Genomic DNA, 225,313 nt, shown 5'->3' with positions numbered 1-225,313 from the left:
TGGGCGAACAAATTCGTCCGCGCGCCCTGCCGCTGGATCGGCCATCGCTGATGAAGTTGCGATTCGACACGCGGCGTCTCGGACAGGCCACGACCTGCCTTGCTTTGCGGACGAAGGATGCATCGGGTCGTAATTGCGTGATCGTGGCGGTACTCGATCGCCTGCCGGGCCACCGAGCCTTGCCCCAGAAAGGCGCAGGCGAACAGGAGCGCGCACAGGCCGATCCGACGGCAGCACCTGAGCCGCGTCCTTCCGTCTTTGAAGACACGTCCGCACCATTGGACAGCCGCGCGGTGCGGACTGGGCGCGTAACCTGGAAAAGCGACGCCGAGGACAGGCTCACGGACATTTCCGGACCCGCCGCCGCCGCAGTCAAACCCGTACTGATCGGAAGGACCTGGGCTGCGCTGTCACACACGCGCACGCTGCTCGACGCGGAAGGGCTCCTGCAGGCGTTGGCCCAGCGCCGGACCTTTCGTGCAATTTCCGTCACGCTGCAGGCCGATGGCATGCCGGACGCTATGGATCTCGACATATCCGGCACGCCGATCCAGCGCGGGGCAGCCGAGTTCACCGGGTTCAACGGCTTCGCCATGGTGCGGTCTTCGACCGCGTCATCGGAGAGTGGATCGGTGAGCCCAGAACACGCGGACATCATCACCGACCTGCATCCTGGCGATCAGCTTGTATCGGAGGTGGAGCCCGATGATGGAGCATCTGCCGATACTGCCGAGGCTGTGACGCCAACGGCCATGGAGCTCAGCGCCATGGACTTAGCGAGAAAAACGGACTCGGCGAGAAAACCGGACTCGGCGAGAAACGAAGAAACATCCGCTCTGCCCGTGGCGGAACCCGCTTTTGCGACGATCGGTGATGATCCGTCCGCTGCTGCGGTAAGAGATTCCTCCCCCGCTCTCCTTAACGTGGAGCCGTCAGGGGAAGAAACGACCGAACGGTCTGCGACCGGAACAGAGCCCCCGACGACTGACGAAGACGCCTGGACACCGTTGCACGACCCGCATTTGTCCAGCAACGAGCATGCGGCGTTCCGCGAAATCGCGCGGGCCCTGGGCGCGCGCTTCGCCGGCGATAGCACGCCCGACGATGAGGTTTCGGAGGCCAGGACCGGAGAAGAGCGCGCCACCGGCGGTTCTGTGACTCCGTTTCCCACGGCGATGACGCGGTTCGCGGAGCCTGCATCGGAAGACCCCAATGCCGCCGTCAGCGCGACGCTGGAGCGAGTGCCCGGCGGCGTGATGGTCTATCGCGGCGACAGCGTCCTGTTCGCCAACAGCCACCTGCTGGCGATGGCAGGCTTCGCCGATCTGGCCGAACTGGCAGCATCGAGCGGCATCGGCAAGCTGTTCGGCGGCCTCGTCCCGCACGAGCGGAAGATCAACGGCGCCCCCGCCATCCTCACTGCCGCCTCGGGGCACCGCCTGAGCGTCGACATACAGGCCTCCGATCTCGATTGGCGCGGCGCACCGGCTCACCTTCTCCTCATCCGCGACGCCGTTGCCGGTGAGCCTGGCCGTGAGCGCGTTGCCCTGCAGATCGCCGACGCCTTCGCGGGAGCCCGAGCCGCCGATGCGCAGGCCGTTCTCGACAGCCTCGATGACGGAGTCATCACCCTCGACCGGAATGGGCGGATCATCGGGCTCAACCGCAGCGCGGCGACGACCTTCGGCATCGACCCGCGCGAAGTCGTCGGTGCCGCCATCCTCAGCCTGTTCGCAGCGGAAAGCGCGGTGGCCGTGCTCGCCAGCGTCCATGGCATAGCCGGTTCGGGGCAAACCGTCCTCGCGCAAGCGACTCCGGATGTGATCGGCCGCACCGCCGCCGGCATGTCTCCGCTGCTGATCAAGGTGACACCCCTCGCCGGGCGGGACGACGGCCGCATGGTCATGACCGTGCGGGACGTTCGCGCCACCAGACGTATCGAAGCGGAAACGTCGAACGCACGGCAGGCTGCGGAATATGCCAGCGCACGCAAATCGGATTTCCTCGCCCGGATCAGCCACGAGATCCGCACGCCGATGAACGGCATCCTCGGCTTCGCCGATATGATGCTAGCCGAACCGTTCGGTCCCGTTGGCCACGAGCGCTACCGCGACTATCTGGGCGACATCCACGCTTCAGGAACGCACGTCCTCAGTCTCGTCAACGACCTGCTCGACCTTGCAAAGATCGAAGCCGGCCGCCTCGACCTCACCTTCGCTGAGGTCCCCCTCAACGACGTCGTCACCCATTGCGTCGCGATGCTGCAGCCGCAGGCGATGCGCGATCGAATCGTCGTACGGACGAGTTTCTCCGACGACCTCCCGATGCTGGTCGCGGACGAGCGCTCGGTACGGCAGGCTGCGCTCAATATCATCGCCAACGCCATCGCCTTCACCGAGGCCGGCGGACAGGTCATCGTCTCCACCACCATGGCGGATCGTGGCGAGATCGCCCTTAGGGTCCGCGACACCGGAATCGGGATGACCCCCGACGAGGTAGAGACCGCCCTCGAACCGTTCCGTCAGATCGCCGTGGCGGCCTCGGCCAGGGGACGTGCGGACGGACGAAGCACCGGAACCGGCCTCGGTCTGCCGCTCACGAAGGCGCTCGTCGAGGCCAATCATGGCCGCTTCCGCATCGAGAGCCGGAAGGATGAAGGCACCCTGGTGGAAATGCTGTTCCCACCGCAGGCGGCGGTCAGAACGGCGTGATCGGCGTGGCGCGCCCAGGCTCGTCTGGCGGAAACGCATCAGGCATGGTGGACCGGCACGACGCCGCGTGCCCTTGGGCGATCGCCTAGCGGCGACCGTCGGCGAGCCAGATTGGGTACGAGCGTCATGACGAGACACGTCATGCGTCGGTTGACCGATATCGAGCAAGCGCGCCTCGATGCGGAATTGGTCAAGTTCCGAAGGGCCAAGCCGACACTGCCGCCGCGTACCGAGCCGGGCGGTTCGCCTCCCTGAAACGGGCATTCCGGCGTGGGTGCGAACGCTTGTTGGTCGGCAACCCAGGCAAGCGCCACCCGTTCTCCAGGTAGGTCTTGGAGAAACCCCATGCACATAACCCTTAGGCTTCTTTTCGCTGGCCTGCTCATATCCGGAGCGACAAGCGTCCTAGCCCAAACGGCGGGTCCGTCGCAGACGACCGGTCAGAACCTGGAATCGGCGGGCTCGTTCCGAAATATTGCCCCGAGCGGCGTCACCAAGCCGCCCGGCGCCGCAGCCGCGCCCGACACCCGGCTACCCCCCGATGAGGCCCGCAAGAAGGGCAAGACCGAAGGTTCGGGGATCAAGGGAATCTGTATCGGCTGCAACTGACAGCCGGCCGATCATGGATCGAGAGTATTGCCCAAATTGGGGGTGCCGACGCAGGTGCATCCGCCCCCTTCGCGCTTGCGATAGGACTGTTCCTGCGCCTAAGAACGAGTTGGAAGTCCCGGCTGCGCGGTTTTCGCGATACGATCGGGCACCAGTAGGGAAAACGTCATGGACGAGAAGGTGGTCGACGTCCGCGCGACCTGGATCGACGGTGCGCATGTAGACGACGCCGGGTATCAGGCGATGTACAAGGCCTCGGTCGATGACCCGGCTGCATTTTGGGGTGAACACGGCAAGCGGATCGATTGGTCGACGCCTTATTCGACCGTCAAGAATACAAGCTTTGCTCCCGGCAACGTCTCGATCAAATGGTTCGAGGACGGCAAGACCAACGTCGCCTACAATTGCATCGACCGTCACCTCGCGACGCGCGGCGACCAGGTAGCGATCATTTGGGAAGGCGACGACCCCAACGAATCCAAGCACATCACCTATCGGCAGCTTCATTCGGAAGTCTGCCGCATGGCCAATGTGCTGCGCAATCGCGGTGTCGGTAAGGGTGACCGGGTCACGCTCTACCTGCCGATGATCCCGGAGGCCGCATACGCCATGTTGGCCTGCGCCCGGCTCGGCGCGATCCACTCCATCGTGTTCGGCGGCTTCTCCCCGGATTCTCTGGCGGGCCGCATCGAGGGCTGTGCCTCGAAGCTCGTCATCACCGCCGACGAGGGTCTGCGCGGCGGCCGCAAGGTCGCGTTGAAGGCCAATGTGGATGCCGCGATCGCGAGGCTCGGCAAGGATGCCGTGGACCACGTCGTCGTTGTGCGTCGCACGGGCAGTAATGTCGCCATGGAGCCCGGCCGCGACGTCTATTACGACGAGGCCGCCGCCATGGTCACCGACGAGTGCCCGGCCGAAGCCGTGGAGGCAGAGCACCCGCTCTTCATCCTCTACACCTCAGGCTCCACGGGCCAGCCCAAGGGTGTGGTGCATACCACCGGCGGCTACCTCGTCTACGCCGCGATGACGCATCAATACGTCTTCGATTACCGCGAGGGCGAGGTCTACTGGTGCACGGCGGATGTGGGCTGGGTCACAGGTCACAGCTACATCGTCTATGGCCCACTCGCCAACGGCGCCACGACCCTGATGTTCGAAGGCATCCCGACCTATCCGTCGACGTCCCGCTTCTGGGACGTTGTCGACAAACACAAGGTCAACATCTTCTACACCGCGCCCACGGCGATCCGCTCGCTCATGGGCGGCGGCGAAGGTCCGGTGAAGAAGACCTCGCGGGCCTCGCTCCGCGTCCTCGGCTCGGTCGGCGAGCCGATCAACCCGGAAGCCTGGGACTGGTACTACCGGGTGGTCGGCGACAGCCGCTGCCCCATCGTCGATACCTGGTGGCAGACCGAGACCGGCGGCATCCTCATTACGCCGTTGCCCGGTGCCACCAAGCTAAAGCCCGGTTCGGCCACACGCCCATTCTTCGGCGTGCAGCCGCTCATCGTCGATGCGGAGGGCAAGCCGCTCGACGGTGCCTGCGAGGGCAACCTCTGCATCGCGGATTCCTGGCCGGGCCAGATGCGCACGGTCTATGGCGACCACGAGCGGTTCGAGCAGACCTACTTCTCCACCTATCCAAACCTCTACTTCACCGGCGACGGCTGCCGCCGCGACGCGGATGGCTATTACTGGATCACCGGCCGCGTCGACGACGTGATCAACGTGTCGGGTCACCGCATGGGAACGGCGGAGGTCGAATCCTCGCTCGTCGCCCATCCGAAGGTCTCGGAAGCCGCTGTCGTCGGCTATCCTCATTCTATGAAGGGACAGGGCATCTACGCCTACGTCACCCTGATGGAGGGCGAGGACGGTTCGGACGAGCTGCGCAAGGAACTGGTGGCCTGGGTCCGCAAGGATATCGGCCCCATCGCCTCGCCGGACCTGATCCAGTTCGCCCCCGGCCTGCCCAAGACTCGCTCGGGCAAGATCATGCGCCGCATCCTCCGCAAGATCGCAGAGGACGAGTTCTCATCGCTCGGCGATACCTCGACCCTTGCCGAGCCGGCCGTCGTCGACGACCTGATCGAGAACCGCCAGAACCGCGCGTCCTGATTGCGGGCCTCGCACAAGGAAGCGGCGCATCTCGAAGGAGGTGCGCCGCTCGCATTTTCAGCCGCCTCTCCCGCCTGTCCTGACGATATCGTGACCGTGCGGCGCTTGCGCCGGCACGCCTCGCAACACGAGACAGGTTCGGCGGCATCGCACGCGCTCGCCTCCCATCGCCATAGTATTCGCCAAGACCGAGGCCCCGTTCAGAAGGGCCGAAGCTTCAGGGAAAGTTACGCCATGTCCGATATCGAGACTGCGCGGATCGCGCAGAATCCGCGTTTCAAGGAACTCGTCCACGAGCGGACCCGCTTCGGCTGGACGCTGACCATCGCGATGCTGCTCGTCTATTTCGGCTTCATCGGCCTCATCGCCTTCGACAAGTCGCTGCTCGCCATGAAGGTCGGGAGCGCCACGACCTCGTTGGGCCTGGTCCTCGGCGTCGCCGTGATTGTCTTCGCCTTCATCCTCACCGGCATTTACGTCCAGCGTGCCAACGGCCGCTTCGACGAACTGACTGCTGCCCTTAAGCGGGATCTCGGCCGATGATCCGCTCAGCCCACCCCATCGCCCTGGGCACCACCCTCGCAGTCATCCTCGCTGGCGCGGCCTACGCCGCCGGTCCGGATATCGGCGCCGTCACGAAAGCCCAGACGAACTGGCCGGCCATCGGTATGTTCGCGTTCTTCGTGCTCTTCACCCTCGGCATCACTTACAAGGCGGCCAAGGGCACCAAATCGGCCTCTGACTTCTACGCCGCCGGCGGTGGTATCTCGGCCGGCACAAACTCGCTGGCCATTGCCGGCGACTACATGTCGGCTGCCTCATTCCTCGGCATCTCCGGCCTCGTCTATACGTCCGGCTTCGATGGTCTGATCTATTCCACAGGCTTCCTCGTGGGGTGGCCGATCGTGCTGTTTCTCATTGCAGAGCGGCTGCGCAACCTCGGCAAGTTCACCTTCGCCGACGTCGCCTCCTTTCGCCTCGACCAGACCTCGATCCGCATCATTTCGGCAGTGGGCACCCTCGTGGTGGTGGCGTTCTACCTGATCGCCCAAATGGTCGGCGCAGGGAAACTGATCCAACTGCTGTTCGGCCTCGAATATCTCTATGCGGTCGTGATCGTCGGCGTGCTGATGATCGTCTACGTGGCGTTCGGCGGCATGAAGGCGACCACTTGGGTCCAGGTCATCAAGGCCTGCCTTCTCCTCGGGGGTGCCACCTTCATGGCCGGTGCGGTCCTCTACAAATACGGCTTCAACCCCGAGGCCCTGTTCTCGGCCGCCGTCGCCACCCATCCGAAGGGCGATGCCATCATGGCGCCGGGCGGCCTCGTCTCGAACCCCATCGAAGCGATCTCCCTCGGCGTCGGTCTGATGTTCGGCACCGCCGGCCTACCACACATCCTGATGCGCTTTTTCACCGTCTCCGATGCTCAGGCCGCCCGCAAATCGGTGTTCTACGCCACCGGCCTGATTGGCTACTTCTACATCCTGACCTTCATCATCGGCTTCGGCGGCATCGCCCTGCTGATGTCCGATCCGGTCTACTTCAAGCTCGATCCGGCGGGTGCGTTCGACAAGCTGAAGGGGATGCTTGGCGGCACCAACATGGTTGCTGTGAACCTCGCCAACGCCGTTGGCGGGCCGTACTTCCTCGGCTTCATCTCGGCAGTCGCCTTCGCCACCATTCTCGCTGTCGTGGCCGGGCTCACGCTCGCCGGTGCATCGGCGGTCAGCCACGATCTCTATGCCAGCGTCATCGCCCGCGGACGCACCAACGAAGCGTCCGAAGTGCGACTCTCGAAGATCTCGGCGGTCGTCATCGGTATCGTGGCGATCTATCTCGGATACGTTTTCGAGAACCAGAACGTCGCCTTCATGGTCGGCCTCGCATTCTCGGTGGCGGCGAGCTGCAACTTTCCCATCCTGACCATGTCGATCCTATGGCGGGGCACGACCACCTGGGGCGCACTGATTGGCGGATTCGTCGGCCTTTTCGCGGCTGTCGGAATGGTGATCCTGTCGAAGGCAGTGTGGGTGACGACCTTCGGTAATCCTGTGGCGATCTTCCCCTACGACAACCCGGCCCTGTTCTCGATGCCGCTGGCCTTCCTCACGATCTACGTCGTGTCGAAGCTCGACAATACTGCCAGGGCCAAGCGCGAGCGCGCATTGTTCGAACAGCAGTTCGTGCGCTCGGAGACCGGGATCGGAGCCGACGGCGCCCACGCTCACTGACGGTTCGAAGACCACACTACGAGTACTCGAGAGGGCGCGGCGGAAGCCGCGCCCTTTCTCATTCATGGCATCCCATCGGGCAGCGGTCCTACCAATCGGCACCAAAGTGACACCACTGCATAAAAACGTGAATATCTCCCTGCCGTACAGCTTTTTCACTCTTGGGCGAAATCATGGCGTGAGGTAGCGTCGATCGCTCTCGTTTCCGTGAGCGGCAAGACCAATGCGCGCCAGGACTTCAGCGACTGCGAACGCCGACGCAGCGCCCAAGTTTCTGAAATGATGAAAGCCAGGCCTGCAAAAGCCTGGAAGTAAAAAAATTTGGAGGATTCCCCCATGTCTGCAACGTCAGCGGTCCCATTACCAAAGGAAGCCGCACGGCCCATGAGTGCCGGCGAGAAGAAGGTCATTCTGGCCTCCTCGCTCGGTACCGTGTTCGAGTGGTACGATTTCTATCTCTATGGATCGCTGGCCGCGATCATCGGCGCGCAGTTCTTCTCGGCCTATCCGGAAGCCACGCGCAACATTTTCGCCCTGATGGCCTTCGCAGCGGGCTTTCTGGTCCGCCCCTTCGGCGCACTGGTGTTCGGACGTCTCGGCGACCTTGTGGGCCGCAAGTACACCTTCCTCGTGACCATCCTGATCATGGGCATCTCGACCTTTGTGGTCGGCCTTCTGCCATCCTACGCCACGATGAACGAGTACGGCGTCGGTTGGGTCGCGCCCGTGGCGCTGCTGGCTCTGCGCATGCTCCAGGGTCTCGCCCTCGGTGGTGAGTATGGCGGCGCAGCGGTATACGTGGCCGAGCACGCTCCCCCCGGGCGTCGCGGTTTCTACACGGCCTTCATCCAGACCACGGCGACCCTCGGGCTGCTGCTGTCGCTGATGGTGATCCTGTTCACCCAGATCTACGTCAACGCGAACTACGCGCCCGTCGCCACCACCCTCGCCGATGGTTCGGCCGGGACGATCACGCCCTTCGCCGCCTGGGGCTGGCGCATTCCGTTCTTGGTCTCGATCGTGCTGCTCGGCGTCTCGGTCTGGATCCGTCTGCAGATGCAGGAGAGCCCGGCCTTCAAGAAGATGAAGGACGAGGGCACCGGCTCGAAGGCGCCGCTCTCCGAGGCGTTCGGCCAGTGGCGCAACGCCAAGTGGGCGCTCCTCGCCCTGCTCGGCCTCACCGCCGGCCAGGCCGTGGTCTGGTACACCGGCCAGTTCTACGCGCTGTTCTTCCTTCAGACGATCCTGAAGGTCGATCAGTTCACGGCCAACGTGCTCATCGCCTGGTCGCTCATCCTCGGCACCGGCGGATTCCTGTTCTTCGGGGCGCTCTCCGACAAGATCGGCCGCAAGCCGATCGTCCTCGGCGGTTGCGTCATCGCGGCACTGACCTTCTTCCCGCTGTTCAAAGCGCTGACCGCTGCGGCCAACCCGGCCCTGCACGCGGCCCAGCAGAGCACGCAGGTGGTGGTGAAGGCCGACCCGGCGGATTGCTCGTTCCAGTTCAATCCGGTGGGAACGGCCAAGTTCACCAATTCCTGCGACATCGCCAAGGCGCTGCTCGCCCGGTCCGCGGTGAACTACACCACCGAGCCGGTCGCTCCCGGCACCAAGGCCACCGTCACCGTCGCCGGCAAGGAATTCGCCGCTGCCGATCCGGCCTTCGCCAAGGATATCGGCGCCGCGCTCACGGCCGCCGGCTACCCTGGCGCCAACAACCCGAGCATCGTGAAGATCGCCATCGAACCGAAGGACGGCCTGTCGAACTTCGCCAAGATGATCGACATCTTCTCGGTCCAGAAACTGACGATCATCGGTATTCTGACGATCCTCGTCCTCTACGTGACGATGGTCTACGGCCCGATCGCGGCGGCTCTCGTCGAGCTCTTCCCGACGCGTATCCGCTACACCTCGATGTCGCTGCCCTACCATATCGGCAATGGCTGGTTTGGCGGCCTTCTGCCGGCCACCGCCTTCGCCATGGTGGCCCAGACCGGCGACATCTATTTCGGCCTCTGGTACCCGATCGTCATCGCCCTCGCGACGGCCGTCATCGGTGCCCTGTTCATCCCCGAGACCAAGGACAGGGACATCTTCACCTGGGACGACCGCCCGGCACGCTAGAGTTCGAGGCGTAGAACTGGGCCGGGGCTCAACCCCGGTCCACCTTGAGCAAGTGCTTCAACGGCGTCGGTGCCTTGAAGACCCGATGCCTGTTAGGCGACGATACGAAGAAGGCCCTGTCGCGAGACAGGGCCTTCTTCGTTTGTCATCTCCGACGTCGTCGAAGGGTTCGACTTATGCCGCAGGGTTCGGTCAGACCTTGCATGAGGCCTTTGCCTTCACGCAGCCTCGGCGGGCTCCTGATAGGCCTGCTTCAGCGCATCGTGGTCCGCCATCGTCTGCCACGCATAGCGCATCGCGAATTCGGCCACCGCCTCGTCGAAGGCATCGCCCTTGCCGAGATAGCCGGCGATCATCGCTGCGTCCCCTGAGCGGGCATGGGCACGGGCGAGCGTGGTCCCGCAAAGTTGGGCATAGGCCTTGGGACCGCTCTCGGACATGATTTCGGCGACGGCCGACAGCTTCTTGTTCTTCAGCTGGCGGACATAGTAGGAGCGCCCACTCGCATCGGAATAGGCGGTGCCCAGGAACATGTCGCTCGCGGCCTGCATGATGCGCTGCCCGTCGATGACGCGCTGACCTTCGGATGCGAGGAAGAATGGGCTCAGGGCGAGCTGCGCCAGCACCGAAGGCCGGGCTTCCTTGATCTGCAGGAAGAGCGGCGCACCATCCGCGTCGGTATACAACCCCACGGCGCAGACCGTGCCCACCGAGCCGATCCCCACCACCTTGAAGGCGACATCGCGCTGCATGTAGCGCAGAGCCAGCAGGTTCCGGTCGGCCTGAAGGCTTTGCGGATAGGCGAGCAACGCGGCGGCCGCTTCCTGCACCGCCTCGGTCAGACCGTTCGGCCCTTCATGGAAGACGGTCGGGGCCTTGTCGGCGATGCGCCACAAAGACGGATCGGCGCCGAAGCTCGCAGGATCGATGTCCGGTGCATCGCCATGGCTGAGGCCGTCGGCGGTCTCGGAAGCCGCGTCGGACAGGAGGCGGCGGCACAGATCTCCGTCGCCGAGGCGACCGATTTCGTGATCGAGATCGATCCGGCTGTGCCAGATGGCGAGCGGCGAGAGATGCGACAGGTCACGCATATGTTCGCGATAAGCCCGGACGCTTGCCCGAGCCGCACGATGTGCCCGGTCCTCGCCCTGAGGCAGGGCGGCGACAGCGACACTGGCGGCGAGGCGCTTCACATCGATCGTGAAATCGACGTTCCAAAGCGTCTCGTCGAAATCGTTGATGTCGAAAAGGGTCTGGCCCTCGGCGCTGCGATACACGCCGAAATTGCCGATGTGGCAATCGCCGCAGGCCTGGACGGGAATGCCCGGAACCGGAACGCCCGCGAGGTCGGCGGCCATCACAGCGGCAGCCCCACGCAGGAACGCAAATGGGTTTGCCCGCATCCGCTCGTGCCGCAGAGGGATCAGTTCGAGCAACCTGCCCGAATCGTTCGCCCGGAGAACCGCGAGCGGATCGCGGTTCTCGGCAGGATACCAGTCGGCATGGGATTCACGGGGAACCGCATCGCGCAAGCGCTTACCGGCCGCTCGGCGCTGGGCGCGATCGGGGGAAGGAGAGATGTTCGTCATGGAAGAAAGCCTCGACAAGGCGATGCGCGCAGGCCGTTTGCCGCGCACCGCGCGGCATCAGTGCCGGAAGTGACGATGCCCTGTAAACACCATGGCGAGACCGGCTTCGTCGGCGGCTTTGATTACGTCGGCGTCACGCATCGACCCGCCCGGCTGAATCACCGCGGTGGCGCCGGCTTCCGCCGCCGCGATCAGGCCATCGGCGAAGGGGAAGAACGCGTCCGAGGCAACCACAGAGCCCTTGGCTAGGCTCTCGGTCGCACCGATGCGTTTGGCGCCCTCCGCCGCCTTCCAGGCGGCGATACGTGAGGAATCGACCCGCGACATCTGTCCTGCGCCGATCCCCACCGTAGCACCGTCGCGCGCGTAGACGATGGCATTCGACTTGACGTGCTTGGCGACGCGGTAAGCGAAGCGCATGTCTGCGTATTCCTGGGTCGAGGGCTCGCGCTTCGTCACCACCTTCAGCGTCATGTCGTCGACCACCGCGGCGTCGCGGCCCTGAACGAGGATGCCGCCGGCGAGGTTGCGCATGGCGAAGCCCTTGGCGCGCGGGTCGGGAAGAGCGCCCGCGAGGAGGAGACGCAGGTTCTTCTTGGCCGCGACGATGGCGATCGCCTCTTCGGTGGCGTCCGGCGCGATGATCACCTCGGTGAAGATCTCGACGATCCGCGCAGCCGATTCGGCATCCAGTGTGCGGTTGAGGGCGACGATGCCGCCGAAGGCCGAGGTCGGGTCGCAGGCCAGAGCCCGCTCATAGGCCTCCGCCAGCGTAGGACCTTCGGCGACGCCACAGGGATTGGCGTGCTTGATGATCGCCACCGCGGCGGCGCGGGCCGGATCGAACTCGGCCACACATTCGTAGGCCGCGTCGGTGTCGTTGAGGTTGTTGAAGGACAGCTCCTTGCCTTGGAGCTGGCGGGCGCTCGCCACGCCGGGCCGAACGAGGCCGGGCGTCCGGTAGAAGGCCGCCGATTGGTGTGGGTTCTCGCCGTAGCGCAGGGATTGGGCGAGCGTGCCGCCGAAAGCGCGGTAGGCAGGCGCCTCATCCATCTCGACATGGTCGGCAAGCCAGGACGCAATCGCAGCATCGTAGGAGGCGGTGCGGGCAAAGGCCTTCTGGGCAAGGCGCTTTCGAGTCGCCGCTCCGAGCGCACCGTTGCCGGCCTCGAGCTCGGTGAGGATGGCAGCGTAATCAGCCACATCCACCACCACAGCCACGTCGGCGTGGTTCTTCGCGGCGGCGCGAATCATGGCCGGACCGCCGACATCGATGTTTTCCACCGCATCGTCATAGCCGCAGGGTTTCGCGATCGTCGCCTCGAACGGGTAGAGATTGACCACGAGAAGATCGATGGCGCCGATGCCGTGTGCGGCAAGTGCGGCCTGGTGCTGAGGGTCGTCGCGCACTGCGAGCAGGCCGCCATGCACAGCCGGGTGCAGGGTCTTCACCCGTCCGTCCATCATCTCGGGAAAACCGGTGATCTCGGCCACCTCCGTGACAGGAAGCCCCGCCTCGGTGAGCGCCCGATGGGTGCCGCCGGTGGAGACCAGGGCCACGCCACGCTCGGACAGCGCGCGGGCGAAATCCACGAGACCCGTCTTGTCGGAAACGGAAAGAAGTGCGCGGGCAACCCGCGCCTGATCATGCGACATCGTCGAGAACCGTCCGGCACAGGGCAGATCCTGCCCCTCAAAGGCGCGGGTACCACATGTGACGCCCTATCGGCTACCGCGCCGCGTCATCGGCCATGGAAGCGTCACGCACGGCGGGTTCGCCCCGCCCCGGCGCCTGTGCGATGTGCAGGAAGCGCCATCGCACCGGGGCGCCCTCCCCGGCCGTGACATACAGGACGATCTGGTCGGTTCGGCGCGCACCGGTGAGACCCGCGAAATAGACGCTCTCCTCCAGCGCTACCGCAGCGCCCTCGGCCTCGAACCGCCAGACCTCCCCCAGGGGCGAGGCGAGATCGACCCCACCGCCGACCGCCGCATTGGCCGCGATGGCGGGGTGCAGATGGAAGCGGATTGCCGCCTCGGGCGGACGTAGCCGGATCCGGTTGCCCTTATGGGCCACCGGAACGAAGGCATCCTCGCCTTCTAGCCCCGCCCCGTCGGGCAGGAGGCGCCAGCGGCGCTCATGGACGATCCCGAACTCGGCGGCATAGCCGTCATGGCGTCCGGCCAGGATCAACGTTCCGCCATCGCTCGTCCGCTCGGATTTGACGGCGCGCGGACCGCGCACGAGCACGGGACCGATCCGCTTGATGAGCCAGTCCGAGGCCCAGCGACTGCCCAGTCCTTCGCTGGCACCGAGGAATCGGCATGAGGACGAATCCCCTATCGTCGCCGTGGAATGGGCGGCGGTGCTGCGGGCGAGGCGACGCAATTCCGGGCCGCTCGCCGGCAGGCCGCAATTGATGACCACTCGCTGGGGGCCGCTCGACATCTCGAAGGAAAGGCAGCCGGCCCCCGCATTCATCGAGAAGGGCAGCGGCGGCGGCGCCCCCACATCAGCGACTAAAACGACACGGCCGCTTTCCAGCCGCTCGTAGCCGGAATTCGGCGCATGCATCAGCGGCTGCGCCAGGGCCCCGTCATAGACCAGCAAGGTGGCGAGATGGTCCGCCGCCGTGGCGCCCATGCCGTTGAAATGGCTCAGGGACGCATCGCCGTGGCGCAGGAGCCGCAGCAACGGGAGCATCCGGTCGATCGCGTGAAGCAGAGCCTCCGGCGGGTCGAGGCTGCGGCTCAGGAAACTTTGGCGCAGGGGTAGGAGATCGAGCAGGAGCTCCATGGCGAAGCGCGGATCGCGGCTGCGATGCCCGCCATCCGCCATGATCTGCCGATCGAGTTCGCGAGACAGGATGCGGGTGGCCCGGCGCAGGATCGGCTGGATGCCCTCGCAGCACAGGCCAGCATAACACAGCGCCACCACCGCCAAGAGCCGCGATTGCGGCGGCAGGCCACGGCGCAGGGAGCGTTCGAGGTCTCTTGCGCCGCGCCCGACGGCCTTGAGGAAGGCTTGGTAGAAGGCATGGTCCGCGCCTTCCAGAACCAGCGGCGACTGACAGAGGAAGGAGATCAACCGCCGCGCGGCAACGGGGACGGGCGCGGCCAGAGTCTCATCGCCACGGCCAGCGATGAAATCCGCCACGAAGGCTCGGGCATTGGCTCGAGCCAGGGCCGTATCGGCGGCGCGCAGATGGCGCAGCCATCCGAATCCGTAGAACGCATCCGCCCATTCCGGTGACGGCGGCGCATAGTCGAACGGTGACCGACCGCTCACGGAAAGGGAGCGTCCCGCGAAAACGAAGAGGCCGGCATAGATGTCGTCGGCAAAGGTGGCGTCGCTAGTGCGCAGATCGTGCGGGGCGATGACCAGGGCGGTGACGCGCGCCCGCGCGAGCAGGTCTGGACTCGCCGTCAGGCGTGCGGACACACCCCGCGCCGAGCGGACGATCTCCCGCCCGACGAGCCGATAGAACCGCCAGCGATCAACCCCCCAACCCACGCACACCTTTCCTCCAGCGCCCAGACCCGATTGGGCCCTCGCGCCAGATGTCGCCCATCACGAAAGCTAAGCCGTGCGTATTAACCAACGATTAAGGATGCCGACACTGCCCACGATGCATAGGCCGATCTGCGCACGGGTTTTTGCCTTCGAGCCGGAGCCATCCACTGGGGCGAGGCGTGGCACCAAGCTGAATCGCCGAACTGTATTTTTTGGCAAACTCGGCTGGAACGGTTGAATGCTGCACAGGTTATACACAGCGTCCAGCGAGCTTCTCCCCTGTAGCCTCCAGCAATGGCAGTGTGTCCATGACTGTCATCCCAGTCGCCAAGCGTGCCGGCCTCTTGATATCGGCAGCAGCGTTATTGTGCACATCTAGCGCAGCGATGGCGCAAAACGCTCAAGACCGTGGCTTGGGCGGACTTTTCGAGGCGCTGTTCTCTCCCGCCCGTCCTGCTGTCGAGCAGCAGCAAGCCGTCCCCGTGCCCCAATTTGAGCGCCGGCTTCCGTCGATCCGGCGCGAAGCCAGCCGCCCCCGTCCGAAGATCCGTTATGCCGCCCTGCCGAAGAGCGAGCCGCTGCAGCTTCATATCGCCGAGCGCCAGACGCCGATCTCCATGTCTTCTGGACCGATGAACGCCCTGCTAAAGGATCCGACCCTACGTCCGGGCGACATCGTCGTGCTGAAGGACGGCGCGCGTGTCTTTACCGGCAACGAGGACAAGACTCACACGGTGCGGGATTTCGAGCCGGTGAGCCGTTCCGCCTCGGTCGATCGCAAGACCAAAGCACTCCTGTCCATGATGATCGCACCGATGGGTGCATTGCCGCCCGACGAGGTGCGCAAGTTCATGGCGCGGCTGAAGAAGACCGCACCTGCCAGCGATCAAAACGGCGATGCGCAGGTGCAGACCGTCTCCATGCGAATCATTACACCGTAAGGCCGACACCGATACTGTTTTTAGACGCCTATCTCAGATAGGTCACGCTGTACAAGGTCTTCCTCAGCTCGCTTTCAGTGACCCAGATGCGTCCGTTGTCGCAACGTTCACGGATGCCGTCGCGCATGCGGCCGCAATATTCACCGGTATTGTCCTGGATTCTATACTGGCAGGTGCCCTCTGCCTTGCGGCGGCCGATGACCGGGCTCGCATGATCGGCGAACAGGTCCGGGTCCTTCGGATCGCGGTCTTCGAGAAGGTACCAGCTATACCCCACTGTCGGCACACGGCCGCGGTCGAGTGCGTAATCGACCATGGCCAGGATTCGGTCGAGTTTTTGCTTGCTCGGATGACGGCCGGACTCGAGCATGTCCGCGAAATCGGCTTGGCTCGCCGCCACACGGTAGGAGACCGGCAGAAGCGGCACAGGTAGCGGCACACGCCGGCAGACGGCCTCCACATGGGCGATCCATGCTGCGTTGAATGAATCAGCCCGCCGCCCACGCAAGTGGGAAGCGGTTGCAGCCACAGCACGAAAGCTTTGTCGCGCCGGGTGAAGCCTTGTCCGGTAGCGCAGCGAACGCAATGTCGGCATGACGTAGCGATAACCGTCATTGGACGGCAGGTCGCGGTCCTCGCAATACCCGCCGATGTTGTAGAGGAGCGCCGCCGTGTCCTCCTCACCGCCTTCGATCTTGTCGAAATACGGTTCCAGAGCTGGGTTACCGTCCTTGGTGACCTCGGCAGTATTGCGACTCCAGGCGATGTCGGCCCGGTAGGCCGGATGCGCACGGAGATGGCGCTTGAGATGCGGGTCCGAGATCGTCTCCAGCCTGGCTGGGTCGGCGAAATAGAATTTCGTCGCCACATCCAAGGGAGAGACCGGCCTGCCAACGCGGTGCGAAATCATGTCCGCCGTGGCATAAGCAAAGCAGATCGCACTCTCACCTTGGTTCAGCGGCAGGTCCTTCGGCGAGGGCGAGATGCCTACATCCTGGGTCCCTGTATGAATCTCGAAAGGAATCGTCGCCGAGACCGAGGCGCAGGTCGCATTGCGGGTATAGGTCGGCGCAACCGGCAGGATTCGGCGGTCGATCTCGTCGGCCCCAGCTTGGCCCAGGAGAAGAAGCCCCCCGAACAGGCCGGCAATGGCATGGCGGGGGGCACGCACCGCGCGTCCTACGCCTTCCGAACCAGACGGCTCGCGAAGAACCCGTCGATCCCGCCGCGCGCCGCAGGCGGCCCTTCCTCGCCGGTGGTCGTTTCGCCGGAGAGGTGCGAGGGCAGCGTCCGAAGATCGCCGTCGCCATTTATGAGTTCTTCGAGGCCGCCAATCTCCTCGACGCGAATCGGAAGCCGCTCGAAAGCCGGATTGCGTGCGAGGAAGGCCGCGACCTGTCCCTCACCTTCCTCGGGTTCCAGCGAGCAGGTGCAATAGACGAGACGCCCACCCGGCTTCACAAGGGTGGCGGCACGGTCGAGCAGGCGGCGCTGCAGACCGGCAAGGCGTCCGATATCGCCACCGGCCTTGGTCCAGGCGACGTCCGGATGCCGCCGGATCGTGCCGGTCGCCGAGCATGGCGCATCGAGAAGCACGGCGTCGAACGTATCGGCATCGCTCTCGGGCAACTGAGTAGCGTCGCCGATGCGGATTTCGGCCTTGAGGCCGAGGCGCGTGAGATTCTCCGTCAGACGCTCGAGGCGCTGGGCCGAACGATCCACGGCGACCACTTCCGCCCCCATGGCGGCGAGCTGAGCGGTCTTGCCGCCCGGTGCCGCGCAGAGATCGGCCACGCGCTGCCCCGGCCCGACTGCGAGCAGGCGCGCCGGGATGGCGGCGGCGGCGTCCTGCACCCACCACACGCCCTCAGCATATCCGGGGAGTTCCGAAACCGCAGAACGGACCTCGTGCAGGCGGATGCTGCCGGTGGGAAGGGCGACGCCGCCGAGGCGATCGGCCCATTCCGCGGCCGGTCCACGCGGCGTGATGTCGATCGCGGCGCCGGAGAGATGAGCCGAGGCGATGGCTCGGGCAGTGTCGGGTCCGTAGGCGGCGCTCCAGCGAGCGGCGAGCCAGTCCGGCGTATTTTGCGCCAGGGGATCGGACGCCTCTGCCGCGATGGCGTCCCGCTCGCGGATCACCCGACGTAGGATGGCGTTCACGAGGCCCGGCGTGTGCTGAAGATAGGGGTCACCCTTGGCGAGGCGCACCGAAAGATCGACGGCGGCATGGTCCGGCACGTTGAGATCGAGGATCTGAACGGCGCCGGTCACGAGGAGAGCCACCAGTCGTGGCTGATCCGGCGGCAGGCCCTGGTTCATCCGAGCCGAAAGCATTCGCCGCAGGAAGCCGAGGCGGCGGAAGGTGGCGGTGGCAATGGCGCGGGCGAGGGACGCATCGGCCGCATCGAGGCCTGCGTCACGACCCGCCTGAGCGAGGGCGTCTTCGAGCGCGAAAGCCCGTCCCTGAACGAGGAGATCGGCCACGGCGGCATGCGCCACCTGCCGGGCGGCGAGGCCCGGAACGGTGCGGTCGATCGTCGTCGTCGGCCCGTCCGCGTTGCGGCGTGTCGCCATGAATGCCACTTTCCGTCTCAGAGGCCCGGTTACCCGAAGCCAGTTCCAACGGATGCCCTCCCATCCGGCCCACTGAGATGCAAGCCATGACAATGCCCGACAACGCGGAAAACGCCGAGATCCCGCCCCGCGCGGGGCTGACACCCGCCGCCGAGCGTGCTTTGGCCGAGGCTGCCGACCGGCGCGCGGCCATCGACGCGAAGGCGGCGGAGATATCCGCCGCGCGAGAGCGCCAGGGCCGTGGCGGCCTCGAGCCTGTTCGTTACGACGACTGGGAAGTGAAAGGCATTGCGGTCGATTTCTAAGCGAGGTCTCAGCGCGTGACGTAGACCTGCGTTCCAACGGAGACGCGCCCGTAGAGATCGACCACATCCTGGTTGTACATGCGGATGCAGCCGTAAGATGCGTATGTACCCACCGAGTTCGGGCGGTTGGTGCCGTGAATGGCGTATTCACCGCCGGCAAGCGTCATTGCCGCCGCGCCCATCGGGTTACGCGGCGAGCCGCCGGCGATGACGTCGGGCAGTCGCGGATTGTCGCGCTTCACCTCCCGCGGCGGCGACCAAGCCGGCTCCACATACTTGCCGTCGATGGTGGTGGCGCCGGTCCATTGCTTGCCGGGCTTGCCCACCGCCACCGGATAGCGGATCGCCGTACCGTCACCGTTGACGAGGTAGAGCCTTCGCTCTGAGGTTCTGACCACGACCGTGCCGGGCATGACCGCTTGATCAAAGGCAACGAGCTCACGGGATGCGGCGGGTGTCGCCGCAAACCCGACACTGAGGATTGTTCCGGCCAGATAAACAGTGAACCCATGACGCGCGAACATTTGGTGTCGTCCTCGAAACCGTGACCGTGAGCTTCACGATAAGCAGCTCTCGAAGTTGCGGTTCCGGTTACCGGAGCGCCCTATCCGGGGGATACGCACGCATATCGCGCCGGGCAGTTAAGCGTGGCCTAGGGTGTTCCGGATAAAAGCGAATGATCCGGGTAGGCTTTCGTTAAGACCGGTAGCTTCACCGCTCCAGCAGCCCGGTCGCCGCCCTCTCCCGCTCCTGCCAGCCATGCCGGACGAGTTCGGGATCCTCGTGCTCCTCCACGGGATAGCCAACGCAGAGATAAGCAACGAGGCGCCACGTCGGAGGAACATCGAGAAGGCGGGTAACCCCGTCCGGCTCGATGATCGAGACCCAGCCCACACCGATCCCATTGGCGCGCGCTGCCAGCCAGAATGTATGCACGGCGGTCACCACCGAGTAGCGCAACATTTCCGGCATGGTGGCGCGGCCGAGCCCGTAGCCGCATTCCGTCGCTTCGTCGCAGAAGACCACAAGATGGATCGGCGCCTCGCGCAAACCCGCAAGCTTCAACCGGTTATAGGCTTCCCGACGCTCCGAATCGTAGGTTTCCGCCGCATTGCCGTTGCAGCGCTCGAAATTATCAACCACCGCCGCCCGCCTGTCAGGATCGGTGACGCGGACGAAGCGCCACGGCTGGCTGTTGCCGACCGATGGACTCAGACAGGCAAGGTCGAGGCATTGGCGCAAGACGGCGTCGTCGACCGGATCGGCCCGAAAGCGGCGCACGTCTCGACGCCAGGCAATCAGGTCGCCAAGCGTCTCGCGAAAGCCGGGGTCGAAACTCGTCACGAACGGACATCTCCTCATTGCGGGCTTATGACCGCTGGACCCTGTTAGCGACCAAAGCCGAGTTGCACAGGGAGAGAAGTGATTGTGCGCCTGCCGCAGCCAGAGAGGTTTTTAAACCAGAGCACGCCCGCATGGCAGAAAAAAAGGCCGCACTCCGGAGAGGCGGCCTGAAGTCCTTGGGTCTCGAAACCTCTGGAGTGCCGCTTCCGTGGCATCGGCGAGCTCCCGAAAGCTGGGGAGCATGGATATCGGTCACCCGACCGAGCACGGAACCGACGAGGTTCGGCCACAGGTATCATCTTCTATCAAGGCCGACGATGGGCAATAACGCGGCGAAATCGTGATGTTGTGTTGCCCGTCCGTAGCTGGTGCCGCAGCGCACTCGACGGTTGGCTGGGCTTGCGGCCTCGGATCGGGAGGCCCATCATCTGCTCTTTATGGTGTCCGTTGGGTCGCCGAAACCGAGGAGCGAGGATGGACGAGAGGATCGGAGCCGAGCCGCGATCACAGGATTCGTCCAACCGCGTCGTACCTTTCCCGACGGCCCCGGTTGTACCACAGGTCGCCTTCGACCGCTCCGAACTCAGGACCCTGTTCAACCTCTACGGCCGCATGGTGTCCGCCGGAGAATGGCGCGACTATGCCCTCGACTTCCGCCGCGACAAGGCAGTGTTCTCGATCTATCGCCGCTCGTCCGAGACGGCTTTGTTCAGGGTCGAGAAGGATCCTAAGCTCGCCCGTCGACAGGGCGCTTATTCGGTGATTTCCGCCGCTGGCATTGTACTCAAGCGCGGCCATGACCTCGCCCGCGTCCTAGCGGTGCTGGAGAAGCCCCTACGGGTAGTGTGACACCTGACGTCACGGAATGAAGAACGGGATCGCCTCCCATCGGATGGGGGGCCAACCCAACCGGTACGCGATCACGGAATACAGGCCGCCGAGGACAACCAAACTGATGATGCCCACGACGATGCCGACACCGAAGCCGGCCCATGCGCCTGTGCCTATCGCGGCGGCAACGCTCGCGCCGACAATGGCGTAAGTCGGCACATCGCTTGGAGGTGGGGTGTCACTCCCCGAACCTCTCACGATCTTCGGCACTACAGGCTTTCCCACCGCAACATCCTCGCCTTGCTGCAGCCAACGCAAAAGGCCCCGGCGTTTCCGCCGAGGCCTTCTCGCTCCGTGTCCCATAAAGCTCGTTTAGCGACGGTCGCCGAGGAGCTGGAGGAGGAACTGGAACATGTTGATGAAGTCCAGGTAAAGTGTCAGAGCGCCGTTCACCGACAGCTTGGCCGCGCCTTCGGCATCGGCACCGCTGTAGAGGAACATCTCCTTGAGCTTCTGCGTGTCGTAGGCGGTAAGGCCCGCGAAGATCAGGACGCCGAGAACCGAGATGGCGAACTGAAGCGCGCTGGAAGCAAGGAAGATGTTCACGATCGAGGCGATGAAGAGGCCGATCACGCCCATGATCAGGAACGAGCCCATCCCCGAAAGGCTGCGCTTGGTGGTGTAGCCGTAGAGGCTGAGACCGCCGAACGTGGCCGCCGTGATGAAGAAGACCCGGACGACACTGGCGCCCGTGAAGACGAGCAGCAGGGTCGACATCGACGCGCCCATCACCGCCGCGAAGGCGAAGAAGGTCAGTCGAGCGGACGAGGCCGACATCTTATCCATCCGCATCGTGAAGATGAAGATGAACGCGAGGGGCGCCAGCATGAGGACCCACTTCAGCGGGCTGGTGTAGAGCATCTGGCCGAACGGGGTCAGGGCGAGCTTGCCCGTCGCCGTCTGGGCGGTCGCAGCCATGTTCAAGCCAAGGGCCACGAGGCCCGAGATCCCGAGGCCGATGACCATGTTGTTGTAGACGCCGAGCATGAAGGTGCGCAGGCCCTGGTCGACCTCGACCTGCGAGCCAGCATAACCCTGCGGCTGGGCGCCGTAGCGGAAGGGGCTATTATCGAATGCCATGGGAGTTTCCCTTGGAAGCTCTCTCAGCGTGTGATTTGGAACCGAGGCTCACGCACAGGACCTCTGGCACGTGACCGCGCCTTGAGCCGAAATATGTTCCGTCATGCCGCTCCGCACAAGGGGGCGGCCGAGCTTTGTGCGCCCAGAATCATAGCTTCTGAGCGCGATCTTTATTTGCAGCCACGCGGATTAAATCGGGTTCATCATTCACCCGGCACGGTAGAGCTATAGTGACATTTCATAAAGCATGACTTTCGCCGGCTCTTTCCCACCGAACTCGCGACGATAGGCCCACCCTCGCCCGGATCAGAATCGGCGCAGGTAAGGTGCCGGCTTCTGACCGAGGATACGCCAAGTCCCGGCAAGGCCGAGGAGGATCGCGAACGCCACCGCGAGGGCGGATGCGACGAGGGCCCCCGAGAGGTCGAGGGCGAAGTCGAGCTTCATCACGCGGGTGACGATGGCCCAACCTGCCAGCGTTCCGGCAAGGAGCCCGAACACGGCGGTGGCTAGCCCCAATGCGCCGTATTCCAATGTGTAGGCCAGGAGCAGGCGACCCCGGGTGGCGCCCAGTACCTTCAGCACGACGGCGTCGTACAACCGGGCTCCGTGCCCCGCCGCGATGGCACCCGCGAGAACGAACAGGCTCGCCACCACGGCGACGCCACTGGCGCCACGGATCGCCAGCACCAGCTTGCCGACGATATCGTTGACCGTATCGAGAGCGTCTTTCACCCGTACGCTGGTCACAGACGGGAAGGCGCGTGCGATATCGCGTAGGATCACGGCCTCGGCCTTGGCATCCGGCCCACCGCCCAGCGTCAGGGTGGCAAGGTCCGAGTGCGGCGCGCCCCGGAAGGTACCGGGAGAGAACACCATGACGAAGTTGATGCCGAGGTTGCGCCATTCGACCTTGCGGAGATTGGCGACCGTAGCCGTCAGATTCCGCCCGAGCACGTTCACCGTGACGGTGCCGCCCACGGAGAGACTGAGACTGCGCGCCAATTCCGAGTCGAATGAGACCAGGGGTTTCACCCCCTCCTCGGCGTTCCACCAGGAGCCCGCAACGAGGTTCGATCCCTCGGGAAGATCCTCGGCATAGGTGATGCCGCGGTCGCCATCGAGCACCCAGGCTGCATCCTCCGGCGGTTTGATCGCGGCTGCCGGAACCCCGTTGATGGCGACGATGCGCCCACGCATCATCGGCACGCGCTCGATCTTGGCGCCGGGCGCGAGTTGGCCGAGAGCCGCGTGGAACCCGTCCGCTTCCGCCGCTGGGATATCGAGGAAGAACAGGTTCGGTGCACGGGCCGGCAAGGAACTTGTCAGCGTCCGGCGAACATTGGCGTCGATCAGGCTCAGCGTCACCAGCAATGTCACGCCGAGGCCCAGGGACAGGACGATGGCGGGGGTGAGGGCACCGGGGCGGTGCAGGTTGGCGAGCGCCATGCGGGGCGCGGCCGAGCGCGGGCGAGGCAGACGCCGCGCCAAAGCCATGAGGCCGAGAGCGACGAGGCGCAGGAGTCCGAAGGCAAGTCCGGCCGCCACGATGAACATCAAGGCCACCCTGCGGTCGAACGCCGTGGCGAGCGCCAGCGTCACCAGGGTCGCGAGCGCAGCGACGAGGATCAGGCGATAGCGGAGCCGCGTCTTGCGGGTGTCGGGATCGATGACGTCTCGGAACAGGCCGGAGACCGGCACGTCATGGGCGTGGCCGAGAGGAATGATGGCGAAGGCGAGCGCCGTCAGAAGGCCGTAGGCAGCGGCGAGCAGCAATTCCCCTGGTGCTAGGGTCGGGTTCAGCGGCAGCGGAAGCGCATTGTGGAACAGCATGTCGAGGAGGAACGGTAATCCCGCCCCGATCACGAGGCCGAATGCGGTACCGAGGCCGGCGACCAGCATCACCTGCGTCAGGTAGATGGCGACCACTTGTCGGCCCGGCGCGCCGACGCTCTTCAGGGTAGCGATGGAGCCGCGTTTCCTCGCGACGAAGGCGTTCACCGCATTGGCGACGCCGACACCGCCGACGATCAATGCGGTGAGACCGACCAAAGTGAGGAACTGGGTGAAGCGCTCGACGCTCTTGGCAAAGCGCGGATCGGCGTTCGAGCGCGAGCGCATCTCCCAGCCCGCATCCGGTGCTGCCTTGGCGATGGTTGCGATCCGTCGCTCCAGCTCCGCATCGTCGGCTTCGGGCGCCTGGATGCGATAGCTCCAGCGGTTGAGGCTGCCCGGTCGGATCAGACTCGTCGCTTGTAGGGTCGCGGCGGAAACCAGGAGGCGCGGGCCGAAGCCGATGCCGTTGGCGATCTTGTCCGGCTCGGAGACCAGAGTGGCACGTATGGCAATCGGCTTACCGGCGATCTCGATCCTATCGCCGACCTTCAGGTCGAGGCGCGTAAGAAGGAGCGGGTCGGCGACCGCGCCGAATACCCCATCCTTCTCGGCCAGCAGACCAGAGACCGGCGTGTCGGGGTCGGTCACGAGGTCCCCGGCGGCGGGATAGGCGCCGTCAACGGCCTTCATTTCCACGAGGGCGGCGCCCTTGTCGCCAGCCAGAGCCATGGCGCGCAGGGTCGTCACCACCGAAACCTTGCCCTGTGCGTCGAGGACGGCACGCTCGTCCGATGTCGCCTCGCGGTTTATGAGGCTGTAGGTCAGGTCGCCGCCGAGGATGCGCTTGCCCTCGCGGCCGAGACCATCCGTGAGCGAGCGCGAGATCGAGGCGACACCGGCAATGGCCGCAACGCCCAGCGCGATGCAGGCGAGGAACACCGCGAAACCGGAAAGGCCGCCACGCAATTCACGGAATGCGAGGCGGAGCGTCAGTGGAACGCGGCTCGGTTTCGGAGCGGGCCGAGGCAGGGTGCCGTGCATGGGGTCAGACCTTCCGCCGAACGCGGGAGTTCAGCAGGATCACGCCGCCACCGCCTCATCCACCCGCCCGGAGCGCAGGCGCACGGTGCGGTCGCAGAGCCGGGCGAGGCCGGGATCATGGGTCACAAGGACCAGGGTCGCGCCCCGGTCGCGCTTGAGTGCGAAGAGCAGATCCACGATCTGGCGGCCCGTGGCTTCGTCGAGATTGCCGGTCGGCTCGTCGGCAACGAGAATTGCCGGGTCCGGAGCGATGGCACGAGCGATGGCGACACGCTGTTGCTCTCCCCCGGAGAGCTGGGCCGGATAATGATGGAGACGGTGTCCGAGGCCGACCGCTTCGAGCTCGGCCTTCGCTCGCTCATGTGCGTCGGCTTTGTCGGCGAGTTCGAGGGGAAGGGCGACGTTCTCCAAGGCCGTCATTGTCGGCACCAGATGGAAGGCCTGGAACACGATGCCGATGCGCCGCCCACGAAACCGCGCGAGGGCATCCTCGTCGAGCGTCCCGAGATCGGTGCCCTCCACGTGGATGCTTCCCGATTCCGCGCGCTCCAGGCCGGCCATCACCATGAGAAGCGTCGACTTGCCGGAGCCCGAGGGGCCGACCAGCCCTACAGCCTCGCCGCGCGCTACTTCGAGGGAGATGCCGCGCAGGACATGCACCCGGGCCGCCCCCCGGCCGAGACTGAGATCGATCTTCGAAAGGGCGATCGCCGGGCTCTGGACCTTGCCGGGTATCAAGGCAGGACCGATCTGTGTGAGATCATCGTCATGAACACCATAGGTCAGGGCTGTGCGCGAATGGGTCTGTGTCATACGTCACGCATCGGCGTCGATATGGTCGGTCGGAGAGTGCCGCGCCAGCACTCGCGCCGGACGGCCCTCGCGATGACGCTCTTTGCCGCACTCGGCGCTGGAACAGGAATCGGCCACGCCGCCTCCCGCCCGCTCAACATCGTGGCCTTCGGCGACAGCCTCACGGCCGGTTATCGCTTGCCCTCGGCAGCGGCCTTCCCCTCAGTGCTGGAACGCGAGTTGAAGGCAAGGGGACGCGAGGTCTCCATCGCCAATGCCGGCGTGTCCGGCGACACCAGCACCGGGGGCCTCGACCGGCTCGACTGGTCCGTTCCGGACGGGACCGATGGGGTGATCCTCGAACTCGGTGCCAACGACATGCTGCGCGGCACCGATCCCGCCGTGACCAAGAAGGCCCTCGACACCATCGTATCACGCTTGAAGGCCCGCAACATTCCGGTCCTGCTCGCGGGCATGAAGGCCTCGACCAATCTCGGGCCGGATTACGTCGTACGGTTCGACGCGATTTATCCTGATCTGGCTTCGCGATACGGACTCGTCCTCTACCCGTTCTTCCTCGATGGCATCGTGGGCGACCGGCGCTTCAACCTAGAAGACGGGCTCCATCCCAACGTGAAGGGCGTCGAGACGATCGTGGCCGGCATCCTGCCCACCGTCGAGACCTTCCTCGACAAGCTCGGCACGGCGTCGAAGTAACCCGATGCCCCGCCTGTTCACAGCCATAGAAATCCCGGACGACGCAGCGGAGGCGCTGACGCGCTACCAATGCGGCCTTCGCGGCGCGCGCTGGATCGAGCGCGGTGACCTTCACATCACCCTGCGCTTCCTCGGCGACGTTGAAGAGGATGTAGCCGAGGCGTTTCATGCGGGACTTGTCGACGCGCGCCCGCGCCCATTCATCAACGTGACGCTGTCCGGCCTCGACGCGTTCGGCGGGGACAAACCTCGCGCGATCATCGCCAGCGTAGCGGCTTCACCCGACCTGCTCGACCTGCAAGACGAGCACGAGCGCATCGCCCGGGCAGCCGGAGCTGAGCCGGAACGGCGCAAGTTCACGCCGCACGTCACGCTCGCCCGCCTCAACCGCCGCGACACCCAGGCGGCGGATGTGGCAGGGTACATCGCCGAGGCGGGGCTTTTTGCGACGCTGAGGTTCACCGCAACACGGGTGGCGCTGTTCTCGGCGCGGGAATCGCGAGGCGGAGGACCGTATGTGGTGGAGGCGGCGTATCCGCTAGGATAACGACGCTCATGGGCCGTTTCACAACCGCCGCAGCGCTACGCTCTCGATACGGTGGCTCGCGCCCTTGGCCAGGATCAGGCTCGCTCGTTGGCGCGTCGGCAGGATGTTGTCGCGCAAGTTGGGCAGGTTGATCGTGGTCCAAAGATTGTCGGCGATCTCTAGGGCCTCGGCCTCCGTCACCTCGGCGTATTTCCGGAAATACGAGAGCGGATCCCGGAAGGCGGTCTGGCGCAGGCGCAGGAAGCGGTTGACGTACCAGCGGTGCAGGTCGTCCTCGTGACCGTCGAGATAGATCGAGAAGTCGAAGAAGTCGGAGACGAAGGGGATCGCGGTCCCATCGCGCGGCAGGCGCGCCGGCTGGAGGACGTTCAGGCCTTCCACGATGAGGATGTCGGGGGATTCCACCACCCGTTCCTCGCCCGGCACCACATCGTAGACGAGGTGGGAATAGAGCGGCGCGGCCACGCGTTTCTTGCCGGCCTTGATGTCGGTGAGGAAGCGCAGAAGCGCCGCCGTGTCGTAGCTCTCGGGAAACCCCTTGCGCTCCATCGCGCCCATGCGCTTCAGCTCGGCATTCGGGTGCAGGAACCCGTCCGTGGTGATGAGATCGACCTTCGGAGTATTGGGCCAGCGCGCCAGCAGTGCCTTTAGCACGCGGGCCGTGGTGGATTTCCCCACCGCCACCGATCCGGCGACGCCGATGATGTAGGGGACCTTGGCCTCGTGCTCAGCGAGGAGGAAGCGCTGGGTTGCTTTAAACAGCCCCTGCGTGGCCGCGACGTAGAGCGAGAGAAGACGCGACAAGGGCAGGTAGATCGCCACCACCTCCTCGATGGAGATGGGATCGTTGAGGGATTGCAGGCGGCTGACATCGTCGCTCGTCAGGGTGAGCGGCGTCTCGGCGCGCAATTGGGCCCACTCGTCCCGGGAAAACAGTCGGTAGGGCGACAGTCGCTCCGGGCCGATCCCAGTCACGGGATCCTGGCCCAGCACGAGGCCGCGGCCGAGAGCCGGTTCGCGCCCAATCACGGAGGCCACGGGCCGTTGGGGCTCGACGGTCACGTCTGCCTCCGGGCCGCCTTTTCGGCGATGCCGCTCTGCGCCGTACGACGCTGAAGTTCCGCCATCACCTCCGGCAGGCCGATGCCGCCGGCACGCAGCACAACCAGGAGATGATAGAGCACATCCGCCGCCTCGCTCACCAAGCCTGCCCGGTCCCCCTGGACAGCAGCGATGGCGGCCTCGACGGCCTCCTCGCCGAGTTTTTTAGCGGGCTTTGCCGGCCCGCCTGCAAGGAGCTTGGCGGTGTAGGATTGGTCCGGTGGTGCGGCGGCGCGGTCGGCCACCACGGCCTCCAGGTCGCTCAAAGTGAAATCGGTCATGCGATCCTAGGGACGTTGGCGGGCGGGGCCGCGCGCTCCACGGGCCGGAGCCTGCGGCACGGGGCGGAATTGGGCAAGGGTGGGGTCGAGGGGGCGCATTACGGATCGAGCCGCATGCGCAGGCCGGCCGCCGCCATATGTGCCTTGGCCTCGGCGACGCTGTGCTGGCCGAAATGGAAGATCGATGCGGCGAGAACCGCGCTGGCGCCCCCGTCGCGCACGCCCGCCACGAGGTCGTCGAGGCCGCCGACGCCGCCGGAGGCGATGACCGGCACGGAGACCGCGTCCGAGATCGCCCGCGTCAGGGCGATGTCGTAGCCCGAGCGCATCCCGTCGCGGTCCATGGAGGTGACCAGAAGCTCACCGGCGCCGCGAGCCGCCACGGTGCGGGCGAAGTCGATGGCGTCGAGACCGGTGGGGGTGCGCCCGCCATGGGTGAAGATCTGCCAGGCATCGGGCTCCCCCGGCGCCGAGGTGCGCTTGGCGTCGATGGCGACCACGATGCACTGGCTGCCGAATTTGAGAGCACCACGCTCGACAAAGGACGGATCCTTCACCGCCGCCGTGTTGATGGAGACCTTGTCGGCCCCGGCGAGCAGAAGCGTGCGGATGTCCTCCACCGTGCGTACGCCTCCACCCACGGTGAGCGGCATGAAACAGGCCTCGGCGGTTCGGCTCACCACATCCAGTAGGGTGCCGCGCGCCTCGTGGCTCGCGGTGATGTCGAGGAAGCAGAGTTCGTCCGCGCCGGCCGCGTCATAGGCCTTGGCCGCCTCGACGGGATCGCCGGCATCGCGCAGTTCGAGGAACTGGACGCCTTTAACGACGCGCCCGTCCTTCACGTCGAGGCAGGGGATGATGCGGGTCTTCAACATGGTGGACCTGTCACGCTTGCAGCCGGACTCCGGTCGCAGGCATCGGGCCATGCCCGTCCGGGCACCGTTCCGTCAACTCGATGGTGCGTATCGGCACGATTTTGCAGGATCAACTCTGCAGATTTGAAAGGCGGCCGATCCTGCCGAAACACCCATTCGTGATCCGCGTCAGCCGGGTTTGGCGTCCCCGCGACGATTCCGGTGGCCCTATCCCCACAGATCGGGTGTCGGAGGATGGATGAGGCTGCCGTCGAAGCGCAGAGCCGGGTCGCGGTCCCGCGCCAGGAGCAGCGGCCCATCGAGATCCACGTAATCGGCATGGTGGGCGAGCAGCATCGCCGGGGCCATGGCGAGCGAGGTGCCGACCATGCAGCCGATCATCAGCGAGAGGCCCCGCGCCTTCGCTTCGTGCGCCAGCATCACTGCTTCGGTGAGGCCACCGGCCTTGTCGAGCTTAATGTTGATGGCATCGTAGCGGTTGGAGAGAGCATCGAGGCCGGCACGGTCGTGCAGGCTTTCGTCGGCGCAAATCGGAATCGGCCGCGGGATCTGGGCGAGAAGGTCGTCCTCCCCTGCCGGGAGCGGCTGCTCGATCAGGCCGACGCCCGCAGCGACGCAGGCGGCGAGGTTCGCCTCGATCGTGTTCGCGCGCCACGCCTCGTTCGCATCGACGATGAGGCGTGAATTCGGTGCGCCGCGACGCACGGCGGCGATGCGCTCGGGGTCGCCCTCACCGCCGAGCTTGACCTTGAGAAGGGGGCGATGGGCAGCCCCCCGGGCGGCCTCCTCCATGCTTTCGGGCGTACCGAGGCTCAACGTGTAGGCGGTGGTGGCGACCTGCGGTGCGCTGAGCCCGGCAATCTCCCAAGCCGGTCGGCCGATCTGCTTGGCCTCGAGATCGAGCAGGGCGCAATCGAGGGCGTTGCGTGCGGCGCCAGCCTTCATTCGCGTGAGCAGGTCCGTGCGGGTGGCACCCGAGGCGATGGCGTCGGCCTGTTCAGAGATCAGTGCGCAGACGCTCTCGGGGGATTCGCCGTAGCGAGGATACGGGACGCATTCGCCGCGCCCCACATGCCCCTCTGCCCCATCGACGATGGTGGCGAGTACCACCACGGCTTCCGTGCGGCTGCCCCGAGCGATGGTGAAAGCGCCAGCGATAGGAAAGCGCTCCACGGCGACGGTGAGGCGGCGGCTCATGCGGCGCTCCCGGCCGGAAATTCCGCGAGCATCCGGTCGATAATGCCGTCGACACCGAAGCGAACCGGATCGGTGGCGGGCAGCCCGTGATCGCGAGTGAGGTCTTGGAGCAGGGTTCGCGCTTCGTCCTCCGGCAGTTTCTGCGTGTTCACGGCGATGCCGACAGGGCAGATGGCGGGATTGGTCAGGCTTCCGAGCTGGATCGTCAGGTCGATCACCTGCTGGATCGAGGGAAGCGGGTGCTTGACCCCGCGCATGGTGGTGCGGCTCGGCTCATGGCAGACCACGAAGGCATCGGCCTGGGCGCCGTGCAGCAGCCCCAGACTCACGCCCGCGAAGGACGGATGGTAGAGCGACCCCTGCCCCTCGATCAGGTCCCAGTGGTCGGGATCCGCCGCCGGGGCGATCCACTCCACGGCGCCGGAGATGAAATCCGCCACCACCGCGTCGATGGCGACGCCGCGCCCGGAGATGAACACCCCGGTCTGCCCCGTAGCGCGGAAATCTGCATCGAGCCCGCGTTCCCGCATGGCGCGCTCCAGGGCGAGGACCGTGTACTTCTTGCCCACCGAACAATCGGTGCCGACGCTGAGCAGGCGCCGGCCGGGCCGCCTCGTGCCCTTGCCCGTGTCGAAGGTCTCGCTGGTGTGGCGGACATCGTGAAGCTGCCGCCCGTTCCGCTCGGCCGCTTCGGCGATCTCGGGGATCGAACCGAGGCGCACATGCAGGCCACTGGCGATGTCGAGACCGGCATCGAGCGCTGTGACCACCTCGGACACCCAATGCGGGGGCAGCACACCACCCGCATTGGCGACGCCGATCACCATGGTCTTGCAGCCCTTGGCCACGGCGTCGCTCAGGGTGAGATCGGGGATGCCGAGATCGGCGGCACATCCGGGAAGGCGCAGCTGGCCGACGCACCATTCGGGCCGCCAATCGGCGATGCCGTAAGCCGTCTTGGCGGCGAGCGTATCCGGCACGTCGCCGAGGAACATCAGGTAGGGCGTTTCGATCTGCATCGCGCTGGCATCCGTCGCAATCGGGGGCTGTCGACCGTGTCCCGCCGTCTATGCGCGAACCGGGCGGCGCTGCCAAATGTGCGACTGCCGCCAACCCCGCAATCGACGCAGACAGAATTGTGCTTCCACGGTGAAGCCGCCTCGCCTGCAAGGGGAAGCCAAGACCCCGGATCGTTCCGAGGCACTCGGCCGAAGGCTGTGCCCGACGTCACGGCAGAAGAGCAAAACTGATGCAGGATGCCGCCCAAGAGGTAGGGGGAGGAGTATCGCAAGCTTCCGAGGGAGCAACGGACTGATGCGGCGGGTACGATTACGGCCGGTCGTTCTAGGGGCTCGAACGGGCCAGGCCGGATCCCGCCACGCCTGGCTCTCCCGTTTGGCGCAATGCGGCCATCGGGCAGCAAACCGAGTGATCCGACACTCGAGGATACGCGAACAGGGTCATTCATCGAGCGTAGCGATGCCGCCGCGGATGAAGAAGCTCGACACGTCGTCCATCCTCTCGTGCCACGCTCGTGATGAACTACGACAAGATCATCCCTTGCAACCGGCGCCTTTGTCGGGTGTGGTCCGCGCCAGACAAAGGCGAGGGAGATAGGCATGAGGATGTACGGCAACTGGCGCTCGGCCGCCGCCTTCCGGGTCCGTATCGCCCTTAACCTGAAGGGGATTCCCTGCGAGGAGACCTTCATCGACCTCGACGCTGGCGACCAGTACAAGCCGGATTTCCTGGCCATCAATCCGCAGGCGGCAGTACCGGCCTTCTTCGATGGCGACGGCCCTCCCCTGACCCAATCGCTGGCGATCCTCGACTATCTCGAGGACATCCACCCCGAACCGGCCCTGCTGCCGAAGGAGCCGAGGGCGCGGGCACGCGCCCGTTCCCTTGCGCAGGTCGTCGCCTGCGACACCCATCCGCTCTACGTCCCGCGTGTGCGCAACTACCTGATGTCGGCCTACGACATCCCGAAAGACGAGATGATGGGTTTCGTACGGCACTGGTTCGAGACAGGGCTGAAGACGCTCGAGACCCGCCTCGCCCACGAGCCCGGCACCGGTCGCTACGCGCAAGGGGACACGATCAGCCACGCCGATCTGTGCCTCGTGAGCCTCTGGGTCGGCACCGGCATCTTCGGCGTCGAGACAGCTCCCTATCCCACCGTGAAGCGGATCGCAGAGGATTGCCTGTCGCAGGAGGCTTTCGCGAAAGCGCATCCCCTCCGCCAGCCGGGTGCGCCTGCTTAAGGCGTAGAGCCGGCCTGCACGACGAAGGCTGCCGTTCAAAAAGATTTTGCCTATAATACCCGAGCGGACAAAAAGGGCGTACGGCCTGCCGCTCAACGCTGAAGACGAGGAACGCATGGTACCGGGCGAAACCGTGGACAACCTGCATCGGATCGTGGTCGTCGGCGGAGGCGCGGCGGGGCTTCAGCTGGCCACCAAGCTCGGCGACACGCTGGGCAGGAAAGGCAAGGCTCACGTCACCCTCGTGGACAAGGCCCGCACTCATATCTGGAAGCCTCTGTTGCACGAGGTCGCCGCTGGCAGCCTCGATGTCGGCCACCATGCGGTGGACTATCTCCACCACGCCCACCGCCATCATTTCCGCTATCGTATCGGCTCGATGACGGGACTCGACCGTGGCGCGCGCACGATCCAGCTCGCCGCGAGCCACGATGCCGAGGGGCGTGAGGTCACGCCCGTCCGCTCGATTCCCTACGATACGCTGGTCCTCGCGGTGGGCTCGACCACCAACGATTTCGGCACGCCGGGGGTGAAGGAGAACGCCATCGCCCTCGATACGCAGGAGCAGGCGGTGCGGTTCCACCAGCGCCTGATCAACGGCATGCTGCGCGCCCATACCCAGGTCGGCCCGGTGCGGGCCGGGCAGCTCCACGTGGTGGTGATCGGAGCCGGCGCCACCGGAACCGAGCTCGCGGCGGAACTTCATCGCACGACCCGTGACGTGGCCTCCACCGGTCTCGACAGGATCGATCCTGCCAAGGATCTGAAGATCACCCTCGTCGAAGCGGCGAACCGGATTCTGCCGGCAGTCCCCGAGCGTCTGTCCGCCGACGTCATGACGCTGTTGAACAAGATCGGTGTCGAGGTCCGCACCCAAGCGCGTGTCACCGAGGTCCGCCCCGATGGGGTTCAGCTCGCCGATGGCGGCTTTATTCCCTCCGAGCTCGTCGTCTGGGCGGCTGGCGTGAAGGCGCCGCCCTTCCTGCAGGAGATCGGCGGCCTGGAGACGACGCGCAACAATCAGCTCGTCGTGACGCCGACGCTCCAGACGACACGCGACCCCGACATCTTCGCCATGGGCGATTGCGCCTATCTGGTGGAGAAGGGCTCGGATACCCCGATCCCGCCCCGCGCCCAGGCAGCTCACCAGCAGGCGAGCCACCTGATCAAGCAGATTCCGGTCAAGATGGCGGGCGGGACCCTGAAGCCGTTCAAGTATCGCGATTTCGGCTCGTTGGTCTCCCTCGGGGAGTATTCCACGGTCGGCAACCTGATGGGGTTCATTCAGGGAAAGAACCTGTTCATCGCAGGCCTCTTCGCGCGGATGATGTACCGCTCACTCTACAAGATGCACGAGCAGGCCCTGCACGGCACGATCAAGACGGCGCTCGATGCCATGGCTCGCGCACTGACGCGGCGCACCGAACCACGGGTCAAACTTCACTGAGAACGGCCGGGTTGGCGGGGGGCGCGCCTCGCCCACGGCAGAAACGTGACGAGACACGAGCATGATCGATATCATCCAGGGCCTGCAGCAGCGCAATCCCACGCTTGGCCCCTACGTCCTGGTGCTGCGCTCGGATTCCCGGGCGCGCCATCCTTCGGATCCGGCACGGCTGTGCACCGAAGCCGAGGCCTGGATCGCCGAGAAAGCGCCGGGCGCACGCCTATCGCAGGAGACCGTGCTGATCGCTCCCTATCCGGGCGCGATGCCGACGGAACGCAGCGTCTCGGTGATGGCCTTCAAGGATGCGATGCAATTGGCCGCCTTTGCCACCGCCTGGACGGCAGAGCCGGAACCGGAAGACGAGCCGGTCCCCGCGGACGAATGAGCCTGGCCGGAACGGTCAAGCGGCCTGCAACGTCCTGATCGTTCCGAGCGTGCCGTCCCGGACCACGGCGAGGCGGTGGATCAGCGGCGCCAGATCGTCGCCGTTGCGGCAAGCGTTCTCGATCTCTCGACAGAGGTCGGACAGCCCGACGAAGCCGAGCAGCCCGGCGGCGGACACCATGACATGGGCATCGTAGGCGAGTTCCGGCGGATCGATGCCAGATAGGTCGACCGAGTCCGGAGGGGCCCCGAACCGGTCGACGAGTTCATCTGCCAGCATGGACAGAAGCGCGGTGGCTCGCTCCGGCCCCACCATGTCCTTCAACGTGTCGAAGACCTCCCGGTCGAGAATGGGCGGGGAATCCGGCGCATCGAGGGTAGCCGAAGGATCGGTCCAGCGGGCGATGGCGGCATAGAGCGCGTCGCGCTTGAATGGCTTACCGACGTGGTCGTTCATGCCGGCTGCGGTCAAAGCAGCGAGTTGCTGCGGCAGGACATTGGCCGTCATGGCGATGATCGGTACCGTACAGGCGGGCGCAGGCAGAGCGCGGATGAGGCGCGTGGCGGTAAGCCCGTCCATGCCCGGCATCTGCACGTCCATCAGCACAAGATCATAAGCCTTCGGTCCTTCCGCGGCATCCCGGACCGCGGTCACCGCTTCGGCGCCGTCGCCCACGACCTCGACGCTGTGGCCCGCGAGTTCGAGGACCGCCCGGGCCAAGGCCTGGTTCACCGGCACATCCTCGGCGACGAGAATCCGTGCCCTTCTCGGTGACGCCGAGGCCCGGACAGGCTGCCTTCCCGCTTCTTCTACAGCGACACCGCTCGCTGCGTCGGCGCGCGGCAGGACGAGAGTGAACCAGAAGGTCGATCCTTGCCCGGGAGTGCTGGTGACACCGATCTCCCCGTCCATCATCGAGACCAGGCGACGGCAGATCGCGAGTCCGAGACCGGTACCGCCGAAGCGGCGGCTGATCGAGGAATCGACTTGGCTGAAGCGCTGGAACAGGCGCTCCTGCTGGTCCGCCGAGATGCCGATGCCGGTATCCACCACCTCGAAGCGCAGGACCGGACCAGCTGCCTCCTCGCCGCATTGGCTGACATTGAGGGTGACGGACCCGGAGAGTGTGAACTTCACCGCGTTATTGAGCAGGTTGAGCAGAACCTGCCTGAGCCGGTTCGCATCGCCCATGGTCCAGGGCGGCAGCGCGGGGTCGAGCCGCGAGAGGATGGTCACGGGGCTCTTGAGCGCACTGCCGCGCACGATCTCCACGGTGTTCTCGATCAGGTCGCGTAACGGGAACGGCAGCAATTCCAGCGTGAACTGCCCCGCCTCGATCTTCGAGAAGTCCAGTACATCGTTGACGATGGTGAGGAGCGCATTGCCCGCCCCCTGGATCAATTCGAGGCGGTGCCTGTCGTCGGGCGTCCGACTCGGCTCCTCCAGCAGGAGGTCGGCATAACCGAGAATACTGTTCAGCGGCGTGCGGATTTCGTGGCTCATAGCAGCGAGGAACTCGCTCTTCGCAGCGCTCGCCCCCTCGGCCCTGGCTGTCGCGGCCTGCAATGCGGCCTCTACGGTCTTTCGTTCGGTGATGTCGAAATGCAGGCCGACCATACGATAGGGCGCGCCAGTTAAGTCGTAGAGTACGCGTCCGCAGGTGGAGATCCAGCGCTGCTCGGTTTCCACGAGGATGCGGTATTCCGCGACGTAGTTGAGCTGGTTCCGGATCGCGTGGGCCGCCTCCTCGCGGACCGCCTGCCTGTCATCGGGATGGACGAGCCGGATCCAGTCCCGGACCGGCATCGCCTGGGCGTCCTCCCCGGGGATGCCGAACAGGCCCAGGGCTTTCTGGCTGAGCGTGATCGCGTCCGTCCGGAGGTCGAGGTCCCAGGTACCGGCATCGGCCGCCGTCTGGGCGATGCGGAGCAGGTCGGACGTCTCCTCCAACCGCTGACGCGCGGTGATGATGTCGTCGATGTCGAGGGCAGTGCCGAGCCATTCGGCATCGTCGGGCGCCCGGTCGTCATGGGTCGGGATCGGAATCATCACGATCTTGTGCCAGCGGTAGACGCCGTCGTGGCGGCGCAGGCGTCCCTCCACCATGAACGTCCGCCCCCGTTTGTGGGCGGTCCGCCAAGCGACCTCCATCCGTTCGGCATCGTCGGGATGGTTGCGCGCCGTACGCTCCGTCCTCTCGGGACCGATAGCGCCGTAAAAATCCGTGAAGGCGGGATTCACATAGGTCGCCGTCCCGTCCGGTGGACGCGTCGTCCAGATTAGCGCGGGCAGCGCCTCCGCGAGAGTGCGGTAGCGATCTTCGCTGCGCTGGAGTTCGAGTTCGGCCGCCCGACGCTCGGTGATGTCGCGGGTGATCTCAGCATAGCCGACCACGGAGCCTTGTTCGTCGCGGATGGCGTCGATGGCGACACTGGCGAAGAATTGCGAGCCGTCTCGGCGAACCCGCCAGCACTCGAATTTGACCTTTCCTTCATAAGCAGCGGTCGCAAGCGCGATACGCGGGGCCCCCGCTTCGAGCCCCTCCCTCGTGTAGAAGCGCGAGACGTGACGCCCGATGGCATCCTGGGCGGAATAGCCGGTGATACGCTCCGCGCCGCTGTTCCAGTTGGCGACATGCCCGGTCCGGTCGAGGGTGACGAAGGCGCAATCGCTCACCGCGTCCACGAGACGGCGGAACTGGCTCGTCCGCTCCCGCAGGGCGGCGTCGGAATTCCGGGCGTCCGTCACGTCGATGGCGGTGCCGACCAGACCTACGGTCAGACCCGCCACGTCGCATTCGCAGATGCCACGAACCACCATCGTCCGGATTTCTCCCGTGGGACGAACCATCCTCGCTTCGAAGGCGAAAGCATCTCTTCGCTCCAGCGCATTGGAGATGCTGGACCGAACCAGCTCACGGTCGTCGGGATGATGCAGATCGATGGCCCCGTCGAATGTCGGCGCGGAGGTCGCGGGATCGAGCCCGGCAATCCCGTAGATGCCGGTGGACCAGAAGGTCTGGCCATCGGCGAGCCGAACGCGCCAATGGCCGATCCCGGCAACCTCTTCCGCCATGGCGAGCAGGTGATGCGCGCTGGCGAGCGCGCTCTGGCGCTGCTGCAACTCTTCCCGCTGGTCGGCGATGGTCGCCTGATGGGCCGCGCGTTCCTCGGCCTCGCGGACCAGCCTCACATGGGCGTCCGCGAGGCGAAGATGGGCGGTGACGGTGGCCGCGAGGTCGTGCAGAGCCGCTTCATCCTCCACGCCGAACGGGCGCGGAGTGCTGTGCATGAGACAGAACGAGCCGACGCGGAAACCCGATTCGAGGCACAGTGGCACGCCGGCGTAGAAGACGATGGGATCGGGGCCGGTCACCAGGGGGTTCCCGGCGAAGCGCGGATCGAGGCGCGCATCCGGCACCACGAGCATGTCGCCACCGGCGATGGTGTGATGGCAGAACGATTCGAGGCGCGGCATCTCCTTGCGGCCGAGATCGCAGTCCGACTTGATCCACTGCCGGTCGGAATCGATGAAGGCAACATAGGCCTTCTCGACCCCGAAAAGGCGTTTGGCCGTGCGCGACACCGCCTCGAAATGCTCTTCGGGGCGTGTATCGAGGATGCCGAGCCTGTGAAGCGCAGCAACGCGCTCGGCCTCGTCAGTCGGCGTGATCAAGAAGCTGCCCTCATCGAGCTGCTGTGCCAGCTCTGCGATGACTCACACCTACCGGCCGTGACGCTAACGATCGATGTATCGAATATGATTTCCACATGCCCGCATCGCATTCTCCACAGGGCGCTGTGTAATCCCTTCATCGACGATACTTTTCAAAGATCACGGTCGGCCGCGATCGAGAATGACGGTAGTCGCTCGTTGCTGATTCAACCAGCGCACACGGGCCGCTTCAAGTCCCCACACCATGCCAAGCATCATATAAACATGACGCCATTTCTCGATATCAATCTGGAATGCTTGCAGAAAGAACATCAGCAAGGCTGGAAACACGATTTGGGCGAGCCCCTGATACGGCGATGGTTTAAGGCACAAGCGAAATCCGACGAAGATCGATGTCAGGACCATAGAGACGAAAGCGAAACCTCCGAGCCACCCGCCATTTGCGAAACCACCGATATAGGAATTGTGCGGCTCCAGATCGAAGACCACGCGCCATCTCAGCGGCCCGAAACCGAGGGGGCGATCGATGAGCATCGGGATGCCGCGGCGCTGGTTGCCGAACCGGCCGGTCTCGCCTTCGTCATAATCCTTCGTGACCTGCGCCCGATCGGTGAACCGCTCCGAGACACCCTCCATCGACAGAAGGCCGCCGATCAGGAGCGCACCGACGAGTACGGCGAGGGCCGACAATCGGGCGATCCGCTGCCGAATCGCACGCGACGGAGAGGTCACGAATGTGAGGCTGATCGTCAGAAGAATGCCAAGCAGGCACGCCCCCCAGGACCCGCGCGAGAAGGAGAGGAAGACGCAGGCCAGGAGAACGAGTAGCGCCGTCGTCGACAGGAACACCCGCTGTGTCTCACCCACCAGCATCCGGCGAATGAGGTACAGCACCGACAGGATCAGGAAGGATCCAAGCAGGTTGGGATCCTGGAACACGCCCGAGGCACGGCCGTCCATCTTGAACAGCACGTCTTCGCCGAGCACGTCGAAATAGCTAAAGATGCCGCAAATCGCGGCGAAAAGGGCCCCGGCGAGGTAGGCCTTGAGGACGAATCCGACCCTTTCCGAGGTCTCGTCCGAGAAGAACATCACGAAGAAGATCCCGGTCAAACCGAGATAGACGGCCTGATACGTCCATTCGACCGAATTGCTCTCGTCGAGATAGGGTATCAGCGCGATGACGATCGCCATCAGATAGATCAGCAGAAGCGCGACGATGAGGATCGTCGAGCGGTAGAGCCTGATCCCCAGAAGGAACCACAACGCGATCGTCGGCAATGCCAGAAAATCATAGGGCGACGGCTTCATGAAGGTGAAGCACGTGAAAAAGATGACCAGCGCCAACAGCGCATAGCCGAGGGTGTGGAGCGGGCCCGACGAGACACGGCGAGGATCAGCCGACGCCATATCGACGCCCGCCGCACTCGCGCTCCATCTCCCGCCTGCCGCCATTCCGCCCGTCCAACCCGCCTGAGGATACGCGCCCGGCCTCAGCATGAGGCACTCCCCGTCAGCGAAGACTTAAACCGACGGTCTTGCGTCCCCCGCATGCCGAGGGCGGTCGCCCAAGCGTCAGGCCGTCGCTGTCCTGGGAAGCCGGGGGCGGACCAGGATTGCCTTGATCACGCGGCGTCGGATTACCCGATCAGCCCCCGCACGAGCGCGCGGAACTGGTCGCCCCGATCTTCGAAACTCTTGAACTGGTCGTAGGAGGCACAGGCCGGCGAGAGGAGGACCACCGGCTCCGGCGCCTCTGATCTCGCAGCAGCCTCCGCCGCTTGCTTCGTCGCCACATCCAGGGTGCCGCAGCGCGTATAGGGCACCCTCCCCTCCAGTGTCGCGGCGAAGACGTCGCTCGCTGCGCCGATGAGGTAGGCGTGGGCAACGCGGTCGAACAGAGGCTCCAGCAGGTCGATACCACCCTCTTTCGGCTTGCCACCGAGGATCCAATGAATGTCGCGGAAGGCGGTGAGAGCCTTCTCGGTGGAATCCGCGTTGGTCGCCTTGGAATCGTTGACGAAGAGCACCAGCTCGCGCCGGCCGACCTGCTCCATCCGATGCGGCAGGCCGGGAAAAGTCTCCAATGCGGAAACGATCTCGTCACCCGTCACACCGAGAGCTTGGGCCACGGCGATGGCGACGGCGGCGTTCTGCCAGTTATGGGCGCCCCGGAGCGAGCCGATGCCGGAGACATCCGCGATGGCCTCCGCGGAGCGCCCGGCCACGATCCCGTCGCGGACGGTCAGCCCATCCACGTCCTGTTGCGCGACGCCGATCCGCACGAGCGCCCCCCTATGCCGGTCGGCGATGGCGCGGCTCGGCTCGTCATCGACCCCGACCACCGCGAGGGCGGAGCCATTGACGAGGCGCGCCTTGATCGCCGCATAATTCTCCATCGTGCCGTGGCGGTCGAGATGGTCGGGCGTGATGTTCAGGAGCACGCCGATGCTCGGAGCCAGCGACGGCGTCAGGTCGATCTGGAACGAGGACAGTTCGATGACGTGACAGCGCCCCGGCGCCGGTGCCTCCAGTGACAGGATCGCGGTGCCGATATTCCCGCCCATCTGCACGTCACGACCCGCTTTGGCCAGGATATGAGCGATCAGCGCCGTGGTGGTCGACTTGCCGTTCGTGCCGGTGATGGCGACGAAAGGTGCATCGGGGGCGGTCTTCGCCCGCTCGCGGCAGAACAGCTCGACATCGCCGATAATTTCTATCCCGGCGGCCTCGGCGAGACCGACGCTCCAATGGGGTACGGGATGGGTCAGCGGTACGCCGGGCGCCAGGATCAAGGCGGCAAAACCCGACCAGTCTGCGCTGCGCAGATCCGCAACGGTGACGCCCTGTTCTCGCGCCTTTGCCTGACTCTCGGTACTGTCGTCCCAGGCGACGACGCGGGCGCCCCCGGCCTGGAGCGAGACCGCCGTGGCGAGGCCGGAGCCGCCGAGGCCGAACAGGGCGACCGTGCGGCCGGCGAAGGTGGTGGCGGGGGTCATGCGGGTCTCGAACTCGCCAATGCTCTGATCTCTGTCCCCCTCCCTCTACCTCATCCTGAGGTGCCCGCGCGAGCGGGCCTCGAAGGAGGCCTTCAGAGCCCAATGCACGAAGTGGAGGGCTCCTTCGAGGCCGCCGCTCCGCTGCGGCGCCTCAGGACGAGGTGGATCGGCGGGAGGAAGACCAGTTGTGACGAACCATCATACGACGCTCAGCGCAGCTTCAGCGTCGCGAGGCCGGCGAGCGCCAGGATTACGGCGATGATCCAGAACCGGATGACGACCTGCGGCTCCTTCCAGCCCTTCTGCTCGAAATGGTGGTGGATTGGCGCCATGCGGAAAACGCGCTTGCCGGTGAGCTTGAACGAGGCGACCTGGATGATCACCGACATGATCTCCAAGACGAACAGGCCGCCGACGATGGCAAGGACGATCTCGTGCTTGGTGGCGACCGCCACGGTGCCGAGCAGGCCGCCGAGGGCGAGCGAGCCGGTATCGCCCATGAAGATCTGCGCAGGAGGGGCGTTGAACCACAGGAAGCCGAGCCCCGCCCCGATGACTGCACCACAGACGACCGCGAGTTCGCCGGTGTCGCGGACGTAGTTCACCTGGAGGTATCCGGCGGTGAAGACGTTGCCGACCAGATAGGCGATGACCCCGAAGGTTCCACAGGCGATCATCACCGGCACGATGGCGAGGCCGTCGAGGCCGTCGGTGATGTTCACGGCGTTTCCGGCACCAACGATGACGAAGCCGGCGAACAGCACGTAGAACCAGCCGAGATTCAGCAGGGCATCCTTGAAGACCGGGAAGGCGAGCTGGTTCTGGAGCGCGGGCGCCGAATAATACGAGATCAGGGTGCAGGCAGAGATGGCGATGGCGGCTTCGAGCAGGAGCCGGAACTTGCCAGAGAACCCCTTATGCGACTGCTTCGTCACCTTGAGATAATCGTCGTAGAAGCCGATGGCACCAAAGCCCAGGGTCACCGCGAGGGTCACCCAGACGAAGTGATTGCGCGGGTTGGCCCAGAGCAGGATCGCCACGATGGCACCGGCCAGGATCATCAGCCCGCCCATGGTCGGCGTGCCGCGCTTGGTCAGATGAGTCTGCGGACCGTCCTCGCGGATCGGCTGGCCCTTGCCCTGGCGCAGGCGCAGCAGCGAGATGATGAGTGGCCCGAACCAGAACACGAACAGGCCCGCCGTGAACAGCGCGCCGCCGGTGCGGAAGGTGATGTAGCGGAAGACGTTGAGGGGCGAGAGCGTGCCGCTCAGGTCCGACAGGAGATACAGCATCCGACACCCGGTCGCGGTTTGTCTGAGAATGGATCATCGGGGTTGGAGGAGGCCGCGCGCCTTTCCATCCCCGCCGTGCACCCGGCTGGCGGGCGAACCCGGTGCGAGGCCGGGCCTGACACGGAGGTCTATTGGCGGATCGCGGCCTGCGCCGACTCGGCGCGGTCCACCGCGTCCGCGTAGCGGGCTTTGAGAGCTTCGACAATGTGACCCATGCGGATGCTGTTCGACCCCTTCACCATGACGGCGTCTCCGGCGCGGAGGGCGCCGATGAGCGGATCGACCAGATCCGACGAAACGCCCGCCGAGACGCCGCGCCGGCTCACCGGCAGCGCCTCGAACAGATGCCGCATCATCGGGCCGGCGGTGAAGACGAGGTCGATCCCGCCCGCTTCCACGGCGGAGGCGAGCGCGCGGTGGTGATCTTCGGCCGAAGCGCCGAGTTCGAGCATGTCGCCTAGGACCGCGATGCGGCGCCCGCGCGGCCCCGTCTCGATTCCCGACAAGGTGGCCAGAGCCGCCCGTACCGAGGCCGGGTTGGCGTTGTAACTCTCGTCCACCAGGAAGGCCTCGCCCTCCTTGAGCCGCAAGGCCGTGCGCTCGCCACGCCCCACCGGCGGTTTCAGCGCGGCGAGCGACAGGACAGCGCGGGCGTGATCGGCCCCGAGAGCATGAACCACCGCCATGACGCCGAGGGAGTTCATCGCCACGTGCCGGCCCGGCGTGCCGAGCTGGTAGGTGACGGGGACGCCCATCACCACCGCGTCCACCACCGAGAGATCGGGCCGCATGACGATGCGAAGGGCGCGGACATCCGCCTCCTCATGCTCACCGAACGTGACGACCCGCCCCGCCTTCGAGGCATGCGCATGGGCGAGCAGCCGCGGGTAGTTCGGATTGTCGCGGTTGATGATGGCGGTCCCGCCCGTACTCAACCCGGAAAAGATCTCACCCTTGGCATCGGCGATGGCCGAGAGCGAGGCGAAGTGCTCGATATGCACCGGCTCGACCGTGGTGATCAGCGCGATGTCGGGCCGGACCATGGCGGTCAACGGCACGATCTCGCCCGGATGGTTCATGCCGATCTCGAACACGCCGTAACGGCTCTCGGCCGGCATCCGCGCCAAAGTCAGGGGCACGCCCCAATGGTTGTTGTAGGAGGCGATGGAGGCATGGGTCTCGCCCTGAGCCGAGAGGACGTGCAGCAGAGCCTCTTTCGTGCCGGTCTTGCCCACCGAGCCGGTGACGGCGACGATGCCGGCCTGGCTGCGGGCGCGCGAGGCCTGGCCCAGAGCCCGCATGGCGTCGAGGATCGGGTCCTCGCTCGTCCCCGATACCGCGAGAAGGCCCCCTGCCCCGGCGAATTCCTCGGCCCGGTCAGCCGCGACCACGGCCGCCCCGGCACCACGCGCCAGGGCATCGCGAACGAAATCGTGACCGTCCCGCGCCTCGCCGCGGATGGCGAAGAACAGGTCGCCCGGCTGCAGCGTCCGCGTGTCGATGGAGGCACCGGTGATCGGCTTCGGGTTGCCGCGCAAGGTGCCGCCGGTAGCGGCTTCCAGGGCCTCGGGGGTCCAGAGGGGCGTCGTCATCGGGCGGACTCATGCATGGGGCGACCGCGCGCGTACCCTCCCCCCTCTGCGGGGGGAGGTGGCCCGCGAAGCGGGTCGGGAGAGGGGAGCGCCGGTTCCGGAGAGGTCGTCCCCTCTCCCGCCTGCTCCGCAGGCACCCTCCCCCACAAAGGGGGGAGGGAGAGACGCGCTGAAGACAGCGTTTCACCCTGAGTCGATCTCACGCCCCCACCTCCGCGATCGCTGACCGGACAACTGCGTGATCCGAGAACGGGAGCACCTGTGTGCCCACGATCTGGCCGGTTTCATGACCCTTGCCGGCCACCACCAGCACGTCGCCGGCCCGGAGCCCGCGCACGGCGGTCTGGATCGCCTCGGCCCGGTCGCCGATCTCGGTGGCACCGGGAGAAGCGGCGAGAATGGCAGCGCGGATCGAGGCCGGGTCTTCGCTGCGTGGGTTGTCGTCGGTGACGATGACGAGGTCGGCTTTCCGCGCCGCGATGGCGCCCATGAGCGGGCGCTTGCCGGCATCGCGGTCGCCGCCGCAGCCGAAAACGCAAGTTAGGCGACCTGTCGCGAAGGGGCGGAGCGCATCGAGCACGCTCTCCAGGGCTTCGGGCTTGTGGGCGTAATCCACGAGGCAGAGGGCACCGTTGACCTCGCCGATCCGTTCCATGCGGCCGGGCACGCCGGTGAGGTGTTCGAGGGCGGCGAGAATATCGGCCATGCGGTCGAGGCCGATGGCGGCGCCGACGAGACCGGCGGCGAGAAGCGCGTTCTCGACCTGGAACCCGCCCACGAGGGGAAGCGCGACGTGACGGGTCGCGGCCTCACCGTGCAGGCGGATGGTGAGGGCCTGGGAGAACCCCTCGGTGCGGGCATCCAGAAGACGGATCGTCTCGCCTGTCCGGCCGGTGGTCAGGATGTCGTGCCCGGCTTCCCGCGCCACCTCGATGACGCGCTCGGAATAGGGGCCGTCCGCATTGATCACGGCGGGCCTGCCGGCAGGCAGCAACGTCGTGAACAACCGCAACTTGGCCTGGAGATAGTCCTCGATGGTGGGGTGGTAATCGAGGTGGTCGCGACCGAAATTGGTGAAACCGGCGACGGCGAGCCTTACGCCATCGAGTCGGCGCTGCTCGATCCCGTGCGAAGACGCTTCCATGGCCAGATGCGTGATGCCGTCATCGGCCAGCCGCGCCAGGATCTCGTGCAGCGAGACCGGGTCGGGCGTCGTCAGCGAGCCGTATTCGGCGCCCCGATCGGTGACGACCCCTACCGTGCCGAGGCTGGCAGAAGGAAGGGAGAGACGCGACAGGATCTGGCGGACGAAATCGGCCACCGAGCTTTTGCCGCTGGTACCGGTCACGGCGATCACGGTCTCCGGCTGGCGCCCGGAAAAGCGCGCGGCAGCCAGAGCCAATGCCCGTCGCACGTCGGGAACGGCGATCCAGAGAGCCTCTGCCGGCAGGTCGGCGGGCCGGTCGCCCTCCCCCAGGATGGCGACGGCGCCATCCGTGAAGGCCTTGGCGGCGAAGACCTTGCCGTCCACCCGCGTGCCGGGCACCGCCACGAAGACGCCGCCGGGAACGACCCGGCGGCTATCGGCCGTGATGCCCGTCACGATCGCGCTGGAGGCCGGCCCGACATCGAGGTCCGGGAACAGCGAACCGAGATTCATGTCGCTCATCGCGGGTCGAGCATCGTCGCGTGATAGGCGCCGAGCTTCACCATCAGGGGGAATGGCTTCACCGGCGGATCGAATTGCGGCGGCAGACCGATGATCGGGGCGACGCGCTCGATCACCCGGCCGGTCACGACGCCCGAATTCCAGGCGGCGGTGGCGTAGCCGCCGGATTCCGGCAGGCCCTGCGGCTCGTCCATGATGGTGACGAACAGGTATTTCGGGTTGTTCATGGGCGCGGCTGCCATGAAGGTCGTGAACAGGCGGTTCTTGACGTAGCGGCCGTGGATGACCTTCTCCGCCGTGCCGGTCTTGCCGCCGACATAGTAGAGCGGGATCGACGCCTTCTTGGCCGAGCCTTCCACCGCGTTGAGGCGCATGATGAAGCGCATCGCCTCGCTGGTCTCGGGCTTGAGCACGCGGGTCGCCTTCTTTAGCGCCTCGGCTTCCGTCGTCTTAAGGAAGGTCGGCACGATCAGGTTACCGCCGTTCGTGATCGCGCCCACCGCCGCCGCCGCCTGGAGCGGCGCGACCGCGAGGCCGTGACCGAACGCGATGGTGATGGTGTTGATCTCGGTCCAGCGCGAGGGAACGATGGGCTCGGCGCTTTCGGGCAACTCCGTCCGCATCCGGTCGGTGAGGCCCATCTTCTTCAGGAAGGCCCTGTGACCTGGCACGCCGATGCCGAGCGCCATCTTGGCCGAGCCGATGTTGGAGGAGTGCGTGAACACCTCCGGCATAGTGATGGTGCGGTTGGTACCGTGATATTCGTGGATCTTCTGCCGGCCCCAGGTCAGCACGCCACCGCGCGTATCGAAGGTCGAGTTGACGTTGTACTTGCCGGAATCGAGCGCCATGGCGAGGGTCATCGCCTTGAAGGTCGAGCCCATCTCGTAGACGCCGACATTCATCCGGTTGATCCGGTCGGGATTGTTGGCCTCGGCCGGGTTGTTCGGGTCGAAATCCGGCAGGGAGGCGAGTGCAATCACCTCGCCGGTGGTCACGTCGAGGATCAGGCCTGCCGCGGCCTTGGCCTTGAAGTGATCGACGCCCCAGGCCAGCTCGTCGCGCAGGGCGAACTGGGCCCGCAGGTCGATGGAGAGCTGAACCGGACGCAGGTCGGTGGCCTTGGCGACGAAGCCGAGGCTGTTCAGGTCCTTCAGACCGGTATTGTCGATGTACTTCTCGATACCGGCGATGCCGATATTGTCGAGGTTGGTCACACCCAGAATATGGGCCGCCGCCGTACCGTTCGGGTAGACGCGCTTGTGGTCGGGCAGGAAGCCGACGCCGGGAATGCCGAGGCGATGCACTTCGAGCTGCTGCTTCGGGGTGATCTCGCGCTTGACCCAGACGAAGCCCTTCTTCGTCGAGAGCTTGGCACGCAGATCGGTGGCGTTGAGCTCGGGTAGGACGGCGGTCAGAAGCTCGACCGCCTCGTCCTTGTCGTAGATGTTCTTCGGCTCGGCGAAGACCGACACGGTGCGGATGTCTGTGGCGAGGATCTCACCATTGCGGTCGACGATGTCGGGGCGGATCGCCGTGGTGGCCGCGGCGGCGACGCGGTTGTCTCCGTTATCGGCCTGAGGGAAGGCCGCCATCGCCACCAGTCGGCCGGCGATGGTCAGGAACACCAGCGCGAAACCGAGGCCGACGAGGCCGACGCGAGCATAGGACCGCTCGATAGCGAGGTGGAACATCGCCCGCACCAAGCCCATCGGCGTCCAAGGCGGGCGCGTGGCGGCCACGGGCTGCGGAGCGCCTTCCTGCGGAAGAGCATCACCGGCCTCGTCGGCGGCGTGGAGCGTGTGATCGTGAACGGTCTCGTCTGACACGGGACTACCTCGAAACCGTATTGGGCGTTCTGGTGGTTTGGACGGTGGTCGTCTTGATCGTCGACGCGGTCACAGTCGGCTTGGTGGTGGTCGTACGCGTGGTGATCGACCCGGTCGTCCTCGGCTCATCGGCAGTCTTCGCCGAAGATTTTTCCTTGGGCGTTGCGGTGGCGGCCAGCAGGCGACCGATCTCGTCACCGCGGTCTGGGCGCATCGGCAGGTCGGAGAGACGGCCGAGATGATTCACGCCGATGGGCTCCAGGGCAAGATGACGCTCGACGGCAGCCTGAAGGCGGTCTGGCCGGGTCAGGAGCTGCCACTCGGCCCGGAGCACCGCGATGGCCTGCCGCTCCTTGTGGAGCTGGCTCTTGGCCTTCGAGACCTGACCGGCCTGGTACAGCGTGTCGTACTTGATCGAGTAGGCGTAAATCGCCGAGCCGATCAGTCCGAGAATGGCGACGACGTTCAGGAGACGGATCACCGACGCACTCCACCGCTCTTCGAGACGAGGTGACCGCGCTGGGCGGGAAGAGCCGCCAGCGCTTCGATGGCCGCCAGCGGCGGCGCGGCCGGCGCCATGGTCCGCTCCGCCGCCCGGAGCTTGGCCGAGCGCGAGCGGGGATTGGCATGAACCTCGGAGTCGGAGGCCGTCACCGGGCCCTTCGTCACCATGGTGAAGCTGCGCGGGGTCGGCGCATCGGCGCTTGGCAGATGACGGGAGGCCTGGGCCGCCCGACCGCTGCGCGCGGAGAAGAACTGTTTGACGATACGGTCTTCAAGGGAATGGAAGGTGACCACGGCGAGGCGTCCGCCCGGCCGGAGGATTCGCTCGGCGGCATGGAGCGCCTGGACGAGTTCGCCCAATTCGTCGTTCACGGCGATGCGTAGCCCCTGGAACGTCCGGGTGGCCGGATGGATCCCACTGGCGGGATCCGCCCAGACCACGCTCGACACGATCTCGGCGAGCGCCGCCGTGGTCTCGATCGGGCCTTTCCGCCTGGCCTCGATGATGGCGCGGGCCACCGCCCGCGAGCGGCGCTCCTCGCCGTAATGGTAGATGATGTCGGCCAGCGTCGCCTCCTCGGCGCCATTGACGAGGTCGGCGGCGCTCTGGCCGGCGCGCTCCATGCGCATGTCCAAGGGCCCATCGTTGCGGAACGAGAAGCCGCGGTCGGCCTGGTCGATCTGCATCGAGGAGACGCCGATATCGAGGACGACGGCGTCGGCAGATTCGATGCCTTGTTCCCTGACAAGCGTTTCAAGCGTGCCGAACCGGCCGGGCACGAGGGTCAAACGCCCTTCGGAAGCTGCCACGAGGCCGGCGCCACTTGCGATGGCAGTGGGATCCCGGTCGATCGCGAGCACGCGGATCCCTGGATCGGCTTGCAGCATCGCGCGGGTGTAGCCGCCTGCACCGAAGGTTCCGTCGACAACAAGGGATGTGCCCGGAAGTGCGAGCGATGCCACGACTTCGGCGATTAGGACGGGAATATGCGGCGCAGCGGTAACCGCGCCGGCGGCGGCGGCATGAGTGAGCGTCATGCCGAAACCCGACCGGCGGCTCGGAACGGAACCGATCGCGGAGACCCGCACCGGGCTGGAACGAGTCGGGGACGCCAGGCGGCGGCGGAAGATGGGATGTGACGCATGCGTCCCTGCGGCGGGCATCGACCGCTTCGAGGCGGCCGGAGGAGACGGAACGGCAAAGAAAGAGGAGACGTCGCGGACGCGGCCCGCACTTCGCCCCCGGCGAGCGCCCTGCGCGTCCGCCGTTCCCAAAATCGCCGCTGACGAAGTGATTCCGGGTAACATGAGCCTCTGAGCACCGTCAACGCGCGGACTCGCATGTGAGCCGCCGAGTCCGATCAGACCTCAGCAAGGTTAACCGACGGTAAGTTTCGTCGGTTTTATGCAGCGTATTCGTTGGGTGTGAGAGAGCTCGCCAAGCGCTGGCCGATGCCGGCGGAAAGAGGATCAGCCAGCCTTTAAGCCGGGTTCTGTAGGGCCCGGAAGCGAACTTCCGGACGTGGCGGCCATTCCTCTGGGACGTTCGTTACCGAACGCCTCGAGCAACCAACCCGGGCGACGAGCCTGGAGAGAGGGCCTGCCTCGTCCCTTTCGGGAGAAGGCGTGTCGCCCCTATTCGGTTTTGCTCCCGGTGGGGTTTGCCGTGCCGTCCGCGTTGCCGCGTCCGCGGTGCGCTCTTACCGCACCCTTTCACCCTTACCCTGCATGAAGCAGGGCGGTCTGCTCTCTGTGGCACTGTCCCTGGGGTCGCCCCCGCCGGACGTTATCCGGCACCGTCTCTCCATGGAGCCCGGACTTTCCTCCCCGGTTCGCACCGGAGCGGCCGCCCGGCCGACTGATCCGGCGCGGATGTGCGCCGCCATCGCGCCCGAGGTCAAGGAGCCGGATGCCCATCCGGGCGCCATGGCGGGATTTTGTTCGGCGGCTTGCTCGACGATCGACGCGGCCCTAGCTCATCGAATAGGGCCACGCCCATCGCGGCGGCCCGCCCACGTGAGGAGGTGACCATGGCAACGAGCGATTCGGCCTGGACGCTCGAAAACGTATCCGAACTCCGGACGCTGGCGCGCGAGCGCGTACCGGTCTCCATCATCAGCCTGAAGCTCAAGCGGCCGATCGAAGCCGTCTCGGCCAAGCTCGCCGAACTCGGCATCACACCGGCCAGCGAAGCGGGCGGCGCATAGATCTAAAACCGGGTGAGCGGGGCGCGCGATGACGCGCCCCGCGATCTCGCCGTCCTACCAGGAGCCGGTATTCTCCATGGAAGCCCACGGCTCCTGCGGCGCCTTGGCCTCGCCCTTCTGCAGGATCTCGAGGGAGATCCCGTCCGGCGACTTCACGAAGGCCATGTAGCCGTCGCGCGGCGGCCGGTTGATGGTCACGCCCTTGTCCTGCAGGCGCGCGCAAAAGGCGTAGATGTCGTCCACCTGATAGGCGAGGTGACCGAAATTGCGCCCGCCGGAATAGGTCTCCGGATCCCAGTTGTAGGTGAGCTCCACCTGGGGCGCCTTCGTCTCCAGGGCCGTGTCGTAATCGCCGGGGGCCGCGAGGAAGACGAGGGTGAAGCGGCCCTTCTCGTTCTCCACGCGGCGGGTTTCGCGCAGGCCGAACGTGTCCACGTAGAAGGCGAGCGCCTTGTCGAGATCCGCCACGCGGACCATCGTGTGCAGGTATTCCATGGGCTGGGTCGTCTCCGGTTGATGCCGCCTATGTGGCCCGGCTATGCCGGGCGTCAACGCCGCGATGCCCCCGACGCTCCCGCCCCCTCTCATACATCGAGGGTGGAAGCCGAGCGGGCCGACGACGCGGAGCCGTTCTTAATCCTCGCTCCCGATCAGGACCAACCGCATGCGCACCGAAAGCCCGACCCTGATCCGTCTCGAGGATTACCGGCCGAGCGACCACCTCATCGACACGGTGGCACTCGACGTTCGGCTCCATCCCCGTGAGACGCGGATCGTCGCGACCCTGGCCCTGCGCCCGAACCCGGACGGACGCCCGAACGCGCCCCTGGTGCTGGACGGTGACGATCTCACGCTGACGCGGCTGTCGCTCGACGGCGAAATCCTCGATCCGGCAGCCTATTCCGCCACCGCCTCGGCGCTGACGGTGCATGAGCCGCCGCGAAAGCCCTTCACGCTGGCGATCGAGACGCGGATCGACCCGACCGCCAACACCAAGCTCATGGGCCTCTACCGGTCGAGCGGCGTCTACTGCACCCAGTGCGAGGCCGACGGCTTCCGCCGGATCACCTACTTCCTCGACCGGCCCGACGTGATGTCGGTCTATACGACGCGGATCGAGGCCGATGCCGACGAAGCGCCCGTCCTTCTCGGCAACGGCAACCTGACGGAAGCCGGGCCTGCCGGCCCGGGCCGCCATTATGCGATCTGGCACGATCCGCACCCGAAGCCCGCTTATCTCTTCGCCCTCGTCGGCGGCCGCCTCGACCGGGTGTCCCGCCCGTTCACGACGATGGATGGCCGCCCCGTTTCCCTCGCCGTCTACGTGGAGCCGGGCAAGTCGGACCGGGCCGCCTATGCCCTGGACGCCATCGCCCGCTCGATGACCTGGGACGAGGAGGCGTTCGGCCGCGCCTACGATCTCGACGTCTTCAACGTCGTGGCGGTGTCCGATTTCAACATGGGCGCCATGGAGAACAAGGGCCTCAACATCTTCAACGACAAATACGTCCTCGCCTCCCCCGAGACGGCCACCGATGCCGATTACGCGGCGATCGAGCGGATCATCGCCCACGAGTATTTCCACAATTGGTCGGGCAACCGCGTCACCTGCCGCGACTGGTTCCAGCTCTGCCTGAAGGAGGGCCTCACGGTCTTCCGCGACCAGGAATTCTCGTCCGACATGCGCTCGCGCGCGGTCCATCGCATCGGCGAGGTCAGGACGCTGCGCGCCCGCCAGTTCCCGGAGGATGCCGGGCCGCTGGCCCATCCGGTCCGGCCCCGGGCCTATGCCGAGATCAACAATTTCTACACGGCAACGGTCTACGAAAAAGGTGCCGAGATCGTGCGGATGCTGCGCACGCTGATCGGCCCCCATGTCTTTCGCGCGGGGATGGACCGCTATTTTGCCGAGAACGACGGACGAGCCGCCACGGTGGAGGATTTCCTCGCCGCCTTCGCCGCTGAGACCGGGCACGACCTGTCGGCTTTCGCGAGATGGTACGAGCGTCCGGGAACACCAACGGTCAGCGTCGAAGGAGACTACGATGCTGCTGCGCGGACCTATCGCCTGCGCTTCAGCCAGCGCCTGGCAGGCGCCGAAGGCATCCCGCCCCTCGTCATCCCCATCGCCCTCGGCCTCGTCGGCGAGCGCGGCCCGATCGCCGCTTCCTGCGAACGCGTCAGCGAGGGCGTCTTCGTCCTTGACCGTACATCGGACGAGATCGTCTTCACCGACGTCGCCGAGAGGCCGGTCCCGTCCTTGTTCCGAGGCTTTTCCGCCCCGGTTCGCATCGACATTGCATCGAGCGATGCCGACCGCCTGACGCTCCTCGCTCACGACACCGACGCCTTCAATCGGTGGCAGGCTGCGCAGAACATCGCGCTGCGCCTGATCGTCGAACGCACGAGAGCCAACGCATCGCTCACGGAGGAGACGGACCCCGCCGCGCAAGCCTTCATCGAGGCGCTTGCTACCTTCCTGGACGACGAGGCCTCAAGCGATCCTGCCTTCGCAGCCCTCGTCCTCGGCATCCCGAGCGAAGGCGACGTCGCCGGCGATCTGGGCTCCGATGTCGATCCCGATGCGATCCATCGTGCCCGAAAGATCCTGCGGCGCCAGATCGGACGAGGACTCGGTCCGCGCCTGGAGACCCTTCGCGCCGCCATGGCGGACGGAGCGGACGCGCTATTCGACCCCGGTGCGGTCTCGGCGGGTCGCCGGGCCCTGCGCAATGCCGCCCTGGACCTGATTGCCGCTTCGAACGGGGAGCGAGGCGTCGAGCTCGCCACTGCCGAACTCGCTGACACCACCAACATGACCGACCGACTGGCGGCACTCTCGGTCCTGGCCTCGATCCCGGGAACGGCCAGAGAAACCGCGCTCCACGCCTTCGGCCTGCGCTATGCCGACGAACCGCTGGTTCTCGACAAGTGGTTCGCCATCCAGGCGATGATCCCGGAAGACGGCACGATCGAGCGAATCGAGAGGCTGCAGCAGCATCCGGCTTTCGCGATCACCAATCCAAATCGCGTACGCTCACTGATCGGGAGCTTTGCCATGGCGAACCCGACGCAGTTCGCCCGACCCGATGGAGCGGGCTTCGGACTGCTCGCGGACGCGGTTCAGACGACTGATCGGACGAATCCCCAGCTCGCAGCGCGGCTTTTGACCGCGTTCGGTTCGTGGCGAATGTGGGAGCCGGTGCGGCGTAGCCAAGCCAAGGCCACGCTTGGAGAAATTGCCTCCAGGACAGGGCTTTCCCGTGATGTGGCTGATATTCTGGCCCGGACCCTCGGTGATGGTTAACACACTCCAAAATAAGGTTAAATTCGATCCATCGATTCTCTGAATCTGATTGCCACACTGCGCCAGGAGTCAAGCGGACGGCCAAGAATTTCGTGGACAAGTTGGCTGTGGAAATGCTGAATTGAATACGATTCGGAGCGTGACTCACCGACATGCCCCGAACGACTCACCAGCAGCTGCGGGGGCTTGTCATGCTGGAGGCGGATTCCGCTTCCCTCTCCGCACGTGCGGATACGATTCTCGGTATTCACCGCCCTCAGACTGCGGCTCATACCCGGTTCGTCCGTGCCGAGATCTGGCTCCGCTATGCGGTGCCCGCCTTCCTCGCCACCTTTCTCGTCTGTCTGGCGGCCGGCGCAGCGCTTCAATTGCGCGGCGAGCGCAGTGAGATCCTGCGCGATGCGGTCACGGACATGGAGACCTTCACGCGGCTCGTCACGGCCGCCATGTCGGACGCGGAAGCGACGCCGCCCGCGATCCGGTCGCGCCTGGAGACTCTGCTCCCCGCCTCGCTGATGCCCTCGGGCCGCCAGATCCTGGTGGCCTCGTCCTCCGAAACGCTTCTTGGCGCCCACCCGGCCATGACGGACCTGAGCGGGACCATCGCGGACCGCCTCGGAGAGATGCAGGCCCTGAGCACGCTGGGCGAACGCGCCGGCGTGATGGCGCTGACCCTCGCCAATGGCGAACAGGCCTTCGCGGCCCTCCGGACGCTTCCCAAAGGTCGCGGCCAGGTTGCGGTGATCCAGCCGATCGCCCCCATTCTCGATGCCTGGGCCACGCGGATGCGGCATCAGGCGGTCCTCTACGCGGCTGCCGCCCTCGTGATCGTCGGGATCGGCATCGCCTACGCGCTACAGACCCAGCGGGCCTATGCGGTCGACAGGCTGTGCGAGCAGATCAAGCAGCGGCTCGACACGGCGCTCGGTCGTGGTCGGTGCGGATTGTGGGACTGGGATATTCCGCGCGGCCGGATCTACTGGTCGGATTCGATGTATGCCCTGCTCGGTTATCGCCGGGAGCGCGAGTTCCTGTCCTTCGGCGACGTCAACGCCCTGGTCCATCCCGATGACGGGGACCTCTACGCCCTTGCCCGCCAGTTGGCTGCGAGCCAGTCCACCGTCGATCACGAATTCCGCATGCGCAGCGCCAATGGCGGCTGGATCTGGCTGCGCACCCGCGCCGAGGTCGTCCCCGATCAGGTCGATGGCGGCCGGCACCTCGTCGGCATCGCACTCGACGTCACCGAACAACGCCAGCTCGCCGAGTCCAACGCCACCGCCGACATGCGCCTGCGCGACGCGGTGGAGGCGATCTCGGAAGCCTTCGTCCTGTGGGACACGAGCAACCGCCTCGTCCTGTGCAATTCGAAATTCCGCCACCTCCACGCTCTGAGTCCCGACGATGCGACTCCGGGCAAGCGCTACCATGAGATCATGGGCCGGGGCGTCCTGCCGCCGGTACGCCGCGAACTCCGGGAGATCGAGGTTTCGTCGGCGACCGCCCGCACGTTCGAGGCGGAGCTCACCGACGGCCGCTGGCTCCAGATCAGCGAGCGGCGGACCAAGGACGGCGGCTACGTCTCGGTCGGCACGGACATCACCAACCTCAAGCGCCAGCAGGAGCAGCTCGTCGCTTCCGAGCGCGAACTGATCGAGACGGTCAAGGACCTCAAGCGCTCGCGCCGGACCCTGGAACTGCAGACGCAGCAGCTCGCGGACCTCGCCGAACGCTACCTCGACCAGAAGGCCCAGGCCGAAACCGCCAACCAGGCGAAATCCGAGTTCCTCGCCACCATGAGCCACGAGCTGCGCACGCCGCTCAACGCCATCATGGGCTTCGCGGAGTTGATGGAAAGCGGAGTCTACGGAACGCTGGGATCGCCCCGTTACACGGAATATTGCCGGGATATTCGCTCCAGCGGCGACTACCTGCTCTCGGTCATCGACGACATCCTCAACATGTCGCGCATCGAATCGCACAGCGTCCGCCTCGCGCTTCGGGAAGTCCCCCTCGACACCGCCGTCCAGGGCGCATTGAAGCTGGTGGCCGAGTCGGCCCGGGCGAAATCACTCAGCATCGACGTCGACGTCTCAGACGACCTGACCCTGCTGGCGGATGGCCGCGCCCTGCATCAGATCCTCCTGAACCTCATCCAGAACGCGGTGAAGTTCACGCCGGGCGGAGACGGGCGCATCATCGTCAAGGCGCGGCCGGCCGGCGACCGGGTCCACATCTTCATCGAAGATAACGGGATCGGCATCCCGAAAGCCGCTCTTCGCCGTCTCGGCTCACCGTTTCAGCAGGTGGAGACGAACCTCACCCGGACCCATAAGGGCTCCGGCCTGGGGCTCGCCATCGCCCGCTCCATGGCGGAACTTCATGGAGGCTCGCTGCGCATCCGGTCCGAGGAGGGTCTCGGCACCATCATCCTGGTCTGCATGCCGATGCCGACGGCGGAACGGCGACGTGATCTCGTTGCCCCCGGTTCCGACGAAACCGTGGATTCCCTGCGCGAGGCGTCGGGCGCGCAACCGCGCGATGGAGCCGGATCGGGCGGGGCGCAGATGCGGAATCCGACGGTCGTTCCAGCGTGACGCGGCCGGTTTATCTCGCAGCGGCCATCACCCTGTCCGTGGCGGTCCCAGCCCATGCGGATGAGTGTGACGGACTGGCGGCGAGAATCGCTTCCGAGATCGGCGCGAAGGTCGGGGGGCGGCAAGGGCCGAGCATCGATCTCAAGATCCCGAACGGCACGAAGATCGACCTGACCTGCAGGTCCGAGCCCATCGTTCAGGCGGCCTCCGGCGATCCAGCACCCTCGGCGGTCTATTCTCAGGATCTGGCGATTGCCGGTGCGGCGGCGACCGGTGAGAACGCCGGTGCGGTTCAAAGCGCCATCGGCAAGGCCTACGAGACGTCGCTCCGCGAGCGGCGCAAGTCGTTCATCCAGCAGAACGGGTGGTCGGCGAGCTGCTACACCGATCCATCGGGCTCGATCCGCACCCTGTGCTCGGTGGGCCGCATCCCGCCGGGCTGACGGAGACGGGATCCAGCAGCGGGTGGAAGGATGCCAGTGCATCCCCCCACCCCCGGTCTCTCAGTACTCGACGATGTCCTCGAGCGCGTAGTGCTTCACCGTCTTGCGGTTGGCGATGAGCTCGTCGATGGTCGGCTCGCCCTTGATGGCGCGGGCGATGGCGAGCTTCGTCGCCTCGTAATTGGTGCGGTAGAGGTCCTTCTGGTCGAGATTGGCGTCCTCAGCGCAGCGCGGGTCGAGCCAGATCATGATGATCATGCATAGGTCGTCGAGCCCGTCCTTCGGCAGGATGCCCTCGATCACGCAATCGACGATGGCGTCGCCCGTGGCGGCCTGAACCACGCCGCCCAGGAGGTTGACGTATTCCACGGTGTGGATCGTCGCCTTGGTGGTCATCATCGTCGAAGGGCGCACGAGCTGGTTCAGGTCGCGCACCACGAACATGCGGGTATGTCCCTGGACCTGCCCCATCATGCCGGCGAAGGCCTGGCCCACCGGGCCACGGGTGGAGCCGATCAGCACCTCCGGCATCGCGTCGGTGTACTGGCCATCGGCGGCGAGGACGGTGGCCTCTCCGGTGCGGAACCAGATCTCGGACATGTCGGCGTTTCCTTGTTCCTGGGCATTGGCTGCCGGGCCGGCGATCCGGCCGTTTCGCGGGCGGAGAAACACCGTTCCGCCGTCGCCCGTCAATATTCCTCGGCCGAGAGAGTTTCGCGGGCGGCGCTTCCGCTCTGGCCCTGCGGGCCGCAATCGGTCATTCCATGCGCGGTTCCAGGCATCGCGGCATCGGAGTTCTTCGCTCGGTCGCGTCCCATCGCCGGTCCGATGCCGTGGCGAACCGAACGGGAGACAGGCGCATGAACAGGCAGCAGGAACGGGACTGGAGTCTCGCCGTCGCCGCATTGCCGGACGGTGTGCGGCTCGAACTCGGCCTCGCAGACCTGTCCGGGGCACCCTTCACGGCCATTCTGGCCCTCGACCGGCGGGAGGCCCGCGACCTCGCCCGTGCCCTGCTCGCGGCATCGGGGGATGCGGCGGAACGGACGTTCCCGCGCCCGTCCTCCACGAACGGCGATTAGGGCGCTGGACCGGCGCTTCCCTCAGCGACCGGGAAGTCTCGGCACCTTCAGGCCGCGCTCTTCCGGCGTCGGCTTGCAGATATAGGAGAACTCGGTCTGCAGGTCGGAGAAGACCGCTTCCCCGGTGATCTTGCAATTCTCTCGGGCGGTCTCGTCGAGGAAGGTGCGGGCCGCCTCGCGCAGGCGCTTGGCGCGGGTCTCCGCCGGGCCGCCCTGCCCGTCATAGCGCTCGTCGATGCCGCAGCCCGTGATCTCCCGCAATCCATCGGAGACGACGAGCATCTTGTTCACGCGGCGCTGGTCGTAGACGGAATACGGGTCCTTGCAGCCGATCGTGACGATCTGGACGCCCACAGCGGCGTAGTTCTTCGACAGATAGGAGAAACCGGTGCAGCCGGAGACTCCCAAAGCGAGCGTGACCGCGACGGCCAGAATTCCGGTGGTCCGGTTCAACGTGGTCGCGCTCCGCTCAAGCCATCGATCAGGGGATCGCATTGAAGCGCGACGGAGACCACGGTCAAGCCTCCGCCGGACACACAGAGCGCCATTCCACCAGATCGCGCGGCTTATGTCACGCCTCGGTGAGCCTGCCGCATCGGTCAGGCTCACCGAGATCCGGCGTCATTCGGCGGCCGCCGCGAGGTAGCGGGCCGGGTCGTAGTTGAGGATGGGGCCGAGCCAGCGCTCCACCTCGCGCAGGTCCATGCCCTTGCGCAACGCGTAATCCTCCACCTGATCGCGCTCCACCTTGGCGACGCCGAAGTAATGCGCTTCCGGGTGGGCGATGTAGAGGCCGGAGACCGACGAGCCGGGCCACATGGCATAGCTCTCGGTGAGCTTCACGCCGATGCGCGACTCGGCCTTGAGCAGGTCGAACAGGGTGACCTTCTCGGTATGGTCGGGCTGGGAGGGATAGCCCGGCGCCGGGCGGATACCGGCATATTCCTCGCGCACGAGATCTTCGGGGCCGAAGGTCTCGTCGGCGGCATAGCCCCAGAACTCCTTGCGCACACGTTCGTGCATGCGCTCTGCCAGCGCCTCGGCGATGCGGTCGGCGAGCGCCTTCACCAGGATCGAACGGTAATCGTCGTTGGCCCGCTCGAAGCGCTCGGCGATCCGCACCTCTTCCAGGCCGGCCGTGACCACGAAGCCGCCGACGTAATCGCCGATGCCCGTCTCCTTCGGTGCCACGAAGTCGGACAGGCAGGTATTGGCGCGCCCGTCGCGCTTCGACAATTGCTGGCGCAGGCCGTGGAAGGTCGCAAGCTTCTCCGAACGGCTCTCGCCGGTGAACAGGGTGATGTCATCGCCGGCGCTGTTGGCGGGCCAGAAGCCGATGATCGCCTTCGGATTGAACCAGCGCTCATCGACGATCTGTTTCAGCATCTCCTGTGCGTCGTCGAACAGGGCCTTGGCGGCGGGACCCTGGTTCGGGTCCTCGAAGATCGCCGGGTAGCGGCCCTTGAACTCGTAGGTCTGCAGGAACGGCGTCCAGTCGATATACGGCACGAGGTCGGCGACCTCGTAGGAGGAATAGACCCGCACGCCGGTGAAGCTCGGCTTCGTCGGCCGGTAACCCGACCAGTCGATCTTGAACGGGTTGGCGCGGGCTTTGGCGAGCGGCAGGCGCTGCTTGTCGAGCTCAGAGCGGGCATGCGCGTCCGAGACCTTGCGGTACTCGGCCTGGATGTTGGCGATGGTGGTGTCCCGCGTCTCCTTCGAGAGCAGGCTGGAGACCACGCCGACGGCGCGGCTGGCATCCGTCACGTAGACGGTCTGACCCCGATTGTATGAGGGGTGGATCTTCACCGCCGTGTGGACGCGGCTGGTCGTGGCCCCACCGATGAGCAGGGGAACCGAAAAACCTTCGCGCTCCATTTCGGCCGCCACGTGAACCATCTCGTCCAGCGAGGGCGTGATGAGGCCGGACAGGCCGACGATGTCGACATTCTCACGCTTGGCCACGTCGAGGATCTTGGCCGCCGGCACCATCACGCCCAGATCGATGATCTCGTAATTGTTGCAGGCCAGCACGACGCCGACGATGTTCTTGCCGATGTCGTGGACATCGCCCTTCACCGTCGCCATCAGGATCTTGCCGGCGGCCTGGCGCTTGCCGTCGCCGCCATTGGCGAGCTTCTCCGCCTCCATGAAGGGCTCGAGATAGGCCACTGCCTGCTTCATCACGCGGGCGGACTTCACCACCTGCGGCAGGAACATCTTGCCCGAGCCGAACAGGTCGCCGACCACGTTCATGCCGGCCATCAGCGGGCCTTCGATGACGTGGAGCGGACGTTCGACGCCGAGGCGCGCCTCCTCGGTGTCGACGAGGATGTACTCGGTGATCCCGTTGACCAGGGCGTGCTCGATGCGCTTCGCCACCGGAGCCTCGCGCCAGGACAGATCGGCCGCCTTGGCCTGGACGCCGCCGCCGGACTTGAAGCGCGCGGCCGCATCGAGCAGCCGGTCGGTGGAATCCTCGCGCCGGTTGAGGACGACGTCCTCGCACAGCTCGCGCAGCTCGGCCGGAAGCTCGGCGTAGATCGCCAGCTGGCCGGCATTCACGATGCCCATATCCATGCCGACCTGGATCGCATGGTACAGGAACACCGCGTGCATCGCCTCACGCACGGGCTCGTTGCCCCGGAAGGCGAAGCTGAGATTCGAGATGCCGCCCGAGATATGGGCGTGGGGCAGGGTCTCGCGGATGGTCTTGGTCGCCTCGATGAAGGCGACACCGTAGCCGTTATGCTCCTCGATGCCGGTGGCGACGGCAAACACGTTCGGATCGAAGATGATGTCTTCCGGCGGGAAGCCGACCTCCTCGGTCAGGACCTTGTAGGCCTTGGTGCAGATCTCGACCTTGCGCTCGTAAGAGTCGGCCTGGCCCTGCTCGTCGAAGGCCATGACCACCACGGCGGCGCCGTAGGAGCGGCATACCTTGGCGTCACTGATGAACTTCTCGACACCCTCCTTCATGGAAATCGAGTTCACGATGGCCTTGCCCTGGACGCATTTCAGGCCGGCCTCGATGACGTGAAATTTCGAGGAATCGATCATCACCGGCACGCGGGCGATGTCGGGCTCGGCGGCGACGAGGTTGAGGAACTCGACCATCGCCTTCTCGGAATCGAGCAGGCCCTCGTCCATGTTGATGTCGATGATGCTGGCGCCCGCCGCCACCTGGTCGCGCGCTACGTCGAGGGCGGCCGCGTAGTCGCCGGCTGTGATGAGCTTGCGGAATTTGGCCGAGCCGGTGACGTTGGTGCGCTCGCCAACATTCACGAAGGGGATCTCCTTCGTCAGCGTGAAGGGCTCGAGGCCCGACAGGCGCATCAGGCGGGGCACCTCCGGGATCGCGCGGGGCTTCACGCCCTCCACCGCCTGCGCGATGGCGCGGATATGATCCGGGGTGGTGCCGCAGCAGCCGCCGACCATGTTGACGAGGCCGGCGGTGGCGAACTCACCCACCAGCCTGCCCATGGCTTCGGGGCTCTCGTCATAGAGGCCGAATTCGTTGGGAAGACCCGCATTCGGGTAGGCGCAGACCAGGGTGTCGGCGATGCGCGAGAGTTCGGAGATGTGGCCGCGCATTTCCTTGGCGCCGAGCGCGCAGTTCAGCCCGATGGTGAGCGGGCTGGCATGGCGCAGCGCGTTCCAGAACGCTTCGGGCGTCTGGCCCGAGAGGGTGCGGCCGGAGAGATCGGTGATCGTGCCCGAGATCATGATCGGCAGCACCATGCCGCGCTCCTCGAACACTGCCCAGGCGGCAGCGACCGCCGCCTTGGCGTTGAGCGTGTCGAAGATGGTCTCGATCAGGATCAGTTCGGCGCCGCCATCCATCAGGCCGCGCACCTGCTCCATGTATGCGGTCTTGACCGCATCGAAGGTCACGGCGCGGTAGCCGGGATTGTTCACGTCCGGCGAGATCGACAGGGTGCGGTTCGTCGGGCCGATGGCGCCGGCAACGAAGCGGCGGCGGCCATCCTGCTTCTCGGCCAAAGCCGCGGCCTCGCGGGCGAGGCGCGCGCCTTCCGCGCTCAACTCGTGGATGATCGATTCCATGCCGTAATCGGCCTGGGCGATGGTGGTGCCCGAGAAGGTGTTGGTCTCGCAGACGTCGGCGCCGGCCAGGAAATAGTCGAGGTGGATCTGCCGGATTGCGTCGGGCTGCGTCAGGATCAGAAGGTCGTTGTTGCCCTTCTGGTCGTGGCCGTGATCCGTGAAGCGGTCCCCGCGAAAATCCGCCTCGCCGTAGCCGAGGCGCTGGATCACGGTGCCCATCGCCCCATCGAGGACGAGGATTTTTTCCGCGGCCCGCTGGCGCAGGGCGGCTTCGATCTCTTTTCCGTCAACGGGGCGGAGGTCTGTCATGGGGTCTCTCAAGTTCCGTCGCAGATGATCCCCCTCCCCCTTGTGGGGAGGGGTCAGGGGTGGGGGTGGCAGCGAAGATGTCGCGCCGTATCCGACACCACCCCCACCTCCAGCTCCTCCCCACAAGGGGGAGGAGAGGCCCCCGTCCCATGGTCGTTCAGGCCGCCTTCGCCGCCGCCACCTTCGGTGCCTGCGCGCGCAGGCCGAGGAGATGGCAGATGGCATAGACGAGGTCGGAGCGGTTCATCGAGTAGAAATGGAAGTCGTTGACCCCCTCGTCCACCAGATCGAGCACCTGCTCGGCCGCGACCGCCGCCGCGATCAGCCGGCGGGTATCGACATCGTTGTCCAGACCCTCGAACCGGGCGGCCAGCCAGTACGGCACCGAGGCGCCGGTGCGGCGGGCGAAATTGGCGGATTGCTTGAAGTTCTGAACCGGCAGGATGCCGGGGATGATCGGGATCTCGATCCCCGCCGCCCGCACCTTCTCCACGTAGCGGAGATAGACGTCGTTCTCGAAGAAGAACTGCGTGATCGCTTGGTCGGCCCCCGCATCGACCTTGGCCTTCAGCGCATCGATATCGGCATCGAGCGTGGCGGCCTCGGGATGCTTCTCCGGATAGGCCGAGACCGAGACCTTGAAGTCGCCGATGCGCTTGATGCCGGCCACAAGATCGCTGGTCCTGGCATAGCCGCCCGGATGCGGACGATAAGCGGTGCCGACGCCGTCCTGCGGGTCGCCGCGCAGGGCCACGATGTGGCGTACCCCGGCATCCCAATAGGATTGCACGACTTCGTCGATCTCCTCGCGGGTGGCGTCCACGCAGGTGAGATGGGCGGCGGGCTTGAGGCTCGTCTCCTTGATCATCCGCGCCACGGTGTTGTGCGTGCGCTCGCGGGTGGAGCCGCCGGCCCCATAGGTCACCGAGACGAATTTCGGCTGGAGCGGGGCGAGCCGCTCGATCGACGACCACAGGACCTTCTCCATCTCGTCGGTCTTCGGCGGGAAGAACTCGATGGAGACCTGGATCGGACGGTAGCCGTCGCGGCTGGCGCGGTGATGGGAAGCGGTGGGCATCGGGTCGTCCTCAAGATCTTTCGGTTCAGACGTGTGTCGTCGAGACGGGAATCCGTGGCGGCCGGTCAGGCCACCGCGCGCTCCGCCTCGGAAGCAAGGGTCGGCTCGGCCGCCGAGGCGGCGAGCCAGAGGGTCACGGTGAGCTGGTGCCCGCTCTCGTCGGCCGGGGCGAGATGGCGTGTCGCCACCATGCCGAGCCCGGCATCGGCGAGCCAGCCCGTCACCTGCTCGGCGGCGAAGCCGAGGCGGCGATGGGCCTGCTCCTCGCGCAGGAATTCGAGATCGTGCGGCGCGAAATCCACCACCAGCAGCCGGCCTCCGGGCGCCACGAGCCGCGCCGCCTCACGGAGCGCACGGGCGGGGTCGTCGAGATAATGCAGGACCTGATGCACCACGACGAGGTCGAAGCTGCCACGGCCGAAGGGCGGTGCATGGATGTCACCCTGGCGCAGGTCCACGCCCGACAGGCCGGCCCGCTCCAGATTGGCGCGGGCGACGGAGAGCATGGCATGGCTCGAATCGAGCCCCGTGGCGCGAGAAGCCCTCGGCGCCAGAAGTCCGAGCATCCGCCCCGTGCCGGTGCCGAGATCGATCAGGCTGCGCACCGGGCGCGATCCGAGGGCGTCGATCACCGCCGCCTCCACCATCGCCTCCGGCACGTGGAGCGAGCGAAGCTGGTCCCATTTCGGGGCGAGGCGGGCGAAGAAGCTCTGCGCGGCATCCGCGCGCTGGGCACGCACGCCCTCCAACCGGGCCCGATCCTCGGACAGAGGCGGGCTCGAGCGGTCGAGACCGCCGACCAGGGGCTCCACCAGCCCGGTCCTCGCCTCGATCAGCCGGAAGAACGCCCAGGCCCCCTCGCGATGCCGCTCCACCAGACCCGCCTCGACCAGAAGCTTGAGATGGCGCGAGATGCGGGGCTGTGACTGGCCGAGGATGTCGGTGAGATCGGAGACCGACAATTCCCCCTGCATCAACAGAGCGAGGATGCGCAGGCGCGTCTCTTCCGCGGTGGCGCGCAGCACACCGAGGGCATCGGAGAAAGGAAGGACAAATGTCGCCTTGGCGCTCTCTTGAGACATAAAGATATCTTTATGTTCGATTAGGACGCATGGCAAGGGGAAACGGCGGCTGGCCGGAGGCATGAGAGAAACAGGCGTGGGCGACGATGCCGGGAGGGGAGCGTTCCGGGCGATCTGCCGATATGGTCGGCTCAAGAAGTCCCTTTTCGATTCCGGAACAACAGAAACGCCCCCGCGTGACCCAGCCGAATTCCCGTCCCCCAATCCGTTTCCGTGGCCGCTCCTTCATGGCCCTGGTGCTGGCCCCCTCGGCACCGGTGCATGACTGGCTCGAAGACCTCGACGCGCTGTCCCGGCGCTCCCCCGCCTTCTTCGTGGGGCGCCCGGTGATCCTCGACGTGTCCGGTCTCGGCCTCGACCGCGCGGACCTCACCGCCCTGGTCTCCGAGCTCAAGGCCCGCGACGTTACCGTGATGGGGATCGAGGGAGCCAAATCCGGCAGCCTCGGCGAGGGGCTGCCCCCCGCCCCGGCCGGCGGACGGCCGGTGGACGAGGTCGCCACGCCGGACGCGCCCGCGCCCACGCACGCGGAGCCGCCACGCCCCGCCCGCTCGCTGATCCTCGACCAGCCGGTCCGGTCGGGCCAGACGATCCTGCATCTCGAAGGCGACATCACCATCATGGGATCGGTGGCCTCCGGGGCGGAAGTGATCGCCGGCGGCTCCATCCATATCTATGGAGCGCTGCGAGGGCGGGCGATCGCCGGGGCATCCGGCAATCCCGATGCCCGCATCACCTGCCGCAAGTTCGAGCCGGAACTGCTCGCCATCGACGGTCTCTACCGGACGGCCGACGATCTCGGGCCGGACCGCCGGGGCCAGCCGGCGCAGATCCGCCTGGACGGCGATGCGATCAAGGTCGCCGCGCTTGAGTAGCGCCGACACAGGAACCCGGGATCGCAGGATTATAGGGTCACAGGATCACAGAAAGCCGGCTCGTTAACCAAGCGGTAACCATAAGGACCGTCAATGGTTCGGTAAGGAATCGCGAGAGCCCGTGACACACGCCCCTCCATCCCGCCGATCCGTGACGCTACGAGGCCGTGCCTTCAAGGCACTCGTCCTGGCTCCGGAAGCTCCGCTTCCCGATTGGTTCGCCGATCTGGACGCCTCGCTGAAGCGGTCGCCGACCCTGTTCGACGGCCGCCCCCTCATCCTCGACATCGCGGCGCTCGGGTCTGACCCGGACGTGGTGGGCAAGCTGCTGGCCGATCTCGGCACCCGCCGCATCCGCATCCTCGGCATCGAGGGCGCGGAAGCCACGCTCTCGGGCAAGACCCTGCTCGACGGCATCGCCCTCCCCCCGCTTCTGGTGGCGGGACGGCCGGCGACCAGCATCGAGATCCCGGGCGATGCCGAGCCCGAGACCACCTCCCTCATGATCGAAGGGTCGGTCCGTTCCGGCCAGTCCATCGTGCATCCGACCGGGGACGTCACCGTCATGGGTTCGGTCGCCTCCGGCGCCGAGATCCTCGCCGGCGGCTCGATCCACGTCTACGGCGCATTGCGGGGGCGCGCCATCGCCGGCGCCGCCCGCAACCCCCGCGCCCGCATCTACTGCCGCAAGTTCGAGCCCGAATTGCTCGGGATCGATCGCCTCGTCCGCACGGCCGAGGACATGGGCACGACCCTGCGCGGGAAACCCGTGCAGATCTGGCTCGATAGCGGCTCCATCAAAATGGCAACCTTGGATTAAGGAGAGATACGAACATGGCCAAGGTTCTGGTCGTTACTTCGGGCAAGGGCGGCGTCGGCAAGACGACCACCACAGCGGCTCTCGGCGCAGCACTCGCGCAGGCCGGACAGAGCGTCGCCGTCGTCGATTTCGACGTCGGCCTGCGTAACCTCGACCTCGTGATGGGCGCCGAGCGGCGCGTGGTCTACGACCTCATCAACGTGGTCAACGGCGACGCCAAGCTCAACCAGGCGCTGATCCGCGACAAGCGGCTCGAGAACCTGTCGCTGCTGCCCGCCTCGCAGACCCGCGACAAGGACGCCCTGACAGACGAGGGCGTCGCCAAGGTGATGGAAGAGCTGCGCGAGAAGTTCGACTGGGTGATCTGCGATTCCCCGGCCGGCATCGAGCGCGGAGCCACCCTGGCCATGCGCCACGCCGACCTCGCCGTCGTGGTCACGAACCCGGAAGTCTCCTCGGTCCGCGATTCCGACCGGATCATCGGCCTTCTCGATTCGAAGACCCTGAAGGCCGAGCGCGGCGAGGTGATGGAGAAACACCTCATCCTCACCCGCTACGACCCCGCCCGCGCTGATCGCGGCGACATGCTGAAGGTCGACGACGTGCTCGAGATCCTCTCGATCCCGCTGCTCGCCATCATCCCGGAGAGCCTGGAAGTGCTGCGCGCCTCCAATGTCGGCTGCCCGGTGACGATGAACAACCCGCTCAGCGCCCCGGCCCGGGCCTATATCGATGCCGTCCGCCGCCTCAAGGGCGATACGGTTCCGATGACCGTGCCGTCCGACAAGAAGTCTCTCCTCAACAAGCTGTTCACCCGGAGGGCGGCATGAGCCTGCGCAACCTCTTCAGCAAACGCGCCTCGGCCCCCACGGCCCGCGACCGTCTCCAGCTGATCCTGGCCCATGAACGGGCCGGGGCCGGCGGTTCCGATCTGGTGATGCTCCTGCGGGAGGAGATCCTCGCCGTCATCGCCAAGCACGTGACGGTGGAGCGGGACAAGGTCCAGATCCGCCTGGAACGGGGCCAGGACATGTCGACCCTCGGGGTCGACATCGAACTTCCGGTCACGGCTCCGGCCAAGGCCGCCCCGGCAGCGGCCAAGCCGTCCAAGGCCAAGCGCGCCGCCGCGTGAGGGTCCGCCGTCAGCCGATGAACAGGCCGGCGATGGTCGCACTCGTCAGGTTCGACAACGTACCAGCCAGGATCGCGCGCATTCCATAGCGTGCGATCTCGGACCTCCTCTCGGGGACGAGGCTCTCCAGACTCGCGAGCTGGATCGCGATGGAGGCCAGATTGGCGAAGCCGCACAGGGCGAAGCACAGGATGGCCGTCGTCCGGGCATCGAGCGTGCCGGCCTTCAGTGTCGGCGAGAGTTGCGCATAGGCCAGGAACTCGTTGAACGCGATCTTCTGCCCGATGGCGCCGCCGACCAGACCCGCCTCGCTCCAGGGCACGCCCATGAGCCAGGCCAGCGGCGCGAAGGCGAGCCCAAGTACTCCCTCGATACTGAGAGACGGATAGCCGACCAGTCCGCCGCCCCATCCGGCAATGCCGTTGAGAAGGGCGATGAGCCCGGTGAAGGCGATCAGCATTGCGCCCACCGAGACCGCGATGACGAGGCCCTTCTGCGTGCCGTCGGCCGCCGCCTCGATGAGGTTGACCGCCCGCGTCTCGGCGAATTCCACCCGCATCGTCGTCACCCGCGTCGGTTCCGTCGAGGGCATCAGGATCTTGGCGTAGAGAAGCCCGCCGGGAATCGCCATGACACCGGCGGCGAGGAGATACTCCATCGGCACACCCAAGGCGGCGTAGCCGGCCAGGATCGATCCGGCGGTGGAGGCGGCCCCGCTCGACATGACGGCGAACAACTCGGCCCCGGTCAGCAGGATCAGGAACGGCCGCAGGGCCACGGCGATCTCGCTCTGGCCGATGACGATGGTGATGACGGCCGAGAAGGTCTCGATGGGCGAGGTGCCGAGCACCCGCTGGAGTCCGGCCCCGATGAGGCGGGCCAGGGTCTGCATCACCCGCAGATGATACAGGATCGCGATCAGCGCGGAGACGTAAAGGATCTGCGGCAGCACCCGCAGGGCCAGGATGAAGCCACTGCCGCCGAAGAGTTCGAACATGCGCGGCTCGACGAGGCCGCCGAACAGGAACAGGACCCCGCGATCGCCATACGCCAGAATTGTCTGGACGAGGGTGGAGGCCACGTCGAGGACCTGCCGCCCCACGGGCACGAACAGCACGACGGCGCCGATCGCGATCTGCAGGGCGAGGGCCGAGATGACGGTCCGGGGTCGGATCGCCCGGCGGTTGGTGGAGAACAGGATCGCGATCGCGAGGAGCAGCGCCAGGCTCGCGCCGGCATGGAGCAGTCGCTCGGTCATCGTGTCCCCTCTTTCGGCCCGAGAGGAGCAAGGGCGATGCCGGGACGGGCGCACGTCATCTGGGGGTTCATCCGGAACGGGAGGACGTCCGGCGTGTTGACCGTCAAGCTGCGCCGTAATGCGGCGCATAACCGGTTTGAAGGGATACAGCCATGAGCCTCATCGGACGCCTCGTCACCAAGCTTCTCGGCAACGACAACCGCCCCGTCGTCCGCGACGACCGCAACTACGATTCGAGCAACCCGATCGGCCGCCTCGTGACGAAGATCCTGCGGAAGTAAGCTCAACGAACAATCACTCTCCCCGCACGCGGGGAGAGGGAAGCAATGCCCCCGTCTTCTTTGTGGCGGGGCGGCAGCCGGGGGTGAGGGGCGATCCCGGAGGAGTTTCCCACAGAACCGCTCCTCACGTCCCACCACGAACCTCATCCTGAGGTGCCGCGTGAGCGGCCTCGAAGGAGCCCTCCAGTCATCGCAATGCAGACTGGAGAGCTCCTTCGAGGCTTTCGCGTTGCGAAAGCGCCTCAGGATGAGGTCGGCGGGTCGGAAGTCCCTTCATGGCGCGGACGCTTCGCCAATTTTTGCAAGGCATCCCAGTCACTGGCGATGAGGGCTTCCTTCTTCGCCCGGCTCCAACCTTTCAGCCTGCGCTCGAAAGCAATGGCATCGGTGATCCATTCGAATTGAGCGGCATACACCAGAGCAACGGGGCGACGGCTGCTGGTATAACCGGGAAACGTGCCGGCGTGATGATCACCAAGTCGCTTGTCCAGGGGTTCGCCGCGCGCCGATCCGACATAGTAGCTACCGTCGGCACAGCGCAGGATGTAGACAAAAGCCGGCACGCGACAGAATCTATCCTCACGCCGCCTTGCGCTTGTTCTTCTTCTCCCGACCCTGGCCGGGCGCGGTCTTGCCGGTCTTCGACCGGTCGAGGACGAAGCGGGCGTAATCGTCCATGTCGCCGGCGAAGGGCTTCACGGTCCGGTCTGCCGCGAGCCAGAGGCGGTCGGCCACCAGTTCCATCAGCGAACGGTCGTGGGTGATGAGGATGACGGCGCCGCCGTAATCGTTCAGCGCGTCGAGCAAGGCCCGGCGGCTGTCGATGTCGAGATGGTTCGTCGGCTCGTCGAGGATGAGCAGGTGGGGTGCCTGCATCGCCACGAGATTGAGCAGGAGTCTCGCCCGCTCGCCACCCGAGAGCGCGTCGACCGTGGTCTCCTGCTTGTCGAAGGCGAGGCCGAAACTGGCGAGCTTCGCGCGGCGCCCGGATTCGCTGTCGTCCGGCCGCTCGCGGCGGATGATGTCGAGGGGCGTGTCCTTCGGGTCGAGGGCTTCGATCTGGTGCTGGTGAAACCAGCCGACCTGCACCCGGCCCTCGCGCACCATGCGCCCGTCCCGCACCTTCAGGGCGCCGGCCGCCATCTTGGCGAAGGTCGACTTGCCGGCACCGTTCACCCCCAGCAATCCGATCCGGTCATCGACGTCGAGGGTCAGGTTGAGGTCGCGCAGCACCGGCTCGTCATTGCCATAGCCGATGGTGGCATCGGTGAGATGCATCAGCGGCGGCGCCAGCGGACGCTTCGGCGAAGGCAGGTGGAACGGGGCCACATGCTCCTCGATGGTGGTGGAGATCGGCTCCATCTTGGCGAGACGCTTCATGCGCGACTGGGCCTGCGCCGCCTTGGAGGCCGACGCCTTGAACCGGTCGACGAAGCTCTGCAAATGAGCGCGCTCGGCGTCCTGCTTCATCTTGGTCGAGGCCTGCAGCCGTGCCTTCTCGGCCCGGCGCTTCTCGAAATCGTCGTAACCGCCGGTATAGAGTTCGAGCTTGCCGTTGGCGACGTGAAGGATCGCGTCCACCGAGTTGTTCAGAAGCTCGCGGTCGTGGCTGATGATGAGCGCCGAATGCGGATAGCGCTTCAGCCGCGCCTCCAGCCAGAGGGCGCCTTCCAGATCGAGGTAGTTGGTGGGCTCGTCGAGGAGCAGCATGTCCGGCTCGGCGAAGAGCGCGGCGGCCAGCGCCACGCGCATGCGCCAGCCGCCGGAGAATTCCGACATCGGCCGGGTCAGGTCCTCCACCGAGAAGCCGAGGCCGGCGAGAATTTCGCCCGCCCGGGCCGGCGCCCGGTCGGCGTCGATCTCGATCAGCCGGCCGTAGATCTCGCCCATGCGCTCGGGCTCGGCGGTTTCGAGTTCGAGGTTCAGGGCCTCGCGCTCGATATCCGCGGCCAGGATGGTGTCGATGAGGGTGACGGGGGTCGCCGGATGCTCCTGGTCGACGGAGGCGACGCGGGCATTCTTCGGCAGCAGGATCACGCCGCTATCGGGCTGGAACTCGCCGAGGATGATCTTGAACAGGGTCGATTTGCCGACACCGTTGCGGCCGACGAGCCCGACCTTCGATCCGGGCGGGACGGCCACGCTCGCGCGGTCGAAGAAGCGCCGGCCCCAGGCGCTGAAAGTGAGGTCTTCGATCTGGATCATGAATCAGCGGCCAAACGCAGGGGAGATGCGGGCCGGTGGCCACACGGGAGGATGTTCATCATCCTATCGCAGTGCAGCAACGAGCGCGAGAGCGGGCCGCGCAGGGCACCACCCCACCGGGGGATGGTGCCGGCCGGTCAGTTCCGCGCGGCGCCGGCGGCGATCGCCTTGACGAGGGGAGCGGTGGGGACGTTCTTCTGCCAGAAGCTTCCGGTCCGTCCGGTCTCGCGCCCTCTCTCGTAGAGCTGGCGCATGTAGCCGGTGTCGAAGCCCCGCGCCGTGGTCGTGTTCGGCGCGGCCTCGTCGATATAGGTGAGGTTGAAGCCCATGCCGCTGCCGCGGGTGAAGGCGTAGGTGGCCGCCAGGGTGGCGCGGCTGCGCGCCCGGCTCGCGGTGGTGAAGGAGCGCTCGACGATGGACAGCGTGTTGTTCTGCGCCACGTCGAATTCCGGCTCGAGGCGTCCGTTGATGATGACGTAGATGTCGGTCTTGCCCGCCGTCCGCAGGCGGTTGTCCCGCAGCAGGAACGATTGCGGGAGGGTGAAGACCGGCGTCACCACCGACCCGTCCACATGCATCTCCTGGAAGGCCCTGCCCTCGGCCTGCACGTCGAGGAGCTGGGGCGGGAACACGGCCGGGATGCTGGCGGAGGCCGTGAGCACATCCGTGAACAGCGAGACGGCATTGGGACCGCCATTCGCGGCGATGGCGCCCATGTTCCAGATGACGGCGCGCTGGGAATCGAGGTTCGTCGTCACCACGAGGAGGCGGCGGCCCTTGGCGTGCTGCTCCGCGATGGCGGCGAGCAGGTCGGGCGTCACGTAGCGGCGCACGAGATCGCGCAGGCGGCCATCCCCGAACAGGCCCGATCCGAACACGATGTTGGCCACGCTCGGCGATTGGACCAGGGTCGAGGCGACGCCGCTCGTATAGATGTCGGTGAGGGTGGAATCGTAGGCCGGCCCGAGGAAGGCGAAGGGCGCGATCAGCGCGCCGGTGCTGACACCGGAGACGAGGGCGAATTCGGGCCGCTTGCCGGATTCCGACCAGCCGTTGAGGATACCGGCGCCGTAGGCTCCGTCACCGCCGCCGCCCGACAGGGCGAGGTAGGCGAAGGCGCGCTTCGAGCGCTCCGGCCGCGCCACCATTTCGGTGAAGGTGCTCTCCGACGCGTCGGCATAGGCGCGCACGCTGAGATCCATGCCGGAAGGAACCGCGGCGGCGGCTTGATCGGCGGTGTAGGCCACGCGCGGGATCGATCCGCAGGCGGCCAATTGCGCGGCCATCGCGAGCGCGGCCGCGCCCTTGACCCATCCGAACCGGCGAGATGTCGACATGACGGGATGATCCTGGCGTTCGACCGGCAACGGAGCAGTCAAGCTCGACCATAACGAGCTTGACCATTCTACCGTTCCGGGGTTCGGCGGGCAATCATCGCTCCCCCGGTCGTGCCGAAACGTTGAGCACGTGATGGAACAGCAACGGTTATCCCGCCGTGTTCAGGCACACGCTCCGTAAGAAATGCATCAAAAGGGGAGAAACAGAACCAAAAGACGAAGCTTGTCGATTGAATGACGTACTCTATGTCGTTGATCTCAGCTCACAACGGCTTTGTCGCCAAACTTTCGCGCGTCATGACGGATCGATGCGGATCCTCGTGATACTGAAGGCAACCTTGTCGTGACTGACGACATTTGCTCTGGCCGCGAGACGCGCCGGTCAGCACAGGAAGGCAAAATGGAACCGGACGACGCCTGGCACCTCACCGACCGATTGGGGGCCGAGCACGGCAGGGGCGATCCTTTCGCGGCGGCCATCCGCGCGACGCGCATGGCGATGCTGATCACCGACCCTCGGCAGGATGACAATCCCATCGTCTTCGTCAACGATGCGTTTCTCAAGATGACCGGCTACAGCCGGCCCGAGATCATGGGCCAGAATTGCCGCTTCCTGCAGGGCGAGCAGACGGATCCCGGCACCGTGCGCAAGATCCGTGACGCGGTCACGGCCAAACGCGACATCGCCGTCGACATCCTCAATTATCGCAAGGACGGCACCCAGTTCTGGAACGCGCTGTATGTCAGCCCGGTGATCAACGACGACGGCGAGACGGTGTATTTCTTCGCCTCGCAGCTCGACGTCTCGGACCGGATCGACACGCTCATGCAGACGCGCAACGAAAGACTGCATTTCGAGCGCGAGGTACAGAAGCGCACGAAAGAGCTGACCGAAGCGCTGGCCGCCAAGACGATGCTGGTCCACGAGGTGGACCACCGGGTGAAGAACAACCTCCAGATGATCGCCTCGCTGCTGACCCTGCAGACGCGGACGATCACCGACCCCGATGCGAAGGCGTCGCTCAAATCCATGCTGGCCCGCGTCGAAGCCCTCGGCACGGTGCACAAGCGGCTCTACCAGTCCAACGACGTCCAGCGTTTCGACGTCGCCGCCTTCGCGCGCGAACTCGCCGTCGATCTGGTGCGTGGCTCCGGGCGGCAGGGGATCGAGCTCGATTTCGACCTCGTTCCCGTCGAGGTCGCCGTCGAACAGGCGCCGCCGGTCGCCCTCGTCATGAACGAGTTGCTCACCAACGCACTGAAACACGCGTTCCCGCGCGATGCCACAGGCCAGCTGTCGCTTTCGGTGAAGCCCGAGGGCGACATGATCCGCATCACCATCGCCGATGACGGGATCGGCATGCCGCCGGACGTGGCTCGAGACCGGACTTTCGGGAAACGCCTGATCGAGAGCCTTGTGCGCCAGCTGAATGCCGCTATCGCTTGGCATCAGGCCGAGCCCGGGACGCGGATCGAGATCCGCCTCCCCCGCGACGGGACCGGCAACAGGAACGCACCGTGAGTGAACCTCTGCGGATCGTCGTCGTCGAAGACGAAGCCCTGATCGTGATGCAGCTCGAAATGCTGCTGGAAGAAGCCGGACATGAGGTCGTGGGCACGGCGGTCTCCGCGAGCGACGCCATCGCGGTGGCCCGGCGGACGCGGCCAGACATCGTCCTCATCGACCTGCAACTCAAGGGCGGCTCGTCCGGTCTCGACGTGGCCAGGAATCTGGCCGACGAGCCCACGATGACCCTGGTCTTCCTCACCGCGAATGCCAGCCGCTTTCACGACGACTTCGCCGGTGCGGTGGCGGTGATCGCCAAGCCGTTCTCGGAAGCCGTCATCGGGGACACGATGATCTTTCTCGAGGAATGTATCCGAACCCCGCCGCCGGTCACCACCCTGCCCCTCGGCCTTCGGCTCGCGCCGGGTTATCTCGCCAGTCTCGGCGCCTGATCCCTCGGCGTCAGGCGGCCCTCTCGGCACAGGACAGCCTCGCGATGACGCCCGGCAGGTCCCGCGCCGGCACGGCCTTGCTGAAGAAGTAGCCCTGGACCTCGCCGCATCCCTCCGCCCGCACCAGATCGAGCTGGGCACGGGTCTCCACGCCTTCCGCCGTGATCGTGGTCCCGCGACGTTCGCCGAGTCCGACGATGGCGCGCACGATGGCGGCCGTGTCCGCATCGGCGATCTCGCGGATGAAGGAACGGTCGATCTTGATCTTGTCGAAGGGGAATTGCCGCAGATAGCTGAGGGACGAATAGCCCGTCCCGAAATCATCGAGAGCGATCCGGACGCCGAGGTAGCGCAGGCGGTGCAGGCAGCCGATCACCGCCTCGGTATCCTGGATCAGGACGCTTTCGGTGATTTCCAGTTCTAGCCTGTCCGCCGCGAGGCCCGAGGCCGAGAGGGCCATGATCACGCATTGTTCGAGGCCCGGCTCGCGAAACTGCATCGCCGAGACGTTGACCGCGATCCGGGCGGAATGGGTCCATGAGGCGGCTTCCCGGCAGGCCTCGCGCAGGGCCCAGTTTCCAAGATCGATGATCAGACCCGTCTCTTCGGCGATCTCGATGAAGGTGGCGGGCGGGATCATCCCACGGGTGGGATGCGGCCAGCGCATCAGCGCTTCGACGCCGCTCACCGTGTCCGTCTCGAGATCGACCACGGGCTGGTAATGCAGAATGAGGTCGCCGCGCAGCACGGCCTGGCGAAGATCGACCTCGAGCTGAAGCCGCTCCTCGATCGCCGCGTCCATGCCGGCTTCATAGACGCGGAACGTGTTCCGACCGCCGGCCTTGGCGCGATAGAGCGCGAGATCGGCATGCCGCAGGAGAGGGTCGGCCTCGAGCCCGTCGGCCGGCGCGTGGGCGATGCCGATGCTGATCCCGATATTAGCGAGTTGACCGTCCAGCTTGATCGGCTGGGCAATGGAATCGATCACCTTGCGGGCGATCTCGGTGGCCTGGTCACTCCGGTCCAGATCGACCAGGACGATGCCGAATTCGTCGCCTCCGAGGCGGGAGACCAAGTCGCCGGGCTTCACCACGTCGGTCAGACGCTCGGCGACGACCTTCAGGAGGGTATCGCCCGCCAGATGCCCGAGCGTGTCGTTGATCGCCTTGAACCGGTCGAGGTCGAGACAGAGCACCGCCGTCGCGCAGCCGCCGTTCCGAACCGTCGCGAGTACCTGTTTCAAACGATCGTGAAACACCGATCTGTTGGGCAGGCCCGTCAGGGCGTCGTGGCGGGCGAGATGGGCGATCCGCTGGTCGGCCTCCTTGCGCGCCGTGATATCGATATAGGTCCCCACGAAACGGATCGGGGCACCGTCGGCGGCGCGGGTGACGACCTTGCCGCGGGCGAGGAGCCAGCTATGGCCGCCGACCTTGTTGCGAACCCGGACCTCGATTTCAAAAGCCGGTAGGCGACCTTCGAAATGAGCGGTCGCAGCGACGTGGCAAGCTGCCATGTCGTCCGGGTGGATCAGGGACTGGACGTAGCTGAAGGACCGACCGAATTCACCGGGCTCGTAGCCGAGCATGCTCTGGGAGCGGTCGGAGAACCAGACCGCGCCGGTCTGGAGATCGGCGTCCCACAACCCGTCCCTGCCGCTGTCGAGGGCGAGAGCGAGCCGTTCCTCGCTCACGCGCAGGCGGGCATCGCTGGCCCGGAACGCTTCCTCGGTCTCCTTGCGGGCCGTAATGTCGAGATTCATGCCGACGAAGCGGCAGACCTCGCCCGTCCGCGGATCGAGGACGGCGCGGCCGAACCCCTGGAACCAGCGGCATTCACCGGTCGACGGGTGGAGGGCGCGGAACTCCACCCTGTGATTTGTGCGCGTGGCGATGGCCCGGCGGGCCTCGTTCCGAACCCGGATCACGTCCTCGTCCGGTACGTTGCGCTCCCACTCCTCCATGGTCATCGAAAGGCCGGCGGCCGGATCGGCCTCGTCGAGGGGCAATCCCTGCATCCGCGCGCTTTCCTGGGATTGCCAGACCCGACCCGTGACCAGGTCCCACTCCCAGACCCCTGCCTCCGCCGCGTCCTGCGCCAGACGTAGCAGGTCGCCCGTCCGCTCCAGGGCGATCCTGGCGGTGATGATGTCGTCGATATCGAGGGCCGTGGCGAGCCATCCGGGCGCACCGTCGAGGAGGCGGATCGGACGTTTGCTGACCTTGTGCCAGCGATAGACGCCGTCGGCGCGGCGGATGCGGATCTCGAAATCGTAGTCCTGCCACGCTTTGTGACGGTCGCACACATCGCCATAGACGCGATCGCGATCGTCGGGGTGGTAGGATTCGACACGCTCCAGCAGCGAAACGAGGGGCCGTCCGTAATAGCGGTCGCAATGGCGGTTGCAGTAGGTGGTGTCGTCCCGATCGTTCGTGATCCAGACCATCTGAGGCAGGAAATCGGCGAGCAGGCGGTAGGACGCCTCGCTCTCGCGCAATGAGCGTTCGGCCATCTGGCGGGCGGTGACGTCGGCGAAGGTGTAGACGGTGCTGCCGTCGGCCAGCGGCACACCGCAGAGTTCGAGGAGGGTCTCGTCCCGCTGCTGATGCTCGCCGGTGGCGCCCGCTTCGCCGCGTTCGCGTCTCGCGTCGCGGACGCCTCTGTCCAGAACTGCGGGAAGCGTCCCGTCCCGCTCGGCGATGAAGTGGCGGACATCGTCGAACGGCGCGCCGTCGTGGAGCATTCCCGGCGGCAGGTCGAGCAGCAGGTTCAGCCGCTCGTTATGAACCCGGACCCGGTCATCCATGTCGACCATGACGAGGCCCTCGTCGATGCTTTCCAGGGTGATGCGCAGAAGGTTCGTCGTTTCGCGCAAATGCTGGTCGGATCGGGCCAGTTCGGTGACGTCGAGGCAGATTCCGGAAATGGCACGGATGGCTCCGGTCGGGTCGCGCTCGACGATTCCCCGTTCGGTGACGACCCTGCATTCCCCGCCCGGGCGGATGATGCACGACCGGTGCTCGTAATCGTCGCGCGCGAAGGCGCCCACCCCCGCCACGGCTTCGTCGAGATGCCAGCGCACACGCTCCCTGTCCTCCGGATGGTAGAAGGCCAGATGCTCCTCGAGGGGAATCCAGGCAGGGTCGACGGGCGCGCGACCGTGGATCCGCGCCATTCCCTCGGACCATTCGACCCGGCCTTCGGGGATGTGGATACGCCAATGTCCGAACCCTGCGATCTCCTCGGCCATGCGCTGGGAGTCCAAGGCGGCCCGGAGAAGCGCTTCACGGCGCGTGAGGATGGATGTCACGCGCTGGCGCTCGCACAGCTCGGCCTCGCGCTCCACATTGGCATCATGGAGACGCAGATGCCCGGTGACGATGAGGGCGAGGTCCCGCAACTGGAGCAGCTGCTCCTCGGTGAAATCCGGACGCGGCACGGTATCGATCAGGCAGAGCGTACCGGCCCGGTGCCCGGGACGATGCGCCAGAGGCATGCCGGCATAGAACCGGGCCTGGAACTCCCCCTTCGCCAGGGGATGATCGGCAAAACGAGGATCGGCGAGGAGATCGCGGATCACGACCGGTCTGTCGGCCTTGCCGGCGATGTGGTGTGAAGTGACCGCATCGTCTCGATCCTGCTCGGCCTCCCCGGTCCCCGGTCCGGCCTTCAGGGGGAGAAAGTCGGTATCGGCGAGGGGAACGAGGACGATCGGAACACGAAATAGAGCGGCCGCAATACGGCACACGGCGTCGAGATGAAACTCGGGGTCACGGTCGATCCATGATGTGGAATCCGGTCCGACAGCGTCCACACCTTCTTCATCGCCTCGGTCCTGTGCCTGATCTTGCACGTCGCGCCATCCCGGGAAGCAATCCGAAGCTACCCATCCTGCCCGTGACCGTGATCGACCATGCATGACGGAGGCTTTCAGAGGCATGTTACGCAAATCAACGTTGCAACATTCCTACCGTTTCCTTCGCTCCGCATTCGTTATTCGGCCAATTCAGGCGCGACATGCAACTCGGCCATCCCGCTGCCGCACGTGCCGAATGGCAGCGCTTCCTTTCGCAAGGCACAATTTCATCGTAACCAGGGACGATCGTCGTCGGTCACCACCGTCCCCCGTCTCGAACCCCGTTCAGCCCCATTGTTCCTTCCCGGTGAAAGCCATCTCTCCAGCGCGGGCTCCCGCGGCTTCTCGACCATCGACACCTGGGTGTTCGATCTCGACAACACGCTCTATCCGAGCGACGCGCGAGTCTGGCCGCAGGTCGACGAGCGGATCACGCTCTACGTCATGCAGCTCTACGGGCTCGACGGGATCTCGGCGCGGGCGCTGCAGAAGCATTTCTACCATCGCTACGGCACCACGCTGAAAGCCCTGATGGTGGAGGAGAAGGTCGACCCCTACCATTTCCTCGATTTCGCCCACGACATCGACCATTCGACGATCCGCCTCGACGCGGCCTTGGGCGACGCCATCGAGCAATTGCCGGGCCGCAAGCTGATCCTCACCAACGGCTCCCGGCGCCATGCCGAGAACGTGGCGGCGAAGCTCGGCATCCTCGACCATTTCGAGGACGTGTTCGACATCGCCGCAGCCGATTTCATCCCGAAGCCCGAGCGCTCCACCTATGAGCGGTTCCTCGACCGGCACGGGGTCGATCCGCACCGGTCGGCTTTGTTCGAGGACATCGCCCGCAACCTCGTCGTGCCGCACGATCTCGGGATGGCGACGGTCCTCGTCGTTCCCCGCACCATCGATCCGTTCCGCGAGGCGTTCGAGCAGGAGGCGGTGAAGGAGCCACATATCGACCACATCACCAACGATCTCGCCGCCTTCCTGAACGAGCGGGTCCTCCCGGCGATCCGATGAGCGAAGCCGTTCAGGACTGGTCAGAGGTCAGGTCGCCCTCCCTCGACGATGTGGAGATCCTGGCGCGGGACGCCCTCGTTCGCCTGCCCGCGACGTTCCTCGCCCTTTGCGATGGCGTGACGGTCCATGTCGAGGATTTCCCCGACGACGAGACCCTGAGCGAGATGCAGTGCGAGAGCGAATTCGACCTGCTCGGCCTGTTCCGGGGAATCGGCCTCGCCCAGAGCGGCGAGACGGTGACCGGGCAGATGCACAACCGGGTCTGGCTCTACCGCAGGCCGCTGCTCGATTACTGGGCCGAGCACGAGGAGACCCTCGGTCACCTCGTCACCCATGTCCTCGTCCACGAGATCGGGCACCATATGGGCCTGTCCGACGACGACATGGCCGCCATCGAGGCGGCGGCGGAAGGCTGAGGCCCGGATGTTGCGGCCGCCCGCTCCGGTCAATCGTCGTTAGCGGGGCGCGGGCTCGCGGCGCGCGGCCTGAGCAGGCTGGCCTTGGGACGACGCGTGCGGAACTGCCCGCGCTCCACGGCGATGAAGACCAGCACCGTGATCGTCAGCGTCGTGATCCACCAGATCGCCGTCAGGCCGACGCCGATACAGGCGATGGTGAAGGCGCTGGCGAAGATGGCCATCGCACCCGGTGCGATGGCGCCGGGCGCGGCGGCGGTGGCCGAGCGCCCGCTATGCCGGATCGCCGCGTGGAGGGCGAAGGCGGCGGCGAAGGCGCCCACGATCCCGAGTTCGTACCAGAGTTCGAACAGCATCGTCGTCGGGGCATTGCTCGGAAGCAGGTTCACGAACCGGCCGCGCGAGGCGGTCTCGAACCCGTGCCCGGTCACGAGGCGGACCGGCTCGGTGGTCACGACCTTCTGCCACGCCTTGATGGTCAGGACGCCGGGGGCCGTCGGACCGAAGGCAACGATCCCGATGGGCCGGGCGATGAACGGCAGGAAAGGCGCGCTCACCAGCAGGCCACCGCAGATCAGGGCCACGGCCCGCACGCCGACGAGCGGACGGTAGGTGGTGAGCAGAAACGCCACCGCGCCGACGGCGAGGGCCAGGATCTGCGTGACATTGGAGGAGAACGAGAGGGCGACCGCCACGAGGATGGCCGTGCCGAGGGCTTCGAGGTCGCGCCCGCGTGAGCGCAGCCACGCCACGGAGGGCCAGACCAGCAGAGCGAGGAGCGTGAGGCCGCGATCCACCGAGCTCTGATCTTCGGGCATGTTGCGCAGGAGCGTATCCCCGAACAGGCCGAACAGGATGGAGACGATGGATGCGGCGATGACGCCCAGCGGCAGCAGATAGAGATTGGCCGAGCGCATCCGGTCCGGCAGCGCGAGATAGGCGGCCAGGGTCATCAGGATGGTGGCGATGACATTGAGCAGGCGCTCCGTCGCCGGGCCGAGGAACGGCGTCCAGACGAGGGACAGGGCCGACCATAGGATGACCAGCCCACCGGCGAGGAACGTCGGGGATGTCAGCATCCGCGTCGCCGTCAGCCGCAGCGGCCGCTGTTTCCCGTCGATGGCGCTGGCGATGACGATGAGTGCGATGGCGATGGGTGCCAGGATCACCGTGGCGCGGCGGGCCACCTGCGCGGCCACGGGAAGCAGCACGAACAGGCCGAAGAAGCCGACCCGCCGCAGCAGGGCCGCGGCGTCGAGGGCCGGGTCGATCGGGGGTCGTGACGTGGTCGCGCGGGGAGGCATGGTGCGATTGCAGCCGTTCAACGGCGCCACGAGTCCATCCGTGCGCTACCGGTCGAGTCGTAGTCCACGGCGCGGACATTCGCTGTAGATGCCATGCAACACACGCGCTTCCTCCGCCGCGTGTATTCAGGCGGCCCTGGGTTGTCGCCGCGCCGGACTGAGCCGCCGTCCGACATCCGTGAGCACGCGCCAGCCCGCCCAGGTCGCCAGAAATCCGAGGAGGCCGGCGATGATCCCGTCGGCGCTCGCCGGAACGGCGGGCACGTAATCCTGGTAGGTGGCGCGGGCCAGGGACATGTCCGGGTCGCGCAGCAGCGCCGCGAAGCGTCCCAGGGGCCCGCTTGCCTCCGTCAGGGCCCGCTTCTGCGCATCGAGATGCGCGAGGCGCTCGATATCCGCGCGGGCGGCTTCGCCGCGGCGGGCCACCAGGGTGTCGCCGTTGCCGCGCAGGCGGTCGACGGCGCCCTGCCGGTCGGTCCCGCTCGCCGCCGCGTCGGCGTCGAGCGCGGCGAGGGAGCGCCGTAACTCGTCGAGGGTACCACCGAGCCGCTGCGCGTATTGCTGGGCGAATTCCGGCCCCTGCGCGGCGACGATGCCGCCGAGGAGGCCGAGGGCGAGGCCGAGGGTCCGGATCACACGAAGCACGATTCATCCCTCATGACGTCGTTCAGACAAAAGGCCGAGCCGCGCGGCGGTTCCCGGACGATCAGAGCACACCCGCCAGGGCGGTCTCGACCTCGGCGCGCGTCACCTCGGCCAGGGGCTTCTCCACCTTCGCGGCCTGGGTCTTCCGCCCCGCCCGCATGACGAGGATGATGGTCTCCAGACCAGGACAGGAGGGGTCCGGGCAGAGGATCTCGTTCACCTTCACCACGCTCTCCGGCTCGACGAGGGCGCGGACCCACGATTCGACGTTGCGCCGGGCGGTATCGTCGGGCGGGTCACGCCGACGGCCGAAGCCGAGAAGTGCCATCGCCTCAACCCGGCAGCGTCAGGATGCCGGCCATGCCGTCCGCGCAGCCGAAAGCGAGCCGGCCGCCGCGCCCGTCCCAGATTAAAGCCGAGATCGCCCCGCCCTTGGTGGCGGGCCGGACCAGGAGTTCGGAGGCATCGGCGAAGCGCACGAGCATGACGCAGCCATCCTCGTAGCCGATGGCCAGGACGAGGGCCTTGGGGTGGAACGCGACCCGCGTCACCCGGGCCGGGCGGATCCCGCATTCGCGCGGCGCCTTGCCGGTGGGGCCCTCCTTCGAGTCGAACGGCCAGATGATGGCCGCCTCCGCTCCGCTGGTGGCGAGCCAGTTGCCGTCCCCGGACCAGCTCACCGAGCGGACCTTGCCGGGATAGCCCGACATCCGCATGTGGCCGCGATCGGGCTGGAGACGCCAGCCGTGGAGCGAGTTCTCCTGCATCGTGGTCACGACGAAGCGGCCGTCGGGCGACCAGGTCACGTCGATATGGGAGCCCTTCCATTCCACGAAATCGGGTGTGGTTTCGAGGTTCGGGTACCAGAGCGTCGCGCCGTTGTAATGCGCCACGGCGAGGCGGTAGCCTTTGGGCGCGAAGGCGAGGCCGCGTGCGGTGGACGGCGCCGCGAAGATCTTCTCGCGGCCCTTGGCATCGCGGGCGACGACGTTGCGACCGGCCGCGTAGGCGATCGCCCCGTCGGGATGTAGCGCCAGGGCGTCGATCCAGGCGCCACCCTTGGCGACGGCGACTTGCGTCATGTCACCGTCCGCCGCCGTGGCCACGATGCGGCCATCGTCGCCGCCCGTCACGATCCGGCGGCCATCGCCGGACGCCACGAGGATGCCGGCCTCGGGATGGGCCTCGACGCGCCGGGTCGTCTCTGGGCCGACCAGCAGCACGGCCCCGTCACCCAGCGCCAGCGCCAGCACATCCTTCAGCCAGACCGCTCCCGTGACATGGGCGCCGGCCTCCAGCGGGACGACATGATCGAAGAGTGTCGGAGCGCTCACGCTCATCGGTGAAAACCTCTCAGGTCGCGGATGCGGCGTCCGGCGCCGATCTCACGACGGTCATGACCGTCGCGACCAGGGCGAGACAACCGGCGATACCGGCGGGAATGGCGAGGGCATACAACGCGAAGCGGCCATAGGCGACCGTTCCGGCCAGCGAACCGCAGAGCAGCGAGAGCCAGACGAGCCCGTCACCGACCCAGCCGAAGCGCGGGCCGCGCCCCGCCAGGGCGGTGGCGAGTTTCTGCCCGGTGCTGAACAGCGCCCCGGTGACGAAGGTGGTGCCGGCCCGGAACCCCTGGACATGGGCGAGGACGGCATTCTGCGCGCCCATGGCGAGGGCGAGAAGCAGCGAGGCGTGGCCGGGACCGGGATCCTCCACCGCCGTCAGATAGGCGCCGGACACGAGGACGGTCTCGAAGCCGAGGAGGACCGGCGTGCTCCACCGCGCCGGGGTCAACGCCGAGAGCCCGCCGCCGCACAGGGCGCCGAGGACGAAGGCAGCGATCAGGAGACCCGGCAGGATCGCCAGAAACGGCGTGTCGCGCCCCAGCGCCACGGCGAACTGGGTCGTGTTGCCGCTCATGAACGACGTGTAGAAGCCGCCGAGCCGGATGAACCCGAGCGCGTCCACGTAGCCGGCCAGGGCCGTGAGGATGAGGCCGAAGCCCAGATGCCAGGAACGGCTCATGACAGGGACCGGCTCATTTCCGAGACCGGCTCATGGCAGCGCGCGCCTGCCCGGTGCCCCGTTCCGTCCCGGGACGACCGGTACCGGTCCGGTAGGGTTAAGGCATTGCTTACCAAGTCCGCGCAATTCGAATGAACGGGATCGAACATCGAAGCCGTGAGCCCCGTTGGTGTGACGATCCGGCGTCGGAATGGTCATTCCAAGCCGGGTGAGTTGGAGTTGCGTCATGATCCCTGTCGCTTACGCTGCCTTTGCGGTGCCGAACTTCGCCTCCGTGCGCGGAGCCGAAACCGTCCTCGTGGTGGAGGATGAAGCCATGGTGTGCGAACTGGCCGTCGAGGCCCTTATCGACGAAGGCTATCGCGTTCTGAGTGCCGCCGATGCCGAAGAGGCCGAGGACATCCTGGCGCGTGAACGCATCGACCTGCTCTTCACCGATATCGATTTGGCCCGCAACACAAACGGCCTCACCCTGGCCCGTCATGCGCGGCGCCTGCGCCCGAACCTTCCGGTCATCTACACCTCGGGTGGTCGCGGAAGCCTGTCGCAGGCGGATGCGGTAGCGGAATCAATCTTCGTGCCGAAACCCTATCGGCCGAGCCAACTCATTGCCCTCGCCAACGGCCTGCTGCGCCGTTTCCCCCATTACGCCTGAGCGCCCCCGCGCCCGACCATCCGGAGCCCCATTCCCCATGCGCACCCTTCTAGCCACCGCCCTCGTCCTCTTCGGCACGACGCTCAGCGCCTACACGACGGGGAACGCGAAGGCCGCGTGCGACGTGAAGGGAGCGAAGCTGGAAGAGGCCATCGCGGGCAAGACTGAGCTCCGCGAGACGGCCAACAAACAGGCCGTGCGCGACCTGCGCACCCTGCGCGACGCCGCGATCATCCTGGAAACGTACAAGTACGAGAGCGAATGCGATCGTCTCGTCACGATCATCAAGGCGCTGGCCGCCAATCCCGAGAAGGCGATCGAGCAGAGCGGCGATACGGACGAGGAGAAGGCGGAGGACCTGATGGAGGCCCGCCAGCCAAAGGCGCCGGCCGGTGAGGCCGCGCCCGCTAAGCCCAAATGACCGCCCACCCTCGTAAGGGCCGTTCCCGCAGGTAGAACCTCTGTGCCAGGGCCCGCGAGGGAACGGACCTGCGACAAGAATGCTTGCATCGCTGGTCATTCCGCTTCGATGCGGCGGACCAGCGGTGGCCGGGTCTCCATGAGGGCGATCTCGAGCCCCCGCACGTTTCCTTCGTCTTTGGTCAAAAGGATCGATCGAGCATGGGCACCGATACGGCAACGCGCGGATCGAGCATCTCTCACGCGTCGAACGATCTGCCCTCGGTCGTCCTCGACGATTACAATATCGAACTGAAGAACGGAGAGGGTTTCGTCGGCGATCGCGTGTCGAAGGCGGCGTTCCGGGATCTCATCGAGGATTGGCGGGAAAAGCTGCGCAAGCTCGGCCCCGATCCGCTGGGGGCGAAAGCGAGCCGAGATTTCAGCAAGCGGCGTCTCGACGATCTGCTGATCGACGGCCCTCCGCTCGCCGCCGGAGTGGTCTTCGGCGCGGTCGAGGAATTCGCGCAGGAGCTCGCCACCGTGGTGCGGCGCTTCCTCCGCCAGAAGGGGTGGCGCGACACGCAGAGCATCGTCGTGGGTGGAGGTTTCAGCGACAGTCTCGCGGGACGTCTGGCAATCGACCGGGCGAGCGTGATCCTCCGGGCCGGCGGCCTCAACCTGAAGCTCGAACCGATCCGCCATCATCCCGACGAGGCGGGGCTGATCGGAGCCGTGCACCTCGCGCCATCCTGGATCTTCTCGGGCTACGACAGCCTCCTGGCCGTCGATATCGGCGGGAGCAACATCAGGGCCGGAGTCGTCTCCACGAACCTGAAGAAGGCCTCCGACCTGTCACGCGCCGAAATCTGGCGCTCGGAGCTCTGGCGTCACCGCGACGAGGATCCGGCTCCCAGCCGTGACGAGGCGGTGGACCGGCTGATCGCAATGCTGAACGACCTCATCTCACGGGCGGAGCGGTCGCGCCTGAAGCTCGCGCCGTTCATCGGCGTAGGGTGCCCCGGCGTCATCGCCGCCGACGGGACCATCGAACGCGGCGGTCAGAACCTTCCCGGAAATTGGGAGAGCAGCCGCTTCAACCTTACCGAGCGGCTCGTCGAGGCGATCCCCACCATCGGCGATCATGACACCATGGTGCTCATGCATAACGACGCCGTGGTGCAGGGCCTGTCGGCCATGTCGGACATGACCGACGTCGCACGGTGGGGCGTCCTCACCATCGGCACCGGCCTCGGCAATGCCCGCTTCACCAACCGCCGGCTTCCCGACACGGTGCATTGAGAAGAGACGGACCGTCCGGCCCCGATCAAAGATCGAAGGATGCCCCAGGGAGAAAGCGATGCCCTAGGGAGAAGAAGCTGGCGCGGCATCTTGGTCGGGCCGGTTCCGGGCACGGGCGACCTTGCTGGCGATGCGGTTCCGCAGCTCGCTCGGTAGTTCGATCTCGACCAGCCGCCACGACCATCCACGCAGGCGAAGGCGCAGGCGGAACCGCTGCGCCCGTGGCGCTTCGGGGGGTACGGCGATGACGAGGGCACGAAACCCCCGCATGTCGGAGGCGAAGTAGTACGGGACCAGCCGGAAGATCGTCTCGATCTTCAACCCGGCGGCGCTGCTTGCGTGCTCGGCCTTCAACCACGCCCCATCCCCACCGAGGGGGCCGAGATCGAGGGATTGAGGAATGCCGTCATCGAGAAGGTCGATGACCGACTGTGCCGTGACCAGGGATTCAGTCAAGGGTTCGGCGAGGGCCGCAGCGGCCTCGATCAGTCTCTGCTTGTCCGGGGAGAGTGGGACCTCGGCACCGGCCTCGCCGCGCGGCTGAGCGGCCGCTGCCGAAACCTGCCGGATAATGGATTGGCGCAGGGTGCGGAAATTGACGTGCCGCTCGACATAGCCGACGTCCCGCGCCTGCACGGCCCGGGCGAGGTCGTAGAGCATCCAGAACGGCGTCAGCGTATAGACGAACCACGCCAGAACCAGGGAAACCGGGATCCACCACAATCGCGTCATTGCGACGGAGCGGCCCTCTGTGCCTGTTCGCTCCAACCGGCATGGCCCGCGAATTCCGCGATCACGGCCTCGTAGACCGGGCGTTTGAACGGCACGATGAGATCGGGCAGCCCGGCCATGGGCTCCCAGCGCCAGGCATCGAATTCCGATTTGTGGAGACCGCCGCCATGTGAAATCACGTCGATCTCGGTCTCCGGCCCAACGAGACCGAAGGCGAACCACTTCTGCGTCTGTCCGCGATAACGGCCCTTCCAGGCCTGTTTCAGCACGGCCGGCGGCAGGTCGTAGGCGAGCCAGCCGGACGATTCTCCCAGAAGCGTGACGGAACCGGGCGAGACGTTGGTCTCCTCGTGAAGCTCACGCAGCGCAGCCGCCAGTGGGGCCTCCCCCTCGTCGATCCCTCCCTGCGGCATCTGCCAGGCGAGGTCGCCGTCGACATGTTCCGGCCCCGCCTCCTTGCGACGACGGCCGACGAAGACGCCGCCTTTCGGGGCGATCAGCATGATCCCGACGCAGGGCCGGTACGGCAGGTCGAGCGCGAGGTCGGGGGTGGAGAGGTTCATGCGCGGGACCATAGGTCAGGGGATCGATGGGCCGCAATGCGCCACGCCGTCGTTCGACGCGTCAAAGCACGGAATGCTGTCATCCCGGAGGCGGATCGGGGGCCTCGACCTCTCCCTTCCGCTGGAGGATGAGCGCGACGAACCAGCAGAGCGAGGCCCATGCGGCGCCGATGCACCAGCCGGCGAGCACGTCGCTCGGCCAGTGAACGCCGAGATAGATCCGGCTGGCGCCGACCAGGAGCGTCATCCCGACGCCGACGATGAGGACCAGCACCTTCACGGACCGGTTCGGGTCGACGCGGGCGAGAAGCGACGCCAGGGTGAGGTAGGCGATCGCCGACATCATCGCGTGGCCGCTGGGGAAGCTCGCGGTGAACACGTCCATGCCGTGGGGGACGAGATCCGGCCGGGGCCGGTGGTAAAACATCTTGAGCACGGTGGAGACGAGGAGCCCCCCGCCGATGGCGCCCAGAACGAAGACGGCGATGCGGTGCCGGCGGGTGGTGGCGAGATAGGCCACCGCGCTCAGCGTGACGAAGGTGATGGTGAAGACGCTTCCCAGGCCGGTGATGTCGCGCATGGTCTCCTCCAGCCATCGCGGTCCGATCGGGTCGGACAGGTCGGCCGGGTTGCGCAGGGCCAGGAGGATCTTGCGGTCGAGGGCGGCCGTGGATCCCTCCCCCACCTCGTCGGCGAGATAGAAGAAGCCGTAGCCGAGACAACTAACGCCGAGCAGGGCCACCAGGGGACCCACCTCGTTGAGGCGAAGACGCAGCCACAGGGCGGTGGCCCGGTCGAAGAGCGGATGGTTGAGATAGGTCGGAAGCGGAGCCTTCATGGTGCGGTCTTCATCATCCGTTCGTCCTTCGATCGATTTCCACGCCCGAAGGCGAACTTGCCCGCCCGAAGGCGAAGCGTCCCTGCTGTTGCCATGGTCCGCCAAGGTAACGCCAGAGCAGAAGCCCCGTCGCGGTGAAACGGAACGGCTCGAAATCCCGTTCCAGCGCCCGATGCAGCGCGCGCGCGGCCTCCGGCGAGACCTTGTTCTGGATGGTGACGTGGGGCCTCCAGCCCTGTCGATCCTGCGCGGTCAATGCATCGCCGTAGCGCCGGGCGATGCCGTCCCTGACCGAGGCGAGGACGTCGGAGGCAAGCGTGAAGGCGACGCCGCGCCCGAGGAAGCGCAGACCGGTCACCTCGACGACGACCGGCGGCTCGGCGGCCGTCAGTTCGGCGAGCGTCCTCGAAATGCTCTCCTCCTCGGGTCCCGGCAGATGATGGAACAGGGTGGCATGGGCCGGGATATGGTTGAGCTTTTCCGGGAAATGCCGCCGCCTCAACCCGTCGAAATGCGCGAAGGCCGCCTTGTCCATCTCCAGCGTGAGGATAAGGGGATCGGATGTAGGGCCGCCGGGGGATTCGTTCATTCCCGCCAGATGGAGCGGGACGACGCGCAATCCAGTCGTCCCGCCCTACTCGGCGAAGATGCGTGGCCCATCTGAATCGAGCCAAGCACGGGAGAGGGATCGGGCATGGGACTTCTGGTCGACGGCGTCTGGCAGGACAAATGGTACGACACCAAGGAGACCGGCGGCCGCTTCAAGCGAACCGACGCGAAGTTCCGCAACTGGGTCACAGCCGACGGCAAGCCGGGCCCGTCCGGCGAAGGCGGCTTTCCGGGTGAGGCCGGGCGCTATCACCTCTACGTCTCGCTCGCCTGCCCTTGGGCTCATCGCACGCTGATCGTCCGCGCACTGAAAGGTCTCGAGGACGCCATCTCCGTTTCGGTGGTCGATCCACTGATGGGGCCGGACGGCTGGGTCTTCGGAGACACGCCGGGGGCGACGCCCGATACGGTGAACGGCGCGAGCCGCCTCTATGAGGTCTACCTCGCGGCCGTGCCCGACTTCACCGGCCGGGTCACGGTGCCGATCCTATGGGACAAGCAGCGCCGCACCATCGTGTCCAACGAATCCTCCGAAATCATCAGGATGCTGAACGACGCCTTCGGCGGGACTGGACCCGATCTCTATCCGGAGGCGCTGCGCACCGAGATCGATGCAATCAACGCACGGGTCTACGACGCGGTGAATAACGGCGTGTACAAGGCCGGCTTCGCGACGAAGCAGGAGGCCTACGAGGAGGCCTTCGACGCCCTGTTCGCGGAACTCGATTCCCTCGACGAGCGCCTGGGCCGGGCGCGCTACCTCTGTGGCTCGGCGCTCACCGAGGCCGATATCCGCCTGTTCACGACCCTGGTGCGGTTCGACCCGGTCTATGTCGGCCACTTCAAGTGCAACCTGCGCCGGATCGCCGACTACCCGAACCTGTCGCACTACCTGCGCGACCTCTACGCCCTGCCGGGCGTCGCCGGGACCGTCGATCTCACCCACATCAAGCGTCACTATTACGAGAGCCATCCGACCATCAACCCGACCGGCATCGTGCCGAAAGGCCCCGAACTCGATCTCGACGCGCCCAATGATCGCGCCTCGCGCTTCGGAGCCTGAGATGACGCGGTTCGATGCGATCGGCCCTCGACAGATCGAATGGGGGACATACATCTGCGTGATGACGACACGATCCTCTTCCCTCCGGCCCGCGACCCGCTCGAGCCTGCCCGGTCTCTGTCTCGCGCTTGCGATGTCGGCGGTAGCCGGTCCAGCATCGTCCCAGACGGCGATCAAGCTCGAAGGCTCTTGCGAAAAGCTGATCATCGCCGGGTTGGACATCACCCAGAACTGCAAGGACACGATGATGAACACCGTGTCCCGCAACCGGGCGAGCTTCGATTTCTCGGCATGGGATGGGCGCGGCCTGAGCTTCAGCGGCAGCGGCGCCCAACAGGAGCGCACCGAGGAGACCGACGCGCTTCAGCCGATCAACCTCGTCGTGCCGAGCGAGACGACCAGCGAAGGGGTGGTCCGTGGGCCGCTCGTCGCCGTCGGCTCCTGCAGCTTCAGCACGCCATCCGAGGGAAAGACCGCGATCACCTGCGAGGCGAATGCCGCCAAGGGTCGGTACGAGGCGCGGTTCGTCACCGATGCGAAGGCTCCGCCGACCGCACCCAAGCCCTGAGCCGGACGAGCCGTCCGGGTCTTGCATGGAGAAGCGGGATAGACGCGAAGGCGCTCTGGTCTCGCTGCGACATCGCGCCCATCTAGGGCTCGGTGATATGTGATCGGCGAGACCGGCCTTGTGCCGACGATCGGGCCGCTAGAGTTGAGGATGGCATGCTGAACGACGTTTCCACCGCCGGGGCGACCCCCGCCGGCGGCCCCCAGAACCTCATCAAGGATGTCACCTCCGCGACCTTCCGCGAAGAGGTGATCACCGCATCGATGACACAGCCGGTGCTGGTGGATTTCTGGGCCACGTGGTGCGGCCCGTGCAAGCAGCTGACGCCGCTGCTCGAGAAGGCGGTGAACGCCGCCAAGGGCGGGGTCATCCTGGCCAAGGTGAACATCGACGAGAATCCGGCGATCTGGAGCCAGATCAGCCAGCAGCTCGGGCTGCAATCGATCCCCGCCGTCATCGCCATCGACAAGGGGCGTCCTGTCGACGGTTTTGTCGGCGCGCTGCCGGAGAGCGAGATCAAGGAATTCATCGGCCGACTCGCCGGTCCCGCTGGCCCGACGCCGGTGGAGGCGATGATGGCCGAGGCGGAGGTCGCGCTCGGTGAAGGCGATTTCGCCGGTGCGTCTGAGCTCTATGCCGCGGTTTTGGGCGAGGAGCCGGGAAATCTGGTGGCCCTCGCGGCGCTCGCGAAGATCCAGCTCGATGCCGGCGAGATCGGCAACGCTCGTCAGATCCTCGACATGGCGCCGCCGGAGAAAACCGGTGACCCGGCCCTCGCCGGCATCCGCGCGGCGGTGGAGCTCGCCGAACAGGCCGCGTCCCTCGGCGATCTCGGTGTCTTCCAGAAGCGCATCGCCGCCGACCCGGCCGATTTCCAGGCCCGGTTCGACTTCGCCCTCGGGCTCAACGGGCTCGGCAAGCGCGACGAGGCGGTGGACGAACTGATCGAGATCGAGCGCCGCGACAAGACCTGGAACGACGGCGCGGCGCGCAAGCAGCTGCTGACCTTCTTCGAGGCCTGGGGCTTGATGGACAAGGCCTCGATCCGCGGCCGGCGACGACTTTCGACGCTGGTCTTCGCGTGACGCAGAAACGCCAGGGCGGAGACAGGCGATGAGCACCCATTCGGGCTATAAAGGACCGGGCGATTGCCCCGGCGTCATCCCTGTCTTTCCTCTGCCCGGCGCTTTGCTGCTGCCTCGCGGACAGATGCCGCTGAACATCTTCGAACCGCGCTACCTCGCCATGGTGGACGACGCGCTGAGGACGGACCGGGTCATCGGCATGATCCAGCCCGACGTTGAGAGCGGATCGTCGCCGATGACGCCGAAGCTGTTTCGCGTCGGCTGCCTCGGCCGGATCACCCAGTTCGCCGAGACCGGCGATGGGCGCTACCTGATCTCGCTCACCGGGATCAGCCGGTTCCGCGTGGAGAGCGAGCTCGCCACCACCACCCGCTACCGCCGCTGCCAGGTCTCCTACGACGATTTCCTCAGCGATTTCGAACCGAGGGCCGGCGAAGAGGCAGTGGACCGCGAGGGCGTGCTGAAGGCGCTTCGGGACTTCGTCGAGGTCAACGACCTCAAGGTCGATTGGGCCGGGATCGACGAGGCGCCGAACGAAGCCCTCGTCAACGCCCTCTGCATGATGAGCCCGTTCGGCTCGCGAGAAAAACAGGCGATGCTGGAGGCGGCCGACCTCAAGACCCGTGCCGAGGTCTTGATTGCGGTGACCGAGATGGAGTTGGTGCGCGGATCGGGGTCCGAACCGACCCTGCAGTGACTCCGTTGACCCGAGGATAGGACACGATGGCAGACGAGATCCCCAACGCCGTGGAAGCCACGCGCGTCGACCCCAAGCTCCTCGAACTCCTGGTCTGCCCCCTGACCAAGCAGTCGCTCGAGTACGATTCCGCGCGCCAGGAACTGATCAGCCGTTCCGCCAAGCTCGCCTATCCGATCCGTGACGGCATCCCGATCATGCTGCCCGAGGAAGCGCGGCCCCTGAACGACTGAGGCAAAAGGTGACGGACGTCGTTCTCCCCACCGTCGCCATCGTCGCCACAGGCGGCACCATCGCGATGAAAACCGACCCGGTGACCCATGCACCGGTGCCGGCTTTGTCCGGAGCCGATCTCGTCGCCGCCGCGCCGGGCCTGGAGAAGCTCGCGCGGATCACCGTGACGGAGTTCTCCAACATCCCGAGCGCGGAGATGGGCCCGGACCTGTGGCCCTCGCTGACACGGACCGTCGAGGGATTGCTCGCCGATCCCGAGATCGCCGGAGTCGTGGTCCTGCACGGGACCGACACCCTCGACACCACAGCCTATTTCCTCGATCTGACGCTGCGCAGCGACAAGCCGGTCGTCGTCATCGGCGCGCAGCGCAACGCCTCCGACCCCGACAGTGACGGGGCCCGCAACCTGCTCAATGCGGTGCGCCAGATCCTCACGCCCGCCGCCGCATCCCTTGGCGTGACGGTGACCCTCAACCACGCGATCAACGCGGCGCGTGAGGTGAGGAAGACCCACACCCACAATGTGGAGACCTTCCATTCGGGCGAGACCGGCTATCTCGGCACCATCGACGAGGATCGCGTGGTGATCCGCCGGACGCCCACGCGACGGCAGACCCTGCCGCTGCCCGAACGGCTCGCCAAAATTACCATCGTGGCGATGTATGCCGGTGCCGATGGCAGCCAGATCCGCCATGCCGTGGAGAGCGGCGCGGAAGGGATCGTGGTGGCCGCCCTCGGCATGGGCAACGTCAATGCCGCGCTCCTCGATGCGATCAGGAGCGCCATCGCCCAGGGTGTCGGCATCGTCATCGCCACCAAGCTGGAAAACGGCCGCGCCCTGCCGGTCTACGGCTTCCCCGGCGGCGGAAGCACCCTGAAGGCGGAGGGCGCCGTCTTCGCCGATGACCTGTCGCCGGACAAGGCCCGCGTGCTGGCCCTCCTCGCGCTCCCGATCACGCGGGACCGCGACGCGTTGCAGGCCTATTTCGATCGTTGAAACGAGCGTTCATCTGAGGTGCCGTCGCTCGGCACCGAAGCATTGCCAACATCGAAGCGATATCGGCTTGGCTATAGTTTGCACGCTATGTCACGCCGCGTCCGATTTGCACGCTCCCGCTCGACATTTCGCTTCAGCATTCGACACCATCTGCATACGAGAACGGCGAAGCTTACCTTGGCCGATGCCATAAATTTGCCCTGAGCATCCTAGATCTATACAATCCAACAACTCACAGAACGCAGGATTCCTCTCAAGAGCGCCGAAAGGCTGCCCGTGGGAATCTGTGAACTATCTCAACTCAGGGGGAAACATGTCGAAACTCGTGGCTGTGCTGGCGCTCGGAGCCGGACTCTCATCCGCTCATCTTCAACCGGCCGTCAGCCGCGAGGGCGGCAATTTCAATGGCGCGTGGTCCGTCGAGCTCGTGACCGAGAGCGGCATCTGCGACAGCCGCTACAGCTATTCGGTCTCGGTGCAGGACGGTCAGGTTCGGCTCATCTCGTCGGCCGACCGCGCGACGATGACCGGCCGCGTCGGCACCGACGGAACGGTGGGGCTCAATGTCTCGAATGGCGGCGCGAGCGGTGCGGCTTCCGGCCGGCTCGACGCCCGTTCGGGCAGCGGAACCTGGAAGGTTTCCCCACTCTGCTCGGGGCGCTGGACGGCGCGGCGTCAGACCACGCGCACCGCCCAGGCCGAGTAGGGTGCGTTAAGCGGCGGCGAGCCAGCTCCGTGCCTCATCGATATGGGCGCGGTCGAAGGTCTTGATCTGCGCCGGGGACACCTTGCCGAACGTATCGGCGATCATCCGCAGCCAGGATGCATCGGTGACGAGCGCGACGTGGCTGACGCCCTTCATCATGGCGAGACCGAAGCGGACGTCCTTGAAGAAGGCCGCGGGCTCCATGCCCTTGAACTCGCGCACGTCCTCCAGAAGCTTGAGCTTGCCGCCCTTGTCGAGGTCGGCCTGCATGGCTGCGATCACGGTGTTCATGTCCTGGTCGGTGATCTGCCCATCCACGACGATTTCCGCGACGGTCGAATCCGGGTTCTTGGTGTAGGTCAGCACGTGCAGCACTCCTCGTGGGGTCGAAGATCTTCAGGGCGTTAGGTCTTCAGGTCGAACGCTACCCAAGCGAACGTCAGGCCAGGGTTATAGGAAACTCTGAGGGTCTACGTCGATGGCGACCTTCACGTTGCCGCGAACCTTCGGTCCCCGCTTCAGCCAATCGCGAAGATACGATTGGAGATCGACCGCCCGCTCGGTCTTGACCAAAAGGCGAAACCGGTAGCGCCCCCGGATCAGCGCGAGCGGCGCTTCCGCCGGACCCAGCACCATCACACCATCGGGCGGATCGGCGGCACGGGCCAGGGCCTGTCCATGCGCCTCGGCGGTCTCGCGCTCATTGGCCGAGACGATGAGGGCGGCGAGACGCCCGAAGGGTGGCAGGCCCGCCGCTTCCCTCGCGGCGATTTCCTCCTCGTAGAACCGCGTCGCGTCGCCGGAAAGCAGGGCCGCGATCACCGGATGGTCGGGCTGGTAGGTCTGGACCAGGGCACGCCCCGGCTTCTCGCCGCGCCCGGCACGGCCCGTCACCTGCTGCAGCAACTGGAAGGTCCGCTCCGCCGCGCGCGGATCCCCCGAAGTCAGGCCGATATCGGCATCGAGCACGCCCACCAGGGTCAGGTGCGGAAAGTTATGGCCCTTGGCGACCAATTGCGTGCCGATGACGATGTCGCATTCCCCGTCCGCCACGCTCTGCAACTCGGCGCGCAGGCGCTCGGCGCCGCCGGGAAAGTCGGAGGAGAGCACGATGATGCGCTTGTCCGGGAACAGCTCCGTCACCTCCTCGGCGATGCGCTCGACCCCCGGCCCGCAGGGGGTGAGGTTGTCGAACGTGCCGCATTCGGTGCAGGCATCGGGCCGGCGCTCGGCATAGCCGCATTGGTGGCAGACCAGGGCCTTGCGGAAGCGGTGCTCCACCAGCCAGGTCGAGCAGTTGCGGCACTGGTAGCGGTGGCCGCAGGCACGGCACAAGGTGAGCGGCGCATAGCCCCGACGGTTGAGGAACAGCAGCGCCTGATCGCCGGCCTCGATCGTGGCGCGGACGGCATTGACCAGGGGCGGGGCGATGAAGCGGCCCTTCTCCGGCTTGTCCAGGCGCATGTCGATGGCGTGGATATCCGGCAGCCGCCGCCCGCCGAAGCGTTCGGGCAGGACGATATGGGCGTAGCGCCCTTTCTCGGCATTGACCTTGGTCTCGATGGAGGGCGTCGCCGAGGCGAGGACCACCGGGCAGTTCTCCAGCCGGCCGCGTACCACCGCCATGTCACGGGCATGGTAATGCACCCCGTCTTCCTGCTTGTAGGCCGCCTCGTGCTCCTCATCGACGACGACGAGGCCAAGATCGGTGAAGGGCAGGAACAGGGCGGAGCGCGCACCGACCACCACCGAGACCTCGCCCGCCGCCACGCCGGCGCGCAGGCGCTCGCGGCGCTTCGAGCCGATGCCGGAATGCCAGGTCGCCGGGCGGACGCCGAACCGCTCGGCGAACCGGTCAAGGAACTGCGCCGTCAGGGCGATTTCCGGCATCAGGATGAGGGCCTGGTGCCCGCGCCGGACGGCTTCGGCCACGGTCTCGAAATAGACCTCCGTCTTACCCGAGCCGGTGACGCCTTCGAGGAGGATCGTCGGCGCCTTCGCATCCTCCGGCGCGGGAAAGGCCAGGCCGATGAGGTCACGGGCCGCCTGGTCTTGCGCCTCCGACAGGGGGACGCGCTCGTGGTCTGGATCGGGCGGGAGCGCCACCGGCTCCGGTGCCAGAGCCACGGCTTCGAGGGCGCCATCATCGATGAGGCCGTCGACCACGCTGAGCGAGACGCCCGCCTCCTTGGCGAGCGCGCTCTTGCCGCGCATCGCCCCATCGGCGGTGACTGCCAGCACCTTCATCCGCGCCGCGGTCGGCCGGGCGGGCGGCTTGCCCGAACCGCGCACGCCGATCCGCGAGGTCTCGCCGCGCGCCGCCTCGTCGGGCAGGCGCAGGGCCATGGCCAGAGCCGAGCCCTTCGGCGCCAGGGTGTAGCGGGCGAGCCAATCGACGAGTTCGCGCAACGGGTCGGACAGGGGCGGCGCTTCGATTCGCCCCGTTACCTGCCGCAGGTTGGAGCCGCCGGGGCTCTCCGCCACCTGCCAGACCACACCCACCGTCTCACGCGGCCCGAGCGGCACCTGCACGACATCGCCCGGCGACAGGACCAGCCCGGCGGGCACGGCGTAGCTATAGGCGTTGTCGAGCGCGAGCGGGATCAGGATATCGGCGACGCTGGGCATGGGCTCTTCTGCATGGGAACCATGTTCTATCTATGTACTCTCTCGCCCGATCGCGACCGCTCGCCGCGTGCCAGAAGAACCGCCACCGGAAGGGCCGCGAGACTGACCCCGCTCATGACCCAGAACCCCGACGCCCCGTAAGCGGCGAAGAGCGGACCGGCCGCAAGCGTGAACAGGGCAGAGGACAGGCCAAGGCCGAGGGGACCATAGAGGGTCAGGGCCGTGGCGGTGAGGTCCTGTGGCACGCAGCGGCCGATCTCCTTCAAGCAGGCGAGATGCAGGAGCGCGAAGGTGAGCCCGTGCAGGCACTGGATCGCCATGAGCGCGGTCAGCGACACGGTCTCGGCACTGATCCCCCATCGCAGCGCCCCGACGAGGGCGGCGAGCCCGATCGCCCGGCCCGGATCCAGCCGCGCCAGGATCCATGGGCCGGCGACGAGGAAGACCACGATTTCCGACGCCACCGCCTCCGCCCAGAGCAACCCGGCGACATCCGGCGTGATGCCATGGCGGCTCCACAGGATCATCGCGAAAGCGTCGTGCAAGGCATGGGCGCCGAGGATCAGGGAAGCGGCGAGAACAACGAGCCCGAACCGCCGGTTCGCCAGGACGATCATCAGGCCTCGCCCTGCGGCCGGTCTCGCGGGCTCAGCGATCGGCTGGGTCGGCAGCGTCCAGGCGGCGAAGCCGGCGGCGATGAAGAGCCCCGCCCCGAGGAGGATCGCGCCTCTGATTCCGACGGTCACCACCACCATGCCGGCGAGGCTGGTGGCCAGGATGAAGGCGGCCGAACCGGCCCCCCTCACCCAGCCATAGGCGAAGCGTCGTCCACCTTCCGAGGCCGAGAGGGCGAGGGCATCGGCGAAGGGGGCCAGGGGCGCGGTGAAGACCGCATAGGCGAGAGCGACGACGAAGAGACCGGAGAAACCAGCACCCGCCAGATGGGCCGAGGCCGCCACCCCCGTCAGGGCGGCGGCAAGAGTGAAGACCGGGCCGACGATCCCCCATCGGTCGGCGATCCGTCCGGCCAGCGGCCCGGCAGCCATCCGCACCAGCATCGCGATCGCCAGGAGCCAGGCGATCTCTTGCGCCGACAATCCGCGCTGTTCGAGGAACAGCGGCAGGAACGGCGACAGCGCGCCGTACCCGCCATAAAGCGCCGTGAACAGCGCGAGATGGCCGAACAGGCTTCGGCGATCCTTGGCGCTGGCGCTCACGCGAGTGTGGCCGGCATCGGACGTTTCCTCGCTTGCGTCATGGCCGTGGCGGGCTCTACCCCTTCGGCAGCCCGATGATCGGGCGATGCGCTGCGGGGAGACACCCGATGACGGCTTTGCCGCTCACCTTCCTTGGCCCGGACGATCGGCCAGGGGAAGCCCGCGCCCGGGAAGGCGTCGTACTGCTTCACGGCATCGCGCGCCGCTCGGCCTCCCTCGGGCGGATGGAGCGCGCCTTCAGGGCCGAGGGATTCCTCACCCTCAACTTGAATTATCCGGGGCGGAAGGCAGACCTCGCCAGCATCGTCGCCGAGGTGGCGCCACAGGTGGCGGGTTTCGCCGCCGGGGTCGCGCGGGTGCATTTCGTGACCCATTCCATGGGCGGCCTCGTCGCGCGCGGGCTCATCAACCGGCATCGCCCGGCCAATCTCGGCCGCGTGGTGATGCTGGGAACGCCGAATGGCGGCAGCGAAGTCGCCGATTTCCTCCACCGGATGCTGCCCTACCGCCTGTTCTTCGGCCCGGCGGGGGTGCAGCTCACCACCTTTCGCGATCAGGACCTCGTCGCGCTCCTCGGCGAGGTCGATTTTCCCCTGGGGATCATCGCGGCGGACCGCTCGATCTGGCTGATCGAATCCTTCCTGATCCTGCCTCGCCCCAATGACGGCCGTGTCAGCGTGGCGCGAACCCGCGTGGCCGGCATGACCGACCATCTGACGATCCATTCCACCCATGACCTGCTGATCCTGAACCGGGCTGCGATCGCGGCCTCCCTGCGCTTCATCCAGCAAGGACGCTTCCGCGAGAACCGAACCGGCGAGGAATCACGTGTGGCACTTCTCGACGGGTGAGGCCGATGCCCGGCCGCCTTCGAGACCCGCGCCACCGCACGAGAATACGCCGCCGTTGCCGCTCCGGCATCGACCCCCTATCTGTGTCGACGCATCGGCTCGCCGTTCCCTTCGACCGGCGCGTCCATCGGGAGACCTCATGCGGTTGCCAAGTTCCACCCTCGCCATCGCGTTCGGCGCACTCGCCGCCTTCACGGCCATCGCCGAGGCCGCGCCGATGCGACTGGCCGGCCACCGCGCAGTCTACGACCTGTCGCTGGCCGAGAGCCGGGGCGCGCGGGCGGTGGAGAGTGCGCGGGGTCGCATCGTCCTCGAGTTCAGCGGCGATGCCTGCAAGGGCTACACGATGCAGACCCGGCAGGTGACGGAACTCGACAGCGGCGAGACCGGCAAGCGTCTTTCCGATCTGCGCAACACCACCTTCGAGGGCGGCGACGGCCATCATTTCCGCTTCAAGACCAACACGGTGCTCAACGGTAGCGCATCCACGGCGGTGGATGGAACGGCCGAGAGCGGCGCCGAGGCGTTGAAGGTCAAGCTCAAGGAGCCCAAGCGCGATCAATACACCGAGACCGGCCCCGTATTGTTTCCGACCTTCCACATGCGCCGCATGATCGAAGCGGCACAGGCCGGCGAGACGACGATGTCGGCCAAGGTGTTCGACGGGTCGGACGACGGGCGCAAGATCTTCGACACGCTCGCGGTGATCGGCAAGCCGGTCACCACGGACGAGCCCGCGAAGAATGGCGCGGCCGACCGCGACAAGCCCCTGCGCGAGGGCGAGATGGCGGGGATGCGGCGCTGGCCTGTGACCCTCAGCTACTTCACCGCCGGACAGGGCGAGCGCACCCCGGTCTACGTCCTCTCCTTTCTCCTCTACGAGAATGGTGTGAGCGGCGGACTGAGCCTCAACTACGGTGATTTCACCATCGCGGGCGACCTCAGCCGTCTCGACCTGCACAAGGCCGAGGCCAAGACCGAGGCCGAGTGCAAGCCATGACGCCTGGCGCCCCGCCGCCTCGTCGAGGCGGGCGGGCCTAGGCTCGAGACCACTCGTTTCGTGTCGCCCCCATACGGGAGTGGCGGCGCGCAGCCCTACGTTGCCGGCCGCCGGACCGGGGCGTCAGCCGAAATCGGCATCGGGATCGGGGGGGCCGAGACGGCGCCACGCGTCGGCAATGCGCTCCGGTTTCATATCGAGTGCCGTGGCGCAGGCGATCAGCACGGCTTCGTCGCCCATGACATGGTCGAGGACCGCCGAGAGAAAGGCGGGATCGGCAGCACTCTCCCGCAACGTATCGGGTGTCAGGCCGGAGGAGGCCATGAACGGCAAGAGCCTGTCGCCGTCCTCCGCGATCCATCCGAGCACCGAGATGGCGACCTGCTCCGCGGATCGATCGGGGCGGTCGGATTTGCGTTTCGTCAACATGTATCCCTTAGGTTCTCATCGAGCGGGACGCCGGTCCTTCCAAAATGCGCCGCCAGCCTGCCGGGAACAATGAGCCATGCCGAAAACAGTGCTCATCGTCGAGGACAACGAGCTGAACATGAAGCTCTTCAACGATCTGTTGGAAGGGCATGGCTACGCGACTCTCAAGACGGCCAACGGGATCGAGGCCATCGAACTCGCCCGCGCCCACCGTCCCGACCTGATTCTGATGGACATCCAGCTTCCCGAGGTTTCCGGCCTCGAAGTCACGAAATGGCTGAAGGAAGACGACGACCTCAAGCATATCCCCGTCATCGCCATCACGGCCTTCGCCATGAAGGGCGATGAGGAGCGCATCCGCGAGGGGGGCTGCGAAGCCTATCTGTCGAAGCCGATCTCGGTTGCCAAGTTTCTTGCCACCGTCCGCCTCTACCTCGGCGACGGAGCCCGTTGAGGAGCACACCGTCGACAGGGTCGTCCCGTCGAGCCCGTTAACTTGAGCGAGGAACGATGTCGGCCCGCATCCTGATCGTCGATGATCTCTTTCCGAATGTGAAGCTGCTCGAGACCAAGCTGTCGCTCGAGTATTTCGACGTTCTGGCGGCCATGAACGGGCCGGATGCGATCTCGATCTGTGAGAAGGGCCTGTGCGATCTCGTCCTGCTCGACGTGATGATGCCGGGCATGGACGGGTTCGAAGTCTGCCGCCGCCTCAAGAGCAGTCCGACCACCGCCCACCTTCCGGTCGTGATGGTGACGGCCCTCGACCAACCGGCGGACAGGTTGCGCGGCCTCGATGCGGGGGCAGACGACTTCCTGACGAAGCCCATCGACGACACCGCCCTGTTCGCGCGGGTACGCAACCTCGTCCGCCTCAAGGCGGTCACCGACGAGCTGCGCCAAAGGGCGCTCGCCTCCCGGGAATTCGGCATGGGCGATCCCCTCGCCCTCGCCACCGCCGAGGACGGCCAGAATGCCTCGATCCTGCTGGTCGAAGATCGGGCGAGCTCGGCCGAGCGGCTATCGGCGGCCCTCAGCCAGCACCATCGGGTCACCGTGGTCGCCGATCCGCACGACGCCCTGGTCCTGGCCATCGAAGGGGATTTCGAGCTGGCTCTCGTGAGCCTCGACCTTCAGGGGTTCGACGGCCTGCGCCTCTGCAGCCAGATCCTGTCCCTCGACCGCATCCGCAACATGCCGGTGATGATGATCGCCGAGGAGAACGAAAGGGCGCGGGTCATCCGCGGCCTCGAATTCGGCGTACACGATTATCTGCTGCGCCCGGTCGACCGGAACGAGCTCGTCGCCCGCGTGCGCACCCAGCTGCGTCGCAGCCGCTTTTCGGAAACCCTGCGCGGCGCCGTGCAGGCATCCATGGAAATGGCCGTCACGGATGGCCTCACCGGGCTGCACAACAGGCGCTACCTCGACAGCCATCTCGCGGTGCTGTTCGCCGATGCCGCCCCGCGTCACCGCGCCGTCTCGATGCTGATGCTCGATATCGACCGGTTCAAAACGATCAACGACACCTACGGTCACGATGCCGGTGACGAGGTGCTCCGCTCCTTTGCCAACCGCATCCGCCTGCATACCCGCGAGATCGATATCGTCGCCCGCTATGGCGGCGAAGAGGTGGTCATCATCCTGCCCGATGCGGAGCCGGACGCCGCCCATCACATCGCCGAGCGCATCCGCGAACGCATCGAAGCGGTGCCGTTCCTGATCCAGCGGGAAACGCGGGACATCCACGTCACCGTCTCCATCGGGGTGGCGTGCCGCCATGCCGATGATTCGGGACCGGCCGATATGCTGAAGCGGGCGGACCTCGCGCTCTACCGCGCCAAATCCTCCGGCCGTAACCGCGTCGAGGCCGAGGCCGCCTGAAGCGGCCAGGACGGGCCGGGTTTCATGCCGGCTCCTTGCCAGCCTCGCACGTCCAGGCGACGGCAGCACCGACAGCCGCGATCCACCAGCCCTGCCAGGCCCCGTGCTCCACGAAGGCGACGGCCGTGCACGACCCCACGAGGCCGAGGGCGATGACGCTTTCCCCGCGCGGCAGGCGTCCGATGAGCGCCACCATCATCATCAGGATTGCCCCGGCCAGGGTTGCGCCGACGATGCCGAGCTCAGCCCAGATCTGCAGGAAGATGTTGTGCGGGTGGCCCACCGCCAGCATCGGGCGCAGGCCGGGCTCGATCCGTGCGGCAACGGGCGTATCGATGAATCGCGCCGAGGTCCCGAACCCGGCGCCTTGCCAGGGATCGAGGGCTACGGCCGCGCCGAAGCTGCGAGCGATGGCGACCCGTGCGCGCGAACTGCTCTGGACCAGACGCTCGTGGATGGCATCGGGCATGACTTTCTGAAGAATATCCCCCTCGATCGGCGAGAGGACGAGGGCGAGAGCCAGGGCAGCGCCCACGATGGCGAGCCCGACCCGGCGAGGGGTCAGGACGGCGACGAGGGCCGTGATGGCACCGGCTGCGAGCCCCATGGCGGCGGCGCCGCTGATCGATCGCAGGATGGCCCCGGTACTGATCACGATCACCAAAAGCGCCGCGATCCCATGCCCGCGCCGGTAGAGAAGATAAGCCAGGGGCCCCATTACGGGCGCGATCGTCAGGGCTGGGCGATTGAAGACGAACAGCGCCACCCGTGAGCCCATCGCCCGATGGAGGGGAAGGTGGTTGGCCAGGGCCACAACGATGTAGAGCCCGGCGATCGCGATGGACCAGGCGGCGAGCCGGGGCGTGAAGGCCGGCATGTTTCCGGGCGCGAGGCGCGCGAGGAGATAGGCCCCCACGACGGTCGGCAGGAATTCCTGCATGTTGCGCCAGGACAGATCCTTCACCGGGCTCCAGGAGATGCTCGCCAGCGACCAGACGACGAAGCCGAGGACTGCGAGACCGATCGGCGTGGCGAGCGGCCTCGCCACGAACCGCACCGTACCGCGCGCATCCTCGATCAGCCCGGCGATGAGGAAGAACGAGGCGGAGAGGCCGACGACGGTTGGGCTCGACCGATTGGCCAGCGCCATGGCCACCGGAAGGATGGCGAGTGTGATGGCACCGGTGGCACGTAGGCGCGCGACCGTCTCCGATCGGGGCGGGAAAGAGATCATTGGAGACGGGCGGACCGGACGGTTACTGGAGTTCGTGGCCGCGCTTGCCCATCTCGGCACGCACACGGACCATCATGTATTCGGACACGCCCTGGGTCCAGTTCTGCATGGCCTGGACGATCTCGTCGAGCACCTGCGGCTGGGTCTCGACGTAGCGCTTGCCCGCCGCCGAATGGAAGAAGGCGACGATCTCGGTGAGCTCCGCCTCGGACAGGCGGCTCGCATAGATCTTGGCCGCCGTCTCGATCATCATCTGCTTTTGCAGTTCCATCTCGGGCGCCAGGGAGGTGAGAACCTCATCGAGATCCTTCGTCAGGTCCGGGCGGGTGATGGCCGCCTGTTTGATCTGCTGGCCAAAGGCCGGAAGAATCGAGTCGAACGACCGGGCGATGCCGGAGCTGAGGGTGACTTCGCGGGCCAGGGCCAGATGGTTCGGCGTGTAGGTCGGCTGCTGGGCCGCGGGCGTCGAAGGCGCGGGCGCGGGCGCAGCGGGCTTGGCCCCGGGCTTGGCCGGCGCGGCAGGCTTCTGCGCCTGAGCCAGGCCGGCGGTCGGAGCCGAGACGGCGAGGATTCCGGCGAGGACCGAGGCGGTCAGGACGAAAAAGAGAGGGCGGCGGGACATGCGAGCGCTCCGGAAAGACGTGTCGGTCGAGAAATCAAGCGGATGGGGAAGCGCGTCAGACCGCGCCGAGACAGGTGACATGCGCCTGCCCGTCACGGGCCTCCGCCAGGATTGCGCCCGTGGCGAGCCCGATGAACAGACCGTGCTCGACCACGCCGGGCACCGCCCAGAGCGCGGCGGACAGGCGTTCGGGATCGGCGATGACCTTCAGATGGGCATCGAGGATGAGATGGCCGCCATCTGTCACGAAGGGCGAGCCGCCGGGTCCGGAGCGCAGCACGAGATCGCCCGCGCAGCCAGCACTCTCGATGGCCTTTCCCACGGCGATGCGGGTAGCGCCGAGGCCGAACGAATTGGCCTCCACCGGCAGCGGAAACGCGCCGAGGGTGGTCACGGATTTCGCCGCGTCGGCGATCACCACCATACGGCGGCTCGCGAAAGCCACGATCTTTTCGCGCAGGAGTGCGCCGCCGCCGCCCTTCACCAGACGCATCGCGGCATCGATCTCATCAGCGCCATCGATGGTGAGGTCGAGTTCGGGCAGGTCTTCTAGGGTGGCCAGGGGAATGCCGACGCGCTCGGCGGCGATTCGCGTCGCCTCCGAGGTCGGTACACCCGTCACCTTGAGTCCCTCGCGCACCCTGGCGCCGAGAAGCTCCACGAACACGTTGGCGGTGCTGCCGGTACCGATGCCGAGTCGCATCCCATCCTCGACGAGGTCGAGGGCGCGGGCGGCGGCGGCACGACGCAGATCGGGTCCGCTCACGAGGGAGACCGGTTCGTCGGGAGGGCGGGGACCAGATGCATGGATGGGCTCTCGGGCTACGGGCTGGGCCGCTGAAAGTCCCGAGGCCCTAGCACGGCTGGCAACGGCGTCCAACGGAGCACTTGCCGAACGCGGCACTTGCCGAGAACACGCAGCGATTGTCGTCAGGGCCTGGTGTTCTGGGGCGGCGTGGCACTCGGCCCCGCTCGGCCGGGCGCCTGCCCCGTGGCCACGGCCTCTTCGGGACCGCTGGTGGCCGGGTTCGCCTGGGCCGTGCACACCACCGCTTCCTTCTGGAGCTGGACGTAGCAGATGCTCATCTCACCCGTGCGGTAGTTGACGCGGAACACCCCGGCCTCCCGGGTGTGGCGGGAGGCGACGAGGCCATATTCGGACGGGGCCTGGGCGCTGGCGCCCTCCCCTGAGCCGTAGCATACGGTGAGGCCGACGCTGCCCACCGCACCCTCGCGCAGACCGTACTGACAGGACGTGACCTCGCCGGTGACCTTGTCCACGCGATAGACCCTGTTGAGGTCGATCTGCGGCGCGGGCACGAACTCGAAGGAGGCGGCGGACACGGCGCCGACAGTGCCGGCGAGAACGCTGAGGGTAATCGCTACCCGGCATCCAAAATTGCTCCAACGCCGTCCCCGCGAACGCGCGGAAGCGGCCGGAACCATGAGTGTGAACGCGGGATCGGTCGGCAGGGTCGAACGCATGGTCGCCTTCGTGTCCGGATGAAGACAAGGGAATCTCACGGCCGCTCCCCTATAGCGGCCTTGCGGCGCAACCGTGACCCGCTCGCGAATGCCTTGATCGCACCACGTCACGATTCTAGAGGGTGGAATCGGATACCGGATCCGGGTCGATCGCGTAAGTCCTTGTCCCCTAAACGGCTTTTCCCAATGGGCCATGCCGCTTTATCGGGCGGGGACCGCCGCGCAAACCGGTTCTTCACCATCGCGCCCTTTACCGACCCACAGAACCCAGCGAGCCACCATGCCAAGCCTGCCGCCCATCGTCGTGTTCGACCTCGACGGAACCCTTGCCGAGACCGCGGGCAACCTCGTCGGCACCCTCAACGCGATCCTCACCCGCGAAGGCCTGCCGACACTGCCCCTGGATCAAGCCCGCGACATGATCGGCGCCGGCGCGAAGGCGCTGATCCAGCGTGGCTTCGAGGCGGCGGGGGAGACGCTCGACGACACAAGGCTGCAGACCCTCTTCGTCGATTTCCTCGACCATTACGGCCGGCATCTCAGCGAGCATTCCTACCTGTTCCCCGGCGTCGAGACGGCTCTCGAGATGCTGAGCGCCCGCGGCTTCCTGCTGGCGGTCTGCACCAACAAGGTCGAGGCCCATGCCAAGCAACTGCTTGAGGAGCTCGGTATTGCCAGCCGCTTCGCCGCCATCTGCGGCCGCGACACGTTCCCGGTCTACAAGCCCAATCCGGCCCATATCACCCTCACGGTGGAGCAGGCGAAGGGCGACGTCTCGCGCGCGGTGATGGTGGGGGATTCCCGCACCGATATCGATGCCGCGAAGGCCGCCGGCATTCCGGTGATCGCAGTGCCGTTCGGCTATACCGACCTGCCGGTGGAGCAACTCGGCCCCACGCGGGTGATCCAGCATTTCGATGACTTGGTGGATGCGGTCGAGGCCCTCGTGCCGGCTATCGCTACGGCTTGAGGGAAATGGTGGGCGCGACAGGGATCGAACCTGTGACCCTTCGCGTGTGAAGCGAATGCTCTCCCGCTGAGCTACGCACCCGGACCGAGGGCCTTCTAGGGCGAGGCCCACGCGCCCGTCAAGGGCCTCTGTCGCGTTGGTCGGCAGCGACCATGCCGAGCCGGCATACGATAAGGTTCGGACGCCCGGCGAACGGCCTCGATCCTGAACCTCAACCGCCCCTCGGGGCCCGCTCCGGCGAGCCGAAGCGGAGGAGCAAAGCCACCGGGATCAGGCCGACGACGACGATGAGGAGGGCCGCTACCGCGCCGTCCTCGTAAGTACCGCGCACTGCCTCCCCGTAGAGATGGGTCGCCAGGGTTTCGACGTTGAGCGGGCGCAGGAGCAGGGTCGCGGGCAGTTCCTTGACGCAGTCGACGAAGACGAGGAGCGCGCCACTCAGCAAAGCCGGCCACGTCATCGGCAGGTGGACGCGCATCAGCGTGCCGACGGGCCCCCGGCCGAGCATGCGCCCGGCTTCCCCGAGGGAGGCCGGCACTTTCGACAGGCCGGCCTCGCAGGCGCCGACGCCGACCGCGAGGAAGCGCACCAGATAGGCGATGACGAGGGCACCACCCGCGCCGACCCCGATGATCGCGGGCGCAACGCCGAAGAGCGCCGTCGTGACACGGGACAGGGAGGCATCGGCGAGAGCCAGCGGGCCGAGGAGCCCGATCGCCAGGATCGCGCCGGGGAGCGCGTAGCCAAGGGCGGCGATGCGGATCAGCCCCTGCCCGAAACGCCGCGCGACGAGGCGCGGGCCGGCGGCGACGAGGAAGCCGCATATTGCCGCCAGCAGGGTGGCGAGGCCGGCATAAAGGAGGGTGTTTCCCGCCTCTGCGATGACTCCCCGAGGAAATCCCAGCCGAGTCACGCGGGCGATGGCGGAATGGACGAGATAGGCCGCCGGAATCAGGAAACCGATGGCGATGGGAAGAGTGCCGAGACACAAGGCGGCCAGGACCGAAGCGCCGGACAGGCGATGGCGGGCCATGCCGCGCTGGCGCTGTGCCGTGCCGGAATAGCCGCGCCCGCGCCGGCCCCAGCGTTCGGCCGCCAGCAGCAGGAGCACCATCGCCAGCATGACCAGGGCGATCTGCGCGGCGCCGGGCAGATCGGAGCGGTTGATCCAGGTGGCGTAGACCTGAACCGTGAGCGTCCTTACGCCGAGAAATTCGGCGGCGCCGATATCGTTGAGTGTCTCCATCAGGGCGAGGCTGGTGCCGAGGGCGATGGCGGGGCGCGCCAGCGGCAAGGCGACGTGGAAGAAGACCGCCATCGGCGACCGTCCGAGAATGCGCGCCGCCTCGATGAGCGTGCCTGCCTGCATCAGGAACAGCGCCCGCGTCGGCAGGTAGACGTATGGATAGAGCACGAAGCCGAGAAGCAGGATGCAGCCCGGCAGGGACCTGATCTCGGGCAGCAGCAGATCCTTCGGCCGCGCGACGCCGAGAGCATCGCGTAGCGCGGTCTGGACCGGGCCTATCGGATGAAGCAGGTCGAGATAGGCGAAGGCGACGATGTAGGTCGGCACCGCCAAGGGCAGCAGCAACCCGATTTCCAGGAGGCGTCGGCCCCGGAACTCGTAGGCTGAGACGAGCCAGGCGGAGCCGACCCCGAGCATGACGACGAGGAGGCCGACGCCGCCGAGGAGCAACGCCGTGGTGAGCGTCGCCTGCGGCAGGACATGCGCCAGGAGATGCGGCCAGACCTCGCTCGATCCCCCCGCCGCCGTCAGCGACAGGGATACGACCGGGCTCAGGATCAGGGCGGCGAGCGCCAGCGCTCCCGCCGCCCAGGCGAGAGGCCCGGCGCGCAGGCGCGACGCCGGGCGCGGAACGACGTCCGTGCCGAGCGCGGCCTCCGATCCGGCCAGTTCGGCAGCAACCCGCATCGGCCTGGGCTTCAGTTGTCGAAGCCGACCGTATCCACCAGCAGGCTCGCGGCCTTCCGGTTACGGGCGATCTCGGCCAGGGGCACGGTATCGATGGTCAGCGGGCCCAGCGCGGTGAGCTGGGGGTCGATCGGCGCGCCTACCTTCACCGGATATTCGAAATTGGCCTTCGCATAGAGGCCCTGGCCCTCGTCCGAGACGAGGTATTCGAGAAGCTTGACCGCTTCGTCGCGGTTCGGCGCGCCTTTCGCGACGACGGCGCCGGAGACGTTCACGTGGGTGCCACCGCTCGTGAAGACCGGCAGTACGACCTTGATCCCGTCGCCCCATTTCTGCTGGTCCGGGCCACCCTTGCCCGAGCGCATCAGCCCGACATAGTACGAGTTGCCGAGACCGACGGTGCAGGTTCCGGCCAGGATATCGCGGGCTACGTCACGGTCGCCACCGGCCGGCTTGCGCGCGAGATTGGCCTTGACGCCGGTCAGCCATTCCTTCGCCTTATCCGGCCCGTGCTTGACGATGTAATGGGCGATGAGCGCCGTGTTGTAAGGGTGCTGGCCCGCGCGCAGGCAGAGCTTGCCCTTCCATTTCGGGTCGGCGAGATCCTCGTAGGTCAGGGCCTTCTCCGCGAGGTCCTTGTCGGCATAGGCGACGCGGGCGCGCATGGAGAGGGCGTACCAGAGACCACCGGCATCGCGCAGGGGAGCCGGGACAGCGGCTTCCAGGGTCTCCGTACGAACCGGCTGCGCCAAGCCGCGATCCACGAGTTCGATGAGATTGCCGATATCGACGGTCATGAGCACGTCTGCCTTAGACCGCTCGCCCTCGGAGGCCACGCGCTCGGCGAGGCCCTTCTCGACGAAAACGGTGTTGACGGTGACGCCGCTCTTGGCCGTGTAGGCATCGAGCAAGGGCTTGATCAGGCCGGGCTCGCGCGTGGTGTAGATGTTGACCTCGGCGGCCGTCGCTCCGGAGATCCAGGCGAAAGCCGTCGCGCCGCCAACCAGACATTTCGAGACCCAACCGACCATGACGTCCATTCCTCTTCCCGTGGCGAACGGTTCTGGGCCGCATCTTCACGAGAAAAGCAAGACTTATGTCTTCAGTTTATTATCGTTAAAAACTATACTTCTGGATATTGCCAACCACGAGCAACCGAGCGGAATTAATCCGTCTCGAGCGGAAAAACCAACCCCGCGCCGTTAGCGAGCCTGAGGCCGACGCAATCGCCCTCCCCCGCCGATGTCTCTTCCGCGACGGTAAGGCGGAACGTGTCGGAGAACCCCTCCGCCGCCAGGGTCAATTCCGCGACGGGTCCGAGGAAGCGCCGGCGGATGACCCGCGCCGGATGACCGGTTTCCGCGCCGGATAGCAGAATCGCCTCTGGCCTGACGCAGGCGGCCACCCTTGCGCCGCTGGCGATTCCCGGCGCCGGAAACTTGCCGAGCGGCGTCGTTGCCGCGCCGTCGATGCAGCGCGTGGGGAAAGCGATGAGATCACCGAAGAAGCTCGCGGCGAAATGCGAGACGGGACGCCGGTAGAGATCCGCACCGGTGCCGATCTGGACGATGCGTCCGCTCCGCATCAGGACGATCCGGTCACTCACCAGCAAGGCCTCCTCCGGGTCGTGCGTCACCAGGAGCGCCGTCGCGCCCGTGGCGCGCAGCACCGAGATCGTGTCGGCCCGGACCCGGTCGCGGTTGCGCCGGTCGAGATTGGAGAAGGGCTCGTCGAGGAGCAGCACGCGTGGCCCCGGCGCCAACGCGCGGGCGAGCGCCACGCGCTGGCTCTCGCCGCCGGACAGGTCGCCGGGATAACTCGCGGCCCGGTCGGCGAGGCCGACCTGTTCCAGCCGCGCCCTCGCCACGGCATCGGCCTCATCGGCGCGCAGCCGGTGAAGGCCGAAGCGAACGTTCTGCATGACGGTGAGGTGGGGGAACAGGGCGTAGTCCTGGAACATCAATCCGACGCCCCGCTCCTCCGGCGGCACCCTCGGGCCCATGATCTGCCCATCGAGAAGGACGAGGCCGCCGCTTGGCTGTTCGAGCCCCGCCACCGCACGTAGCAGGGTGCTCTTGCCGCAGCCGGAATCACCCAGAAGGGCGATGATCTCGCCCGCGCGAACGGCGAGGGAGACGTCGTCGAGAGCGAGCTTGCGACCGAAATCGACACGCAGGCCGCGTGTTTCGAGGCGTGGCGGCACCTCGCCGGAGCGGCGTCCCTCGGTCGGATCGGGCGCGACCATGACCTGTCCTTCACTTCTCGGTTCTTGGTGAAACACGCGCTTCTCGCCCGATCCCGCGTCAGGTCAAGGGAAAGCTGGGCCGGCGGGCGATACGGTCGGATACGGCGGAGGATTATGCCGTCGCACTCATGGCGGAACCGCATCGCCGCCGCCCCTTCAGAATACAGCCGAGACGCCCCCGACGGTTTGCCGGTGGAAAGTCCGTCCCGGCTTTCGGGCGCCCTTGCATCGGCATCGAAGCGTCCTGTACGGTTCCGATCGTCGTCGTAAGGGTGCCCTGGGCGACCACCATCTGTATGGTATTGGACGGACAGGCCATGCGGGTTTTCGCAGGGTTCGTTCGGTGCCGATCGGGGGAATCGAGCGGATGTCGGAGGGGGCGATGACGGATACCGGTGCTGGCTGGACGGACGAGCGTGTCGAGCTACTGCGGCGTCTCTGGGACGAGGGCCTGAGCGCGAGCCAGATCGCGGCCCAGCTCGGCGGCGTCACCCGCAATGCGGTCATCGGCAAGGTCCACAGGCTCGGCCTTTCGGGCCGCGTGAAGGCAGCGGATTCGCCGGGTAATGGCCGGAAGAAGCCCGCGGCACGGGCACCCGAGACCGAGGCCGACACGGTCGTGGAATTCGCCCCCGTGGCCGATCCCGTCGCGACGCCGAGCCTGGCATTTCCCGAGACAACCGCCTTGGTCATGCCTCAGGCCACGCCGCTGGCCGTGTCCAAGCGCGTGACGATCATGGATCTACGCGAATCCATGTGCCGCTGGCCGCTGGGCGATCCGACCTCGCCGGATTTTCACTATTGCGGCGACCGCTCGATCACCGGCCTGCCCTATTGCACTCACCACGCTCAGATCGCGTATCAACCGGCCGCCGAGCGTAAGCGGGATCGTCGAGTCGGCGGATTCCGCTGAACGACTAGGTTCGGCCGCATCACCGTCGCCCCTGGGGGCGACGCCGTACTTGGTCTCGCCTATCGCGCTTCACGCTCACATGCCGGTCATCCGATCACGCGCCGGTCGCTTATCGAGCGATGCCGGGTCCGCCCTCCGTCCCCATCACGGGCAAAGAGAGCGTTAGGGATGCGTCCGTGACTTACCTTCGGCCGCCATCGCCCCCTCAGGCCGAGGGGAACGATGGCGGCCGGCTTGGTCAGGCCGCCTGCTGTGTCTCCAGTCCGGCGAGGAGGATGCAGAGCGCGATGCCTTCCGCGGCCGCCTTCACGTCGAAGAGCGAGGGAAAGGTGGGGGCGAGGCGCAGGGTGCGGTCATGCGGGTCGCGTCCATAGGGCGAGGTCGCACCGGCGGGCGTCAGGGCGATGCCGGCTTCCTTGGCGAGGGCAACGGTCCGCTGCGCCGCGCCGTCCACCGTATCGACGGTGATGAAGTAGCCGCCTTCGGGCTTCGTCCAGGTGGCTGCGCCGGTTCCGCCGAGTCGGGACTCCAGCGCGTCGAGAACGGCCTGAAACTTCGGCGCGATGAGCGCACGCTGCTTCTCCATATGCGCCTCGATGCCGGCCATGTCCTTGAGGAAGCGGACGTGGCGCAGCTGGTTGAGCTTGTCCGGCCCGATGGTGCGGAAGAACGAGCGGCCGAGGAACCAGCGCACGTTTTCCGGCGAGGAGGCGAACACGGCGATGCCTGCTCCCGCCAGGGTGATCTTGGAGGTCGAGGCGAAGATGAAGGGCCGGTCGGGATGGCCGGCTTCCTCGCAGAGGGTGAGGATGTCGGCGAGGGGGTGGCGCGTCGCGGTGAGGTGATGGACCGTGTACGCGTTGTCCCAGAAAAGGCGGAAGTCGGGAGCGCCGGTCTTCATGGAAGCGAGGCGCCGGACTGTCTCGTCGGAATAGGTCTCGCCGCTCGGATTGGCGTATTTCGGCACGCACCACATGCCCTTGACCGCGGGATCGGCGGCAAGCTTCTCGACCACGTCCATGTCCGGCCCTTCGCCGGTCATGGGGACGGGCAGCATGCGGATGCCCAGGGCCTCGCAGATGGCGAAGTGGCGGTCATAGCCCGGGACGGGACAAAGGAAGACCGGCTCCTCTTCCTTCGACCAGGGCTTCTCCGAGCCGGGCACGCCCTTCAGCAGAGCCCAGGCGATGCAATCGTGCATGAGCGCGAGGCTGGAATTGTCACCGATGACGATCTGGGCGGCCGGTGCCTGCACCATCGGCGCGAACAGGGCGCGCGCCTCTGGCAGGCCTTGGAGGCCGCCGTAATTGCGCGCATCGTCGCCGGCCTCGGCGAAGTGGTCGCCGTTCCCCGGAAGGGACATCATCGCGCTGGACAGGTCGAGCTGCTCGGGCGACGGCTTGCCGCGGGTCATGTCGAGCTTCAGGCCACGGGCCTTGAAGGCCTCGTAGGCGTCGCGGGCCTCTGCGTGAAGTGCGTCGCGGGCGGCGGGATCGAGGGAAGCCAGACTCGTCATGGGAATACGCTCACGTCGTTATGCGATGCCCCGTCCATACCGGCTGCGGGGAACGATGGGGAGAGGTTCAGGCGTGGAGGCCCCATAACCAGGCTGCACCCCGCACGCCGGAAGCGTCGCCGTGGCGGCTCACCCGGATCGGCGTCTCGCATTCTCCCGAGAAGACATGCGGACGGATCAGTCCGGTCAGGTCGGCGGTCAGTTCCGGCACGGTCGACAGCCCACCACCGAGAACCACCACATCGGGGTCGAGGACGTTGATCACGCCGGCCATCGCGCGGGCGAGCCTTTCCCGATAGCGAGCGACGCTTTCGCATGCGGCTGCATCGCCCGCCCGCGCGGCGGCAATGACGGATTCGCCCGTCGGGGCGGCCGCTCCGGTGCGCCTGCCATGGTCCGCGGCGAACCCCGGCCCGGAGAGCCACGTCTCGATACAGCCCTTCCGGCCGCAATAGCAGGCGGGGCCGGGCCGTTCGCCGTCGCGGGGCGCGGGAAGTGGATTGTGCCCCCATTCGCCGGCGATGCGGTTGGCGCCCGACAGGGCCACACCGTCGATGGCGATGCCGGAACCGACGCCGGTCCCTAGGATGATCGCCCAGACGACCCGCGCCCCGGCACCCGCGCCATCCACCGCCTCGGAGACCGCGAGACAATTGGCATCGTTCTCCGCTCGGACCGGCCGGCCGAGCCGCGCCTCGAGATCGATGACGAAGGGCCTCCCGTTCAGCCAGACCGAGTTGGCGTTCTTCACGAGGCCGCTGCGTGGCGAGACCGCGCCAGGCATACCAATGCCGACACTGCCGATGCCGCCTGCCTCGCGCTCCATCCGCAGGACGAGCGACACGATCGCGTCGAGGGTCGCGTCGTAATCGTCCCTCGGGGTCGGGATCCGGCCATCGGCGCGAACGGCTCCGCCGGCATCGAGAACGATGCCGGCGATCTTGGTGCCGCCGAGGTCGATCCCGATGCGGAGATGCGCCGGGTCCATGTCCTGGCCCTATTGTGCAGCGACCGCCGGACGGGGAGCAGGCTCCTGGTCCATGTTCGGCGCGTGGTCGGAAATGTCGGTGCCGATGGAGAAGGGATGCGCCATGACTTGGTTCAGCTTCTCCTGATCGAGTTCACCCTCCCAGCGGCTGACCACCACCGTGGCGACGCCGTTGCCGATCAGGTTGGTGATGGCCCGGCACTCCGACATGAACTTGTCGACACCCAGGATCAGGGTCATGGCAGCCACCGGCACCGGATTGTTCGGGATGGCGCTGAGCGTGGCCGCAAGAGTGATGAAGCCGGCGCCCGTGACGCCGGAGGCTCCCTTCGAGGTCAGCATCGCGACCAGGATGATGGTAGCGTACTGGCCGAACGACAGGTCCGCACCCACGGCCTGAGCCAGGAACAGCGACGCCAGCGTCATATAGATGTTGGTGCCGTCGAGGTTGAACGAGTAGCCGGTGGGGATCACCAGGCCCACGACGGAATCCGAGGCGCCCAGGCGGCGCATCTTCGTCATCATGTGCGGCAGCACCGTTTCGGAGGACGAGGTGCCGAGCACGATGAGGAGTTCGTCCTTGATGTAGGCCAGGAACTTGAAGATCGAGAAGCCGGCCACCCGGGCGATGCCGCCCAGAACCAGAACCACGAACAGAAAGGCGGTGACGTAGAAGGTGCCGACGAGCCAGGCGAGATCGATCACCTTGCCGATGCCGTACTGGCCGATGGTGAAGGCCATGGCGCCGAAGGCACCGATGGGCGCGAGCTTCACCACGAGGCCGATGATGCGGAAGAAGATCTGGCCGGCCGTGTCGATGGCGTGCGTGATCGCCTCGCCGCGCTTGCCCATGCCGGTCACCACGACGCCGGTGAGGATCGAGATGAGAAGGACCTGGAGCAGGTCACCCGTGGCGAAAGCGTCGAAGAAGCTCTTCGGGATCAGAGCCATGATGTGGCCGGTGACGGAATCGTCGGCGGCGATCTTGGCGTATTTCTCAACCGATTTACCGTCGAGCTTGCTCACATCGGCATTGAAACCGGCGCCCGGCTTCACCACCTCACCCACAAGCACGCCGATGAGAAGCGCAATGGTCGAGACCACCTCGAAATAGACCAGCGCTTTCAAGCCTACGCGGCCGACCTTCTTCAGGTCGCCGATGGAGGCGATGCCGTGGACGATGGTACAGAAGATGATCGGCGCGATCATCATCTTGATCAGGGCAATGAAGGCGTCGCCCAACCACTTGACGGACTTGCCCCATTCAGGGTGCAGATATCCGAGCAGGATGCCGAGCGCGATGGCGATCAGCACTTGGATGTAGAGGACCTTGTACCAAGGTTCGTGAGGTGTCGGTGCTGCCGGCGCGCTGCCTCCGGCATGGACGGTGGTCTGAACCATGTTCCCTCACAGGCGCCTCGTTGGGCGCACGCTCGTCTGTCTTGGCGAGACGCTAGCGAGTTTAATCCCTCGCCTCAACGCGGCTATGAGAGATAATCTTTGTTTCTCGCCGAAACCGTGAGGATGGGCTGCTTCTGTAACGCGCCGAGCTTCTGTCGCGCTACAGCATACAATCGCTGGTCATCCACTTTGCCGGATCTGCCCGGTGCTGCCGGGTCCTCGCGAGGAGCCCGGAGATGGGCATGACCACCTCCGGTACCAAGGGTTCAGGTCTGCGGAGTACGACGGGGACGCACGGTCCAGCGCTCGAATTCGGCGGCCGGATCGTCGTCGCGTGCAGGAGCGCGGGACGGTTGAGACGCGCCCAGAGCCTGCGACAGGCTCTCGATGACGTCGTCGATGCGGGCATCGGTGCGGATCGGAGTGTCCGTCGCGGTCTCCTCCGCCGCGGCGGGCTCTTCCCGACGCTCCTCGCTCCGTTCCTCAACGACGGGTTGCGGTGCGGGCTCTTCCACCGGGATGGCCGCAGGAGCGGCCGCCTTGGCAGCCAGGGCTGCAGCGCGGCGGTTCGCCCGAAGGGTCGCCTCGTCCTCACCGGCCTTCGGCGGCGGGGCATTGAAGCGGCCGAAGCCGAAGCGCGGTTCGAGCAGATCGAGGATCGCTTCGAGGGCGGCGTTGTTCAGGGGAACCTCGCCGGTTTGCGGCACACCCTGGATCGCCACGGAATGGCGGTCATAGGCGGAATTCTCGGTGACGTCGTCGCCGAACCAGGCCGGGGGCACGAAAGCGGCGGCCTGGGCGGGGTCGTCGAACACGACGCTGAGCAGGTCGAGGGCGCCCGGTGTCGCGTAGCGGTCGACGAGCGCCTCGCGGCCGTTGCCGAGCGCGAGCACGGCGCGGTCGTAGATCGCCTTGCCGGAGCAGACATCCAGAAGGGCATCGCCGTGGGCGCGGGGAACGTCGGTCCGCTCCTCGCTCGACGTTCCGTCCGGCGCCGTCGTGACGAGGACGAGATGGCAGTTCTGGCCATCGACGCGGACATAGGAGGTGCGACCGGCCTGGGGAGCGAAATAGCCCTCGGTGATCTTCGAACCGCCGCGCTCCTTGCGGATCAGGCGGACGAGCGAAGGCGCGACCAGAAACCGACGAACGACACTCATGTATTCTCTCCCCCCGGATCGGCTCATCATGGCAAGCACTCCTCCGGAGCGCCGCGCCACGGGCGCAACGTCAGCGCCGTTCGAAGCCATACCCTGTTTCGGCAGCGACGGAATGCCCGGCCTGTGGAAACCGGCCGGCACGAACCGTCCGAATTCGATCGTTTTCCCGCCTCGCACCGCCGACGGCACACAAAGGGGAAGACCACTTCCCTTCGACTAAGAAAAAATGGGACTAAATCAAGGCCGCTCTCGTAAGCCCGGCCCCGATTTTTATCCTTTTATACCAATGAGCTCACGCATTCGGCTCGAAACGCAGTGAAATGCCGTTCATGCAATAACGCAGCCCCGTCGGCGCCGGGCCATCATCGAAGACGTGGCCGAGATGACCTTTGCAGCGGGCGCAGTGCACTTCGGTCCTCACCATCCAGTGGCTCCGGTCGGTCGTCGTCTCCACCGCGCCGTCGATGGGATCGAAGAAGCTCGGCCAACCGGTGCCGGATTCGAATTTCGTGCTGTTCTCGAATAACGGGGCATCACAGCCGGCGCAGTGGAACGTGCCGGGACGCTTCTCGGCATTGAGGCAGCTCGTGCCCGCCCGCTCCGTGCCGTGCTCGCGCAGGACACGGTACTGGTCCGGCGTCAGGATCGCGCGCCACTCGGCCTCGCTGCGCTGGACGGTGCCTGACTGGGTCTCGCTCATGATGGCCTCCGGTTCCTCGGGATAGGCTGGAGAAATAGGACTCCCGAGGCCGTCCCGCACCCTGTCACGCAGCCGCGCCGACCGTGTCCGCCATCCGTGCCTCGCGGTCGCCCATGGGCTTTTCTGGGCCCGTCGTCGTGTCCCGAGCGGTCTGATGCTCCATTTCGGCATTGATCTCGGCGCCCAGGAGCACGATCGTCGTAGAGATCCAGATCCAGGTCATGAAGCCGATGGCGGCACCGAGCGAACCGTAAGTCTCGTTGTAATTGCCGAAGCTGCCGACATACCACGAGAACAGGATGGAGGCGGCGAGCCAGAGGATGCCCGCCACAGCGCCACCGGTGCCGACCCAGCGCCAGCGCGGCCGCTCGCGGCTCGGGCCATAGCGGTAGAGCAGCGAGAGGCCGCCGAGGAGGACGACGAGCAGGAAGGGCCAGCGCAGCAGGGCGATGAGCCTCGCCCCCTGCCCGAACCCGAAGAAGTTGAAGATCACCGGCAGCACGACGATGCTGATGAGCGCGAGGATGGTGAACAGGAGCGCCCCGACGGTGAAGGTCAGGGAGCGCAGGTTCAGCATCACGAAGGAGCGCTTCTCGTCTTCCTCGTAGACCACGTTCAGGGCATCGAACATCGCCTTCATGGCGGCGTTCGCGCTCCAGAGCGACAGGACGAGGCTGGAGAAGAACGTCAGTCCCAGCGTGCCGTTATCCTTGGCGGCGATCCGCTTCACCTGCTCGCCGATGATGTCGATGGCGCTAGAGGGCAGCACGCCCTGCATGCTGGAGAGGTGCTCGTTGATGGCGCCGACATCGGCCACGAGGCCGTAGCAGGAGACCAGGGCGGCGATGGCCGGGAACAGCGACAGCAGGGTGAAGAACGTGACCCCGGCGGCGACCGCGAGCACGCGGTCCTTGTTGAATTCCAGATAGACGCGGACGGCGATGTCCTTCCAGCCGGCGCGGGTGATCTCGGTCGGACTGTCTGCGGCACGACCGCGATGGACCTGTGTCGCCGCCACCCATTCGGCGCTGCGCCCGCTATGTGAACGGGCGCCTTCGTCGCGGCGCGGCTCGGGCGGTTCGCCCTCACGCCTGGCGCCGCGCGACCGCGGTGCCAGCGACAGGGCGACGAGCGCCGCTCCCATCGCCAGAGTCCAGACCATCGAATGGGTGGAGCCCGGCTCCGTAGGCTCGGGACGGTGAGGCTGAGACGAAGACATGACGGCAACCGGTACGGAGACGGCGCGAGCTTGGCCGTTCGATGACGAGAACCGCCGGCCCGCCAAAGCGTTCCGCCGTCTTGCCCCTCAGCGGCGGTAGAGTTCCGCATGCGCTTCGCGCAGCAGGTTCTTCTGTACCTTGCCCATGGCATTGCGCGGCAATTCGTCGGCGAAGAGCACACGCTTGGGGCATTTGAACCGAGCGAGGCGCCCTTCGAGGATGCGGAGGATCTCCTGCTCCCCCGGCGCGTCCGGGCGGGCGACCACGATCGCCGTGACGCCCTCGCCGAAATCCGCATGGGCGAGGCCGATCACGGCGGATTCGACGACGCCCGGAAGCGCATCGATCTCGTTTTCGACTTCCTTCGGATAGACGTTGTAGCCACCGGTGATGATGAGATCCTTGCCGCGCCCGACGATGTGGACGTAGCCGCGCTCGTCGACCTTGCCGAGATCGCCGGTGATGAAGAACCCGTCCGCCTTGAATTCGGAGGCCGTCTTCTCGGGCATGCGCCAATAGCCCTGGAACACGTTCGGGCCCTTCACCTCGATCATCCCCACCGTATCGGCGGGCAAGGCCCGTCCCGTCTCGGGATCGACCACCCTGAGCGAAACGCCCGGCAGGGGCAGGCCCACCGTGCCGGCGATGCGCTCGCCCTCGTAGGGGTTCGAGGTGTTCATGTTGGTCTCGGTCATGCCATAGCGTTCGAGGATGGCGTGGCCGGTACGGGCCTGCCAGTCCCGGTGCGTCTCGGCCAGAAGCGGGGCCGAGCCGGAGACGAACAGGCGGATTGTCGCCGCCGCCTCGGGGGTCAGGCCCGGCTCCTTGAGGAGGCGCGTATAGAAAGTCGGCACGCCCATCATCGAGGTCGCCCGGCCCATCAAGGCGAGCACCTGCTTCGGGTCGAATTTCGGCAGGAAGATCGCCGTGGCCCCAGCCAGCAGCACGATGTTGGTAGCCACGAACAGGCCGTGGGTGTGGAACACCGGCAGGGCGTGGATCAGCACATCGTCGGCGGTGAAACGCCAGGCCTCCACCAGGGTGACGGCGTTGGAGGCGAGGTTGTCGTGGCTGAGCATGGCGCCTTTCGAGCGCCCGGTCGTGCCCGAGGTGTAGAGGATCGCCGCCAGATCGTCGGGCCCGCGTTCCACATCCGCGAAGTCGATGCCGGCCGCGTCCGCCGCCTCCGCCATGGTGCCGCGTCCCGCCCCGTCGAGGGTGCGCAGAGAGGAGACCTTCGCCTCGGCGGCGACGGGTTCCAGGGCAGCGAGCCGGGCGGGATCGCAGACGAACAGGGACGCCTCGGCATCCGAGAGGAAATACGCGATCTCGGGGGCCGTGTAGGCGGTGTTGAGCGGCAGGAAGACGGCACCCGCCCGAACCGCGCCGAGATAGAGGAACACCACTTCGGCGCTCTTCTCGACCTGGACGGCGACCCGGTCGCCCGTCTTCACCCCGAGCGCCTTGAGGGCGGAGGCATAGGCGGCCGAACGCTCGAGCATGTCCGCATAGGTGATCCGCGCGCCGTCGCCGGTCTCGATGAAGGTCCGGGAGGCGGGATCGGCGGGCAGGCTCGCCCGGATGAGGTCGAAGAGATGGTTACGCATGACGTCGTCCAACCGTGATCGAACCGACAGCCGTGGCCGGACGACGCCCCGAAATCAAGCCTCGGCCAGGGCGACGGCGCGAATCGGCGGCAGGTTGGACCTCAGTTCGCGGCTCACGGTGCTCGATGCCGCCACCGTGCCGAGATTGGCATAGGTTTCGTGGTTCTTCTCGATGGCTGAGAGATCGTAGAGGTAATTGACCATCAGCCCGCGCGACTGGCTCAGCCCCTTGGGCGAAACGTCGCCGAGGAAGTTCAGCCGCTCCAGCCGCGCGCCATTGCCGAGATGGAAGCGCGCCACCGGGTCGAGGGGCTTGCCGCGCTCGTTCTTCGCGCGGAGGAAATAGGCGGCGGCCGCCGGGATCAGGGCCTTCTTCACCGCATCGGCCCTGGCCTTGTCGGCGTGCCAGCCCGGCTCGTCGATGGCCCGCAACGCCTCGATATCGTCGCGCGTCAACCCCTGCGGCGAATCCGAGCGGCGCTCGCGGTCGAGCCAGGCGGAGAAGCCGGGCACCGGCGACAGGGTCACGAAGGTCTTGAGGCTCGGGATCTCGCGGGCGAGATCCTCAACCACCTGCTTGATCAGGAAATTGCCGAAGGTGATTCCAGCCAACCCCTTTTGACAGTTCGAGATCGAGTAGAAGATGGCCGTGGTGGCGGCACGCGTCGGAAGCAGCTCGCGCTCATGCGCCAGGATCGGCGCGATGGCCGGGGCAATGCCGCCGGTAAGCGCCACTTCGACGAAGATCAGCGGCTCGTCCTGCAGGGCCGGATGGAAGAAAGCGAAGCAGCGTCTGTCCGACGGCTCGATGCGCCGGCGCAGCTCGTCCCAGCCGGCGATCTCGTGCACGGCCTCGTAACGGATGATCTTCTCCAGGATATGGGCCGGCGTGGTCCAGTCGATATGGCGCAGAACCAGGAAGCCCCGGTTGAACCATGAGGCGAAGAGATGCTCGAAATCGCTGTCGAGACTGTCGACGGCGTCGATGAGGTCGTGATCCGCCTCGCTGCCCCGCAACTCCTTGCGCAGGGCGAACAGGTCCTCGCGCATCCGCACCAGAGCGAGGGTGCCGTTGCGGGCGAGGTTGAGGCGGCGGATGAGTTCCTGGCTGCGCGGCTCGGCCGCCACGTGCAGGACGCCGAGCGCGGCGCGGGTCGGGTCGCGGCGATAGGCGGCGATGGCATCGTCCACCGCTTCATGGTCGGCCCCGAACACGGTGGCAACGCCCTGGAGGAAGACGAGACGCTCGGGCTTTGCCAGGCTCGAATAGCGCTCCAGGATCAGGCGGGCGAGCGCCACGCCGGAGGCTTCGCCGCGCCTGGAGATCAGGTCTTCACAGAGCTTGATCAGCTCCTGCGCGTTGGCCCTCGCGGCGAGGTCGCCGCGACCGATGCCGATGAGATCACGACCACGGTCGCTGATGGTCTGAAGCAGGTCGCCGAAAAACGAAATCGCCGCCATGGCTCGCCGCCTGCCCCAAAAACCCTGTCACCCGGCTAGGGTGATGCCGGCCCCGCGGACCGCAGCCTTGCATGGCCGTCAGTCTATGATGCGGGGCGACCGAGGACCAGGGTCTTGAAAGCGGGTCCATGCCGCAGCCGCAGCCCGACCTGTGATCGAGACCATGGCTGTGGCATCGTCCTGCTCGAGACTATGCAAAGACGGATCAAGACGAGATTCCGTGTCTCAGGCTTGTGCGGCCTCGATGGCGACACGATCCGCCCGCTCGCGCCAATCCTCGACACCGTGCTGGCGCGCGAAACGAAGTTCCGCCGCACGCTGAGCACGACGCGGATCGCGCGCGCGAGAGATCTCGACCGATCCGATGGTGAACGGCACGCCGAGGATTTGCTTTGCGAAACTGACGCGGTAATTCGGCATTCCAAACTCCGTTGTCGACACGCGATGCTTGTCACCGGGACTTGGGACCGACTCGTCTCGACAGTCGAGACTGTGGCAGAACGACTTGGCTCCTGCCAAGTGGGACTCCACCGGAACGACGCACCAAGTCATTGTCCGGTAACAATTCGTATATGGGGATCGGTGCATCCGATGGAAGGTCGGGGCCCGCGTCGGCCGTCCGACGCGGCTGGGACCATTTCGCGCGGCCGCGGGTTGCCCCCGCGCGCCGCCACCCCTAACCGAGGGCACGGCTCTCCCGTCGCTCACGGACCCGCCCACCGAATGACGTACAATCCATCGCTTTTTCATCGACTTGGCGCGACGGGCGGCACCGTTCCGGTGCACGCCTGACCATGCAACCCGAGACCGCTTCCAGCCACGGCTTCACCGCCAAGGCGCGCTTCGGCCTGACCCTGATCGCCGGGGGCGCCGTCGCCAACATCTACTACAACCAGCCTCTCCTCGCGGTTCTGGTGAGCGAGTTCGGCGAGCGCGCCGCCCTCCTCGTTCCCACCGCTTGCCTCGTGGGCTACGGCCTCGGCATTCTCGGCCTCGTCCCGCTGGGCGATGCCTGGCCGAGGCGGACTCTGATCGTGGCGCAGTTACTCGGCCTGAGCGTGGCGCTCCTCGGCGCCGCCCTGGCAACGAACCTCGCCTTTCTGACGCTTGCCTGCCTCCTCATCGGATTCCTCTCCTCCGCGGCGCAGCAGGCGGTGCCCTTCGCCGCCGAACTCGCCCCGGATGAGAGTCGCGGCCGGATGGTCGGGCAGGTGATGACGGGCCTCCTCACCGGCATTCTCCTCGCCCGGACGGTGAGCGGCTTCGTCGGCGCGCATTTCGGCTGGCGTGCAGTGTTCTTCGCCGCCGCTGTCGTTGCCCTGGCCATCGCGTTCGTGGCAGCGACGACCCTCCCGAAGGTCAAGCAGACGAAGCCTCTGCGCTACCGCGCGCTGATGCTGTCGATCCTACATCTGGTGAAGACGCAGCCGATCCTGCGCAATGCCAGCCTCTCGCAGGGATTGTTGTTCGCCAGTTTCAACGCGTTCTGGGCGACCCTGGCCCTGCTGGTGGAAGCTCCGCCCTTCGATCTCACCGCTGCCGGGGCCGGCCTGTTCGGGGTGATCGGGGTCTGCGGCGCCTTCGTCGCCCCCCTCTCCGGACGCTACACCGACCGGAAGGGCGCCCGTCCGGTGGTCGTCACCGGTGGTGCGCTCGTCCTCGCGTCGTTCCTGGTTCTGTGGCTGGGAGGAGAGGTTTCGCTGGTAGCAGTCGCCATCGGCGTGCTCCTCATCGATATCGGCATCAACGGCGCGCTCATTGCCAACCAGACCCGGGCCTATGCCCTCGTCCCGGGCGCCAGGGGCCGGATCAACACCGTGCTGTTCACGGTGATGTTCGTGTTCGGTGCGCTGGGCGCCTTCGCCGGCTCGCAGGCCTTCCTCATGGCGGGGTGGCCCGGTGTCTGCGCGGTGGGCGCCCTCCTCTCGGGGGCGGGCCTTCTCGTGTCGATCGGCGACCGGTCGCGGTCGAAGCCCGCCTGATCAGGCGGGTTTGAGCACGCGGGACAGGCGGCACCATTCGCCCTTGTCCGCCGGCAGGCCGAAACGCAGCCATCGCGGGTTGGCCTCGAACCGGCGGACATAGATGCCCGCCTCGCCGAGGCGTCGGAACAGGCCCGGCGCATCGTCGAACTCGGCCGTGCGGAAAAGGCAGGTGCCGCCGACGACACGCCCTCCCCGACAGGCCAGAAGCCGGTCGAGACGCAATGAATCGGCATGGCGGGCAAGGGCGGCCTCGCGCAGCCAGGGCGTATCGGCCAAGGCCGTGCGGCCGATGGCGAGCGCCGGCCCCGGCACCGCCCAGGGTCCCAGCGCCTGCGCGATCCGCCGGGCGAGCAAAGATTCGGTGAGGGCGAAGCCGAGACGGATGCCGGCGAGGCCATAGGTCTTACCGAAGGAGCGCAGCACGATCAGCCCCGGCCCCACACGGGGCGCAACGGATTCGACCTCTTCGAGATCGATGAAGGCCTCGTCCACGACGAGCCACCCGCCGCGCCGTGCGAGGCGTCCCGCGAGATCGAGGAGGGCGGAGGCCTCCCAGGTCCGACCATCGGGATTGTTGGGGTTGACCACGACGACGACGTCCGCCTCCTCGGCCTGCGCCGGATCGGTCACCGTCGCGACTGCGTGGCCGCCCCGGAGCCAGGCAGCCTCGTGCTCGGCATAGGTCGGGCCGATGACGGCCACCCGCGAAGGGGGCCTCAGGCGAGGCAGCGTCTCGATGAGGATCTGCGTGCCGGGCGCCGCGACCAGATGGTCCGGATCGGCGACGCCATAGGCGCGGGCGGCGGCGGCGAGCAGAGCGTGGAGGTCGGCACGTGAAGGAAGCCGCCGGAACGTGCTGGCGTCCAACGGCGGACAAGGATACGGGACCGGATTGATCCCGGTGGAGAGGTCGATCCAGGGTTGTTCGGCGTGCGGGAACAGCGCCCCGGCGGCATCGAGATCGCCGCCATGGGCGATGGGCCGAATCCCCTCGCCCGCCTCCTCGCTTCCGCTCATCGGGCCTCCGTCGCGCTCCCGCCCACCAGCCTGGATCCCCTCCGCGAACCGATGACCTGGACCGCTCTCTTCCATCCGCCGGATACGCTCGTGGTGTTGGGCCTCGCCCTCGCCACCGAGGCGGCGGCCGGCTATCCGGACCGGCTCTACAGGGCGCTGGGCCATCCTGTCACCTGGATCGGCTGGGTGATCGCCCTGCTCGACCGGTCCCTCAATACCGGTAGCGAGGCGAGACGGCGCGCGGCCGGGATAGTCGGCCTTCTCGCCCTCCTGGCGGTCGTCGGGGCGGTATCGATCGCGGCGACGACTCTGGCCGCCGCGGCCGGTCACCTGCCTGCCCTGATCCTGCTCGGCCTCGTCTGCGCGTCCCTGCCGGCGCAGCGCAGCCTCCACGATCATGTCGGCCGTGTCTCTTCGGCGCTCCGCTCCGAGGGGCTGGCTGGCGGGCGGCGCGAAGTCGCGATGATCGTGGGGCGCAACCCGGAGAGCCTCGACGAAGCCGGCATCTGCCGCGCCGCCATCGAGAGCCTATCGGAAAACTTCTCTGACGGCATCGTGGCGCCCGCGTTCTGGATCGGGACCGGGGGCCTGCCGGGGGGCGCGCTCTACAAGGCGATCAACACTGCCGACAGCATGGTCGGCCATCGCACGCCCCGCCACGAATCCTACGGCTGGGCCTCGGCCCGCCTCGACGACCTCGTCAACCTCCCGGCCTCTCGGCTCTCGGCGGGGCTGATCGCGGCGGCCGCCCTCCTCCATCCCGGCGCCTCCGCGGCGGGTGCGTACCGGGCCGTCCGGCGCGATGCGGGCAAGCACCGCTCGCCCAATGCCGGCTGGCCCGAGGCCGCAATGGCGGGCGCGCTCGGCCTGAGGCTGGCGGGGCCGCGCATGTACGGCTCCGAGATCGTCGACGATTCCTGGATGGGCGACGGACGGGCGAAGGCGGGCCCTCATGATGTGGAGCGAGCGCTGGCCCTATATCGCATCGCCTGCGCGCTGCTTTTCGGATGTGTCGTCCTTGGCGCATCGATACTCAAAGTTATTTTTCCGTAATTCCGATCACCGACATTCGAAGGGGCACGCGGCAATGACACGGACTGGTCTTCTGGCGATGCTCCTCCTTCACGGACCCGCCGCGCCGGCCTTGGCAGCGGGGGGAGCCCAGCACGACCTCGTGCCCGTCGATCCGCCCTACACGATGACGTCCGGCCTGAAAGGCAAGGACGGCAAGCCCGCCAAGGACATCAGCGGCATTGCCTGCATGCCCCCACGGGAGGGCAAACGCCGGTGCCTCGTGGTCAACGACGAGAATACCGGCGCGCAATTCATCACCATCGACGGGCACACGATTACGCCCGGTGCCGATATCGACCTCGTCGGCGGCGGACCGAGCCCGAACACCCTGGGAACCCCGCCCTCGAAGAACGGATGCTCGGGCGGCGAGGGCAAGTTCGACGATCTCGACGGCGAAGGCGTCGCCTATGCCGCCCCGTATTTCTACGTGGTCGGTTCGCATGGCTGCTCGCGCGGCAAGGCGAAGTTCAAGCTCTCCACCTTCGTGCTGGCGCGCATCAGGGTCGACGCGGCCGGCGAGCCGGTGGGACCGAATGCGGTCGAGACCACCTACCGCCTCGGTGACGCCCTCGGCCTGGCAGAGACTGTCAGCGCCTACTACACGCAGGATCTCCAGACCGATGACGGCGACGCGACGCCCAACGGCCTCAATATCGAGGGCGTCGCCGTCGATGGAACGCGCCTGTTCGCCGGGTTGCGTGCGCCGTCCCATGACGGCAAGACCTTCATCGTCGAGGTGGATGTCGGGGCTCTCTTCGCCCAGGGGCACGAGCCGCTCAAGGCTGCCCCTCAGGTGATCCCCCTCACGGTCGGGCGTGGGGCCGGGATCCGCGATCTCGCCATCCTGCCCGACGGGCGGCTCCTCGTCCTCACCGGGCCGGCTCAGGGGCAGACCGACGTGCCCTACAGCCTGTTCGCGGCCGGAGCCTCCACCAACGCGAAGCTCGAGCCGATCGGCCATCTCACCGGGGCGGAAAAGGGCGCCAAGGCGGAGGGCGTCGCGGTGCTGGGCGACAAGCGAATCCTGGTGATGTTCGACAGCGTCAAGGATGGCGGACCGCTCGAATACAAGCTCCCCTGACAGCCTTTGTCGTTCAGGCGGCGTGTGGGGCGACGACCCGCGCGGCGACGCTGCGGCGGACGGCGTCCCGGCGGAGGGCGGACACAACCACGACTATCGAGCTCGCCCCATAGGCGAGTTTGAGCGCGGGCCCAGGCAGCACCACGGTGGGCAGCCAGGAGCTCAGCCCCGTCTCACGAGTGATGCGCGTCTGCCTCCGGCGGCGACGGCATCATGGGCTGCTTCCTCACGGCTCGCTCCTAGCGCGGAAGCTCGATCGGTCGAGCCTATGCTGAGGAACTGCTAGCGCGCCAAGGCGAACAGTCGGTCGCAATCGACATGCGCCTCGACATGGCGCGCGAGGGCATCGAGGACACGTTCGACCTCGCCCTCGTAGGAATGACCGTCGGAGGCCGCTCCCAGGCGCGCGAGCCAGGCGGCCCGCTGCCGGTCGTCGGCGAAGAGGCCGTGAACGTAAGTGCCGCAGACCCGCCCGTCGCCAGAGACCGACCCGTCCACCCGTCCGTCGGCGAAGCGCAGAAGCGGCGTCACGGTGTCCACACCGGCCGTGTCGCCCACATGCATCTCGTAGCCGCTGAACGGCAGGTCGTCGGCGAGGCTCCGCCCGCTCACCGCCTCGAGGCGCTTCAACGGGGTCATCACCGTATCGACCTCCAGCAGGCCGAGCCCGGCGACACTGCGCGGCTCGCCCTCGATCCCGTGCGGATCGCTCAAGGTGCGGCCGAGCATCTGGTAGCCGCCGCAGAGGCCGAGCACGTGGCCGCCCCGGCGCAGATGCGCGCGGATGTCGATGTCCCATCCCTCGCGACGGAGGGCGTCGAGATCGTCGATCGTGGTCTTCGAGCCCGGCAGCAGGACGAGGGCGACGTCGCCCGGAATCGCCTCGCCGGACCGGACCAGCACGACCTCCACCTCCGGCTCCGCCCGTAGCGGATCGAGGTCGTCGAAATTGGCGATGCGAGGGAGAACCGGCACCGCGACGCGAATGCGCGTCCGGCCGGAGGAGGCGGAACCGGCGAGCCCCAGCGCATCCTCGGCGGGCAGGCGCGCGGCCCCTGGGAAATGCGGCACGAGGCCGAGGGCGGGCCAGCCGGTGGCCGTGGCGACGATCTCCATGCCGTCGGCGAACAGGCTCGGGTCGCCGCGAAAGCGGTTGACGAGGAAGCCCACGATCATCGCCGCATCCTCGGGCGCGATCACCGCCTTGGTGCCGACGAGGCTGGCGATGACGCCGCCCCGGTCGATGTCGCCGAGCAGGATCACGGGCGTGTCGGTGGCCCGCGCAAAGCCCATATTGGCGATGTCGCCCCGTCGCAGGTTGACCTCGGAGGCCGAGCCGGCCCCCTCGACGATGACGAGATCGGCCTGGCCCTTCAGGTGATCGAAGCTCTCCAGCACGGAGGCCAGGAGGCGCGGCTTCCAGGCCTGGTAATCTCGCGCCTTCGCGGTGCCGACCATCCGGCCCTGCACCACCACCTGCGAGCCGGTCTCGCTCTGGGGCTTCAGCAGGACCGGGTTCATGTGGATGGAAGGCGCCACCCCGCAGGCCCGCGCCTGCAGCGCCTGGGCCCGGCCGATCTCGCCGCCATCGGCGGTAACGGCCGCGTTGTTGGACATGTTCTGCGGCTTGAACGGTCGCACGGCGAGGCCGCGCCGCGTGAAGGCGCGGCACAGGCCGGCCACGATCAGCGACTTACCGACATCCGAGCCGGTGCCCTGGATCATGAAGGCGCGGGCAGTCATGCGATCGGGTCTCGTCCGGTGTGCCGAGGGGCGTTGGCGTGCCCTAGCACGGCCGCGTCAGGGCCGCGACGGCGGGCCGGCGACGCAGGCGGGATCGAGAGGCCGCGCGGCCCGGCGGAAATCGAGGATGGCGGAGGCGTAGGTCTCGACGACCTCCGAGAACGGCACCCGCTCGGCCGTGAACAGCACGGCGCGATGACTGAACAGCCGGTCCGGAATCGCGAGCGGCGCGCAGGCGGGATCGGGCGGGGCCGCCTGGTCCCAACCGGGCGGCAGAGGCTGCCAGAGACGGTCCGCCCCTATGGTCTGGCGGGTGGTGCCCAGCGCCTGGACCGCCCTGCCAAAGGGCGTGTCGGTCGTCTCCAGCAGGCGGTTCATATCCGGGTTCAGCCGCTCCGGCACATACCAATTGTCCGCCTCCGACAGGACGTGAACGCCGCAGGCGAGCCGGACCCGGCGATATTTCAGGACAGTTTCGGGTCCGGCGGCGAGGCGGCGGCGCGTCTCTTCCGAGGCGGGCTTGTCCACATCGCGCAGGAGGGTCGCCGTGAGCCGCGGGTCCGTCGCCATGCCGTGCTCGGAGCACCAGCCTTCGAGGGTCGCGGTGGCGCTGCGGCTCGCCAGGAGCCGCGCATTGAGCCCCTCCATCACCGCCAGCGCCTCGACCCGGCCGAGATAGGTGTCCGGCCAGGATGTGACGGATTGGGCGGACGCCGCCGACATGGTGGCGAAAAGACCGAGCGAGAAGAAGGCCGTCCGCATCAGAATTCGATCCCCTCCTGCGCCTTCACGCCGGCCGAGAAATGGTGCTTCACGCTGCCCATCTCGGTGACGAGGTCGGCGGCCTGGATGAGGGCCGGCTTGGCGTTGCGGCCGGTGACGATGACGTGGAGGTCGGGCCGGCGCGCCCGGAAAGCCGCCACCACGGCGTCGATGGGCAGATAATCGTAGCGCAGGGCGATGTTGAGTTCGTCGAGGAGGACGAGGCGGATGGTCGGGTCGGCCATCAGCTCCTCGGCCTTGGCCCAGGCATGCTCGGCCGCCGCGATGTCGCGGGCCTTGTCCTGCGTCTCCCAGGTGAAGCCCTCGCCGAGCGTATGCCATTCGATCCGGTCGCCGAAAGCCTTCAGCGCGTGCTTCTCGCCCGTATCCCACCCCCCCTTGATGAACTGGACCACGCCGACCCGCCAGCCATGGCCGAGCGCCCGCAGGACGAGGCCGAGCCCGGCCGTGGTCTTGCCCTTGCCAGGGCCGGTATTGACGATGAGCAGGCCCTTCTCGATCGTCTTGGCCGCGACCTCGGCGTCCTGGACGGCCTTGCGCTTCTCCATCTTCTCACGGTGCCGTTCGGCCTCCGGGTCGCTCGTGTCTGAAACGCTCATGCGCTCGCTCCGGGTTGGGGTTTCACGATCATCGGCAGTCCCGCCACCATGAACACCACATGGTCGGCCCGCGCGGCGAGGCGCTGGTGCAGGCGCCCGGCCACGTCACGGAAGCGGCGCGCGAGCGCGTTGTCCGGCACGATGCCGAGACCGACCTCGTTGCCGACGAGCACCACCGGCCCCGGCGCGCGGCCGCAGGCCTCGATCAGGGCAGCGCTCGCCGCCTCGATATCGGCCTCGGACAGGATCAGGTTGGTCAGCCACAGGGTCAGGCAATCGACGAGCACCGGCCCTGTCGCCGCAGCGACGGCCTCGGCCAGGTCGATCGGCACGTCCCGGGTGATCCAATCCGCCGAGCGGCGCGACCGGTGAAGGGCGACGCGCTCCCGCATCTCGTCGTCCCAGGCCTGCGCGGTGGCGAGGTAGAGCCACGGCGCGGGGCAGGCTTCGATCAGGCGCTCCGCGTGCAGGCTCTTGCCCGAGCGCGCGCCACCGAGGACCAGTGTCATTCTTGGAGAAGGCTGCCGCATGGCTCCCTTTAGCGCGAAACCGCCCTGCCCCGTCAAAGCCGGTAAAACGCTTTGGCGGCGCGTTGTCAGCGGTCGCGCGAGCGCGTAGAAGCGAGGTTCGGACGGTGCCCCGGCGACGGGGTGAAAAGGGAATGCGGTGAGGGCTCGCGCCTGAAACCGCAGCTGCCCCCGCAACTGTGAGCGGAGACGGGCCTGCCATCGGCCACCGGAGCGATCCGGGAAGGCGGCAGGACCGGATGACCCGCGAGCCAGGAGACCTGCCTTCCGAAGGGGACATTGTCCTCCCGCTCTATCCTCGAACGCCGCCGGCGGGGCGGCCGGAGACCTGACACGATGACCACGAACACCCTCGTCCTCACCGGCACCCGCAGCAACGAGCGTCTCGGCGCGGTGCTCATGGCCGCTTTCCTCGGCCTCGGGCTCGTCTTCATGGCCGGCTTCGCCCCGGCGATGGCGCTGCACAACGCGGCCCACGATTTCCGGCACGCCCAGAATTTCCCCTGCCACTGACCGCCTCGCGCTCAGCCAGGACCTGATTTCATGATGATCCGACTCGTGTCGGCGGCCCTGGTCGCCGGCTTTCTGGCGGCTGTCGTCGCCACGGGCTTGCAGCTCGCCCTCACCTCGCCGCTGATCATCGCGGCCGAGCGTTACGAGAGCGGCGAAGCCACGGCGCCGGCCGCGCTATGGATGCCGCGCAGCGCCTCCCCGGCCTCCCTCATCGTGCCCGTCCATTCGGGCCACGACCATGGCGGCAAGGACCATGGCGGCAAGACGGACGGTGTCGAAGGCGGCGAGGTCGCTCCGGCCTGGCAGCCCGGCCCTGGCCTTCCCCGGATGGTCTTCACCGCCCTCGCGACCCTGGTCGGCGGCGTCGGCTACGCCCTGTTACTGGGCGCGGCTCTCATTGCCTGTGGGCGCGAGCCGAGCCCTGAAACCGGCCTGCGATTCGCCATCGCGGGGTTCCTCGCCGTGGCCCTCGCCCCGGCCCTCGGCCTGCCGCCGGAACTGCCCGGCATGGAGGCGGCCCCGCTCGCCGAACGCCAGTTCTGGTGGATCATGACCGCGGCCGCCACCGCCATGGGGCTCTACCTCATCGCGATCCGCCGCTCCTCCATCGCCATTGCTGGAGGGCTCGTGCTTCTCGTCGCGCCGCATCTAGCCGGAGCGCCGGAGACGAGCCACACCGCCTCCGCCCTTCCCCCGGGCTACGCGGCCCAATTCGCCGCTCGGTCGCTGGGCATCGCCTTCGTGTTCTGGGCGGTGATCGGCCTCGCCTTCGGCTGGGCCTGGAACAGCGTCGGGCGCAAGAGCCCGGCGACGTCGCATGCCTGACGAGGACATCCAGGCCGGCAGCCCGGTCGTACTCTACGTCTGCGCCACCTGTCGCACGGCCGGCGACACGTCCGAGCCCCGCGCCGGGGCCCGCCTCGTCTCGGCGCTGCGCGATGCGGTGACGGAAGCCGCCATCGAGGGCATCGCGGTCGAGAGCGTGGAGTGCCTGTCGGTCTGCAAGCGCCCCTGCACCGTCGCCGTGGCTTCCGAAGGCCGCTGGACCTACGTCTACGGGGATCTCGACCCGGTCGAATCCGCCAGAACCATCCTCGCGGGCATCGGCCTGTACGCGGAGACGCCCGACGGCATCGTGCCCTGGAAGGCGCGGCCGGAAGCGTTCCGCAAAGGCGTCGTCGCCCGCATTCCCCCGTTTCCTCCGCACCGCGCGGACAGAATTCCGGACGCCGCCGAATGAGCATCGTCGAGAAGATCCCCTGCACCATCGTCACCGGCTTCCTCGGAGCCGGGAAGACGACCCTCGTCCGTCACCTCGTGGAGAATGCCGGCGGTCGTCGGCTCGCCATCATCGTCAACGAGTTCGGCGATATCGGCTTCGACGGATCGTTCCTGGCCGCCTGCGGCATCGAGGGTTGCCAGGACGAGGACATCGTGGAACTCGCCAATGGCTGCATCTGCTGCACCGTGGCGGACGATTTCGTCCCGGCCCTGAACAAGCTCCTCGACCGCGCCGACCCGCCGGAGCACATCCTCATCGAGACGTCCGGTCTCGCTCTGCCGAAGCCCCTGGTCCAGGCTTTCCACTGGCCGGCGATCCGCTCGCGGGTGACAGTGGACGGGGTGATCGCGGTGATCGATGGTCCGGCCGTGGCGGCCGGCTTCTTCGCCGACGATCCAGAGGCTCTCGCCGCCCAGCGCGCCGACGATGCCAGCGTCGATCACGACAACCCGCTGGAAGAGGTGTTCGAGGACCAGCTCCTCTGCGCCGACCTCGTGGTGATGAACAAGGCCGACCTCCTCGACGACGCCGGCAAGGCCAAGGTCCGCGCCGAGGTGGAGCGCCAGCTGCCGCGCGCGGTGAAGATGGTCGAGGCCGAGCATGGCCGCCTCGATCCGCGCGTGATCCTCGGTCTCGGTGCCGCCGCCGAGGACGATCTCGACGCCCGCCCCTCGCATCACGGCGAGGGCGAGGACCACGATCACGACGATTTCGCCTCCGTGGCCATTGCCGTGCCTGCCACGGCGAGCGCCGAGGATCTGGCCTCCCGCGTCGCCCGCGCCACCGAGACCAGCGGCGTCCTGCGGATCAAGGGCTTCGCCGAGGTCACCGGCAAGCCGATGCGCCTCGTGGTCCAGGGCGTCGGTGCCCGTATCGCCCATCATTACGACCGCCCCTGGCGGGCGAGCGAGAACCGCGACGGCCGGCTCGTGGTCATCGGGCTGAAGGGTTTCGACCAGGGGGCGGTGGCAGCCGCCCTGGCGGGGTGAGCGCGTTGACCGCCCGACGGATCCTGGCTCACGGGTGCCGCGGCCTCGTGGCCGCGTCCGGCCTGGCGGCTCTCGCGGCGATAGCTGGCTGCTCGGATTCACGCCCACCCAAACCGGAGTTTCAGGCCTCGGACAGCCGGACGATGGCACGCCTCGCTCCGGTCGCCCGCCCGCTCGCCCAGACGAGCGATGCGAAGCTCGCCTATACCCACGACCTGACCATCGGATTACCGCCCCAGCGGGTGAACGCGCATTTCGAGGCGGCGCGCGACCGCTGCTTGAACGAGGCGGCCCTGAAATGTGTCCTCGTCGCTGCGTCCATCGACGATGGCCGCAGGCCTGCGGGCCGTCCGCAGGCGCAGGTCCAGGTCCGACTGCCGCATGAATCCGTCGCGCCCTTCATGGCCTTCGTCACGGCGCCCCTCCCCGGCGAGGCGGCGGGTGACGTCGTACTCCGGAGCCAGTCGACACGTGCCGACGATCTGACGGACGCCATCGAGGATGGCGGCCGGCGCTTGGCCCAACTCACCGCCTATCGCGCCCGGCTCGACGCGATCGCTGCACGGCCCGACCCGCGCGTGGAGGATCTGATCCGCATCGCGCAGGAATTGGCGCAGGTTCAGTCGCAGATCGAGGAAGCCGATGCCAAGCAGCGCGGCCTGAACCAGCGCGTGGACACCGAGCTCGTCTCCATCGCCCTACGCTCCGACGAGGCGCGCGCCGGGCCCCTCGCCCCCGTGGAGGAAGCCTGGGCCCAGGCGGGCCAGACCTTCGGCATGAGCGCGGGATCGGCCTTGCGCTTCGTCGTCGCCGGCCTGCCATGGTTACCGCTGGTGCTGATCGGCGTGCTTCTCCTTCGCGCGCTGTGGCGTCGGCGCGGCCGCCGAAGCGCCATGACCGAGCGGACGTCCTCCAGGGCACAGCCATGACGGCGCGCCGCCCATGCATCTGATCCGAATCGACACGGTCTCCCTCGACGAGGGCGAAGCCGCCATCGATCTGGGCCAGGCGCCCGGCGACATCGTGTTCCTGTCCTTCACCGATTCCGACCTCTCCGGCATGGCAGGTGCGCATGCGGCTGAGCGGGAGGCGGCGGCACGGGATTCGTCGGCAGCTGACGTCCCGACACTTCGGCTCGCCAAACTGGCGCGGCTGCGCCATCCGATGTCCGTCGATCTCTACGTGGACAACGTGATCGCGCGGTCGAAATTCGTGGTCATCCGCTGCCTCGGTGGCCTCGATTACTGGCGCTACGGCATTGAGCGCGCCGCCGCCGCGGCTCGCGCGAACGGCGTGAAGCTCGCCGTGATTCCGGGCTGCGACAAGCCCGATCCCCGCCTCACCGCCTTCTCGACGGTGGCTCCCGAACTGGTGGAGACACTCGAGGGCTATTGCCGCGCGGGCGGGTCCGACAACCTGCGCCGGATGATCCGGCGCCTCTCCCGCGAGATCGGGAACGCGGTCGAAGCGCTGCCGCCGGTCGCCCTGCCGCGCGGCTTCGCCTGGTGTCCGGGTTGCGGACCGGTCGCACACGAGACCGCGCTGGCCGCAGCCGGGCAGAACCGCCCCCTCGCCCTGATCCTGGTCTATCGCTCGGCCGTGCTCGGCGGCGACACCCGGCCCGTGGCCGACCTCATCGCGGCCCTCGGTGAGCGCGGCATCGGAGCCGCCACTCTCGCGGTCGCAAGCCTCAAGGACGCGCTCGCCCTCGATGCCGTGCGGGAGGCTCTGGCCGCGCGCAGCCCGGACATCGTCATCGCGGCGACGGCCTTCTCCGCGCGGGAGGATGCCGGCTTCGTCCTCGATGGCGCCGACACGCCCATCCTCCAGGCCTACACGATCGGGGCCTCACGGGAGGCCTGGGAAGCCTCGGCACGGGGGATGAACGCCGCCGACCTCGCCATGCAGGTGGCGCTTCCCGAATTCGACGGACGGCTCTCCGGTTTCCCGATTTCGTTCAAGGAGGACGGGCCGGAACTCGATGGGTTCAGCGAGCGCCGCGCCGTGTCCTTCCCGGCTGGAATCGCGGCCTTGGCCGACCGCGCCTCCGCCTGGGTGGCGCTGAAGCATCGGCCGCGTGCAGCGCGTCGCCTCGCCCTGGTCCTGTCCGACTACCCTGCCAGAGGCGGCCGGGCCGGCTTCGCCGTGGGGCTCGACACGCCAGCGAGCGCAGGAATCATCGCGGAAACGCTGCGGCGTGTCGGCTATTCGGTGGGCGACCTGCCGGAGCCGGACGCTCTGATGCGCGCGCTCACGAAGGAGGCTCCGACCTTCGCGGTGCCGTTCGCGGCCTATCGCGACTGGCTCTCCACGCTGTCACCGGACGAGAGGGACACGCTCAATCGACGGTGGGGCAAGCCGGAAGCCGACCCGGTCTGCATCGACGGGGCGTTCCGCTTCCCGATGGTCGTGGCCACTACTGCTTCCCCCCCACGACCTCATCCTGAGGTGCCGGAGCGCAGCGCCGGCCTCGAAGGAGGCTTCCAGCTGCCTCAGAGAGATCTGGAAGCCTCCTTCGAGGCCGCTGATGCGGCACCTCAGGATGAGGTCATTGGTTGGACGAGAGGACGCCTCGCCGTCTTCCTTCAGCCCGACCGTGGCCGGGCGGCGGATCGCAAGGCCGGCTATCACGACCCCGACGAGCCGCCGACCCATGCTTATCTCGCCTTCCATCTCGGATTGCGGGAAGGGTTCGACGCCCTGATCCATCTCGGCACCCACGGCACCACCGAATGGCTGCCGGGCAAGGCGGTGGCCTTGTCGCCGGCCTGCTGGCCGGCGCGGGCGATTGGGCATCTGCCCGTGATCTACCCCTTCATCGTCGACGATCCCGGCGAGGCGGCCCCCGTGAAACGCCGGCTCGGCGGCATCGCCCTTGGCCACCTCACGCCCCAGACCGAATGCGCCGGCCTGACCCCGGAGGCCGCACGGCTGCGTGAACTCGTGGAGGAATATTCCTCGGCCAGCGTGCTCGATCCGCGACGGGCAGACATCATCGCCCGCGCAATCCTCGACGATGCGGCCGATGCCGGCCTTCTCTCGGGCGCCGGGATCGACGCCGACACTCCCATGGCCGACGCGCTCACCGCCCTCGACGCGCATCTGTGCGATCTCGGCGAGGTGACCACCCGCGACGGGCTCCACGTTTTCGGATCGGCACCGGACGACGCGCCGGACCCTGTGAAAGCCTGCGCGGCCGCCGAGCGCGAGGGACTGCTGGCGGCCCTCGACGGACGCTTCGTTCCCCCAGGCCCCGCCGGTTCGCCCTCTCGCGGGCGGACCGACGTGATGCCCACGGGGCGCAACCTCACCACGCTGGATCCGCGCAGCCTGCCGACGCGGGCCGCCACGCTGCTCGGCTCGAAAGCCGCCGATGCGGTGGTCCGGCGCTACCTGCAGGACGAGGGCGACTACCCGGCCCGCATCGTCATGGATCTCTGGGCCTCTCCGACCCTTCGCACCGGCGGCGAGGACGTGGCGCATGCTCTCGCGCTCATGGGCGTGCGCCCGACCTGGGACCATGCCTCGACCCGCGTCACCGGATTCGAGGTGATGCCGCTCGCCCTCCTCGACCGGCCGCGCATCGACGTGACCCTGCGTGTCTCGGGCGCGTTCCGCGACACCTTTCCCGAAACCCTCTCCCTCCTCGCCCGCGCGGCATCTGCCGTCGCCGAACGCGACGAGGAGGACGACGAGAACCCCCTTGCCGCCGCGCGCCGCCGGGGCGAGGCTCCCGCCCGTGTCTACGGCGCAGCACCCGGCCGCTACGGCGCCGGTGCCGGCGAACTCGCCCTCGACGGACAATGGCAGAGCCGCGACGATCTCGGCCAAGCCTATCTCGACGCCACCTCGCATGCCTATGGCGGGACCGAGGACATGGCCGATGCGGGCTTCGCCACCCGCGTCGCGCAGGCGGACGCTTATGTCCACGCCTTCGATGTCGCCGAACGGGACCTCCTCGACGGCGACGCCGCGGCCGATGCCATGGGAGGGTTCTCGGCCGCCGCCGCGCTCGGCGGGCGCGCTCCCGCACTCTACAGCCTCGACGTGGCCGACCCGGAAAAGCCCAAGGCGCGCACCGCCCGCGAGGATGCGGCGCGCCTCATCCGCGCCAAGCTCGCGAACCCGCGCTGGATCGCGGCGCAGCTACGCCACGGCTATCGCGGTGCCCAGGAACTGGCACAGGGGATCGACGCGGTCTTTGTCCTCGCCGCCGCCACGGACGCCATCTCGGACGCCGATCTCGACCGGCTCTACGGGGCGATGATCGCCGATCTCGATACGTTCGATGCCCTGCGCGCGGCCAATCCCGATGCCGCCCGCGCCATCCTCGAACGGTTCGACGAAGCGCGCCGGCGCGGCCTCTGGACCACGCGCCGCAACGCCATGGCGGCCGACGAGCTGATGCCGGAGGCGGCCGAATGAGCGCGCCGCGCCGCGTCTCTCCGGAGCCTGCACGCCGGGGCTGGTGCCCGAGCCTCGCCCGGCCGATGCCGACGGGGGACGGGCTGCTTGCCCGCGTACATCCACCACGGGGCATCCTTACGCCGGCGCAGGCGCGGGCGGTGGCGGAAGGCGCGCGCCGCTTCGGCAACGGCCATATCGACGTGACGGCGCGGGCGAACCTGCAGGTCCGGGGCGTCACCGAGGCAACCCGCTGCGGCCTCGCGGAGGCCCTCGGCGCGGCCGCGCTCGACGATGTGCGTAGCGACGGCGGGCCACAGCGGCTCACCCTGACCGCGCCGCTTGCCGGCCTCGAAGCGACGGCCATTGACATTCCGACCCTGGCCGGGGCGATCGAGGCCATCGGGTTGGCGATCCCGGGCCTGCCGCCCAAGGCGCTGGTCGCCGTCGAGGCGGCGGAGTGCGGCGCCTGCCTCGGCGGGGCCCAGCCGGATTGCCATCTCGTCGCCACGGCGGAGGGCCTGGTGTTGCAACTCGCAGGCGACGCGGCTTGGTGGCATGTTCCGGCCGACGACGTGCTGGCTGTCCTCGACGCCACCTTGCGCCGGCTCGCCGGGAGCGGTCAGCGCCGGATGCGGGATCTATCCTCTTTGGACAGGAGCGGCCTGGCGCTTGGCCTCGGCCTGCGCTCCGCAACGCCTCCTCCCGGCGCATCGCTGCCGCGTCCTGGCCTACTTGCCCTGAACTCACATCTTCCCATCGCTCGCGGGCAGCACGAATCCGCCCCGAGCGAAGCTTCGCCCGTCGGCATCCTGCTCGACGCGCCCTTCGGCCGCTGCACGGCGGACGCCCTGGATTCCCTCGCCGATGCAACCGAAATTCTGGGGACGGAGCCCCTGCGGCTCTCGCCCACGAGGGGATTTCTTCTCGTTGCCCCCAACGCGGCGGCGGCGGAGGCGGTGCGACCCATCCTCGCGGCGGCAGGCTTCTTGACGGAGCCGGACGATCCGAGGCGGGCGGTTGCCGCCTGTCCGGGAGCGCCGGCCTGCGCTTCCGGCTCGACGACGACGCTTATCGACGCGGCACGGCTGGCCGACGCCTTCGAGGCCTTCTCGGCGCGAGGCCTATCGGCCCATGTGTCCGGCTGCGCCAAGGGCTGTGCCCATCCTGCCGCCGCCTCGCTCACCCTGGTCGGACGCAATGGCCTCTATGGCATCGTCCTCGACGGCCGGCCCGATGCATTGCCGGCGACCCTCCTCACTTTCGACGCGGCGCTGGAGCGCGTAAGGAGGGCCGATCCAGCCTATCCCGACACCCTCGCCCACGCTTTCAGGACACCGACATGAGTTCGCGCCTCGACTATCTGCGCGACGGACAGGCGATCTACGCCCGCTCCTTCGCCATGATCCGCGCCGAGGCCGACCTCGCCCGCTTCTCCGGCACCGCCGAACGCGTCGTCGTGCGGATGATCCATGCATGCGGCATGACCGACCTGCCCAAGGACGTGGAAGCCTCCGAGGATTTCGCCGCCAGCGGCGAGGCCGCGCTCAAAGCCGGAGCACCGATCCTGTGCGATGTGCGCATGGTGGCCGACGGTGTCACCCGCTCGCGCCTTCCCGCCGACAACCGGGTGATCTGCACCCTGACCGACCCTCGCGTGCCCGGCCTCGCCGCCGAGATGAACACGACCCGCACGGCCGCCGCCATGGAACTCTGGCGCGAGCATCTTCCCGGCAGCATCGTCGCCGTCGGCAACGCGCCGACCGCCTTGTTCCGGCTGCTCGAACTGCTCGATGAAGGCGTTGCCCCGCCGGCGGCGGTCATCGGTATCCCCGTCGGCTTCGTGGGTGCCGCCGAATCGAAGGAGGCCCTCGCCCGCGACGGTCGGGTGCCCTTCATCGTCGTTCATGGAAGGCGCGGCGGCAGCGCCATGACCGCCTCCGCGATCAACGCCCTCGCCAACGAGATCGAGTGATGGATTCGAGCGAGCGGCTTCCCCCCGCCGAGCCGGCGGACGTCACCGAGATCCCGCGACAGGTCACCACCGGCACGCTCTACGGCGTCGGGATGGGGCCGGGCGACCCGGATTATCTCACCGTGCGCGCCATGAAGCTCCTGGCCGAGGCGCCGGTCCTGGTGCATTTCTGCAAGAAGGGCCGGCGCGGTAATTCCCGCACCATCGCCGACGCGGTGATGCGCGACCCGGCCCGCGAGATGCCGCTGGTCTATCCCTACACCACCGAGCTTCCGCCCGAGCATGGCGAGTACGTCTCCGCCCTCGCGTCTTTCTACGACGATGCGGCGACGCGGATCGCCGACCATCTCGGGGCCGGGCGCGACGTCGCGATCCTGTCGGAGGGCGACCCGTTCTTCTACGGCTCGTTCATGCATCTGTGGCGGCGCCTGAAGGACCGTTTCCCGGTGGAGGTGGTGCCCGGCGTCACCGGCATGTCCGGCTGCTGGACCAGGGCCGGAACGCCGATCACCTGGGGCGACGACGTACTGACCATTCTACCGGCGACGCTGGGCCATGACGCCCTGGTGGAGCGCCTGCGCATCACCGACGCCGCCGTCATCATGAAGCTCGGCCGCCACCTGCCGAAGGTGCGCCGTGCTTTGGCCGAGACCGGCCTCCTCGACCGCGCGGTCTATGTGGAACGCGGCACCATGGCCGGCGAGAAAGTGATCGCGCTGGCCGAGAAGCCGGACGACGACGCCCCCTACTTCTCGATGGTCCTGGTCCCCGGCGAGGGGCGCCGCCCGTGACCGGCTCCGTCACGGTCGTCGGCCTCGGGCCGGGCGATCCGCGTCTCCTCACCCAGGCGGCGAGCGAGGCCCTGGCGCAGGCGCAGGACCTCATCGGCTACATCCCCTACGTCGCCCGCGTGCCCGATCGTCCGGGGCTGACGAAACACGCCACCGATAACCGCGTCGAGATCGACCGGGCCGGCCATGCGCTCCGGCTCGCCGCTTCCGGCCGCCGGGTCGCGGTGGTGTCCGGCGGCGATCCGGGGGTCTTCGCCATGGCGGCGGCGATCTTCGAAGCGGTGGAGACCGGCGACCCGGCCTGGCGTCACCTCGCCATCACCGTCGAGCCCGGTATCACGGCGATGCTGGCAGCCGCCGCCCGCCTCGGCGCGCCCCTCGGCGGCGATTTCTGCGCGATGTCGCTGTCCGACAACCTCAAGCCCTGGGAGGTCATCACCGCGCGGCTCGAGGCGGTGCTGCGGGCCGATTTCGTGATTTCGCTCTACAACCCGATCTCGTCGGCCCGGCCCTGGCAGCTCGGGGCCGCGCTCGGTCTGGCGGCCGAGCACCGCGCACCGGAGACGCCGGTCATCTTCGCCCGCGCGGTCTCCCGCCCGGACGAGGCGATCCGGATCCTCACCCTGGCGCAGGCTCGGGAGACCAAGGCGGATATGGCGACGATGGTCATTATCGGCGCTTCCGGCACCCGGCTGATCCCACGCGGTGACGCGACGCCCTTCGTCTACACCCCGCGCAGCGTGCCTGCGTGAGGGCGGGACGCAGCAGCGTGGCTCCCCCAACTCCCCAACCAATCCACCTCATCCTGAGGTGCCGCAGCGAAGCGAAGGCCTCGAAGGAGCCCTCCAGTCAGCACTGCGAGAACTGGAGGCCTCCTTCGAGGCCCGCTTCGCGGGCACCTCAGGATGAGGGTCAGGGTTGGGCTTCAGTGGTTCAGGCGCTCCCGCAGCCACGCCAACGCGCCCTCGGCATCCGGGACGCTGTCGACATCCGGCTTATCGGGCGGGCGTACGATCACCACTGGCACGTCGAGCGCGCGGGCGGCGGCAATCTTGCCGTAGGTGGCGGGGCCGCCGGAATTCTTAGTGACCAGAATGTCGATCCGCCGGTCGGCGAGGAAGGCGGCTTCGGCCACCTCGTCGAAGGGACCGCGTGCGGCGATCTCGGTGAGACGCGGCACCGGCAGGGCATCGCCGATGGGCTCAATGGCGCGGACGACGTAATCGTGCTGTGGAGCAGTCGCGAAGGCACCGACTTCGAGGCGGCCGATCGTCAGGAACACGCGCCGGGGCGTCTCGCCGAGGGTGAGTGCGGCCTCCGCCATGGTCTCGACCTCGGTCCAGCGATCCCCCGGAATGCGCTCCCAGGCCGGGCGGCGGATGGCGAGGAGCGCCACACCGGTCCGCTCGCAGGCGAGCGCCGCGTTGCGGCCGATCCGCGCCGCGAACGGATGCGTGGCGTCGATTACCGCCTCTATCCGGTTCTCGGCGATCCACGCGGCCAGGCCCTCAGAACCGCCGAAACCGCCGATGCGGGTGGGGACCGGTTCGCGCTTCGGCGCGCTGGTACGGCCGGCGAGCGACAGGGTCGCATCGATCCTCGGATCGAGTCCCTTCACCAGAGCGCTCGCCTCGGTGGTGCCGCCGAGGATCAGAACTCGCATCGTCGTTTATTCGCCCGCCATGGTTCCGAAAGGACGCCTTCTCCATGAGCGACGCTTCGCTGTCGAGCGTTCCACCCTGGCTCACCATCATCGGGATCGGCGAGGATGGGCGGGCGGGCCTGAGCCCCACCGCCGCAGCCGCCCTCGACGGGGCGGAGGTGGTCTATGGCGGAGCCCGCCATTTCGCCCTCGGTGCACCGCTGAGGGGTGAGACGCGGGTCTGGCCGCGCCCGATCTCCGACGCTTATCCTGGCCTCCTCGCTCGGCGCGGACGGCCCACCTGCATTCTCGCTACCGGCGACCCGTTCCATTTCGGCATCGGCGCAGAGATCGCGCGGCTGCTGCCTGCGGCCGAGATGTGTGTGTTCCCCCACCCCTCGGCATTCAGCCTCGCGGCGGCGCGCCTCGGCTGGCCGCTCGCCGAGACCACCTGCATCACCCTGCACGGGCGGGCATTGGAGCGGATCGTACCTCATCTCCAGCCCGGCGCCCGCATCCTCACCCTGACCTGGGACGAGACGACGCCGGAGACAGTTGCCACCCTACTTACGGAGCGTGGTTTCGGCGCCTCTCGCCTCGTCGTTCTCGAGGCCATGGGTGGCCCGCGTGAGCGCCGCCTCGAAGCAAGGGCCGATGCGTTCTCCCTCACTGGGATAGGTGCGCTCAACACCCTGGCGGTAGAGGTCGTGGCCGATGCCGATGCACGCGTCGTCAGCCTGAGCCCCGGCCTCGACGATGCCTGGTTCGAGAATGACGGCCAGCTCACCAAAGCCGATATTCGCGCCGTGACCCTCGCCGCCCTGCGCCCCCGCGCCGGCCATCGCCTCTGGGACATCGGCGCCGGAGCCGGCTCCATCTCCATCGAGTGGATGCTGCGCGGTTCCAGCCTGCGCTCGCTGGCCATCGAGGCGAACCCGGCCCGTGCGGCGCGGATCGCCCGCAACGCCGCCCGCCTCGGTGTACCGGACCTACGCGTGGTCGAGGGCGAGGCGCCCGCCGCCCTGGAAGGGCTCGAGCGGCCGGACGCGATCTTCATCGGCGGCGGCGTAACGCGGCCTGGCGTGCTCGACCACGCCGTCGACGCCCTCAGGCCCGGGGGCCGGCTGGTCGCCAACGTCGTCACCCTCGAGGGCGAGGCGGTCCTGCTTGGCGCCTTCGCCCGTCTCGGCGGACAGCTGAAGCGGCTATCGGTGGCCCATGCCGACCCGGTCGGCCATCTCCACGGCTGGCGCGCCGCAATGCCGGTGACGCAATGGGTGTGGACGAAGCGGTGACGGGCGGCTGGGCGGTGCCTGACGCGCTTCCCCTCCCCCTTGTGGGGAGGAGGGGCCCGCGACTTGTCTGACGATGATCCGGCCCTTCGAGATACGTGGGCAACCCGTCTCATCGTAGCCGGCATCGGCTTCCGGCACGGGGCCATGCCCGACGAGATCGTCGCCCTGATCCACCGCGCGCTTGCCGAAAGCGGCCATGAGCCGGACCGGCTCGGCGCGATCGCCACCGCTGAAGACCGCGCGAATGAACCGTCGATCGTCGAGGCCGCCGCTGTGTTCGGCCTCGTACCCGTCGGAAGGTCACCCGCCGAGATGATCGCCGTCGATGCGCGTGTACCGACCCGCTCGGGCCGGATCGAGGCGAGCCGAGGGGTCGGTTCGGTGGCGGAAGCCGCCGCGCTGGCTGCGGCCGGCGAGGGCGGAACCCTCATTCTGCCACGCATCGCGTCACCAGCGGTGACATGCGCCCTTGCGCTTCCCGCGTATTTCGCCACTCAGGCGGAATGACCGTACATTTCATCGGCGCCGGCCCCGGTGCGGCCGACCTCATCACGATCCGCGGGCGCGATCTCATCGCGCGCTGCCCCGTCTGCCTCTATGCCGGTTCGTTGGTGGCGCCGGAGATCCTGTCCTGGTGCCCGTCCGACGCCCGCATCGTCGACACCGCCCCCCTCGACCTCGACGCGATCGTGGCCGAGATCACCGCCGCGCACGAGGCCGGGAAGGATGTGGCGCGGCTGCATTCGGGCGACCTCTCGATCTGGAGCGCGCTGGCCGAACAGACCCGTAGGCTCGACCGGATCGGCATTCCCTACACGGTGACGCCGGGCGTGCCCTCCTTCGCCGCCGCCGCCGCCCTGCTCCGGCGCGAACTCACCGTGCCGGGCCTAGCCCAATCCGTGGTCCTCACCCGGACCTCCGGCCGCGCCAGCGCCATGCCTGAGCGCGAAACGCTCCAAGCCTTCGCCGCCACCGGCGCGACCCTGGCCCTGCACCTCTCCATCCACGTGATCGAGACCGTGGTGACCGAGCTCGTGCCGTTCTACGGGGCGGATTGCGCCGCCGCCGTGGTGTTCCGGGCCACCTGGCCGGACGAACGCGTCATCTCAGGTACCCTCGCGACCATCGCGGAGGATGTTCGCGCCGCCGGTCTCGAGCGGACGGCGCTGATCCTCGTCGGTCCGGCCCTCGCGGCCAGCGAGTTCCGCGAGAGCGCGCTCTACTCCACCGATTACGACCGGCGATTCCGTCCCACGGGGCAGCCGGCCCCCGGAGTCGAGTCATGACGAAGACGGACCGATCGCATCCGCCCGGCCTTCTCGTTGCCGCCCCACGGTCGAGCTCGGGCAAGACCACCGTGACGCTGGCATTGATGCGGGCGCTCGCCCGGCGCGGTCTCGCCGTGCGCGGCGCCAAATGCGGGCCGGACTATATCGACCCGGCCTTTCACCAGGCCGCCACGGGCTATCCCAGCGTCAATCTCGACAGCTTCGCCATGCCGGATGCCATGCTCGATTCAGTCGCGGCGATGGCGGGCCATGGCGCCGATATCGTCATCGCCGAAGGCTCCATGGGCCTGTTCGACGGCATCGTCGCCAGCGAGGGCCGGACCGGCGCCAATGCCGACATCGCCGCCCGCTACGGCTGGCCGGTACTCCTCGTCGTGGACGTCTCGGGTGCCGCCCAATCGGCAGCCGCCGTGGCGCTCGGCTGCGCCCGCTACGATCCCCGCCTCCGCATCGCCGGCGTCGTGCTGAACAAGGTCGCCAGCGCCCGCCATCGGCGTCTGGTCGAGGCCGGACTCGCGCGGGTCGGCATCCCGGTCCTCGGCGTGCTGATGCGCGATGCGAGCCTCGCCCTGCCCGAGCGTCATCTCGGCCTTGTGCAGGCCCGCGAAACGGGAGACCTCGCCGCGCGGCTCGACCGCCTCGCCGATCTGGCGGAGGCGAGCCTCGATCTCGACGCCATCTTCGCGGCGGCCGCGGGTCGTCTTCCGGAGGTATCGGACGCCGTCCTGCCCCCTCCCCCGGGACAGCGCATCGCCATCGCGTCGGATGAGGCCTTCTCGTTTCTCTATCCGCATATGGAGGCGGGCTGGCGCGCCGCCGGCGCCGAACTGGTCGCCTTCTCACCCCTTTCCAACGAGGCGCCCCCGGAGGGCTGCGACGCCTGCTGGCTACCGGGCGGATATCCTGAGCTTCATGCCGGGAAACTGGCAGCGGCGGGCCGGTTCCTGAACGGCCTCCGGAGCTTTGCCGAACGCAATCCCGTCCATGGCGAGTGCGGCGGCTACATGGTCCTCGGACGCAGCCTGGAAGACGCGGCCGGCGTCACGCATGCGATGGCGGATCTGCTTCCGGTCGCGACCTCCTACAAGGTGCGGCGACTGCATCTGGGCTACCGCGTGGCGACGCTCGTCGGCGACGGCGCCCTCGGAAGAGCGGGTTCACGCCTCGTTGGCCACGAGTTTCACTATGCCAGCGAGCTCACACCTCCACCGGGCGAAGACATCGCCTTAGCGGCGGTGACCGACGCGGAAGGCGTTTCGCAAGGGATGGCCGGCCACCGATGCGGTCACGTGTCCGGAAGTTTCTTCCATCTCATTGGATGATAGAAAAACGTTCAAACAGCGACGGGGAGCTCTGAACGTTTTCCCATCTTTGCTGCGGTCCGGACGAGTGCCAGAACATCACGCCGAAGCTGGTCGTCCTCAATGGACGCGTAGGCTTGAAGAAGCTCGATCGCCCCATGAGCGCTCAGGAAGCCGAACACTTCGGATTGCGTTCCGCCCGCATCGTCTTCCTCGAAGAACGCCGAGACCGGAACCTCCAGAAGGCGGGAAATCTCGCGGAGACGCCCGGCACCGACCCGGTTCTGCCCCTTTTCGTACTTCTGGACCTGTTGGAACGTTACGCCAACGGCGGTTCCGAGCGCGGTCTGGCTCAGGCCGCGGGCCTTACGCAAGGCGGTGATTCGCAACCCAACTAGGCGGTCGACGTCGGTGGTTTGCTTGGGCATCATCACTCGTTTCAGTGCTCAATACGGTCTTGGCCGGCTGTTTCGATCCCCAACCAAGTCGCCATCTGCCACGCGACTCATTCGGAAGGGTTAAGGGTCACACGAATGTGAGGCTATCATCTTCACGGTCCGCCCCGGGAGGGCCGGCAATGTCCTGGAACATCCAAAGAACACCATCGGTACGATAGGATCAAGCATGCGCGAAAACAGCTTGACCACAAATGAGGCAAGGATGGCAAGAGTGACCGCAAATTTGCCCATGCAAACGACGGCCGCCCAGTGAAGCCCCGACGCAAACGAAATGAATCCGCTCTTCTAACTCATGATGCCAATGACGCAAAAAGTACTATTTAGATGAAAATTAATCGTTTTCATATTATTTTTTAATCCGCCTCTTAAGGCCTAGGATAGCACCCCAGGCGGCCGGTCGACCCTCGGACTGGCCTGACGAAGAAGGTCCTCGATGTTCATCGCTATGAATCGATTCAAGGTCGTCCCCGACGCAACGGAAGAATTCGAACAGGTCTGGCTCGGACGTGATAGCCAACTTGGCGAAATGGAAGGCTTCGTAGAGTTCCAGCTGCTTCGCGGCCCAGCCTATGAAGACCATGTCCTTTATGCATCCCATACCGTTTGGGCCTCCAAATCGGCTTTTGAAGCCTGGACCCGGTCAGAGCAGTTTCGAAAGGCGCATAGCCGGGCACCCTCGACGAAACCTCTCTATCTCGGCCATCCCCAATTCGAGGGCTTCGAGCCCATCCAGACCTTGGCAAAGACAGAGGGCGAATCCTCGTCCCGGACACATCCGGAAACCACTGCCTGATCGCCCTCCCTCGCCGCTGGATCCTCTGGCTCACGCGGTCCAAAGTATATGGTGCACCACCACGCGACGGGTAGGTCCGCCAGACCTTGCATACACCTCATTCGCTTCGCCAGGGTAAAGCTGCACCGCGCGGCAGGCGCTGCAATCGCCTGCCGGCCCATCTGTATCGGCGGCAATCCGCTTTCGGGGCTGCGCGAGTTGGTCCTGCCGTCGACAAAGCGGTCTTCCGGCTTCGCAAGATGAGTTTTTTACTTGGAAGCCGCCGTTCATGTCGATGAGACCACCCAAATGCCGGATCGGCGCGAGGGAAATATCGAGGCCGAGCGAGCCTCGGTCGCACGACAATTCCTCAAGTGACCCCCCCTCCGGGCGAGGCGGCAGTTCCGGCACGACGCCACCGGGTCCGAGCTTTGCGGACCTGGCAGAGATAAGGTTGGCCGGACGGGATACTGACCCGTTCTGGCACGATCCTGGTCTCCCTTCGGTACACGGCGTCCCAGATGTTCCAGCAACGTCTTCCCGAAATCTACGAGAGCCTGCCCTCGGCTCAGAGCGCCCGGCGTGATGCCTGGGCGGCGGTCCTTCCGCGACGGTGGGGAGGTACGCTCCGGTTCGGCCTGTCCATGGCGTTAGCCGCCTCCGACCTCGCGGCGATCATCGTCACCGCCTATCTGGTGGAGGCGATCTACTACGAGTTCGCGTTCGACCAGCAGATCACCACGGGAATGACCGGGAGCTTCCAGCTGGGGGCCCTGGTGGCCGTCTTCGTACTTCTGACCAATCTCGTTCGCGACGAGTACAGGATCGAGACTCAGCTCACCCAAGGCCCCCATCGCCGCCGCATGGCGAGCCTCTGGCTGGCCGCCTGGGCGATCGTTCTCGTCGTCGGCTTCGCGACCAAGACCACGACCGAGTTCTCGCGCGCCACGGCCATCGGTTTCTTCCTGGCCGGTCTGCCGGCCCTCTACCTATCCCGTCTCGTCGTCGTGGGCCTGATCCGGCAGACCACGAGCCCGAGCTCGCCGTCGATTAATCGCATCCATCTCGTTGGCTTCGAAGATGACATCGCCAGCTTCCACGCCAATAACGACGCGGAAGCCCTGAACCTGCGCGTGGTCGGAACCAGCTACCTCCGGCGGGTCGATCCACGCGAGGACGCGTCGGTGCGCCAGAGCCAGATGGCGGAGGATCTCGACCTCGCGGTGTCGGTGGTGCGCTTCCTGCGGCCCGACGACGTCTTCATCCTGGTTCCCTGGACGGATGCGGCGGATATCGAGCGTTGCACCGAGGCGTTCCTGCGCGTGCCGGCCGCCCTCCACCTACGTCCCGGCTCGGTGATGGACCGTTTCCCTGATCTCAAGCTCGCGCGGGTCGGGCGGCTGTCGGGCATCAATATCGGGCGCCGGCCGCTCAGCTTCACCGAGATCGCTTTGAAGCGCGGCCTCGACATGGTCCTCGCCGCCATTGCGCTGCTCCTGCTTGCACCGCTGCTGGCGTCCATTGCCCTGCTGATCAAGCTCGACAGCCCCGGGCCGGTCTTCTTCCGCCAGCGCCGTTACGGCTTCAACCAGCAGGCGTTCGGCGTGTTCAAGTTCCGCAGTATGAAGACGGAGCAGAACGCCGTCTTCCGACAGGCGACCCGCCACGATTCACGGATCACCCGGATCGGCGCCATCCTTCGCCGGACGAACCTCGATGAATTGCCCCAGCTCATCAATGTCCTGATGGGGGAGATGTCCCTGGTGGGTCCGCGTCCTCACGCCCTCGCCCACGATCGCAGCTTCGAGCGGCGGATCGCCCAATATGCCCGTCGCCACAACGTGATGCCCGGCATCACCGGCTGGGCACAGGTGAACGGTCTGCGCGGCGAGACCCTGACCGATCTCGACATGGAGCGCCGCGTGAACCACGACCTGCATTACATCGACAATTGGTCGGTCTGGCTCGACATCCAGATCATGATCCAGACGGTCGTCTCGCGCAGGGCCTATCGCAACGCCCGCTGAGCCCCATGCATCGGGTCGCTATGGGCTCGGCTCACGACCGGAGCAGGAACCGCATTCGCCCTCGACTTCGAGAATCCGGCTCGAGGGCTTGAAGCCGGCCTTCGCCAAAGTCCTGTCGAGCTGGTCGTCCACTTCCGGCGAGGTCGTCTCGTCGATGCTGCCGCAGGTCCGGCAGATCAGGAAGACGAGCCCGGCACCGTCCCCGTGCTGGTGGCCGCAGGAGACGAAAGCGTTGCGGCTGGCGATGCGGTGGACGAGGCCGTTCTCGGTGAGGAAATCGAGGGCACGGTACACCGAGACCGCGGCGACCCGGCGCCCCTGCCCGCTGAGACGCTCCGCGATGTCATAGGCACCGAGCGGCTTCGCCTCGGACGCCACCGCCTCGAGGACGTCCCGCCGCAGCCGCGTGAATTGCAGGTCGCGCTCGACGCAGAGACGCTCCGCCCGTGCGAGCGTGTCTGTGGCATTGCCGCAGCAGGCGGCATGCTCGTGGACGGCACTATGGTCGTGCACGCCATCCTCCCCTGATCGCCGGTCGATATGGTCCGGCACGTTGAACTGATGCGATGTTACAGTGTATCAGCACCAGAGATAGTTCGCCGCCCCCGTTCGGACAAATCTGGCCCTTTCCTGGTACCCGAACCGCTGTGACGCGTCCTCCCCAGATCAAACCCTCCCCCCGTCGTTCCCTGTTCCAGGCCGGGGCCGCCTCGCGACTGGTCCTCGCCGCGATCCTGTCCGGGCTGGTCTGGGGGGCGATCGTCTGGGCCATGGGATAACGATGACACACGCCCCCGCTCCGCCCGGCGCCATCGCCTTGCGTGGTTTGACGCTCGGCTACGATCGCCATCCCGCCGTGCATCATCTGGACGGGATTATTCCCGCCGGAGCCCTCCTCGCGCTTGTCGGTCCCAACGGCGCGGGAAAATCGACCCTGCTCAAAGGGATCGTCGGTGAAATCCGCTGCCTCGACGGACGGATCGACCGGCCCGGTGGTACCGATGCCATCGCCTACCTGCCTCAGGCCGGCGAGATCGACCGCAGCTTTCCGTTGAGCGTCCTCGATCTGGTGGCGATGGGACGCTGGCGGCGCCTCGGCTTCTGGCGCAGCGCGCTGCCCGATCGTCAGGTCCTGGTCCGTGCCCTCGCTGCCGTGGGCCTCCTCGGCTTCGAGGACCGGCTGATCGGCACCCTGTCGGGCGGCCAGTTCCAGCGCGCCCTGTTCGCGCGCCTCATCGTCCAAGACGCTCGCATCATCCTCCTCGACGAGCCGTTCACCGGGATCGACGGGCGCACCACGGCCGATCTGATCGCCCTGATCCGCGGATGGCATGGGGAGGGCCGCACCATCGTCGCGGCCCTGCACGACCTGCATCAGGTCAAGGCACATTTTCCAACGACGCTGCTACTGGCCCGCGAGCCGGTGGCCTGGGGCGCCACGGAGACGGTGCTGACCCGGGAGAATCTCGCGCGCGCGCAGGCCCTGTCCGAGGCCTGGGACGAGGACGCCGCCATCTGCGGGCGCGGCGACGGGCATCACCACGCACCACCCCCTTCCGAAGGCGGGGACCTGCATGATCACGCTCACGATCATCCCCATGGTCACGCGCACGATCATCGTCACGACCACGGACACTCCGCGTGATCGATCTCCTGTTTGGTCCCTTCATCGAGTTCGGCTTCATGCGCCGGGCGCTGGCCGGCTGCTTCGCCCTCTCTCTGTCGGCCCCGCCGGTCGGGGTTTTCCTCATGCTGCGGCGCATGAGCCTGATGAGCGACGCCATGAGCCACGCGATCCTGCCGGGGGCGGCGGTGGGCTTCCTCGTTGCCGGCCTGTCCCTGCCGGCCATGACCATCGGGGGCCTCGCCGCCGGTCTGTTCGTGGCACTGCTCGCCGGCATCGTCACCCGGACGACCTCGATCAAGGAAGATGCGAGTCTCGCCGCCTTCTACCTGATCTCCCTGGCGGCCGGCGTATTGCTCGTCTCCCTGCGCGGCTCGCAGATCGATCTCCTGCACATCCTGTTCGGGACGGTTCTGGCCCTCGACGACCCGGCGCTGCTGCTTCTGGGCGGGATCGCTACGGCGACGCTGTTCGCCCTCGCCGCGCTCTACCGCCCCCTCGTCATGGAATGTGTCGACCCGCTGTTCCTGCGCACTGTCAGCCGTGCCGGCGGGCCGGTGCATTACGCCTTCCTCGGCCTCGTGGTGATGAACCTCGTGGGAGGCTTCCAGGCGCTTGGGACATTGCTCGCGGTGGGGCTGATGCTGCTGCCCGCCATCACCGCGCGGTTCTGGGCCGCCGACCTGTCGGGCCTGATCCCCATGGCGATGCTGGTGGCGATGGTGTCGAGCTTCGCGGGCCTCACCGCCTCGTATCGCGCCGACCTTCCGACCGGCCCGGCGATCGTCCTGGCGGCGGGAAGCCTCTACCTCGCCTCGCTCCTGTTCGGACCGAGAGGCGGCCTCGTCTGGCGCCTGTTCAAGCCGCGCCACCTCGAAGGCTAGCACCGGACCTCGATGAGCCCGACTCATCGAGGTCCGCCCGCGCGACTGCGCGGCGGCGGCCGTCCGCCGGACCTCCCTGATCCCGACCATGGGTCGGGGTCAGGGATACCTGGTCAAAGTCTACACGCTGAAGAGGCTCATGAGGCCCGAGACGATAGCGTAGACGAAGCCGGCGTTCAGAAGCACGCCGACGGCACCGACGCCGAGACCCATGACGACCAGCAGGCCATCCCGCTCGACGAGGCCAAGGCCGACGAGGCAAATGGCCAGACCGAGGGGGATCTGTCCCACAAGAGGCGCCGCCACCACGAGGGCGAGCGACAGGGTGAGGAGGATCAGCCCTACCGTCCGCATGCCGAGGCCGGTCTCGAACAGGCTCATGCGCGGACGCGACCAGCGTTCCAGGCGCCGGAGCAGCGGCACCGCTCGCTTGGCGGCCCGCTCAACGTCGCTCCGGGCGATCGAGCGGCTTAGGAGGGCGCGGGGCAGCCAAGGCGACGACATCCCCGCCGTGATCTGAACGGCCACGAGCAACAGCAGCAGGCCGCAGACCAGGGGGATCGGCGGGGGCATCGGCAGGCAATTTGGCAGGCCGAGGATGACGATGAGCAGGGCGAAGGCACGGTCCTTCAGCACCGCGACGATGTCGCCGATGGTCAAGCGATCCGTCTCCTGTGCCGCGAGCACCGTGAGAACTTCGGACGTTCGAGCAGCTGGTGACAAGAAACTCGGCCTTTGGCGACGGTCCTGCCGCGGGCTCTATCCTAGTCCCCGCCCGACGCCAACCGAATCAGCTTTGACCTCCATGCGGCATCGCGGGTCCACCATTGCCAATACGGACGGAACACACCGGCAGATCGAACACGGACGCCCCACAACCTAAAATCAACAAAATACATCCTGAAGTTTTATCAAATAGAACAAAAGCAAAACGGCGCTTGTTCGCGAATCGTCTTGGGCGGTCTACGCGCACGACCCAAAGTCCAATATTCACGAACCAGTACAACTTCTCATAGGATGTCGTACACTTTTCCTCCGGTAATACGGAGCGAGAAGGGACGTGGGACGACCGGCCAGATCGACGAGACGATCACTGCATTCGGCTCGTCCGATACTCATGTGCTGCGCCGCACTCTGCTGTGGCCTTGTCTCGAACCCGGCTCAAGCGGAAGAGGGCTCGATCTCGGCACTGATCTTCGGCAGCCTCGATGCCGGAGCATCCTCCTTCATCACGGCGGGCGCGAAGATCACGTTCGACGGGCGCGATCGGGACGGCTTCGCTATCCTCGCGAGCGGCGGCGCAGGGGCGAGGGCCGAACGCGGCCCGACGATACGGGGCATTTCCACGGATCAGACCCGCCTTATGGCGCTCGGAGCTGTGCTTGCCGGATACCAATGGTTCCGCGATTGGGGCGTGGTCGCCGCTTTCGCTGGTCCGGAGGGAAGCATCGAAGTGGAGCGGAACGTCGTCGGCACGCTGGTTCTGCCCGACCGCTACGGCATCAGGCTGCACGGGGAGGTCTGGGCGCGGCCGACGCAAACCACTCTTCTCACCGCCACTGCGATCCTCGGCTCGACGCGCCAGAGCGCCTGGGGCCGGCTCGCCTGGGGGCATGGCCTATGGGGGACCTATCTCGGCCCAGAGGCTGCCTTCTATCTGGATGGAAGCGGCTACTCGAAGTTCGGGATCGGTGTCCACGCCACCGACTTTCGCATCGGCGACGTGAGTTTCCGCGCCTCGCTCGGCTACCAGACCGAAACCGATGGCGGGGGAAGCCCCTATATCACCCTGGCCGTCTGGCAGCCCTGGTGAGATTCAGGGCGGGGCGGGACGCATCTCCGGGCCGGCCAGGAAGCGGGCCGCGTCAGTCGCGATCTCCTCCCGTCGCTGCTCGCCCAATCCGTCGAGGGTACGGTAGGGCATCGCCATCCTCGGGTTTCCCGCTAGGCGATCCGCGTTCTCGATGAGGAAGTTCCAGTAGAGGTAGTTGAACGGGCAGGCACTTTCGCCGGACTTGGCAGCGACGTCGTAGGTGCAGCCCCGGCAGTAATCCGACATCCGGTTGATGTAGGCGCCCGAGGCCGCATACGGTTTCGAGCCCATGACGCCGCCATCCGCCCACAGGACCATGCCGTGGACGTTGGGCAATTCCACCCATTCGTAGGCATCGGCATAGACCACGAGATACCATTCCTCCACCTGCGCCGGTTCGATCCCGGCCAGCAGGGCGAAATTGCCAGTCACCATCAGCCGCTGGATGTGATGGGCGTAGGCATGGGCCCGCGTATCGGCGACGCATTGCGCGAGGCAGTTCATGCGCGTCTCGCCCGACCAGTAGAACCAGGGCAGATCACGCTTGGCGCCGAGGGTGTTGGTCTCGGCATAGGCCGGCATCCTGGCCCAGTAGAGCCCCCGAACGTATTCGCGCCATCCCAGGATCTGGCGGATGAAGCCCTCGACGCAGTTGAGCGGCGCTGCCCCCTCGTCATAGGCGCGGGCCGCTTCCCGGCAGACCTCCCCCGCCGTGAGTAGGCCCGCATTCAGTGCCGGCGAGATCAGCGCATGGTAGAGAAACGGCGCGCCCGACTTCATCGCATCCTGGTAGTCGCCGAAACGCGGAAGACACTCGGCCAGGAAGTGCTTCAGAGCGACGATGGCGTCGGCGCGGGTGACGGGCCAGCGGAAGGCATCGAGATCGCCGAAATGCCCGGCGAACCTGTCCGCAACCAGGGCGATGACCTCGGACGTGATCGCATCGGGCGCGAAGCCCGGGCGTTCCGGGGGGCGGTGCCCGCGTGGCAATTTCTTCCGATTGTCGTGGTCGAAGTTCCACTGGCCGCCGATCGGCTCACCGTCCTTCATCAGGAGGCCGGTGCGCTTTCTCATGCCGCGATAGAACGTCTCCATCCGCAGGGCGTGCCGTCCCTCGGCCCAGCGCGCGAAATCCGAGCGCGGGCAGAGGAAACGGTTGTCCTCGCGAAGCTCGACGGGCATCGGCAGGTCATCACGCCATCCCTGCATCATCTCCCAGACGCGCCACTCGCCGGGCTCGGTGACGACGATCCTGTCGGGTTCGTGCCGCGCGACCGCTCGCTGGAGTTCTCCGGTGAACGAGCCGGTATTGTCCGGCGCATCAAGGCGCACATAGTCGACGGTGATGCCCTCGGCCTCCAGATCGGCCGCGAAATGGCGCATCGCCGAGAACAGGAAAGCGATCTTCTGCTTGTGGTGGTGGACATAGGTCGCCTCCTCCCACACCTCGACCATGAGAACGATGTCGGAGTGCGGGTCGAGATCGGTGAGCGAGGAAACGCGGCGGTGAAGCTGATCGCCGAGGACGAAGCGGAGCGTGCGTTGGCGGGTCACCCCTTCGTACGCAGGGCCGAGCGGCCGCCATCCGCGCCGATGATCTGACCGGTGATCCACCCGGCTTCCGCCGAGACGAGGAAGGCGGCGAGCGCACCGATATCGTCCGGCGTGCCCAGGCGCTGGAGGGCGTGCATGGATGCGATCCCGGCGGCCAGCGTCTCGTTGCCGGTGATCGCGGCGGCGAGTGGCGTGCGCGTCAGCGAGGGGGCGACGACGTTGATCCGGATCTGAGGGCTGAGTTCGGCGGCGAGGGACAGGGCGAGACCCTCGACTGCCCCCTTCGCCATGGCGACCGAGGCATGGGCCGGAAAGCCCTGTGCCACCGCCACGGTGGAGAACAGGACGACGCCCGCCCCTGCCTCGCCTGCACCAGCTTTCAGCGCCGGCGCCGCGGCCTGGAGAGCGAGAAGTGCGCCGAGGGCGTTGAGCTTGAAATCCGTCACCGCGTCGTCGGCGGTCAGCTTCGCCAGCGGCTTCAGGTTGATCGTCCCGACCGCGTAGACGAGGCCTGCGAGCGAACCGCCCGCTTCCTGCGTCACCGTGGTGAAATGGGCGGGGTCAGTGACGTCGCCGGCCGTGAAGGTCGTGTCCCCCAGGCGGGCGGCGGCGTCTTCGAGGCGCTGGGGATCCCGTGCTGCGAGATGGAGCGGGATACCGCGCTTACGCAGGGCCTGCGCCGTGGCCATGCCGATGCCGCCGGTTCCGCCGTAGATCACAACCCGGTTCATGACCGCTCCCATTCCCTGCCGGATCGGTTAGGTAAGGCGGATCATGCTGCCGTGGAGCCTGTGAGGCCCCATCCGTAGAGTCGCACGTCTCGCAACCACGCCCCGGGGATGTTCATGAAGTTTGCCTTCGCCGGCATCGATTTCCTCGGAGGCGTTTTCGAAGCGCTGGTGGAAGCCGGATGGACTCCGATCAAGCTGTTCACCCGGCCCTGCGACGGGCTCTACGATCACAACGAGGCGGTCGTGGCCCAGAGCCGCCGACATCGCATCCCGATGCAGCTTTCCCGGATCAAGCTCGCGGATCTCGATACCCTGACGCAGACCCACGGGACGGACTGGGCCTTGGTGGTGGCCGGTTACCCCTGGCTTATCAAGGGCTGGCGCAACCGGGCCGCCTACGCCCTGAACTTCCATCCCTCGCCCCTGCCGGTGGGGCGCGGCCCCTATCCCCTGTTCAAGGCGATCACCGATGCACGCGACAGCTGGGGCGTGACGGCGCATGTGCTGGCCGAGGAGGGGTTCGATACCGGCGACATCCTCGCGCAGGAGACCTTCGCGATGGCGCCGCAGGAGACCCATGAGACCCTGTTGGCCCGATGCCAGATCGCCGCCCGGCGGCTCGCCTCGGGACCGATCGCGCGTGACCTGCCGGCGCGCTGGCAGGCGGCCCAGCCCCAGGGCGAAGGCTCCTACTGGGCCCGTGCCACCGATGCGGACAGGACCCTCGATTTCCGTACCGACGTCGAGGCGATCCTGCGGCGGATGCGGGCCTTCGGCACCATCGAGACCATTGCGCGGCTGGGCGACAACTCCATCTTCGTGGCGGCGGCGGAGGGCTGGCGCGAGCCGCACCGCCATGCGCCGGGAACGATCGTCCACCGTTACCGCCGCCACGTGGTGATCGCCGCGCGCGACGGCTTCATCCAGATCACCCGCTGGAGCCCGGTCGCCGTCGCGGATGTCGGGCAACTCGGGCGATAGGACAAAATTCCTATGCCGCGCATGCGCAAGAAGGCGGATCTGCCCACCAAGGTCTGCGCCGCCTGCGGCAAGCCCTTCGCCTGGCGCAAGAAATGGGAACGTGTCTGGGACGAGGTCCGCTACTGTTCCGACCGGTGCCGGAACGAGGCGAAGCGGTCGGGCAAGGCCTCCTGATCAAGCACCGCCGGCAGCGAACAGGGCGGCCTGCGTATCGATGTCGAAGGTGACGGCGGCATCCATCTCCCATTCGACGACGTCTGTCCGCGCCGCGAGGAGACGTCCGGCACCCTGATCACCGGTGAGCGAGGCCAAGTCTGGCGCGAGGAGCGCGCGATTCAACAGAACCGGGTTTCCGCGCACGCCGCGATGGACCGGGACAATGGCGGCGGGCACCGGATCGGCAGCCAGGAAGGCGGCGGCCAGGGTGGCGAGGTGGGACGGCCGGACACGCGGCATGTCCCCCAGCATCACGATGAGTCCGGCGGGCTCCGGCAGGGCGTCGAGCCCGCACCGCAGGGAGGTCGACATCCCGTCCGCATAGGCCGGGTTGTCGATGAACCGCAGGTCGAGGCCGGCGAGCGCCTGCCGGATTGCTGCGCCATGCGCGCCAATTACGACCGCCACGGGCCCGAGTTTCGCCGCGACCGCTGACTCGGCCGCGTGGCGCACGAGTGGCTTGCCGTCGAGGGTGCCGAGCATCTTCGACGCTCCGCCGAAACGCGTCCCCCGCCCGGCGGCGAGGACGACGATGCCGATCCGATCAGGCATCGTCCGCCATGCCCTCGTCCAGCGCGCTTTCCTCGCCTGATCTAGGCTGCGGACGGGACACGATCTCCATGAGCAGGCCTCCGACACCGAGCCCGACGATATCGGCCCGGCTGACGACGAGGCCGGCGAGAAGGCGGTGGAGAATCCAGTCGAACCCGTTCTCGGCGGGCGAGCGCGCGCATCCCGGCGCACCGATGACCGGGACGTCGCCGATACGGCCGACCAGAAGCAGGTTGCCGGGATCGACGGGCATGCCGAAATGCTCCACCTCACCGCCCGCCGCCTCGATACCGGCGGGGATGACGTCGCGCCGGTCGGCGATGGCCGAAGCGCCGAACACCACGACGAGATCAGCCTCGTCGCGGGCGATGGTCTGGCGAAGGGCGGCGGCCATGGCGCCAGCCTCGTGCGACACCCGGATATCCGCGACGATCCCGGCCCCGGTCGGCGCCAGCCGGCGCTCGAGGTTGCGCAGGGTCTTGGCGATGGTGGTCTCCTTCAGCCCCGGCAACAGGGTCGAGACGACGCCGACCCGGCGACGGGGATAGGGGATGACCGTCAGTGCCTCGGGCGTCGCGATCCCACACGCGCGCTCAAGGGCGGAAGCCGAGACGGCGTAGGGGATGATCTTGACGGTCGCCACCATCTCGCCGGGGATGACAGGCCGGAAAGGCGGCAGGGTCGCCAGCGTGATCGCCTCGTCCACCCCGTTCACGGCGTCGATGACGGCGCGGTCGATCATCAGAAGGCCCGGCACCTCCGCGTGGAGATTGCAGCGTCCCGTGAAAGCGGGACTTGCCGAAAGGCCAGCCCCCGCGACCCGGCCGGCGAGGCGGGCGGCGGCCTCGTCCTCGCCGACATCGCCCGCCTCCAGGGTCACCGCCACCACACTGTCGAGGCCGGCCTCACCGAGACGGCGCGCATCCTCACTCCCGATCGGCCGCCCCTTGCGGACGATCACATCGTCGGCCCGCAGAGTATGGGCCGCGATGAGCCCCGCGGCTTGCGAGATCGCGACCGAACCGAACTTCAAGCGGGAACTCCGGGTTTGGTAGCGCGCGGATCGGCGCCGCGCAGGGTGGAGACGACCTGCGCCAGGATGGAGACGGCGATCTCGGCCGGGCTCACGGCACCGATATCGAGGCCGATCGGCGCCTCGATCCGCCCGATCTGTTCCGACGAGAACCCCGCCTGCGACAAGCGTTCGACCCGCGCGGAATGGGTCTTTCGCGAGCCGAGGGCGCCCACATAGAAGCACTCGGCCTTCAGGGCCGCGATCAGCGCGGGATCGTCGATCTTCGGATCGTGGGTCAGGGCGGCGACGGCACAATAGCGGTCGAGGGGCGGCACGGGGCCTGCGAGGGCTTCGTCCGGCCAGAGCGGCACGAGGGAAACCTCAGGAAAACGCTCGGGCGTGGCGAAGGCCGTTCGCGGGTCGATGACGCTTACCGAAAGGTCGATCGCCGCCGCCATCGGGCACAAAGCCTGACTGATATGCACTGCCCCGATGAGGACGAGCCGGACCTTGGGAGCCTGGACGGTGAGGAAGAGCTGCCGCCCCTCCACCTCGACGAGGCCGCTCTTTCCCGAGGCGAGGCGCCGCGCCAGGATGTCGGCGAGGGGATCGGCCGGGATCTCGGCCTCGCGGACCACACGCTGGCTGCCGTCATCGAGGTCGGTGACGAGCAGCGCGGCGCGGCGCGCGGCGCGCTCGACATTGAGGGCACGGAGAGAATCGAGTTGCATGGCGCTGCTTCAGTCGATGCGTTCGACGAAGACGCGGATGCGCCCGCCGCAGGACAATCCCACCCGCCAAGCGGTCTCGTCGGCAACGCCGAACTCGATCACCCGCGGCCGTCCATCGGAGATGGCATCCAGTGCCTCGGTGATGACGGCCCCCTCGACGCAGCCGCCAGAGACCGAGCCGAGGAAGTTTCCGCCCTCGTCGACGACGAGGTGGCTGCCGACCGGGCGAGGCGCGGAGCCCCAGGTCTCGACGACGGTGGCAAGCGCCACGCCGCGCCCGCTACGGCGCCACGACTCGGCCGCGTTGAGGATATCGGTTTCGGTGGAGAGCATGGGACACTCCGCGCGCTGCGCGTCTTCGAGCATGACGGCACTCACGCAACGCCGCCTCGGGGAGATAAGCTCCGGCGCGGATGGCACAATGCGGAGGCGAAGCCCATGCCATGCCTGCCGGACGTCCCATCTCCGAAACGTGCGGACAAGCACGGAGGAGGCGTCTCGTCGCCGGGGCGCACGCGCGCTTCAAGCCGCGCCAAATCCGCTGGCGCGCGCTATGAAGATCGGGCCCTCTACTCGCCAATCCTCCGGGCCCCATTCCATGAGACCCTTTCTCCCCTCGGCCGCCGTAGCGATCCTCGCTGTGCTTGCCCTCTCACCCTCCGGCGCCGTGGCGCAGAGCGCCGCGCAGGCGCCGATCCGGATCGGGCTCTCGCTTCCCCTGACCGGGCCTGACGCCGCCTTCGGGCAGGGCCTCCGGGCCGGGGCCGAACAAGCGGTGGCGGATCTCAACCGCGCGACGGGAGCCTCGGGCCGGAAACTTGCTCTCGTCGTTGCCGACGATGCCGGCGACGGCAAGCAGGGGCTGGCCGTCGCGCGGAAATTCGCCGCCGATCGCGTGCCCCTCGTTATCGGGCCGCTGAATGCCGCCGTGGCCGCATCGGCGCTGCCGGTCTACGAGGAAGCGGGGATCGTCGCCGTGACGGTCGGCATCGCCTGGCCCGCCTTGACCACGCGTGGGGCCTGGAACGTCTTCCGCCTCGGTGGCAGCGATGCGGAGCAGGGGCCGATCGCGGCGGGCTATCTTCTCGAGCGTTTCAGAGGGCGGCGTATCGGCCTCGTCCATGACAGGAGCACGTTCGGTCGGGGTCTCGTCGACGACGTCGCTCGCAGTCTCAAAACGAATGGACAGGCGGAGACCGCCTTCGAGAGCCTCGGCCGCGGCGACAAGGATCTCTCCGCCCTCGTCGCCCGCCTGAAGCGCGCCCGGATCGAGGTCGTTTATTTCGGTGGCCTTGCGCCGGAAGCGGGGCTGCTGATCCGTTCCCTGCGCGAAGCGGGTCTGGCCATTCCCCTCGTCGGCAGCGATGGACTGCTCGACAAGGAGTTCGCCGCCGGGGCCGGTCCCGGCGCCGAGGGGACCGTGATGACCCTTGCCCCCGAACCGCGAAAGCTGCCGGAGCCCAAGGGAGCGGCGGCCAAGCCGAGGAGTCCGGAGGCCGACATGGTCGCGGCGCAGGGCTATGCCGCCGTCGAGATCCTCAGACAGGCCGTCGAGCAAGCCAAATCCAATGAGGGCCGCAAAGTTGCGGCGTTCCTCCATGGCGGTACGCCGCTGAAGACCGCCCTTGGCGAAGTCGCATTCGACGATAAAGGCCAGACCAAAGCGCCCGGCTACCAGCTGCAGATCTGGAAGAAGACCCCCGACGGCCGTATCGACTACGCCGGCAATGTCGTGACGCCCTGATCCGGGCGAAAAGTGGCGCCTTGTCGCCAACCCGATGAGGCAGCTGTCGCCTCGGATTGGGACGAGCCGAGAGGATGACCGGGCAGTTGAAGCACCAACGAAGATTTCCCGGTCTCGGGACAGGATGTGCTTTTCTGTCGACGGGATACCGTTCACGGCGGTAAAAGCTTGCTTACGGAACGCGCGAACATTATGTCTCGCCGACGCTCGCCGGTGTTGCGCATCCGATGGGATCGGACCCGCCGCCCGCAGCGTTTTGCCGAACGGCTATGTTTTTGGTGTCCCGGAATGCCCCGTTCTGGCGTTCCGGCTGGAGAGTGTGGATGGCGAAAGAAGAGTTGATGCAGTTCGACGGTCTCGTGATCGAGATCCTGCCGGACGCACGCTACCGCGTGCAGCTCGACCAGGGCCACGAGATCGTGGCCTACACGGCCGGCAAGATGAAGAAGAACCGCATCAAGACTCTGGCGGGCGACCGTGTCACCGTCGAGATGTCGCCCTACGATCTCGAGAAGGGCCGCCTCGTGTTCCGTCACAAGGACGAGCGTTCCTCCGGTCCGCGCCCGCCGATCCGCGGCCAGTTCCGCCGCCGCTGAGCAAGAGCGCTGTCGGATATCTTGTCTGTCCGCTAGGGACCGAGGATCTTCACGAAGGCAGCGCCAGCGCCAAAGAACGCGGCTCCGGCAGCCATGCCGGACAAAGCGATCTGCCAGGGCGCGAGCATGCGGTCGCGATCCAGCTTCAATGCTTCGGCCGTGAGTTTCTTCTGCTCGGCGACGAATTTCTCACTCTCTTCGCGCGCTCGCCGAATGCGGCCGAGCTGCTCTTCGAGATCGGGCGTCAGCGGGCTTACGGCGTCGACCATCCGATTACTCCTTCATCACGCGACTACCCGATAAACATCGTCGCAGCACCAGCGCGGATCAAGCCGCGATGGTGTGTTCAGCATCTACTTTCCGAACCGCTCGAATTTCGGGAAGCTCCGGGTCATCAGCGTGCCGGCCTCGGCCCGGTGGCCCATCCACTTCTCCAGCAGCGCCGCATTGGCGAGCCGCTCCTGACCGGCGCTGTCGCGCCAGGGCAGGCCCTCGGCCAGGGTGAAGACATGGGCGTCGGTGAGCGTGCTCTGGCGGCAACGCTGCAGGCGCACCCCCTTGCCGCGCGACAGTTCCGGCAATTCAGAGAGCGGGAAGACCAGCAATAGCCGGTCGGCACTGCAGACGGCGACATGATCGCCGCTGCTGGCAGGCACGAGCAGCATGGCCTGGGCCGGCTCATCGAGCCCCATGATGCCCTTGCCCTTGCGGGTATTGGCCACCAGCGCGTCGGCGGGGGCCAGGAAACCGCGCCCATCCGAGCCCGCGATCAGGAGCTTGCCACCCGGCTGATACGGCAGGGCGGCGACGATCTCGGCGCCGTCGTCGAAATCCACCATCAAGCGGATCGGGTCACCGAAGCCGCGTCCGCCCGGAAGCTTCGCCGCTTCCAGGGTGAACACCTTGCCGTTGGAGGCCAGGACCAGGATCTTGGCCGTGGTCTCGCTGAGGAACGAGATCTTGAGCGCGTCGTCGCCCTTGAAGGCGACGCCCGACAGATCGGCCACATGCCCCTTGAGGGCGCGGATCCAGCCCTTGGCCGAGACGATGACGGTGATCGGCTCGCGCTCCACCATGGCGGAGGTGAAATCGATCCCGGCGGTGTCGGGCGGGTTCTCCAGGGTGGTGCGACGGGCTCCGATCTTGGTCTCGGGCCCGAAGGTCTTCTTCACCGCCCGGATCTGCTTGGTGATGTCCGACCATTGCATCTTCTCGGAGCCGAGCAGTTCCTCGATCCCGTCCTTCTCCTTGGTCAGCGTATCGAGTTCGCGCTTGAGCTCCATCTCCTCCAGCTTGCGCAACGAGCGCAGGCGCGTGTCGAGGATGGCGTTGGCCTGGAGTTCGGTGAGTTCGAACCGCTTCATCAGGGACGGTTTCGGCTCGTCCTCCTCACGGATGATGCGGATCACCTCGTCGAGATCGAGATAGACGATGAGAAGGCCGCCGAGGATTTCGAGGCGGCGTTCGATCTGCCCAAGGCGGTGGCGTGAGCGGCGTTGGAGGACGAGGCGGCGATGGTCGAGCCATTCGCGCAGAGCCTCGGCCAGCCCGATCACGCGCGGGACGAGACCACCCACCAGGACGTTCATGTTGAGGGGGATGCGGGCTTCGAGCTCGGTGAGCCGGAACACGGATTCCATGAGGATCACCGGGTCGACGCTGCGCGAGCGCGGCTCCAGCACGACACGGACGTCCTCCGCCGATTCATCGCGCACGTCGGCCAGCAGCGGCAGCTTCTTCTCCTGCAGCAGCTCGGCCAGCTTCTCGATGAGCCGGGCCTTGGGAATGCCGTAGGGGATCTCGGTGACGACGATGTTCCAGGTGCCGCGCCCGGTATCCTCCTTCGCCCAGCGCGCCCGCACGCGAAAACCGCCGCGCCCGGTACGGTAGGCCTCGGCGATCGACTCGGCACTGTCGATCAGAATGCCGCCGGTGGGGAAATCCGGCCCTTTCACGAAGGTGAGGAGCTGGGCCGAGGTCGCCTCGCGATGGCCGATGAGATAGAGGGCCGCGTCGCAGAGTTCGGCCGCGTTGTGCGGCGGGATCGAGGTGGCCATGCCCACCGCGATGCCCTGGGAGCCGTTGGCGAGCAGGTTCGGAAAGGCCGCCGGCAGGACGATGGGCTCGTCCTTCTCGCCATTGTAGGACGGCCGGAAATCGACCGTGTCCTCGTCGATCCCGTCGAGGAGCAGGCGCGCCACCTCCGTCAGCCGCGCCTCGGTGTAGCGATAGGCGGCGGGGCCATCGCCGTCGATATTGCCGAAATTGCCCTGGCCATCCACCAGCGGATAGCGCTGCGCGAAATCCTGTGAGAGGCGCACCAGCGCATCGTAGATCGCCTGGTCGCCGTGCGGATGGAAATCGCCCATCACGTCGCCGACGATCTTCGCGCATTTCTTGAACGCCGTGTTGGGGTCCAGGCGCAGGAGCCGCATGCCGTAGAGGATGCGCCGATGGACCGGCTTGAGGCCGTCGCGGGCATCGGGCAACGCGCGGTTCATGATGGTGGAAAGCGCATAGGCGAAGTAGCGCTCTTCGAGCGCCGACTTCAGTTCGACGCTCTCGATACCGTCGGATCCCGACGGTGGATCGAAGGGCTGGCCCATGACGAACTCCCGGGCCGGACATGGCCCATATCAGAACATAACGAGAACGGAACTTAATCGCTCTGCGTCCCCAACGCAACGAATCGCGCCCGCTCCGCCGGAGGGGCCATGGCGCGGGGTCCCCAGATGTGCTGGTCGAGGAAATACCCCGTCAAGGTAAATCCATTGGCTACATCCCTCTCGTCCGGCGGGATGGAGCCGCCCCGGCCCTTCTCCCGCTCGAGAAGGAAGCCCGGCAGCGCCAGCAGCCTGTCCCGGAAGGGCTCCCCGGCCGAGGCGCTGACAGCCCGCCCGGTCCTCGGCGAGACGTAGACCAGCGCATCGTTGCCGCCCGTGGCCGCGCAGGCGGTGAGATCGAGGCCGAAGCCGAGTTCGGCCAGGATCGCGAGTTCGAACCGTACCATCAGGAGGGGGGCGATCACGCGGTCGTCGAGATGGGCGATGAGCACGCGGGCCGCCTCGTAGAGAGCGGAATGGGAATCGCGCTCGGGCAGCAGACGGAGAAGCGCCGCCATATGGGTCACGCCGTAGAGGGCGAGCCCCGAGCCCATGAGCCGCGCCGCCGAAGATTCGAGGGGCTCCACCGCGAAGGCGCCGAGGCTCTCGTCGAGACGCGCGCGCCAGGTGAGGCGAACGTGGTTGCCGGTCTGGAGCACCGGCTGCATCCGCCGCGAACGCCCCCCATGGACGAGGCCGAGATGGCGACCGTGGCACGCGGTCATGACTTCGAGGACGATTCCCGTCTCGCCCTGCTTGCGCAGCCCCAGCACCACGCCGTCATCGGTCCATTGCATGGCCCTCTCATTAAGGCGTGGCGGATGCGTTGGAAACGGGCCGACGGCATCGAGAAACGCGCTGGATTGTGGTGATCCATATATTCCCGCGCAGCGTGTCAAACGCTACGCTTCGGGTTCCGCCGTTAGGTGCTCCCTCGCATGGTACTCTCCCGACATGGCATCGCCCGTAACGGCCCGTTGCTGCCGCGATCCATGGTCGCCATCGCGGCGATGGCATTCCTGACCCTCACGCTCGCTGGATGCGGGCGGCGCGAACCGACTCCCGCTGCCCTTGCCAGCTTCACCATGCGCGAGCGGGTGGCCGCCCTGGCCCTTCGCCAGAGCGGCTTCGGTTCGATCTCGGTGATCCCGGTCCGTTTCGAGCATAGCCGCATCGCGGGACCGTTCCAGGATGACGGACGCACGCTCTACTGTGTGTCCGCCAGGATGATGGGCCGCCGCTTCCGCAAGGGCGAGAAGGCCAAGGTCGTCATTCGGGAGGAGGCCGGCAAGCTCAGCATCCTCGATGATGTCGAGGAGGTCTGCGAGGGCCACCGGACGGAGCCGTTCAAGGAGCTGGAGGCGCTGGGGAATGTGAGGGGTTGACGACCATCCCGCACCGGACGGGTTGCCCGGACAGACCGGTGATGCTCCGATACCAACCATGCGGCATCGCCCCCTTTCGCTGACCCTCGACCTCATCGCCCGTGCCCATCCGACTCCGGTCGCCGACGATGCGAGCGCCTTGCATCTCATCAGCGATCTCGACCTCGCGCCCGGCCTCGACAGGATGCTCCGGCACCGGCCGACGGAGGATGGAGGGCTCTGGGTGTTCGGATACGGTTCGCTGATCTGGCAGCCGGAATTCGCCGTGGCCGAGCGGCGCGTCGGCACGGTGAGAGGCTATCACCGGCGCTTTTGCCTGCTGCAGCGGCGGTTTCGCGGGAGCCGCGAACGGCCGGGCCTCGTCCTTGCCCTCGACCGGGGCGGCATCTGCCGCGGAATCGTGTTTCGCCTGAGGGGATCGGATCCGGTCGAGACCCTGATGCCGGTCTGGCGCCGGGAGATGCGCGGCGGAGGCTATGCGGGACGCTGGGTCGTCGTCGAAACCGCGACCGGGCCGGTCACCGCCCTGACCTTCGTCGTCAACCGCGCCAGCGACCGCTATACTGGGCGCCTCGCGGAGGAGGAGATCGCCGACCGGATCGCCACCGGCGCGGGGCATCTCGGCCCGAGCGCGGAATACCTATTCCGCACGGCACAGGCCTGCGCGGATGCCGGCATTCTCGACGACCATCTCTGGCGGTTGCAGCATCTCGTGGCCGAGCGCCTGGAGGCCGCGTATCGACAGCAAGCGGAGCTGCGCGTCGCCACGCGGTAACGGGTCCCTCCTTCCCGCATCGCTGATTTCGAGGTGGAAGAGAGGGCCGGCGACCCGCCCGGAAACTACGCAGGTGCGGCCTCGTTGGTCTGCATCGGCAAGGTCGCTCCGCACAGGTGTGCACGGGCGAATTCCGGTGCATCTTCCTTCGAGGAGATGCCGGATATCGGTGATCGCCCGGGGGCAGCAGCGGGAAGGCTTCGACCCATGAGCCTCATACCATGAGCAAATGCCCACCTCCGACGCCGCTGCCGCCCGATCGCAGGCTGGCTTTCTTTGAATGGGAGGGTCCCGCCGCGCCGCGCGGAGCGCTCCGGGCCAGGGTCCGCGCCGCCAATCGACGCTCCGAGCCCGAATGCGTCGCCTCCTTGATGACGAACGTTCATCAGAGTGCGGCGGAGGATGCCGCGGCGACGCATCTGGCGGGGCGCCTCGTCGCTGCCTTGCGCGAGAAAGGCGCGCGCGGGCCCGTCGAGCAGCTGATGCGCGAGTTCAGCCTGTCGAGCGCCGAGGGCGTCGCCCTGATGTGCCTCGCTGAAGCACTTCTGCGCATTCCGGATACGGCGAGCCGCGACGCCCTCATCCGCGACAAGATCGGACATGGCGATTGGCGGTCGCATCTCGGCCATCCCACCTCGCTGTTCGCCGGTGCAGCCGCGTGGAGCCTCGCGCTGACGGGGCGGGTGGTCGGCGTCGAGGACGAGGCCGGCCTGACGGCGGCGCTGACGGGCGTCCTGCGTCGGGCGGGCCAGCCGGCCATCCGCATGGGTGTCGATCTGGCGATGCGGATGCTCGGCGGCCAGTTCGTCACCGGCCGCAGCATCGCCGAAGCGCTCCGCAACAGCCGGCCGAAGGAGGAGAAGGGCTTCCGCTATTCCTATGACATGCTGGGCGAGGCGGCAGTGAATGCAGCGGATGCCGCCCGCTATCTGGCGGATTATGCCGGCGCCATCGCGGCGATCGGTGTGGCCTCGGCCGGGCGCGGGCCTCTCGATGGGCCGGGCATCTCGGTCAAGCTCTCAGCGCTGCACCCGCGCTATGCCCGCGCCCAGCGCGACCGGGTGATGGACGAGTTGCTGCCGAGGCTGACGGACCTCGCCCTCGCGGCCAGCCGCCATGATATCGGGTTCAACATCGATGCCGAGGAGGCCGACCGGCTCGACCTCTCCCTCGATCTCCTCGAAGCCCTGGCGTCGGACGAGCGTCTTGCCGGCTGGGACGGGCTCGGCTTCGTCGTACAGGCCTATCAGAAGCGCGCGCTCCCCGTGCTGGACGTCGTCATCGATCTCGCGCGGCGGAGCGGACACCGCCTCATGGTCCGCCTCGTCAAGGGCGCATACTGGGATTCGGAGATCAAGCGCGCCCAGGTCGATGGGCTCGACGGTTTCCCGGTCTTCACCCGGAAGCTCCATACCGACGTGTCGTACCTCGCCTGCGCGCGCCGGCTTCTGGCGGCCGGAGACGCAGTGTTTCCGCAATTCGCGACCCACAATGCCCGCACGCTCGCCGACATCGTCGCCATGGCGGGGGACGATTTTCAGCCCGGCGACTACGAGTTCCAGTGCCTGCACGGCATGGGCGAAGCGCTCTACGAGGAGGTGGTCGGCGGCGCGATCCTCGACCGGCCATGCCGGATCTATGCGCCGGTGGGCTCGCACGACACGCTGCTCGCCTATCTCGTCCGGCGCCTGCTGGAGAACGGAGCAAACTCCTCCTTCGTCAACCGGATCGCCGATCCCGCCGTGTCGGCCGGCGACCTCGTTGCCAACCCGCTGGAGCTGGCCCGCCGGGTCGTACCGCCGGGATCGGGCCATCCGGGGATCGCTCTGCCGCGCGATCTCTTCGGCCCGAGCCGCGTGAACGCGCGCGGCCTCGACCTGTCCGACGAGGACGTGCTCGCGTCCCTCGGCGCGAGCCTGCGGGCGGGTGCAGGGACACCCCGCCTGTGTCGGCCCGTTCCGACGGATGAGTATGACGGCACGAAACGCGCCGTACTCAACCCCGCCGACCGGAACGACATCGTCGGCCACGTGATCGAGGCAGAGGCGGAGATCGTCGACGCCGCCATCGCGCGTGCGACATCAGCCTCCAGCGCCTGGGCGACGACGGCGCCATCGCGGCGGGCCGGTATCCTGAACGTGGCGGCGGACCGGATCGAGGCGCGGCGTGACGCGTTCCTCGGGTTGCTGATCCGGGAAGCCGGCAAGACCCTCACCGATGCCGTCGGCGAGATCCGCGAGGCGGTGGATTTCCTGCGCTATTACGGAGCGCAGGCAGCGGGATTCGATCCCGCGACTCATCCGCCCCTTGGCGTCGTCGCCTGTATCAGCCCCTGGAACTTCCCCCTCGCCATCTTCATCGGGCAGGTCGGAGCCGCGCTCGCCGCCGGCAATGCCGTCCTCGCCAAGCCAGCCGAGGAAACGCCCCTGGTGGCCGGGCTCGCCGTGGAGATCCTGATCGAGGCGGGAATTCCTGACGGCGTGCTCGGTCTCCTGCCGGGAGACGGTGCGATCGGCGCGCGCCTCGTGGCCGATCCTCGGGTCCAGGGCGTGCTCTTTACCGGTTCGACCGATGTCGCCAAGGCGATCCAGGCCGAACTCGCCAGGCGGCTCGGACCGGATGGACGGCCGATTCCGTTCGTGGCCGAGACGGGTGGCCAGAACGCCCTGGTCGTCGATTCCTCCGCCCTGCCGGAGCAGGTCGTCGCCGATGTGGTGATGTCGGCCTTCAATTCCGCCGGACAGCGCTGCTCGGCGCTTCGCGTGCTCTGCCTTCAGGAGGAGGTGGCCGACCGCATCCTCGCCATGCTCGAAGGCGCCATGGCCGAACTGACGATCGGCAATCCCGACCGGCTCGCTACCGATATCGGGCCGGTGATCAGCGAGGCTGCGCGGGAGGCGATCGAAGAACATGTGGCGCGGATGCGGGAACGCGGCCACGCCGTGCATCGGGTCGCGCTGCCGCCCTCCTGCGCGGCCGGCCATTTCGTTTCCCCGACCCTGATCGCCATCGACAGTCTCGACGACCTGTCCGGCGAGATCTTCGGCCCCGTCCTCCACGTCCTGCGTATCAGGCGCGACGATCTCGGCCGGATCGTCGATGCCATCGCCGGGACCGGCTACGGCCTGACCTTCGGCGTCCATAGCCGGATCGACGCTACCGTCTCGCGCCTCGTGGACGGGGTCCATGCGGGCAACATCTACGTCAACCGCAACCTCATCGGGGCCGTCGTCGGCCTTCAGCCCTTCGGCGGCGAAGGCCTGTCGGGGACGGGACCGAAGGCCGGCGGCCCGCTCTATCTCCGCCGCCTCCTGGCTTCGGCGCCAGCGAAGACCGGCCTCGTCCGGCGGCCCGCCGCGATGCCCGAGGCGCTGGCGTCCCTGCGCGACGCCCTGTCGGTGGCGGGCAGGGAGAGGGAGGCGGCGCGCTGCGACGCCTATGCCGAACGGAGCCTCCTCGGACTCGACATCGCCCTGCCCGGCCCGGTGGGCGAGAGCAACCGCTACAGCCTGCATCCGCGCGGCACGGTCCTGTGCCTGCCAACCAGCGGAACCGGGCTGTTCGCACAGATCGCGGCCTGCCTCGCCACCGGCAATACGGTCCGGCTCGTCCCGCCTGCCGGCCTGCGACCGATGCTCGACCTTCTGCCCCGTGCGGTTCGGGGCACGATCGGCGTGGCCGATGGGCCGGACGCCGTGGGCTGCGCGGCGATCCTGGCGGAGGGCGGGGCGGAGGGCGGGGCGGATGCGGCCCTCGCGGCGACGCGGAGAGCCGCCGCGCTGCCGGGCGCCATCATCCCAGTCCTCGCCGTGTCGCCGGACGAACTGGAGAAAGGAGCCGACGATTACTCGTTGGAATGGCTTCTCCGGGAGCGCAGCGTCAGCATCAACACCGCGGCGGCAGGCGGCAATGCCGCCCTCATGACCCTCGGCGAGGATAGCGATGCGATCACGGTCCCGCCCGCCACCTCATCCTGAAGTGCCGAAGCGCAGCGAAGGCCTCGAAGGAGCCCCCGGCTCGCGTAGCGGGTTCTGGAGCCCTCCTTCGAGGCGGCTATCGCAGTGCCTCAGGACGAGGTCGTGGAAGGGAAGAAAAACGTCACGGTCTCCGCTCGTCGATACCTGTCGAACCGAGGGAACCCTCTCAGACAGAAAAGGTCGCGGCCTGTCCGTGCAGCAGACCGGTCTCATCCACGAGTTGCCAGACGATGGCATCGCGAATCGGGAAGCGGGTTCCGTCCTTGCGGATGCGGATGCCGGCATAATTGGCGACGAACCCGTCACGGGTGACGGCGTCGAGCAGGCGCTGACGCTCGGCGCGTTCCGGGGCCTCGGCCGAGAAGCGAGAGGGCAACCCGATGAGCTCGTCCTTCTCGTAGCCGAAGATGCGCAGAGCGGTCAGGTTCGCATAGATGAAACGCGGGTCCTCTGCTCCATCATGGGCCAGGACCGCGAAGGGGGCCTCGGCATGGAGCCAGGCCGCGTCGCCCCCAGACTCGGGCACCAGCGACCGGCCGACGGCACGGCGAAAACTCCCGGTCAGGAGCGTATGGAAACCGGGATCGTTGCAGACATCCACGTCGGGCACCTGTGTCAGCGGGAGGCCGAGGGCCGCTCGAACCGGGCATAGGCGGCCAGGACGAGGTAAGCGACGAGGCTACCGAACGCGGCGGCGACCGCCTTGACCAGGAAATCGCCCAGACGCGCATGGCGGGTCGGCGACAATTCCTGGCCGAATTCGAGGAGGCCGGCCACCGCCATGCCGGTCATGAGCCCGAGATACCAGCGCTTGGGATAGGCCAGGATCAAGAGGAAGCCGAACAGGGCGTAGGCGCTCATCCGCTCGACATTCGCCGAGGCGACGACCGGCCGGAGCCCGATCGGCGACAGCGTCACGAAGACCAGGATCGCGAGGATGACGAAGACCGACAGGCGCAAGAGAGTTCTCGTCATCGAAGCGTGCCACCGAACCGCGACGCCAGCTTGCGTCATGCCGGGTCTTGTTGGGCAAGCACCGGGTCCAGCCTGATCTCGACCATGCTGAAGGTATTATTAAGACGCGGTTACGCGGCGGATGTTTCCCGCCGCGTCTTGCCGACCGGCAAGCCGGCTCGCATGGCCGCTGCGGAGCGTCAGTGCTGGTCTGCGCGCGCCTTGTTGGCGAAGTCGTTCACGGTAGCCACGGCCTGGTCGAACCGCTTCTCGCTTTCCGCGAAGCGCAGGAATCCCACGCGTTCCACCAGGATTTCCGGCGGAGTCGGCTGCGTCGCGAAGAGCATCATTACTTCGTCCATGAAGTCGCCGAGGGGCATGTATCCCTCCCGCGTCGACTGGCCGGGCGTGAGTTCCGTCTGCACGGCGGGCGGCACGAGCTCGATGACCTCGACCCTGCCCTTAACGGCGTCCCGCAGGCTGACCGTGTAGGAATGGATCGCCGCCTTCGTCGCCGAATAGGTCGGGGTCGAGACGAGCGGCACGAAGGCGAGGCCCGACGAGACGTTTACGACCGCCGCGTCCGGCTGAGCGGAGAGATGGTCGATCAGCGCGTTGGTGAGGCGGATCGGCCCCAGCAGGTTGGTGGTCACCATCGCCTCGGCATCCGCCAGATCACGGGACCGGGTGAGATCCTCGAACAGCATGATCCCGGCATTGTTGATCAGGACGTTCAGGTCGGGATGGGCGGCGATCACCGTCGCGGCGAAAGCGTCTATCCCGGCTTTGTCCTCGACATCGAGCACATAGCCGACCATGCCGGGATTGGCCTCCGTGACCGCATCGAGCCGATCACGGCGGCGGCCGGCGATGATCACCGTGTTGCCCTGGGCCTGGAAACGCTCCGCCAGTTCGCGGCCGATCCCCGATGCGCCGCCGGTGATGAGAATGGTGTTGCCGCTCGTCTTCATGGGACATCCCTCCTGGTTGTCCCAAACAGATGCCGCGCCTACTCTCCGATGGGTAGAAGGCACCAAAAAGATTTGTACTTACCAAAAGGAGAGCGTGAAATGCCGGCCCCGCACCCACCCGCCGATGCGGATCCGCGCGTCGAGGCGCTGGTTCACGACCTGATCGGCCGCGTCGCCGATAAATGGACGATGCTGGTCCTCGAAATCCTGGAAGAGAGGGGCGAGCTTCGTTTCACCGAACTCAGCCGCTCGATCGGCACGATCAGCCAGAAGATGCTGACCCAGACTCTCCGCCACATGGAGCGGGACGGATTGGTGATCCGCACCGTGCATCCGGTGGTGCCGCCCAAGGTCGAGTATCGGCTGACGGAACTCGGCCAGAGCCTCGGCGCCGCCTTCTGCGGCGTGTGGATCTGGGCCGAGCAGAACCTCGCGGCGGTGGAGACGGCGCGCGAGACGTTCGACGGGCCCCTCCCCTCGGGAGGCTGACCCCGTCAGTTCACTTCGACCTGCACCACACCGGGCACCGCCCGCAGGGCACCGGCGATCTGCGGCGTCGCCTGGTAGCGGCCGGGGAGCTTGACCTCGACCTCCCGGTCGCCGCCGTCGAGGAGGAGGATCAGCGAGACCTCGCCCTCGCCGCGCACCTGCAGGCGCTGCTGCACGCTGACGATGGGGCGCTCGTCGCGGAGATAGACGCGCATGCCCTTCTGGTGGCGTGCCACCGCCTCGTCGAGAGGCTCGGCGGTGACGATGCGCGCGCGCACATCCTCGCCTTCGAGATTGGCCTGGATCTGCAGCACCAGCGGCCGGCCGGGCTCCAGGATCTCGCGGTACTGGCCGAGGCCCTCCTGGAAGATGATCGCCTCGAAATGCCCGGTCTGGTCCGAGAGCGTGACGATGCCGAGCTTGTTGCCGGATTTGGTGCGGCGCTCCGACCGGTCGAGGACGGACGCGGCGACCTTGCCGACGCTCGACGTGCCGGCGCGGACCGAGCGGCAGAACTCGGCCCAGCTCTGGACGCGCAGCTTCTCCAGCAGGCCGGCATATTCGTCGAGCGGATGGCCCGAGAGGAAGAAGCCGATGGCCTCGTATTCCTTCTTCAGCTTCTCGGCCATGGGCCAGGGCTCGTAGGCGGGCACCCGCAGGGTCACGTCGGCCGAAGCGATGCCGCCGAACATGTCGACGATGCCCGTATTGGCCGCCTCCGCCGCCCCTTGCGCCAGCTTCATCATCGGCTCGACGGCGGCGCAGGCCCGCGCGCGGTCGACCTCAATGCAATCCATGGCGCCGGCCGCCACGAGATTCTCCAGTGTACGCTTGTTGATGAGGCGCGGGTTGAGCCGGCGCGCCAGGCAGGCGAGGTCCTTGAACGGCGTGTCGCCGCGTGCCTCCACCACGGCCTCGACGGCGGCCCGGCCCACGCCCTTGATGGCGGCGAGCGCATAGCCGATGCGCCCGTCATGGACCTCGAAATTGACCCCCGAGGTGTTGATCGAGGGCGGGTCCACCGGGATACCGAGGCGCTGGGCGTCCTGGCGGAACTCGGCGAGCTTGTCGGTGACGTCGATGTCGAGCTGCATCGCGGCGGCCAGGAACTCCACCGGGTAATTCGCCTTGAGATAGGCCGTCTGGTAGGTCAGCAGGGCGTAGGCGGCGGCGTGCGATTTGTTGAAGCCGTAATCGGCGAATTTCGCCAGCAGGTCGAAGATCTCGTTGGCCTTGGCCTCGGTGAGGCCGCGCTCCACCGAGCCCTTCACGAAACGGTCGCGCTGGGCGTCCATCTCGGCCTTGATCTTCTTGCCCATGGCGCGGCGGAGCATGTCGGCGTCGCCGAGCGAGTAGCCGGCCAGAAGCTTGGCCACCTCCATCACCTGCTCTTGGTAGACGATGATGCCGAAGGTCTCCTTGAGGATCGGCTCCAGCTTCTCGTGCGGGTACCAGCTCGCCTCGTTGCCGGCATCGCGGCCGAGCTTGCGCTCGCAATAGACCGGGATGTTGGCCATGGGGCCGGGCCGGTAGAGCGCCACGAGGGCGATGATGTCCTCGAACCGGTCGGCCTGCATCTCGACCAGCGCCTTGCGCATGCCGGCGGATTCCACCTGGAACACGCCCACCGTCTCGCCGCGCTTCATCGGCGTATAGGTCGCCGCGTCGTCGAGGGGCAGCGAGGCGAGATCGACGATGATGCCGCGCTGCGCCAGAAGGTCGGTGCAGCAGCGCAGCATCGTCAGGGTCTTGAGGCCGAGGAAGTCGAACTTCACGAGGCCCGCCGCCTCGACCCATTTCATGTTGAACTGGGTCACCCGCATCCCGGTCTTCGGGTCGCGGTAGAGCGGCACGAGCTGTTCCAGCGGCCGGTCGCCGATGACCACGCCCGCCGCGTGGGTCGAAGCGTGGCGGTGCAGACCCTCGAGCTTCTTGGCGATCTGCATCAACCGGGCGACGACGGGCTCCTCCTCCATCGCCGCCTGAAGCTTGGGCTCGCCCTCGATGGCCTGGACCAGGGTGACGGGGTTGGCCGGGTTCTGCGGCACCAGCTTCGTCAGCTTGTCGACCTGCCCATAGGGCATCTCCAACACGCGGCCGACGTCGCGCAGCACGCCGCGCGCCTGCAGCGTACCGAAGGTGATGATCTGCGCGACCTGCTCGTGGCCGTAGCGTTCCTGCACGTACTGGATCACGCGCTCACGGCCATCGACGCAGAAATCGATGTCGAAATCCGGCATCGAGACGCGCTCGGGGTTGAGGAAGCGCTCGAACAGCAGACCGAAGCGCAGCGGATCGAGATCGGTGATCAGGAGCGCGTAGGCGACGAGGGAGCCGGCACCCGAACCACGGCCCGGCCCCACCGGGATGTCGTGGTCCTTGGCCCATTTGATGAAGTCCGACACGATGAGGAAGTAGCCGGGGAATTTCATCTTCACGATGACGTCGAGCTCGAAGGCCAGACGGTCGCGATAGACTTGTTCGGTCATGCCCTCGCATGGGCCGTGCTGGGCGAGGCGCAGTTCCAGCCCGGCCTCGGCCTGGCGGCGCAGTTCGGACGGTTCGTCGAGGGCGATCTCCTCGGCGACATCCGGCGAGACCGCCTCCACGGGCAGCGCGTCGAGAGCGGCCACGACGCCGAAATTTGGCAGGATCGGCTTGCGGGTGCGCACCCGATAGGTGCAGCGCATGGCGATTTCCACGGTGGCGGACAGGGCATCCGGCAGGTCGTGGAAGAGCTTGGCCATTTCGGCGCGGGTCTTGAAGCCGTGGCGCGGAGTGAGCTTGCGGCGGCGCTCGTCCGAAACGAGGCGCCCCTCGGCGATGGCGAGCAACGCGTCGTGGGCGTCGTAATCGTCGGGCTTGGCGAAGAACGGTTCGTTGGTGGCCACGATCGAGAGGCCGTTGGAATCGGCGAGCCGGATCAGCTCGCGCTCCACCATGCGCTCGTCATCGAGCCCGTGGCGCAGGATCTCCACGTAGAGCCGGTCCTCGCCGAAAGCCTGTTTCAGCTGGGCGAGACGGGCGGCGGCGAGCTCGACACGTCCGCCGCGCAGGGCCGTATCGAGGGGGCCGGTGGTGCCACCCGTCAGAGCGATGAGGCCTTCCGCGTTCTCCGCCAGTGCCTCTACGGTGAGACGGGGCGCATCGCCCAGGGGGCCGTCGAAATAGGCACGGCTCGCCAGACGCAGGAGGTTGCCGTAGCCGGCCTCGCTCTGCGCCAGCACGACGACGTTGGAGGTAGTGATCTGCGATAGCCGCGCCATCGGGTCCGGCGCCTCGAAGGCCACGGAGAGCTGCATGCCGGCGATGGGCTGGATGCCCGTTCCGGCGGCCTTCTCGGAAAATTCCAGCGCCCCGAACAGGTTGTTGGTGTCGGTGAGCGCCAGCGCCGGCTGCCGGTCGGCGGCGGCCGCCTTGACGATGTCGCCGACCTTCAGCGCCCCTTCGAGCAGCGAGAAGGACGAGTGGACATGGAGGTGGACGAAACCGGGATCTTTGAGGATGCGCGCCATGACTCAACCCATCCCGAGTCGCGGTTCACGGTCCATTACCATTACCACATCCGGCGCATTTGCCTGTGGAGAGGGCCGTTCCTGCAACGCCCCCTCCCCCCATTTCCGCCTATTCGGCCGGCAGGGCGAACCGCTTCGTCTTCGGTTCTTTCCCCCGCGCCGTCTCATCGAGGGCGTCGGTGAATTGCAGGGCGGCCAGCTGCGCGTAGAGCGCCCCCTGCGCCAGCAAGCTCTCATGCGTTCCGGTCTCGACGATCCTGCCGCCGTCGAGGACGAGGATGCGGTCGGCAGCGCGGATCGTTGCCAGCCGATGGGCGATGACCAGGGTCGTGCGCCCCCGCATGAGCGTATCGAGCGCGGTCTGCACCGCGCGCTCGCTCTCGGCATCGAGGGCCGAGGTCGCTTCGTCGAGGAGCAGGATCGGCGCGTCCTTGAGAATGGCGCGGGCAATGGCGACACGCTGGCGCTGACCGCCGGACAGCGTGACGCCGCGCTCGCCGACCTGCGTGTCGTAGCCCTGCGGCAGGGCGCGGATGAAGCCGTCCGCATGGGCGAGTTCCGCTGCGCGATGAACCTCCGCCTCGCTCGCCCGTGGGCGACCGTAGCGGATGTTCTCGATCACCGAGCCGGAGAAGACAGTGGGATCCTGCGGCACGAGGGACATGCGCTCGCGCAGGGCATCCGGATCGACGCTGGCGATGTCGATTCCATCGACGCGCACGATGCCGGATTGCGGATCGTAGAAGCGCAGCAGCGCCTGCAGCACCGTGGTCTTGCCCGCCCCCGAAGGGCCCACGAGGGCGACGCGCTCCCCATGCGCCACCTGGAAGCTGATCCCGTCGAGGGAGGGATGCTCCGGCCGGGTCGGATAGGTCAGGCGGACCGATTCGAAGGCCACCTCGCCGCGCGGCGGCACCGGAAGGAGTTTCGGCTCGGCGGGTGCGCGGATCGCGGGCTCGGCGGCCAGAATCTCGCCAAGGCGTTCGGCGGCGCCGGCGGCCTGCGCGAGTTCGCCGTAGACCTCTGAAAGCTGCCCCAGGGCGCTCGCGCCGAACACGGCGTAGAGCACGAATTGCGAGAGCTGGCCCGCCGTCATCGTACCGGCCAGCACCCCTTGGGCGCCGTACCACATCACCCCGACGACGCTGGCGGAGATGAGGAAGATCGCGACGCCGGTGAGCAGGGCGCGCGCCTTCACCGAGTCACGGGCGGCCGAATAGGCATTCTCGGAAGCCTGCCCGAAATGCTCCGCCGTGGCGCGACCCATGCCGAAGGCCTGCATGGTGCGAATCGCCCCGATCGCCTCCGCCGCATAGGCCGAGGCGTCGGCCAGCCGGTCCTGCGCGGCGCGGGAACGCCGCCGCACGCCGCGTCCGGACAGGATCAGCGGGAACACGATGAGCGGGATCGCCACGAGAACCAGGATCGACAGTTTGGGACTGGTGATGACCATCATCACCACCGCGCCGACGAACAGGAAGGCATTTCGCAGCAGGATCGAGATGGAGACCCCGAACACGGCCTTGACCTGGGTCGCGTCGGCGGTGAGCCGGGAGACGATCTCGCCCGATTGCGTGCGGTCGAAGAAAGCGGGATCGAGGATGGTGAGGCGGGCGAAGACCGCGCTGCGCAGGTCCGCGACCACGCGCTCACCCAGCGTCACCACGGTGTAGTACCGGGCGGCACTCGACAGGGCGAGCACCGACACCACGCCGATCAGAGCCATGAAGTAAGCGTCGATGACGCTGTGGCCTTCGGGCGAGAAGCCGTGGTCGATCACCCGGCGCAGGGCGATCGGCACCACGAGGGTCGCAACCGAGGCCGAAAGCAGCGACAGGAACGCCGCGAGGATGCGACCGCGATAGACCAAGGCGAAGGGAATCAGCGGCCTCAGCGACCCGAGAGGAGCTTTGCCGCGACCGTTGCCGCCCGGGCCTTCGCCCTGTGAATTCTTTTTACGCCCGCGAGCCATCGTGCCTCGTCATCATCCCCGACACAGAATCGGTTTCAAGAAAATAGCGGTCCCGACGATCTCCCGCGCCCGACCGCTTGTTCGGAAGAAGCACGTGGGGTATAGGCCCGCCTTCATCCGATTGCGCGTGATCTAAGGCCGCGGGCCGCCAGGCGGGCCGGTCGGCGTGGCTATTCAAGGATTTCGTCATGGCAAAGAGTGCGGCCGACAAGGCCAAGGGTACCGAACATCCCGACTACCATTTCATCAAGGTCGTGATGACCGATGGGTCCGACTACATGACCCGGTCGACCTACGGCAAGGAGGGCGACACCCTCAACCTCGACATCGACCCGAATACGCACCCGGCCTGGACTGGCGGCGAGCAGAAGATGCTTGATCGCGGCGGCCGTGTTTCGCGGTTCAACTCGCGCTTCGGCGCCCTGTCCTTCGGCAAGAAGTGATTCGAGCGAACTGACCGCCGCGACCGGTTGGTGGCGGCGGAGGGTTTTGGATACGCGAAAGGGCGACGCCATCGAGGCGCCGCCCTTTCGCGTTTCAGGCATCGAAGCCCAACCCTGTTTCAGTGGGCGGTACCGAAGGCGCTCCGCAGCAGACCCTGCTGCGCGGCGACGGGGCTTTCCCCGAAGACCGGGGTCGGGCGGTCGTCGGAGATGAGGCCGTCGAGATGCAGGATGCGGGCGTGGAGCCGGCGCGAGCGGACGGTGAGGTCCTGAAGGCGGGCCGGGAGAGTGACGAAGGTCTCGGCGCGGAAGGTCTCCGGTGTCGCGAGACGGACGCGGGTCTTCTCCTGGAGGGCCTGGGCGGGGGTGATCTCGCCCTCCGACACGGCACGCTGCACCAGAAGCCACGACGCGATCTGCATGAGCCGGGTGGTGAGGCGCATGCTCTCGCTGGCATAGGACAGGGTGCTGTCGCGCGACAGCAGCCGCGATTCCTCGCGTCCATCGCCATCGAGATAGGCCGCGGCTTCTTCGACCATGGTCATGCCTTCGCGGAACAGGACGCGAAAGGCCTCGGAATTCACATACGTGTCGCCGAAGTTGACCCAGTCCCGCTCGTCGCGAAAGGTGACATCCAACTCGTTCATCCTGCCTCCTGTGCCGCTACCGGACCGCTTTGTCCCGATCTGAGACACGATCAGTGCGTTCGCGACCAGAGGCGCAACACTAGCGCCGAACGTGCCGCCCCGCGCCGTTGACCGGGGATTAACGTTAATGGGCCGGACTGGTGCCGATGAAACCGCATTTGGCGACGTCGTTCCGCGAATCGGCGGAACGAAAAAAAAGCCGCCCGGAGGGGCGGCTTTGGTGAAGTCGACAGAGGCATCAAAACAGCGGCAGACCGAAATCTGCCCCACATCCGGAAAACCGGATATGATTTCTTCATAAGCTGAAAAGGTTAACGCCCGACTAAGGGCGGACACGGTCCGGCGACAGAACGGGCGCTGGGAAATGCCCGCGCCAGAATTGACTTCGCCCCCCCTCTCCGCCATAAGCCGCGCCATCGCGTTGCCGCGCCCCATGTGGGCGCTCTTCGCGCTTGCAGACACATTTCAGGGCGAGTGAAGATGTCGGTGGGGCTCCTGCAGCCAGCCGGATCGATCCTCGGCCATCGGAGATCGCGCCATGAAGAGAACCTATCAGCCCAGCAAGCTCGTGCGTAAGCGTCGTCACGGCTTCCGCGCTCGCATGGCGACGGCCGGCGGCCGCAAGGTCATCGCTGCCCGCCGCTCGCACGGTCGCAAGAAGCTCTCGGCCTGATTTCTAGGCGCCCCGGCGGCGTAGTCCGCTGGGGTAGGCCTTGATCAACCCGAGGCTTGCCCAAGCGATGACCTCGCCCCTTGGCCGCAGGATCGAACCGGCAGTGTCGACGATCGGACGGCTGAAGCGGAGACCGGACTTTCTCGCTGCTGCGGGAGGGCGCCGTTTTCACACCGAGCTCATGAGTGCCCAAGGCCGGCTGCGTCATGCGGCCGGCACGCCTGTGCCTGCCACCTCGGAGAGCGCGGCGGTCGATGGACTTCGCATCGGCTTCACGATCACCAAGCGGGTCGGTCACGCGACGGAGCGCAACCGCATCCGCCGCCGATTGCGCGATGCCGTGAAGCGCGCAGCAGCCGAGTTGCCGTCCGCCGAGGCCGATATCGTGCTCGTGGCCCGTCGCCCCGCTCTGCATGCGCCTTTCGACACGCTGGTCGCCGATCTGCGCCGTTCCGTTGGCGCGGTGATCAAGCCGAGCGACGGCAGGCAGCAGGGTCAGAAGAACCGCCCCGGACGTGGGAAAGGTCGCCTCGGCGCGGCCAACCCGGCCGATGCCGTGAAAGGCCCGGTTCGCGGCGCCCCGACACCATCCTGCCATCATGCGGCCGATGCGCCCCTGCAGCACGAGGCGCCGTCGATGCCTCGCGCGGCGAGCGGAGCCTTCGACGCCTCCCCTCCTTCGAACACACGCGACGGATCTCTCGATGGGTAATGACAAGACGAACATGATCGTCGCGATCGCCTTGTCGCTGGCGGTCCTGCTCGGGTGGAACTACTTCATCGCCGCCCCCCGCGTGGAGCAGCAGCGTCAGGCCGAGCTTCAGAACAAGGCTGCGGCCCAGGCTGCCAACCCGACCGGCGCTCCTTCGGCGAGCCCGGCGGAAGGTGGTCCCTCGGCTCCCGTTCCGGGCACCCTGCCGAACGCGGCCGTATCGGTGGAGAGCCGCGAGGCGGCTCTGGCCCGTTCCCCGCGCGTGGCCATCGACACCCCGGCCCTGGCCGGTTCGATCGCCCTGAAGGGTGGCCGCGTCGATGACGTCTCGCTCAAGGGCTACCACGAGACCGTGAGCGATTCGAGCCCGCGCATCGTGCTGCTCTCGCCCACCGGTAGCGCGAACCCGTATTACGCAGAATTCGGCTGGGTCGGTCAGAACACAGGCCCCCTCCCCACGGGCGACACGGTGTGGACCGCCGATGCCGCCGCGCTGACGCCGGCAAAGCCTCTGACCCTCACCTACGACAACGGCGCAGGCCTGCTGTTCAAGCGCGTCATCGCCGTCGACGACAAGTTCATGTTCACGATCCGCGACGAGGTCGAGAACAAGGGGGCGAACGCCGTCACGCTGTATCCGTATGGGCTGGTCTCGCGCTGGGGCAAGCCAACGACGCAGGGCTATTACGTGCTGCATGAGGGCATGATCGGCGTCCTCGGCGCCGACGGCCTGCAGGAATACACCTATGACCACGTTGCCAAGGAGCCGGCGCTCGGCAATGCCGGCACCAAGGGCAAGGCCTGGGCGAACGTGAGCGGCGGCTTCGTCGGCATCACCGACAAGTACTGGGCCGCGGCCACGATCCCGGACCAGGCCGCGCCCTATACCGGCAGCTTCACCGAACGCACCGACGGTGCCACCAAGGTCTATCAGGCCAGCGTGCGTGGCGATGGCCGCAGCGTCGAGCCGGGCGCGACCGTGACGTCGACCCAGCAGCTCTTCGCCGGTGCCAAGGAAGTCAACACGATCAACGGCTACCAGAAGGATCTCGGCATCAAGCAGTTCGATCTGATGATCGACTGGGGCTGGTTCCACTTCATCACCAAGCCAATGTTCCGCGCGTTGGACTTCTTCTTCCACCTGTTCGGCAATTTCGGCGTGTCGATCCTGGTGGTGACGTTCTGCCTTAAGCTGCTGTTCCTGCCGATCGCCAACAAGTCGTACCAGTCCATGGCCAAGATGAAGGCCGTGCAGCCGGAGATGGCCTCGATCCGCGAGCGCTACGGCGACGACAAGATGAAGCAGCAACAGGCGATGATGGAGCTGTACAAGAAGGAGAAGATCAACCCGGTCGCCGGCTGCTGGCCGGTGCTGATCCAGATCCCGGTCTTCTTCGCGCTCTACAAAGTCCTGTTCATCACCATCGAGATGCGGCATGCGCCGTTCTTCGGCTGGATCCAGGATCTCGCCGCTCCCGATCCGACGAACATCCTGAACCTGTTCGGGCTCCTGCCCTTCGCTGCCCCGGACTTCATCCATCTCGGCATCTGGCCGATCGTGATGGGCATCACGATGTTCATCCAGATGAAGATGAACCCCGCGCCGCCGGACCCGGTCCAGGCGCAGATCTTCACCTTCATGCCCATCGTGTTCACCTTCATGCTCGGCTCTTTCCCGGCCGGTCTGGTGATCTACTGGGCCTGGAACAACACCCTCTCGGTCATCCAGCAATACGTCATCATGCGCCGCAACGGCGTGAAGGTGGAGTTGTGGGACAACCTCGGCGGGATGTTCAAGAAGAAGCCCGCCGACAAGAACGCACCGGCCAAGAGCTAGGCTTAGCGTTCTTCCCAACGAGACCACCCCGGCTCCTCATCACGAGACGCCGGAGCGAAGCGGAGGCCTCGAAAGAGGCCTCCAAGACCCGACGCGGTTTCTGGACGCCTCCTTCGAGGCCGCTTCGCGGCACCTCAGGATGAGGTCGATGGTGGGACACGTCACGTTTCCCTCTCTCAGCCGGAGACCATGATGACCGAGCCCGAAGCCGACGCAGCCCTCCTCGAATCCGGCCGCCTGCTGTTCGCGGGAGTGGCTGATTTCCTGTCCTCCGCGCCGAACGTCGCCGCGCTGCCGCCGATGAAGGGCGTCGAGATCGCCTTTGCCGGGCGCTCCAATGTCGGCAAGTCGAGCCTCGTCAACGCACTGACCGGCCGCAATACCCTGGCGCGGACGTCGCATACGCCGGGCCGGACGCAGCAACTCAACTTCTTCGATATCGGCGGGCGACTGACCCTGGTGGACATGCCCGGCTACGGCTACGCGGCCGTGGAGAAGACCAAGGTCGAGGCCTGGACCGACTTGATCCACGACTACCTCAAGGGTCGCGCCAATCTCGCCCGCGTCTTCATGCTGATCGATTCCCGCCACGGATTGAAGAGCATCGATACCGACGTGCTCGACGGGCTCGACAAGGCCGCCGTGAGCTATCAGATCGTCCTGACCAAGGGCGATGCCCTGAAGAAGGCCGAAGTCGATGCGCGCATTGCCGGCATCCGCTCCGCCATCGCCAAGCGCCCGGCGGCCTACCCTGAGATCCTGATCACATCCAGCCGCGACGACCGTGGCGTGCCGGAACTACGGGCGAGCGTCGCCCGGATCCTGGCCGAGCGCGGCGCATGACCGGCTTCGACCGTGCCCTCCTTGCTCTCGGCGCGCTCGCCGGCCTGCTCGGCGTCGCCGCTAGCGCGGCCGCGGCCCATATCCCCGGAGCCGACAGCCTGAAGACGGCGGCGCAGTTTCTGCTGTTCCACGCGCCCGCCATCATCGCACTCGTGGCCCTGACGGCCACCGGGATCACTCACCGCCTTACGACCCGGGTCGCCGCTGCCGCCCTGGTGATCGGACTCGCGCTATTCTCCGGTGATCTGTCCTTGCGTGCCCTGAAGGGCATTCCGCTCTTTACGATGGCCGCGCCGACTGGCGGCGTCATCCTCATGGCCGGCTGGCTGGTCGCGGCATTGGCCGCTTTCGTTCCGGCGCGGACCCGACAGGGTCCACTTGGCCAGCACACGCCCGCAATTCGATCCTAGCGACACCTCGACCCTTGGCGCGTTCGTCCAAGGTCGAGGGGCGGTTCGGAGTGGCACCCGGTCCTTGCAGTGCCTCGAGAAAGTTCCGGTTCACACACGGCTCCCGTTCCGAACCCTAGAGCAAAACGGAAGTTCTACGGGTGGGACTCAGACGAACAGGAAATCGGTCGCGTGCAGATCCGCGACCTGCAGGCCGGCGAGCCTGATGCTGCCCTCGTCATACTGAATGACGACGCCGGCGCTGGTGTTCTCGGCGTGAGAGACCACGGCGGCAAAGGAGCCCAGCACATCCTTCTCCAGGCGAATGACGTCGGGCGAGCCCGATCCGGGGCTGAAGTCGGTGATGACGTCCTTGCCTGTGAGCCGATCGAAAACGAAGGTATCGCGGCCGGCGCCGCCGGTCAGTCTGTCGTTGCCGGTCCCGCCGATCAGCATGTCATTGCCGTCATCGCCTCGGAGCGAGTCGTTGCCGGCGTCGCCGAACAGGATGTCGGCGCTTGACCCGCCGTTCAGTACGTCCTTCCCCTCGCCCCCGAACAGCTTGTCCGACGAGCCATCCCCCGAAAGGACATCGTCGCCGCTGGCGCCCACGAGCCGGTCCACCCCGTCCCCGCCCTGAAGCGTGTCGTTGCCGGCACCACCATTGAGTTGGTCGTCCCCGATGTTGCCGCTCAGGAGATTGTTGGCGGCATCGCCCGTAAGCTTATCGTTCTGGTCGGTCCCACTGACATTCTCGACGCCGGAGACGGTTTGCTTGCCTTCTTCACCGCCGACGATGAAATAAGACTTCTGGCTCAGATTGACGTTGGCGGCTCGGTCGAAAGCAACGAACGCTAGAGTATCGGTACCCGACTGGCCATGAACGTCGTCGATGAACAAGTCGTAGCGCATGACGAACCGGTCGTCGCCAGATCCGCCGTAGAGCGTATCGACGCCGTTATCTGCGATCAGCAGATCGTTGCCACCGCCGCCATAGAGGGTGTCGCTGCCGATATAATTCGTCGCCGAATCGGAGTCGCCAAAAATGGTATCATCCCCGCCTCGACCGTAGATCACATCGTTGCCACTGTAGCCGAGAATATAGTCTTTCTCGTCAGTCACACCCGTGGTGTAATCTATGAGATCGGCCTGACCCGTGCCCATTACATACGCCATGTCGTTCCTTTCCTTCGCATTCTCCAACGAGGATCGATTTGCATGACTAGCCTAGCCTTTTGCAGGCAGACAGGCAATAACGGAATATATACTTGATTTATAAAAGTATTTCTTAGAAATCTGGTCTTTGTCTGCAGTTTTCAGCGCTCTCGACGCCTCATCCCTGATGGCCTCCTTCACGGGATCGAGGTGTTCGCCCAATGTGGGGACGGCGCGGAATCATCCTTCGCGAGTGCCCAACCCCGATAGGCGGGGCATGAAATCTCGGCGCTCAGACAAGAGGATCAGTCATCACCGGCAGGGCGAAGTCGGCAATATTGAATGCTCCACGCCATAGGCCGGGCATCCGAATGGATCGGGACGACAGGCTACAGCGAGATCCCGTTCACCCGCGTTACCACCGCCCTGATCACGGAGCGGCGCTGACGCACCGGTTCGCCGTGACCGCCTTCTAGATCACCGTCGCCATCGGCCTGCGGGGGTGATGGTATACGCTCTCTCACCCCCCGCGCCGGAGGGAGGATCGCTTGCTGAAACCCTGGATTCTGTTCGCCGCCTGCCTCGCGGCCATCCCCGTCCGCGCCGCGCCGATCGAGGAGAACGAGCCGTTGGTGATGCGGATCATCTTCGAGGATTGCCTCGGTTATATCCGCCACGGCCGCACGCCGTTCCAGGGGCTCGCGACGCGGCCCGCCTCGCGTGAGGCGATCGACACCATCCCACACCGTGCACCGGACCGGGAGAAGGCGGTGGAGCTTTTGTCGCCGCGCTACGTCGCATCCTGGGGGCAGGACAATAACGGCAGGCACTGCCTCATCCGTACGGTCTGGCAGGCCGAGCCCGACGCCCGGCCAATGCGCCTTGGCGTGCGAAGTGAGGGCTTCCTCCAGCGCGTCGATGCGCGCGCCCGCGCCGAGGGTCTGACGAGCAGCGGTATGGCGGATGCATTCACGCCGATATCCGTCAGCTCCTGGTCAGAGGGCGAAACCGGCCATGACAGCGGTCCGCTGCGGCCGGTCAGTTTCTCGCTCGTGGCCTCGGCCGCCGACGAGGCCCGGGGCCTCGCCGATGCGGGCGTGATCGCCATGGGCGGTCCGCCGCAGGGACGCCCTTGAAAGCCCGCCCCTCGTCCTATGCGGTAGAGCGGCGGGCTCGCGCCACGTAGTCGGGTCAGGCCCGAGAAACAGGCCGTCCCCTACGGCATCACTGGAGGGTGGTAGGTGAGCGTGAAGGCGAGCGCCCAGAGCAGGAACAGCACCACCGGCAGATGGATGATGAGCTGAAGGAAGCTGAACCCTACGATGTCGCGGGCCTTGAGGCCGAGGATGCCGAGAAGCGGCAACATCCAGAACGGGTTGATCAGGTTCGGCAGCGCTTCGGCAGCGTTGTAGATCATCACCGCCCAGCCGAGATGGACCTGCAGCTCGTTGGCCGCCTGCATCACGTAGGGCGCTTCCAGCAGCCATTTGCCGCCGCCCGACGGCACGAAGAAGCCGAGCACCGCCGAATAGACGCCCATGGAAATCGGGAAGCTGCCCGTGGTGTTCAGCGCCACGAACGCGTGAGTGATGACATCCGAGACCGAGGTACCGCCCGCGTTCTTCGCGTTGGTCAGCATGGCGCTGATCGCCGCGTAGAGGGGGAACTGGATCAGCACACCGGCGGTGGCCGGCACCGCCTTCGCCACGGAGGCGAGGAAGTTCCGCGGCCGCCAATGCAGCAGCAGGCCGAGGGTGAGGAAAAGCAGGTTGTAGGTGTTGAGGTTGGAGATCGCTGTGATCCAGGATTGGCGCGCGAATTCCTGGTAGAGCCAGCCGGCGGCGATGATGACGAGGAGCAGGGTCAGGATCGGCGAATGCTCCAGCCATTCCGAGGGCTGCTGCGGCCGAGACTCGTCCGGCTTGTCGCGCGAGACGTCGAGGCCGAGATCGTCGGCCGTCACGGCGGTGGCGGGCTGCGGCGCCGAGACATAGGCGATGATGATCGAGATCACGAAGAGGATCAGGGCGATCAGCATCGACTGCCAGAGGAAGATCGTCTCGCTGAACGGGATCACGCCGGTGATCGGCAGCAGGCTCGGCGGCAAGCTCTTCGGATTGGCCTGGAGCTGGGCGGCCGATGAGCTGAGCCCCATGGCCCAGGTGGCGCCGAGCCCGAGATAGGCCGCGGCACCGGCGGCCCGGTAATCCATGCGAAGTTCGGTGCGGCGGGCGAGCGCGCGGGCGAGAAGGCCGCCGAAGATCAGGCTGAGGCCCCAGCTCAGGAACGACGACAGCATCGTCGCCGCCGCCACGAAGCCGACCGCGCCCCGGCCGGTCTTCGGCACGAGGGCGAGCCGGTCGATCAGCCGCTGCACCGGTGGCGCCGTCGCCACCACGTAGCCGCCGATGGTGACGAAGGCCATCTGCATGGTGAAGGGGATCAGGCTCCAGAACCCGTCACCGAAGCTCTTGGCCACCGTCATCGCAGGCGCGCCGTTGGCCAGCGCCCCGAGGGCCACGATGACCACCGCGATGGCCACGAAGATGAACGCGTCGGGAAACCAGCGCTCGGCCCAGACGGTGAAGCGGATGCCGAGGCGGGACAGGGCACCATCGGTGGCGACTTCGCCGACGGGGCGGCCGGTTCCCGGTTTGGACGGAACCGGATCGCGGGATTCTGGACTGGGTGCCGACATCTGAAATCCCGCCGTGATCCGGCCTGGTCCACCAAGCCGATGCCGTGCATGTTGCCCAAACATGGAGCGGGCTCAAGCCCGGCTTTTTGGCTTGTCACCAAGCTAAAGTCGGCGGGGATGGGTCGCCTTCAACCTTCCTTCAGTACCGCGCGTCTCACTATGCGCCGCGATCCTTCCAGGGGATGTCGTGTGACACGGCCAGCGAGCAAATCCGTCCAGGAGATCATTCGCGACCGTCGCCCGAATGCGGATGCGCCGTTCCGTGATCTCACCGATGGAACGGAAACCGGTCCTGCTGACAGGGTAAGGAGAACCCACGGCTCGCAACTGGCCTGGCTGTTCAGCATCCTTGCCAGCGCCGCGGCGATTGCCGGTGCTGTGCTCGCCGTCCTGGCGGCGCCACCTGTGTTTGACTGCCGAAACCGGGCCGAACAGGGCTTCTTCGTAGGACAGACCTATGGTGGCTGCGTAGCAAGTGAGGTTTCGGCGCGGTGGAACCTGCTCGAACAGCGCGTGAAGCTGGCACTGCGCGGCTCGGGTCGCTGAACTACGCTTTCTTCCCCGTGCCAGGAACCCCCGTCTATGCAGAAGTTATCCGAGAGGTGGTGGCGACTGCCATGAGATCAGCTTCCGGCGGAGGCGGTCCCCGCCGGAAGCATGGAAGCGAACCTCGCCTCAGTTGAGCGTGGCGCTCGCCGGACGCCGCTCCGGTAAAGCGGGATCGTCGCCGATCATCAGGCCGGACGGGCCGAGCCGGACCGGCACCGCCTCGCCGTCATGGATGCGGCCCGCGAGCAGCTGCTCGGCCAGCCGGTCCTGCACCGCCTTCTGGATGACGCGCTTGAGCGGACGCGCCCCGTAGGCCGGGTCGTAGCCCTTGTCGGCCAGCCAGTCGCGGGCATCGGGCTCCACGTCGAGGGCGATCTTGCGCTCGTCGAGGAGGGTCTGGAGGCGCCCAAGCTGGATATCGACGATCGCCCCCATCTCGGACCGCCGGAGACGGTGGAACAGGATGATCTCGTCGATGCGGTTGAGGAATTCCGGCCGGAAATGATGGCGGACCACACCCATCACCTCCTCGCGGACCTCATCCGTATCCTGCCCTTCCGTCTGAGCCACCAGATATTCCGACCCGAGATTCGAGGTCATGATCAGGAGCGTATTGCGGAAATCCACCGTCCGCCCCTGCCCGTCCGTCAGGCGTCCGTCGTCGAGAACCTGCAACAGGACGTTGAACACGTCCGGATGCGCCTTCTCGATCTCGTCGAACAGCACGACCTGATACGGCCGGCGCCGCACGGCCTCGGTGAGCGCACCGCCCTCCTCATAGCCGACATAGCCCGGAGGCGCGCCAATCAGCCGGGCGACCGAGTGCTTCTCCATGTATTCCGACATGTCGATGCGCACGAGGGCCGTGTCGTCGTCGAACAGGAAGCCGGCCAGCGCCTTGGTCAACTCGGTCTTGCCGACGCCCGTCGGTCCGAGGAACATGAACGAGCCGATCGGCCGGTTCGGATCCTGCAGGCCGGCGCGGGCACGCCGCACGGCGGTGGCCACCGCCTCGACGGCTTCCCGCTGGCCGATGACGCGCTTGCCCAGTTCGGCCTCCATGCCGAGGAGCTTCTCGCGCTCGCCCTCCAGCATCTTGTCCACGGGCACGCCGGTCCAGCGCGAGACGACGCCCGCGATATGGGCCGGCGTCACCGCCTCCTCGACCATGCCGTCGCGGGCGACAGCGCTTTCGGCGGCCGCCTCGTTCTCGGCGAGCTCCCGCTCCAACCCGGGGATCACGCCGTATGCGAGCTCGCCCGCGCGCTGGTACTGGCCCTGGCGCTGGGCCGAGGCGAGTTCGTTGCGCGCCTCGTCGAGCTTCTTCTTGAGCTCGGCCGCCGCACCCAGCTTGTCCTTCTCGGCCTTCCAGCGGGAGGTGATCGCGGCCGACTGCTCTTCGAGATCGGCCAGTTCCTTCTCCAGCCGCACCAGACGGTCGCGGGAGGCGGAATCGGTCTCCTTCTTCAGCGCCTCGCCCTCGATCTTGAGGCGGACCACCTCACGGTCGATGTTGTCGAGCTCCTCCGGCTTCGAATCCACCTGCATGCGCAGGCGCGACCCGGCCTCGTCCATCAGGTCGATGGCTTTATCGGGCAGGAAGCGGTCGGTGATGTAGCGGTTCGACAGAGTCGCGGCCGCCACGAGGGCCGCGTCCTGAATGCGCACGCCGTGATGCTGCTCGTACTTCTCCTTGATGCCGCGCAGGATCGAGACCGTGTCCTCGACGGTGGGCTCGGACACGAAGACGGGCTGGAAGCGGCGGGCCAAGGCCGCGTCCTTCTCCACATGCTTGCGGTATTCGTCGAGCGTGGTCGCGCCGACGCAATGCAGTTCGCCGCGTGCCAGAGCGGGCTTGAGCAGATTCGAGGCGTCCATCGCCCCGTCCGCCTTCCCGGCTCCCACCAGCGTGTGCATTTCGTCGATGAACAGGATGATGCCGCCGGCCGCCGAGGTGACCTCGGAGAGCACGCCCTTCAGCCGCTCCTCGAACTCGCCGCGATATTTCGCTCCGGCGATCAGCGCACCCATGTCGAGGGCGAGCAGGCTCTTGTCCTTCAGGCTCTCCGGCACGTCGCCATCGACGATGCGCAGGGCCAACCCCTCGACGATGGCGGTCTTGCCGACGCCGGGTTCGCCGATCAGAACCGGGTTGTTCTTGGTACGCCGGGACAGGACCTGGATGGTGCGGCGGATCTCCTCGTCGCGACCGATCACCGGGTCGAGCTTACCCTCCCGGGCGGCCTCGGTGAGGTCGCGGGCGTATTTCTTCAGGGCGTCATAGGCATTCTCGGCCGTGGCATTGTCGGCCGTGCGGCCCTTGCGGAGCGCGTTGATGGCGGCGTTCAGCGACGCGGCGGTGACGCCGGCGGCAGCGAGCGCACGGCCGGATTCAGTGTCCTTCTCCACGGCGAGGGCCAGGAGCAGGCGCTCGACGGTGACGTAGGAATCACCCGCCTTCTGGGCGGCCTTCTCGGCGGTGTCGAACAGGCGCACGAGTTCGCGCGTCGCCTGGGGCTGCGCGGAATTGCCCGAGACTTTGGGCTGCTTGGCCAACCATTGCTCGACCTGGGCGAGCGCCACGCGGGACTGTCCGCCGGCGCGGTCGATAAGGCCTGCGCAAAGCCCCTCGGGATCGTCGAGGAGCACCTTCAGGAGGTGGCCGGGCTGCAATTGCGGATGGCCTTCGCGAAGGGCCAGGGATTGCGCGGCCTGGACGAAGCCGCGGGCGCGTTCGGTATAGATCTCGAAATTCATGTCTTTCCTCTCCCCCGTGCCGACGATCCACCGCCCGCCAAGCGGCGCGGCCCCGTCGAGACGTCGCTCCCCGACCGAATGGTCCGGGGAACACCGGCGCCGCGAGGGCCGCCGATGTTTACGATGTAGTGTTGCATATGAGCACCACAAGACCCGATCACGGACTTGCGCTTCAGGAAAGCTTCGGGCGAAGCTGGCGCGATGAATGTCCAGCCGACGCCCTCAAGCGAACTGCACCTCGAGGCGCTTCATCGCTATCCGGTGAAGGGTCTGTCGCCGGAGCGTCTGGACGTGGCGACGCTACGGGCCGGAGCCTATTTTCCCGGCGATCGGCTCTTCGCCATCGAGAACGGGCCGTCGGGGCTCGATCCCGCGACTCCCAAGCACCAGCCAAAGATCAAGTTTCTGATGCTGATGCGCAACGAGGCCCTGGCGCGTCTCGTGACGCGCTACGACGCGGACCGTTCGATCCTGACAATCTCTCAAGGCGGACGCTCCGCCGTCGAGGCGGACCTGTCGGTTCCAGAGGGGCGGGAGGCGGTGGAAGCGTTCTTCGCAAGGGAATTCGCCGACGCCCTGCGCGGGCCGCCGAAGTTGCTCGCCGCGCCGGAAGGCTTCCGCTTCACGGATTCGGCGCGCGGCTTCGTCTCGCTCCTCAACCTCGCCAGCGTGGCGGCGACCGAGGACATGGTAGGAGCGCCCGTCGATCCGTTGCGCTTCCGCGCGAACCTTCACCTTTCCGGGCTCGCGCCGTTTGCCGAACTCGATCTGGTCGGACGCGTCCTAGGGTCGAAAGGCGGCGTCCGCCTGCAAGTCTCGAAGCGGACGGAGCGCTGCGCGGCGACGAATGTCGACCCGGCGACCGGACTCCGCGACCTTGCGATCCCCAAGGCCCTCTCGACGCGACTCGGCCATACCGATTGCGGTGTCTATGCCGAGGTGCTCAGCGGCGGCCGCCTCGAACAGGGCGAGACGCTCCTGCTCGAGCCGTGCGAAGTCAGGCCATAATCGCACCTGGGTTCCCGCCGCTGGGCAAGGTCAGATCGGGTGGCGCGGGACGAGCACGATGGCTGCGGCGTAGCCCGCCCGGCGCAGGCCGCGAAGATCGGCATGGCGCCGCTCGCAGGTCACCCTGACGTAGCGCTTCTCACCCTCCTCACTCCAGGTGGAAGCCGCCATGGTCTGGCCGTGGATCATGCATTCCATCGGCGTGTGCGCAGGTGACACGATGACGTCGAGGGCGGTGGTGCGGGAGCAATCCTGCGCCGCGATCATGCTGGAGCAAACGAGGGCGACGGCTAACAATTCGGACATGACGGACCCCTTTTTCGGTTCGGCGAATAAGGTCCGCGGTGTTGCTCAGGCGTCGAGCGGCCGCGTGATTGTTGCCTGAGCATTCCTCGTCGTTTTTCATTGGACTTGGTCTAGCATGACGGATGCCAAACCTCTCGCAAGGTGGCCTCGGTCCCGGCCGGACATGGCTCTCATGCACGGCGCGAAGACTTCGGATTCATGCGCGAAGCGACACGTTGCCGGCCCGCGATCGGCCGGTGACGAGGCGGTCCTCGTTACGAGGTACGAGCCAGGTCGGCTCGGGCTCGGCGCGGGGCAGGATGCTGGCGACGGCATCGAGATCGACGACGTACCTGTCGGTCAGTCTGCGACAGACTTCTGTGGGAGAGGCGGTGTCCTTCCCGATCTGGGCGAGGGCGGCAGTCAAATTCCGAAGGCCGGTGAGGGTCGGACGGGCGACGGTGGTATCCGCGGCAAGCATCGGAGGGAGCGTCCTGTGCAATCTTCCAAAGGATCACAGGACAGGGTTAACGCACGATTATGCCCCCCCTTGGTGCTGGCCGTTCTCACCACCGATCCGCCTTTCACGATGGGACCATTTTTCCGAGCTTTGGCGGCTATGGCGCTTCGCAGTGCGACATCGCTGCGCTAGAAGCGCGTCGTCGCGCATCCCGATCCGGCGCCGTAGCGAGGACAGTGCCTCACGATGAAAGAATCTCTGGCAAAAGACGCCCTCCCGAACGTGCATGTGCGCGCGGAAGTTCTGGTCCAGGCCCTGCCCCACATGCAGCGCTACGATCAGGAGATCGTCGTCATCAAGTATGGCGGCCACGCCATGGGCGACCGCGCCGCGGCGGAAGATTTCGCCGAGGATATCGTGCTCCTCGAGCAATCCGGCCTGAAGCCCATCGTCGTTCATGGCGGCGGCCCGCAGATCGGGCGCATGCTCGGCCGGCTCGGCATCGAGTCGGAGTTCCGCGGAGGCCTGCGCGTCACCGACGAGGCGACCGTCGAGGTGGTCGAGATGGTGCTCGCCGGCTCGATCAACAAACAGATCGTCGGCTGGATCTCGGCCGAGGGCGGTCGCGCCATCGGCCTCTGCGGCAAGGACGGCAACATGGTCCGCGCCCGCAAGGCGACGCGCACCGTGATCGACCCGGAGAGCCAGACCGAGAAGGAGATCGATCTCGGCCTCGTGGGCGAGCCGGAGCATGTGGAACGCGGCGTCCTCGACGCGGTGTTGAAGGCGGAACTGATCCCTGTCCTCGCTCCGGTCGCCTTCGGCGCCGACGGCCAGACCTACAACGTCAATGCCGATACGTTCGCCGGGGCCATCGCCGGAGCCCTACGGGCCAAGCGCCTGCTGCTCCTCACCGACGTGCCGGGAGTGCTCGACAAGGACAAGAAGCTCCTCACCGACCTCACCCTGGAGGATTGCCGCCGCCTCATCGCCGACGGCACCATCACGGGCGGGATGATCCCGAAGATCGAGACCTGTATCTACGCGCTGGAACAGGGCGTCGAGGCGGTCGTGATCCTCGACGGCAAGGTGAGCCATGCCGTGCTGCTCGAACTCTTCACCGACCACGGCGCCGGTACGCTGATCCGCCGGGCCTGAGCACAAAGCCCCGGGACGTAACCCCTACGTCCCGGGGCGCGGCATCCTCGCGGCCGCCGGGATCTCAAAACGTCATCATTTCTCGGCCTCGCCGGGATCCGGCACACCGGCCTTGGCCCAGAACGCGGCCGTCGCCTTACGATAAGCCCTGGTGAGGGCCGGTCCTTCCGCGCCCGCCGGACCAATCTCGTCCCAGATCTGCTGGCACAAGGTGGCCTGGACCGTGAAGCGGCTGGGATCCTCGGTCTTGGAGGCAGCGATCAACGCGCCGACGATCTTGCGCATGCGTTCGGCATTCTGAGCGAAGACCTCCTCGCCTTCAGCCACGCGGCGGCTCGCTGTTTCGGCCTTCGCAGCGCGACGTTCGGCGGAAACCGTATCCTTCGTCACATCCGCCTCGTTGGGCCGGTACGCAGCCTCAACCTCCTTGAGAGCGGCGCGGCCACGCAGGATCATAGGCTTGGCATCGGCCCGACCCCGGCAAGAGGCGCGCAGTTCGACCAGGAGACGCTTGGCCATGCCCACCATCTTGAGCGACGGTGGGGACGCGGAGGCTGCAACGGCTGCCCTTTCCAAGGCGGCGATGATCGAATCCGCGTCGGCCGGGGGCCGCTCGCTGGCGACGTCGGCGCCGGAAATCGCCAGTGCCTTATGGTCCGGCTCAAAGCTCACAATGAAACCCTCTCGATCGATCTGGGGCGCCGCGCGCGCGACCGTTCGCACCGCCGCTTCCATGTCCGAAGCCGCCCTGTCGAGAAACCCGCGGCACCGCCGCGCACCACATTCAGCCTTCACTCAAGCAGCCTGGCTGCCGCAACGGGGCGTAGCCCTATCCCCTGGGCCGCGACAGCGTCAAGGCAGCGCCAAGAGTGGTCGGACCGGCCTGCCTTTTTCAAACATGCCCCTCGCTGAGGCGTGACCAAAGGCGAAGATGCGAATGCTGCCGTCTCCGGCACCGCGCTATGCACGGTCACGTGAAGGCTGTTGGAAGACGTGAATCGGTGGGTAGAAATGAAGCTGTCGCGCCCGAAAGTCGTTCAACCAGCAACGAAGCCTAGTCGCGGGAGACGCAGCACGAACGCTGGGTTCTTTCGGGAAAATGGTGCTGCTGGACAGGATTGAACTGTCGACCTCCTCATTACCAATGATGTAGTCGATGTGATCACGAGTGCCCGGGGTGCACGCTCGACCCTGGCTATCGCAGGAGAATTCAAGCATACCTCCTCACTCCAGTCATCAAGAGCCATCACTGGTGCACACCCTTCTGCACCCCGGATGCACCCCTGAAGTCGAGGATGGATCATGCCGCGCCGCGCCAGCGACGAGAACGTGTTGAAATTCGCGAAGGGTATCCTGGGGAGTCTGACGACGGGGAGCGGACAAGCAGAGCGTATCGTCTGGGACTCTGATGTGCCCGGCTTTGGACTGCGCCTGCGCGCAAGTGGTAATCGAGCTTGGGTCATTCGTCCGCCGCGCTCAGGTGGGAAGTCGAAGCTGCACACACTCGGTTCCTTCGACGCAATCGACCTCGCAACTGCGAGGCGCACTGCGCGTGAGAAGATCGCTGAGGCAACTCTCGGCGGCGATCCGACCAACTCACGTCGGCAAGCCCGTGCACAAGCGGTCATTACGCTCGATGGCCTCATCGACGTCTACGTCGCCCATAAGGAGGCCACGGGCCGGCGTTCTTCGACGATCAGCAACCTGAGGCACCATCTTGAGGTTCACTGGAAGCCGCTTCGGGATCGGCCACTCTCCTCGATCACGAGGGCGGATGTCGCGTCTCGTCACCGAGAAGTCGCCAATGTGAGCGGCGGATCAGCAGCCGACCGGGCACGATCGATCTTGTCTACATTTTTTGTTTGGGCGATCGGTGAGGGCCTCGTCGAGGCCAACCCGGTCCTGAACACCAACAAGGCCACCACGCCGACTCGACGAGATCGAGTGCTGAACGACAGCGAACTCGCCGCCGTGTGGCAGGCCAGCACGAACGACGACTTCGGTCGCATCGTCCGGCTTCTCATTCTTACTGGCCAGCGACGAACTGAGGTGGCTGGCATACGCTGGAATGAGATCGACGCTCAGGCTGCGATGTGGACCATTCCGGCCACACGCATGAAAAACAGGCGCGGCCACGAGGTGCCCCTGTCACGCGCCTCACTTTCTGTTCTCGAAGATGCGCCTGTCCGCGCTGGAAGAGAGCTCGTATTTGGTGACGGCGTCGGCGCATTCTCGGGGTTCAGCAGGGCAAAAGCGGCGATGGACCGTCGGATTGGAGATGCAGTGGGCGACTGGTCTCTCCACGACCTCAGGCGCACGGTGTCCACGGGGATGAACTCAATCGGCGTGATGCCGCACATCGTCGAGGAGGTCCTCAGCCACGTCTCGTCCCACAAGGGCGGAGTGGCCGGCAATTACAACTGGGCGGCATACAGGCCCGAGAAGCGCGACGCGCTCGATCGATGGGCCCTTCAGGTGCTTCGCTTGTGCCTCTGATGACACAACCACCGGCGGGCAACGGTGGCGTGCTTCTCTTCGACCTGATCAGGGGTGATGGTTGCGCATCACAGCATTGTGAGGCGATTACGGCATCACCATTTGGCCGCCCCTTCACCGGACGTCTGGACGATGCCGCGTAGCGCTCCACCCGACGACGAAAGAGGAAAACTTGAACGCACTATCGACACTCCCACCCGAGATCGCTCGCCGCCGCGTGATCGGAACCAACGACGCGGCGGCCTTCTGCGGACTTTCTGTTCCAACCTTCCGCCGCCTGAACGACCGTGGCGCAATACCGATGCCGATCCGCCTCTCGGAGCGCCGGCTCGGCTGGAAGATCATGGACCTGATCGAGTGGCTCGACTGCCGGCAGGCGGGCCTCCAGTGGCACGAGCATCGTGCGGCCCTCGCCATGAATGACAATGCGCCGAAGGACAGGTGACAATTGAGGCCTTAACGGGTGCTCAATTTGCCGGCATCAGGTTGTGCAGCCTTAAAAGCGAGCCCGCCAAAACCTACTTCACTCAATTCGCGTTACCACTCAAACACTTAGCTCGCCCCATTTCCCTCAACATATGCAGAAAATGGGGCGAGCAGGAACAGGACAGGAAGCGCTCCACACAGCCGAGTTCTGCGGCACTTCTTCTGGCATTCGCCGAATAACACTCACGCAATGTTAAATTACAATAGATGAAATGATGGAACTAGACGCACTTACTGATTCGTTGAAAAGGAAAACTGAAGCAAGCAAGATATTCGCGATCGACCGGCGCTTATGGGGCCTCGCTTGCGATCTGGGTCTCAACGCTGCGGTCGCCTACTTGGTGCTGGCGTGCGGCTCGGGAGCCGACAACCGCACGACCTCGTGGTCAGCGAAATCCGTCGAGGAATACACTGGCATCGGACGGATTCGAGCTCCAAGAGCGATTGAAGCGCTCAAGGATGCCGGCCTCTTGACCCAAATCAAGGGCGGAACTCGTCCACGCTACCTTCTTAGCGCCGCCAACGCAGTGCCGGGAAGCAAGGCCTTCTGGGCCAACCCGGACGCTCCCACATTCGATGACTTCAAGCCGGAGTGGATCTGGCTGAGCAATCACCTCGTCACGGGCTTCGACTGGGAGGACGTGTCGCTGCTGGAGGCGATCCGGAAGACCCAGAATCTCGCCGCCCTCCGCCTGTTGGTGAATCTCTATGGCGACTCGACCTTCACGAAGGAAGGCGGCCTTGAATGGCGAGAGGGCGGGATCCGGCAAGCCTACGAGCGACGCGCAATCGGAAAGACTGAACAGGTCATCGTCTGGGGGTACCGCGCGAGGAAGGCGATCACCTGCGACCCCGCTGGTTTCCCCTTTCGCTATGGCGAGTCCTTCGAGGCAGACTTGGGCGTCCTGCGTGATCTGGATGCCGTCGCGTTCGTGCCGCATCTGGTCGAGGGTATCGGCTACGATATCGAAGTTCTCCACTCGCTCGCCGACCGATGGCACGGCGTACATCACGAGGCGGAGATTCGGGAGGAGGCGATATCCTCCGCTCGTCGACTCCTGCCACCCGAGGCGATCGAAAAGGCGGCCGGCGAGGGCTTCACGCTCCTCGTGCCGAAACGGAGGACGATGCCCGATGTCCAGGTTGTGGGCATTGCGCGGCTGGCTTGCCTTCCCCGCGCACGCCTCGCGGTGGAATGGATGGAAAAGAACTCCGGCGATTGGAGCATGTCGGCATCTGAGTACGCTTCGCTTGGACCCGCAACATCAAGGTCGACATCAAGGTCTAGCTCAACGTCCTCATCAATGCCCTGCTCAAGGTAAGCTCCATAGGTAGTACTGATAGGGTTGCGACCGTCGGGTAGCGTATCCGTCGCTTCGCGCCGAACAACAACGGCTACACGTTCGATCGCAACCTTCCGAGCCCGGTCATGGGCCGTGGCCGAGATCTGCTCCGCGAACACGTCTTACAGGCCGATCTCGGCAGCGAGGTTCCGATCGAACAACTCGCCGTCCCTGATGTACCGGCGAACGGTGGCGGCCGATCGGTGCCGGGTCGGCGCATGATCACCCGCTCCTCGATCCCGGCCGAGGCCGCGGACGTCGCGAACCCGGCCCGCATCGAGTGTCCGGAGAAGAGCAAGGCCTCGAGCCCCGCCGCGGCAGCCCGCTTCTGCACGATCTCAGAGACGGCGTCGGTGGAGAGCCGCACCCCGATCCGCTCGTGCCGGGAGATCCCGCAAAATACGGCGCCCTCGACGATCCCGGAGGCCGTGAGCCAGCCAGTGTAGGCCGCCATCGGGCAGGTCTCACGGCCAGTGCGGCCGATGGCGAGCACGGCCCCCTCGCCGTCCTGGTCTGACTTCGACCGCCGGATCGTCACCGGCAGGCCCTCGGGCACCACGGCGATGCGGGCACCACGGCGATGTCGGCGACGTCGAGGGCCACCAGCTCGGACCGCCGCAGGGCCGCGCCGAACTCGACCAGCTGGAGGGCTTGCGGCCACCTCGTCGAGAGGATGAACAGGGAGAGCCGTGGCCGGTGTGACGATGACGGTCACGCTACCGCTCCTCGTCGAAGCTGAACTCGCGTTTGATGATGTTGAACAGGGCGCGGGCACCGTCGCGATCCAACTGGATCGTCTGGCTCTTCTTGCCGGGCATCTCGCGATCGGCGCGACCGTAGCTGTCGATCTGAAGGAGGACCCGGCCGTCGCGCTCGAACACGCTGTAGGTCGCCTCGATCTCATCGTGGAGGGAGACACGCTCCATCTCCTTCCGCTCGAAATTCCGGATCAACGCCGCCATCACCTCCTTGCACCTTTGGCCGCCGGGGTTCGTGACGAACCCGTCTAACCCCGGATACCAATCCATTATCAGAGGTCAGAATGGCAGGCGCGGCGCCACGAGGCAAGCGCGAAGTGAACTATCAATGAAGTCATTGTGTCACTATACACAAACATAGTGCTGTAATTTTTTTATTCGCGACCCCACTCCGGGGTTGAGTATCCCGCCTATACTTGCAAATTCTAAAAGACCCTATTCCGATCTGCTCGATATGGCTCTCGCCAACCTCCGATGCAGCATCAGCAAGCTGCACCATTCACAAGAAGGTTGCGCTACCGAGCAACGTGATCGCGGCCAACCAAAAGAGACCAAACATGCCCCACTACTTCTTCAACACCCGCTCTGACGCTAGACTGTGGCCAGCGCCAGAGGCGGAAGAGCACCACGATCTCGATGCGGTCCGAATGGAGGCAATCCTCGGCGCCAAACATATCGTCCCCGCAACGCTCAGGACCGGGGCTCCGTTTAGGGCGGCCATCCTGAAATCCTTCGAGGTCATCGATGACTCCGGCGGCACCGTGCTAACCATGCTGTTCGACGATGTCGTTGTGCTTGACACCAAGCCGTCGATGAAACGAACAGAGGTATGGCATAACCAACTGCCGCAGCCCCCAGGGCAAGCGCGATGTGCACCAATCTTTGAGTGTTGCGCAGGCGAGACACATGGCAGTCCGTCGCTCGATGAGCAGGTTGCGGTGCAGCCTTTTCGTATTTTCTCAATGCAATCGGTTGTACGCTGCACTGCATGTAACAGACGTCCTTTTCGTCGCAGTGATCCCGTGCGTCCCCTTCCAGGCCAGCTATTGATAATGCACAGCAGAATGCGGCCGATCGATTTCCGGTGTCTGGCGCTTCTTTGCTTTTTTGGCGGGCATTGCCCGGTCGTGGCCGAGGCTGGAAAGATGCGGTTAGCCCCACAGGAAACCGCAATCGATCGATGCGACAGCGCCGCTGCGGCGCCATGGGATCCGGATTCCTCCAACGTGCCGTCGCGGGTGGAATTCCGCGATTTGCAGGCTCAGCAAGCAATCGAAGCTTGTCGGCGCGCCGTTGATCTGTCCCCCGACATGCGTCGCCTGAGCTTCCAACTCGGGCGCGCCTATGATCGGCAGGGTGCCAATCAGGATGCCTATCGCGCATATCGTCTGGCGGCCGAGCTGGGGAGTGCAGCCGCCAAGGTGAATATCGGTATCCTCTACCGCCAGGGACGGCGCTTTGAACGAAGTGAAGTCAAGGCCCGCGCTTGGTTTCGCGATGCCGCGGAGATGGGTCTCGCCGAGGGCATGTATTGCTACGCGACGGCCCTCGATAACGGTGTCGGCGGTCCCGCGGACGGTGTCGCCGCGCGGACCTGGTACGTCAGGGCAGCCGAGCATGGGACGTCGAAGGCACGCGACGCCCTCGTCCGCCTCGATATCGATGGTCTCGGTACGGGCACCCGCTGTGATTGATTCGCGCTCTCACCTCGAACGATGCCTCGGAGAGCGCTCATGACGGAGGGCTCGCATTTCGTCGGAAGCCGCACGCTCGCAGGTCTCGACCTCGTCCGGATCGACGACCGGATCGTCATCGAGAACCATGAACGGCTGGTCCGCCTCCTCCGTCAGCGTTGCGGCGAGTCCACTGCCGCGCTCTTCGCCGAGCCGGTCCTGTCCCACTCCAACGGGTCGGCCGCAGCACGCGTCGACTGGTACACCTCCCTCGATGGCCCTTCGCGCAACCTGGAAGACCTGGATTCCACCAGCGCGGCCGAGCTGAGGGGCCGCATCCGCGCTCTGCTCTCGGGCATCAAGCCACTGCTGCGTGACCCCGAGGATGGCCCGTTCGTCGCAGCCTGCCTCAACCTGGCCACGCCGCGCGCAGTCCTGGCCATCGGCACGGAGCCGCTGCTGATCGATTGGGGGCTCCTCCCAGCCGGTCTGCTGGGCGACGAGCAGGGCCGTCTCCGCCATCACGCGGTCACCCTCAGCCATCTGGTGCCGGACGATCTGCCGATGCCACCGATCGGGCGCGGGGATTGGTTGGCCCGGTTCCGGCCGGTGCAACCGAACTCCCAGATCGACGAGCCGGTAGGGCCGGCTCCGGAACCGCTCGGATACCGTCCTGGTGCGCGGCTGTGGACGGCGCCTGTCGTCGCCACCGCTCTGGCCGGCATTCTCCTCAGCCTCTCCTTCGTTCCCGGCGTGCTGGCCTTTCCCGAGCCGCCGCGGGCGATCTCGGGTGAGGCGCGCACCCTGCTTGCCGCCTGGCTCGACAATCTTCAGCGTCGACGCGACGTCCTGGCTTCCGCCTCGGCTTTCGCCTGTCCGCACCTGCGTTCGGAGCTGCCCGCGCTTGTGCCCCAGAGCCCGGTCGGGGTTCGCCTGCCCATCGAAACCCCGACTCGTCCGCAGGCGCGCGCCGCGATCGGGCCCGTCCCCGCGATCCAGGGTTCGCAGGGACCGGCGGTGGCGACCGACCCGGCGAGCCTCGTCGGTCGGCTGGAACGGGGCACCGTCCTCGTCCTGGCAGGGGACGCGACCGGCTCCGGCTTCTTCGTCAGCGACGAACTCGTCATCACCAACCGCCACGTCGTGGAGGGCGCCGCGTCCCTGCGGATCGCGGGACGCCATGTCGGCATCGTTCAGGCCACCCTCGTGCGGACTGGGGGCGAAGGGCCCCTCAATGACCTCGCACTTCTGCGGGTCCCACGGCAGGCGGACATCCAGCCCCTTGCTCTCACCGCTCCCGGACGGCCGCTGACGCCCGTCGTCGCCGCCGGCTTTCCCGGACTCCATCTCGGCACCGACCCGACTTTCAAGCGCCTCGGCGAAGGCGATGCGTCCGCCAGCCGCGGACTGGAGCCGGTGCTCCAGACCGGCGTCGTCAATCATCTCCAACGCTATGACGACGCGGCCGTGACGCTGGTGCTCCACAGCGCCGAGATCGCCCCGGGCAACAGTGGCGGTCCGCTCGTCGATTACTGCGGACGGGTGGTCGGCGTGAACAGCTTCGGCCGTAGCGATAGCCGCCTGCCCGTCACCGCGCGCTATGCGCTCGGCACCGATGGGCTCACGGCCTTCCTCGCGGCCGGCGGTGAAAACTCCACCCTCGACACCCAGACCTGCGATCTTCAGGCTGCGCCGCGCGAAACTCCCCCCGTTGCAACCATCGAACCCGGCCCAGCGGCACAGCGCGACCCCGCCCCGAACGTCGCGGCAGGCGCGGCTGGACCCGTTCCGGATGCAGCGCCGATCCCGGCCCCGCAGGATGGCACCACCGTCCAACCCACCCCACCACGTCCCGCCGCTCCCGCCCCATCGCGACCCGCCCCCCGGCAGGGTCGCGATGCACGCCCGCCAGTCCGCTGAGATCGGCCGCCCGATGTCGATCACCACCAAACTGACCGAGATACCGCGCCAGGGATTCGACGCGGTCAATCTGAAGCTGGGCCAGCAATACGAGCAACTCGTCGATCTCTTGGCCCAGCGTCTCGGCCCGGACCACGCCCGCCTATTCGCCGAGCCGGTGCCGGTCGCCATGGCGAAAACCGGGCTTCCGGGATTCGCCTGGTTCGCAGACGGCGACGGCGAGGCCCGACCTGTCACGCGGCTCGCCCCGGACGAGGCTCAGGCCCTGCGCCAGGTCGCCGCACGGCTGACGTTGGACGTGGCGACATTTGCGGACACGCTGGAAGGCGAAGGTGAGGCCTCCCGGGATCTCGCACGTCTCATCCGCGACGCTCTCGTGACCCCCGACGAGGATCACCTCTGGTCCCTGGACGGGCAGCCGGTTCTCGTGGCCTGGGGATATCGCCATGCCCGGCTGGACGGCATGGTCGCCGAGCGGGGCGGTGCGATCACCGCGAGCGCCGCCTCTCCCATCGCCCCGGCGGCACGACCGCAACGGGCCGCTCCGCCCGCGGCGACCGCATCACGCCCGCCGCCGCCATCTGGCGCAGGAACGGCGAACCGCGTCCAGATGGGACTCGCGCCCGCGCTCTGGCTGCTGTTCGTCATCCTGTCCCTCCTCCTTGGAGACCGTCTACTCCAGGCCTGCGCCGTGGGCGGTGACGGCTGGCCGACCTGGCTGAGGAGCGTCCTGCCGGATCACTGCCCGGTCGCCTCCATCATCGTGGACCCGCTCGAAGCGTCCCAGCGTGCAGCGATCCAGGCGACGGAAGCCGAGCTGCACGCCGCCGAACTCACCCTGACCCGCCGCGCCCTGTCCTGCGACGCGAGTTGTCCGATTCCCCAACGTGCCGCGGTCGACGTGCCGCGTACCGCCACCGAGACGCCGCGTGCCATCTCCGCCGATGTCGAGCGGCGGCTCGAGCGGATCGAGCGCGGGCGCTATCTCGAACTGACCCTGGCATGGGAAGGCTCACCCGATCTCGACCTTCAGGTGATCTGCCCCGATCAGACTCGCCTCCAGTTCAACAACCGTGCGGCCTGCGGCGGCCGGCTGGTCGCCGACCAGAACGAAGGCGGAGGCACAAGCGCCAGTCGCCCGATCGAACACATCATCTGGGACGTGGCGCCGACTCCCCCGGGTACGTTCGGCATCGAGGTCAACCTGTACGAGCGGCACGGCGATTCCCGGGCCGGAATCCCGTTTCAGATCGTCCTTTCTAGGAACGGCGAAGTGGTACGCGAGGAGCAGGGAACGGTCTCCGCACTCCGCGTCCCGAAGAGCGTCTTCACCTTTCCGATCCCCCTCGCACCATCGTCCGGAGCCGCTGCCGCGCCGTGAGCGCCCACTCCGGCAGCAACGTCCTCCCTCAAGAGATTGTATCCGTCGCGATGTTCGTCGATCCCGTCACCTTCGGTCCCACGATCCGGCTCGTGCCGCATAGCGGCGTGCAGTTCGTCGAATACACCTTCAACATCGATACGGTCGGACGCCTGTCGCGCCGCTTCATCGAGCGCGAAGTCGAGGCCGCCCCCCAGCAGCCGGGTCGGCGGACCTACCGGCTGCTCCCGACATGGGACGAGACCGATCCGGGTGGGGACGAGACCGAAACCGCCCGCGGCACCGATCGCGAATATGCCATCAGCGAGAGGGCCGCATTGGAGGTCTTCCTTGAAAAGTGGACGCCGGTGCCGATGCTACGCGTGAAGTCCGGAATCGAGGGGGGAGACGAGCTCGATGTCGGCCCGACCAACTGGGCGCGGGTCCGCGTCGTCGAAGTGGCGGATCGCGCGCCTGAAAGCCCGATCAGCCATCGGGTGATCTTCGCCTTCGACACGGAGCTCCTGGAGCGACGTCCCAACCGGCCCTACACGGCGCCGAGCCTGGACGATGCCGCCAACGAACACGAGTTCCGTTTCGCCTTCCGCTTCCGCGACATCGGCTGGTTCCTGGGAGCGGCCTCCGACAGCGAGGAAGCCCGGCAGCGCGCGGGCTTCCAGGAATGGGTACCCTCCTGGCTGTCTGAGCAGTTCCGCGAGTTCAAGGCGGCCCAGAGACCCGACCGTCCGCTGCGCGACAGCGACTTTCCCAACACCCTCGAGCATTATGCCCGCTATCTCGTCATGCTCGAATATCTGCAGCGCGCAATCCAGCCGCGCGTCATGCGCCTCACCGATACGGTGACGGCAATTCCGGCGATCAAGCCGGTGACCGTCGATCTCATCCTCGACATCGGCAACAGCCGCACCTGCGGCATTCTGATCGAATCTCACCCCAACGAGGACAGGGTCGACCTCAACAACTCCTTCGTGCTGCAATTGCGCGACTTGTCCGAGCCCGAGCAGGCCTATGTCGAGCCGTTCGAGAGCCATGTGGAGCTCTCTCATGCCCGGTTCGGACGCGATCACCTCTCGCGGCTCTCGGCACGCCCGCGGGCCTTCTTCTGGCCCAGCCCGGTCCGGGTGGGTCCGGAGGCCAGCCGCTTCCGGGAATTGGCGCAGGGAACCGAGGCGGTGGGCGGCCTTTCGAGCCCGAAGCGCTATCTCTGCGACGTCAGGCCGGTGAACCAGGAATGGCGCTTTCCCGACCGCGACTACGGTGCGGACGGAACCAGCCCGCTGATCGACCGGACCATCCGACAGTTCGTCAACAGCCGCGGCGACGTCATCGCTCAGCTCGATGCCGACCGGAAGCGGTATGGAATCCGGGTCCAGGCGGACGACCGGATCGGCGCCTCGCGGCTGACCTTCTCGCGCTCGTCTTTTTTCACCTTCATGGTGGCCGAAGTCGTCTGCCACGCCCTGTCGATGATCAACAACGCCGGCGTGCGCGAGCGCAGGCGGACGAAGGACGCGCCGCGCAAGCTGCGTCGGATCATCCTCACCCTGCCCCCGGCCATGCCGGTGCAGGAGCAGCGCCTGCTACGCTCGCGGGCTGAGGGTGCCGTCAAGCTGATCTGGCAGCTCATGGGATGGGCCGACAACCCGCCTCCGGGTCTGACGCAGCCGGAGGTGCACGTGGCCTGGGACGAGGCGAGCTGCGTCCAGTTCGTCTACCTCTATGGCGAGATCACGCAGAAGCTGGGAGGAGCCGTCGACGGCTTCCTCAGGCTTATCGGCCGTCCTCGTCCATTCGCCGAGCCGGATACGCGGCCGCCCCCCGGTACGCCGGCCGAGCCATCGGTGCGCATCGCCAGCATCGATGTGGGCGGCGGCACCACCGATCTGATGGTGACGACCTACTATGCCGAGGGCAACCGGGCGATCAAACCGGTGCAGAACTTCCGCGAGGGTTTCCGGATCGCGGGGGACGACATCCTCAAGAGCGTCATCGAGCGCCTCGTGCTGCCGACCATCGAGGAGGCATTGCGCAAGGCGGGGCACCCCGATCCGCACGCCCTCCTTCTGGAGCGTTTCGGCGGCGACCGCGCCAACATGGCCGAGCAGGAGAAGCATTTGCGGCGGCAATTCGTGTCGCGCGTACTGGAGCCGATCGGCCTGCGCCTGCTAGCCGATGTCGAGGCCGAGGGGGACCTCACCACTCGCCCCTTCGCGGAGTTTTTCCCCGAGCGCGGCGGCCGGGTCGTACGCAGGGCGTTGCCGCAGCAGCGTCTCCTCGATTTTCTGGAAGGTCCGGCAAGGCGGGATGGAGCGAGCGGCTTCGCCCTAGTGGATTGCGTCTTCGAGGGCCGCGCTGACATCGTCGGTGCCTGCGTCGTCTCGGTTCTCGACCTTGTTCTCGACAACCTGTGCGAAGCGATCCACGCCCTCGACGTGGACGTGGTGCTCTTGTCGGGGCGCCCCTCCCGGCTCTCGGCCTTCGTCGACTTGCTCGTCAACAAGCTGGCCGTTTCGCCCGACCGGGTAGTGCCGCTCCACCAGTATCAGGCCGGCAACTGGTATCCGTTCCGGGACCGGGACAATCGCCGCATCGGCGACCCCAAGACCACGACGGCGGTGGGCGGCATGCTGTGCGCGCTTGCCGAGAGCCAGCTCACCAACTTCACCCTGTTCACCAATCGCCTCGGCCTGCGTTCCACCGCCCGCTACATCGGCGAGATGGAGCTGAGCGGCCAGTTGAGAGATGCGGGCCTGTGCTTTCGCGACGTCGATCTGGACGCGCCGGCCTCCGCCCGAGCCAGCGGCCCGGCGATGAGCGCCAAGCTTCGCTACTATGCGCCGATGCGCCTCGGATATCGGCAATTGCCCGTCGAGCGCTGGATCGCGACGCCGCTCTATCGCCTTCGCGTACGGACCGGGCAGGAGGCGACGCAGTTGCGTCTTCCCCTCGACATCACCCTGGAGCGCAGCGGCGATGGGCGCGCCGACGACGACAGCCCGGATGCCCTGATCCGTTCAGAATCCATGAAGGAAGAATTCCAAATCACCGACGCCTATGACGCCGATGGCCTCGATGTGAAACGAAAAGTCGAGCTTGTGCTCGACACTTTGGTGTCCGAGCAGGGCTACTGGCTCGATACGGGCATCCTCTCCGTTGATTGATCGTCACGTCCTCTTGGATCGAATACAAAATCCATCATGTCCACCGATCTCCTCGCCAAAACCTGCCACGATACCAGCCGGCTCGCCCAGGACGCCGAGCGCTGGCTCGGTGACGAGGCCAATGCCTCCACAGTCGGCCGCGAGCGCGACGACCTCGTGCGCTACACGCGGAAGGTCGCCTTCCGCGCGGAACGGCTTCGGCGTGCGGCGCAGAGGCCGATGTGCGTCGGCGTATTCGGCCCGAGCCAGGCCGGGAAATCCTACCTCGTGGAAGTACTGGCCCGTCCCGAGAACGGGTCCCTGCGGGCGCGGTTCGACGGAAACGATCCGGTGGACTTCCTGGCCGAGATCAACCCCATCGGCGAGAAGGAGGCGACGGGGCTCGTCACCCGATTCAGTGCGCAGGGCGGCGGGACGCCGACCCCATCCGGCGCACCGGTACGGCTCCGGGTGCTGACAGAGAGCGACCTGATCAAGGTGCTGTGCAACAGCTTCCTGCACGATGGCGACGCTACCAAGGAGCAGCCTCCGCGCCCGGAGGATATCGCGGCGCTCCTCGCCGACCTGCGGACCAAGGCCGGCCCCGGCACCAACCGCTTCTCCGGGGCCGAGATCGACGACCTGCAGGATTACCTGCTGGACCAGGCCCGCGGCACCCGCGCCCTTGATGCGCTGGCGCGGTACTGGAACGAGGCGCGGGTTCTGGCCTCTGGGCTCGACCTCGACGGGCGTGCACGCCTCTTCGCCCCCCTCTGGGGAGGCCACACCGCCTTCACGCGGCTGTACCGTGATTTCGCCGAGGCCCTCGAACGTCTCGGTCATCCCGACGAGATCTTCGCGCCGCTCACCGCCCTGGTGCCGCGCGAGGGCAGCATCCTTGACGTGGCCACCCTGGCGGGCCTCGGCTCGCCCGGCGACGGCGATATGCTTCTGGTTCATGGGGCATCGGGCGCTCCGGTCGCGCTGCCCCGTGCCACCGTCGCGGCCATCACAGCGGAGCTGCGTATCGACATCGCGGACGCGCCGCGCGCTTTCCTGCAGGAGGCGGACTTGCTCGACTTTCCCGGCGCGCGCAGCCGCCAGAAGGTCGACCTGACCCACTTCCTCGCCGAGCATCCGGATTCCCTCAAGGAGACCTTCCTGCGCGGCAAGGTCGCCTACCTGTTCGACCGCTACGTGGCCGAGCAGGAACTGACGACGATGCTGCTCTGCATCAGGCCATCGAACCAAGAGGTCGTGACGCTGCCGGATCTGGTGGAGCGCTGGATCACCCAGACCCACGGCAACAGTCCGGAAGCCCGGGTCTCCCTACCCAACCTGCTTTTCCTGGTGATGACTTGGTTCGACAGCCATTTCATCGACAAGGCGGGCGATGCCGGCCAGGATGCCGGCTTGCGCTTCCGCAACCGGATCGAGGCCTCGCTGCTGGGCTTCTTTGGAAAGGCGCATACCTGGCCGCGGCAATGGACGCCGGGCACGCCGTTCCGCAACGCGTTCTGGTTCCGCAATCCGAACTATCCGGCGGAATCCGTGATCCGCTATGAGGGCCGGCGGGAGGTCGGCTTCCTGCTCGAGAAGCAGGACCGCATCGCCGAGCTTCGTCGCGGCTTCGTGGCCCTCCCCGAGGCGGCCGCGCATTTCCAGGACCCCGCCCGGGCCTTCGATGAGGCATTGCGGCTCAATGACGGCGGCGTGAGCTACCTCGTCGAGAACCTTGCCCGTGTCTGCCGGCCTGAGTTGAAGGCCGCACAGATCGCTTCGAGGCTCGACGGGTTGCGGGCCGAGCTGCGCGAGCGCCTCGGGCGCTTCCATGTGGCCTTGGACATCGAGACCCGTCTCGCTGAGCGGCGCGAAGCTGCTGGGCATGTCTTCGATGCCCTCGACGAGACTGTCGCAACGGGGGGCTTCGGCTCGCTGCTGCGCGAGCTCCTGATCGACGTGGGCACCCTCACCGAAGCCCTCCACGGCGCGAGCACGGCGCCGGGAGACGCAGCCGGCCCGCCCGGCGCCGGCCGTATCTCTCGTCCCGGCGCGATCGCGCGACCGGGCGCACCGAGCCCGGCTGCGCGCACGCCGGCGCTGCCTGCCGGCGCGGATCGCGAGCGCGGACTGGCACGGGCGGCGGTGGCAGCGTGGATCGGCTCCATGCGGCGGCGGATCGAGGCCGAGGGGTTCGCCCTGCGTTTCCGGGTTCCCGTCGACGTCATGGAGATCATCGTCGGCGAGATGATCACGCTGGCGCGCCGGGCGGATATCGAAAGCGCGATAGCGGCCGATCTGCGCGCCCTGGCCACCGTGGAGCGGGCCGAGCAATCCACCGCGAAGCTCGCCCTCATCGCGGCCACGCGCCTGAACCGGCTGAGCGGCGACCTTGGTTTCGGCCTCGTTCCATCCATTGGCGAGCGGCCATCCATCCAAGAGGAAGCCGGCGACAGGGTCGCCTTTGCCCCAAGGCCCGTCTCCTTCGACGCCAAGTCGATCGGAAGCAGTCCCACGGCGTTCGGCCACACCTACGCGACCGACTGGTTCCATGGCTTCTACCGGGTGGTGGAGGACAACGCGAAAAGCGCGGCGGGCGTCACCATCGATCTGGAGCAGAACGGCAGGCTGGGCGCGATCCTGGCGGGCCTCCAGCCGCGCCATGCGGCCTAGGACGCTTTCCGACGAAGCCGACGCCGCCCTTCGGCGGCGCTTCCAGCAGGCGTTACCGCTCCGGCATCGCCTCATCCTCACAGATTGCCTCAGACGGCTCGCCTGGACCAAGTCATGACCATTCGCATCACCGAGGACGACGACGAGATCGGTGGCCACGCCTTCATCGACCTGGGTCGGCGCGCGACGGCGCCGCTCCTGTCGTTCCGCCGACAGGATGCCGAGCCGAAGCACCTCGGCAGCGACGGCTGGCAGCCGGAAGTCGCGTGGCTCGCCCCCCTGTCGATGTCGGAGCGCGATGGACGGACGGTGGCGCGCTTCGGCCCCGCGGTCGTCGACCGCATTGAGGAGCTGGTCCCCATTGAGATCGTAGGCCAGGACGGGACCTCCTTCGGCGTGGTCTCCTGGCCGTTCATCACGCCGGCGCCGGCCGGATACGGCATCCTCGCCGCCGATCCGACACCCGCGCCGAGCCTGACGCAGACGGTCCTTCCGGCTGAGCCCGTTTCCGTGCCGCCCCCCCCGGCCGACGAGGCTGCTCCCGAACCGGAGCCGCCGCCTGTCAGCCCTCCGCGGGACGAACCGGCTCCGCCCCCTGTAGCGCCTCCGGTGAGGCGCCCGATCTGGCGGGCGGTCGCGCTTGTCATCCTGATCGTGCTGGTAGGTGCAGGAATCGGCGCTTATCTGTTCCGGGACGACATGCGCGTGATCCTCGCCGGCTTGCCACCGGCCTCGCCCGTCACGCCTGAAGCCCCCCCACCGCTTCCGGCCGCCCTGACACCACCCGCCCCCGAAGCGCCGCGCCTGACGGCAGCCGAATTGCGGCAGCGCCATCTGCAACTCCTCGACCAGAGCGCTGCGGGAAGCGCGTTCCTGGAACTGGGCGGCGTGGCCATTGAGGCTCGCCAGGGCGGGGCGGCCTTCCGGGCGTTCGAGGAAGCCGACCCGGTCGCCAGCGCCGACGCGGCATGGCAGATCGCGCGGTTTTATGACCCCCGGAACACTGACGCGACCTACCGGGAGGCGGCGCGCCCCAACGTCTCGCGCGCGGCCTACTACTACGCCCTGTGGCGCAATCGCTCACCCAGACACACGGATGAATTGCGAAGCCTGTGCGAGTCCAACGCGGATCTCGTCGGCCGCGACGAGCGCCTGCGCGCGATCTGCCGTCCATAAGACCCCGCCATGAAGAGCCCGAAGAGACCCACCATGGCCTTGAAGCCCATTCACCGATTTTGCCAACCCGGGATCGCGGCTCTCGCGGTCGTCCTGCTCGTGGGCGCCCCGTTCGCGTGGGCGGCCGCCCCAGGTGTCTTCGTCAAGACGGCAACGGGCAGGAGCAGTGCCGTCACGTCCCCGCGCATCGCGCTTCTGATCGTGCCCCAGGCGTCCACGGCGGGAAGCCGCGCCGCGACCGCGCATTCCGACGAGGAAGCCTATCGCAAGCGCCTGCTCGAAATCGGGTTCGACGTCTGGACCTTCGGTCCGGCGGACCGCCCCGAACTCGAACGGAGCCTGCGCGAGGCGGCGGGACGGATCCCCCAAGGCGCCCAAGTCGCGGTGATTGCCCTCGGGCAGAGCATCGGCGGAGAAGACGACGTGTTCCTCGTCCCCGGCAACCCAGCCGATCTGGCCCAGCGCCCGAACCTCGTGGATAGCGACGGGGTGCGCCTGGGTGACCTGTTGCGACGCCTGTCGCGCCGGCAGTTGCGAGACCTCGTGGCGGTCATCGACGAGTGCCAGCCCACCGCCGGCGGCCGCTGCGATTTCGACGCCGGGACCGGTGGCTCGGGCGCCAGCCTCATCGGCGCCCAGAGGGCGGCCCGTCGGGCGCCCGGCGCGGCCCCACTGGCGGGACGCGCGTCCCTGCGCGACGTCCTCCTTGGGGCCATGGCTCAGGAAGGCCAGAACTTCCTTCAATCCTACGATGTCCTGCAGCGCGCCCTCGCCGACAGCGACCTCGAACCGAGGGCGAGTGGATCGCTCACCACCACCTTCGCCTTCCTGCCGCAGGGCTTCTTCGCGGGCATGACGACCGGCTGCAACAAGATCGATCTCGATGCCGACGCGGCCACCCTGCGCACCGTCCCCCTCGATCCGCCGATCCGCGAATGCGAGGCGATGACCGCCGCCTATCCCTATGCCCGCCACTTCGCGGACCGACTCCAGGCCGGGCGCGAGCAGCGGGCCTACCAGAAAGCCGTCGCTTCCTGCGAGGATCGATTGAGCGCGCCGAGCTACCTCAGTGCCTACCCGGCCGGACGGTTCCGCGGCATCGTCGAGAGCCATGTTCTTGAATGCGATCGGGTGCGCGATCGCCAGCAGACAGAGGAGGAGCGTCGCAGGCGCGAGGCGGACGATCAGCGCCGCCGCTGGGAGGAACAGGCCGAGCGCGAGCGGCAACTAGTAATCCAAAGGCGGGCGGATGCGGAGCGCCAGCGTGCACTGGATGCGCAACGTCGAGCTGACGACCAGCGGCTTGAGGATGATCGGCAACGTGCCGAAGCTGAGCGACGGCGTGCCGAGGAAGAACGGCTCCGTCAGTTGCAGAACCAGCGCGCGACCGCCCGCAGCGCATCCGGCTGGAACCTGAACTATTCGAGCGCCCTGCTCGAAATCAAACCCATGGCCGACGACCATTTCGATGCGCAGAAGCAATCCTACAGCACGGTCTGGCAGTCGCGACTGCATGGAGAGCAAGTGGCGATCTACGTTCAGGTCAGCCCGAACGAGCGCTGCGGCGATGCCAGACAATACATGAGCGAGCAGATCACGCCGCGCCGGACGCAGGTCTCCCGCTCGCAGGAGATCACGAGCGCACCCGGACGCAACGGCTACGTCCTCGAAGGGCGCGGCACGGCCCGTGGACAGGGCGCCTTCGACGACCGCAGCTTCTACGATTTCGTCTCGATCCGCCGCGACGACCGAAGCACGATCACGCATATCGGCGGCCGCTTCCCGGCCGAGTACAGTGATATCTACCGCCCGGAACTGCTCAAGATGATGAACTCCATGCAACTGCCCGGCAGCGACATGTTCACGAACCGGTGCCGTTGAGGTTCCGGGGCAGACGACGTCCGATCAGGTCCGGAGAGAAAAACATGTCCCGTCCTAACGCTGCCGCGGCCCGGCTCGGCCTACTCCTGCTGGCAGCATTGGCCGGGACAGGAACCGACGCCTGGGCCGATGCAGCGCAGGACTGCCGGTCCGGCAGCCCGGAATCCCGCGTGACGGGCTGTACGGCCTTGCTCGGGGAGGCCCGCACCGCGAGACAACGCGCCATCGCCCTCGACGGCCGCTGCATGGCCCAGAACGATCGCCTCGCTTTCCCCGCCGCACTCACCGATTGCACGAGCGCGATCCGGGCGGATGATGCTTATCCCTACAGCTTCCAGAATCGCGGTATTGCGCAGGCCGGGCTGAACAACCATGCGGCGGCCATCGCCGACTTCACACGGGCCCATACCCTACGGCCGAACTTCATCTGGCCGTTGATGAACCGTGCCAAATCCCACGCACAACTCGGCGACCAAGCGGCGGCCGCGCGCGACTACGACGAAGTTCTCCGGCTCAAGCCGGACAATGAGGAGGCCAAACTCGCCCGGGCCGCTCTCTTCGCACCAGCGTCCGCGGTCGCGGCGCCGACGGGAGCGAACTCTCTCTGCGGCAGCGTCGGCTGTAATTGATACAACGACACCCGTCCCCCAAAAACAATGTCTCGGATAGAGAGCTCCGCGCAGACGGAAAGCCTCAGGGAGCGGCAACCGCTGCTACCGGCAGGTAACGTGGACCGTGTACATTTTGGCCTGCTCGGCAACCGTTGCCGGATCCATCGGGGTCGGGTTCTTGGTGCCGGTCGCGGTGACGATCCCGTTGGAATCGAGAAAGTTCAGGGCGATTGTCGACTTGATCGCGAAGTTTACGTTCTGAGGAATGTCGTTGTTGACCTTCGCCACCGTCATCGCATTCAGCTTGGAAGCGATCACGCCCACCACGGCACCGTACTGATCGATCAAAGGACCGCCGCTGTTGCCGGGCTGTACGGGCGTCGAGATCTGAAGCATGCGGGTGTCGTCGCCGAGACCCGCGGACGCCGTGATGTTGCCGACCGTGAAGTTGCCCGATGCGGCGAGTAAGTCGGGGAGCGGAAAACCGTAGGCGTAGACGCTCTCGCCGACCCTCGGCTTGAGGGAGAGCGCCGGGACCACGGGATGGTCGAATCCGGTGCTAAGCACGGCGAGATCGTTCTGGACGTCCGTGGCTACGAGACGAGCTCTTAGCGACGGCAGCCCGAACTTGGAGACGTTGATCTCCGTACACCCACTGATGACGTGGTTGTTGGTGAGCACATGCCCGCTGTCGGACACGAAGAATCCCGTCCCCGAGGAGTTAACGTCCCGCCTCGGCGTAACGTCTCCATCGGGAACCGACTTGCTCTTGGGCGATGGCGACTCAGCCTTGGCTTCGACGATCGTCTTCTGGCAATCGATCATCGCGCTGATCGCGTCCGAGGACCCGGACAGGGAAAGCCGAGCAATGGATTTGCGCTCGAACACGACCTCGACCCCCCCGGCACGGGCGATGTCGAGTACGAAACTCTTCTTCAAACCGGATGCCATGAGACCGCGATCGCTGCCGCGCTCGATTCCCGCAAATTGGCCCTTCCAGCGTCCGCGACCCGTCAGCATGACGAGCTGATAGATTCGATCAGTCTCGATGGATCTCCATTTGGGATTCGTGAAGGCGAGAAAGGCTTCGTCCTTGTCGCCGTCGAATCCCATCCAGACTGTCGTCTCGTCTTGATAAGCCGCAGCCGCAAGGCAGCCATTGGTCGATCGGCTAACGCCGATCGACCAACCCGAGACCTTGCCGATCGATTTGTCCACGTTGAGCACTGGGCCAGCGGTTGCACCGCGAGGCTCATGAAGCACGGACGTCAGGGACAAGGCGCCGAGGAGGAACGAGCGCAAACCGAAGCGCATGGTAAGAGCGACCTTCCAGGGAGATGCTATCGACCGTTGACGGGGATCGACCTAGCAGAACCCGAGCCCGCAAAGGGATCTGACACGGTGCTGATGGCGGCGCCGCTCGTTGAAGGCGCAGCCCTGCGCCGCACCGGTGCTGCAGCCACATGGCGACGGGACGGACGATCACGGTAGACAATGACCCGCTGCGGACGCGGAGCGTGATACATCTGCCGCGGCGCGGCAGCCATGGCACCGAGGGCAAAACCGATCGCGCCGCCGGCGAGTCCATCCAATGGACCTGCCGATGCGGTCGGCGCCAACGAAGTGCTGCCAATTATCGCCGCGGCAACAGCACTAAGCATGAGTTTTGAAAAATTCACCGGAGATATCCTGACCAAAGGAAGGCCCAAGGGTTATGCAACCTGTCCTTGCCAGTGACCTCCACCGGTATAAGGGAGGCATTCAGTTACTGGACGCGCCACGCTCACAACCTTGTGCTCCAGGCACAACCTATCTGAACGCTCAAGCTTGTGAAGAGCTTCTCAGATAGAAACTCACGAAAAATCGCGCTTTTCGCATCCCATCCTTACCGATTCATCGCACGTCTGACACAGCGTATCGCAGCTTCGTCTAAGGTTGAGCTCTTATCGGCAGTGCTTGTCGGTCTGGTGCCTCATTCGCGCGTCTGCCCGTCTCAGTCCCGACCCCTTGTGTCGTCTCGCGATTCAGATGAAGGGCATGGCTCAGTCCTCGTAAAGGCCAATGCAAGCCATCTCGATATGACGCTGATCAACGCATCTGAGACGCCTGAAGTGAATGGACGGACCTGAATAGCGATATCGCCTGGCATACGCTCAAGATGGGGCCCGACGGCAGCCACGATCCCGGGTCAGGCTGGAAGCAGGCCTTTGACGATAATGCTGGACGTCAATATCTGACACCATGAAGCCCAACGTGGGGAATCCGCGAACGAGTAGCGTCCCTTACGATAGCCCGTATTGCGGTCGCCGTTATGACAAACAATTACGTGTGCACCCCCACTGCAACCCAGGAAAATTCCGGGGGTGCAAGAGGCGGGTCTGGAATGCGCTAAGCGATTGAATTTAATGGTGCTGCTGGACAGGATTGAACTGTCGACCTCCTCATTACCAATGAGGTGCTCTACCACTGAGCTACAGCAGCCGATCGTCGCGACGCGTCGGCGACGAGCGGGGAGTTAGCGGATCGAACGCGGCTTGGCAATCACTTCTCGCCGCCTTTGATCGTTGCTGGTGAAACAAGCAGCCCTGTGTCCCTTTTGCACGCCGCGCGAATGATGCCGGCGAGGCCGGATTCGGCGACAGCCTCGGCCGCGTCGGAGGGTGTGAACCAGCGATCCTCGCGCTCACCCCGTTCCGGCCAGTGCTTCAGCTGCTTGCGGACCTCCAGAGGGAAGACCTTCACTTGGCAGAGTACGAAATCACGGCTCTTGAGCCGCTTCTCATAAAGGTAGAAGCCGAGCGGCCTCTTGCCGATCTCGCCAAGAAGCCCGGCCTCCTCATAGGCCTCGCGCGCAGCGGCCTCGTAGGGCTTGCGCCCCTTCATCGGCCAGCCCTTCGGGATCACCCAGCGGCGGCTCTCACGTGAGGTGATCAGGAGAATCTTGAACCCACCATCCGACAGACGCCGGAACGGCAAGGCACCGATCTGACGCCGGGGCTCCGTCTCACTCTCCACCAGGGCTGAACTCATGGAAGGGGAACGCCGCGATGCCGCGTGGGTTCGATGGATCCGCGCGTGATCGGTTCGAGTTCAGCGGCCCGCCGCTTCCCTGCCTCGACGATCAAATTCGGAACTTTCGACAACCAGGTCATCGAACACCCCTGCCCTGTGGCGTGAGGACCGGCACGCGAGAACGGGCAGGCGGAGAGAAAGGGAAGACCCGATGCGCCGCATGGCACGATGCCGGACGTGGCCGGCCTTTAACGGTAAATGAACGCTTACCTCAAGGTAAAACTTATCCGGCAAACCATATCGATAGCATAGGATAATAAGATGATATCGGAACGGAGCGTACAGCGCGATTGTGACAGTGCGACCACGACGGTCGATAGACCGAACGGCGTCTCGGCCATGCCGGAGACGGCCTTCAGCCGGTGACGCTCAGGTTCTCGATCAGGGCGTTCAGGTCGGCCCGCATCGCCTGCACCTCCGGCTCCGACATGTTGAGCTGGCACATCACCGATTCCCGCACGAGCCGTGCCTCGGCCCGCAGGTCGCGCCCCTGCTGGGTCAGTTGGATCTCGACTTCGCGCTCGTCGCTCTGTCGCCGATGACGGATCAGGAAACCTGCGGTTTCGAGCCGCTTGAGAACGGGCGTCAAGGTTCCGGAATCGAGACGCAGCCGGCGACCGATATCCGACACCGTGACGCCGTCGGTCTCCCAGAGGACGAGGAGGACCAGATATTGCGGGTAGGTCAGCCCCATCCGCTCCAGCATCGGGCGGTAGGATCGGGTGATCCGGTGAGCGGCAGCGTAGAGGGCGTAACAGAGCTGATTATCGAGCAGCAAAGGGTCCGTCGTGGAGCCTGTATGCTCCTCCGGAGCGTCGACCATATACACCACGCGATCTATCCCCGGATCAGGCCTGCGCGATGCCCAAGCGGCGTCATCGGTTCCTCGCGCTTGGGTCTCGTACGTCGTACCGGGCCGTGACAGCCCACAACACGAAAGTCTCGCCATTTCATTCCGATTGCAAGCATTTACCCGATCGGTGAAGCGGACCCATGCTTCGATCGCGGCCGGCGGATGCGCCGGATCGACCGAGCCGGGCAGCAGGATCGCCCCTCCAGTTACGATGTCGAAGGAATGACGCCGGAACAGCCTGTGACCGCCGCCTTTTTGGCCTGGGCGTGAACGGGGGGAGCGGCCACAATGAAGTCTTCCCGCCTGTGACAGGATACCACGATGCAGCTTGTTCCTCCCGCTTACCGGCCCACCGGTCGTCCGATCGCCTTCGCCCTGGCTCTGAGCGTCGGATTGTCCCTCGCGCCGCTCCCAGCCATCGCTCTCGAAGGCCCGGCACCGGCCAAACCCGGTGAAGCGGCGGCCCCGGCCGCGACGACAAAGCCCCGCGTGGTCATCGTCGCCACGGGCGGCACGATCGCGGGCGCGGGTGCGGATGCCGCCAACAGCGCCACTTATCAGGCGGCGAAGGTTCCGGTGGATAAGCTCATCGCCGCTGTGCCGGCCATCGCACAGGTGGCTGAGGTACGCGGCGAGCAGGCGTTCCAGATCGCCTCGGAGAGCTTCACCAACGCACAGTTGATCCAGCTCGCCAAGCAGGTCTCCGCCCTGGTCAAGCGCGACGACGTGGATGGAGTGGTCATCACCCACGGCACCGACACCGTGGAGGAGACGGCCTATTTCCTCGACCTCGTGGTGAAGACCGACAAGCCCATCGTCATGGTCGCCTCCATGCGGCCCTCCACGGCGATCTCGGCCGATGGCGCCCTCAACCTTCTCGATGCCGTGGTGGTGGCTGGCGCGAAGGATGCCCGCGCCAAGGGCGTGCTCCTCACCATGAACGACGAGATCCAGGCCGGACGCGACACCACCAAGCGCGTCAACATCAAGCCCTCGGCCTTCTTCAGCCAGTGGGGCCCCCTCGGCATGGTGGTGGAGGGCAAGACCTATTGGTTCCGCGCGCCGGTGAAGCGCCACGGCACCACTTCCGAGTTCGACATCGATTCCATCGATACCCTGCCGGACGTCGCCATCGTCTACGGCTCGGGCAACATGCATCCCGAGCCCTACACCTCCGCCGTCACAACGGGCGCGAAGGCCATCATCCATGCGGGCACCGGCAACGGCTCGGTGGCCGGTTACCTCGTCGACACCCTGAAGGACATCCGCTCCAAGGGCGTGCAGATCATCCGTTCGTCCCGCGTCGGCGACGGCTTCGTCCTGCGCAATGCCGAACAGCCGGACGACAAGTACGATTGGGTCGTCGCCCACGACCTCAACCCGCAGAAGGCCAAGATCCTCGCCGCCGTGGCCCTGACGAAGACGCAGGACACCAAGGAGCTTCAGCGGATCTTCTGGGAGTACTGAGCCCCCACCGCTCGCGCCACGCCTCAGCGCAGGAGGAAGCCCTCCGGCGCGAGAGGCGGCGGCGCGGGTTCACCCAATGCGTCGAGGACGATCCCCTCCACGACGCGGACCAGCGCGTCGAGGGGGAGATCGTTGGGCTCGGTGCCGAACGGGTCCTCCAACTCGTCTCCGAGGGCATCGAGGCCGAAGAACGTGTAGGCGACGAGTGCCGTCACGAGCGGCGTCACCCAGCCCAGCGTGCCCGCCAGACCGAAGGGCAGGAGCAGGCAGTAGATCCAGGCCGTCCGGTAGAGAAGCAGGGTATAGGCGAAGGGCAGCGGGGTGCCCTGGATGCGCTCGCACACGATCTGGACCTGGCCGAGGGCCGCGATCTTCTGCTCGAGGAAGCCGAACTGGATGTCGGTCAGAGCACCGGCCCGCTGCGTCCGAGCGAGATCGGCCGTGAGGTGCACGAGCACGGCATCGGCGATGCTCGGGCGGTCGCGAAGGGGCGCGGCCTCCGCCTCGGACAGCCAGGGGGTTGCGGCCGCCACCTCGTCCTCGCGCCGCATTTGCGCGTGGAGGGCCTTGGCAAAGCCCATCACGCGTTTCAGTGCGCGGCTTCGCAACGCGTCGTGCCGCTCCTCGGGCAGGAGCGCCGTCAGGAGTCGGGCGAACGCCCTCGCTTCGAGGATCAGCGTTCCCCAGGCTTTCCGCGCCTCCCACCAGCGGTCGTAGCAGGCGCCGTTGCGGAAGCTCAGGAAGATCGAGAGAGCCAGCCCGACCAGGGTGAAGGGCCCGATCCCCGCGCTCATCGGGAAAGGATGGGGCCAAGCCCGCTCGACAGCCACGACGACGATGGCCGCCACGGTGATGAAACTCACCTTCAGCGCGACCCGCGGCAGGATCGAGCCCTGGAGCGTGAAAAGCACCGCCATGAGATTGGGACGCGAACGGACGATCATCGACGACTTATGGTTTCGTTGGGGGGGATCACCGGTCGAGGCCAAGGACCGGCATCCCCGAGCCTGCGTCACCCGGCGTCTCCCGGCAAGGCAAGCTCTCGTGACGAACGCGGACCAGCGACGAACCGCCCCAACGTCGTGCGTTCGAATGAGAGAAACGAGCTTGGGACCGACAACGGTGGAACGAATCGCCACCAAAATTCGAAATGTTGAATACTTTCGACCTTCCCGCACCGCACAAGTGTTCAGCCAATGGCGGCGAGCCCTCAGGATTAGACGCAATCCTCACTGATCACTGGAAATGCCGGCAGTCCGGACATGAAAACTCGCGCTAACGCTGCACTGCAACAAGACGCGAACGCCGCGACTGGCGCTAGACCGGACCCTTGCGAAAACTGGACCGTATCTTTACGCTGCCTGCGCCAAACAAGACTTCCTCATCCCCGGCTTTATGCAAAATATCACTTGCGTTAGGGCCGGGATGCGGGAGGCGCTCTGAGGATAGACCGGTCGATGAAGAAAAATAAGGTGATCACGGCCGAGGAGGCGATCGCCCTCATCCGGCATGACGACGTCGTCACCACGACGGGGTTCGTCCAGAGCTGCATCCCGGAGGCGCTCCATGCCGCCCTGGAGAAGCGCTTCGTCGACACGGGCGCCCCGCGCGGCCTGACCCTGATCATGACCGCCGGTGCCGGCGACAGCAAAGGCCTCGGCACCGGCCGCCTCCACCACGAGGGCCTGCTGAAGCGCGTCATCGCCGCAAATTTCGGCCGCATGCCGAAAGTGGCCAAGGCCGCCCAGGACAACAAGATCGTCGGCTACAACCTGCCCCAGGGCGTGATTTCGCAGCTCTACCGCGCCTGCGCCGCCGGGCAGCCCGGCCTCTTCTCCAAGGTCGGCCTGCATACCTATGTCGATCCGCGCCATGGCGGCGCCCGCGTGAACGAGGTGACGACGGACGAGATCGTCAAGCTCGTTGAGGTCGATGGCGAGGAATGGCTGTTCTACACCGCCACCAAGATCGACGTCGCCTTCATCCGCGGCACCTCGGCGGACCCGGCCGGCAACATCTCCTTCGAGAAGGAGGCTCTCACCCTCGACTGCCTGGCCCAGGCCATGGCCGCGCGAAACAATGGCGGCATCGTCATCGCGCAGGTGGAGCGCATCGTCGATGACGGCTTCCTGCTGCCCAAGGACGTGCGTGTGCCGGGCATCCTCGTCGATTGCGTGGTGCTGGCCGAGCCCGAGATGCACCGCATGAATTACGGCGTACAGCACGACGCGGCGCTCGCCGGCCAGATCCGCGTGCCGGTGAGCGGCATGAAGAAGATGAAGCTCGACGCCCGCAAGATCATTGCCCGCCGCGCGGCTTTCGAATTGCCGCCGAACGGCGTGGTCAATCTCGGCGTCGGCGCCCCCGAGGGCATCTCGGCGGTGGCCAACGAAGAGAAGGTGACGCCCTACATCACCCTCACCACAGAGGCCGGGGCCGTGGGCGGCGTGCTCGCTTCCGGGTCGAGCTTCGGCGCGGCGACGAATGCCGATTGCGTCATCGACCAGAACCAGATGTTCGATTTCTACGATGGCGGCGGTCTCGACATGACCTGCCTCGGCATGGCCGAGTGCGACCAGCACGGCAACGTCAACACCAGTGCGTTCGGCGGCAAGCTCAACGGCTGCGGCGGCTTCATCAACATCAGCCAGAACGCGCGGAGCGTGGTCTTCGCCGGCACCTTCACCGTGGGCGGCCTGGAGACCACGATCGAGGACGGCAAGCTGAAGATCGTCACCGAGGGACGGTCGCAGAAGTTCCTGCCGCAGGTGGAGCAGATCACCTTCAGCGGTCCCTATGCGCAGAAGCGTTCGCAGCCGGTGATCTACGTCACCGAGCGTTGTGTCTTCCAGCTCACCGACGAAGGGCTCGAACTCATCGAGGTGGCACCGGGCATCGATATCGAGCGCGATATCCTGCCCCATATGGGCTTCACGCCGATCATCAAGCACCCGGCGCAGATGGATGCGAGGCTCTTCCGGGACGAGCCGATGGAACTGCTCTCGGACCTCCTCAACCTCAACCTGCCGGAACGGGTCAGCTACGACGCCGAGCGCAACATCCTCTTCCTCAATCTCGAGGGCTGGCACGCCCGCATCAAGAGCGACATCGACGACCTGCGCAAGGTCCTGGTCGATGCCTGCAAGAAGGCCGGCCAACGGGTCAACTCGGTGGTCAACCATGACGGGTTCCGCATCAACGAAAACCTGTACGACGATTACGCCAGCATGATCCAATACCTGTCGGCGAACTATTATCTCACCACCACGCGCTACGCGACGAGCGCCTTCCTGCGTCTCAAGATGGAAGAAGCGCTCAACAATCGCGGCCTCGCCCCGCATGTCTTCGAGCGTAAGGAAGACGCCCACGCCTTCCTCGACGGCATGGACCGCAAGGTGCGGCGCGCCTCTACGGCCATCGACGCGGCGGCGTGAGAAATGCCGCCTCCGGCTAAGGCTCGGAGGCGGCGTGCCGCTCGGGATGACGTGCAGCGTCATGCTGCGGCGACCGACCGCTCCGCCCACAGGGCGGATGCTCGGCCTTAAGCCTTTCTCAGGTTTCGGTTGCAATCACATCATCGACACCGCCCGCTCCTCTCGGGGAGCGGGCGGGCAAGGTGATGGAGAACGCGTCCGTGGTTACGATCAAATCCTCGCTGCCCTTGGATGCGCATACGATCGACATTTATTCGTATGACGATCAGGTCAGCTATTCCCATCAGGTCGAGACGGGTTTTCGCGCCTCGCTGAGCGAGGACATCTTCTTCGACATCGTCGGCTCCGGTTTCTCCTACGAGGCCGGCCCCTACCCCGTCGCGGGCGTGACCAATGGCGTCACCCTGTTCTACGGCGCCAGTACCCTCCTGGAGATCCAGGGGCTCGCCATCACGGCCGAACAAGCCCTCTTCTATCGCGAGCAGGATGCCGGGAGCGTTCGGGCCGCGATTCTGTCGGGCGACGACACCCTCACCGGATCGAAATACGCCGATCTCCTCGATGGCTATGCCGGGGCGGATTCGATGGCCGGTGGCGGTGGCGACGACGTCTACATCGTCGACAATATCGGCGACCGGGTGTTCGAGCGTCCGATGGCGGGCAGCGACCGCGTCGAAGCCTCCATTTCGTTCTCCCTCGGTAAGCAGTTCATCGAGAACCTGACCCTGATGGGGAACGCGGCCATCAACGGCACCGGCAACACGCTCGACAACGTGCTTCTCGGCAACGATGCGGCGAACAAGCTCAAGGGTGGCGGTGGCGGCGACATCCTCGTGGGCGGCGTGGGGAAGGATACGCTCACGGGCGGCGTCGGCAATGACACCTTCGCCTTCCGGGCCATCTCGGACAGCCTTGCCGGCAAGACTTACGACACGATCACGGATTTTGCTTTGGGCCAGGACCGGATCGACCTCTCGGCGATCCAGGCGATGACCGGTGCCGAGGGCGACCAGGGCTTCACTTTCATCGGCGATGCCGCCCTCGCCCAAGCCGGAGACCTGCATATGCGGGTGTCCGGAAGCTCCACGTTCCTCGAAGGCGATGTCGACGGGAATGGACGGGCCGATTTCCAGATCCTGTTGAAGACCGTCGTCGGCGGCCTTCAGGCGAGCGACTTCATCCTCTGATCCCGCGGGCGGTTCACGCCTCCGGCGTCGGCACGCCGATGCCGACATAGTGGAAGCCGTGGCGGGCCACGTCCTCGCCCCGGTAGACGTTGCGCAGGTCCACCACCACCCTTGCGGCCATGCTGTCGGCGAGCAGCGCCCAGTCGAGGGCGCGGAAGGCGTTCCACTCGGTGACGATGACGAGGGCGTCCGCCCCTACGGCACAGGAATAGGGGTCGTCGGCATAGGCGATGTCGGGCATCAGGTGCTTCGCGCCCTCCATCCCCTCCGGGTCGTGCGCGCGGATGCGGGCGCCGGCATCCTGCAGGCCGGCGACGATGGAGAGGGACGGCGCGTCGCGCATGTCGTCGGTATTCGGTTTGAAGGTGAGGCCGAGGAGCGCAATGGTCTTGCCCCTCACCGAGCCGCCGCAGGCGGTGACGATCTTGCGCGCCATCGCCCGCTTGCGCTGGTCGTTGACGGCGACCACCGCTTCCACGAGCCGGATCGGCGTGCCGCAATCCTGCGCGGTCTTCACCAGCGCCAGGGTATCCTTCGGGAAGCAGGAGCCGCCATAGCCCGGCCCCGCATGCAGGAATTTTGAGCCGATGCGATTGTCGAGGCCGATGCCGCGCGCGACCTCCTGGACGTTGGCACCGACCTGCTCACAGAGATCGGCGATCTCGTTGATGAACGTGATCTTGGTGGCGAGGAACGCGTTGGCGGCGTATTTCGTCAGTTCCGCCGTGCGGCGGCCCGTGACTAGGATCGGCGCCTGGTTGAGATAGAGCGGGCGGTAGACCTCGTTCATGACGCTGGCCGCGCGGGCATCATCGGCCCCGATGACGATGCGGTCCGGACGTTTAAAGTCGCCGATCGCCGCGCCTTCGCGCAGGAATTCGGGGTTCGACACCACGGCGAAATCGGCATCGGGCCGCGCCTCGCGGATGATGCGCTCGACCTCGTCTCCGGTGCCGACGGGAACCGTGGATTTGGTCACCACCACGGTATAGCCGGTGAGCGCTGCGGCGATGTCACGGGCCGCCGCATAGACGTAGGAGAGATCGGCGAAGCCGTCGCCCCTCCGGGACGGCGTACCCACCGCGATGAACACCGTGTCGGCGGCGGCGACCGCGCTCGTCAGGTCGGTGGCGAAGGTCAGCCGGTTCTGGCGGACATTGTCGGCCACCAGCGTATTGAGGCCCGGTTCGAAGATCGGGATACGCCCCTGCTCGAGCGCCTCGATCTTGGCCGGATCGTTGTCGACGCAACAGACCGTGTGGCCGAAATCGGCGAAGCACGCACCGGAGACCAGGCCGACATACCCCGCGCCGATCATCGCGATCTTCATCAGGCTCTCTCCTCGGCCGCCTCGATCGGGCGTCTCGACCAACCGTCTCTCGCCGCCGGCGGTGACAGATCCATGACGGATCGGGCGCTTGCCACCCTCGGCCCCACCGGACCGGGAGGATGGCGGACCATCACGTCGGCAGGTCTCGCTGCCTTCACCTCCGCCGGGCGGATCGATGGACCGGGGCTGTATAGCAGCCCCTCGCGGATGACAAACGAGAGGCCGGTTCGGTCACTCCGGGTCTCGGGGCGATCCCGGCGCGTGCGTCGCGAAGCGCAGCGTCCGCCGCCATGATACGATATCGGCCATGATCCTTCGCTTCATCCCGCCGGCCGCCGGCCGCAGACAGGTTTCGTCCCGCGCGACGCAGGTGCTCGCAGCCGCCGCGATGGCTCTGATGGGCCTCGTCTTCACCGTAGAGGCAGGCGCTGCCCGTCCCTTCGTCGATGCCGCGGGGCGAAAGGTGGAGGTGCCGGAGCGCGCGCGCCGCATCCTCGCCGCCGGTCCGCCAGCCTCGGTCCTGCTCTACACACTGGCGCCCGAGACCATGATCGGCTGGGTCCGCGCCCCCTCCCCCGACGAGGCCGCCTTCCTGACACCGGAGACACGCGGCCTGCCCGCCTATGGCCGGCTCACCGGCCGGGGCAACACCGCCAATGTGGAGGCCGTGCTCGCCCTGAAGCCTGACCTCATCGTCGATGTCGGCAGCACCACGCCCACTTATGCGTCGCTCGCCGACCGGGTCCAGGCGCAGACGGGGATTCCCTACATCCTCCTCGACGGCAGCATCGACCGGACTTCCGAGACCTATGCCAAGCTCGGCGATCTGGTGGGAGTGCAAGAGCGGGCCAGGGATCTCGCCGCCCATGCGGAGGCGATGATCGCCGAGGT

General features: G+C 66.7%; 202 protein-coding genes, 2 tRNA genes, 1 other RNA gene and 1 riboswitch (1 of these 206 only partly in view). Of the genes, 100 read left to right on the top strand and 105 right to left on the bottom strand.

The features are described from left to right. Positions 1 to 1,022 precede the first annotated feature (1,022 nt). From ACYQR9_RS08765 to ACYQR9_RS08750, 4 genes are all read left to right on the top strand, one after another. On the top strand, positions 1,023 to 2,711 hold the full coding sequence (locus ACYQR9_RS08765) for a sensor histidine kinase (RefSeq protein WP_461229349.1): 1,689 nt from the start codon (positions 1,023 to 1,025) through the stop codon (positions 2,709 to 2,711). Between the two features lie 777 nt (positions 2,712 to 3,488). Further along, entirely contained in the window at positions 3,489 to 5,438 is a 1,950-nt protein-coding gene (acs, locus tag ACYQR9_RS08760; RefSeq protein ID WP_056432182.1) for an acetate--CoA ligase, read from the top strand. A gap of 234 nt (positions 5,439 to 5,672) precedes the next feature. After that, entirely contained in the window at positions 5,673 to 5,981 is a 309-nt protein-coding gene (locus tag ACYQR9_RS08755) for a DUF485 domain-containing protein (RefSeq protein ID WP_056432180.1), read from the top strand. After that, complete coding sequence (locus tag ACYQR9_RS08750) at positions 5,978 to 7,672, top strand: cation acetate symporter (protein ID WP_207410331.1); 1,695 nt, start codon at positions 5,978 to 5,980, stop codon at positions 7,670 to 7,672. Before ACYQR9_RS08755 ends, ACYQR9_RS08750 begins: the two co-directional genes overlap by 4 nt. Before the next feature lie 155 nt (positions 7,673 to 7,827). On the opposite strand, the gene ACYQR9_RS08745 is transcribed toward ACYQR9_RS08750, so the two are convergent. Then, positions 7,828 to 8,082 (bottom strand): hypothetical protein, encoded by a 255-nt coding sequence (locus tag ACYQR9_RS08745; RefSeq protein ID WP_461229348.1) that lies wholly within the window; start codon positions 8,080 to 8,082, stop codon positions 7,828 to 7,830. On the opposite strand from ACYQR9_RS08745, the gene ACYQR9_RS08740 reads away from it, so the two are divergent. Further along, positions 8,057 to 9,796 (top strand): MFS transporter, encoded by a 1,740-nt coding sequence (locus ACYQR9_RS08740; protein WP_461229347.1) that lies wholly within the window; start codon positions 8,057 to 8,059, stop codon positions 9,794 to 9,796. The genes ACYQR9_RS08745 and ACYQR9_RS08740 overlap by 26 nt on opposite strands. Positions 9,797 to 10,014: 218 nt before the next feature. Here the strand turns inward: ACYQR9_RS08740 and ACYQR9_RS08735 are convergent, their stop codons facing one another. From ACYQR9_RS08735 to ACYQR9_RS08725, 3 genes are all read right to left on the bottom strand, one after another. Then, positions 10,015 to 11,385 carry a DUF2252 domain-containing protein gene (locus ACYQR9_RS08735; RefSeq protein ID WP_461229346.1) on the bottom strand — a complete coding sequence of 457 codons (1,371 nt, stop codon included), beginning with the start codon at positions 11,383 to 11,385 and terminating at the stop codon, positions 10,015 to 10,017. 57 nt (positions 11,386 to 11,442) lie between these two features. After that, complete coding sequence (gene purH, locus ACYQR9_RS08730) at positions 11,443 to 13,041, bottom strand: bifunctional phosphoribosylaminoimidazolecarboxamide formyltransferase/IMP cyclohydrolase (RefSeq protein ID WP_207410329.1); 1,599 nt, start codon at positions 13,039 to 13,041, stop codon at positions 11,443 to 11,445. 73 nt (positions 13,042 to 13,114) lie between these two features. After that, positions 13,115 to 14,899, bottom strand: a complete 1,785-nt coding sequence (locus ACYQR9_RS08725; RefSeq protein ID WP_461229345.1) for a heparinase II/III family protein — start codon at positions 14,897 to 14,899, stop codon at positions 13,115 to 13,117. A gap of 413 nt (positions 14,900 to 15,312) precedes the next feature. On the opposite strand from ACYQR9_RS08725, the gene ACYQR9_RS08720 reads away from it, so the two are divergent. Further along, complete coding sequence (locus tag ACYQR9_RS08720) at positions 15,313 to 15,840, top strand: hypothetical protein (RefSeq protein WP_461229344.1); 528 nt, start codon at positions 15,313 to 15,315, stop codon at positions 15,838 to 15,840. Positions 15,841 to 15,868: 28 nt separating this feature from the next. On the opposite strand, the gene ACYQR9_RS08715 is transcribed toward ACYQR9_RS08720, so the two are convergent. After that, positions 15,869 to 17,011 carry a hypothetical protein gene (locus ACYQR9_RS08715; RefSeq protein ID WP_461229343.1) on the bottom strand — a complete coding sequence of 381 codons (1,143 nt, stop codon included), beginning with the start codon at positions 17,009 to 17,011 and terminating at the stop codon, positions 15,869 to 15,871. Between the two features lie 8 nt (positions 17,012 to 17,019). Continuing rightward, entirely contained in the window at positions 17,020 to 18,417 is a 1,398-nt protein-coding gene (locus tag ACYQR9_RS08710; RefSeq protein ID WP_461229342.1) for an RsmB/NOP family class I SAM-dependent RNA methyltransferase, read from the bottom strand. 86 nt (positions 18,418 to 18,503) lie between these two features. Here ACYQR9_RS08710 and ACYQR9_RS08705 point away from each other — a divergent pair, with 86 nt between their 5' ends. Further along, positions 18,504 to 18,722 (top strand): DUF1674 domain-containing protein, encoded by a 219-nt coding sequence (locus tag ACYQR9_RS08705; protein ID WP_461229341.1) that lies wholly within the window; start codon positions 18,504 to 18,506, stop codon positions 18,720 to 18,722. Positions 18,723 to 18,730: 8 nt separating this feature from the next. Here the strand turns inward: ACYQR9_RS08705 and ACYQR9_RS08700 are convergent, their stop codons facing one another. After that, on the bottom strand, positions 18,731 to 19,246 hold the full coding sequence (locus tag ACYQR9_RS08700) for a L,D-transpeptidase (protein ID WP_461229340.1): 516 nt from the start codon (positions 19,244 to 19,246) through the stop codon (positions 18,731 to 18,733). A 187-nt stretch (positions 19,247 to 19,433) separates the two neighbouring features. Further along, positions 19,434 to 20,084: a 5,6-dimethylbenzimidazole synthase gene (bluB, locus tag ACYQR9_RS08695; RefSeq protein WP_461229339.1), complete on the bottom strand. Its 651-nt coding sequence runs from the start codon at positions 20,082 to 20,084 to the stop codon at positions 19,434 to 19,436. A 456-nt stretch (positions 20,085 to 20,540) separates the two neighbouring features. Here bluB and ACYQR9_RS08690 point away from each other — a divergent pair, with 456 nt between their 5' ends. Beyond that, positions 20,541 to 20,915 (top strand): DUF2794 domain-containing protein, encoded by a 375-nt coding sequence (locus tag ACYQR9_RS08690; protein ID WP_056432152.1) that lies wholly within the window; start codon positions 20,541 to 20,543, stop codon positions 20,913 to 20,915. 9 nt (positions 20,916 to 20,924) lie between these two features. Here the strand turns inward: ACYQR9_RS08690 and ACYQR9_RS08685 are convergent, their stop codons facing one another. The 4 genes from ACYQR9_RS08685 to ACYQR9_RS08670 all read right to left on the bottom strand — a co-directional run bounded on the left by ACYQR9_RS08685 (position 20,925) and on the right by ACYQR9_RS08670 (position 25,727). Next, a complete protein-coding gene (locus ACYQR9_RS08685; protein WP_461229338.1) occupies positions 20,925 to 21,167 on the bottom strand; it encodes a hypothetical protein in 243 nt (80 codons plus the stop codon). Positions 21,168 to 21,269: 102 nt separating this feature from the next. After that, positions 21,270 to 22,037, bottom strand: coding sequence for a Bax inhibitor-1/YccA family protein (locus ACYQR9_RS08680; RefSeq protein WP_056432147.1), 768 nt, complete (start codon positions 22,035 to 22,037; stop codon positions 21,270 to 21,272). 306 nt (positions 22,038 to 22,343) lie between these two features. Next, complete coding sequence (locus tag ACYQR9_RS08675; RefSeq protein ID WP_461229337.1) at positions 22,344 to 24,914, bottom strand: ABC transporter permease; 2,571 nt, start codon at positions 24,912 to 24,914, stop codon at positions 22,344 to 22,346. Positions 24,915 to 24,953: 39 nt separating this feature from the next. Continuing rightward, the gene (locus ACYQR9_RS08670) at positions 24,954 to 25,727 is read right to left on the bottom strand and encodes an ABC transporter ATP-binding protein (protein WP_244477881.1); all 774 of its coding nucleotides are present in this window, start codon (positions 25,725 to 25,727) and stop codon (positions 24,954 to 24,956) included. Between the two features lie 72 nt (positions 25,728 to 25,799). Between ACYQR9_RS08670 and ACYQR9_RS08665 the strand changes: the two genes are divergently transcribed. Together ACYQR9_RS08665 and thpR are read left to right on the top strand one after the other, a co-directional pair. After that, positions 25,800 to 26,423 (top strand): arylesterase, encoded by a 624-nt coding sequence (locus tag ACYQR9_RS08665; protein WP_461229336.1) that lies wholly within the window; start codon positions 25,800 to 25,802, stop codon positions 26,421 to 26,423. Positions 26,424 to 26,427: 4 nt separating this feature from the next. After that, entirely contained in the window at positions 26,428 to 26,970 is a 543-nt protein-coding gene (gene thpR, locus ACYQR9_RS08660) for an RNA 2',3'-cyclic phosphodiesterase (protein ID WP_056432141.1), read from the top strand. 18 nt (positions 26,971 to 26,988) lie between these two features. Here the strand turns inward: thpR and coaA are convergent, their stop codons facing one another. The 5 genes from coaA to dgcN all read right to left on the bottom strand — a co-directional run bounded on the left by coaA (position 26,989) and on the right by dgcN (position 31,443). After that, positions 26,989 to 27,963: a type I pantothenate kinase gene (gene coaA / locus ACYQR9_RS08655; protein ID WP_056432456.1), complete on the bottom strand. Its 975-nt coding sequence runs from the start codon at positions 27,961 to 27,963 to the stop codon at positions 26,989 to 26,991. Between the two features lie 65 nt (positions 27,964 to 28,028). Beyond that, the gene (locus ACYQR9_RS08650; protein WP_056432137.1) at positions 28,029 to 28,352 is read right to left on the bottom strand and encodes a phosphoribosyl-ATP diphosphatase; all 324 of its coding nucleotides are present in this window, start codon (positions 28,350 to 28,352) and stop codon (positions 28,029 to 28,031) included. Positions 28,353 to 28,450: 98 nt separating this feature from the next. After that, positions 28,451 to 29,227: an imidazole glycerol phosphate synthase subunit HisF gene (gene hisF, locus ACYQR9_RS08645; RefSeq protein WP_056432135.1), complete on the bottom strand. Its 777-nt coding sequence runs from the start codon at positions 29,225 to 29,227 to the stop codon at positions 28,451 to 28,453. A 207-nt stretch (positions 29,228 to 29,434) separates the two neighbouring features. Continuing rightward, positions 29,435 to 30,424 carry an N-acetyl-D-Glu racemase DgcA gene (gene dgcA / locus ACYQR9_RS08640; RefSeq protein ID WP_461229335.1) on the bottom strand — a complete coding sequence of 330 codons (990 nt, stop codon included), beginning with the start codon at positions 30,422 to 30,424 and terminating at the stop codon, positions 29,435 to 29,437. Beyond that, a complete protein-coding gene (dgcN, locus tag ACYQR9_RS08635; RefSeq protein WP_056432130.1) occupies positions 30,421 to 31,443 on the bottom strand; it encodes an N-acetyltransferase DgcN in 1,023 nt (340 codons plus the stop codon). The genes dgcA and dgcN overlap by 4 nt, the downstream gene beginning before the upstream one ends. Before the next feature lie 600 nt (positions 31,444 to 32,043). On the opposite strand from dgcN, the gene maiA reads away from it, so the two are divergent. The 3 genes from maiA (at position 32,044) to ACYQR9_RS08620 (ending at position 34,520) form a co-directional block, all read left to right on the top strand. Further along, positions 32,044 to 32,688, top strand: a complete 645-nt coding sequence (maiA, locus tag ACYQR9_RS08630; protein ID WP_056432128.1) for a maleylacetoacetate isomerase — start codon at positions 32,044 to 32,046, stop codon at positions 32,686 to 32,688. 115 nt (positions 32,689 to 32,803) lie between these two features. Continuing rightward, positions 32,804 to 34,135, top strand: coding sequence for an NAD(P)/FAD-dependent oxidoreductase (locus tag ACYQR9_RS08625; RefSeq protein WP_056432125.1), 1,332 nt, complete (start codon positions 32,804 to 32,806; stop codon positions 34,133 to 34,135). Between the two features lie 61 nt (positions 34,136 to 34,196). Beyond that, on the top strand, positions 34,197 to 34,520 hold the full coding sequence (locus tag ACYQR9_RS08620) for a hypothetical protein (RefSeq protein ID WP_207410295.1): 324 nt from the start codon (positions 34,197 to 34,199) through the stop codon (positions 34,518 to 34,520). Between the two features lie 15 nt (positions 34,521 to 34,535). Here ACYQR9_RS08620 and ACYQR9_RS08615 read toward each other — a convergent pair whose 3' ends face one another. The 10 genes from ACYQR9_RS08615 to rnpB form a co-directional block, all read right to left on the bottom strand. Next, positions 34,536 to 38,195, bottom strand: a complete 3,660-nt coding sequence (locus ACYQR9_RS08615; protein WP_461229334.1) for a PAS domain S-box protein — start codon at positions 38,193 to 38,195, stop codon at positions 34,536 to 34,538. A gap of 159 nt (positions 38,196 to 38,354) precedes the next feature. Continuing rightward, complete coding sequence (locus tag ACYQR9_RS08610; protein ID WP_461229333.1) at positions 38,355 to 39,695, bottom strand: O-antigen ligase family protein; 1,341 nt, start codon at positions 39,693 to 39,695, stop codon at positions 38,355 to 38,357. Between the two features lie 140 nt (positions 39,696 to 39,835). Further along, complete coding sequence (murD, locus tag ACYQR9_RS08605) at positions 39,836 to 41,194, bottom strand: UDP-N-acetylmuramoyl-L-alanine--D-glutamate ligase (RefSeq protein ID WP_461229332.1); 1,359 nt, start codon at positions 41,192 to 41,194, stop codon at positions 39,836 to 39,838. Between the two features lie 209 nt (positions 41,195 to 41,403). Further along, positions 41,404 to 42,486 (bottom strand): phospho-N-acetylmuramoyl-pentapeptide-transferase, encoded by a 1,083-nt coding sequence (gene mraY, locus ACYQR9_RS08600; RefSeq protein ID WP_056432110.1) that lies wholly within the window; start codon positions 42,484 to 42,486, stop codon positions 41,404 to 41,406. Positions 42,487 to 42,614: 128 nt separating this feature from the next. After that, positions 42,615 to 44,078, bottom strand: a complete 1,464-nt coding sequence (locus ACYQR9_RS08595; protein ID WP_461229331.1) for a UDP-N-acetylmuramoylalanyl-D-glutamyl-2,6-diaminopimelate--D-alanyl-D-alanine ligase — start codon at positions 44,076 to 44,078, stop codon at positions 42,615 to 42,617. Between the two features lie 199 nt (positions 44,079 to 44,277). Continuing rightward, positions 44,278 to 45,747 carry a UDP-N-acetylmuramoyl-L-alanyl-D-glutamate--2,6-diaminopimelate ligase gene (locus ACYQR9_RS08590; protein WP_461229330.1) on the bottom strand — a complete coding sequence of 490 codons (1,470 nt, stop codon included), beginning with the start codon at positions 45,745 to 45,747 and terminating at the stop codon, positions 44,278 to 44,280. Continuing rightward, complete coding sequence (locus ACYQR9_RS08585) at positions 45,744 to 47,459, bottom strand: peptidoglycan D,D-transpeptidase FtsI family protein (protein WP_210348164.1); 1,716 nt, start codon at positions 47,457 to 47,459, stop codon at positions 45,744 to 45,746. The genes ACYQR9_RS08590 and ACYQR9_RS08585 overlap by 4 nt, the downstream gene beginning before the upstream one ends. Before the next feature lie 121 nt (positions 47,460 to 47,580). After that, a complete protein-coding gene (gene ftsL / locus ACYQR9_RS08580) occupies positions 47,581 to 48,057 on the bottom strand; it encodes a cell division protein FtsL (protein ID WP_207410283.1) in 477 nt (158 codons plus the stop codon). Then, positions 48,054 to 49,118 (bottom strand): 16S rRNA (cytosine(1402)-N(4))-methyltransferase RsmH, encoded by a 1,065-nt coding sequence (gene rsmH, locus ACYQR9_RS08575; RefSeq protein ID WP_461229329.1) that lies wholly within the window; start codon positions 49,116 to 49,118, stop codon positions 48,054 to 48,056. Before rsmH ends, ftsL begins: the two co-directional genes overlap by 4 nt. A gap of 428 nt (positions 49,119 to 49,546) precedes the next feature. Continuing rightward, an RNA gene (gene rnpB / locus ACYQR9_RS08570) (RNase P RNA component class A) lies at positions 49,547 to 49,942 on the bottom strand. Between the two features lie 168 nt (positions 49,943 to 50,110). On the opposite strand from rnpB, the gene ACYQR9_RS08565 reads away from it, so the two are divergent. Next, entirely contained in the window at positions 50,111 to 50,287 is a 177-nt protein-coding gene (locus ACYQR9_RS08565) for a hypothetical protein (RefSeq protein WP_200925922.1), read from the top strand. Between the two features lie 54 nt (positions 50,288 to 50,341). Here ACYQR9_RS08565 and ACYQR9_RS08560 read toward each other — a convergent pair whose 3' ends face one another. Further along, positions 50,342 to 50,782 (bottom strand): VOC family protein, encoded by a 441-nt coding sequence (locus ACYQR9_RS08560; RefSeq protein WP_461229328.1) that lies wholly within the window; start codon positions 50,780 to 50,782, stop codon positions 50,342 to 50,344. 169 nt (positions 50,783 to 50,951) lie between these two features. Between ACYQR9_RS08560 and pepN the strand changes: the two genes are divergently transcribed. The 3 genes from pepN to ACYQR9_RS08545 all read left to right on the top strand — a co-directional run bounded on the left by pepN (position 50,952) and on the right by ACYQR9_RS08545 (position 56,634). Further along, the gene (gene pepN / locus ACYQR9_RS08555) at positions 50,952 to 53,594 is read left to right on the top strand and encodes an aminopeptidase N (RefSeq protein WP_461229327.1); all 2,643 of its coding nucleotides are present in this window, start codon (positions 50,952 to 50,954) and stop codon (positions 53,592 to 53,594) included. A gap of 191 nt (positions 53,595 to 53,785) precedes the next feature. Next, a complete protein-coding gene (locus ACYQR9_RS08550; protein WP_461229759.1) occupies positions 53,786 to 56,191 on the top strand; it encodes a PAS domain-containing sensor histidine kinase in 2,406 nt (801 codons plus the stop codon). After that, positions 56,188 to 56,634, top strand: a complete 447-nt coding sequence (locus ACYQR9_RS08545; protein WP_461229326.1) for a hypothetical protein — start codon at positions 56,188 to 56,190, stop codon at positions 56,632 to 56,634. The genes ACYQR9_RS08550 and ACYQR9_RS08545 overlap by 4 nt, the downstream gene beginning before the upstream one ends. Positions 56,635 to 56,694: 60 nt before the next feature. On the opposite strand, the gene fae is transcribed toward ACYQR9_RS08545, so the two are convergent. Beyond that, entirely contained in the window at positions 56,695 to 57,234 is a 540-nt protein-coding gene (gene fae, locus ACYQR9_RS08540) for a formaldehyde-activating enzyme (protein ID WP_056432453.1), read from the bottom strand. Between the two features lie 260 nt (positions 57,235 to 57,494). Between fae and ACYQR9_RS08535 the strand changes: the two genes are divergently transcribed. Continuing rightward, complete coding sequence (locus ACYQR9_RS08535) at positions 57,495 to 57,716, top strand: hypothetical protein (RefSeq protein ID WP_056432071.1); 222 nt, start codon at positions 57,495 to 57,497, stop codon at positions 57,714 to 57,716. Between the two features lie 21 nt (positions 57,717 to 57,737). Here the strand turns inward: ACYQR9_RS08535 and ACYQR9_RS08530 are convergent, their stop codons facing one another. The 4 genes from ACYQR9_RS08530 to ACYQR9_RS08515 form a co-directional block, all read right to left on the bottom strand. Continuing rightward, positions 57,738 to 58,169, bottom strand: a complete 432-nt coding sequence (locus tag ACYQR9_RS08530) for a hypothetical protein (protein ID WP_056432068.1) — start codon at positions 58,167 to 58,169, stop codon at positions 57,738 to 57,740. A 168-nt stretch (positions 58,170 to 58,337) separates the two neighbouring features. Then, the gene (gene metH / locus ACYQR9_RS08525) at positions 58,338 to 62,090 is read right to left on the bottom strand and encodes a methionine synthase (protein WP_461229325.1); all 3,753 of its coding nucleotides are present in this window, start codon (positions 62,088 to 62,090) and stop codon (positions 58,338 to 58,340) included. Between the two features lie 157 nt (positions 62,091 to 62,247). Then, the gene (metF, locus tag ACYQR9_RS08520) at positions 62,248 to 63,168 is read right to left on the bottom strand and encodes a methylenetetrahydrofolate reductase [NAD(P)H] (RefSeq protein WP_056432058.1); all 921 of its coding nucleotides are present in this window, start codon (positions 63,166 to 63,168) and stop codon (positions 62,248 to 62,250) included. Between the two features lie 65 nt (positions 63,169 to 63,233). Continuing rightward, a complete protein-coding gene (locus tag ACYQR9_RS08515) occupies positions 63,234 to 64,250 on the bottom strand; it encodes an ArsR/SmtB family transcription factor (protein WP_461229324.1) in 1,017 nt (338 codons plus the stop codon). 176 nt (positions 64,251 to 64,426) lie between these two features. Here ACYQR9_RS08515 and minC (ACYQR9_RS08510) point away from each other — a divergent pair, with 176 nt between their 5' ends. The 4 genes from minC (ACYQR9_RS08510) to minE all read left to right on the top strand — a co-directional run bounded on the left by minC (ACYQR9_RS08510) (position 64,427) and on the right by minE (position 67,077). After that, positions 64,427 to 65,125: a septum site-determining protein MinC gene (gene minC / locus ACYQR9_RS08510; RefSeq protein ID WP_461229323.1), complete on the top strand. Its 699-nt coding sequence runs from the start codon at positions 64,427 to 64,429 to the stop codon at positions 65,123 to 65,125. Between the two features lie 121 nt (positions 65,126 to 65,246). Beyond that, positions 65,247 to 65,945: a septum site-determining protein MinC gene (gene minC / locus ACYQR9_RS08505; RefSeq protein ID WP_056432051.1), complete on the top strand. Its 699-nt coding sequence runs from the start codon at positions 65,247 to 65,249 to the stop codon at positions 65,943 to 65,945. A gap of 14 nt (positions 65,946 to 65,959) precedes the next feature. Further along, positions 65,960 to 66,775, top strand: coding sequence for a septum site-determining protein MinD (minD, locus tag ACYQR9_RS08500; RefSeq protein ID WP_018045194.1), 816 nt, complete (start codon positions 65,960 to 65,962; stop codon positions 66,773 to 66,775). Beyond that, entirely contained in the window at positions 66,772 to 67,077 is a 306-nt protein-coding gene (gene minE, locus ACYQR9_RS08495; RefSeq protein ID WP_018045195.1) for a cell division topological specificity factor MinE, read from the top strand. The genes minD and minE overlap by 4 nt, the downstream gene beginning before the upstream one ends. A gap of 10 nt (positions 67,078 to 67,087) precedes the next feature. Here minE and ACYQR9_RS08490 read toward each other — a convergent pair whose 3' ends face one another. Beyond that, positions 67,088 to 68,335, bottom strand: coding sequence for a NupC/NupG family nucleoside CNT transporter (locus tag ACYQR9_RS08490; protein ID WP_461229322.1), 1,248 nt, complete (start codon positions 68,333 to 68,335; stop codon positions 67,088 to 67,090). A gap of 152 nt (positions 68,336 to 68,487) precedes the next feature. Here ACYQR9_RS08490 and ACYQR9_RS08485 point away from each other — a divergent pair, with 152 nt between their 5' ends. Further along, the gene (locus ACYQR9_RS08485) at positions 68,488 to 68,616 is read left to right on the top strand and encodes a hypothetical protein (protein WP_018045197.1); all 129 of its coding nucleotides are present in this window, start codon (positions 68,488 to 68,490) and stop codon (positions 68,614 to 68,616) included. A 242-nt stretch (positions 68,617 to 68,858) separates the two neighbouring features. Here the strand turns inward: ACYQR9_RS08485 and ACYQR9_RS08480 are convergent, their stop codons facing one another. From ACYQR9_RS08480 to ACYQR9_RS08470, 3 genes are all read right to left on the bottom strand, one after another. After that, complete coding sequence (locus tag ACYQR9_RS08480; protein WP_419951048.1) at positions 68,859 to 69,179, bottom strand: GIY-YIG nuclease family protein; 321 nt, start codon at positions 69,177 to 69,179, stop codon at positions 68,859 to 68,861. A gap of 16 nt (positions 69,180 to 69,195) precedes the next feature. Next, entirely contained in the window at positions 69,196 to 70,821 is a 1,626-nt protein-coding gene (locus ACYQR9_RS08475) for an ABC-F family ATP-binding cassette domain-containing protein (protein WP_207410250.1), read from the bottom strand. Between the two features lie 137 nt (positions 70,822 to 70,958). Then, positions 70,959 to 72,158: a patatin-like phospholipase family protein gene (locus ACYQR9_RS08470; protein ID WP_419951049.1), complete on the bottom strand. Its 1,200-nt coding sequence runs from the start codon at positions 72,156 to 72,158 to the stop codon at positions 70,959 to 70,961. Between the two features lie 400 nt (positions 72,159 to 72,558). On the opposite strand from ACYQR9_RS08470, the gene ACYQR9_RS08465 reads away from it, so the two are divergent. Both ACYQR9_RS08465 and ACYQR9_RS08460 read left to right on the top strand, forming a co-directional pair. Continuing rightward, entirely contained in the window at positions 72,559 to 73,680 is a 1,122-nt protein-coding gene (locus ACYQR9_RS08465; RefSeq protein ID WP_207410248.1) for a histidine kinase dimerization/phosphoacceptor domain -containing protein, read from the top strand. Further along, the gene (locus ACYQR9_RS08460) at positions 73,677 to 74,117 is read left to right on the top strand and encodes a response regulator (protein ID WP_056432039.1); all 441 of its coding nucleotides are present in this window, start codon (positions 73,677 to 73,679) and stop codon (positions 74,115 to 74,117) included. Before ACYQR9_RS08465 ends, ACYQR9_RS08460 begins: the two co-directional genes overlap by 4 nt. Before the next feature lie 10 nt (positions 74,118 to 74,127). Here ACYQR9_RS08460 and ACYQR9_RS08455 read toward each other — a convergent pair whose 3' ends face one another. Next, positions 74,128 to 77,931: an EAL domain-containing protein gene (locus tag ACYQR9_RS08455; protein ID WP_461229321.1), complete on the bottom strand. Its 3,804-nt coding sequence runs from the start codon at positions 77,929 to 77,931 to the stop codon at positions 74,128 to 74,130. Between the two features lie 336 nt (positions 77,932 to 78,267). Between ACYQR9_RS08455 and ACYQR9_RS08450 the strand changes: the two genes are divergently transcribed. Further along, a complete protein-coding gene (locus tag ACYQR9_RS08450; protein ID WP_207410245.1) occupies positions 78,268 to 78,996 on the top strand; it encodes a pyrimidine 5'-nucleotidase in 729 nt (242 codons plus the stop codon). Then, the gene (locus tag ACYQR9_RS08445) at positions 78,993 to 79,412 is read left to right on the top strand and encodes a metallopeptidase family protein (protein ID WP_461229320.1); all 420 of its coding nucleotides are present in this window, start codon (positions 78,993 to 78,995) and stop codon (positions 79,410 to 79,412) included. Before ACYQR9_RS08450 ends, ACYQR9_RS08445 begins: the two co-directional genes overlap by 4 nt. A gap of 29 nt (positions 79,413 to 79,441) precedes the next feature. Here ACYQR9_RS08445 and ACYQR9_RS08440 read toward each other — a convergent pair whose 3' ends face one another. The 5 genes from ACYQR9_RS08440 to ACYQR9_RS08420 all read right to left on the bottom strand — a co-directional run bounded on the left by ACYQR9_RS08440 (position 79,442) and on the right by ACYQR9_RS08420 (position 83,386). After that, entirely contained in the window at positions 79,442 to 80,716 is a 1,275-nt protein-coding gene (locus ACYQR9_RS08440; RefSeq protein ID WP_056432444.1) for a hypothetical protein, read from the bottom strand. Between the two features lie 126 nt (positions 80,717 to 80,842). Continuing rightward, on the bottom strand, positions 80,843 to 81,361 hold the full coding sequence (locus tag ACYQR9_RS08435; protein WP_461229319.1) for a DUF2937 family protein: 519 nt from the start codon (positions 81,359 to 81,361) through the stop codon (positions 80,843 to 80,845). Between the two features lie 61 nt (positions 81,362 to 81,422). Then, positions 81,423 to 81,689: a hypothetical protein gene (locus ACYQR9_RS08430; protein ID WP_461229318.1), complete on the bottom strand. Its 267-nt coding sequence runs from the start codon at positions 81,687 to 81,689 to the stop codon at positions 81,423 to 81,425. A 4-nt stretch (positions 81,690 to 81,693) separates the two neighbouring features. Further along, positions 81,694 to 82,701 (bottom strand): WD40 repeat domain-containing protein, encoded by a 1,008-nt coding sequence (locus ACYQR9_RS08425; protein ID WP_056432020.1) that lies wholly within the window; start codon positions 82,699 to 82,701, stop codon positions 81,694 to 81,696. Positions 82,702 to 82,714: 13 nt separating this feature from the next. Continuing rightward, positions 82,715 to 83,386 (bottom strand): YoaK family protein, encoded by a 672-nt coding sequence (locus ACYQR9_RS08420; RefSeq protein ID WP_056432017.1) that lies wholly within the window; start codon positions 83,384 to 83,386, stop codon positions 82,715 to 82,717. A gap of 226 nt (positions 83,387 to 83,612) precedes the next feature. Between ACYQR9_RS08420 and ACYQR9_RS08415 the strand changes: the two genes are divergently transcribed. From ACYQR9_RS08415 to ACYQR9_RS08405, 3 genes are all read left to right on the top strand, one after another. Continuing rightward, the gene (locus tag ACYQR9_RS08415; RefSeq protein WP_056432015.1) at positions 83,613 to 84,041 is read left to right on the top strand and encodes a response regulator; all 429 of its coding nucleotides are present in this window, start codon (positions 83,613 to 83,615) and stop codon (positions 84,039 to 84,041) included. Between the two features lie 37 nt (positions 84,042 to 84,078). Next, a complete protein-coding gene (locus tag ACYQR9_RS08410; protein WP_419951054.1) occupies positions 84,079 to 84,462 on the top strand; it encodes a photosystem reaction center subunit H in 384 nt (127 codons plus the stop codon). Positions 84,463 to 84,662: 200 nt separating this feature from the next. After that, positions 84,663 to 85,742, top strand: coding sequence for an ROK family protein (locus tag ACYQR9_RS08405; RefSeq protein ID WP_056432441.1), 1,080 nt, complete (start codon positions 84,663 to 84,665; stop codon positions 85,740 to 85,742). A 63-nt stretch (positions 85,743 to 85,805) separates the two neighbouring features. Here ACYQR9_RS08405 and ACYQR9_RS08400 read toward each other — a convergent pair whose 3' ends face one another. The 4 genes from ACYQR9_RS08400 to ACYQR9_RS08385 all read right to left on the bottom strand — a co-directional run bounded on the left by ACYQR9_RS08400 (position 85,806) and on the right by ACYQR9_RS08385 (position 88,464). Next, the gene (locus tag ACYQR9_RS08400; RefSeq protein WP_461229317.1) at positions 85,806 to 86,474 is read right to left on the bottom strand and encodes a DUF2939 domain-containing protein; all 669 of its coding nucleotides are present in this window, start codon (positions 86,472 to 86,474) and stop codon (positions 85,806 to 85,808) included. Next, a complete protein-coding gene (locus ACYQR9_RS08395; RefSeq protein ID WP_461229316.1) occupies positions 86,471 to 87,049 on the bottom strand; it encodes an RNA pyrophosphohydrolase in 579 nt (192 codons plus the stop codon). Before ACYQR9_RS08395 ends, ACYQR9_RS08400 begins: the two co-directional genes overlap by 4 nt. A 67-nt stretch (positions 87,050 to 87,116) precedes the next feature. Then, on the bottom strand, positions 87,117 to 87,875 hold the full coding sequence (locus tag ACYQR9_RS08390; protein WP_056432001.1) for a phosphatase PAP2 family protein: 759 nt from the start codon (positions 87,873 to 87,875) through the stop codon (positions 87,117 to 87,119). A gap of 13 nt (positions 87,876 to 87,888) precedes the next feature. Continuing rightward, complete coding sequence (locus ACYQR9_RS08385; protein WP_461229758.1) at positions 87,889 to 88,464, bottom strand: 2'-5' RNA ligase family protein; 576 nt, start codon at positions 88,462 to 88,464, stop codon at positions 87,889 to 87,891. Between the two features lie 105 nt (positions 88,465 to 88,569). On the opposite strand from ACYQR9_RS08385, the gene ACYQR9_RS08380 reads away from it, so the two are divergent. The 7 genes from ACYQR9_RS08380 to ACYQR9_RS08350 all read left to right on the top strand — a co-directional run bounded on the left by ACYQR9_RS08380 (position 88,570) and on the right by ACYQR9_RS08350 (position 93,834). Then, positions 88,570 to 89,547, top strand: a complete 978-nt coding sequence (locus tag ACYQR9_RS08380; protein WP_461229315.1) for a glutathione S-transferase family protein — start codon at positions 88,570 to 88,572, stop codon at positions 89,545 to 89,547. A 1-nt stretch (position 89,548) separates the two neighbouring features. Next, positions 89,549 to 90,115, top strand: a complete 567-nt coding sequence (locus tag ACYQR9_RS08375) for a hypothetical protein (protein WP_461229314.1) — start codon at positions 89,549 to 89,551, stop codon at positions 90,113 to 90,115. 155 nt (positions 90,116 to 90,270) lie between these two features. Continuing rightward, positions 90,271 to 91,200 (top strand): tetratricopeptide repeat protein, encoded by a 930-nt coding sequence (locus ACYQR9_RS08370; RefSeq protein WP_461229313.1) that lies wholly within the window; start codon positions 90,271 to 90,273, stop codon positions 91,198 to 91,200. Between the two features lie 28 nt (positions 91,201 to 91,228). Continuing rightward, the gene (locus tag ACYQR9_RS08365) at positions 91,229 to 91,897 is read left to right on the top strand and encodes an LON peptidase substrate-binding domain-containing protein (protein ID WP_056431988.1); all 669 of its coding nucleotides are present in this window, start codon (positions 91,229 to 91,231) and stop codon (positions 91,895 to 91,897) included. Positions 91,898 to 91,923: 26 nt separating this feature from the next. Continuing rightward, entirely contained in the window at positions 91,924 to 92,130 is a 207-nt protein-coding gene (locus ACYQR9_RS08360; protein ID WP_056431985.1) for a Trm112 family protein, read from the top strand. 8 nt (positions 92,131 to 92,138) lie between these two features. After that, positions 92,139 to 93,128, top strand: coding sequence for an asparaginase (locus ACYQR9_RS08355; RefSeq protein WP_461229312.1), 990 nt, complete (start codon positions 92,139 to 92,141; stop codon positions 93,126 to 93,128). 313 nt (positions 93,129 to 93,441) lie between these two features. After that, the gene (locus ACYQR9_RS08350; protein ID WP_056431979.1) at positions 93,442 to 93,834 is read left to right on the top strand and encodes a hypothetical protein; all 393 of its coding nucleotides are present in this window, start codon (positions 93,442 to 93,444) and stop codon (positions 93,832 to 93,834) included. A 6-nt stretch (positions 93,835 to 93,840) separates the two neighbouring features. On the opposite strand, the gene ACYQR9_RS08345 is transcribed toward ACYQR9_RS08350, so the two are convergent. From ACYQR9_RS08345 to ACYQR9_RS08335, 3 genes are all read right to left on the bottom strand, one after another. Continuing rightward, positions 93,841 to 94,200 (bottom strand): SpoIIAA family protein, encoded by a 360-nt coding sequence (locus ACYQR9_RS08345; RefSeq protein ID WP_056432431.1) that lies wholly within the window; start codon positions 94,198 to 94,200, stop codon positions 93,841 to 93,843. An 84-nt stretch (positions 94,201 to 94,284) separates the two neighbouring features. Then, positions 94,285 to 96,462 (bottom strand): primosomal protein N', encoded by a 2,178-nt coding sequence (locus ACYQR9_RS08340; protein WP_461229311.1) that lies wholly within the window; start codon positions 96,460 to 96,462, stop codon positions 94,285 to 94,287. Positions 96,463 to 96,488: 26 nt separating this feature from the next. After that, on the bottom strand, positions 96,489 to 97,679 hold the full coding sequence (locus tag ACYQR9_RS08335) for an MFS transporter (protein WP_461229310.1): 1,191 nt from the start codon (positions 97,677 to 97,679) through the stop codon (positions 96,489 to 96,491). Between the two features lie 107 nt (positions 97,680 to 97,786). On the opposite strand from ACYQR9_RS08335, the gene ACYQR9_RS08330 reads away from it, so the two are divergent. Both ACYQR9_RS08330 and ACYQR9_RS08325 read left to right on the top strand, forming a co-directional pair. Beyond that, on the top strand, positions 97,787 to 98,530 hold the full coding sequence (locus ACYQR9_RS08330; protein WP_461229309.1) for an alpha/beta hydrolase: 744 nt from the start codon (positions 97,787 to 97,789) through the stop codon (positions 98,528 to 98,530). 139 nt (positions 98,531 to 98,669) lie between these two features. Beyond that, complete coding sequence (locus ACYQR9_RS08325) at positions 98,670 to 99,530, top strand: cell envelope integrity EipB family protein (protein ID WP_056431969.1); 861 nt, start codon at positions 98,670 to 98,672, stop codon at positions 99,528 to 99,530. Positions 99,531 to 99,653: 123 nt separating this feature from the next. Here ACYQR9_RS08325 and ACYQR9_RS08320 read toward each other — a convergent pair whose 3' ends face one another. Continuing rightward, positions 99,654 to 99,959: a DUF3572 domain-containing protein gene (locus tag ACYQR9_RS08320; protein ID WP_461229308.1), complete on the bottom strand. Its 306-nt coding sequence runs from the start codon at positions 99,957 to 99,959 to the stop codon at positions 99,654 to 99,656. A gap of 76 nt (positions 99,960 to 100,035) precedes the next feature. Here ACYQR9_RS08320 and ACYQR9_RS08315 point away from each other — a divergent pair, with 76 nt between their 5' ends. Continuing rightward, positions 100,036 to 100,413, top strand: coding sequence for a response regulator (locus tag ACYQR9_RS08315; protein ID WP_018045229.1), 378 nt, complete (start codon positions 100,036 to 100,038; stop codon positions 100,411 to 100,413). Between the two features lie 56 nt (positions 100,414 to 100,469). After that, a complete protein-coding gene (locus ACYQR9_RS08310) occupies positions 100,470 to 101,843 on the top strand; it encodes a PleD family two-component system response regulator (protein WP_207410213.1) in 1,374 nt (457 codons plus the stop codon). Positions 101,844 to 101,865: 22 nt separating this feature from the next. Here the strand turns inward: ACYQR9_RS08310 and ACYQR9_RS08305 are convergent, their stop codons facing one another. The 4 genes from ACYQR9_RS08305 to ACYQR9_RS08290 all read right to left on the bottom strand — a co-directional run bounded on the left by ACYQR9_RS08305 (position 101,866) and on the right by ACYQR9_RS08290 (position 105,184). Next, a complete protein-coding gene (locus tag ACYQR9_RS08305; protein WP_461229307.1) occupies positions 101,866 to 103,077 on the bottom strand; it encodes an O-antigen ligase family protein in 1,212 nt (403 codons plus the stop codon). Positions 103,078 to 103,099: 22 nt separating this feature from the next. Continuing rightward, positions 103,100 to 103,699: a DUF2059 domain-containing protein gene (locus ACYQR9_RS08300; protein ID WP_461229306.1), complete on the bottom strand. Its 600-nt coding sequence runs from the start codon at positions 103,697 to 103,699 to the stop codon at positions 103,100 to 103,102. A gap of 55 nt (positions 103,700 to 103,754) precedes the next feature. Continuing rightward, entirely contained in the window at positions 103,755 to 104,465 is a 711-nt protein-coding gene (rpiA, locus tag ACYQR9_RS08295) for a ribose-5-phosphate isomerase RpiA (protein WP_461229305.1), read from the bottom strand. A 164-nt stretch (positions 104,466 to 104,629) separates the two neighbouring features. Next, the gene (locus tag ACYQR9_RS08290; protein WP_461229304.1) at positions 104,630 to 105,184 is read right to left on the bottom strand and encodes a hypothetical protein; all 555 of its coding nucleotides are present in this window, start codon (positions 105,182 to 105,184) and stop codon (positions 104,630 to 104,632) included. A 280-nt stretch (positions 105,185 to 105,464) separates the two neighbouring features. Here ACYQR9_RS08290 and gph point away from each other — a divergent pair, with 280 nt between their 5' ends. Further along, entirely contained in the window at positions 105,465 to 106,154 is a 690-nt protein-coding gene (gene gph, locus ACYQR9_RS08285) for a phosphoglycolate phosphatase (RefSeq protein ID WP_461229303.1), read from the top strand. A 6-nt stretch (positions 106,155 to 106,160) separates the two neighbouring features. Here the strand turns inward: gph and ACYQR9_RS08280 are convergent. The 4 genes from ACYQR9_RS08280 to ACYQR9_RS08265 all read right to left on the bottom strand — a co-directional run bounded on the left by ACYQR9_RS08280 (position 106,161) and on the right by ACYQR9_RS08265 (position 110,332). Next, a tRNA-Val gene (locus ACYQR9_RS08280) sits at positions 106,161 to 106,235 on the bottom strand. Positions 106,236 to 106,365: 130 nt separating this feature from the next. Then, complete coding sequence (locus tag ACYQR9_RS08275) at positions 106,366 to 108,087, bottom strand: ABC transporter permease (protein WP_461229302.1); 1,722 nt, start codon at positions 108,085 to 108,087, stop codon at positions 106,366 to 106,368. Positions 108,088 to 108,098: 11 nt separating this feature from the next. After that, a complete protein-coding gene (locus ACYQR9_RS08270) occupies positions 108,099 to 109,127 on the bottom strand; it encodes an extracellular solute-binding protein (RefSeq protein ID WP_207410196.1) in 1,029 nt (342 codons plus the stop codon). A gap of 125 nt (positions 109,128 to 109,252) precedes the next feature. After that, positions 109,253 to 110,332 (bottom strand): ABC transporter ATP-binding protein, encoded by a 1,080-nt coding sequence (locus ACYQR9_RS08265; protein ID WP_461229301.1) that lies wholly within the window; start codon positions 110,330 to 110,332, stop codon positions 109,253 to 109,255. A gap of 382 nt (positions 110,333 to 110,714) precedes the next feature. Here ACYQR9_RS08265 and ACYQR9_RS08260 point away from each other — a divergent pair, with 382 nt between their 5' ends. Continuing rightward, on the top strand, positions 110,715 to 111,245 hold the full coding sequence (locus ACYQR9_RS08260; protein WP_246747706.1) for a GcrA family cell cycle regulator: 531 nt from the start codon (positions 110,715 to 110,717) through the stop codon (positions 111,243 to 111,245). 238 nt (positions 111,246 to 111,483) lie between these two features. Here ACYQR9_RS08260 and ACYQR9_RS08255 read toward each other — a convergent pair whose 3' ends face one another. The 9 genes from ACYQR9_RS08255 to ACYQR9_RS08215 form a co-directional block, all read right to left on the bottom strand. After that, positions 111,484 to 112,761: a PLP-dependent aminotransferase family protein gene (locus tag ACYQR9_RS08255; RefSeq protein WP_461229300.1), complete on the bottom strand. Its 1,278-nt coding sequence runs from the start codon at positions 112,759 to 112,761 to the stop codon at positions 111,484 to 111,486. Between the two features lie 67 nt (positions 112,762 to 112,828). Further along, on the bottom strand, positions 112,829 to 113,749 hold the full coding sequence (locus ACYQR9_RS08250; RefSeq protein WP_461229299.1) for an ROK family protein: 921 nt from the start codon (positions 113,747 to 113,749) through the stop codon (positions 112,829 to 112,831). Positions 113,750 to 113,758: 9 nt separating this feature from the next. After that, positions 113,759 to 115,150 carry a dicarboxylate/amino acid:cation symporter gene (locus tag ACYQR9_RS08245; protein WP_056431940.1) on the bottom strand — a complete coding sequence of 464 codons (1,392 nt, stop codon included), beginning with the start codon at positions 115,148 to 115,150 and terminating at the stop codon, positions 113,759 to 113,761. Between the two features lie 266 nt (positions 115,151 to 115,416). After that, complete coding sequence (locus ACYQR9_RS08240) at positions 115,417 to 116,310, bottom strand: CYTH domain-containing protein (RefSeq protein WP_311274210.1); 894 nt, start codon at positions 116,308 to 116,310, stop codon at positions 115,417 to 115,419. Between the two features lie 292 nt (positions 116,311 to 116,602). Next, entirely contained in the window at positions 116,603 to 117,010 is a 408-nt protein-coding gene (gene msrB, locus ACYQR9_RS08235) for a peptide-methionine (R)-S-oxide reductase MsrB (protein WP_461229298.1), read from the bottom strand. A gap of 64 nt (positions 117,011 to 117,074) precedes the next feature. Beyond that, positions 117,075 to 118,154, bottom strand: a complete 1,080-nt coding sequence (locus ACYQR9_RS08230) for a YihY/virulence factor BrkB family protein (RefSeq protein WP_461229757.1) — start codon at positions 118,152 to 118,154, stop codon at positions 117,075 to 117,077. A gap of 162 nt (positions 118,155 to 118,316) precedes the next feature. Continuing rightward, on the bottom strand, positions 118,317 to 119,837 hold the full coding sequence (locus ACYQR9_RS08225) for a malonate--CoA ligase (protein WP_461229297.1): 1,521 nt from the start codon (positions 119,835 to 119,837) through the stop codon (positions 118,317 to 118,319). Positions 119,838 to 119,891: 54 nt separating this feature from the next. Next, the gene (locus tag ACYQR9_RS08220; protein WP_056431929.1) at positions 119,892 to 121,298 is read right to left on the bottom strand and encodes a malonyl-CoA decarboxylase; all 1,407 of its coding nucleotides are present in this window, start codon (positions 121,296 to 121,298) and stop codon (positions 119,892 to 119,894) included. 225 nt (positions 121,299 to 121,523) lie between these two features. After that, complete coding sequence (locus ACYQR9_RS08215) at positions 121,524 to 121,718, bottom strand: hypothetical protein (RefSeq protein WP_056431926.1); 195 nt, start codon at positions 121,716 to 121,718, stop codon at positions 121,524 to 121,526. A gap of 374 nt (positions 121,719 to 122,092) precedes the next feature. Here ACYQR9_RS08215 and ACYQR9_RS08210 point away from each other — a divergent pair, with 374 nt between their 5' ends. Beyond that, positions 122,093 to 123,280 carry an MFS transporter gene (locus ACYQR9_RS08210; RefSeq protein WP_461229296.1) on the top strand — a complete coding sequence of 396 codons (1,188 nt, stop codon included), beginning with the start codon at positions 122,093 to 122,095 and terminating at the stop codon, positions 123,278 to 123,280. On the opposite strand, the gene cobD is transcribed toward ACYQR9_RS08210, so the two are convergent. Further along, on the bottom strand, positions 123,281 to 124,300 hold the full coding sequence (cobD, locus tag ACYQR9_RS08205; protein ID WP_461229295.1) for a threonine-phosphate decarboxylase CobD: 1,020 nt from the start codon (positions 124,298 to 124,300) through the stop codon (positions 123,281 to 123,283). It lies immediately after the preceding gene. A 51-nt stretch (positions 124,301 to 124,351) separates the two neighbouring features. Between cobD and cbiB the strand changes: the two genes are divergently transcribed. Both cbiB and ACYQR9_RS08195 read left to right on the top strand, forming a co-directional pair. Then, positions 124,352 to 125,353, top strand: coding sequence for an adenosylcobinamide-phosphate synthase CbiB (cbiB, locus tag ACYQR9_RS08200; protein WP_461229294.1), 1,002 nt, complete (start codon positions 124,352 to 124,354; stop codon positions 125,351 to 125,353). A gap of 34 nt (positions 125,354 to 125,387) precedes the next feature. Further along, positions 125,388 to 126,455: a DUF3616 domain-containing protein gene (locus ACYQR9_RS08195; protein WP_461229293.1), complete on the top strand. Its 1,068-nt coding sequence runs from the start codon at positions 125,388 to 125,390 to the stop codon at positions 126,453 to 126,455. 282 nt (positions 126,456 to 126,737) lie between these two features. Here the strand turns inward: ACYQR9_RS08195 and ACYQR9_RS08190 are convergent, their stop codons facing one another. From ACYQR9_RS08190 to cobU, 4 genes are read right to left on the bottom strand one after another with little or no spacing between them, the layout of a single operon-like run. Beyond that, positions 126,738 to 128,198, bottom strand: a complete 1,461-nt coding sequence (locus ACYQR9_RS08190; RefSeq protein ID WP_461229292.1) for a cobyric acid synthase — start codon at positions 128,196 to 128,198, stop codon at positions 126,738 to 126,740. Between the two features lie 57 nt (positions 128,199 to 128,255). Further along, positions 128,256 to 128,960 carry a hypothetical protein gene (locus ACYQR9_RS08185; protein ID WP_461229291.1) on the bottom strand — a complete coding sequence of 235 codons (705 nt, stop codon included), beginning with the start codon at positions 128,958 to 128,960 and terminating at the stop codon, positions 128,256 to 128,258. Then, positions 128,960 to 129,580, bottom strand: coding sequence for a cob(I)yrinic acid a,c-diamide adenosyltransferase (gene cobO / locus ACYQR9_RS08180; RefSeq protein ID WP_311274218.1), 621 nt, complete (start codon positions 129,578 to 129,580; stop codon positions 128,960 to 128,962). The genes ACYQR9_RS08185 and cobO overlap by 1 nt, the downstream gene beginning before the upstream one ends. Further along, positions 129,577 to 130,089 (bottom strand): bifunctional adenosylcobinamide kinase/adenosylcobinamide-phosphate guanylyltransferase, encoded by a 513-nt coding sequence (gene cobU, locus ACYQR9_RS08175; RefSeq protein WP_461229290.1) that lies wholly within the window; start codon positions 130,087 to 130,089, stop codon positions 129,577 to 129,579. The genes cobO and cobU overlap by 4 nt, the downstream gene beginning before the upstream one ends. A gap of 106 nt (positions 130,090 to 130,195) precedes the next feature. Beyond that, a riboswitch (cobalamin riboswitch) is annotated at positions 130,196 to 130,389 on the top strand. A gap of 54 nt (positions 130,390 to 130,443) precedes the next feature. Between cobU and ACYQR9_RS08170 the strand changes: the two genes are divergently transcribed. The 10 genes from ACYQR9_RS08170 to cobJ all read left to right on the top strand — a co-directional run bounded on the left by ACYQR9_RS08170 (position 130,444) and on the right by cobJ (position 140,813). Further along, positions 130,444 to 130,620 carry a CbtB domain-containing protein gene (locus tag ACYQR9_RS08170; RefSeq protein ID WP_018045261.1) on the top strand — a complete coding sequence of 59 codons (177 nt, stop codon included), beginning with the start codon at positions 130,444 to 130,446 and terminating at the stop codon, positions 130,618 to 130,620. Positions 130,621 to 130,650: 30 nt separating this feature from the next. After that, positions 130,651 to 131,445 carry a CbtA family protein gene (locus tag ACYQR9_RS08165; RefSeq protein ID WP_461229289.1) on the top strand — a complete coding sequence of 265 codons (795 nt, stop codon included), beginning with the start codon at positions 130,651 to 130,653 and terminating at the stop codon, positions 131,443 to 131,445. Beyond that, positions 131,438 to 131,860, top strand: a complete 423-nt coding sequence (locus ACYQR9_RS08160; RefSeq protein WP_461229288.1) for a DUF1636 family protein — start codon at positions 131,438 to 131,440, stop codon at positions 131,858 to 131,860. Before ACYQR9_RS08165 ends, ACYQR9_RS08160 begins: the two co-directional genes overlap by 8 nt. Beyond that, positions 131,857 to 132,891: a cobalamin biosynthesis protein CobW gene (cobW, locus tag ACYQR9_RS08155; RefSeq protein ID WP_461229287.1), complete on the top strand. Its 1,035-nt coding sequence runs from the start codon at positions 131,857 to 131,859 to the stop codon at positions 132,889 to 132,891. The genes ACYQR9_RS08160 and cobW overlap by 4 nt, the downstream gene beginning before the upstream one ends. A gap of 143 nt (positions 132,892 to 133,034) precedes the next feature. Next, positions 133,035 to 133,820, top strand: a complete 786-nt coding sequence (locus tag ACYQR9_RS08150; protein ID WP_461229286.1) for a DUF4349 domain-containing protein — start codon at positions 133,035 to 133,037, stop codon at positions 133,818 to 133,820. Between the two features lie 13 nt (positions 133,821 to 133,833). Beyond that, positions 133,834 to 137,316, top strand: a complete 3,483-nt coding sequence (gene cobN, locus ACYQR9_RS08145; protein WP_461229285.1) for a cobaltochelatase subunit CobN — start codon at positions 133,834 to 133,836, stop codon at positions 137,314 to 137,316. Beyond that, a complete protein-coding gene (gene cobG, locus ACYQR9_RS08140; protein WP_461229284.1) occupies positions 137,313 to 138,641 on the top strand; it encodes a precorrin-3B synthase in 1,329 nt (442 codons plus the stop codon). The genes cobN and cobG overlap by 4 nt, the downstream gene beginning before the upstream one ends. After that, the gene (locus tag ACYQR9_RS08135) at positions 138,638 to 139,270 is read left to right on the top strand and encodes a precorrin-8X methylmutase (RefSeq protein WP_056254407.1); all 633 of its coding nucleotides are present in this window, start codon (positions 138,638 to 138,640) and stop codon (positions 139,268 to 139,270) included. The genes cobG and ACYQR9_RS08135 overlap by 4 nt, the downstream gene beginning before the upstream one ends. After that, the gene (locus ACYQR9_RS08130; RefSeq protein ID WP_056161521.1) at positions 139,270 to 140,061 is read left to right on the top strand and encodes a precorrin-2 C(20)-methyltransferase; all 792 of its coding nucleotides are present in this window, start codon (positions 139,270 to 139,272) and stop codon (positions 140,059 to 140,061) included. The genes ACYQR9_RS08135 and ACYQR9_RS08130 overlap by 1 nt, the downstream gene beginning before the upstream one ends. Continuing rightward, a complete protein-coding gene (gene cobJ / locus ACYQR9_RS08125) occupies positions 140,058 to 140,813 on the top strand; it encodes a precorrin-3B C(17)-methyltransferase (RefSeq protein ID WP_461221056.1) in 756 nt (251 codons plus the stop codon). Before ACYQR9_RS08130 ends, cobJ begins: the two co-directional genes overlap by 4 nt. A 173-nt stretch (positions 140,814 to 140,986) precedes the next feature. Here the strand turns inward: cobJ and ACYQR9_RS08120 are convergent, their stop codons facing one another. Next, complete coding sequence (locus ACYQR9_RS08120) at positions 140,987 to 141,724, bottom strand: cobalt-precorrin-6A reductase (protein WP_461229283.1); 738 nt, start codon at positions 141,722 to 141,724, stop codon at positions 140,987 to 140,989. Positions 141,725 to 141,768: 44 nt separating this feature from the next. Here ACYQR9_RS08120 and cbiE point away from each other — a divergent pair, with 44 nt between their 5' ends. The 4 genes from cbiE to ACYQR9_RS08100 all read left to right on the top strand — a co-directional run bounded on the left by cbiE (position 141,769) and on the right by ACYQR9_RS08100 (position 145,609). After that, positions 141,769 to 142,998, top strand: coding sequence for a precorrin-6y C5,15-methyltransferase (decarboxylating) subunit CbiE (gene cbiE / locus ACYQR9_RS08115; RefSeq protein WP_461229282.1), 1,230 nt, complete (start codon positions 141,769 to 141,771; stop codon positions 142,996 to 142,998). A 63-nt stretch (positions 142,999 to 143,061) separates the two neighbouring features. After that, positions 143,062 to 143,505: a cobalamin biosynthesis protein gene (locus ACYQR9_RS08110; RefSeq protein WP_461229281.1), complete on the top strand. Its 444-nt coding sequence runs from the start codon at positions 143,062 to 143,064 to the stop codon at positions 143,503 to 143,505. Further along, on the top strand, positions 143,502 to 144,284 hold the full coding sequence (cobM, locus tag ACYQR9_RS08105; RefSeq protein WP_207410150.1) for a precorrin-4 C(11)-methyltransferase: 783 nt from the start codon (positions 143,502 to 143,504) through the stop codon (positions 144,282 to 144,284). Before ACYQR9_RS08110 ends, cobM begins: the two co-directional genes overlap by 4 nt. Continuing rightward, entirely contained in the window at positions 144,281 to 145,609 is a 1,329-nt protein-coding gene (locus tag ACYQR9_RS08100; protein WP_461229280.1) for a cobyrinate a,c-diamide synthase, read from the top strand. Before cobM ends, ACYQR9_RS08100 begins: the two co-directional genes overlap by 4 nt. 11 nt (positions 145,610 to 145,620) lie before the next feature. Here the strand turns inward: ACYQR9_RS08100 and ACYQR9_RS08095 are convergent, their stop codons facing one another. Continuing rightward, entirely contained in the window at positions 145,621 to 146,019 is a 399-nt protein-coding gene (locus ACYQR9_RS08095; RefSeq protein WP_056431861.1) for a helix-turn-helix domain-containing protein, read from the bottom strand. Between the two features lie 460 nt (positions 146,020 to 146,479). Here ACYQR9_RS08095 and ACYQR9_RS08090 point away from each other — a divergent pair, with 460 nt between their 5' ends. Both ACYQR9_RS08090 and ACYQR9_RS08085 read left to right on the top strand, forming a co-directional pair. Further along, positions 146,480 to 146,839 carry an antibiotic biosynthesis monooxygenase family protein gene (locus tag ACYQR9_RS08090; RefSeq protein ID WP_461229279.1) on the top strand — a complete coding sequence of 120 codons (360 nt, stop codon included), beginning with the start codon at positions 146,480 to 146,482 and terminating at the stop codon, positions 146,837 to 146,839. Between the two features lie 500 nt (positions 146,840 to 147,339). Continuing rightward, positions 147,340 to 148,845, top strand: a complete 1,506-nt coding sequence (locus ACYQR9_RS08085; protein WP_246747704.1) for an exopolysaccharide biosynthesis polyprenyl glycosylphosphotransferase — start codon at positions 147,340 to 147,342, stop codon at positions 148,843 to 148,845. Positions 148,846 to 148,863: 18 nt separating this feature from the next. Here ACYQR9_RS08085 and ACYQR9_RS08080 read toward each other — a convergent pair whose 3' ends face one another. Beyond that, complete coding sequence (locus ACYQR9_RS08080) at positions 148,864 to 149,358, bottom strand: Fur family transcriptional regulator (RefSeq protein WP_461229278.1); 495 nt, start codon at positions 149,356 to 149,358, stop codon at positions 148,864 to 148,866. A 134-nt stretch (positions 149,359 to 149,492) separates the two neighbouring features. On the opposite strand from ACYQR9_RS08080, the gene ACYQR9_RS08075 reads away from it, so the two are divergent. Genes ACYQR9_RS08075 through ACYQR9_RS08065 form a run of 3 tightly spaced genes read left to right on the top strand, consistent with a single transcriptional unit; the run spans position 149,493 to position 151,353 of the window. Beyond that, positions 149,493 to 149,624 (top strand): hypothetical protein, encoded by a 132-nt coding sequence (locus ACYQR9_RS08075; protein ID WP_280136573.1) that lies wholly within the window; start codon positions 149,493 to 149,495, stop codon positions 149,622 to 149,624. Between the two features lie 2 nt (positions 149,625 to 149,626). Further along, positions 149,627 to 150,490 (top strand): metal ABC transporter ATP-binding protein, encoded by an 864-nt coding sequence (locus tag ACYQR9_RS08070; protein WP_461229277.1) that lies wholly within the window; start codon positions 149,627 to 149,629, stop codon positions 150,488 to 150,490. Positions 150,491 to 150,528: 38 nt separating this feature from the next. Continuing rightward, complete coding sequence (locus tag ACYQR9_RS08065; protein ID WP_461229756.1) at positions 150,529 to 151,353, top strand: metal ABC transporter permease; 825 nt, start codon at positions 150,529 to 150,531, stop codon at positions 151,351 to 151,353. 120 nt (positions 151,354 to 151,473) lie between these two features. On the opposite strand, the gene ACYQR9_RS08060 is transcribed toward ACYQR9_RS08065, so the two are convergent. Next, positions 151,474 to 152,076, bottom strand: a complete 603-nt coding sequence (locus ACYQR9_RS08060; protein WP_280136572.1) for an exopolysaccharide biosynthesis protein — start codon at positions 152,074 to 152,076, stop codon at positions 151,474 to 151,476. A gap of 394 nt (positions 152,077 to 152,470) precedes the next feature. On the opposite strand from ACYQR9_RS08060, the gene bcsS reads away from it, so the two are divergent. After that, positions 152,471 to 153,166, top strand: coding sequence for a cellulose biosynthesis protein BcsS (bcsS, locus tag ACYQR9_RS08055; protein ID WP_461229276.1), 696 nt, complete (start codon positions 152,471 to 152,473; stop codon positions 153,164 to 153,166). A gap of 3 nt (positions 153,167 to 153,169) precedes the next feature. On the opposite strand, the gene ACYQR9_RS08050 is transcribed toward bcsS, so the two are convergent. Together ACYQR9_RS08050 and ACYQR9_RS08045 are read right to left on the bottom strand one after the other, a co-directional pair. After that, the gene (locus ACYQR9_RS08050; protein WP_461229275.1) at positions 153,170 to 154,720 is read right to left on the bottom strand and encodes a cryptochrome/photolyase family protein; all 1,551 of its coding nucleotides are present in this window, start codon (positions 154,718 to 154,720) and stop codon (positions 153,170 to 153,172) included. Further along, the gene (locus tag ACYQR9_RS08045; protein WP_311274238.1) at positions 154,717 to 155,451 is read right to left on the bottom strand and encodes an SDR family NAD(P)-dependent oxidoreductase; all 735 of its coding nucleotides are present in this window, start codon (positions 155,449 to 155,451) and stop codon (positions 154,717 to 154,719) included. Before ACYQR9_RS08045 ends, ACYQR9_RS08050 begins: the two co-directional genes overlap by 4 nt. 114 nt (positions 155,452 to 155,565) lie before the next feature. Between ACYQR9_RS08045 and ACYQR9_RS08040 the strand changes: the two genes are divergently transcribed. Together ACYQR9_RS08040 and ACYQR9_RS08035 are read left to right on the top strand one after the other, a co-directional pair. Next, positions 155,566 to 156,432: a formyltransferase family protein gene (locus tag ACYQR9_RS08040; RefSeq protein WP_461229274.1), complete on the top strand. Its 867-nt coding sequence runs from the start codon at positions 155,566 to 155,568 to the stop codon at positions 156,430 to 156,432. A gap of 12 nt (positions 156,433 to 156,444) precedes the next feature. Further along, positions 156,445 to 156,606 (top strand): DUF2256 domain-containing protein, encoded by a 162-nt coding sequence (locus ACYQR9_RS08035; protein WP_419951096.1) that lies wholly within the window; start codon positions 156,445 to 156,447, stop codon positions 156,604 to 156,606. Here the strand turns inward: ACYQR9_RS08035 and ACYQR9_RS08030 are convergent, their stop codons facing one another. Genes ACYQR9_RS08030 through ACYQR9_RS08015 form a run of 4 tightly spaced genes read right to left on the bottom strand, consistent with a single transcriptional unit; the run spans position 156,607 to position 159,279 of the window. Then, positions 156,607 to 157,200, bottom strand: a complete 594-nt coding sequence (locus ACYQR9_RS08030; protein WP_461229273.1) for a nucleotidyltransferase family protein — start codon at positions 157,198 to 157,200, stop codon at positions 156,607 to 156,609. It lies immediately after the preceding gene. Continuing rightward, the gene (locus tag ACYQR9_RS08025) at positions 157,193 to 158,233 is read right to left on the bottom strand and encodes a molybdopterin-binding protein (RefSeq protein ID WP_461229272.1); all 1,041 of its coding nucleotides are present in this window, start codon (positions 158,231 to 158,233) and stop codon (positions 157,193 to 157,195) included. Before ACYQR9_RS08025 ends, ACYQR9_RS08030 begins: the two co-directional genes overlap by 8 nt. Next, positions 158,230 to 158,946: an XdhC family protein gene (locus ACYQR9_RS08020; protein ID WP_461229271.1), complete on the bottom strand. Its 717-nt coding sequence runs from the start codon at positions 158,944 to 158,946 to the stop codon at positions 158,230 to 158,232. Before ACYQR9_RS08020 ends, ACYQR9_RS08025 begins: the two co-directional genes overlap by 4 nt. Before the next feature lie 9 nt (positions 158,947 to 158,955). Further along, positions 158,956 to 159,279 (bottom strand): XdhC family protein, encoded by a 324-nt coding sequence (locus ACYQR9_RS08015; protein ID WP_056432390.1) that lies wholly within the window; start codon positions 159,277 to 159,279, stop codon positions 158,956 to 158,958. 265 nt (positions 159,280 to 159,544) lie between these two features. Between ACYQR9_RS08015 and ACYQR9_RS08010 the strand changes: the two genes are divergently transcribed. Both ACYQR9_RS08010 and infA read left to right on the top strand, forming a co-directional pair. Beyond that, complete coding sequence (locus ACYQR9_RS08010; RefSeq protein ID WP_461229270.1) at positions 159,545 to 160,690, top strand: branched-chain amino acid ABC transporter substrate-binding protein; 1,146 nt, start codon at positions 159,545 to 159,547, stop codon at positions 160,688 to 160,690. 323 nt (positions 160,691 to 161,013) lie between these two features. Further along, on the top strand, positions 161,014 to 161,286 hold the full coding sequence (gene infA / locus ACYQR9_RS08005; protein WP_018045296.1) for a translation initiation factor IF-1: 273 nt from the start codon (positions 161,014 to 161,016) through the stop codon (positions 161,284 to 161,286). A gap of 32 nt (positions 161,287 to 161,318) precedes the next feature. Here the strand turns inward: infA and ACYQR9_RS08000 are convergent, their stop codons facing one another. The 3 genes from ACYQR9_RS08000 to recO all read right to left on the bottom strand — a co-directional run bounded on the left by ACYQR9_RS08000 (position 161,319) and on the right by recO (position 164,686). Further along, positions 161,319 to 161,555, bottom strand: coding sequence for a hypothetical protein (locus ACYQR9_RS08000; protein WP_461229269.1), 237 nt, complete (start codon positions 161,553 to 161,555; stop codon positions 161,319 to 161,321). A gap of 84 nt (positions 161,556 to 161,639) precedes the next feature. Further along, complete coding sequence (gene parC, locus ACYQR9_RS07995; RefSeq protein WP_461229268.1) at positions 161,640 to 163,892, bottom strand: DNA topoisomerase IV subunit A; 2,253 nt, start codon at positions 163,890 to 163,892, stop codon at positions 161,640 to 161,642. Positions 163,893 to 163,945: 53 nt separating this feature from the next. Beyond that, entirely contained in the window at positions 163,946 to 164,686 is a 741-nt protein-coding gene (gene recO / locus ACYQR9_RS07990) for a DNA repair protein RecO (RefSeq protein ID WP_461229267.1), read from the bottom strand. A 195-nt stretch (positions 164,687 to 164,881) separates the two neighbouring features. Here recO and ACYQR9_RS07985 point away from each other — a divergent pair, with 195 nt between their 5' ends. The 3 genes from ACYQR9_RS07985 to putA all read left to right on the top strand — a co-directional run bounded on the left by ACYQR9_RS07985 (position 164,882) and on the right by putA (position 170,026). After that, complete coding sequence (locus ACYQR9_RS07985; protein WP_461229755.1) at positions 164,882 to 165,274, top strand: hypothetical protein; 393 nt, start codon at positions 164,882 to 164,884, stop codon at positions 165,272 to 165,274. 58 nt (positions 165,275 to 165,332) lie between these two features. Continuing rightward, a complete protein-coding gene (locus ACYQR9_RS07980) occupies positions 165,333 to 166,049 on the top strand; it encodes a gamma-glutamylcyclotransferase (RefSeq protein ID WP_461229266.1) in 717 nt (238 codons plus the stop codon). Positions 166,050 to 166,270: 221 nt separating this feature from the next. Then, positions 166,271 to 170,026: a bifunctional proline dehydrogenase/L-glutamate gamma-semialdehyde dehydrogenase PutA gene (gene putA / locus ACYQR9_RS07975; protein ID WP_461229265.1), complete on the top strand. Its 3,756-nt coding sequence runs from the start codon at positions 166,271 to 166,273 to the stop codon at positions 170,024 to 170,026. A 166-nt stretch (positions 170,027 to 170,192) separates the two neighbouring features. Here putA and ACYQR9_RS07970 read toward each other — a convergent pair whose 3' ends face one another. The 3 genes from ACYQR9_RS07970 to ACYQR9_RS07960 all read right to left on the bottom strand — a co-directional run bounded on the left by ACYQR9_RS07970 (position 170,193) and on the right by ACYQR9_RS07960 (position 171,951). Next, complete coding sequence (locus ACYQR9_RS07970; RefSeq protein ID WP_056431803.1) at positions 170,193 to 170,627, bottom strand: MEKHLA domain-containing protein; 435 nt, start codon at positions 170,625 to 170,627, stop codon at positions 170,193 to 170,195. Between the two features lie 14 nt (positions 170,628 to 170,641). Further along, entirely contained in the window at positions 170,642 to 171,001 is a 360-nt protein-coding gene (locus tag ACYQR9_RS07965; RefSeq protein WP_461229264.1) for a VanZ family protein, read from the bottom strand. A gap of 179 nt (positions 171,002 to 171,180) precedes the next feature. After that, a complete protein-coding gene (locus tag ACYQR9_RS07960) occupies positions 171,181 to 171,951 on the bottom strand; it encodes an SDR family oxidoreductase (RefSeq protein WP_461229263.1) in 771 nt (256 codons plus the stop codon). Positions 171,952 to 172,050: 99 nt separating this feature from the next. Here ACYQR9_RS07960 and ACYQR9_RS07955 point away from each other — a divergent pair, with 99 nt between their 5' ends. Beyond that, positions 172,051 to 172,440: a winged helix-turn-helix transcriptional regulator gene (locus ACYQR9_RS07955; RefSeq protein ID WP_461229262.1), complete on the top strand. Its 390-nt coding sequence runs from the start codon at positions 172,051 to 172,053 to the stop codon at positions 172,438 to 172,440. A 5-nt stretch (positions 172,441 to 172,445) separates the two neighbouring features. Here ACYQR9_RS07955 and dnaE read toward each other — a convergent pair whose 3' ends face one another. Next, positions 172,446 to 175,955, bottom strand: a complete 3,510-nt coding sequence (gene dnaE, locus ACYQR9_RS07950; RefSeq protein ID WP_461229261.1) for a DNA polymerase III subunit alpha — start codon at positions 175,953 to 175,955, stop codon at positions 172,446 to 172,448. Between the two features lie 109 nt (positions 175,956 to 176,064). Further along, a complete protein-coding gene (locus tag ACYQR9_RS07945) occupies positions 176,065 to 177,927 on the bottom strand; it encodes an ABC transporter transmembrane domain-containing protein (protein WP_056431786.1) in 1,863 nt (620 codons plus the stop codon). Between the two features lie 188 nt (positions 177,928 to 178,115). Between ACYQR9_RS07945 and rpmE the strand changes: the two genes are divergently transcribed. Next, positions 178,116 to 178,370 carry a 50S ribosomal protein L31 gene (gene rpmE, locus ACYQR9_RS07940; protein ID WP_018045309.1) on the top strand — a complete coding sequence of 85 codons (255 nt, stop codon included), beginning with the start codon at positions 178,116 to 178,118 and terminating at the stop codon, positions 178,368 to 178,370. A gap of 119 nt (positions 178,371 to 178,489) precedes the next feature. On the opposite strand, the gene rcdA is transcribed toward rpmE, so the two are convergent. Continuing rightward, positions 178,490 to 179,017 carry a protease adaptor protein RcdA gene (gene rcdA / locus ACYQR9_RS07935; RefSeq protein WP_056431783.1) on the bottom strand — a complete coding sequence of 176 codons (528 nt, stop codon included), beginning with the start codon at positions 179,015 to 179,017 and terminating at the stop codon, positions 178,490 to 178,492. Positions 179,018 to 179,555: 538 nt separating this feature from the next. Between rcdA and rpmH the strand changes: the two genes are divergently transcribed. From rpmH to ACYQR9_RS07910, 5 genes are all read left to right on the top strand, one after another. Then, entirely contained in the window at positions 179,556 to 179,690 is a 135-nt protein-coding gene (rpmH, locus tag ACYQR9_RS07930; RefSeq protein ID WP_018045311.1) for a 50S ribosomal protein L34, read from the top strand. Positions 179,691 to 179,757: 67 nt separating this feature from the next. After that, the gene (rnpA, locus tag ACYQR9_RS07925) at positions 179,758 to 180,402 is read left to right on the top strand and encodes a ribonuclease P protein component (protein ID WP_210348138.1); all 645 of its coding nucleotides are present in this window, start codon (positions 179,758 to 179,760) and stop codon (positions 180,400 to 180,402) included. Next, positions 180,395 to 182,239: a membrane protein insertase YidC gene (yidC, locus tag ACYQR9_RS07920; RefSeq protein ID WP_461229260.1), complete on the top strand. Its 1,845-nt coding sequence runs from the start codon at positions 180,395 to 180,397 to the stop codon at positions 182,237 to 182,239. Before rnpA ends, yidC begins: the two co-directional genes overlap by 8 nt. A gap of 192 nt (positions 182,240 to 182,431) precedes the next feature. Continuing rightward, on the top strand, positions 182,432 to 183,082 hold the full coding sequence (gene yihA / locus ACYQR9_RS07915) for a ribosome biogenesis GTP-binding protein YihA/YsxC (protein WP_056432386.1): 651 nt from the start codon (positions 182,432 to 182,434) through the stop codon (positions 183,080 to 183,082). Continuing rightward, positions 183,079 to 183,492 carry a DUF423 domain-containing protein gene (locus ACYQR9_RS07910; RefSeq protein WP_461229259.1) on the top strand — a complete coding sequence of 138 codons (414 nt, stop codon included), beginning with the start codon at positions 183,079 to 183,081 and terminating at the stop codon, positions 183,490 to 183,492. The genes yihA and ACYQR9_RS07910 overlap by 4 nt, the downstream gene beginning before the upstream one ends. Before the next feature lie 147 nt (positions 183,493 to 183,639). Here ACYQR9_RS07910 and ACYQR9_RS07905 read toward each other — a convergent pair whose 3' ends face one another. Continuing rightward, positions 183,640 to 184,647, bottom strand: a complete 1,008-nt coding sequence (locus tag ACYQR9_RS07905; protein WP_461229258.1) for a calcium-binding protein — start codon at positions 184,645 to 184,647, stop codon at positions 183,640 to 183,642. A 527-nt stretch (positions 184,648 to 185,174) separates the two neighbouring features. On the opposite strand from ACYQR9_RS07905, the gene ACYQR9_RS07900 reads away from it, so the two are divergent. Beyond that, positions 185,175 to 185,762, top strand: a complete 588-nt coding sequence (locus ACYQR9_RS07900) for a hypothetical protein (RefSeq protein WP_461229257.1) — start codon at positions 185,175 to 185,177, stop codon at positions 185,760 to 185,762. A gap of 80 nt (positions 185,763 to 185,842) precedes the next feature. Here ACYQR9_RS07900 and ACYQR9_RS07895 read toward each other — a convergent pair whose 3' ends face one another. Further along, complete coding sequence (locus ACYQR9_RS07895) at positions 185,843 to 187,324, bottom strand: short-chain fatty acid transporter (protein ID WP_056452022.1); 1,482 nt, start codon at positions 187,322 to 187,324, stop codon at positions 185,843 to 185,845. 189 nt (positions 187,325 to 187,513) lie between these two features. Between ACYQR9_RS07895 and ACYQR9_RS07890 the strand changes: the two genes are divergently transcribed. Continuing rightward, positions 187,514 to 187,870, top strand: a complete 357-nt coding sequence (locus ACYQR9_RS07890; RefSeq protein ID WP_461229256.1) for a hypothetical protein — start codon at positions 187,514 to 187,516, stop codon at positions 187,868 to 187,870. Between the two features lie 129 nt (positions 187,871 to 187,999). On the opposite strand, the gene clpB is transcribed toward ACYQR9_RS07890, so the two are convergent. After that, a complete protein-coding gene (clpB, locus tag ACYQR9_RS07885; RefSeq protein ID WP_056431759.1) occupies positions 188,000 to 190,630 on the bottom strand; it encodes an ATP-dependent chaperone ClpB in 2,631 nt (876 codons plus the stop codon). 201 nt (positions 190,631 to 190,831) lie between these two features. On the opposite strand from clpB, the gene ACYQR9_RS07880 reads away from it, so the two are divergent. Then, positions 190,832 to 191,638 (top strand): MOSC domain-containing protein, encoded by an 807-nt coding sequence (locus ACYQR9_RS07880; RefSeq protein ID WP_461229255.1) that lies wholly within the window; start codon positions 190,832 to 190,834, stop codon positions 191,636 to 191,638. Positions 191,639 to 191,668: 30 nt separating this feature from the next. Here the strand turns inward: ACYQR9_RS07880 and ACYQR9_RS07875 are convergent, their stop codons facing one another. Together ACYQR9_RS07875 and ACYQR9_RS07870 are read right to left on the bottom strand one after the other, a co-directional pair. After that, on the bottom strand, positions 191,669 to 191,944 hold the full coding sequence (locus tag ACYQR9_RS07875; protein ID WP_461229254.1) for a hypothetical protein: 276 nt from the start codon (positions 191,942 to 191,944) through the stop codon (positions 191,669 to 191,671). Positions 191,945 to 192,140: 196 nt separating this feature from the next. After that, complete coding sequence (locus ACYQR9_RS07870; RefSeq protein WP_461229253.1) at positions 192,141 to 192,404, bottom strand: hypothetical protein; 264 nt, start codon at positions 192,402 to 192,404, stop codon at positions 192,141 to 192,143. 225 nt (positions 192,405 to 192,629) lie between these two features. Here ACYQR9_RS07870 and argB point away from each other — a divergent pair, with 225 nt between their 5' ends. Beyond that, the gene (gene argB / locus ACYQR9_RS07865; protein ID WP_056431748.1) at positions 192,630 to 193,541 is read left to right on the top strand and encodes an acetylglutamate kinase; all 912 of its coding nucleotides are present in this window, start codon (positions 192,630 to 192,632) and stop codon (positions 193,539 to 193,541) included. A gap of 75 nt (positions 193,542 to 193,616) precedes the next feature. Here argB and ACYQR9_RS07860 read toward each other — a convergent pair whose 3' ends face one another. Beyond that, positions 193,617 to 194,213, bottom strand: a complete 597-nt coding sequence (locus tag ACYQR9_RS07860; RefSeq protein WP_461229252.1) for a hypothetical protein — start codon at positions 194,211 to 194,213, stop codon at positions 193,617 to 193,619. A 630-nt stretch (positions 194,214 to 194,843) separates the two neighbouring features. Here ACYQR9_RS07860 and ACYQR9_RS07855 point away from each other — a divergent pair. The 4 genes from ACYQR9_RS07855 to ACYQR9_RS07840 all read left to right on the top strand — a co-directional run bounded on the left by ACYQR9_RS07855 (position 194,844) and on the right by ACYQR9_RS07840 (position 198,312). Then, on the top strand, positions 194,844 to 196,037 hold the full coding sequence (locus ACYQR9_RS07855; RefSeq protein ID WP_461229251.1) for a tyrosine-type recombinase/integrase: 1,194 nt from the start codon (positions 194,844 to 194,846) through the stop codon (positions 196,035 to 196,037). 301 nt (positions 196,038 to 196,338) lie between these two features. Next, positions 196,339 to 196,482, top strand: coding sequence for a hypothetical protein (locus ACYQR9_RS07850; protein WP_461229250.1), 144 nt, complete (start codon positions 196,339 to 196,341; stop codon positions 196,480 to 196,482). Positions 196,483 to 196,735: 253 nt separating this feature from the next. Then, positions 196,736 to 197,845: a hypothetical protein gene (locus tag ACYQR9_RS07845; protein WP_461229249.1), complete on the top strand. Its 1,110-nt coding sequence runs from the start codon at positions 196,736 to 196,738 to the stop codon at positions 197,843 to 197,845. 107 nt (positions 197,846 to 197,952) lie between these two features. After that, complete coding sequence (locus ACYQR9_RS07840) at positions 197,953 to 198,312, top strand: hypothetical protein (protein WP_461229248.1); 360 nt, start codon at positions 197,953 to 197,955, stop codon at positions 198,310 to 198,312. Between the two features lie 270 nt (positions 198,313 to 198,582). Here the strand turns inward: ACYQR9_RS07840 and ACYQR9_RS07835 are convergent, their stop codons facing one another. Continuing rightward, entirely contained in the window at positions 198,583 to 198,828 is a 246-nt protein-coding gene (locus ACYQR9_RS07835; RefSeq protein WP_461229247.1) for a methionyl-tRNA formyltransferase, read from the bottom strand. Between the two features lie 353 nt (positions 198,829 to 199,181). On the opposite strand from ACYQR9_RS07835, the gene ACYQR9_RS07830 reads away from it, so the two are divergent. From ACYQR9_RS07830 to ACYQR9_RS07795, 8 genes are all read left to right on the top strand, one after another. Next, positions 199,182 to 200,318, top strand: coding sequence for a tetratricopeptide repeat protein (locus ACYQR9_RS07830; RefSeq protein WP_461229246.1), 1,137 nt, complete (start codon positions 199,182 to 199,184; stop codon positions 200,316 to 200,318). A gap of 39 nt (positions 200,319 to 200,357) precedes the next feature. Continuing rightward, entirely contained in the window at positions 200,358 to 202,217 is a 1,860-nt protein-coding gene (locus ACYQR9_RS07825; RefSeq protein WP_461229245.1) for a S1C family serine protease, read from the top strand. Between the two features lie 13 nt (positions 202,218 to 202,230). Further along, positions 202,231 to 203,598: a hypothetical protein gene (locus ACYQR9_RS07820; protein ID WP_461229244.1), complete on the top strand. Its 1,368-nt coding sequence runs from the start codon at positions 202,231 to 202,233 to the stop codon at positions 203,596 to 203,598. Beyond that, entirely contained in the window at positions 203,595 to 206,759 is a 3,165-nt protein-coding gene (locus ACYQR9_RS07815; RefSeq protein WP_461229243.1) for a virulence factor SrfB, read from the top strand. The genes ACYQR9_RS07820 and ACYQR9_RS07815 overlap by 4 nt, the downstream gene beginning before the upstream one ends. A gap of 36 nt (positions 206,760 to 206,795) precedes the next feature. Further along, positions 206,796 to 209,411, top strand: coding sequence for a virulence factor SrfC family protein (locus ACYQR9_RS07810; RefSeq protein WP_461229242.1), 2,616 nt, complete (start codon positions 206,796 to 206,798; stop codon positions 209,409 to 209,411). 114 nt (positions 209,412 to 209,525) lie between these two features. After that, positions 209,526 to 210,587 carry a hypothetical protein gene (locus ACYQR9_RS07805; RefSeq protein ID WP_461229241.1) on the top strand — a complete coding sequence of 354 codons (1,062 nt, stop codon included), beginning with the start codon at positions 209,526 to 209,528 and terminating at the stop codon, positions 210,585 to 210,587. A gap of 33 nt (positions 210,588 to 210,620) precedes the next feature. After that, a complete protein-coding gene (locus ACYQR9_RS07800; RefSeq protein ID WP_461229240.1) occupies positions 210,621 to 212,468 on the top strand; it encodes a hypothetical protein in 1,848 nt (615 codons plus the stop codon). Positions 212,469 to 212,512: 44 nt separating this feature from the next. Then, positions 212,513 to 213,097 carry a tetratricopeptide repeat protein gene (locus ACYQR9_RS07795; RefSeq protein ID WP_461229239.1) on the top strand — a complete coding sequence of 195 codons (585 nt, stop codon included), beginning with the start codon at positions 212,513 to 212,515 and terminating at the stop codon, positions 213,095 to 213,097. Between the two features lie 84 nt (positions 213,098 to 213,181). Here the strand turns inward: ACYQR9_RS07795 and ACYQR9_RS07790 are convergent, their stop codons facing one another. The 4 genes from ACYQR9_RS07790 to ACYQR9_RS07775 form a co-directional block, all read right to left on the bottom strand. Then, positions 213,182 to 214,192, bottom strand: coding sequence for a S1C family serine protease (locus tag ACYQR9_RS07790; RefSeq protein WP_461229238.1), 1,011 nt, complete (start codon positions 214,190 to 214,192; stop codon positions 213,182 to 213,184). Between the two features lie 1,293 nt (positions 214,193 to 215,485). Beyond that, positions 215,486 to 215,560: transfer RNA gene (locus ACYQR9_RS07785), tRNA-Thr, on the bottom strand. Between the two features lie 60 nt (positions 215,561 to 215,620). Beyond that, positions 215,621 to 216,109, bottom strand: a complete 489-nt coding sequence (locus ACYQR9_RS07780) for an NUDIX hydrolase (RefSeq protein WP_207410071.1) — start codon at positions 216,107 to 216,109, stop codon at positions 215,621 to 215,623. A gap of 397 nt (positions 216,110 to 216,506) precedes the next feature. After that, complete coding sequence (locus ACYQR9_RS07775; protein WP_207410392.1) at positions 216,507 to 216,974, bottom strand: MarR family winged helix-turn-helix transcriptional regulator; 468 nt, start codon at positions 216,972 to 216,974, stop codon at positions 216,507 to 216,509. Between the two features lie 351 nt (positions 216,975 to 217,325). Between ACYQR9_RS07775 and ACYQR9_RS07770 the strand changes: the two genes are divergently transcribed. Then, the gene (locus ACYQR9_RS07770; RefSeq protein WP_461229237.1) at positions 217,326 to 218,471 is read left to right on the top strand and encodes a type II asparaginase; all 1,146 of its coding nucleotides are present in this window, start codon (positions 217,326 to 217,328) and stop codon (positions 218,469 to 218,471) included. A gap of 23 nt (positions 218,472 to 218,494) precedes the next feature. Here the strand turns inward: ACYQR9_RS07770 and ACYQR9_RS07765 are convergent, their stop codons facing one another. Beyond that, complete coding sequence (locus tag ACYQR9_RS07765) at positions 218,495 to 219,415, bottom strand: bestrophin family protein (protein WP_461229236.1); 921 nt, start codon at positions 219,413 to 219,415, stop codon at positions 218,495 to 218,497. A 513-nt stretch (positions 219,416 to 219,928) separates the two neighbouring features. On the opposite strand from ACYQR9_RS07765, the gene ACYQR9_RS07760 reads away from it, so the two are divergent. After that, positions 219,929 to 221,905, top strand: a complete 1,977-nt coding sequence (locus tag ACYQR9_RS07760; protein WP_056161468.1) for an acyl CoA:acetate/3-ketoacid CoA transferase — start codon at positions 219,929 to 219,931, stop codon at positions 221,903 to 221,905. 200 nt (positions 221,906 to 222,105) lie between these two features. Beyond that, the gene (locus ACYQR9_RS07755; RefSeq protein ID WP_461229235.1) at positions 222,106 to 223,092 is read left to right on the top strand and encodes a M10 family metallopeptidase C-terminal domain-containing protein; all 987 of its coding nucleotides are present in this window, start codon (positions 222,106 to 222,108) and stop codon (positions 223,090 to 223,092) included. 13 nt (positions 223,093 to 223,105) lie between these two features. On the opposite strand, the gene ACYQR9_RS07750 is transcribed toward ACYQR9_RS07755, so the two are convergent. Further along, positions 223,106 to 224,422 (bottom strand): UDP-glucose dehydrogenase family protein, encoded by a 1,317-nt coding sequence (locus ACYQR9_RS07750; RefSeq protein ID WP_461229234.1) that lies wholly within the window; start codon positions 224,420 to 224,422, stop codon positions 223,106 to 223,108. 307 nt (positions 224,423 to 224,729) lie between these two features. On the opposite strand from ACYQR9_RS07750, the gene ACYQR9_RS07745 reads away from it, so the two are divergent. After that, on the top strand, positions 224,730 to 225,313 hold the 5' portion of the coding sequence (locus tag ACYQR9_RS07745; protein WP_461229233.1) for an iron ABC transporter substrate-binding protein. It continues 514 nt past the right edge of the window; 584 of the gene's 1,098 nt are visible here — the first part of the coding sequence; the start codon lies at positions 224,730 to 224,732; its stop codon lies off the right edge, out of view.

It is taken from the genome of Methylobacterium sp. CM6241 (assembly GCF_054817845.1).
The sequence above is the reverse complement of the archived record's forward strand: the minus strand, read 5'-3'. Positions and strand labels throughout refer to the sequence as shown.

Excerpts from the sequence above, each read along its gene's own strand:
- ACYQR9_RS08585 (WP_210348164.1), bottom strand. The coding sequence starts at position 47,459 with ATGGGCTTGGTGCGGGCGATGTTCCACCTCGCTATCGAGCGGTCCTAT.
- dgcN (WP_056432130.1), bottom strand. The coding sequence starts at position 31,443 with ATGCAGATCGAAACGCCCTACCTGATGTTCCTCGGCGACGTGCCGGAT.
- cobG (WP_461229284.1), top strand. The coding sequence starts at position 137,313 with ATGAGCGCGCCGCGCCGCGTCTCTCCGGAGCCTGCACGCCGGGGCTGG.
- ACYQR9_RS08710 (WP_461229342.1), bottom strand. The coding sequence starts at position 18,417 with ATGGCGACACGCCGCAACGCGGACGGGCCGACGACGACGATCGACCGC.
- dnaE (WP_461229261.1), bottom strand. The coding sequence starts at position 175,955 with ATGGCGCGCATCCTCAAAGATCCCGGTTTCGTCCACCTCCATGTCCAC.
- msrB (WP_461229298.1), bottom strand. The coding sequence starts at position 117,010 with ATGAGCGAGACCCAGTCAGGCACCGTCCAGCGCAGCGAGGCCGAGTGG.
- ACYQR9_RS08195 (WP_461229293.1), top strand. The coding sequence starts at position 125,388 with ATGACACGGACTGGTCTTCTGGCGATGCTCCTCCTTCACGGACCCGCC.
- bcsS (WP_461229276.1), top strand. The coding sequence starts at position 152,471 with ATGTGCTGCGCCGCACTCTGCTGTGGCCTTGTCTCGAACCCGGCTCAA.
- ACYQR9_RS07800 (WP_461229240.1), top strand. The coding sequence starts at position 210,621 with ATGGCCTTGAAGCCCATTCACCGATTTTGCCAACCCGGGATCGCGGCT.
- fae (WP_056432453.1), bottom strand. The coding sequence starts at position 57,234 with ATGTCCGAGATCTGGTTCCGCACCGGAGAGGCCACCGTCCTCGCCGCC.
- ACYQR9_RS08020 (WP_461229271.1), bottom strand. The coding sequence starts at position 158,946 with ATGCAACTCGATTCTCTCCGTGCCCTCAATGTCGAGCGCGCCGCGCGC.
- ACYQR9_RS08320 (WP_461229308.1), bottom strand. The coding sequence starts at position 99,959 with ATGTTGACGAAACGCAAATCCGACCGCCCCGATCGATCCGCGGAGCAG.
- ACYQR9_RS08070 (WP_461229277.1), top strand. The coding sequence starts at position 149,627 with ATGACACACGCCCCCGCTCCGCCCGGCGCCATCGCCTTGCGTGGTTTG.
- rcdA (WP_056431783.1), bottom strand. The coding sequence starts at position 179,017 with ATGAACGAGTTGGATGTCACCTTTCGCGACGAGCGGGACTGGGTCAAC.
- ACYQR9_RS08440 (WP_056432444.1), bottom strand. The coding sequence starts at position 80,716 with ATGCCTCCCCGCGCGACCACGTCACGACCCCCGATCGACCCGGCCCTC.
- ACYQR9_RS08650 (WP_056432137.1), bottom strand. The coding sequence starts at position 28,352 with ATGACCGATTTCACTTTGAGCGACCTGGAGGCCGTGGTGGCCGACCGC.
- ACYQR9_RS08550 (WP_461229759.1), top strand. The coding sequence starts at position 53,786 with ATGCTGGAGGCGGATTCCGCTTCCCTCTCCGCACGTGCGGATACGATT.
- ACYQR9_RS08035 (WP_419951096.1), top strand. The coding sequence starts at position 156,445 with ATGCCGCGCATGCGCAAGAAGGCGGATCTGCCCACCAAGGTCTGCGCC.
- ACYQR9_RS07805 (WP_461229241.1), top strand. The coding sequence starts at position 209,526 with ATGACCATTCGCATCACCGAGGACGACGACGAGATCGGTGGCCACGCC.
- ACYQR9_RS08150 (WP_461229286.1), top strand. The coding sequence starts at position 133,035 with ATGGCACGCCTCGCTCCGGTCGCCCGCCCGCTCGCCCAGACGAGCGAT.
- murD (WP_461229332.1), bottom strand. The coding sequence starts at position 41,194 with ATGACCCCCGCCACCACCTTCGCCGGCCGCACGGTCGCCCTGTTCGGC.
- ACYQR9_RS08670 (WP_244477881.1), bottom strand. The coding sequence starts at position 25,727 with ATGACACAGACCCATTCGCGCACAGCCCTGACCTATGGTGTTCATGAC.
- rpmH (WP_018045311.1), top strand. The coding sequence starts at position 179,556 with ATGAAGAGAACCTATCAGCCCAGCAAGCTCGTGCGTAAGCGTCGTCAC.
- ACYQR9_RS08690 (WP_056432152.1), top strand. The coding sequence starts at position 20,541 with ATGGACGAGAGGATCGGAGCCGAGCCGCGATCACAGGATTCGTCCAAC.
- ACYQR9_RS07875 (WP_461229254.1), bottom strand. The coding sequence starts at position 191,944 with ATGTCCGAATTGTTAGCCGTCGCCCTCGTTTGCTCCAGCATGATCGCG.
- ACYQR9_RS07870 (WP_461229253.1), bottom strand. The coding sequence starts at position 192,404 with ATGCTTGCCGCGGATACCACCGTCGCCCGTCCGACCCTCACCGGCCTT.
- ACYQR9_RS08240 (WP_311274210.1), bottom strand. The coding sequence starts at position 116,310 with ATGAGTGTCGTTCGTCGGTTTCTGGTCGCGCCTTCGCTCGTCCGCCTG.
- ACYQR9_RS08230 (WP_461229757.1), bottom strand. The coding sequence starts at position 118,154 with ATGGGAGCGGCGCTCGTCGCCCTGTCGCTGGCACCGCGGTCGCGCGGC.
- ACYQR9_RS08735 (WP_461229346.1), bottom strand. The coding sequence starts at position 11,385 with ATGACGAACATCTCTCCTTCCCCCGATCGCGCCCAGCGCCGAGCGGCC.
- ACYQR9_RS08095 (WP_056431861.1), bottom strand. The coding sequence starts at position 146,019 with ATGATGCCCAAGCAAACCACCGACGTCGACCGCCTAGTTGGGTTGCGA.
- ACYQR9_RS08705 (WP_461229341.1), top strand. The coding sequence starts at position 18,504 with ATGACAATGCCCGACAACGCGGAAAACGCCGAGATCCCGCCCCGCGCG.
- putA (WP_461229265.1), top strand. The coding sequence starts at position 166,271 with ATGAGCAAATGCCCACCTCCGACGCCGCTGCCGCCCGATCGCAGGCTG.
- ACYQR9_RS08680 (WP_056432147.1), bottom strand. The coding sequence starts at position 22,037 with ATGGCATTCGATAATAGCCCCTTCCGCTACGGCGCCCAGCCGCAGGGT.
- ACYQR9_RS07845 (WP_461229249.1), top strand. The coding sequence starts at position 196,736 with ATGATGGAACTAGACGCACTTACTGATTCGTTGAAAAGGAAAACTGAA.
- ACYQR9_RS08470 (WP_419951049.1), bottom strand. The coding sequence starts at position 72,158 with ATGTCGACATCTCGCCGGTTCGGATGGGTCAAGGGCGCGGCCGCGCTC.
- maiA (WP_056432128.1), top strand. The coding sequence starts at position 32,044 with ATGAGGATGTACGGCAACTGGCGCTCGGCCGCCGCCTTCCGGGTCCGT.
- ACYQR9_RS07955 (WP_461229262.1), top strand. The coding sequence starts at position 172,051 with ATGCCGGCCCCGCACCCACCCGCCGATGCGGATCCGCGCGTCGAGGCG.
- ACYQR9_RS08360 (WP_056431985.1), top strand. The coding sequence starts at position 91,924 with ATGGCAGACGAGATCCCCAACGCCGTGGAAGCCACGCGCGTCGACCCC.
- gph (WP_461229303.1), top strand. The coding sequence starts at position 105,465 with ATGCCAAGCCTGCCGCCCATCGTCGTGTTCGACCTCGACGGAACCCTT.
- ACYQR9_RS07830 (WP_461229246.1), top strand. The coding sequence starts at position 199,182 with ATGCCCCACTACTTCTTCAACACCCGCTCTGACGCTAGACTGTGGCCA.
- ACYQR9_RS08610 (WP_461229333.1), bottom strand. The coding sequence starts at position 39,695 with ATGCTGAGGCCGGGCGCGTATCCTCAGGCGGGTTGGACGGGCGGAATG.
- ACYQR9_RS08135 (WP_056254407.1), top strand. The coding sequence starts at position 138,638 with ATGAGTTCGCGCCTCGACTATCTGCGCGACGGACAGGCGATCTACGCC.
- ACYQR9_RS08160 (WP_461229288.1), top strand. The coding sequence starts at position 131,438 with ATGCCTGACGAGGACATCCAGGCCGGCAGCCCGGTCGTACTCTACGTC.
- ACYQR9_RS08750 (WP_207410331.1), top strand. The coding sequence starts at position 5,978 with ATGATCCGCTCAGCCCACCCCATCGCCCTGGGCACCACCCTCGCAGTC.
- acs (WP_056432182.1), top strand. The coding sequence starts at position 3,489 with ATGGACGAGAAGGTGGTCGACGTCCGCGCGACCTGGATCGACGGTGCG.
- clpB (WP_056431759.1), bottom strand. The coding sequence starts at position 190,630 with ATGAATTTCGAGATCTATACCGAACGCGCCCGCGGCTTCGTCCAGGCC.
- ACYQR9_RS08340 (WP_461229311.1), bottom strand. The coding sequence starts at position 96,462 with ATGCCCAGCGTCGCCGATATCCTGATCCCGCTCGCGCTCGACAACGCC.
- metF (WP_056432058.1), bottom strand. The coding sequence starts at position 63,168 with ATGCCCACCGCTTCCCATCACCGCGCCAGCCGCGACGGCTACCGTCCG.
- ACYQR9_RS08325 (WP_056431969.1), top strand. The coding sequence starts at position 98,670 with ATGCGGTTGCCAAGTTCCACCCTCGCCATCGCGTTCGGCGCACTCGCC.
- ACYQR9_RS08215 (WP_056431926.1), bottom strand. The coding sequence starts at position 121,718 with ATGCCGAATTACCGCGTCAGTTTCGCAAAGCAAATCCTCGGCGTGCCG.
- ACYQR9_RS08410 (WP_419951054.1), top strand. The coding sequence starts at position 84,079 with ATGCGCACCCTTCTAGCCACCGCCCTCGTCCTCTTCGGCACGACGCTC.
- ACYQR9_RS08365 (WP_056431988.1), top strand. The coding sequence starts at position 91,229 with ATGAGCACCCATTCGGGCTATAAAGGACCGGGCGATTGCCCCGGCGTC.
- ACYQR9_RS08425 (WP_056432020.1), bottom strand. The coding sequence starts at position 82,701 with ATGAGCGTGAGCGCTCCGACACTCTTCGATCATGTCGTCCCGCTGGAG.
- cobU (WP_461229290.1), bottom strand. The coding sequence starts at position 130,089 with ATGACACTGGTCCTCGGTGGCGCGCGCTCGGGCAAGAGCCTGCACGCG.
- ACYQR9_RS07850 (WP_461229250.1), top strand. The coding sequence starts at position 196,339 with ATGCCGATCCGCCTCTCGGAGCGCCGGCTCGGCTGGAAGATCATGGAC.
- cbiB (WP_461229294.1), top strand. The coding sequence starts at position 124,352 with ATGACCTGGACCGCTCTCTTCCATCCGCCGGATACGCTCGTGGTGTTG.
- ACYQR9_RS08300 (WP_461229306.1), bottom strand. The coding sequence starts at position 103,699 with ATGTCCCGCCGCCCTCTCTTTTTCGTCCTGACCGCCTCGGTCCTCGCC.
- ACYQR9_RS08405 (WP_056432441.1), top strand. The coding sequence starts at position 84,663 with ATGGGCACCGATACGGCAACGCGCGGATCGAGCATCTCTCACGCGTCG.
- ACYQR9_RS08565 (WP_200925922.1), top strand. The coding sequence starts at position 50,111 with ATGGCAACGAGCGATTCGGCCTGGACGCTCGAAAACGTATCCGAACTC.
- ACYQR9_RS08535 (WP_056432071.1), top strand. The coding sequence starts at position 57,495 with ATGAACAGGCAGCAGGAACGGGACTGGAGTCTCGCCGTCGCCGCATTG.
- ACYQR9_RS07795 (WP_461229239.1), top strand. The coding sequence starts at position 212,513 with ATGTCCCGTCCTAACGCTGCCGCGGCCCGGCTCGGCCTACTCCTGCTG.
- ACYQR9_RS07910 (WP_461229259.1), top strand. The coding sequence starts at position 183,079 with ATGACCGGCTTCGACCGTGCCCTCCTTGCTCTCGGCGCGCTCGCCGGC.
- cobM (WP_207410150.1), top strand. The coding sequence starts at position 143,502 with ATGACCGTACATTTCATCGGCGCCGGCCCCGGTGCGGCCGACCTCATC.
- ACYQR9_RS08030 (WP_461229273.1), bottom strand. The coding sequence starts at position 157,200 with ATGCCTGATCGGATCGGCATCGTCGTCCTCGCCGCCGGGCGGGGGACG.
- ACYQR9_RS07750 (WP_461229234.1), bottom strand. The coding sequence starts at position 224,422 with ATGAAGATCGCGATGATCGGCGCGGGGTATGTCGGCCTGGTCTCCGGT.
- ACYQR9_RS07775 (WP_207410392.1), bottom strand. The coding sequence starts at position 216,974 with ATGGTCGACGCTCCGGAGGAGCATACAGGCTCCACGACGGACCCTTTG.
- ACYQR9_RS08255 (WP_461229300.1), bottom strand. The coding sequence starts at position 112,761 with ATGACGAGTCTGGCTTCCCTCGATCCCGCCGCCCGCGACGCACTTCAC.
- ACYQR9_RS08185 (WP_461229291.1), bottom strand. The coding sequence starts at position 128,960 with ATGCGGACGGCCTTCTTCTCGCTCGGTCTTTTCGCCACCATGTCGGCG.
- ACYQR9_RS08485 (WP_018045197.1), top strand. The coding sequence starts at position 68,488 with ATGAGCCTCATCGGACGCCTCGTCACCAAGCTTCTCGGCAACGACAAC.
- ACYQR9_RS08395 (WP_461229316.1), bottom strand. The coding sequence starts at position 87,049 with ATGGTCCCGCGCATGAACCTCTCCACCCCCGACCTCGCGCTCGACCTG.
- ACYQR9_RS08315 (WP_018045229.1), top strand. The coding sequence starts at position 100,036 with ATGCCGAAAACAGTGCTCATCGTCGAGGACAACGAGCTGAACATGAAG.
- ACYQR9_RS08330 (WP_461229309.1), top strand. The coding sequence starts at position 97,787 with ATGACGGCTTTGCCGCTCACCTTCCTTGGCCCGGACGATCGGCCAGGG.
- ACYQR9_RS08595 (WP_461229331.1), bottom strand. The coding sequence starts at position 44,078 with ATGACGACGCCCCTCTGGACCCCCGAGGCCCTGGAAGCCGCTACCGGC.
- ACYQR9_RS08490 (WP_461229322.1), bottom strand. The coding sequence starts at position 68,335 with ATGACCGAGCGACTGCTCCATGCCGGCGCGAGCCTGGCGCTGCTCCTC.
- ACYQR9_RS07760 (WP_056161468.1), top strand. The coding sequence starts at position 219,929 with ATGAAGAAAAATAAGGTGATCACGGCCGAGGAGGCGATCGCCCTCATC.
- rnpA (WP_210348138.1), top strand. The coding sequence starts at position 179,758 with ATGACCTCGCCCCTTGGCCGCAGGATCGAACCGGCAGTGTCGACGATC.
- ACYQR9_RS08275 (WP_461229302.1), bottom strand. The coding sequence starts at position 108,087 with ATGCGGGTTGCTGCCGAACTGGCCGGATCGGAGGCCGCGCTCGGCACG.
- ACYQR9_RS07980 (WP_461229266.1), top strand. The coding sequence starts at position 165,333 with ATGCGGCATCGCCCCCTTTCGCTGACCCTCGACCTCATCGCCCGTGCC.
- cobW (WP_461229287.1), top strand. The coding sequence starts at position 131,857 with ATGAGCATCGTCGAGAAGATCCCCTGCACCATCGTCACCGGCTTCCTC.
- ACYQR9_RS07780 (WP_207410071.1), bottom strand. The coding sequence starts at position 216,109 with ATGAGTTCAGCCCTGGTGGAGAGTGAGACGGAGCCCCGGCGTCAGATC.
- ACYQR9_RS08245 (WP_056431940.1), bottom strand. The coding sequence starts at position 115,150 with ATGGTTCAGACCACCGTCCATGCCGGAGGCAGCGCGCCGGCAGCACCG.
- ACYQR9_RS07765 (WP_461229236.1), bottom strand. The coding sequence starts at position 219,415 with ATGATCGTCCGTTCGCGTCCCAATCTCATGGCGGTGCTTTTCACGCTC.
- ACYQR9_RS08740 (WP_461229347.1), top strand. The coding sequence starts at position 8,057 with ATGAGTGCCGGCGAGAAGAAGGTCATTCTGGCCTCCTCGCTCGGTACC.
- ACYQR9_RS08620 (WP_207410295.1), top strand. The coding sequence starts at position 34,197 with ATGATCGATATCATCCAGGGCCTGCAGCAGCGCAATCCCACGCTTGGC.
- ACYQR9_RS08220 (WP_056431929.1), bottom strand. The coding sequence starts at position 121,298 with ATGGCGGCGATTTCGTTTTTCGGCGACCTGCTTCAGACCATCAGCGAC.
- ACYQR9_RS08065 (WP_461229756.1), top strand. The coding sequence starts at position 150,529 with ATGCGCCGGGCGCTGGCCGGCTGCTTCGCCCTCTCTCTGTCGGCCCCG.
- ACYQR9_RS07855 (WP_461229251.1), top strand. The coding sequence starts at position 194,844 with ATGCCGCGCCGCGCCAGCGACGAGAACGTGTTGAAATTCGCGAAGGGT.
- ACYQR9_RS08675 (WP_461229337.1), bottom strand. The coding sequence starts at position 24,914 with ATGCACGGCACCCTGCCTCGGCCCGCTCCGAAACCGAGCCGCGTTCCA.
- thpR (WP_056432141.1), top strand. The coding sequence starts at position 26,428 with ATGCCCCGCCTGTTCACAGCCATAGAAATCCCGGACGACGCAGCGGAG.
- minD (WP_018045194.1), top strand. The coding sequence starts at position 65,960 with ATGGCCAAGGTTCTGGTCGTTACTTCGGGCAAGGGCGGCGTCGGCAAG.
- ACYQR9_RS08290 (WP_461229304.1), bottom strand. The coding sequence starts at position 105,184 with ATGCGTTCGACCCTGCCGACCGATCCCGCGTTCACACTCATGGTTCCG.
- minE (WP_018045195.1), top strand. The coding sequence starts at position 66,772 with ATGAGCCTGCGCAACCTCTTCAGCAAACGCGCCTCGGCCCCCACGGCC.
- ACYQR9_RS08190 (WP_461229292.1), bottom strand. The coding sequence starts at position 128,198 with ATGACTGCCCGCGCCTTCATGATCCAGGGCACCGGCTCGGATGTCGGT.
- ACYQR9_RS08400 (WP_461229317.1), bottom strand. The coding sequence starts at position 86,474 with ATGACGCGATTGTGGTGGATCCCGGTTTCCCTGGTTCTGGCGTGGTTC.
- ACYQR9_RS07905 (WP_461229258.1), bottom strand. The coding sequence starts at position 184,647 with ATGGCGTATGTAATGGGCACGGGTCAGGCCGATCTCATAGATTACACC.
- ACYQR9_RS08385 (WP_461229758.1), bottom strand. The coding sequence starts at position 88,464 with ATGAACGAATCCCCCGGCGGCCCTACATCCGATCCCCTTATCCTCACG.
- ACYQR9_RS08665 (WP_461229336.1), top strand. The coding sequence starts at position 25,800 with ATGACGCTCTTTGCCGCACTCGGCGCTGGAACAGGAATCGGCCACGCC.
- ACYQR9_RS08170 (WP_018045261.1), top strand. The coding sequence starts at position 130,444 with ATGACCACGAACACCCTCGTCCTCACCGGCACCCGCAGCAACGAGCGT.
- purH (WP_207410329.1), bottom strand. The coding sequence starts at position 13,041 with ATGTCGCATGATCAGGCGCGGGTTGCCCGCGCACTTCTTTCCGTTTCC.
- cobD (WP_461229295.1), bottom strand. The coding sequence starts at position 124,300 with ATGAGCGGAAGCGAGGAGGCGGGCGAGGGGATTCGGCCCATCGCCCAT.
- yihA (WP_056432386.1), top strand. The coding sequence starts at position 182,432 with ATGACCGAGCCCGAAGCCGACGCAGCCCTCCTCGAATCCGGCCGCCTG.
- ACYQR9_RS08165 (WP_461229289.1), top strand. The coding sequence starts at position 130,651 with ATGATGATCCGACTCGTGTCGGCGGCCCTGGTCGCCGGCTTTCTGGCG.
- ACYQR9_RS08375 (WP_461229314.1), top strand. The coding sequence starts at position 89,549 with ATGACGCGGTTCGATGCGATCGGCCCTCGACAGATCGAATGGGGGACA.
- ACYQR9_RS07880 (WP_461229255.1), top strand. The coding sequence starts at position 190,832 with ATGAATGTCCAGCCGACGCCCTCAAGCGAACTGCACCTCGAGGCGCTT.
- ACYQR9_RS07825 (WP_461229245.1), top strand. The coding sequence starts at position 200,358 with ATGACGGAGGGCTCGCATTTCGTCGGAAGCCGCACGCTCGCAGGTCTC.
- ACYQR9_RS08350 (WP_056431979.1), top strand. The coding sequence starts at position 93,442 with ATGTCGAAACTCGTGGCTGTGCTGGCGCTCGGAGCCGGACTCTCATCC.
- ACYQR9_RS08010 (WP_461229270.1), top strand. The coding sequence starts at position 159,545 with ATGAGACCCTTTCTCCCCTCGGCCGCCGTAGCGATCCTCGCTGTGCTT.
- infA (WP_018045296.1), top strand. The coding sequence starts at position 161,014 with ATGGCGAAAGAAGAGTTGATGCAGTTCGACGGTCTCGTGATCGAGATC.
- metH (WP_461229325.1), bottom strand. The coding sequence starts at position 62,090 with ATGACAGACCTCCGCCCCGTTGACGGAAAAGAGATCGAAGCCGCCCTG.
- ACYQR9_RS08755 (WP_056432180.1), top strand. The coding sequence starts at position 5,673 with ATGTCCGATATCGAGACTGCGCGGATCGCGCAGAATCCGCGTTTCAAG.
- ACYQR9_RS08260 (WP_246747706.1), top strand. The coding sequence starts at position 110,715 with ATGACGGATACCGGTGCTGGCTGGACGGACGAGCGTGTCGAGCTACTG.
- ACYQR9_RS08015 (WP_056432390.1), bottom strand. The coding sequence starts at position 159,279 with ATGCTCTCCACCGAAACCGATATCCTCAACGCGGCCGAGTCGTGGCGC.
- ACYQR9_RS07840 (WP_461229248.1), top strand. The coding sequence starts at position 197,953 with ATGGGCCGTGGCCGAGATCTGCTCCGCGAACACGTCTTACAGGCCGAT.
- ACYQR9_RS08310 (WP_207410213.1), top strand. The coding sequence starts at position 100,470 with ATGTCGGCCCGCATCCTGATCGTCGATGATCTCTTTCCGAATGTGAAG.
- ACYQR9_RS08210 (WP_461229296.1), top strand. The coding sequence starts at position 122,093 with ATGCAACCCGAGACCGCTTCCAGCCACGGCTTCACCGCCAAGGCGCGC.
- ACYQR9_RS07810 (WP_461229242.1), top strand. The coding sequence starts at position 206,796 with ATGTCCACCGATCTCCTCGCCAAAACCTGCCACGATACCAGCCGGCTC.
- ACYQR9_RS08085 (WP_246747704.1), top strand. The coding sequence starts at position 147,340 with ATGTTCCAGCAACGTCTTCCCGAAATCTACGAGAGCCTGCCCTCGGCT.
- ACYQR9_RS07895 (WP_056452022.1), bottom strand. The coding sequence starts at position 187,324 with ATGTCGGCACCCAGTCCAGAATCCCGCGATCCGGTTCCGTCCAAACCG.
- ACYQR9_RS08370 (WP_461229313.1), top strand. The coding sequence starts at position 90,271 with ATGCTGAACGACGTTTCCACCGCCGGGGCGACCCCCGCCGGCGGCCCC.
- yidC (WP_461229260.1), top strand. The coding sequence starts at position 180,395 with ATGGGTAATGACAAGACGAACATGATCGTCGCGATCGCCTTGTCGCTG.
- ACYQR9_RS08000 (WP_461229269.1), bottom strand. The coding sequence starts at position 161,555 with ATGGTCGACGCCGTAAGCCCGCTGACGCCCGATCTCGAAGAGCAGCTC.
- ACYQR9_RS08560 (WP_461229328.1), bottom strand. The coding sequence starts at position 50,782 with ATGGAATACCTGCACACGATGGTCCGCGTGGCGGATCTCGACAAGGCG.
- cobN (WP_461229285.1), top strand. The coding sequence starts at position 133,834 with ATGCATCTGATCCGAATCGACACGGTCTCCCTCGACGAGGGCGAAGCC.
- ACYQR9_RS08745 (WP_461229348.1), bottom strand. The coding sequence starts at position 8,082 with ATGACCTTCTTCTCGCCGGCACTCATGGGCCGTGCGGCTTCCTTTGGT.
- ACYQR9_RS07965 (WP_461229264.1), bottom strand. The coding sequence starts at position 171,001 with ATGACGAGAACTCTCTTGCGCCTGTCGGTCTTCGTCATCCTCGCGATC.
- ACYQR9_RS07770 (WP_461229237.1), top strand. The coding sequence starts at position 217,326 with ATGCAGCTTGTTCCTCCCGCTTACCGGCCCACCGGTCGTCCGATCGCC.
- ACYQR9_RS08700 (WP_461229340.1), bottom strand. The coding sequence starts at position 19,246 with ATGTTCGCGCGTCATGGGTTCACTGTTTATCTGGCCGGAACAATCCTC.
- ACYQR9_RS07790 (WP_461229238.1), bottom strand. The coding sequence starts at position 214,192 with ATGGGATTCGACGGCGACAAGGACGAAGCCTTTCTCGCCTTCACGAAT.
- mraY (WP_056432110.1), bottom strand. The coding sequence starts at position 42,486 with ATGCTGTATCTCCTGTCGGACCTGAGCGGCACGCTCTCGCCCCTCAAC.
- hisF (WP_056432135.1), bottom strand. The coding sequence starts at position 29,227 with ATGTTGAAGACCCGCATCATCCCCTGCCTCGACGTGAAGGACGGGCGC.
- pepN (WP_461229327.1), top strand. The coding sequence starts at position 50,952 with ATGCGCACCGAAAGCCCGACCCTGATCCGTCTCGAGGATTACCGGCCG.
- ACYQR9_RS08225 (WP_461229297.1), bottom strand. The coding sequence starts at position 119,837 with ATGCGTAACCATCTCTTCGACCTCATCCGGGCGAGCCTGCCCGCCGAT.
- ACYQR9_RS08415 (WP_056432015.1), top strand. The coding sequence starts at position 83,613 with ATGATCCCTGTCGCTTACGCTGCCTTTGCGGTGCCGAACTTCGCCTCC.
- parC (WP_461229268.1), bottom strand. The coding sequence starts at position 163,892 with ATGGGCCAGCCCTTCGATCCACCGTCGGGATCCGACGGTATCGAGAGC.
- ACYQR9_RS08040 (WP_461229274.1), top strand. The coding sequence starts at position 155,566 with ATGAAGTTTGCCTTCGCCGGCATCGATTTCCTCGGAGGCGTTTTCGAA.
- ACYQR9_RS07945 (WP_056431786.1), bottom strand. The coding sequence starts at position 177,927 with ATGGCTCGCGGGCGTAAAAAGAATTCACAGGGCGAAGGCCCGGGCGGC.
- ACYQR9_RS07985 (WP_461229755.1), top strand. The coding sequence starts at position 164,882 with ATGGTCGCCATCGCGGCGATGGCATTCCTGACCCTCACGCTCGCTGGA.
- ACYQR9_RS08265 (WP_461229301.1), bottom strand. The coding sequence starts at position 110,332 with ATGGTCGCGCCCGATCCGACCGAGGGACGCCGCTCCGGCGAGGTGCCG.
- ACYQR9_RS08270 (WP_207410196.1), bottom strand. The coding sequence starts at position 109,127 with ATGGACGTCATGGTCGGTTGGGTCTCGAAATGTCTGGTTGGCGGCGCG.
- ACYQR9_RS08390 (WP_056432001.1), bottom strand. The coding sequence starts at position 87,875 with ATGAAGGCTCCGCTTCCGACCTATCTCAACCATCCGCTCTTCGACCGG.
- ACYQR9_RS08130 (WP_056161521.1), top strand. The coding sequence starts at position 139,270 with ATGGATTCGAGCGAGCGGCTTCCCCCCGCCGAGCCGGCGGACGTCACC.
- recO (WP_461229267.1), bottom strand. The coding sequence starts at position 164,686 with ATGCAATGGACCGATGACGGCGTGGTGCTGGGGCTGCGCAAGCAGGGC.
- argB (WP_056431748.1), top strand. The coding sequence starts at position 192,630 with ATGAAAGAATCTCTGGCAAAAGACGCCCTCCCGAACGTGCATGTGCGC.
- ACYQR9_RS08100 (WP_461229280.1), top strand. The coding sequence starts at position 144,281 with ATGACGAAGACGGACCGATCGCATCCGCCCGGCCTTCTCGTTGCCGCC.
- cobO (WP_311274218.1), bottom strand. The coding sequence starts at position 129,580 with ATGAGCGTTTCAGACACGAGCGACCCGGAGGCCGAACGGCACCGTGAG.
- ACYQR9_RS07960 (WP_461229263.1), bottom strand. The coding sequence starts at position 171,951 with ATGAAGACGAGCGGCAACACCATTCTCATCACCGGCGGCGCATCGGGG.
- ACYQR9_RS07835 (WP_461229247.1), bottom strand. The coding sequence starts at position 198,828 with ATGGCGGCGTTGATCCGGAATTTCGAGCGGAAGGAGATGGAGCGTGTC.
- cbiE (WP_461229282.1), top strand. The coding sequence starts at position 141,769 with ATGAGCGACGCTTCGCTGTCGAGCGTTCCACCCTGGCTCACCATCATC.
- ACYQR9_RS08045 (WP_311274238.1), bottom strand. The coding sequence starts at position 155,451 with ATGAACCGGGTTGTGATCTACGGCGGAACCGGCGGCATCGGCATGGCC.
- rpmE (WP_018045309.1), top strand. The coding sequence starts at position 178,116 with ATGGCAAAGAGTGCGGCCGACAAGGCCAAGGGTACCGAACATCCCGAC.
- bluB (WP_461229339.1), bottom strand. The coding sequence starts at position 20,084 with ATGAGGAGATGTCCGTTCGTGACGAGTTTCGACCCCGGCTTTCGCGAG.
- ACYQR9_RS08475 (WP_207410250.1), bottom strand. The coding sequence starts at position 70,821 with ATGATCCAGATCGAAGACCTCACTTTCAGCGCCTGGGGCCGGCGCTTC.
- ACYQR9_RS08625 (WP_056432125.1), top strand. The coding sequence starts at position 32,804 with ATGGTACCGGGCGAAACCGTGGACAACCTGCATCGGATCGTGGTCGTC.
- ACYQR9_RS08420 (WP_056432017.1), bottom strand. The coding sequence starts at position 83,386 with ATGAGCCGTTCCTGGCATCTGGGCTTCGGCCTCATCCTCACGGCCCTG.
- ACYQR9_RS08515 (WP_461229324.1), bottom strand. The coding sequence starts at position 64,250 with ATGTCTCAAGAGAGCGCCAAGGCGACATTTGTCCTTCCTTTCTCCGAT.
- ACYQR9_RS08465 (WP_207410248.1), top strand. The coding sequence starts at position 72,559 with ATGGAACCGGACGACGCCTGGCACCTCACCGACCGATTGGGGGCCGAG.
- ACYQR9_RS08430 (WP_461229318.1), bottom strand. The coding sequence starts at position 81,689 with ATGGCACTTCTCGGCTTCGGCCGTCGGCGTGACCCGCCCGACGATACC.
- dgcA (WP_461229335.1), bottom strand. The coding sequence starts at position 30,424 with ATGAGCCGCCGCCTCACCGTCGCCGTGGAGCGCTTTCCTATCGCTGGC.
- ACYQR9_RS08120 (WP_461229283.1), bottom strand. The coding sequence starts at position 141,724 with ATGCGAGTTCTGATCCTCGGCGGCACCACCGAGGCGAGCGCTCTGGTG.
- ACYQR9_RS08305 (WP_461229307.1), bottom strand. The coding sequence starts at position 103,077 with ATGATCTCTTTCCCGCCCCGATCGGAGACGGTCGCGCGCCTACGTGCC.
- ACYQR9_RS07820 (WP_461229244.1), top strand. The coding sequence starts at position 202,231 with ATGTCGATCACCACCAAACTGACCGAGATACCGCGCCAGGGATTCGAC.
- ACYQR9_RS08090 (WP_461229279.1), top strand. The coding sequence starts at position 146,480 with ATGTTCATCGCTATGAATCGATTCAAGGTCGTCCCCGACGCAACGGAA.
- ACYQR9_RS08380 (WP_461229315.1), top strand. The coding sequence starts at position 88,570 with ATGGGACTTCTGGTCGACGGCGTCTGGCAGGACAAATGGTACGACACC.
- ACYQR9_RS08590 (WP_461229330.1), bottom strand. The coding sequence starts at position 45,747 with ATGAGCGACATGAATCTCGGTTCGCTGTTCCCGGACCTCGATGTCGGG.
- ACYQR9_RS08250 (WP_461229299.1), bottom strand. The coding sequence starts at position 113,749 with ATGGACCCGGCGCATCTCCGCATCGGGATCGACCTCGGCGGCACCAAG.
- ACYQR9_RS08445 (WP_461229320.1), top strand. The coding sequence starts at position 78,993 with ATGAGCGAAGCCGTTCAGGACTGGTCAGAGGTCAGGTCGCCCTCCCTC.
- rsmH (WP_461229329.1), bottom strand. The coding sequence starts at position 49,118 with ATGACGCTCACTCATGCCGCCGCCGCCGGCGCGGTTACCGCTGCGCCG.